The 230,686-nt window shown below is 61.1% G+C and carries 199 protein-coding genes and 8 pseudogenes (1 of these 207 cut by a window edge); 97 read left to right on the top strand and 110 right to left on the bottom strand.

The annotated features are described in order from the left end of the window. Window positions 1-1,111, bottom strand: partial view of a polysaccharide biosynthesis/export family protein gene (locus AC0L3D_RS01035; RefSeq protein ID WP_287279774.1) — the 5' portion only. 188 nt of this gene lie to the left of the window's left edge; the window shows 1,111 of its 1,299 coding nt (coding positions 1-1,111); it begins with the start codon at window positions 1,109-1,111; its stop codon lies beyond the left edge, outside the window. 122 nt (window positions 1,112-1,233) lie between these two features. On the opposite strand from AC0L3D_RS01035, the pseudogene AC0L3D_RS01030 reads away from it, so the two are divergent. After that, window positions 1,234-1,375 (top strand): annotated as a pseudogene (locus AC0L3D_RS01030) (molybdate ABC transporter permease subunit); the annotation flags it as partial. A 465-nt stretch (window positions 1,376-1,840) separates the two neighbouring features. Next, window positions 1,841-2,047, top strand: coding sequence for an exopolysaccharide production repressor protein (locus AC0L3D_RS01025; RefSeq protein WP_353818970.1), 207 nt, complete (start codon window positions 1,841-1,843; stop codon window positions 2,045-2,047). 74 nt (window positions 2,048-2,121) lie between these two features. Here AC0L3D_RS01025 and AC0L3D_RS01020 read toward each other — a convergent pair whose 3' ends face one another. Next, window positions 2,122-2,373 (bottom strand): hypothetical protein, encoded by a 252-nt coding sequence (locus AC0L3D_RS01020; protein WP_473642738.1) that lies wholly within the window; start codon window positions 2,371-2,373, stop codon window positions 2,122-2,124. Between the two features lie 230 nt (window positions 2,374-2,603). On the opposite strand from AC0L3D_RS01020, the gene AC0L3D_RS01015 reads away from it, so the two are divergent. Beyond that, window positions 2,604-4,472 carry a Wzz/FepE/Etk N-terminal domain-containing protein gene (locus AC0L3D_RS01015; RefSeq protein ID WP_287279772.1) on the top strand — a complete coding sequence of 623 codons (1,869 nt, stop codon included), beginning with the start codon at window positions 2,604-2,606 and terminating at the stop codon, window positions 4,470-4,472. Window positions 4,473-4,743: 271 nt separating this feature from the next. On the opposite strand, the gene AC0L3D_RS01010 is transcribed toward AC0L3D_RS01015, so the two are convergent. From AC0L3D_RS01010 to AC0L3D_RS00990, 5 genes are all read right to left on the bottom strand, one after another. Beyond that, window positions 4,744-5,847, bottom strand: coding sequence for a glycosyltransferase (locus AC0L3D_RS01010; protein WP_287279770.1), 1,104 nt, complete (start codon window positions 5,845-5,847; stop codon window positions 4,744-4,746). A 278-nt stretch (window positions 5,848-6,125) separates the two neighbouring features. Next, on the bottom strand, window positions 6,126-7,091 hold the full coding sequence (locus AC0L3D_RS01005) for a glycosyltransferase family 2 protein (protein WP_287279768.1): 966 nt from the start codon (window positions 7,089-7,091) through the stop codon (window positions 6,126-6,128). Beyond that, window positions 7,088-8,368, bottom strand: a complete 1,281-nt coding sequence (locus AC0L3D_RS01000; protein WP_287279766.1) for an O-antigen ligase family protein — start codon at window positions 8,366-8,368, stop codon at window positions 7,088-7,090. Before AC0L3D_RS01000 ends, AC0L3D_RS01005 begins: the two co-directional genes overlap by 4 nt. Window positions 8,369-9,008: 640 nt before the next feature. Further along, entirely contained in the window at window positions 9,009-9,710 is a 702-nt protein-coding gene (locus AC0L3D_RS00995; protein WP_287279764.1) for a class I SAM-dependent methyltransferase, read from the bottom strand. A gap of 105 nt (window positions 9,711-9,815) precedes the next feature. Then, window positions 9,816-11,876, bottom strand: coding sequence for a hypothetical protein (locus AC0L3D_RS00990; RefSeq protein ID WP_473642736.1), 2,061 nt, complete (start codon window positions 11,874-11,876; stop codon window positions 9,816-9,818). Window positions 11,877-12,587: 711 nt separating this feature from the next. Between AC0L3D_RS00990 and AC0L3D_RS00985 the strand changes: the two genes are divergently transcribed. Both AC0L3D_RS00985 and AC0L3D_RS00980 read left to right on the top strand, forming a co-directional pair. After that, window positions 12,588-13,430: a hypothetical protein gene (locus AC0L3D_RS00985; RefSeq protein ID WP_473642732.1), complete on the top strand. Its 843-nt coding sequence runs from the start codon at window positions 12,588-12,590 to the stop codon at window positions 13,428-13,430. Between the two features lie 520 nt (window positions 13,431-13,950). Beyond that, a complete protein-coding gene (locus AC0L3D_RS00980) occupies window positions 13,951-14,643 on the top strand; it encodes a class I SAM-dependent methyltransferase (RefSeq protein WP_287279759.1) in 693 nt (230 codons plus the stop codon). Between the two features lie 157 nt (window positions 14,644-14,800). Here the strand turns inward: AC0L3D_RS00980 and AC0L3D_RS00975 are convergent, their stop codons facing one another. Continuing rightward, window positions 14,801-15,655, bottom strand: a complete 855-nt coding sequence (locus tag AC0L3D_RS00975; protein WP_473642734.1) for an oligosaccharide flippase family protein — start codon at window positions 15,653-15,655, stop codon at window positions 14,801-14,803. Between the two features lie 250 nt (window positions 15,656-15,905). Between AC0L3D_RS00975 and AC0L3D_RS00970 the strand changes: the two genes are divergently transcribed. The 3 genes and pseudogenes from AC0L3D_RS00970 to AC0L3D_RS00960 form a co-directional block, all read left to right on the top strand. Then, the gene (locus AC0L3D_RS00970) at window positions 15,906-16,748 is read left to right on the top strand and encodes a hypothetical protein (protein ID WP_473642732.1); all 843 of its coding nucleotides are present in this window, start codon (window positions 15,906-15,908) and stop codon (window positions 16,746-16,748) included. Between the two features lie 105 nt (window positions 16,749-16,853). Continuing rightward, entirely contained in the window at window positions 16,854-17,540 is a 687-nt protein-coding gene (locus AC0L3D_RS00965; protein WP_287283546.1) for a class I SAM-dependent methyltransferase, read from the top strand. A gap of 388 nt (window positions 17,541-17,928) precedes the next feature. After that, window positions 17,929-18,072, top strand: a pseudogene (locus AC0L3D_RS00960) (IS66 family transposase zinc-finger binding domain-containing protein); the annotation flags it as partial. Between the two features lie 405 nt (window positions 18,073-18,477). On the opposite strand, the gene AC0L3D_RS00955 reads toward AC0L3D_RS00960, so the two are convergent. The 5 genes from AC0L3D_RS00955 to AC0L3D_RS00935 all read right to left on the bottom strand — a co-directional run bounded on the left by AC0L3D_RS00955 (window position 18,478) and on the right by AC0L3D_RS00935 (window position 24,324). Continuing rightward, on the bottom strand, window positions 18,478-19,743 hold the full coding sequence (locus tag AC0L3D_RS00955) for a polysaccharide pyruvyl transferase family protein (protein WP_287283547.1): 1,266 nt from the start codon (window positions 19,741-19,743) through the stop codon (window positions 18,478-18,480). A gap of 11 nt (window positions 19,744-19,754) precedes the next feature. Beyond that, on the bottom strand, window positions 19,755-21,341 hold the full coding sequence (locus AC0L3D_RS00950; RefSeq protein WP_287324991.1) for a lipopolysaccharide biosynthesis protein: 1,587 nt from the start codon (window positions 21,339-21,341) through the stop codon (window positions 19,755-19,757). Window positions 21,342-21,591: 250 nt separating this feature from the next. Continuing rightward, on the bottom strand, window positions 21,592-22,842 hold the full coding sequence (locus tag AC0L3D_RS00945; protein WP_287324993.1) for a glycosyltransferase: 1,251 nt from the start codon (window positions 22,840-22,842) through the stop codon (window positions 21,592-21,594). Further along, window positions 22,839-23,060, bottom strand: coding sequence for a hypothetical protein (locus tag AC0L3D_RS00940; protein WP_258118599.1), 222 nt, complete (start codon window positions 23,058-23,060; stop codon window positions 22,839-22,841). The genes AC0L3D_RS00945 and AC0L3D_RS00940 overlap by 4 nt, the downstream gene beginning before the upstream one ends. 13 nt (window positions 23,061-23,073) lie before the next feature. Further along, complete coding sequence (locus tag AC0L3D_RS00935; protein ID WP_287345890.1) at window positions 23,074-24,324, bottom strand: glycosyltransferase; 1,251 nt, start codon at window positions 24,322-24,324, stop codon at window positions 23,074-23,076. A gap of 766 nt (window positions 24,325-25,090) precedes the next feature. Between AC0L3D_RS00935 and AC0L3D_RS00930 the strand changes: the two genes are divergently transcribed. The 5 genes from AC0L3D_RS00930 to AC0L3D_RS00910 all read left to right on the top strand — a co-directional run bounded on the left by AC0L3D_RS00930 (window position 25,091) and on the right by AC0L3D_RS00910 (window position 31,738). Continuing rightward, window positions 25,091-27,667, top strand: a complete 2,577-nt coding sequence (locus AC0L3D_RS00930) for an SGNH/GDSL hydrolase family protein (protein ID WP_473642729.1) — start codon at window positions 25,091-25,093, stop codon at window positions 27,665-27,667. Continuing rightward, the gene (locus AC0L3D_RS00925; RefSeq protein ID WP_258118594.1) at window positions 27,664-27,924 is read left to right on the top strand and encodes an acyl carrier protein; all 261 of its coding nucleotides are present in this window, start codon (window positions 27,664-27,666) and stop codon (window positions 27,922-27,924) included. Before AC0L3D_RS00930 ends, AC0L3D_RS00925 begins: the two co-directional genes overlap by 4 nt. A gap of 8 nt (window positions 27,925-27,932) precedes the next feature. After that, window positions 27,933-29,495, top strand: a complete 1,563-nt coding sequence (locus AC0L3D_RS00920; protein WP_287237128.1) for an amino acid adenylation domain-containing protein — start codon at window positions 27,933-27,935, stop codon at window positions 29,493-29,495. Beyond that, on the top strand, window positions 29,495-30,643 hold the full coding sequence (locus AC0L3D_RS00915) for an acyl-CoA dehydrogenase family protein (RefSeq protein WP_287237129.1): 1,149 nt from the start codon (window positions 29,495-29,497) through the stop codon (window positions 30,641-30,643). Before AC0L3D_RS00920 ends, AC0L3D_RS00915 begins: the two co-directional genes overlap by 1 nt. Before the next feature lie 81 nt (window positions 30,644-30,724). Continuing rightward, window positions 30,725-31,738, top strand: a complete 1,014-nt coding sequence (locus tag AC0L3D_RS00910; protein ID WP_287345892.1) for a glycosyltransferase — start codon at window positions 30,725-30,727, stop codon at window positions 31,736-31,738. 373 nt (window positions 31,739-32,111) lie between these two features. Here AC0L3D_RS00910 and AC0L3D_RS00905 read toward each other — a convergent pair whose 3' ends face one another. Beyond that, the gene (locus tag AC0L3D_RS00905) at window positions 32,112-33,479 is read right to left on the bottom strand and encodes an exopolysaccharide biosynthesis polyprenyl glycosylphosphotransferase (protein ID WP_287061212.1); all 1,368 of its coding nucleotides are present in this window, start codon (window positions 33,477-33,479) and stop codon (window positions 32,112-32,114) included. A gap of 388 nt (window positions 33,480-33,867) precedes the next feature. Between AC0L3D_RS00905 and AC0L3D_RS00900 the strand changes: the two genes are divergently transcribed. The 3 genes from AC0L3D_RS00900 (at window position 33,868) to AC0L3D_RS00890 (ending at window position 36,416) form a co-directional block, all read left to right on the top strand. After that, window positions 33,868-34,590, top strand: coding sequence for a Crp/Fnr family transcriptional regulator (locus AC0L3D_RS00900; RefSeq protein ID WP_287288030.1), 723 nt, complete (start codon window positions 33,868-33,870; stop codon window positions 34,588-34,590). A 308-nt stretch (window positions 34,591-34,898) separates the two neighbouring features. Next, window positions 34,899-35,192 carry a hypothetical protein gene (locus AC0L3D_RS00895; protein ID WP_128245311.1) on the top strand — a complete coding sequence of 98 codons (294 nt, stop codon included), beginning with the start codon at window positions 34,899-34,901 and terminating at the stop codon, window positions 35,190-35,192. A 252-nt stretch (window positions 35,193-35,444) separates the two neighbouring features. After that, on the top strand, window positions 35,445-36,416 hold the full coding sequence (locus tag AC0L3D_RS00890) for a Vgb family protein (protein ID WP_473642726.1): 972 nt from the start codon (window positions 35,445-35,447) through the stop codon (window positions 36,414-36,416). A gap of 197 nt (window positions 36,417-36,613) precedes the next feature. Here the strand turns inward: AC0L3D_RS00890 and AC0L3D_RS00885 are convergent, their stop codons facing one another. From AC0L3D_RS00885 to AC0L3D_RS00870, 4 genes are all read right to left on the bottom strand, one after another. After that, window positions 36,614-37,312: a calcium-binding protein gene (locus AC0L3D_RS00885; RefSeq protein ID WP_473642724.1), complete on the bottom strand. Its 699-nt coding sequence runs from the start codon at window positions 37,310-37,312 to the stop codon at window positions 36,614-36,616. An 11-nt stretch (window positions 37,313-37,323) separates the two neighbouring features. Next, window positions 37,324-38,763, bottom strand: a complete 1,440-nt coding sequence (locus AC0L3D_RS00880) for a GDSL-type esterase/lipase family protein (protein ID WP_473642722.1) — start codon at window positions 38,761-38,763, stop codon at window positions 37,324-37,326. Next, a complete protein-coding gene (locus AC0L3D_RS00875; protein WP_473642720.1) occupies window positions 38,760-39,149 on the bottom strand; it encodes a hypothetical protein in 390 nt (129 codons plus the stop codon). Before AC0L3D_RS00875 ends, AC0L3D_RS00880 begins: the two co-directional genes overlap by 4 nt. Window positions 39,150-39,684: 535 nt before the next feature. Beyond that, window positions 39,685-40,323: a hypothetical protein gene (locus AC0L3D_RS00870; RefSeq protein ID WP_128172191.1), complete on the bottom strand. Its 639-nt coding sequence runs from the start codon at window positions 40,321-40,323 to the stop codon at window positions 39,685-39,687. Window positions 40,324-40,347: 24 nt separating this feature from the next. On the opposite strand from AC0L3D_RS00870, the gene AC0L3D_RS00865 reads away from it, so the two are divergent. Both AC0L3D_RS00865 and AC0L3D_RS00860 read left to right on the top strand, forming a co-directional pair. Continuing rightward, window positions 40,348-41,352: a hypothetical protein gene (locus tag AC0L3D_RS00865; protein WP_473642718.1), complete on the top strand. Its 1,005-nt coding sequence runs from the start codon at window positions 40,348-40,350 to the stop codon at window positions 41,350-41,352. Between the two features lie 486 nt (window positions 41,353-41,838). Further along, window positions 41,839-42,885 carry an SGNH/GDSL hydrolase family protein gene (locus tag AC0L3D_RS00860; protein ID WP_473642716.1) on the top strand — a complete coding sequence of 349 codons (1,047 nt, stop codon included), beginning with the start codon at window positions 41,839-41,841 and terminating at the stop codon, window positions 42,883-42,885. A gap of 65 nt (window positions 42,886-42,950) precedes the next feature. Here AC0L3D_RS00860 and AC0L3D_RS00855 read toward each other — a convergent pair whose 3' ends face one another. Continuing rightward, window positions 42,951-43,991: an EscU/YscU/HrcU family type III secretion system export apparatus switch protein gene (locus AC0L3D_RS00855; protein ID WP_091590137.1), complete on the bottom strand. Its 1,041-nt coding sequence runs from the start codon at window positions 43,989-43,991 to the stop codon at window positions 42,951-42,953. An 84-nt stretch (window positions 43,992-44,075) separates the two neighbouring features. Between AC0L3D_RS00855 and AC0L3D_RS00850 the strand changes: the two genes are divergently transcribed. Continuing rightward, a complete protein-coding gene (locus AC0L3D_RS00850) occupies window positions 44,076-44,879 on the top strand; it encodes a tetratricopeptide repeat protein (protein ID WP_473642714.1) in 804 nt (267 codons plus the stop codon). Between the two features lie 239 nt (window positions 44,880-45,118). Here AC0L3D_RS00850 and AC0L3D_RS00845 read toward each other — a convergent pair whose 3' ends face one another. From AC0L3D_RS00845 to AC0L3D_RS00815, 7 genes are all read right to left on the bottom strand, one after another. Next, window positions 45,119-45,568, bottom strand: coding sequence for a hypothetical protein (locus AC0L3D_RS00845; RefSeq protein WP_473642713.1), 450 nt, complete (start codon window positions 45,566-45,568; stop codon window positions 45,119-45,121). A 13-nt stretch (window positions 45,569-45,581) separates the two neighbouring features. Further along, window positions 45,582-46,931, bottom strand: coding sequence for a type II and III secretion system protein family protein (locus tag AC0L3D_RS00840; RefSeq protein WP_287171963.1), 1,350 nt, complete (start codon window positions 46,929-46,931; stop codon window positions 45,582-45,584). Between the two features lie 57 nt (window positions 46,932-46,988). Then, window positions 46,989-49,151, bottom strand: coding sequence for a type III secretion system export apparatus subunit SctV (sctV, locus tag AC0L3D_RS00835; RefSeq protein WP_473627392.1), 2,163 nt, complete (start codon window positions 49,149-49,151; stop codon window positions 46,989-46,991). Further along, window positions 49,148-49,459, bottom strand: a complete 312-nt coding sequence (locus AC0L3D_RS00830; protein ID WP_287171961.1) for a tetratricopeptide repeat protein — start codon at window positions 49,457-49,459, stop codon at window positions 49,148-49,150. Before AC0L3D_RS00830 ends, sctV begins: the two co-directional genes overlap by 4 nt. Before the next feature lie 17 nt (window positions 49,460-49,476). Then, the gene (locus tag AC0L3D_RS00825) at window positions 49,477-49,917 is read right to left on the bottom strand and encodes a hypothetical protein (protein WP_473627390.1); all 441 of its coding nucleotides are present in this window, start codon (window positions 49,915-49,917) and stop codon (window positions 49,477-49,479) included. Further along, entirely contained in the window at window positions 49,914-50,873 is a 960-nt protein-coding gene (locus AC0L3D_RS00820; protein ID WP_473627388.1) for a SctD/MshK family protein, read from the bottom strand. The genes AC0L3D_RS00825 and AC0L3D_RS00820 overlap by 4 nt, the downstream gene beginning before the upstream one ends. Before the next feature lie 118 nt (window positions 50,874-50,991). After that, window positions 50,992-51,171: a hypothetical protein gene (locus AC0L3D_RS00815; RefSeq protein WP_023799517.1), complete on the bottom strand. Its 180-nt coding sequence runs from the start codon at window positions 51,169-51,171 to the stop codon at window positions 50,992-50,994. Between the two features lie 214 nt (window positions 51,172-51,385). Here AC0L3D_RS00815 and AC0L3D_RS00810 point away from each other — a divergent pair, with 214 nt between their 5' ends. Continuing rightward, window positions 51,386-52,246: a MurR/RpiR family transcriptional regulator gene (locus AC0L3D_RS00810; protein ID WP_473642711.1), complete on the top strand. Its 861-nt coding sequence runs from the start codon at window positions 51,386-51,388 to the stop codon at window positions 52,244-52,246. 89 nt (window positions 52,247-52,335) lie between these two features. Then, entirely contained in the window at window positions 52,336-64,011 is an 11,676-nt protein-coding gene (locus AC0L3D_RS00805) for a LysM peptidoglycan-binding domain-containing protein (RefSeq protein ID WP_473642709.1), read from the top strand. Here the strand turns inward: AC0L3D_RS00805 and AC0L3D_RS00800 are convergent. Then, window positions 63,984-64,946 carry a LysR family transcriptional regulator gene (locus AC0L3D_RS00800; protein WP_473627384.1) on the bottom strand — a complete coding sequence of 321 codons (963 nt, stop codon included), beginning with the start codon at window positions 64,944-64,946 and terminating at the stop codon, window positions 63,984-63,986. The genes AC0L3D_RS00805 and AC0L3D_RS00800 overlap by 28 nt on opposite strands. Window positions 64,947-64,985: 39 nt before the next feature. Further along, window positions 64,986-65,792, bottom strand: coding sequence for a L,D-transpeptidase (locus AC0L3D_RS00795; RefSeq protein WP_473642707.1), 807 nt, complete (start codon window positions 65,790-65,792; stop codon window positions 64,986-64,988). A 172-nt stretch (window positions 65,793-65,964) separates the two neighbouring features. Between AC0L3D_RS00795 and AC0L3D_RS00790 the strand changes: the two genes are divergently transcribed. The 17 genes from AC0L3D_RS00790 to AC0L3D_RS00710 all read left to right on the top strand — a co-directional run bounded on the left by AC0L3D_RS00790 (window position 65,965) and on the right by AC0L3D_RS00710 (window position 83,007). Then, window positions 65,965-66,576 carry a type III secretion protein gene (locus AC0L3D_RS00790; protein WP_473627382.1) on the top strand — a complete coding sequence of 204 codons (612 nt, stop codon included), beginning with the start codon at window positions 65,965-65,967 and terminating at the stop codon, window positions 66,574-66,576. 20 nt (window positions 66,577-66,596) lie between these two features. Continuing rightward, window positions 66,597-67,259, top strand: coding sequence for a hypothetical protein (locus AC0L3D_RS00785; RefSeq protein WP_473627381.1), 663 nt, complete (start codon window positions 66,597-66,599; stop codon window positions 67,257-67,259). Window positions 67,260-67,268: 9 nt separating this feature from the next. Next, window positions 67,269-68,108: a type III secretion system inner membrane ring lipoprotein SctJ gene (sctJ, locus tag AC0L3D_RS00780; protein ID WP_473642705.1), complete on the top strand. Its 840-nt coding sequence runs from the start codon at window positions 67,269-67,271 to the stop codon at window positions 68,106-68,108. Window positions 68,109-68,155: 47 nt separating this feature from the next. After that, window positions 68,156-68,728: a SctK family type III secretion system sorting platform protein gene (locus AC0L3D_RS00775; protein WP_473642703.1), complete on the top strand. Its 573-nt coding sequence runs from the start codon at window positions 68,156-68,158 to the stop codon at window positions 68,726-68,728. Window positions 68,729-68,733: 5 nt separating this feature from the next. Next, window positions 68,734-69,354, top strand: a complete 621-nt coding sequence (gene sctL / locus AC0L3D_RS00770) for a type III secretion system stator protein SctL (RefSeq protein ID WP_473642701.1) — start codon at window positions 68,734-68,736, stop codon at window positions 69,352-69,354. Next, on the top strand, window positions 69,351-70,709 hold the full coding sequence (locus tag AC0L3D_RS00765; protein ID WP_473642699.1) for a FliI/YscN family ATPase: 1,359 nt from the start codon (window positions 69,351-69,353) through the stop codon (window positions 70,707-70,709). The genes sctL and AC0L3D_RS00765 overlap by 4 nt, the downstream gene beginning before the upstream one ends. A 13-nt stretch (window positions 70,710-70,722) precedes the next feature. Further along, on the top strand, window positions 70,723-71,184 hold the full coding sequence (locus tag AC0L3D_RS00760; protein WP_473642697.1) for a hypothetical protein: 462 nt from the start codon (window positions 70,723-70,725) through the stop codon (window positions 71,182-71,184). A 151-nt stretch (window positions 71,185-71,335) separates the two neighbouring features. Next, entirely contained in the window at window positions 71,336-72,310 is a 975-nt protein-coding gene (gene sctQ / locus AC0L3D_RS00755) for a type III secretion system cytoplasmic ring protein SctQ (RefSeq protein WP_473642695.1), read from the top strand. Next, window positions 72,303-72,956 carry a type III secretion system export apparatus subunit SctR gene (sctR, locus tag AC0L3D_RS00750; RefSeq protein ID WP_473642693.1) on the top strand — a complete coding sequence of 218 codons (654 nt, stop codon included), beginning with the start codon at window positions 72,303-72,305 and terminating at the stop codon, window positions 72,954-72,956. The genes sctQ and sctR overlap by 8 nt, the downstream gene beginning before the upstream one ends. Before the next feature lie 18 nt (window positions 72,957-72,974). After that, a complete protein-coding gene (locus AC0L3D_RS00745; protein WP_023799503.1) occupies window positions 72,975-73,244 on the top strand; it encodes an EscS/YscS/HrcS family type III secretion system export apparatus protein in 270 nt (89 codons plus the stop codon). A gap of 9 nt (window positions 73,245-73,253) precedes the next feature. Beyond that, complete coding sequence (sctT, locus tag AC0L3D_RS00740) at window positions 73,254-74,066, top strand: type III secretion system export apparatus subunit SctT (RefSeq protein ID WP_473642692.1); 813 nt, start codon at window positions 73,254-73,256, stop codon at window positions 74,064-74,066. A 161-nt stretch (window positions 74,067-74,227) separates the two neighbouring features. Then, window positions 74,228-75,049 carry a D-glutamate cyclase family protein gene (locus AC0L3D_RS00735; protein ID WP_128245333.1) on the top strand — a complete coding sequence of 274 codons (822 nt, stop codon included), beginning with the start codon at window positions 74,228-74,230 and terminating at the stop codon, window positions 75,047-75,049. Window positions 75,050-75,316: 267 nt separating this feature from the next. Then, a complete protein-coding gene (eglC, locus tag AC0L3D_RS00730) occupies window positions 75,317-76,708 on the top strand; it encodes an endo-1,3-1,4-beta-glycanase EglC (RefSeq protein ID WP_473642690.1) in 1,392 nt (463 codons plus the stop codon). An 84-nt stretch (window positions 76,709-76,792) separates the two neighbouring features. Further along, entirely contained in the window at window positions 76,793-78,547 is a 1,755-nt protein-coding gene (locus tag AC0L3D_RS00725; protein WP_473642688.1) for a type I secretion system permease/ATPase, read from the top strand. Next, complete coding sequence (locus AC0L3D_RS00720; protein ID WP_473642686.1) at window positions 78,547-79,857, top strand: HlyD family type I secretion periplasmic adaptor subunit; 1,311 nt, start codon at window positions 78,547-78,549, stop codon at window positions 79,855-79,857. Before AC0L3D_RS00725 ends, AC0L3D_RS00720 begins: the two co-directional genes overlap by 1 nt. Before the next feature lie 82 nt (window positions 79,858-79,939). Then, window positions 79,940-80,209, top strand: coding sequence for a hypothetical protein (locus AC0L3D_RS00715; RefSeq protein ID WP_128245335.1), 270 nt, complete (start codon window positions 79,940-79,942; stop codon window positions 80,207-80,209). A gap of 251 nt (window positions 80,210-80,460) precedes the next feature. Next, window positions 80,461-83,007, top strand: a complete 2,547-nt coding sequence (locus AC0L3D_RS00710; protein ID WP_473642684.1) for an NAD-dependent epimerase/dehydratase family protein — start codon at window positions 80,461-80,463, stop codon at window positions 83,005-83,007. Between the two features lie 108 nt (window positions 83,008-83,115). Here AC0L3D_RS00710 and AC0L3D_RS00705 read toward each other — a convergent pair whose 3' ends face one another. Continuing rightward, window positions 83,116-83,370: a DUF982 domain-containing protein gene (locus AC0L3D_RS00705; RefSeq protein ID WP_023799494.1), complete on the bottom strand. Its 255-nt coding sequence runs from the start codon at window positions 83,368-83,370 to the stop codon at window positions 83,116-83,118. A 113-nt stretch (window positions 83,371-83,483) separates the two neighbouring features. Between AC0L3D_RS00705 and AC0L3D_RS00700 the strand changes: the two genes are divergently transcribed. The 8 genes from AC0L3D_RS00700 (at window position 83,484) to AC0L3D_RS00665 (ending at window position 88,856) form a co-directional block, all read left to right on the top strand. Next, window positions 83,484-84,008: a metallophosphoesterase family protein gene (locus AC0L3D_RS00700; protein ID WP_128245337.1), complete on the top strand. Its 525-nt coding sequence runs from the start codon at window positions 83,484-83,486 to the stop codon at window positions 84,006-84,008. A gap of 446 nt (window positions 84,009-84,454) precedes the next feature. Then, window positions 84,455-85,618, top strand: coding sequence for a DUF3182 family protein (locus tag AC0L3D_RS00695; protein ID WP_473627367.1), 1,164 nt, complete (start codon window positions 84,455-84,457; stop codon window positions 85,616-85,618). Window positions 85,619-85,673: 55 nt separating this feature from the next. Continuing rightward, entirely contained in the window at window positions 85,674-86,078 is a 405-nt protein-coding gene (locus AC0L3D_RS00690; protein WP_473642766.1) for a SpoIIAA family protein, read from the top strand. Between the two features lie 20 nt (window positions 86,079-86,098). Then, window positions 86,099-86,320: a hypothetical protein gene (locus tag AC0L3D_RS00685; RefSeq protein ID WP_023799490.1), complete on the top strand. Its 222-nt coding sequence runs from the start codon at window positions 86,099-86,101 to the stop codon at window positions 86,318-86,320. A gap of 118 nt (window positions 86,321-86,438) precedes the next feature. Then, window positions 86,439-86,612 carry a hypothetical protein gene (locus tag AC0L3D_RS00680; protein WP_245277671.1) on the top strand — a complete coding sequence of 58 codons (174 nt, stop codon included), beginning with the start codon at window positions 86,439-86,441 and terminating at the stop codon, window positions 86,610-86,612. A gap of 188 nt (window positions 86,613-86,800) precedes the next feature. Further along, complete coding sequence (locus AC0L3D_RS00675) at window positions 86,801-87,328, top strand: YciE/YciF ferroxidase family protein (protein WP_023799488.1); 528 nt, start codon at window positions 86,801-86,803, stop codon at window positions 87,326-87,328. Between the two features lie 269 nt (window positions 87,329-87,597). Next, window positions 87,598-88,149: a hypothetical protein gene (locus AC0L3D_RS00670; protein ID WP_245277670.1), complete on the top strand. Its 552-nt coding sequence runs from the start codon at window positions 87,598-87,600 to the stop codon at window positions 88,147-88,149. A gap of 143 nt (window positions 88,150-88,292) precedes the next feature. After that, window positions 88,293-88,856, top strand: a complete 564-nt coding sequence (locus AC0L3D_RS00665; protein WP_128245339.1) for a sigma-70 family RNA polymerase sigma factor — start codon at window positions 88,293-88,295, stop codon at window positions 88,854-88,856. On the opposite strand, the gene AC0L3D_RS00660 is transcribed toward AC0L3D_RS00665, so the two are convergent. The 21 genes from AC0L3D_RS00660 to AC0L3D_RS00560 form a co-directional block, all read right to left on the bottom strand. Next, entirely contained in the window at window positions 88,857-89,039 is a 183-nt protein-coding gene (locus AC0L3D_RS00660) for a hypothetical protein (protein WP_023801247.1), read from the bottom strand. 253 nt (window positions 89,040-89,292) lie between these two features. Next, a complete protein-coding gene (locus tag AC0L3D_RS00655) occupies window positions 89,293-89,472 on the bottom strand; it encodes a hypothetical protein (protein ID WP_287258420.1) in 180 nt (59 codons plus the stop codon). Window positions 89,473-89,538: 66 nt separating this feature from the next. Then, complete coding sequence (locus AC0L3D_RS00650; RefSeq protein ID WP_063830557.1) at window positions 89,539-90,573, bottom strand: class I SAM-dependent methyltransferase; 1,035 nt, start codon at window positions 90,571-90,573, stop codon at window positions 89,539-89,541. Then, window positions 90,570-91,559, bottom strand: a complete 990-nt coding sequence (locus AC0L3D_RS00645; RefSeq protein ID WP_128172221.1) for a GNAT family N-acetyltransferase — start codon at window positions 91,557-91,559, stop codon at window positions 90,570-90,572. The genes AC0L3D_RS00650 and AC0L3D_RS00645 overlap by 4 nt, the downstream gene beginning before the upstream one ends. A 9-nt stretch (window positions 91,560-91,568) precedes the next feature. After that, a complete protein-coding gene (locus tag AC0L3D_RS00640) occupies window positions 91,569-92,633 on the bottom strand; it encodes a glycosyltransferase (protein WP_473642682.1) in 1,065 nt (354 codons plus the stop codon). Continuing rightward, window positions 92,630-93,481, bottom strand: coding sequence for a PIG-L deacetylase family protein (locus AC0L3D_RS00635; protein ID WP_128172222.1), 852 nt, complete (start codon window positions 93,479-93,481; stop codon window positions 92,630-92,632). Before AC0L3D_RS00635 ends, AC0L3D_RS00640 begins: the two co-directional genes overlap by 4 nt. 7 nt (window positions 93,482-93,488) lie before the next feature. Next, complete coding sequence (locus AC0L3D_RS00630; RefSeq protein ID WP_287258424.1) at window positions 93,489-94,421, bottom strand: glycoside hydrolase 5 family protein; 933 nt, start codon at window positions 94,419-94,421, stop codon at window positions 93,489-93,491. Then, window positions 94,414-95,175 (bottom strand): TIGR04290 family methyltransferase, encoded by a 762-nt coding sequence (locus AC0L3D_RS00625; protein WP_473616376.1) that lies wholly within the window; start codon window positions 95,173-95,175, stop codon window positions 94,414-94,416. Before AC0L3D_RS00625 ends, AC0L3D_RS00630 begins: the two co-directional genes overlap by 8 nt. A 2-nt stretch (window positions 95,176-95,177) precedes the next feature. Beyond that, window positions 95,178-95,984: a sugar phosphate nucleotidyltransferase gene (locus tag AC0L3D_RS00620; RefSeq protein WP_027153514.1), complete on the bottom strand. Its 807-nt coding sequence runs from the start codon at window positions 95,982-95,984 to the stop codon at window positions 95,178-95,180. After that, a complete protein-coding gene (locus tag AC0L3D_RS00615) occupies window positions 95,984-97,099 on the bottom strand; it encodes a CgeB family protein (protein ID WP_473642680.1) in 1,116 nt (371 codons plus the stop codon). The genes AC0L3D_RS00620 and AC0L3D_RS00615 overlap by 1 nt, the downstream gene beginning before the upstream one ends. Before the next feature lie 13 nt (window positions 97,100-97,112). Beyond that, the gene (locus tag AC0L3D_RS00610; protein ID WP_473642678.1) at window positions 97,113-97,709 is read right to left on the bottom strand and encodes a histidine phosphatase family protein; all 597 of its coding nucleotides are present in this window, start codon (window positions 97,707-97,709) and stop codon (window positions 97,113-97,115) included. Then, window positions 97,706-98,809 (bottom strand): inositol-3-phosphate synthase, encoded by a 1,104-nt coding sequence (locus tag AC0L3D_RS00605; protein WP_091590805.1) that lies wholly within the window; start codon window positions 98,807-98,809, stop codon window positions 97,706-97,708. Before AC0L3D_RS00605 ends, AC0L3D_RS00610 begins: the two co-directional genes overlap by 4 nt. A gap of 163 nt (window positions 98,810-98,972) precedes the next feature. Next, window positions 98,973-99,122 carry a hypothetical protein gene (locus tag AC0L3D_RS00600; RefSeq protein WP_084646751.1) on the bottom strand — a complete coding sequence of 50 codons (150 nt, stop codon included), beginning with the start codon at window positions 99,120-99,122 and terminating at the stop codon, window positions 98,973-98,975. A gap of 161 nt (window positions 99,123-99,283) precedes the next feature. Next, window positions 99,284-100,330, bottom strand: coding sequence for a UDP-glucuronic acid decarboxylase family protein (locus tag AC0L3D_RS00595; protein ID WP_287050402.1), 1,047 nt, complete (start codon window positions 100,328-100,330; stop codon window positions 99,284-99,286). Window positions 100,331-100,353: 23 nt separating this feature from the next. After that, on the bottom strand, window positions 100,354-101,463 hold the full coding sequence (locus tag AC0L3D_RS00590; RefSeq protein ID WP_473642676.1) for a CgeB family protein: 1,110 nt from the start codon (window positions 101,461-101,463) through the stop codon (window positions 100,354-100,356). After that, on the bottom strand, window positions 101,460-102,554 hold the full coding sequence (locus tag AC0L3D_RS00585) for a CgeB family protein (protein WP_091590204.1): 1,095 nt from the start codon (window positions 102,552-102,554) through the stop codon (window positions 101,460-101,462). Before AC0L3D_RS00585 ends, AC0L3D_RS00590 begins: the two co-directional genes overlap by 4 nt. Further along, window positions 102,551-103,681 carry a CgeB family protein gene (locus AC0L3D_RS00580; protein ID WP_473642674.1) on the bottom strand — a complete coding sequence of 377 codons (1,131 nt, stop codon included), beginning with the start codon at window positions 103,679-103,681 and terminating at the stop codon, window positions 102,551-102,553. Before AC0L3D_RS00580 ends, AC0L3D_RS00585 begins: the two co-directional genes overlap by 4 nt. A 2-nt stretch (window positions 103,682-103,683) precedes the next feature. Then, window positions 103,684-104,784 (bottom strand): glycosyltransferase family 4 protein, encoded by a 1,101-nt coding sequence (locus tag AC0L3D_RS00575; protein ID WP_473642672.1) that lies wholly within the window; start codon window positions 104,782-104,784, stop codon window positions 103,684-103,686. Next, window positions 104,769-106,061 carry a TIGR04295 family B12-binding domain-containing radical SAM protein gene (locus AC0L3D_RS00570; protein ID WP_473642670.1) on the bottom strand — a complete coding sequence of 431 codons (1,293 nt, stop codon included), beginning with the start codon at window positions 106,059-106,061 and terminating at the stop codon, window positions 104,769-104,771. The genes AC0L3D_RS00575 and AC0L3D_RS00570 overlap by 16 nt, the downstream gene beginning before the upstream one ends. Further along, complete coding sequence (locus AC0L3D_RS00565; protein ID WP_287237169.1) at window positions 106,058-107,125, bottom strand: NAD-dependent epimerase/dehydratase family protein; 1,068 nt, start codon at window positions 107,123-107,125, stop codon at window positions 106,058-106,060. The genes AC0L3D_RS00570 and AC0L3D_RS00565 overlap by 4 nt, the downstream gene beginning before the upstream one ends. Next, window positions 107,122-108,228 carry an NAD-dependent epimerase/dehydratase family protein gene (locus AC0L3D_RS00560; RefSeq protein WP_473642668.1) on the bottom strand — a complete coding sequence of 369 codons (1,107 nt, stop codon included), beginning with the start codon at window positions 108,226-108,228 and terminating at the stop codon, window positions 107,122-107,124. The genes AC0L3D_RS00565 and AC0L3D_RS00560 overlap by 4 nt, the downstream gene beginning before the upstream one ends. A 238-nt stretch (window positions 108,229-108,466) precedes the next feature. On the opposite strand from AC0L3D_RS00560, the gene AC0L3D_RS00555 reads away from it, so the two are divergent. Further along, window positions 108,467-108,736: a hypothetical protein gene (locus AC0L3D_RS00555; RefSeq protein ID WP_027153502.1), complete on the top strand. Its 270-nt coding sequence runs from the start codon at window positions 108,467-108,469 to the stop codon at window positions 108,734-108,736. Window positions 108,737-108,851: 115 nt separating this feature from the next. Here the strand turns inward: AC0L3D_RS00555 and AC0L3D_RS00550 are convergent, their stop codons facing one another. Together AC0L3D_RS00550 and AC0L3D_RS00545 are read right to left on the bottom strand one after the other, a co-directional pair. Then, complete coding sequence (locus tag AC0L3D_RS00550; RefSeq protein ID WP_287050427.1) at window positions 108,852-109,448, bottom strand: response regulator; 597 nt, start codon at window positions 109,446-109,448, stop codon at window positions 108,852-108,854. A gap of 1 nt (window position 109,449) precedes the next feature. After that, the gene (locus tag AC0L3D_RS00545) at window positions 109,450-109,647 is read right to left on the bottom strand and encodes a hypothetical protein (RefSeq protein WP_023801270.1); all 198 of its coding nucleotides are present in this window, start codon (window positions 109,645-109,647) and stop codon (window positions 109,450-109,452) included. 167 nt (window positions 109,648-109,814) lie between these two features. On the opposite strand from AC0L3D_RS00545, the gene AC0L3D_RS00540 reads away from it, so the two are divergent. Next, window positions 109,815-112,913 carry a CheR family methyltransferase gene (locus AC0L3D_RS00540; RefSeq protein WP_473642666.1) on the top strand — a complete coding sequence of 1,033 codons (3,099 nt, stop codon included), beginning with the start codon at window positions 109,815-109,817 and terminating at the stop codon, window positions 112,911-112,913. Beyond that, window positions 112,910-113,269 carry a response regulator gene (locus AC0L3D_RS00535; RefSeq protein WP_287258440.1) on the top strand — a complete coding sequence of 120 codons (360 nt, stop codon included), beginning with the start codon at window positions 112,910-112,912 and terminating at the stop codon, window positions 113,267-113,269. The genes AC0L3D_RS00540 and AC0L3D_RS00535 overlap by 4 nt, the downstream gene beginning before the upstream one ends. Window positions 113,270-113,281: 12 nt before the next feature. Here AC0L3D_RS00535 and AC0L3D_RS00530 read toward each other — a convergent pair whose 3' ends face one another. Beyond that, complete coding sequence (locus AC0L3D_RS00530) at window positions 113,282-113,521, bottom strand: hypothetical protein (protein WP_287374509.1); 240 nt, start codon at window positions 113,519-113,521, stop codon at window positions 113,282-113,284. 101 nt (window positions 113,522-113,622) lie between these two features. Between AC0L3D_RS00530 and AC0L3D_RS00525 the strand changes: the two genes are divergently transcribed. Together AC0L3D_RS00525 and AC0L3D_RS00520 are read left to right on the top strand one after the other, a co-directional pair. Then, window positions 113,623-113,892 carry a hypothetical protein gene (locus tag AC0L3D_RS00525; protein ID WP_287217046.1) on the top strand — a complete coding sequence of 90 codons (270 nt, stop codon included), beginning with the start codon at window positions 113,623-113,625 and terminating at the stop codon, window positions 113,890-113,892. A gap of 1,252 nt (window positions 113,893-115,144) precedes the next feature. Next, on the top strand, window positions 115,145-117,664 hold the full coding sequence (locus tag AC0L3D_RS00520; RefSeq protein WP_473642764.1) for a caspase family protein: 2,520 nt from the start codon (window positions 115,145-115,147) through the stop codon (window positions 117,662-117,664). A 510-nt stretch (window positions 117,665-118,174) separates the two neighbouring features. Here AC0L3D_RS00520 and AC0L3D_RS00515 read toward each other — a convergent pair. From AC0L3D_RS00515 to AC0L3D_RS00505, 3 genes are all read right to left on the bottom strand, one after another. Further along, window positions 118,175-118,747: a DUF6931 family protein gene (locus AC0L3D_RS00515; RefSeq protein WP_473642664.1), complete on the bottom strand. Its 573-nt coding sequence runs from the start codon at window positions 118,745-118,747 to the stop codon at window positions 118,175-118,177. 278 nt (window positions 118,748-119,025) lie between these two features. Then, window positions 119,026-119,826 (bottom strand): alpha/beta fold hydrolase, encoded by an 801-nt coding sequence (locus AC0L3D_RS00510; RefSeq protein ID WP_128245361.1) that lies wholly within the window; start codon window positions 119,824-119,826, stop codon window positions 119,026-119,028. A gap of 495 nt (window positions 119,827-120,321) precedes the next feature. Continuing rightward, entirely contained in the window at window positions 120,322-122,103 is a 1,782-nt protein-coding gene (locus AC0L3D_RS00505) for a tetratricopeptide repeat protein (RefSeq protein WP_473642662.1), read from the bottom strand. A 550-nt stretch (window positions 122,104-122,653) separates the two neighbouring features. Between AC0L3D_RS00505 and AC0L3D_RS00500 the strand changes: the two genes are divergently transcribed. Then, on the top strand, window positions 122,654-122,977 hold the full coding sequence (locus AC0L3D_RS00500; RefSeq protein WP_473642660.1) for a helix-turn-helix domain-containing protein: 324 nt from the start codon (window positions 122,654-122,656) through the stop codon (window positions 122,975-122,977). A gap of 323 nt (window positions 122,978-123,300) precedes the next feature. Continuing rightward, on the top strand, window positions 123,301-123,831 hold the full coding sequence (locus AC0L3D_RS00495) for an OmpA family protein (protein ID WP_473642762.1): 531 nt from the start codon (window positions 123,301-123,303) through the stop codon (window positions 123,829-123,831). A gap of 495 nt (window positions 123,832-124,326) precedes the next feature. Here the strand turns inward: AC0L3D_RS00495 and AC0L3D_RS00490 are convergent, their stop codons facing one another. The 7 genes from AC0L3D_RS00490 to tagH (AC0L3D_RS00460) all read right to left on the bottom strand — a co-directional run bounded on the left by AC0L3D_RS00490 (window position 124,327) and on the right by tagH (AC0L3D_RS00460) (window position 137,349). Beyond that, window positions 124,327-126,654 carry a M23 family metallopeptidase gene (locus AC0L3D_RS00490; RefSeq protein WP_473642658.1) on the bottom strand — a complete coding sequence of 776 codons (2,328 nt, stop codon included), beginning with the start codon at window positions 126,652-126,654 and terminating at the stop codon, window positions 124,327-124,329. Then, window positions 126,651-127,157: a DUF1036 domain-containing protein gene (locus AC0L3D_RS00485; protein ID WP_473627326.1), complete on the bottom strand. Its 507-nt coding sequence runs from the start codon at window positions 127,155-127,157 to the stop codon at window positions 126,651-126,653. The genes AC0L3D_RS00490 and AC0L3D_RS00485 overlap by 4 nt, the downstream gene beginning before the upstream one ends. Window positions 127,158-127,168: 11 nt before the next feature. Then, on the bottom strand, window positions 127,169-129,817 hold the full coding sequence (locus AC0L3D_RS00480; RefSeq protein WP_473627325.1) for a serine/threonine-protein kinase: 2,649 nt from the start codon (window positions 129,815-129,817) through the stop codon (window positions 127,169-127,171). A gap of 5 nt (window positions 129,818-129,822) precedes the next feature. Continuing rightward, window positions 129,823-130,590: a PP2C family protein-serine/threonine phosphatase gene (locus AC0L3D_RS00475; protein ID WP_473642656.1), complete on the bottom strand. Its 768-nt coding sequence runs from the start codon at window positions 130,588-130,590 to the stop codon at window positions 129,823-129,825. Window positions 130,591-130,749: 159 nt separating this feature from the next. Then, window positions 130,750-134,313, bottom strand: a complete 3,564-nt coding sequence (tssM, locus tag AC0L3D_RS00470; protein WP_473642655.1) for a type VI secretion system membrane subunit TssM — start codon at window positions 134,311-134,313, stop codon at window positions 130,750-130,752. Window positions 134,314-134,335: 22 nt separating this feature from the next. Then, window positions 134,336-135,859: a type VI secretion system protein TssL, long form gene (tssL, locus tag AC0L3D_RS00465; RefSeq protein WP_473642653.1), complete on the bottom strand. Its 1,524-nt coding sequence runs from the start codon at window positions 135,857-135,859 to the stop codon at window positions 134,336-134,338. A 410-nt stretch (window positions 135,860-136,269) separates the two neighbouring features. After that, entirely contained in the window at window positions 136,270-137,349 is a 1,080-nt protein-coding gene (gene tagH, locus AC0L3D_RS00460) for a type VI secretion system-associated FHA domain protein TagH (RefSeq protein ID WP_473642651.1), read from the bottom strand. A gap of 199 nt (window positions 137,350-137,548) precedes the next feature. Between tagH (AC0L3D_RS00460) and AC0L3D_RS00455 the strand changes: the two genes are divergently transcribed. Genes AC0L3D_RS00455 through AC0L3D_RS00445 form a run of 3 tightly spaced genes read left to right on the top strand, consistent with a single transcriptional unit; the run spans window position 137,549 to window position 140,677 of the window. Further along, window positions 137,549-139,876, top strand: coding sequence for a type VI secretion system Vgr family protein (locus AC0L3D_RS00455; protein ID WP_473642649.1), 2,328 nt, complete (start codon window positions 137,549-137,551; stop codon window positions 139,874-139,876). Between the two features lie 10 nt (window positions 139,877-139,886). Then, entirely contained in the window at window positions 139,887-140,327 is a 441-nt protein-coding gene (locus AC0L3D_RS00450) for a DUF6484 domain-containing protein (protein WP_077382200.1), read from the top strand. Continuing rightward, window positions 140,327-140,677, top strand: a complete 351-nt coding sequence (locus AC0L3D_RS00445) for a hypothetical protein (RefSeq protein ID WP_473642647.1) — start codon at window positions 140,327-140,329, stop codon at window positions 140,675-140,677. Before AC0L3D_RS00450 ends, AC0L3D_RS00445 begins: the two co-directional genes overlap by 1 nt. A gap of 30 nt (window positions 140,678-140,707) precedes the next feature. On the opposite strand, the gene AC0L3D_RS00440 is transcribed toward AC0L3D_RS00445, so the two are convergent. The 17 genes from AC0L3D_RS00440 to tssA all read right to left on the bottom strand — a co-directional run bounded on the left by AC0L3D_RS00440 (window position 140,708) and on the right by tssA (window position 160,993). Further along, entirely contained in the window at window positions 140,708-141,688 is a 981-nt protein-coding gene (locus AC0L3D_RS00440) for a hypothetical protein (protein ID WP_128242039.1), read from the bottom strand. A 63-nt stretch (window positions 141,689-141,751) separates the two neighbouring features. Continuing rightward, a complete protein-coding gene (locus AC0L3D_RS00435; protein ID WP_077382191.1) occupies window positions 141,752-142,750 on the bottom strand; it encodes a DUF4150 domain-containing protein in 999 nt (332 codons plus the stop codon). Then, window positions 142,747-143,760, bottom strand: coding sequence for a 3-oxoacyl-ACP synthase (locus tag AC0L3D_RS00430; RefSeq protein WP_473642644.1), 1,014 nt, complete (start codon window positions 143,758-143,760; stop codon window positions 142,747-142,749). The genes AC0L3D_RS00435 and AC0L3D_RS00430 overlap by 4 nt, the downstream gene beginning before the upstream one ends. Further along, window positions 143,757-144,863: a DUF2169 family type VI secretion system accessory protein gene (locus tag AC0L3D_RS00425; protein ID WP_473642642.1), complete on the bottom strand. Its 1,107-nt coding sequence runs from the start codon at window positions 144,861-144,863 to the stop codon at window positions 143,757-143,759. Before AC0L3D_RS00425 ends, AC0L3D_RS00430 begins: the two co-directional genes overlap by 4 nt. Next, entirely contained in the window at window positions 144,863-145,405 is a 543-nt protein-coding gene (gene tagF / locus AC0L3D_RS00420; protein WP_473642640.1) for a type VI secretion system-associated protein TagF, read from the bottom strand. The genes AC0L3D_RS00425 and tagF overlap by 1 nt, the downstream gene beginning before the upstream one ends. Beyond that, entirely contained in the window at window positions 145,387-148,926 is a 3,540-nt protein-coding gene (tssM, locus tag AC0L3D_RS00415) for a type VI secretion system membrane subunit TssM (RefSeq protein ID WP_473642638.1), read from the bottom strand. Before tssM (AC0L3D_RS00415) ends, tagF begins: the two co-directional genes overlap by 19 nt. 1 nt (window position 148,927) lies before the next feature. Then, complete coding sequence (gene icmH / locus AC0L3D_RS00410; RefSeq protein WP_473642636.1) at window positions 148,928-150,250, bottom strand: type IVB secretion system protein IcmH/DotU; 1,323 nt, start codon at window positions 150,248-150,250, stop codon at window positions 148,928-148,930. Between the two features lie 4 nt (window positions 150,251-150,254). Next, a complete protein-coding gene (gene tssK, locus AC0L3D_RS00405) occupies window positions 150,255-151,589 on the bottom strand; it encodes a type VI secretion system baseplate subunit TssK (RefSeq protein ID WP_473642634.1) in 1,335 nt (444 codons plus the stop codon). A gap of 40 nt (window positions 151,590-151,629) precedes the next feature. Beyond that, the gene (gene tssJ / locus AC0L3D_RS00400; protein ID WP_027154116.1) at window positions 151,630-152,082 is read right to left on the bottom strand and encodes a type VI secretion system lipoprotein TssJ; all 453 of its coding nucleotides are present in this window, start codon (window positions 152,080-152,082) and stop codon (window positions 151,630-151,632) included. 4 nt (window positions 152,083-152,086) lie between these two features. After that, window positions 152,087-153,574 carry a type VI secretion system-associated FHA domain protein TagH gene (tagH, locus tag AC0L3D_RS00395; RefSeq protein WP_473642632.1) on the bottom strand — a complete coding sequence of 496 codons (1,488 nt, stop codon included), beginning with the start codon at window positions 153,572-153,574 and terminating at the stop codon, window positions 152,087-152,089. After that, window positions 153,571-154,656, bottom strand: a complete 1,086-nt coding sequence (tssG, locus tag AC0L3D_RS00390; RefSeq protein ID WP_473642630.1) for a type VI secretion system baseplate subunit TssG — start codon at window positions 154,654-154,656, stop codon at window positions 153,571-153,573. Before tssG ends, tagH (AC0L3D_RS00395) begins: the two co-directional genes overlap by 4 nt. Then, window positions 154,620-156,494, bottom strand: a complete 1,875-nt coding sequence (tssF, locus tag AC0L3D_RS00385) for a type VI secretion system baseplate subunit TssF (RefSeq protein WP_473629572.1) — start codon at window positions 156,492-156,494, stop codon at window positions 154,620-154,622. The genes tssG and tssF overlap by 37 nt, the downstream gene beginning before the upstream one ends. A 1-nt stretch (window position 156,495) precedes the next feature. Further along, complete coding sequence (gene tssE / locus AC0L3D_RS00380; protein ID WP_023801310.1) at window positions 156,496-157,251, bottom strand: type VI secretion system baseplate subunit TssE; 756 nt, start codon at window positions 157,249-157,251, stop codon at window positions 156,496-156,498. Next, entirely contained in the window at window positions 157,238-157,693 is a 456-nt protein-coding gene (locus AC0L3D_RS00375; protein WP_023801311.1) for an Hcp family type VI secretion system effector, read from the bottom strand. Before AC0L3D_RS00375 ends, tssE begins: the two co-directional genes overlap by 14 nt. A 51-nt stretch (window positions 157,694-157,744) precedes the next feature. Continuing rightward, a complete protein-coding gene (gene tssC, locus AC0L3D_RS00370) occupies window positions 157,745-159,250 on the bottom strand; it encodes a type VI secretion system contractile sheath large subunit (RefSeq protein WP_023801312.1) in 1,506 nt (501 codons plus the stop codon). Between the two features lie 3 nt (window positions 159,251-159,253). After that, complete coding sequence (gene tssB / locus AC0L3D_RS00365) at window positions 159,254-159,793, bottom strand: type VI secretion system contractile sheath small subunit (protein WP_473629573.1); 540 nt, start codon at window positions 159,791-159,793, stop codon at window positions 159,254-159,256. 6 nt (window positions 159,794-159,799) lie between these two features. Then, window positions 159,800-160,993 carry a type VI secretion system protein TssA gene (gene tssA / locus AC0L3D_RS00360; protein WP_473629574.1) on the bottom strand — a complete coding sequence of 398 codons (1,194 nt, stop codon included), beginning with the start codon at window positions 160,991-160,993 and terminating at the stop codon, window positions 159,800-159,802. A 332-nt stretch (window positions 160,994-161,325) separates the two neighbouring features. Between tssA and tssH the strand changes: the two genes are divergently transcribed. From tssH to AC0L3D_RS00345, 3 genes are all read left to right on the top strand, one after another. Continuing rightward, on the top strand, window positions 161,326-164,091 hold the full coding sequence (tssH, locus tag AC0L3D_RS00355; protein WP_473642628.1) for a type VI secretion system ATPase TssH: 2,766 nt from the start codon (window positions 161,326-161,328) through the stop codon (window positions 164,089-164,091). 236 nt (window positions 164,092-164,327) lie between these two features. Continuing rightward, complete coding sequence (locus tag AC0L3D_RS00350; RefSeq protein ID WP_473642626.1) at window positions 164,328-165,410, top strand: sensor histidine kinase; 1,083 nt, start codon at window positions 164,328-164,330, stop codon at window positions 165,408-165,410. Between the two features lie 82 nt (window positions 165,411-165,492). Continuing rightward, window positions 165,493-165,732, top strand: a complete 240-nt coding sequence (locus AC0L3D_RS00345; RefSeq protein ID WP_287244448.1) for a hypothetical protein — start codon at window positions 165,493-165,495, stop codon at window positions 165,730-165,732. Window positions 165,733-166,084: 352 nt separating this feature from the next. Here the strand turns inward: AC0L3D_RS00345 and AC0L3D_RS00340 are convergent, their stop codons facing one another. Continuing rightward, window positions 166,085-167,008: a glycoside hydrolase family protein gene (locus AC0L3D_RS00340; protein WP_473642624.1), complete on the bottom strand. Its 924-nt coding sequence runs from the start codon at window positions 167,006-167,008 to the stop codon at window positions 166,085-166,087. A gap of 624 nt (window positions 167,009-167,632) precedes the next feature. On the opposite strand from AC0L3D_RS00340, the gene AC0L3D_RS00335 reads away from it, so the two are divergent. Together AC0L3D_RS00335 and glf are read left to right on the top strand one after the other, a co-directional pair. Further along, window positions 167,633-168,592 carry a glycosyltransferase family protein gene (locus AC0L3D_RS00335; protein ID WP_473629577.1) on the top strand — a complete coding sequence of 320 codons (960 nt, stop codon included), beginning with the start codon at window positions 167,633-167,635 and terminating at the stop codon, window positions 168,590-168,592. A 2-nt stretch (window positions 168,593-168,594) separates the two neighbouring features. Then, window positions 168,595-169,770, top strand: a complete 1,176-nt coding sequence (glf, locus tag AC0L3D_RS00330; RefSeq protein WP_473629578.1) for a UDP-galactopyranose mutase — start codon at window positions 168,595-168,597, stop codon at window positions 169,768-169,770. Between the two features lie 60 nt (window positions 169,771-169,830). On the opposite strand, the gene AC0L3D_RS00325 is transcribed toward glf, so the two are convergent. Next, a complete protein-coding gene (locus AC0L3D_RS00325) occupies window positions 169,831-170,994 on the bottom strand; it encodes a beta-glucosidase (RefSeq protein ID WP_473629579.1) in 1,164 nt (387 codons plus the stop codon). A gap of 715 nt (window positions 170,995-171,709) precedes the next feature. On the opposite strand from AC0L3D_RS00325, the gene AC0L3D_RS00320 reads away from it, so the two are divergent. Beyond that, window positions 171,710-173,170, top strand: coding sequence for a glycoside hydrolase 5 family protein (locus AC0L3D_RS00320; protein ID WP_473642622.1), 1,461 nt, complete (start codon window positions 171,710-171,712; stop codon window positions 173,168-173,170). Between the two features lie 351 nt (window positions 173,171-173,521). Here the strand turns inward: AC0L3D_RS00320 and AC0L3D_RS00315 are convergent, their stop codons facing one another. Beyond that, entirely contained in the window at window positions 173,522-173,686 is a 165-nt protein-coding gene (locus AC0L3D_RS00315) for a hypothetical protein (protein ID WP_287244436.1), read from the bottom strand. A gap of 68 nt (window positions 173,687-173,754) precedes the next feature. Between AC0L3D_RS00315 and AC0L3D_RS00310 the strand changes: the two are divergent. Next, window positions 173,755-173,897, top strand: a pseudogene (locus AC0L3D_RS00310) (ATPase domain-containing protein); the annotation flags it as partial. Between the two features lie 1,050 nt (window positions 173,898-174,947). Here AC0L3D_RS00310 and AC0L3D_RS00305 read toward each other — a convergent pair. From AC0L3D_RS00305 to AC0L3D_RS00295, 3 pseudogenes are all read right to left on the bottom strand, one after another. Continuing rightward, window positions 174,948-175,145: pseudogene (locus AC0L3D_RS00305) on the bottom strand (DUF2934 domain-containing protein); the annotation flags it as partial. 91 nt (window positions 175,146-175,236) lie between these two features. Beyond that, window positions 175,237-175,686, bottom strand: a pseudogene (locus AC0L3D_RS00300) (inorganic diphosphatase); the annotation flags it as partial. A gap of 457 nt (window positions 175,687-176,143) precedes the next feature. After that, window positions 176,144-176,562 (bottom strand): annotated as a pseudogene (locus tag AC0L3D_RS00295) (DUF983 domain-containing protein). A 398-nt stretch (window positions 176,563-176,960) separates the two neighbouring features. Here AC0L3D_RS00295 and AC0L3D_RS00290 point away from each other — a divergent pair. The 3 genes from AC0L3D_RS00290 to AC0L3D_RS00280 all read left to right on the top strand — a co-directional run bounded on the left by AC0L3D_RS00290 (window position 176,961) and on the right by AC0L3D_RS00280 (window position 179,225). Further along, window positions 176,961-177,140: a DUF3606 domain-containing protein gene (locus AC0L3D_RS00290; RefSeq protein ID WP_027154098.1), complete on the top strand. Its 180-nt coding sequence runs from the start codon at window positions 176,961-176,963 to the stop codon at window positions 177,138-177,140. A 776-nt stretch (window positions 177,141-177,916) separates the two neighbouring features. Then, complete coding sequence (locus tag AC0L3D_RS00285) at window positions 177,917-178,537, top strand: DUF4142 domain-containing protein (RefSeq protein WP_473629581.1); 621 nt, start codon at window positions 177,917-177,919, stop codon at window positions 178,535-178,537. A gap of 244 nt (window positions 178,538-178,781) precedes the next feature. After that, window positions 178,782-179,225, top strand: a complete 444-nt coding sequence (locus tag AC0L3D_RS00280) for a hypothetical protein (RefSeq protein ID WP_473629582.1) — start codon at window positions 178,782-178,784, stop codon at window positions 179,223-179,225. A 191-nt stretch (window positions 179,226-179,416) separates the two neighbouring features. Here AC0L3D_RS00280 and AC0L3D_RS00275 read toward each other — a convergent pair. Further along, a pseudogene (locus AC0L3D_RS00275) lies at window positions 179,417-180,110 on the bottom strand (DUF899 domain-containing protein). A 2-nt stretch (window positions 180,111-180,112) separates the two neighbouring features. Then, window positions 180,113-180,406 (bottom strand): hypothetical protein, encoded by a 294-nt coding sequence (locus AC0L3D_RS00270; RefSeq protein WP_473477155.1) that lies wholly within the window; start codon window positions 180,404-180,406, stop codon window positions 180,113-180,115. Between the two features lie 858 nt (window positions 180,407-181,264). Here AC0L3D_RS00270 and AC0L3D_RS00265 point away from each other — a divergent pair. The 4 genes from AC0L3D_RS00265 to AC0L3D_RS00250 all read left to right on the top strand — a co-directional run bounded on the left by AC0L3D_RS00265 (window position 181,265) and on the right by AC0L3D_RS00250 (window position 184,379). Further along, the gene (locus AC0L3D_RS00265) at window positions 181,265-181,468 is read left to right on the top strand and encodes a hypothetical protein (RefSeq protein WP_023801320.1); all 204 of its coding nucleotides are present in this window, start codon (window positions 181,265-181,267) and stop codon (window positions 181,466-181,468) included. 141 nt (window positions 181,469-181,609) lie between these two features. After that, on the top strand, window positions 181,610-182,896 hold the full coding sequence (locus tag AC0L3D_RS00260) for an SDR family oxidoreductase (protein ID WP_473642620.1): 1,287 nt from the start codon (window positions 181,610-181,612) through the stop codon (window positions 182,894-182,896). After that, window positions 182,896-183,369 (top strand): DUF2269 family protein, encoded by a 474-nt coding sequence (locus tag AC0L3D_RS00255; RefSeq protein WP_473535176.1) that lies wholly within the window; start codon window positions 182,896-182,898, stop codon window positions 183,367-183,369. The genes AC0L3D_RS00260 and AC0L3D_RS00255 overlap by 1 nt, the downstream gene beginning before the upstream one ends. 74 nt (window positions 183,370-183,443) lie before the next feature. Further along, window positions 183,444-184,379 (top strand): NAD(P)/FAD-dependent oxidoreductase, encoded by a 936-nt coding sequence (locus AC0L3D_RS00250; protein ID WP_027154093.1) that lies wholly within the window; start codon window positions 183,444-183,446, stop codon window positions 184,377-184,379. Between the two features lie 59 nt (window positions 184,380-184,438). On the opposite strand, the gene AC0L3D_RS00245 is transcribed toward AC0L3D_RS00250, so the two are convergent. Further along, a complete protein-coding gene (locus tag AC0L3D_RS00245; RefSeq protein WP_287374455.1) occupies window positions 184,439-185,056 on the bottom strand; it encodes a TetR/AcrR family transcriptional regulator in 618 nt (205 codons plus the stop codon). Window positions 185,057-185,313: 257 nt separating this feature from the next. Between AC0L3D_RS00245 and AC0L3D_RS00240 the strand changes: the two genes are divergently transcribed. Then, window positions 185,314-185,775 carry a GFA family protein gene (locus AC0L3D_RS00240; RefSeq protein ID WP_473642618.1) on the top strand — a complete coding sequence of 154 codons (462 nt, stop codon included), beginning with the start codon at window positions 185,314-185,316 and terminating at the stop codon, window positions 185,773-185,775. A gap of 266 nt (window positions 185,776-186,041) precedes the next feature. Here AC0L3D_RS00240 and AC0L3D_RS00235 read toward each other — a convergent pair whose 3' ends face one another. Further along, on the bottom strand, window positions 186,042-186,365 hold the full coding sequence (locus tag AC0L3D_RS00235; RefSeq protein ID WP_473642616.1) for a hypothetical protein: 324 nt from the start codon (window positions 186,363-186,365) through the stop codon (window positions 186,042-186,044). Between the two features lie 183 nt (window positions 186,366-186,548). On the opposite strand from AC0L3D_RS00235, the gene AC0L3D_RS00230 reads away from it, so the two are divergent. The 3 genes from AC0L3D_RS00230 (at window position 186,549) to AC0L3D_RS00220 (ending at window position 188,163) form a co-directional block, all read left to right on the top strand. After that, window positions 186,549-187,370, top strand: coding sequence for an SIR2 family NAD-dependent protein deacylase (locus AC0L3D_RS00230; RefSeq protein ID WP_128167975.1), 822 nt, complete (start codon window positions 186,549-186,551; stop codon window positions 187,368-187,370). 85 nt (window positions 187,371-187,455) lie between these two features. Then, the gene (locus AC0L3D_RS00225) at window positions 187,456-187,695 is read left to right on the top strand and encodes a hypothetical protein (protein WP_473629587.1); all 240 of its coding nucleotides are present in this window, start codon (window positions 187,456-187,458) and stop codon (window positions 187,693-187,695) included. A gap of 153 nt (window positions 187,696-187,848) precedes the next feature. Further along, the gene (locus AC0L3D_RS00220; RefSeq protein ID WP_473629588.1) at window positions 187,849-188,163 is read left to right on the top strand and encodes a hypothetical protein; all 315 of its coding nucleotides are present in this window, start codon (window positions 187,849-187,851) and stop codon (window positions 188,161-188,163) included. Between the two features lie 13 nt (window positions 188,164-188,176). Here AC0L3D_RS00220 and AC0L3D_RS00215 read toward each other — a convergent pair. Next, a pseudogene (locus AC0L3D_RS00215) lies at window positions 188,177-188,571 on the bottom strand (thiamine pyrophosphate-dependent enzyme); the annotation flags it as partial. 628 nt (window positions 188,572-189,199) lie between these two features. Then, the gene (locus tag AC0L3D_RS00210) at window positions 189,200-190,522 is read right to left on the bottom strand and encodes an NAD(P)/FAD-dependent oxidoreductase (RefSeq protein ID WP_473629589.1); all 1,323 of its coding nucleotides are present in this window, start codon (window positions 190,520-190,522) and stop codon (window positions 189,200-189,202) included. A gap of 463 nt (window positions 190,523-190,985) precedes the next feature. Between AC0L3D_RS00210 and AC0L3D_RS00205 the strand changes: the two genes are divergently transcribed. The 3 genes from AC0L3D_RS00205 to AC0L3D_RS00195 are packed head-to-tail and all read left to right on the top strand — an operon-like array spanning window position 190,986 to window position 191,695. Continuing rightward, window positions 190,986-191,240 (top strand): hypothetical protein, encoded by a 255-nt coding sequence (locus tag AC0L3D_RS00205; RefSeq protein ID WP_473642615.1) that lies wholly within the window; start codon window positions 190,986-190,988, stop codon window positions 191,238-191,240. Next, window positions 191,218-191,463: a hypothetical protein gene (locus tag AC0L3D_RS00200; protein ID WP_027154084.1), complete on the top strand. Its 246-nt coding sequence runs from the start codon at window positions 191,218-191,220 to the stop codon at window positions 191,461-191,463. The genes AC0L3D_RS00205 and AC0L3D_RS00200 overlap by 23 nt, the downstream gene beginning before the upstream one ends. 16 nt (window positions 191,464-191,479) lie before the next feature. Then, complete coding sequence (locus AC0L3D_RS00195) at window positions 191,480-191,695, top strand: hypothetical protein (protein ID WP_027154083.1); 216 nt, start codon at window positions 191,480-191,482, stop codon at window positions 191,693-191,695. A gap of 204 nt (window positions 191,696-191,899) precedes the next feature. Here the strand turns inward: AC0L3D_RS00195 and AC0L3D_RS00190 are convergent, their stop codons facing one another. Next, window positions 191,900-192,604 (bottom strand): phosphoribosyltransferase, encoded by a 705-nt coding sequence (locus AC0L3D_RS00190; RefSeq protein WP_036262767.1) that lies wholly within the window; start codon window positions 192,602-192,604, stop codon window positions 191,900-191,902. A gap of 223 nt (window positions 192,605-192,827) precedes the next feature. On the opposite strand from AC0L3D_RS00190, the gene ku (AC0L3D_RS00185) reads away from it, so the two are divergent. Continuing rightward, on the top strand, window positions 192,828-193,631 hold the full coding sequence (gene ku, locus AC0L3D_RS00185) for a non-homologous end joining protein Ku (protein ID WP_473629590.1): 804 nt from the start codon (window positions 192,828-192,830) through the stop codon (window positions 193,629-193,631). Between the two features lie 41 nt (window positions 193,632-193,672). Next, entirely contained in the window at window positions 193,673-194,713 is a 1,041-nt protein-coding gene (locus tag AC0L3D_RS00180) for an ATP-dependent DNA ligase (RefSeq protein WP_473629591.1), read from the top strand. Between the two features lie 32 nt (window positions 194,714-194,745). Here AC0L3D_RS00180 and ligD read toward each other — a convergent pair whose 3' ends face one another. Then, window positions 194,746-197,295, bottom strand: coding sequence for a DNA ligase D (gene ligD, locus AC0L3D_RS00175; RefSeq protein WP_473629592.1), 2,550 nt, complete (start codon window positions 197,293-197,295; stop codon window positions 194,746-194,748). A gap of 3 nt (window positions 197,296-197,298) precedes the next feature. After that, window positions 197,299-198,168 (bottom strand): non-homologous end joining protein Ku, encoded by an 870-nt coding sequence (gene ku / locus AC0L3D_RS00170; RefSeq protein WP_473642613.1) that lies wholly within the window; start codon window positions 198,166-198,168, stop codon window positions 197,299-197,301. A gap of 178 nt (window positions 198,169-198,346) precedes the next feature. Here ku (AC0L3D_RS00170) and AC0L3D_RS00165 point away from each other — a divergent pair, with 178 nt between their 5' ends. Continuing rightward, entirely contained in the window at window positions 198,347-198,562 is a 216-nt protein-coding gene (locus AC0L3D_RS00165; protein WP_473629594.1) for a hypothetical protein, read from the top strand. A gap of 79 nt (window positions 198,563-198,641) precedes the next feature. Here the strand turns inward: AC0L3D_RS00165 and AC0L3D_RS00160 are convergent, their stop codons facing one another. After that, entirely contained in the window at window positions 198,642-198,857 is a 216-nt protein-coding gene (locus AC0L3D_RS00160) for a KTSC domain-containing protein (RefSeq protein WP_473629595.1), read from the bottom strand. A 138-nt stretch (window positions 198,858-198,995) separates the two neighbouring features. Between AC0L3D_RS00160 and AC0L3D_RS00155 the strand changes: the two genes are divergently transcribed. The 7 genes from AC0L3D_RS00155 (at window position 198,996) to AC0L3D_RS00125 (ending at window position 208,178) form a co-directional block, all read left to right on the top strand. Further along, entirely contained in the window at window positions 198,996-199,634 is a 639-nt protein-coding gene (locus tag AC0L3D_RS00155; RefSeq protein WP_473629596.1) for an alpha-ketoglutarate-dependent dioxygenase AlkB, read from the top strand. Window positions 199,635-199,638: 4 nt separating this feature from the next. Beyond that, the gene (locus tag AC0L3D_RS00150; RefSeq protein ID WP_128167985.1) at window positions 199,639-200,076 is read left to right on the top strand and encodes a GFA family protein; all 438 of its coding nucleotides are present in this window, start codon (window positions 199,639-199,641) and stop codon (window positions 200,074-200,076) included. A gap of 148 nt (window positions 200,077-200,224) precedes the next feature. After that, complete coding sequence (locus tag AC0L3D_RS00145) at window positions 200,225-201,499, top strand: DUF763 domain-containing protein (RefSeq protein WP_473629597.1); 1,275 nt, start codon at window positions 200,225-200,227, stop codon at window positions 201,497-201,499. A gap of 1,179 nt (window positions 201,500-202,678) precedes the next feature. After that, window positions 202,679-203,440 carry a Tll0287-like domain-containing protein gene (locus AC0L3D_RS00140; protein ID WP_473629598.1) on the top strand — a complete coding sequence of 254 codons (762 nt, stop codon included), beginning with the start codon at window positions 202,679-202,681 and terminating at the stop codon, window positions 203,438-203,440. Beyond that, window positions 203,437-206,169 (top strand): hybrid sensor histidine kinase/response regulator, encoded by a 2,733-nt coding sequence (locus AC0L3D_RS00135; protein ID WP_473629599.1) that lies wholly within the window; start codon window positions 203,437-203,439, stop codon window positions 206,167-206,169. The genes AC0L3D_RS00140 and AC0L3D_RS00135 overlap by 4 nt, the downstream gene beginning before the upstream one ends. Before the next feature lie 49 nt (window positions 206,170-206,218). Beyond that, window positions 206,219-206,590 carry a response regulator gene (locus AC0L3D_RS00130; protein ID WP_031255744.1) on the top strand — a complete coding sequence of 124 codons (372 nt, stop codon included), beginning with the start codon at window positions 206,219-206,221 and terminating at the stop codon, window positions 206,588-206,590. Between the two features lie 25 nt (window positions 206,591-206,615). Continuing rightward, a complete protein-coding gene (locus tag AC0L3D_RS00125; protein WP_023801351.1) occupies window positions 206,616-208,178 on the top strand; it encodes an adenylate/guanylate cyclase domain-containing protein in 1,563 nt (520 codons plus the stop codon). A gap of 510 nt (window positions 208,179-208,688) precedes the next feature. Here AC0L3D_RS00125 and AC0L3D_RS00120 read toward each other — a convergent pair. Continuing rightward, the gene (locus AC0L3D_RS00120) at window positions 208,689-209,132 is read right to left on the bottom strand and encodes a PPC domain-containing DNA-binding protein (protein WP_473517948.1); all 444 of its coding nucleotides are present in this window, start codon (window positions 209,130-209,132) and stop codon (window positions 208,689-208,691) included. A gap of 254 nt (window positions 209,133-209,386) precedes the next feature. Here AC0L3D_RS00120 and AC0L3D_RS00115 point away from each other — a divergent pair, with 254 nt between their 5' ends. Both AC0L3D_RS00115 and AC0L3D_RS00110 read left to right on the top strand, forming a co-directional pair. After that, entirely contained in the window at window positions 209,387-210,175 is a 789-nt protein-coding gene (locus tag AC0L3D_RS00115; protein ID WP_473608460.1) for a TIGR02587 family membrane protein, read from the top strand. Continuing rightward, entirely contained in the window at window positions 210,172-210,618 is a 447-nt protein-coding gene (locus tag AC0L3D_RS00110; protein ID WP_473642611.1) for a TIGR02588 family protein, read from the top strand. Before AC0L3D_RS00115 ends, AC0L3D_RS00110 begins: the two co-directional genes overlap by 4 nt. Window positions 210,619-210,780: 162 nt before the next feature. Here AC0L3D_RS00110 and AC0L3D_RS00105 read toward each other — a convergent pair whose 3' ends face one another. Both AC0L3D_RS00105 and AC0L3D_RS00100 read right to left on the bottom strand, forming a co-directional pair. Continuing rightward, entirely contained in the window at window positions 210,781-212,493 is a 1,713-nt protein-coding gene (locus AC0L3D_RS00105; protein ID WP_236388341.1) for an HAD family hydrolase, read from the bottom strand. An 88-nt stretch (window positions 212,494-212,581) separates the two neighbouring features. Continuing rightward, window positions 212,582-213,547, bottom strand: a complete 966-nt coding sequence (locus tag AC0L3D_RS00100; protein ID WP_287345163.1) for an SDR family oxidoreductase — start codon at window positions 213,545-213,547, stop codon at window positions 212,582-212,584. Window positions 213,548-213,827: 280 nt separating this feature from the next. Here AC0L3D_RS00100 and AC0L3D_RS00095 point away from each other — a divergent pair, with 280 nt between their 5' ends. Further along, entirely contained in the window at window positions 213,828-215,360 is a 1,533-nt protein-coding gene (locus tag AC0L3D_RS00095; RefSeq protein WP_473642609.1) for an FAD-dependent oxidoreductase, read from the top strand. Between the two features lie 39 nt (window positions 215,361-215,399). Here the strand turns inward: AC0L3D_RS00095 and AC0L3D_RS00090 are convergent, their stop codons facing one another. The 5 genes from AC0L3D_RS00090 to AC0L3D_RS00070 all read right to left on the bottom strand — a co-directional run bounded on the left by AC0L3D_RS00090 (window position 215,400) and on the right by AC0L3D_RS00070 (window position 219,173). Further along, window positions 215,400-215,687: an HAD-IA family hydrolase gene (locus tag AC0L3D_RS00090; RefSeq protein ID WP_473642607.1), complete on the bottom strand. Its 288-nt coding sequence runs from the start codon at window positions 215,685-215,687 to the stop codon at window positions 215,400-215,402. Continuing rightward, a complete protein-coding gene (locus tag AC0L3D_RS00085; protein WP_473642605.1) occupies window positions 215,669-216,154 on the bottom strand; it encodes an HAD family hydrolase in 486 nt (161 codons plus the stop codon). Before AC0L3D_RS00085 ends, AC0L3D_RS00090 begins: the two co-directional genes overlap by 19 nt. A 112-nt stretch (window positions 216,155-216,266) precedes the next feature. Then, a complete protein-coding gene (locus tag AC0L3D_RS00080) occupies window positions 216,267-217,220 on the bottom strand; it encodes a dihydrodipicolinate synthase family protein (protein WP_473629603.1) in 954 nt (317 codons plus the stop codon). Beyond that, a complete protein-coding gene (locus tag AC0L3D_RS00075; RefSeq protein WP_023801361.1) occupies window positions 217,210-218,205 on the bottom strand; it encodes a Gfo/Idh/MocA family protein in 996 nt (331 codons plus the stop codon). Before AC0L3D_RS00075 ends, AC0L3D_RS00080 begins: the two co-directional genes overlap by 11 nt. Continuing rightward, on the bottom strand, window positions 218,202-219,173 hold the full coding sequence (locus AC0L3D_RS00070) for a Gfo/Idh/MocA family protein (RefSeq protein WP_473642603.1): 972 nt from the start codon (window positions 219,171-219,173) through the stop codon (window positions 218,202-218,204). The genes AC0L3D_RS00075 and AC0L3D_RS00070 overlap by 4 nt, the downstream gene beginning before the upstream one ends. 109 nt (window positions 219,174-219,282) lie before the next feature. Between AC0L3D_RS00070 and AC0L3D_RS00065 the strand changes: the two genes are divergently transcribed. The 7 genes from AC0L3D_RS00065 to AC0L3D_RS00035 all read left to right on the top strand — a co-directional run bounded on the left by AC0L3D_RS00065 (window position 219,283) and on the right by AC0L3D_RS00035 (window position 226,521). Then, window positions 219,283-220,032, top strand: coding sequence for a FadR/GntR family transcriptional regulator (locus tag AC0L3D_RS00065; protein WP_023801363.1), 750 nt, complete (start codon window positions 219,283-219,285; stop codon window positions 220,030-220,032). Between the two features lie 40 nt (window positions 220,033-220,072). Beyond that, window positions 220,073-221,659: an ABC transporter substrate-binding protein gene (locus AC0L3D_RS00060; protein ID WP_473642602.1), complete on the top strand. Its 1,587-nt coding sequence runs from the start codon at window positions 220,073-220,075 to the stop codon at window positions 221,657-221,659. Window positions 221,660-221,741: 82 nt separating this feature from the next. Continuing rightward, window positions 221,742-222,701 carry an ABC transporter permease gene (locus AC0L3D_RS00055; protein ID WP_473642600.1) on the top strand — a complete coding sequence of 320 codons (960 nt, stop codon included), beginning with the start codon at window positions 221,742-221,744 and terminating at the stop codon, window positions 222,699-222,701. After that, window positions 222,701-223,603, top strand: a complete 903-nt coding sequence (locus AC0L3D_RS00050) for an ABC transporter permease (RefSeq protein WP_473642598.1) — start codon at window positions 222,701-222,703, stop codon at window positions 223,601-223,603. The genes AC0L3D_RS00055 and AC0L3D_RS00050 overlap by 1 nt, the downstream gene beginning before the upstream one ends. Before the next feature lie 19 nt (window positions 223,604-223,622). Continuing rightward, the gene (locus AC0L3D_RS00045) at window positions 223,623-224,540 is read left to right on the top strand and encodes a dihydrodipicolinate synthase family protein (RefSeq protein WP_128247497.1); all 918 of its coding nucleotides are present in this window, start codon (window positions 223,623-223,625) and stop codon (window positions 224,538-224,540) included. A gap of 2 nt (window positions 224,541-224,542) precedes the next feature. After that, on the top strand, window positions 224,543-225,550 hold the full coding sequence (locus AC0L3D_RS00040) for an ABC transporter ATP-binding protein (RefSeq protein ID WP_473642596.1): 1,008 nt from the start codon (window positions 224,543-224,545) through the stop codon (window positions 225,548-225,550). 2 nt (window positions 225,551-225,552) lie between these two features. Further along, the gene (locus AC0L3D_RS00035; protein WP_473642594.1) at window positions 225,553-226,521 is read left to right on the top strand and encodes an ABC transporter ATP-binding protein; all 969 of its coding nucleotides are present in this window, start codon (window positions 225,553-225,555) and stop codon (window positions 226,519-226,521) included. A 116-nt stretch (window positions 226,522-226,637) separates the two neighbouring features. Here AC0L3D_RS00035 and AC0L3D_RS00030 read toward each other — a convergent pair whose 3' ends face one another. From AC0L3D_RS00030 to AC0L3D_RS00005, 6 genes are all read right to left on the bottom strand, one after another. Further along, on the bottom strand, window positions 226,638-227,402 hold the full coding sequence (locus AC0L3D_RS00030; RefSeq protein WP_128172630.1) for a hydroxymethylpyrimidine/phosphomethylpyrimidine kinase: 765 nt from the start codon (window positions 227,400-227,402) through the stop codon (window positions 226,638-226,640). After that, window positions 227,393-227,998, bottom strand: coding sequence for a thiamine phosphate synthase (locus tag AC0L3D_RS00025; protein WP_473642592.1), 606 nt, complete (start codon window positions 227,996-227,998; stop codon window positions 227,393-227,395). The genes AC0L3D_RS00030 and AC0L3D_RS00025 overlap by 10 nt, the downstream gene beginning before the upstream one ends. Beyond that, window positions 227,995-228,768: a thiazole synthase gene (locus AC0L3D_RS00020; protein ID WP_128172631.1), complete on the bottom strand. Its 774-nt coding sequence runs from the start codon at window positions 228,766-228,768 to the stop codon at window positions 227,995-227,997. Before AC0L3D_RS00020 ends, AC0L3D_RS00025 begins: the two co-directional genes overlap by 4 nt. Before the next feature lie 4 nt (window positions 228,769-228,772). Continuing rightward, window positions 228,773-228,970: a sulfur carrier protein ThiS gene (gene thiS / locus AC0L3D_RS00015; RefSeq protein ID WP_023801373.1), complete on the bottom strand. Its 198-nt coding sequence runs from the start codon at window positions 228,968-228,970 to the stop codon at window positions 228,773-228,775. Beyond that, entirely contained in the window at window positions 228,939-229,940 is a 1,002-nt protein-coding gene (gene thiO, locus AC0L3D_RS00010; protein ID WP_473642590.1) for a glycine oxidase ThiO, read from the bottom strand. Before thiO ends, thiS begins: the two co-directional genes overlap by 32 nt. After that, window positions 229,937-230,686 (bottom strand): phosphomethylpyrimidine synthase ThiC (locus AC0L3D_RS00005; RefSeq protein ID WP_473642588.1); only part of this gene is annotated, 750 nt, incomplete at its 5' end. The genes AC0L3D_RS00005 and thiO, both read right to left, overlap by 4 nt.

Raw genomic sequence — 230,686 nt, 5'->3', positions numbered from 1 at the left:
GTTTGGTCAATGAATCCATCTCAGCGCGCATTTGCGTCATCGCCGCGCGTTCAGTCTGCAGTTCAGCCAACAGGTCAATTCGACCCTGGTCGATAAACTTATCAAGACTGCGCTGCAAATCCCCTTGGTCGCGTTCAAGTCGAGCGATCTCAGCGTTGGTTTGCAAAGCGCGGGTCGCTGACAAGAGCACTGCGCGTTGAGCATCGTTGACGCTCGTGATCTGGATCAGACCTTTTTCGAAGAGCTTCTTGAGGCGATCAAGTTCCGCCGCATCTGTGGCTGCGCCCGCTTGATCCGCCTTCTGCTGCTCCTTCAGGTAGCCCATTCGTTCCGCCGCCTTGGTTGTGGCCAACTTAATCGAAGCGCGCTCCTTCTCCTGATCCGCATAGACAGCTTCAAGATGCTTCCCCTCCTGCTGCAAAGCTTCGTCGCGACGAGGCTCGAGGCTCGAGTCACGTTCTGCGTCCGGAACCTCAATCGCTCTGGCGCCGCTCAGCTGCGCCTCTATGCGAGCAGCTTTGAGTTCGCTTTCCTGGTACTTGATGCGCAGAATGTGGAGGCGGCCGCCAAGGTCCGCTGCTGTCATTTCAGGGTTTTCAAGCTCACCGCGACCGAGTTTGTAGCCGCCGCCAGCCGCCACAGCTTGTCGGACAGTCATTCCTGGTCTGAAGGGCTGAATCCCGGGAGAGGCAATGTCCCCGTCAATATAGACGGGTCGGTATTCCTCAATATCAACAATAATCTGATCTTGGTAAAAACCAGTCCAAGTCTCAGTGCCGTCGGCGGATCGTTGCGGAAGGGATTTTGGTTTTAAAACCTCAATTACCTCCTTGCGAACATCCTCTATTGTCTTCCCGAGAACCTTTAGGGGGCCTAGGACCGGCAACATAATTACACCGCTTTGGTCGATCACAGCTCGCTTTTGCATCTCGGGATAGCCTATGACAGCGAAGCCGATCACGTCGCCAGTCTGCAGACGGTACTCGCCGACACTGTACTCTTCTGCTAGGGCAAGGCCATTCGACAGATTCGCGTTTGCGAACAACAAAAACACGCATGCGAGCGCAGCGCAGCTGCCTGCCCGCATCCAGCGCACCGATCTATTCAACATTCGCGATCACCCCGCAATGCTTGAGCATGATATCGACGCAGACCTTTCTCACAATGCCATTCTTTTGAGGCGAATTTACGCTCTGAACAACGGCAACAAGGCAGCCGATGTTCCGAAATCGCCCCACCCTGATCATCATCCGGCTGTGAAGAATACAACTATCCGGCGGCCACCGCGATCGCGGCGATCATGGTTTTGCTATCGTTCGCGATGCTCCTGGTCGTCAATCTGGCGCAGTCGTGGAGCCGCAAACGCTATGGCTGACGTCACCATCGTGTCGCCGATCGGAAGCGACACCGCCGGCCAGCGAGCAGCCGGTCGCGCGCAACCTGCTGATGGCGGTCGCGTTCGTCGCGGCATTGGCCTGCCTGAGGCGGCGCCGCCATGTCCGCCGCTCGCTAAACACGGAAGCTGCGCGGCGGACACACCAACGTCGAAGCCGTCCCATTTTGCTCAACTTGACGCACACAACGCGACTCAGCCTCTGCCTAAATCCAGATCGCATGGCAGGGCCAGTCCGTGTGGCAACCTCTCTTGGCCGCCGAACGGGAGTTGGTCGCGCCTGGAAGCAAGCGCGTCCGGGCATAGGTTGGGGCATCTTTATTCGCACCTGCTAATATATTGATCGCTCTGACCCGTTCCGATATGTTATGATGGTTAATGCGCTGAGGCTGGATAGCCAAGGAGCGCGTCACGCCAGCGGCTGCGAGTGGGAAGGCGATTTCCTTTTTGCTTTTTTTGCGAGGGCTTATCATAGTACTGTTGGCATTCGCCATCAGTATATATTTGCTCACCGCCTCCCCCTGGGTCACGTTTGTCCAAACGTTAATTTGTGGGATCTTGATACAGATCGGGTACTTTGTTGCTGTCATGCTGCTAGTGTGGCGCTCGGTCTCCAAAGAATCGGAGACTCCCAAGTCACACATCGCGCGATGAGTCCGAAAGGGAGCAACTGCCGAGCCACTTAGAAAGTGAGGCGGGCCACTCTCCGCCTTTATAGGCTCTGGCTGCTAGAGCAGGCCGATCAGCAAGATCACACCCCACACCACGAAACAAAATGTGACTGCAACCTGTCTCATGCGGGCAGCGGAGAGGCTTTCCGCGAGGCGCCAGATGCGCGCAGGACCCTTGAGGTGATCGTTATCGCGCGTCTGTGATCGACGAGCCATTCCTGTTTCCCGCAGGACAGGCTCAACCGGAGCCTGGAATCTCTTGCTCAGATGTTTTGCCATTTGGCAATACGACTCAATTTCTTCCTTCAATTGGAGCTTACGACATGCAGCGGAATTGCGGCAGTCCGCGTGAGGTTTCGTTTATTGCATCGAGGTTAGGAGTTTCGCCTTTAGCGAAGAGCGGGCTGTGCCGCCCCGAGCGGTGCGCCTGTGCTCCGCGGGCGTCGATACTGAATTTGCAGACATTTAGTCAGATAATGTGGTATGGAATTTGTCACTACCAATGCGCTGCCAGTCTCATTCCACGGGTTTGAAGGCTTATGCTCCGCGAAGTTGAAAAGCACCCGGATTCTGCCTTTCCATTCGGCGATCCTCAGTGGGGAACGATTGATCTCGAAACACTCTTGGCGGCAGCGCAACGGCAGCTGAGGTTCGTCCTTACATGCGCGCTCGCAGGACTTGTGCTGGGGCTGGCGTATCTCTGGGCCGAGGTGCCCTTGTACGAGTCGACCGCCAGAATCCTGATCGACAAGAACCAGCCATCCGTCGTGACGGAGTTAACAGAGAGCGGAAGCTCCGCACCGGTTGACCCGATGATGCTGAGTCAGGTCGAATTGTTGCGTTCCGACCGCATCGGGCTAAAGGTCGTTGACAGCCTCGGTCTTGCTACCGATCGCTCTTTCTTGTCAGCGCCATATTCATTGCTCAACAGTCTCACGGGATCGGTCGCTCGGTGGCCATTCATCGGCAGTTCCGAAGCAAGCGGAGCGCTGGTGAAATCGAGTGCCGCGCGAGGATCCGATCCTCGATGGCAGGCATTTGGCATTCTGGCTGAGAATATAACCGTAGCTCGTGTAGGGGATTCTTACGTTCTGGAAGTCCAATTTCGGTCGCCTAGCGCCGAAATGGCGCAAAAAGTAGCCAGTAAGTATGCAGAAATCTATATCTCTGACCAAGTCGGAGCCAAAGACGAGTCGATTATCCGAGCTCGCGGCGCACTGGCGGAAGAGGTCGAGACGGTGCGGAAGCGATCGGTCGATGCCGAGCTCGCAATCCACAGGTTCCGAAAAGACAATACGCTTACCAAGGAAACGCTGGTTACCTTGCGCCAGCTCGAACTTGAGGCGTCCTCTCTCAAGTCGCAATATGAACAGGTCCTGCAGCAGTACCAAGCGAGCCTGCAGAACCTTTCGATGGCGTTGACGGAGGCGCGGACTATCTCGGAGGCACCAAACCCCAGCAGACCGAGTTCTCCGAACAGCAGTCTTACGTTGGCGTTCTGCGTCGTGCTCGCCGGCATGGTTGGCGCCGGTGTGGGCGGAATTCGGGAGTACCGGGAGCGCTTTTTCCGCACGACGGCTCAAGTGCGCGATGAACTAGGACTTCAGACGCTCGGAATGATCCCGTTGCTGGACGGGAAGCCAATTCGCCGAAACAATCACGATCGTGCGGCCGGAGAGCCGTCATTCATCGAGGTGGGGAACAGCGCTTTCAACTGGGTAGAGCAACATCCGCGCTCGGAATTCGCTGAAACGATGCGAACTGTGAAAGTCGCTGTTGACGTCGAGTTACCAAGGAAGAGCACCAAGGCGCTCGGCATCGTTTCTTGCCTCCCGGGAGAAGGGAAGTCTCTGGTCGCTGCTAATTTAGCGATGGTTCTTGCTATGCAGCGTTGTAAGACGTTGTTGATCGATGCCGATATCCACAATCCGGGCTTGTCCCCCATGTTAGCCAACGGCTGGGAACGAGGCCTGGCCAACTTGTTGGCTGGAGAACTCAATCCGAGAGATTTGCTGGCCCATCAGTCATTGCCATTGAGGTTCCTGCCCGGCGTGAACCAGAGCCAACAAAAGCTCGCAAACACCATGCAGCCTATCGAGAAAATGGGCGACTTTCTGCTCAAGGTCGGCCCTATGTTCAATTACGTCGTCGTTGATTTGCCCCCGTTGGCTCCAGTCGCGGACGTGAGGTCCTTTGTCCAGCACCTCGACGGCCTTGTTCTGGTTGTTGAATGGGGTGTGACCGCTCGTACATTCGTGCGCGAAATCCTCGACAACAACCCGATCCTGGCGGATAAATGCATCGGCGTTCTGCTCAACAAGGTCGATATGAAAAGAATCAAGCGGTACCAAAAGTTCGGCAGCGCCGAATTTTACAGTGAACGCTATAGTCAGTATTACCAGGCCTAGTTGTGGAGCAGGCATTGTTTTTGTCTTGAGCAGATAGCCCAAGGAGGCTTTGACGAACAAACTCCGTCCGGGCTTATCCGCGCGAGCCGCAGGATGGTGTTCGTCGGCAAGGACCGGCGATACTTCGTCGCTTCCTCCAGCCGGTGGGCTGCGCGCTGGCGTCGGACTGGGAGAAGGGCCAGGTCGAGAACCATGTCGGACAGGTGGGATGCCGAGCAGTCGGAATTCACGATCGGTCCGGCTATCCTGGTCGCCAGTGCTTTGCTGGTCATTACATTCCGCCACCCAACACCGCCGTGGCGCGGACACGCAAAGCATCCTGCGAATAGGCCTCCAGCATATCGTGTCGTGCCTGTATTCCGATCTCTCTGCGGAGCGTTTCATCGCCCGCGAGCAATAACACTTGGGTCACCGCCATCTCCGCTGAGGGCACAGTAAGCTTCAGCATATTCTCTCCATGCTTCCCGTAATCCCGAATACCGCCGACGTCGGTCGCGATCACCGGAAGCCCGACAAGCATCGCCTCCGCGACGACGATGCAGAACCCTTCCGTATCGGACAGATTGATGAACATGTCACGATCACAGGCCCGCTCGAACCAGCGTGCGACATATCCATGGAAATGCACGCGATCTCGAATGCCGAGCTCATCCGCCTTGCGCGAAAGCGCCTGCCGTTCCGGCCCGTCGCCGTAAAGATCGAGGCTTACCGAAACGCCGCGGTCTTGGAGCATTCGGATGGCCTCAATCAGGCGGTCAAAGTTCTTTCGCGCCATAAGGCGTCCGGCTGCAGCAAGGCGCAAGGGTGTGTGAAGCGCGTAGTCGCGCTTGTGGGAGGAAGCCTCATCGGCACGAAACAGAGGCACCACATGCGACCGGCGCCTGCGGGGCAGGAAGTATGCTTGCGTCTCCTGCAGCGTATTTTCGCAATCAGCCCAGATTTCGTCGACACGCCAGGACAGCGCCTTGAGCACAGGGCCATAAACGCCTTCGGCACGCCGGGAGCGGTAACGGGCGATGTGCTCGAATGAAACGCAGCGAAGCCGAGGAGCGAACATCGCAACTAGCCGTCCCAGGAGATTGGCCTGCTTGAGCGACAACACAACCATATCCGGCCGCCACTCCCGGATGAGGCGCAACATTACAAAGAACGTGCTCACGAAGATGCGCAAGGAAGGCACTTCGCTCTGCGACGTCAGGATAAGATTGTGCTCTCCGATATTTGCGGCGATTTCATCGGCAAGAGCCCCGCGACCACGGCAACAGGCTAGAATCTTCAGCTCGTGGCCGCTGAAAAATCCTGCTTGCAGCAAGGTCAGCAGCCCATGCTCGGCGCCACCGGGATCGAATCCGTTGATGAAGTAAAGAATTCGCATGTGATAGTGAAGCGCTCCGATTCTCTTGCCCTCGTATTTACTGTCGCAACTAACCGCCCGATCTTGTGTGGAATTCTCCTGCGCTTGTGGTGAGGGCTCAGTGGTGGGGTCTGGACACCTTTCGAGTTCTTACCCGCATTAAGAGCGACTTGGCGACCGCGGAGAGCTCTGATTTCGCCTCCGTTATGGTCCTGTGTCGCGGTACAGAATAATCGCTATGGAAAGATTCCAGGGCTGCCGCATGAGATGCTCGAACTCTCGCCATTCCGCCAGCATCATTAAGAGCCGTCAGCAAAGTCTTTGCGCAAGGCGCGGTAGAACAATAGCTTGGCTGCACGGCGCACCTGCGGATCCATGCCCCTCGGCAGGGCGCAAAGAAAAAAGTAAACGTACACCCGCCATGACAATGGATTGTGCCACATCGCGCGAATGAGCAAGCGCGCTCCGCGTTTCTTTTCGCCTTGAGCCACGCAATCATTGCCCGCCTTTGCGTACAGACGCGCGTTGCGCCGACGCGCGAGGTGCGTAAGCTCCGGCCGCCGCATGACCCATTCTCGCGTGACGCCTTCGCCTACCGGCAGAAGCGCGTCGAGTCTGCGGGTTATGTTCGAGCCATGGCGCCGTTTATAGACGAGTGCTCCGGCCACATGTTGAAATGTCCAACGCTCGGCTGCGCGCATACAAAACTCTGTATCCTCTCCAGCCCTGAACGCCTCGTTGAATACCCCGATATCTTCGACCATCTCCCGCCGCATAACCATACTGGAAGGAACAATCGGCCCATCAAGCAGAAAATATGTCGGCAGCGTATCGCGTTGGTCCGCGCGATAGCGGCGCACGGCGACGTGTAGAGCATCGGACAGATCCGGAGCGGAAAAATCGACAAAATCGCCATAGACAAGACCTGCCTTGCAGCCATTGCCCAAGACGGCTAATTGACGCTCAAGCTTGTCCTCGGCCCAGAAGTCATCGCCGTCGAGAATTGCAATAAGGTCGCCGGCAGCATGTCTGATGGCAAGATTCCTCGCCGATGAAAGCCCGATACCGGCCGTCGTCAGGACATGTATGCGCGGCTCCCTGCGACCCAGCGATGCAATCACTTCCGACGAGCCGTCCATCGAGCCATCATTGACAATGATGATCTCTTTGATGTGGCTCGACGCGGTCTGATTAATCACGCTTTCCACTGCCTGCACGATGAAGCGTTCTTCATTGTGGCATGTCATGATAACTGAAACACTCATCTCGTGTTTCCTGCCAAGGGGCTCCCGAGGAATCGGGGATGTCTCATGCTCCCGGGGTGGCTCCTCCGCGTCCTGCGCAATGATAGACAAAGCCCGTGCCGCGTCAATTCAGGCAGGAGCGAGACAAGACTCAGCGTGACGAAAGCTCGTGTGCCGGAGGCTTCTGTTCCAACGTAAAAGGCGCAGGGTACAAGAAGCACGAGGGGCAGAAGCCGTGCCTGGGCCGCTCCGATCAATCCGTGAGAAAGGGCCCAGCTTAGAGTACGGCTTAAGCGAAACCATGCAGCAATCCATATGAGAATATAGAGGCTGAGCCCAATGATGCCGTTCTCGGTGAGGATGCGTTGAAACTCGCCATGTATCCCCAGCCGCAACTCGCCAGGAAGTCCGCTGAAATCCGTATCGATAATATTCTTGAATTGGTTCGTACCCACGCCCATCAGTGGATGTTCGGAGATGAGTTGTCTGGACAGAGTGAAAGCAAACGCGCGCTGGACATTGCTCGGCGTGTCGCCAGGGGCATATTTCCCCGTCGCAACCAGATATTCGTATTGCCCCATGCTCAGCGGATCGAGAATGGTCTGCATTTGCTTCTCGACATAGGCGTTATCCATCGTGGTCGATAACATGAAAAGACCCACGAAGCCGGCGGCGATCGCCGGTACCATTGCAGCGAGCCGTCCGCGCATCAGAAGCGCAGCGGTCAGAAAGAGACAGATCAAAAACGCCTTGCGTTCCCCGGATAGCAGGAGCAGGGGAAGTATCCCTGCCCATGCAAACCAAAGGCCGCGCCGCTTGGCCCGTTTGGCGAAGAGGAGGAGCCCCGCGAGCGCAATTGGAAGGAAGGTGAATACGAGCTTTGGGTCGGCCAAGTGCTTCCAGCCGACCGAGTAGCCATGAGCCACATGCCAGGTGATCGTATAGGCGAGAATCAGCACCATGCCGAAAAGCAAGATGTTGACGGCCTTCTGCGTCTCGAGCCATCTAGCCTCCTGTGCGATGGCGAACGCAAAGGCGCCCACAGTGGACATCTGCAACAGCTCGCGCAGGCCGTTCTTCGCGTCTACGCTGAAGGCCGAGACCAAGTGCCAGCCGAAGAAGGGCAGGAGCAGCAGAAAACCGACTGAAAAAGCCAAATTTCGCCAACGCCCCGTCGCCAGGCCAATGATGAGCGCCAGCAATACGATCACCTCGAACGGACGCAGCAATACAAGACCCGTCCCGAGCCTGATTGGCAGGAAGAGGCTCAGTATCGCGAATGTGAGGAGATAACGCATCACAGCCCCCTCGCGGCGCGATATTCTTTTAGCATGTTCTCTTTCCCGGAAACAGAACTTGTTGGATGTATCAATGCCAGCCCGCGGAGAAACACTTCACCCTCCAGCCGACGACCCCATCGTTCCGCCCGCTGTGGCAATCGCATATCGAAGAGGTTTCCGCCTGTTGGGAAAGCTCATCCTCCTCGGCTGCGGGGAGGCTTACTGGTGGCAGAACTCATCAGCAGTCCGACGAGAGTGGTGACGCATCCCGACGGCGTGCGGTCGATGCGGGCTAGCCGACGGTCTCGCTCTCCGGTGTCCAGGCTTCTGGCTGGTTGAGCAACAGAGACCGCGCGAACATGGCAGCGAATTTTATGCCCGGTATCCCGCGAACTGAGCTCATAGCTTGTGCCGGTTTCGTCCACGATCGGAACGCCGTCGCGATACCAGAGACACTCTATTGCGACGCAATCACGTTCGATACGACAGTCAGCTCTTGGACTGGTGAAGCCTCGCCCGAGAAGACCGGCAATGCGCTGAATTTCGGCGGGACATCAAGGGGGATGGGTCCGCGCAGGACTCAGTGCACTCATTCAGTCCGCAGAAAGCCTTTGAGAAAAGCAAGGGACATATCCGTGGCGGTGGTTCCAATTTCACCTCAGATACGATCGCTCGTGCTCATCGCCCGGAAGCACATAAAAGCCTGAGAGTTTAGGGCCGGGCCCAAGCCCGGAAATGGAGAATATCCGATCGAGATCGGGGCGAAGCGGCAGGCGAGTCTCTGTCGAAGCACCCTGTAGTCAAACCCCTTGTGATCGAGATAGGCGCCGGACTTGCTCCGTGGGACCTGTTGCCAGAGAATTGCCGCACGGAATAGCTCCCGGGCGCTGTATCGCCATCGCGACTTGTTTATGAAAACGGCGTTGGGGTACTTGAGCAAGAGAATAGGCCCAACCATGATGGGCACGGAGATGATCAGAACTCCACCAGCCCGAAGAGAGCGCTCACAGAACGAGATGAACTCCTCTAATACGTTCTCGTCGACATGCTCGAGGGTTTCAAAGGCCAGCACCGCGTCTAGTACCTCATCAGGTATCTCTCCCAGGCTCCCTACCGGCGTGAACGATGGGGCTTTTGGCGCCACATAGGGATCATAGCCGTAAAGCGGTCCTGACCAGCCCCCGCCGGCCAGCGTGTTAAGAAAGTCGCCATTGTTGGATCCGTAGTCGAGGATAGCGCTGCTTGGAGAGAGATGTTGCTTCACAAGTCGGATACCCCTTTCATGCCGGCTTCTCTGCGCAAACCGTGCAGCCGGGTTGGGGCTATTCACCGTCAAGCGATCATAGGCGGACGGACTCATATGTTTCTCCCGGGGCGAAAAGGAACTAAGAGGAGACCCTGCCGCCTGTCCTTTTTGCTCGGGCAGATGATGCCATAGTCAAGCCGCGAAAGCTCATTTGCACGATTACCTCTCTACGACGTCCGCTTCGGCTGTCCAGGCTTCCGGCTGATCAAGCAAAGAGAGCGCACGCACTTGGCACCGGATCCTGTGCCCAGCATCCCTTGCATTGAGCTTGTATGTTGCAGCAGTTTCGCCGACGATGGGAACTCCGTCACGATACCAAAGGTACTCCAGATGCGACGCTGGCACATTCGGTTGTACGCTCAGCGTGCTTCCGATTGAGGCAGAGCCGGAAAGCTCTGGCAATCGCGCGAAGCCGGCAGGCACCTCCGCAAGGTCCGACTCCTTCTGGCGGACCCGAATATAGTCTATGGCCATGTCGTAAGTTTCGGATGGATCCGGCAAGACTCCGCCCCTGCCGGATCGAAAGCCCAAATCGACCATGATGTATTTTTGCGCGGCAAGCTCCAGTGTCGTCGGGCAACGTGCCACTTCATAGCCATCAATCACGAAGTATGTGTAATTATCTTCGATCTGGGCGTACCACGTATGAAACTCGCCGTCATATATGTCTATCGCGTTGGGGAAGCCGTTTGATTGGTCGATCGGGTAGCCGGCGATCTTCCTGCGCACGTCAGCGGCGGCGATTTGGGGATCGGGATAGGCAAGCGCCGGCTTATGCACATGCTGGCTGATATTGATCCACGTTCCGTCCTCCGCCCCATATTCCCAAAAGTCAGTTTCCAGACGATTCCGCGTCCGCCAAAACAGGTGCTCCTTGCCATAGGCCCAGAAGGCAGGAAAGAAGCCCGGGCGCGGCGCGGAAAGCTTGGGGAACTTGGCGCGGATCTCGAATATTCCTTTTCCCCACCACCGACCTTGGCCGTTGTTGTTGACCGAAGAAAACGCTCCGGTCCGCCAAACCTTGTTGTGGACGAGACGGAGCGACAGCGTGTGGCTCTCGGCATCGTGAATGTATGAAGACGGCGTCCCGGAAATCCGCTGTGCCTTCGCATCCCCGCCGATATTGGTGAGGTGCGTCGGCGCGAACCAGCCGCTGCTCTGTGCGCCTGTCAGATCGTCGACAATGGTGTTGGTCTCGAAATCGTCGAAGAACACCGTCGTATAGCCGCTGATATCGGGCGCCGCCTGACCGCGATGGGCTTGGTTCGTCCTTGTATCAACCGCGGCCCAACTTGCCCAAGCCTGCGAATCGAAGGCATAGCGCGCGGGATTGTCGCTGGCATCCACCGCCGAAGGCGGGCTCTTTCTATGGGGATGATCGTCGGGCAGGTCGGCTTGCCTGCCGGCGCGCCACATGGCCCAACCCACGAGCTTGTCGATCTGCGCATCATTGAGTTCGCTTTGCCCGATGATGACGCAATCGATCGCGACATCGGCCCTCATCGGCTTATTCACATCGCCCATGAAGCTCTGCGGTTTCATCAGGTTGGGTTTCAATGCATGAATCGCCTGGCCGGCCGTCTTGACCCCATTCACCACAGCCTGCATCACGAATCCGCGGCGGTACCCGACCATGACATTCCAGTCGTCAAAATCGGTCGAGTACTGCCCTTCCTCGCTCTTGAGCTTGCCGTCATGGAGCCGCGAAACGAATGTGCCGGCCGAGGGCTTGAAACAGACCTGGGGCTGGCGATGCACCGGGCCACCCTCCGCGCCATTGACGCAAAGAACGGAAACGTTATCCGCACCGGTGCTGTTCACCGAATGGCACCGGGCGATCACGAGCCACCACCGGTGGAGATAGGGGGCATCCTTATCGACTGGCCAGGTCAACGCCTGTTTCGTGCCCTTCTTGAAGAGGACGCCGCCGTTATTCGGAAGCTTTGTTGGGCGCAGGGAGGGCCCGGCTTGCACCGCAGCCACCGGCTTCACGCCGCCGGATTGCCACGAGGAGATTTCGCCTTCGGCCAGATCCTCCTGAAACCAGGATTTCACAATCATTTCCGGGAACAGACCAGGACGCCAGGAGTCAGCTTCCGGCAGCGAGCCTTGCGCCGGGCCGGCGGCCCGAGCATCCCATCCCGAGCGACCGGATGCGGTCAGCACAAGGGCGGCGCATGCGGCCCGTGCCAAATCCCGGCGAGAAATGCGGTTGGTCATTATCGTGTGCCTTACATATCTCACATCGCGCCAATATCCGCTGGTTTCGAGCTAAGGCTGCACAACGACGCCCGTTACCGATTATTGCGCTTCTCCTCGCAAAAAACAATTCGCCGCTTTAGTTTGGCTTTTCAATGACGCCCTGCGGCGCGCCGAAGGGCAACAGAATCCTTCGAAACGGAGTGGTCTGCGAGCATCGAGATACTATGGAACGAGCCGTTATCGTCATTCGTTCGGTCCAGGGGGCTCGAACATACGGGTCAACATGAACGCTGCCTCTCTCTCTCTCTCTCTCTCTCTCTCTCTCTCTCTCTCTCTCTCTCTCTCTCTCTACCGTAAGATGGCCGCAGACAAGTTCTGGCAATTCTGCTACAAGGCGCTTAGCTTGCTCCGAAGATCTATCCGCGCGCCGGAACCCACTTGGTCAGGTCGTCTCCCGCGAGTTCAATGTGATGAACTTCGCCCGTCCTAGTACCTCTTTTCAGAAATCGGATTTCCCATGCGTTTTCGTGTGGTACGAGTAGCGCTTGCAGTGCTGTCCGGCACGCGGCGATGACGCGGGCGCGCTCCTGACGATGGTCGACGACCAAAAACACGCGCGCTACGGGTACAGTGACGCGAGCCTTTACGACGCGAGGGTTAGGAAATACTATCGCCCAATACACTCAGACAGGTCAATAGCGCACCGAACCGCAATCCCTGGACCCCAGAATGGATCGAGCCATTGTCATAAATTCCTTCGGCCGCGGCGGGTCGAACATTCTGGCGAATATGATCGGCTCTTCGCCCGGCGTCCTCATGACCTTCGATGAGTTTTGGCAGTTCTACTACAACGGCGGCTGGAATCTTCCTCCAAAGGTCTATCGGCGTCTGGGAGTCCGGGCGGGCAAGCTTGCCTCCAGGTCAGTGTTCTACGCGAAGCGATTTCAGAAGCGTCTGGAAAGGAGCGTCCAAGCGTCGATCGCCGCTGACTACCAGCTGCGGAAGGAAAGGGGGCTCGATCTCGCGCTCGCGCGCCACGTCCTCTTCAAGGTGACTGAGTACGACATCTTCCTGAACTCTGAAATCGAGAAGCAGTTCGAAGAGACGATCTTCGTCGGGCTGGTGAGGAACGGCTACGGCCTTTGCGATTCATGGAACCGCCGAGGGGTGCCGGCCATGATGGCGGGACGAGTCTACGGCCACATTGCCGGCAAGATGCTTGAGGAACAGGCTGCCAGAGACAACTACTTGCTTGTCAGGTTCGAGGATATGGTTGCCCATCCTCTCCGTTTTCTGGATCGCCTGTACGGGCGCCTGGCGCTGCCGCGGCCCCGTGAGGACGCCTATATTCACAAGCCAAAGAGCTACGGGCCCGGTCAGGAGGCCGCCGCGTCTGCCAGTCGCACCATGCGCTTAGTGGACAAAAGCTATTGGGCGTCACTCCTGGCCGAGAACATTAATGCTGCTGCGATCGAGCGACTGACGAGCGAGGACCTGAAGGACTTCAACAGGTACGGCTCCGGTGTCATGGAGACCCTGTACGAGGTTCGGTGGAGCAGCCCGGGCCCCTGAATTCGCAGAGGGTGGAGCAAACGACGAGGCGAACGGTGCTAACGATGAGGGCCTGTGGCGACAGGCCCTCGCACACTGTAACTAGCGGATGGGGAATGCTCGCCGATGCGTCCGAATGAAGCCAAGCACGTTCAGACGATCTTGGCTTCGCTTCCGAGCGAAGCAATGAATCCCTGCCTGAATATCGGCTCCTCGACCGCCCACTTCCGGACGGTGGAACAGCCCCACGTCAATTTGGTTGAAGACATGCTGAAGCCGGCGCTGCAAGAGCAACTGGGGTCGCTCCATCCATCCGCGGTACTGCACCTACTACCGCAGGGCAAAGGGGCCGCAAGCGTGGCTACGTCTCGGGCGGATAGTGGGACTGGAACAGCATGAACATCCCGGTTATCATCCCGGTCCGGAACAGAGCGGCCGTTATTCTGCGCGCTAGAGGGCGCGCTTTCGCGAGGCCTGCCCGAAGGGCGCTTGGACCACCAGCCAGTTCACCGTATGCTATTGATCCTTGGAGTGTTGGTAGATGCATTCAAGATCCGATACGCTCTATACAGGTCCAAAAGGCGCGCAATATTTTGAGCAGCGGGGCAGTAGCCGAACCGATACCGTACAGAAATCTAGAGCAAGGCTTTTTGAGGATTTCAGCAGCCATACGGATGTCGTTCTGGATTTCGGCTGTGGGACAGGCAGTATCCTCTCGTGCTTGCCAGCGGTGAAGCGAATTGGCGTGGAGATCAACGAGACCGCTGCTAAGCAGGCGTCTGCACATTTGGACCTTGTTGTTGGCTCACTTGCGGATATCCCCTCCAGCACGATAGACAAAATTATCAGCTATCACGCTCTCGAGCATGTCGACAGCCCTTCGACGGTGCTCCGAGAAATGTTGCGCGTCCTAAAGCCCTCTGGCGAGATAAGGGTATTCGTACCGTGCGAGATGCCGATCATTGCTCCGCAGCATCGCTCATGGTCAAACAATCCCCACATGCATCTGCATTCGTGGACCCCGCTCACCTTGGGCAATCTGTTTACGGTGCTTGGCTTTGAGGTGACTGCGGCCCGCATGCTTTCGGGTTCTGAAGGTGGAAGGCTCGGTGCGCTCTTTCCGAAGGACTCGGCTCTTCGTAAAGCTGCGGCTTTCTTAAAGGCATGTCGGACGGGAAGGTTTCATACGGCGGTCACCGCGCGCGCTCCTGCTGATTTACAGCACGACAGTTAGAATCACCGTGAAGGGTGGCATTCGGTCGTAAGTCAGCGTGGAATCCAATTGAGCCATGCTGCTTTCTTGGACGTTACGGCTTGCAGGACTTCCACTCCGCATTTCCCGAACAGAAGCGAAGCTCTCAAATAGAGAGTAACGGCAGATAGCGTGCCTATCATAAAAGCGCCGATCGCCAGCACAAGATAGTACGGCGAGCCGGCGAACAGCATCCTGATCGCAGAACCGGCAGCGTAGATGACGGCAGAAAGACAATTGGCGGGATATGGACGAGCACGAAATCCACGAATGGCAATCCGGTCATGCGGCAGCTAATGAAGGAATAAAGGACGAAAGTCACTAGAATGGCACCCGACACCGCCGCCGCTGCCGCACTCACTCCGTAAGGCGCCGCTAAAAATACGAATGATGTGACAAGCGCCGCATGGAAAATCTGCATGGACGCGCTGCGGTAGCCACTGCCTGTGGCGAGCATAACGGCGCCGCATAATTTAAATGCGACCCGGAAATACATTGCCGCGGAAAATACTGCAATCGGAACCACTGCGTCCACCCATCTAGGGCCGGACATTGTCAGTACGATCTCCTTGGCGAAGCAGCACAGGAACGCGCTGGTTGGTAGAGTGAGGGCTGCGGTCAAGGCATAGCCCTTCAGCTGGGCGCTGCGCAGCCTGGCCTCGTCTGTCTGCACTTTTGACAGCAACGGGAAAACGACCGTTCTACTCAGGTTTCCGAATAGATTCGCCGGCATTGCGATTAGAGTGAACGCCCTCGTGTAGATGCCAAGCTCCGCGGTCCCGAGCAAACGCGCGACGATGATCTTGTCCATGTATTGGCCGCCGAAGGCCAAAACTCCAGCCAAGGAAAATCCCAGGCTCTGCGTGCGGATCTCGCGGTAGGACTGCAGGTCGAAGCGTGGCATGGCGAGATATTGTCGCGCGGTGATCAAGTAAATGCCAGAAAGAAAAATTGCCTCGGCCATGGCCGCGATCACCAGAGCCCAGTAGCTCAATCCGAGCTAGGCAAGCGGAATAGCCAAGCCGATTTCCCATGCGTTTTCGTGTGGTACGAGTAGCGCTTGCAGTGCTGTCCGGCACGCGGCGATGAAGCGGGCGCGCTCCTGACGATGGTCGACGACCAAAAACACGCGCGCTACGGGTACAGTGACGCGAGCCTTTACGACGCGAGGGTTAGGAAATACTATCGCCCAATACACTCAGACAGGTCAATAGCGCACCGAACCGCAATCCCTGGACCCCAGAATGGATCGAGCCATTGTCATAAATTCCTTCGGCCGCGGCGGGTCGAACATTCTGGCGAATATGATCGGCTCTTCGCCCGGCGTCCTCATGACCTTCGATGAGTTTTGGCAGTTCTACTACAACGGCGGCTGGAATCTTCCTCCAAAGGTCTATCGGCGTCTGGGAGTCCGGGCGGGCAAGCTTGCCTCCAGGTCAGTGTTCTACGCGAAGCGATTTCAGAAGCGTCTGGAAAGGAGCGTCCAAGCGTCGATCGCCGCTGACTACCAGCTGCGGAAGGAAAGGGGGCTCGATCTCGCGCTCGCGCGCCACGTCCTCTTCAAGGTGACTGAGTACGACATCTTCCTGAACTCTGAAATCGAGAAGCAGTTCGAAGAGACGATCTTCGTCGGGCTGGTGAGGAACGGCTACGGCCTTTGCGATTCATGGAACCGCCGAGGGGTGCCGGCCATGATGGCGGGACGAGTCTACGGCCACATTGCCGGCAAGATGCTTGAGGAACAGGCTGCCAGAGACAACTACTTGCTTGTCAGGTTCGAGGATATGGTTGCCCATCCTCTCCGTTTTCTGGATCGCCTGTACGGGCGCCTGGCGCTGCCGCGGCCCCGTGAGGACGCCTATATTCACAAGCCAAAGAGCTACGGGCCCGGTCAGGAGGCCGCCGCGTCTGCCAGTCGCACCATGCGCTTAGTGGACAAAAGCTATTGGGCGTCACTCCTGGCCGAGAACATTAATGCTGCTGCGATCGAGCGACTGACGAGCGAGGACCTGAAGGACTTCAACAGGTACGGCTCCGGTGTCATGGAGACCCTGTACGAGGTTCGGTGGAGCAGCCCGGGCCCCTGAATTCGCAGAGGGTGGAGCAAACGACGAGGCGAACGGTGCTAACGATGAGGGCCTGTGGCGACAGGCCCTCGCACACTGTAACTAGCGGATGGGGAATGCTCGCCGATGCGTCCGAATGAAGCCAAGCACGTTCAGACGATCTTGGCTTCGCTTCCGAGCGAAGCAATGAATCCCTGCCTGAATATCGGCTCCTCGACCGCCCACTTCCGGACGGTGGAACAGCCCCACGTCGACCTACTCGTGTTTCGGCCGCTTCGCGAGCGCGGGGTACGTATCCTCAATATCGATATGAAGGAAGAGGAGGGAGTGGACTTGGTTGGAGATGTACTGGATCTGGCCTTCCAGGAGCAACTGAGGGCGCTCCATCCCAGGCTCGTCATGTGCTGCAACCTGCTCGAGCATCTGTTTGATCCGGGCGCATTTGCCGATGTCTGCGCCAGTATCGTGGAGCCTGAGGGTCTCCTGCTGGTCACCGGCCCGTACAGCTACCCCTATCACCTCGACCCCATCGATACGCTCTACCGGCCAGCCCCCGACGAAATCCGTCGCCTCTTTCCTGATTTCACCTGCCTGCAAGAGGCCGTCGTTTCGGACAGCACCTATCTGGACGATCTTCTGAGCCAGCATACATTACCGGAGCTGATCCGGCTGCTTACCCGGCATGTTCTAAGTTTTCCGTATCTCCTTCTTGCTGACTTTGAGCGTTTCAAGGCTCGCTATCATAGATACTTCTGGCTCTTTCGACCCTATTCGTCGACCGTGGTCTTACTGCGTCGCCCTGCTTACGGTTGATTAGTAGATGATTGGTATCACCACGTAGAAGACCCCTTCAATCTTAGAGGACGAAGATCGATGTTGAATATATACAACGCGCTTGAATTCGGGATGACCACATCGGCAAAGTACTATGATAAGAAGAATTCCAACGGAAAAGCTTCTATCGCTCGCGCGACTCAGATCCGTGACAAACCAGAGCTGCAACTCGCCTACTTGCATTAAGATAAATATTGTTCTCATTACAGAGGCGACCTGAGCCAGACTGCGCGATCCCGATCCCGCGAACGAGGCTATTCGGAAAGACTGGTGCTAGTCACTGCGTGACTGCCTCAAAGGTGTTTTCTAACTTGGTTTTTCCTGTCAGACAGGATTGGAAACGACCGTGCGCAACGCCTTAAGTAGGCATGTGATCGGCGAGGAAACCTTGCAGGGGCTCGAGGTGATCCCGGCGCAGTACCGGGTGATGGTGACGCGCCGTCCCAAATATGCCTGCCGAGCCTGCGAGCAGGTGGTGGTGCAAATTCGCGCATCTCAGAGTCACATCGAGAAGCTGAGAGGAAGATCTTTGTATTCGCACGGTGACGGCGCCTTGTCATCGCCGAGCTGAGTTTAGAGAACGCAAAGTGAGCATGCTGGGCGGCTGGAGGTCGAGACTGGATGCCGTCGCCGTTGGTCGATTGGAGCGAAGCTGCGGATTGTATCGGAGAGCCCGCATCGCGTCGCTGATCGAAACCTGGAAATTGGAAGGCGGCGATCCACGAGCCTACCTCGCCGACGTACTCACCAAGTTCGTCAACCTCTGGCCACCTCGCGTCTCGACAATAAACTCGCGGGCTGACACCAGCTCTGATCCAACTTCAAGACGCCGGCGCCGAGGCAAAAGAGCGCTTACTCAGGTCTTCTCGCCGATCACCTGCATAGGTGCCCGACAACAGGTGGACACGCGCCCAACCTATGCAAGCGCAAACAACGGTGCGTACGCCACTTCTATCCTTCTCAGCTGTTGGGAAATTGCGTTTGCACCAGCCGATGAAATCGAAGATCGCTCCTCCGATAGGCACCGTGCTAGCTTGGCAAGGACCCGATCAGACCAACCAGCCTGCTGCAATCTTTCAGTTTCGAGCGGATAATCCAATTGGCGAAAGATCGCTGATAGTTTGAAGACCGACGGTTCGATGCTAACGACCGGGACACCCTCGCAAAGCGCCAAAATCGAAGCATGCAGGCGGCTGCTGATGACGGCATCGCATTTTCGGTATATGGACCGAAGCTGCTGATATCGAGGCTGGTAGTTGATGACCGTGGATTTATCGATCATCCGACTCAAGCGTCTGGCGAAAGCCAAATCGCGATGGATTGCATTCGACACAAGAACGATGGGACGCCCGACCTTATTCAGACCTTCTGCCAGACGCGCCCATTCATCCACGCCCTGCATAGCCCCCAAGCCATTAACTGCAAGCCCGATCGCCCCGCGGGGTATGGCGCTTGCAGCCTCCGGCACCGATATCTGTGAGGCCAGAAACACCATATCTGGTGCCTCATGAATAATCGAATTGCGCACGCCAAGATCTATCGCAACTTCAACCGATTTTGCGTCGCGCACGCTCAAATAGCACAGGTTCTTGTATACATGAGCAATCAAGGCACCGAGAGCATTGTTCCCGATCTCGAGGCTGTGGTTGATTGCGACAGTCTTCTTTCCGCTTAACTGAGCGATTCGAAGCAACAGAAGCAACCGCATCACCTGATGAGGATCGCCGGTTGGACAAATTTCCCCTGCGGGATTCCAAACGACTAAATCGGAAGTACAACAAGCTGTCACAGCGGTTACAGGAACTGATCTCTCGATTAGTCGCATGCCGGCCAATTTCCTACGCAATGCCAGCTTATGCTTTACTCTTCGGAAGGGACCACGACGCTCCTTTCCCGTCTCGTCAAGCTTGACCAAATCTAACTCAGCTTTCGCTGGCAAAGGCGCGTCCTCCCTGCGAAATCGCAATGTCAGCGCGTGAGCTAGTGCGTCAAACTCCTTGATCGAACCTCCACCGATGCCCCTCAGATCAAATTGTTCGAAAAAGCGTGGGTAACGATCAATAGCTCGAACATCCGCAGCAGGAAAACGGGATGTTACGTACCGTATGAACTCTGTAGAGAGTCCCTCATTGCCCGCATTTTGCGTATGAAGACGAGTTATAAGAAGAACACGAGGTCTCATATTAGTCCCGATCACATGTAATGACGAGCCAACTGGCGAAAAGCAAACCTTAGCGACGGCAGCGTTCGAACTCCTTCTACATCAAACCACACCAAAGTTTTCTCTGGCAAGAAGTAGAGTAGCGCGAGCACTGAGTTCACAACAGCAAGAGCGCTGATTGCGACAATGACAATGCTCGACTGCCCAACAAGCATAGCCTTTGTACCTACGCCGATGGCAACAACCACCAAGGCGAGAGACATTGGCATAACGTGAGTCCTAAGAATAGCACCGATACTCATTTCCATAACTCTGGAGACGAGTCGGACGGTGATCACAAAAGCAGCGCCGAAAGCCAGTAGCACCACCGTGCAAATGCTGGCGAGGCCATGATCGGAAGTCGTCAGGATGCCGAGTGCGAGTATAGCAACGACAGCGCAGTTATTCTTGATGATGCGATAGGGCTGCCCCAGCGCCTGAAGGACTGCGTAACTAACCCTGTTACCAAGCCGAAAATATAGGCTGGTCGCAAGAAGGGCAAAGGGCAAGACGGCCTCGTCCCATCGTGGACCAAGCATAATGTCGACAAGCTCTTGCGCGAAAACGATAGAAAATGCACTGGTCGGGATGGTGGCCAGTGCCGTTAAAGATAGGCCCTTCAAGTATCCGCTGCGCAGGCGTTCTCGGTCATTCTGAAGCTGAGCCATGGCAGGAAATGCAACAATTCGGACGATGCCGTTGAAGAGATGCCCTGCATTCTCGCTGAGGAAAGCCGCGCGCGTGAAAAGACCGAGCGCCTCGGCGCCCATGAGCCGTGCGATAAGAAACTTGGGGGTATTGTTCACCAGGTATCCGAAGGGCTGCGTGAGCGAGAACCCAAGGCTCATCGGCCACAATTCGCGAAACGCTCGAGCTGAAAAGCCGGGCAGCACGAGAAGCTTGCGAGCAGCAACTCCGAAGGCAAGCGCACCAACAGACACTTCTGCAATCTGCATGGCGACGAGCGACCAATAGCCGAATCCGGCGAACGCCATGGGAACAGCAACGACGAAGACCGCTACGGAGAAGCTGAAGAGCGGGCGGAGAGAAACCGCCCTTATCCTCATGTTGCGCACAAGGAGCGCCTCGCAGATCAAGTTGAAGGCACCCAGCGGAGTCGTGAATGCGAGCAGTTTCACGACATCGGTTAGAGCTTCGATACGCATCAACGCTGCGACAAACGGCGCTGCGAGCCACAAGGCGGCACCGATCACGCAAGATAGAGTAAGAGAGACACCGAGCGCAGTTGCTATGTGATCTCGCTCGACGACCTTGCGCTGGATGAGCGCCTGGGCCAGGCCCAAACCATAGAGCATCGCCGCAAGCTCCACGGCGATGACTGCGCCGCCGACGACGCCGTAATCCCGCGGCGAAAGCAGCCGCGCCAATATCGCAACCGAAATGAATTTCAGTCCCAGGCGCGCGATCGAGGTTACGCCGGACCAAGCAGCGCCCTTCAGCATGCGCTCTGTCAGTTTGCGCGGTTTAGTTGTCGAGTTGCTGTCCTCAGTGTTTGCCATGCACGATGCGCCGTTTGGGTCACCGGTAGCGTCTCCGCCGTCGTTTGCTGATTCAGCCATGAACATAATCCTGTTGGCGCCATCGATGACCCCGCCATTCCAGCTTGATGAAGGTTGTCGCCAATACATCCCCCTTCCGTACGAAGAGCCTCTGCTTGACTGCATTTCTGCCGGGAACCGCCTCGACCAGCTCGCCACCGGCAACATTCAAGCGACGCCGCACTAGGACGGAGTAAACCGCCCTTTCTGCTTTCCGTCCACTGGCCAAATATGAGCGTCTGTGCATTAGATCCTCGCCTGGCAAAAGCAGCTACCAGACGAATCTCCTCTTTGTACCGAGCATGTTGCTCTCAGACGTCACATGCTGCCGCATGAGAGTGGAGTATAGCTCCATTTGGAGCAGGGCGACGCTCTCCATGCTGAACCGCGCGGCGATTGTCTGTACTGCGTGCTGCGCCATCTCATAGCGCTCGGCTTCCGATAGGCCGAGCGCGCGACGAAGAAGCCCGGAAAACTCGGCATGCGAGCGGGCCAGAAAGCCGCCGCGCTCATGTTCCACAATGTCGGACGCACCGCTGACATCGGTGATGATTGGGACCACGCCGCAGCTCATGGCCTCGAGCAGGGCGTTTGACATGCCTTCCGACGCCGAGGTGGAAAGATAGAAATCAGCCTCCCACAGAAAGGGAAACACATCTTCGACCGCCCCGGCGAATGTGACCTTGCCGGAAAGGCCCAACCGGGCCGCCTGTTCCTCGAGAGGGACCCGGCACTGGCCATCGCCCAGGATGGTGAGTTGCGCCTTTGCGTCGGCGGGAAGTGCCGCGAACGCATCGATCATGTGCTCGACGCATTTTTCCGGATCGAGACGGCCAAGGCAGATAAAGCGTCGGCTGCCATCGGCGCTCGGCTCGCGGCGCGGCTTGCGGGGCAGATCGATCCCATTCGGAATCATATGAATGCGATCCGCGCCGATGCCATGTCTCTTCAGATCACCAGCGATTTGGCGGCTATTGGCGATGAAGGCCGTGACGTGACGTTTAATCAAGGCGGACGCCCAGCGACCGATGATCTTCTTTTCGCGCACAACGTCGAGATCGAAACACCGTCCGCCCCGGGCCAATTTTGCGAGAACCGGTTTGCGTAGGAGGGCTCCTGCCAATGCCGCCGGAACAGCGTGAAGTCGGGCATGGATGATATGTACGACATCGAATTCGTCGCGACGGCGCAGCATCCAGATCAAAACCTGGACACACCACGACAGGAACGACAGCATATGCCGCCCGCCCAAATACGGAGCCGCGCGCAAACGAAGGCGATGGATAGGCACCCCGTCGATGGCGGACCGTTTCGGGGTCGAGTGCGACAGTCTGGGTGCCAGAATGGTTGCGGAAACGCCGCTTTCAACCAGCGCCCGAGCAAATCGCCGCGCCTGTTGTTCGCCGCCGCCATATGACTCAGGAAAATAGGTTGGGAGCACGAGCAGAACACGTATGCTGGGAAGAGCTTCGGCTCGCGGGGTCTTCGTCGGATAAGCGGAGGCAACTTCTGCTTCAATCATATCAATCCGCCGGATAGCGTTCCTGGAGCCAGGGCGGCCACCAAGATTACAACCCCGTCCCATGTGCAAAAAAGAAGATGCCTCTTTGGCATCTCACTGCCTTTCAGCGCATCGATCCCCTTGTCGTCCAGATCGACGCACTCCACCTCATCCCCGAAATCGGCAAAGTTTGCACCGCTAACCAATCCGGCAAGCTGCCCGATCACCGTCAAACGCATAGGCAGCACCCGTTCATCGCGGAAGCGCCACATTTCGGATAGGACGTGTTGTTGATACTCCCGTGCTTGCCCGATGCTGGTCAAGAGCCTCGCGGTAAATGGCATCGGTCCGCTTGCCCATCAGCTTGACGTCCCAGTTCGAAAGATCCGTCGCCGCGGCGGCACCTTGGGCGAGGCAGGCCAGTCTTGCACGATCCTCCAGGAGGGCGGCAATGGCGTCGGCCATCGCTGCCAAATCATCCGCGGGTGTAATCACACCGTTGATACCAGGGCGGAGCACTTCGCGAAGACCTGGCAGATCGGAAGCGACGCAAGGCTTGCCACCGGCGAGATATTGCATGACCACGCGGGGCAATCCCTCCCGCATGGAACAGAGCAGGCAGAGGTCCGCAAGCGCGATCAGCCGCTCGGGGTCGTCCCGATAACCGGTAAAGACCACTTGTCGCTCGAGCCCAAGCTGCTTGGCCCGCGATTCCACGGTCGAGCGAAGCGGCCCGTCGCCCGCGAGCACAAGCACCGCGTCGGGTAACCGGACGGCGACTTTGTTGAAAGCGTCCAGAAATTCCGTGTGTCGCTTGCGTGGTTCGAAAGCCGCGATCATCAAGAGCACGGACGGGCGCGGCGCGTCCGGGGTCAAGCGCAACAAATCGCGCCAACCGTCGGGCGGACCGGCGTTGCGAAAACGATCGAGATCGAATCCGGAATGGACGACATAATGTTTGTCTGGATGTCCCACTCCCGCGCTCAAGCATAAGTCGCGGATGCCCTCGCTCACACTGATGAACGCACTGGTGACTGGCGCTGCCAGCTTTTCCAAGGCGAGATAAGTAAACCGCTCGGCGACGCCGACATTGACAAAAGGCACGATATGCACGCCATGAACGATCGCTGGCACTCCCGCCGCCCATGCGGCGAGCCGCCCGAGAATGCCTGCCTTGCTGGTGTGCGTATGCACGATGTCGGCATTCAAGGCGCGGAATCTCCGGGTGAGCGCCAACAATGCCCGCATGTCGGAGACAGGCGAAATGGAGCGAGTCAGGCCCGGGACGCCAATGAGTTCCACCCGCGGGTCCACTTTAGCTATGATTTCCGGCAGGACCGTCTCGCCATGTAGCAGGGCAACATCATGCCCCCCTTGCGCGGCCCAATTGCAGGAATGGACAGTATTCTCATCAGCACCGCCATTGATGAGACGGGTGATGACATGAGCGATACGCAGTCGACGCCCCACGTCAATCTTGCCTTCCGCATCCTGTACTTTCATATCGCCGCACCGATCGCGCTGAATTTATCCGTTGGGTGCGTTCCCACGCCCAGCCGCGCTTTTGGTCCATGTGTCCCGATATCGGTGCTACTGCATTGGAGTGACATGCCACGCCCCCGGTGGGTGCATGCCGTATGGAGATGAACCCCGAATCCTAAGTGTCCTTCTTGGGCCATGGCACTTGCAGTCCGTAAGGAGGGTCATTCCAACGGCTTCCAGTCGATCAGATCTAACTTGTTGGATTTAAACGTCCCAGAGAACTGCCGCTGTTACCCCGGGCACAGCGGAGTGATTATTTTGTGGTATACCTTGTACCAATACTTCTGCCTTATCGCGTTTTAACGAAATCGGATCGGAACCGGACTCGTTCAAAAAGTAGTGGAGGCAACGCTTTAAGGGACAACGCAGATAGAGCGTCGGCTGCCATCGGCGTTCGGCTCGCGGCGCGGATTGCGGGGCAGATCGATCCCATTCGGAATCGGCTTCCAATCGGTCAGATTTAGCTTGTTGGATTTAAGCGTCTTAGAGACGGGTCGCTGTTACCCCGGGCACAGCGCAGCGATTTTTCTCTGATACACTTATGTACTTCTGCGTTTGCGCGGAACCGGACTCGTTCAAAGAAGTCAAGGCAACGCTCCAAGGACCGGGCGCTTTACCCGTCAGGGATGGGAGCCATGGGAGGGGGACCAGCAGCTTGCGGATCTTTCGCGTGCCCCAAAGCTACTTCTTGTCGATGTCCGCCGGCAGCTGGTTGAGGCGCGCGAGCGTGCATTCGATCAAGACATTGTCTCTTCCCTGGTCGGCGGATCCTACGGGGACTGAGTCGAGAAGCATCCTGGCTTGGTTCGCCATAGCCGGCGAGTTGGCCCTCTTCATAGCGCTGGTCTATCTCCTCAGGCTCGAGACTACTGCGCTTGTCCGCGTCCTGCTCGTTGCCCTCGCCGGCTGGTGCGTGCACTACTTCCTGCCACAGCGTTACCGGCTGCCGTTTTTCGTGCTGCTCTCGTTCGCGGCTATCGCCGCAGTTTTCGCGAACCTTGGGCCTAACTGGCACCACTGGAGATTTGAGGGCCTCATCGATGCCGCCTGGATCGTCGCCATTGGGCTCGTACTGATCGGAATCGTCCACCTACCGATCGCTTTTGGATGGAGAGTGCTGGCGCTGGTTGGCGCCGGCTGCGGGCTCGCCGCCGCACGAATGGACTGGATTGCGACCCCGTGGACGCGCGCCGTCTGGCCCGTGCTCGCTTCCATGTTCATGTTCCGTCTCATTGTCTATGCGTACGAAATGCGGCGTGACCAGAGGATGGCGACGGTTTCGGAACGTCTCGCGTATTTTTTCATGTTGCCGAACGTGTGCTTCCCGCTCTTTCCGGTCGTAGATTTTAGAACTTTCCGTAGCAGCTACTACAATGCTGACCGGCATTATATCTATCAAACAGGTGTTCAGTGGATGTTTCGCGGCGCTATCCACTTAATATGCTACCGTATCGTGTACCAGCGGTTTGTGATCGATGCTGTGGACGTACACGATCAGATTGAGCTCCTGCAATTTATCATATGGCCATTTTTACTTTATCTGAAGGTTTCAGGAACTTTTCACATAATCACCGGGATTTTGCATTTATTTGGATTCAACCTTCCAGAAACCCACAATCTGTACTTTCTTTCCTCAAGTTTCACAGATTTCTGGCGTCGAATAAATATATACTGGAAGGACTTCATAATGAAAATTGTATACTATCCATTGTATTTTCGTTTTCGACGCTGGGGAGAGAGCGTAGCGCTGGTCAGCGCGACCCTCCTGGCGTTCCTCGCGACTTGGCTGCTGCACAACTATCAGTGGTTCTGGTTACGTGGCACCTGGGTATTCACCTGGAACGACTTCCTCTTCTGGATGATCCTGGCCGTACTTGTGACGATCAACGCCCACTATGAAATGCGGCACGGTCGCACGCGGCGCCTGCGTGGCGGGGCACTAAGCTGGAACGGTGCGCTGCAAACTGCTGGCCGGACCATCGGCGTGTTCGTCGTCATCTCGCTCCTTTGGTCGTTTTGGAGCGCGAGCTCGGTCCCGCAATGGTTCTCGGTCTTCGAAACCGTGGGTGTGGAAGGCCCTGGCAAAACAACGCCCGCCCTCGTGCTGCTCACGGTAGCAGCTATCATTGGCATTCCTGCCCTTGCGCTCGCGCGCGGCGCCGCCGACCGCCAATACAGTTTTCGGCGGTCGGTTGCGTCGGTCGGTGTCTGCGGGTTGATCGCGCTTTGCATCTCGCTCCCCGGGTTTCGCGATCGCCTCGGCGAGACTGTGAGTACCGCAATGGCCGACATTAGAGCGCCGAACCTCAATAGCCGCGACAACGAGAACCTGGAGCGCGGCTACTACGAGAACCTCGTCAATGTCAGCGCATTTAACCCAGAACTGTGGATTGTCTACGGCCAACGACGAGACGAGGGATGGGGCAATTTACACAAGACGCCGCTGAGTGAGTTTACGGGTGCGCTTCCCACGATCTATCTGCGCCCACTCTCCCAAGCAGACTACAAGGGAAAGCGGGTCCATATCAACCGCTGGGGCATGCGAGATCAGGACTACGAAAAGATTCCTGCTCCCGGCACCCTACGAATTGCAACCGTCGGCTCTTCGCACGTCTTCGGCGAGGGCGTCGCGGATGAAGAGATTTTCGAGGGCCTGTTGGAGCGGCGGCTGAATGAGCAGGCGGCCGACAGCGGGTATCGAGATTACGAGGTGCTGAACTTCGCCGTCGGGGGCTATGTTCCCCTGGACGTTCTGGCCATCACCGAGGATCGGGTGCTCGCATTCAAACCAAAGTACATTTTTTACTTCGAGCACACCGCGCTTATTCCACGAATGCTAAAGCGTCTTGCGACAGCAATCCAGAATGGCTCCGCATATCGCTACGACTTCGTGAGCGACATTGTACGCGAGAGCGGGATCGCTCCCAGCGCCGACCGCGAGGTGCTTCAAAGAAAGCTCACCCCCTACGGAGAGAGACTTCTGCGTGCAATCTATTCTCGAATCGTGGAAGCTGCAAAGCGAGAAGGTGTCGGGGTCTTTTGGATCTATCTACCCAGACCAGACGAGAGGACCAGTCCCGAGCTGGAGAGGCGCCTCGCTGCCGAGGCTGGATTCAACGTTCTCGATCTTTCCAACGTGTATGACGGGCACGACTGGCGGACCCTTCTTGTAGCACCTTGGGACGATCACCCAAACGCCGCCGGCCATCGGCTCATCGCCGACAAGCTTTACGAGGTGCTGCAGCAACACCGGGACCTAATTCCCCTGAACCTTGCGGTTGCTCCGCACAAGGAGGAACAATGAACGCGATCCAGATCAGGACGATGGCCAGGGATTTCATATTGAAGGAATTCCTGCCTGGTGAAATGCCGGAGAATCTGACGGATTCAACGGAGCTGATAACTGGCGGCATTCTCGACTCGCTGGCGACGCTCAAGCTCGTTGCCTACCTGGAAAAGTCCTGCGGCATCGAAATCGCCCCCGACGAACTCGTGCCGGAGAACCTGAACTCCATCGCCCATATTGCCAATTTCGTGCAATCGAAGCAGGCGTGCACGTAGAGCCCGTCATGCCGGTCGCTATCTTGCACGAGTATCTGGAACAGAGCGCGAGGCGGTATCCCCAGACGTGCGCCGCTGTCGAGGCGAGCTCTGGGCGGCAGATCACCTACGGCGAGCTCGACGCGCTGTCGGACCAAGTCCGCGACCATCTGCGTCGGATCGGCGTCCGGCCGGGGGACCGCGTCGGCATTTGCCTTCCAAAATCGATCGCCTCGCTCGCTGTTCTGTTCGGCATCTTAAAGGTGGGCGCGGCCTATGTGCCCGTCGACTCTCTGGCACCGCCTGCCCGTAACGCGTTCATATTTACCGACTGCGGCGTGCGCGCGATTTTCGTGGAGGCTTCCCGAGCCGAAACTTTGCACTGTGAGTTGGCGCGCTTGGCTGCGGAACCTTGTCTCTTATCGCTCGACTGGTCCGACGGTCCCTCGCCGCTCGCGACGTACCTGGCTCGCGTAGAGGCCGGCGGCCTGGCGGTGGAGGACGAATCGGCGCGGCCGGGGCCGGACAACCTCGCTTACGTGCTTTACACTTCGGGCTCGACCGGCCAGCCGAAGGGCGTGATGCTGACGCATCGTAATGGCTCGAGCTACGTGGATTGGTGCTCCGAGATCCTCGCCCCTGACGAGAATGACCGCTTCTCCTCCCATGCGCCTTTCCACTTCGACCTGTCTATCCTCGACATCTTCGTACCGCTAAAGCACGGCGCGACCGTATTCCTCATCGGTGAGGAGCTCGGCAAGAATCCGGCCCGGATGGCGTCGGTTATCGCCGAGCGGCGGTTGACCGTCTGGTATTCCACGCCCTCCGTACTCACGCTTCTGGTCGAGCACGGCGGCCTTGATGCTCGCGACGACCACGCTCTTCGGTTCATTCTATTTGCCGGCGAAGTTTTTCCGGTCAAGCATCTGCGCAGGCTGAAGGCTGTGGTCCCACGCGCACGCTACCTGAATCTTTATGGCCCAACCGAAACCAACGTCTGTACCTACTACGAAATCCCGCAGACGATCGCCGAAGACCGCTCGGCGCCGTTTCCGATCGGGCGCGCCTGCTCGCATGTTAAGGCACGCGTGATCGATGCGAATGGTCGCAACGTGCCGCGAGGCCAGGAAGGCGAGCTCGCAATCAGCGGTGCTCCCGTGATGCTGGGCTATTGGAACATGCCTGAGCGAACAAGCGCCGCTTTTCATGTCGATTCAAGCGGTCGCTGGTACCGTACCGGCGATGTAGTGATCGAAGGCGATGGCGGAGTCTACACCTTCCGCGGTCGACGCGACCGGATGGTGAAGAGACGGGGATATCGGATCGAACTCGGCGAGATCGAGACGGCGCTCTATCGCCATCCAGCGATCTCCGAGGTGGCGGCGATCGCTCGCTCGGAGGAGTCGGGCGTCTCCATAAAGGTGTTCTATGCCTCGCGCGACAGCCATGCGCTGTCGCTCATCGAGCTGAAACGGTTCTGCGCCCACAACTTGCCGGCCTACATGGCCCCGGACTGGTTCTCGCATCAGAAGTTACTTCCGAAGACATCGACAGATAAAATCGACTACCAGCATCTGATGAGGATGGAGTAGTGGATTTCGCGCTGAACGAGGAGCAGCGTATCCTGCGTGGCCAGATCCTTCGCTTCGCGCAAGATAAGCTCAATAAAGATGTCAGGCAGCGCGACCGAGACCAAGTATTCCAGCGCGAGTTGTGGGGGGCTTGCGCGCAGATGGGCCTGACCGGCCTGCCAGTCCCGCAGGCCTATGGGGGACCCGGTCTCGATTCCCTGTCCACGGCCATGGCAATCGATGCGCTTGGCTACGGCTGCGAGGATTCCGGCTTGGTCTTCTCGATCTGCGCCCACCTTCTGGCCTGCGTGGTGCCGATTTGGAAGTTCGGCACTGACGAGCAGAAGAATCGATATCTTCCGGGGCTCTGTGATGGCACTTTGATCGCAGCCAATGCGATGAGCGAACCGGAGTCGGGCTCCGATGCATTTGCGATGCAAACCCGGGCGGAGCCTCATGGCGACGGCTTTCTAATCAACGGCACGAAGACCTTCGTGAGCAACGGGCCGGTGGCAGATGTTGCCGTCGTCTTTGCTGTCACTGACCGCGCCAAGGGGTATTTCGGCGGCATCACGAGCTTCCTCGTGGACCGCGCGCTGCCCGGCTATCTGGTCGCGCAAAAGTTCGAAAAAATGGGACTGCGGACGTCTCCGATCGGGGAGCTTGTCTTCGAGGACGTATTTGTTTCGAAGGACGCTGTTCTCGGTGGAGTGGGCGGCGGCTCCAGGCTGTTTGCTCATAGCATGGACTGGGAGCGGGCGTGCCTATTCGCCAGTCATATAGGCACCATGGAGCGGCTTCTGGAAAAGGCAGTGGCCTATACGCGCACCAGACGTCAGTCCGGCCAGGCCATCTCCAAGCACCAGGCGGTCGCCCATAAGATTGCCGACATGAAGATGCAGGTGGAGGCGGCCCGACTGCTCGTCTACAAGGCGGCGTGGGGCCTTGAGCGCTCCGAGTCCGTATCCCTCGACGCCGCCGTTTCGAAGCTCTTTGTGAGCGAATCGCTAGTCCGCACTACGCTCGATGTCGTCCAGGTCTTCGGCGGCTATGGTTTCTTGAGCGAATTCGACGTCGAACGTGCCGTGCGTGATGCCATCGGCAGCAAACTCTATTCCGGAACTTCGGAGATACAGCGCAACATTATTGCTGGCTGGCTGGGGCTTTGATGACGGCTGTGGTAAGAACCTGTCCGGTGAAGGGCGGTGTGTGCCGGAGCGGAGGTCCTACTAGCGCTGCCACGCGCCTCCATGAATACACGGGATCATTATGAAAAGATCGTGCGCCATACGGATTCGGTACCGAGTTCCCATTCCGCGTTCTCCCTGTACCCTTTTGGCCTGTGCCCGGCCGGGAGCTTTTTTGCTGTGCTGGCGCTTCTTGCTGCGGTCTGGCTGCGGCCGCATGTCGTCGGTACACGCTCGGCTACTGTAGCGCTTGTTTCTGCCGGACTTTTCGGGTTCACGACCGTTTTTGAGCTTCACGACCCGATTGGCAGTTTGAGCAGACGTCAGCGTCAGCGCCTTGCCAAACTGATAGGCCTAGAGGCATTCCGTATGCTGGTCGTCACGTCGCAACGTCTGCGAGACGACAGCATCCGCCACTTACATGCGGGAAAATTTCTCATCGCGCCCAATGGCGCGGATCCTGTTCCGCCGAATGGCGAGCCATGCAGCCTCAGCGGCACGTTCAAGGTTGGTTATGTCGGACACCTGTATAAGGGAAAAGGCATGGAGATCATAAGCGCTATTGCGCCTCGATGCGGCTGGGCGACATTTCACATCGTCGGGGGAACTCCAGGCGATATAGAGTATTGGACAGCGAAGCTGGCCAAATGCCCGAACACCGTGTTTCACGGCTACGTTCCTCACGCCGCGACATATGCCTACTTGGCCGAAATGGACGTTGTCCTCGCGCCCTATCTTAGAGATGTAGAGGGCCAGGGCGGCGGTCGAAATATCGCTGAGGGAATGTCGCCGCTCAAGCTCTTCGAATATATGGCGCATGGCAAACCCATAGTGTCCTCCGACCTGTCAGTTATACGAGAAGTTTTGAGGGATAGCGTCAACAGCGTTCTGGTGTCGCCAGACAACCCGTCCGACTGGGTCAAAGCCCTTCAGCGCCTGCGCGAAAACAAGGCACTTCGGGACCAGATTGGTCAGCAGGCGAAGGCAGACTTTCTGGCCAGGTACAGCCGCATCGCACGAGCAACCAACATTCTAGAGGAAATCAAGAGCCGGATGCCGTCGAGCGGAAGCTCATAGGACTGCACAATTTCTCGTGTTGAAGGCGGCTGCGCCCCCAAGCAAGCCTGCTTTCCGTCCGCCGCAATGAGCCCGTGGTCCGTCCTTGAACCGTTGAATGGCAAGATCCGACTGCCCCAGGCTTTTTGCTGAGGTTCCGTCATGTGTTGCTCCGACCATCTCCCTGCGTCGCGTTGATTTTCGCATTGAGCTAAATTTAGCCTGCGAGATGCGCCACTGTCCGGCGACTGAACGGGCGCGAACCCGATTGTGAGGCTCGATGTACTCGCTGGCGGCGGGATCGCCCGAAGCATCAGAATCAAAATTATCCGGTCAATCGGTCGGAAGATGGAATACATATATCCATTAGCTTCCTGAGAAGCTGCTATATACATCAATAGACATCACGATCCGAAAAGATCAGTAGAGCAGTTTTCCAAATTATCTTAGTGTCGAGAAGCATGCTCCAGGATTTTATATACCAGAGGTCATGCTCAATGCGTTTTTCCATCCTCCAGAGTTCCTTCGTTTCCCCTCGAAAGCCATTGATCTGAGCCCACCCTGTCAAACCGGGTTTAACATGATGGCGATAAGCATAGCTCGCAATGGTCAAAGTATAGGTGTCGTCATGAGCGACGGCGTGAGGTCGGGGCCCAACCAGGGACATCTCCCCCCGAAGCACGTTGAACAATTGCGGCAGCTCGTCGATGTTTGACCGGCGCAATATTCGGCCAAGTCGGGTAACCCGCGCATCATTACGCTGAGCCTGGCGAATTTGTGTGCCGTTCTCTTGCACCGTCATCGATCGGAATTTGTAAATATTGAACGGCTTACCACCAAAACCTCGTCGCATCTGCCGGAACAGCACAGGGCGACCGTTCTCGAGCGCTATGGCACATCCGACCAGGGCCATCAACGGACACAGGAACAGCAGTAGCAGGGATGCAACAGCAATATCGAACAGCCGCTTGAGCAGGCGTTCGGTAGGCCTCAACGGCACACGCTGGACTTCGAAGGCTCGCTGCCAGCCGGTGTGCAGCGGGCATCCAGCCAGAATTCTATCTATGTAGGCGTCGGCGAAAAGATAGACCGGCAGCGGGAGGCGGGACATTTCCTCCAGGATGCGTTCGATCAACTTCCGCTGGTCCCAAGAGCAAAAGAGATAAACTGCCCCATACGAGCCACTACGGAACGCAGCCTGTGCAGCTGCGACGGCGGCATGCACCGATCGTGCTGCGATCGTGCCATCATCGTTCTCGATGTTCGAAACACCACAAACCGCGATGCCCTGTTGCCCAAGCTTGGCAATTATCCCCTGTTCCTTCCCAGGAACGCCAGAGTAAAACAGATAAACTGTGCGCAACACGAGTTTCTCAGCCGCCAGAAGCCGTGTCAGCCCGCGCGCTAGAACCGCGTGGCCAGGCAGCAGGATTGGGAATCCGACCGCAAACGCCAGCGTCAAGGAGCCGCGCGAGAACGTCGACGTCGTCTTCGTGAGAAAGGCGAGCCAGAGAATTGAAAAGAAAACAAACAGCCAGCCGCTGAAGAGTGTTTTGATCCTGCAGTGATCGTCCAGGATGCCACTAACCGTGTAGGCGCCCCTGGCGGTCATGAATGCGACCAGCAATAGGCCGGCGGTAACACTTAGGCAGATCGAATCCCAGATATCTGGCGGCCTCACGCCGAAGGCCCGATGGTAGAGCTCAATTGACGCAAGAAATACGGTCTGTCCAAGGAGGAAATCAGCAGTTGCGAGAAACACGCAAACTGCTCCCACAGGGAGCCGTAGCGGCTCTACGCTCCGCTTCCAGAGCGCACGCGACGCCTCGGTTGGTGCATGCCGCATAAGACGACCCCCCGAATCCTGTTGCATCCCTTCTCCTCTTTGGGTCATGGCACACGCCATCCCATAAGGAGGGGGTCATCCCAACGGCTTCCAGTCGGTTAGATTTGATTTAAATGTCTCAGAGACATGTCGCTGTTACCTCGGGCACAGACGAGTCGCTATTTTATCGTATCCTAATGTGTTAATATTTTCTGCCTTGACGCGTTTGCGCGAGAACGGACTGGAGGTCGGACTCGTTCAAACAGGTGGTCAAGGCAATGCGTTAGGGGACCGGGGGCGCTTACCCTATCAGGGAGAGGGAGCCATGACAGAGAATGGCGCTGAGGTTCGGGTCAAACAACTGAACAACATACGCTTATTCCGGCAATTTGGGCAAGATACTCTTAGTGAAATGGCGAAAGCAGCCATCTTACGAAGTGTTCCAAAGAATAAAGTCTTAACTCGCCTTGGGGACATACCGCGTTATATTTACTACATAATCCATGGGAAAGTTCGTCTTAGTGTTCCCCTCTCAGATGGCCGAGAATTCATCTATTCCGATCTCGGTCCCGGTGACACTTTCGACTTGACTAGATTGTTCATCGCGCGACACAGTAACATGAACGCTGCATCAGTTGTGGACAGCGACTTGCTCCAAATCGAAGCAGCTTTCATGGCTAGTGTCTTCGACAAGCACCCAGATCTCGCACTGAAGGTGATCCCGTACTTATGCCAAGCAACGCACGACGCGCAAGAGCGGGTGATCCACAGTGCGTCGAATGCCCTGTCCATTCGATTGGCGAGCACGCTCTTGCGATTGACTGAAACCCCGCACAGCACGGCTACCGTGAATGGAGCTCTGAGAATCCACATTTCGCAGACCGACCTCGCGGCAATGATCCCGGCGTCTCGAGCGAAAGTGAATCGTTGCTTGAGAGACTGGGAACGGCGGTATCTGACCCAATACGACCGCGGCTCGCTGACAATTCTCAATCGCACCGCATTAGAGTCTGTTGCACTTGGCTACTCGCGTTTGATCGTTCAATGATGCCTTTCCCATATGCTCGGGCATCTCCAGGCCATCCTCCGGGAAGATAGTGAACCGGACGTGGTGGCGGTCGTGCTCGGATCGCTCGGTAAAGTCCTATACGTCGGCGTCGTAGGTCGCCGCACCGGACATGTGCGCCTTCCCAGGCAACGAGACACCGCTCACTGCCGTGCAGACTGCGTCGACTGCGCCCGAGATTGGACAATGGCACGCACACGAGCACCGCCTCTTTGCTGTGCGATGCGACTTTGCTGTTGGGGAATCCGGAACTATTATCGGCCGCCCATGTACCTCACGTCGGGGGAAGAATGGATCTGCAAGCCTTCAGAAATTCGATTGCGAAATCACAGCCGCCCGCCGGCCTGACCCCGGCCCTGCAGGCCCTGTGGTGGGATGCAAAGGGCGATTGGGACAAGGCGCACGAGCGCGCGCAGCTCCGCGACGACGCGGCGGGCATGCGCGTGCATGCCTACCTGCATCGCAAGGAAGGCGATCAATCCAATGCGGAATATTGGTATCGTCGCTGCGATGCCGTGCCATCGACCTTGACGCTTGAAGAGGAATGGCAAGAGTTGGCGCGTGCGTTTTTGGGGCAAAGCTGACGGCTTCCGCCGAAAAGTCTGGCTTTGGCCGCGATCCCGTCGCCGTATGCAGGTTTTTCCCACGAGGCTACCGCCTTATCGACGATTCTGGCTTGCAGGCCTAGGCGAGGGCAGGGGCTGCACTAGCTCCTGACTTTGATCAGCAAGCGGCACGCCAGCACGGCATCTGCGGCTCGGCCGCCGCGGTGGCGCGAAAAGGATATTTGGATCGCTCGCTGTGCAAATTGAACCTCGCGATGTGAGGAGTTCGCCATGTTTCGTACGATTGCTTCGGCGCTGTTCGCCGCGCTGCTCTGCTCGGTGGCCGCGCGTGCCGCCGCGGACGAGGTCCGCTACTATCCTGTTCCGGAGGGTGCCGGCCCGCACGATGTCGCTCCGGCGCCGGATGGCTCCGTATGGTACACCGCCCAGGCACAGGGCGCGCTTGGGCGGCTCGATCCTGATACAGGCGCCGTCAAGCATATCACTCTTGGCGACGGCTCGGCGCCACACGGGGTGATCGTCGGTCCCGACGGCGCCGCCTGGGTGACCGACGGCGGCCTCAACGCCATCGTGCGCGTCGATCCCGAAACGGAAGCGGTGAAGGCGTTTGCGCTCCCCGAGTGGAGCGGCAACGCCAACCTCAACACCGGTTCCTTCGACAAGGACGGGAGGCTCTGGTTCACCGGGCAGGAGGGCATCTACGGCAGGCTCGATCCGGCGAGCGGCAAGGTCGAGGTCTGGAACGCCCCGCGCGGTCGCGGCGCCTACGGGATCACGACCACGCCGTCCGGTGAGGTCTACTACGCCTCGCTCGCCGGCAACCATATCGCCAGGATCGATGTTTCGACCGGCGAGGCTTCCCCGATCGACCCGCCGACCGCGGATCAGGGCGCCCGCCGCGTCTGGTCGGATTCCAAAGGCCGCATCTGGGTCAGCGACTGGAACGCCGGCCAGGTTAGCGTCTTCGATCCGGCCGCAAATGATTGGCGCAGCTGGAAGCTGCCCGGACACGAGCCCCAGGCCTATGCCGTTTATGTCGATGAACGCGACACGGTCTGGCTCACCGATTTCAGCGCGAACGCCATCGTCCGCTTCGACCCGGAAACGCAGACCTTCGCGAGCTTCCCGTCCGACCGCGACAACGCCAACGTGCGCCAGCTCAACGGGCGCTCCGGCGAGGTATGGGGCGCGGAGTCCGGTACCGACCGCCTTGTCTTGATCGAGACCGAAACGGGCGAATAAAGCAAAAGAGGTCTAATGCATGTCGCGCAAAAGTGTGCAGCGGTTTTGCGATAACGACATGCATAAAAACAACAACCTAAAGCGCGTCGCATGAGGCCCGGCCAAACGCGACGCGCTTTAGCCAACGACGAAGGGCAATTGCGTGAAGAGACCGCATGTCAGCGACTGTCTTTGACATAGCGTATTGAGATGCCGCTCTACACGAAGAGAAAATCGCTGTTCGAGACGCTTGCGACGAGGACACCGTTTAGTGAAAGCGTGTCACTGTTGGAGAAGACGACCAGCGTGTCGCTCCCGACCTGCCGGAGTTCGCTATATCTTTGGTATCCTGAAATCTCCAGGAGATCATCGCCGGAAAGGTCGAAGTCGGTGATGGTGTCGTGGCCATGGCCGGCGGCGAAGACGAAGCTGTCGTTTCCCGTTCCGCCGCTGAGGATATCGGTGCCAAGACCACCGACGAGCCGGTCCGACCCGCCTCGGCCGTCCAGCCGATCTGCGCCGCCAAGGCCTTCGAGCGTGTTCGCTGCGCCGTTGCCGATCATGGTGTTGGCGAGCTCGTTGCCTTTTCCCGCCAGATTGGCAGCCGACCTCAGGAAGAGGTTTTCGACGTTGTCGGCCAGGGTCCAGTTTATATAAGCGTGCGTCTCGTCGAAGCCGCCATTGTTCTCTTCGATGGTTTTGTCACCGGCATTGTCGACATGGAAGACGTCATCACCCGCGCCGCCGGCAAGCGTGTCGGCGCCCGCTTTTCCGTTCAAGATATCGCTGCCGCCCATTCCATAAATGACGTCCGCACCGGGACCGCCGGTAAGCGTATTGTTGCCGTCGTCGCCTACGATTGACCCCGGCGGCGGCTCGTCGAGTGGATCGATCCAGACGAAATCCGAACTGCTCAAGGAGGCGCTGGTCACGCCTTGAGGAGAACGGTGTCGCTGTCGGAGAAGACGACCAGCGTGTCGCTCCCGACCTGCCGGAGTTCGCTATATCTTTGGTAGCCTGAAATCTCCAGGAGATCATCGCCGGAAAGGTCGAAGTCGGTGACGGTGTCGTGGCCATGGCCGGCGGCGAAGACGAAGCTGTCGTTTCCCGTTCCGCCGGTGAGGATATCGGCGCCAAGACCAGCGACGAGCCGGTCCGACCCGCCCCGGCCATCCAGCCGATCGTCGCCGCCGAGGCCTTCGAGCGTGTTCGCTGCGCCGTTGCCGACCATGGTGTTGGCGAGCCCGTTGCCTTTTGCCGCCAGATTGGCAGCCGACCTCAGGAAGAGGTTTTCGACGTTGTCGGCCAGGGTCCAGTTTGTATAAGCGTGCGTCTCGTCGACGCCGCCATTGGTCGCCTCGATGGTTTTGTCGCCGGCATTGTCGACATAGTAGACGTCGTTACCCGTGCCGCCGACAAGCGTGTCGGCGCCGACCCCGCCGATGAGTTGGTCGGAGCCGCCGCGGCCCTCCAGCAAATCATCGCCAGCCAGCCCATCCAGCACATTGGCTCCCTCGTTTCCGCCGAGTTGGTCGGCAAAGGAAGAGCCTGTAAGATTTTCGATGCTGGTGAAGGTGTCGCGGTCGCTTCCGATACCGGTCCCGTCCAGGCCGAGATGTTGTTCCAGTGCGGCCATCCAATGTGAGGAGATTTTTGCATAGCCCCCGGCAGTCGGATGCAGCCCGCTGTCAAGCGGCGGCGCGGTGATGTCATCTGGTGTCAGATCACGCATGTCGACAAAGGCGATCTTGTGCCCCTGGGCGGCCAGTTCAGAGATCAGACCGGGCATTGCATCATTATACGCATCGACACGGTCTGCACGCGCTTGCGACTGTTGGCCGACGCGAACTGGAGGCAAGGAACCGACGAAGACGGTCAAGGCGGGATCGCTGGAGGTCAGGCTGAGCAAAAGACTGCGCAGATCCTGCAACATCGTTGGCACGCTATCGGTCGAGCTGTCATTTGTTCCGGCAATCAGCAGCACGGCATCCGGTTTCGTAGCGGCCACAACATCGTTGTCGATGCCGTTCAGTTGATTGAGCGTCCAGTTGCGGTGACCCTCGTGATCCCGATCGCCCATGCTGGCGGGTCCGTTGGACGAGGAACCGACGAAGTCGATCTTCACATTGAGTGCCGCCAACTGTTCCAGCATGAACTTCCGATACCCGCCGCTTTCGGTATCGGAAGAGCTCGCGATCACTCCATAGGTAATGGAATCGCCCAGCGGCAGTATCGACAGCAACTTGTAAGCATGGCCGGAAGCCAAATCGGCGATGACTCCACGGGGCGAAGCGCCGTAATTGACTGCGTCCGAACCGGCACCGCCGATGAAAGCGTCCGGACGGCTGCTGTCATAGAACACCGTCATAGTATTTTCTCCCCCTGGCAAAGCTGCTCACGGGCATGACCGCCTGGGCCGCAGCAGAAAGGCTCGAGATCGTCATAGCTGGTCGGCCGGTCGAAGTCGTAAGCAAGGAACCGCGGTGTCTGCCCGAACCAGCTGTTGGTGCCGCCGACCAGGCCGATCGTGTAATTCCACGATCTGCCGGCGTCCTTGTCCCGGATATTGCTGTTTGCGCGGCGTTCGAGCTGCCGATCATCCGTGTTGTGGCGTCCCCATTCGAGGGCGAGAACACGACCTTTCCTCCGTCCGACGAACTGGTGCAGGAAAAAGGCTGAATCGAAACCAACGGCGATCGCGACGACACCATGGTGCTCGTCGGCGACCTGTTTGGCCCGGGTGTCGAGTACCATTGTCCATGGCCTCTTAAGCCACTGACCCTGCACCTGACGCCGATGCGATCGGTTTTCTGCAGGTCAGCGAGACAAATTCAATGTTGCATCGCACTCTTAGGCACTGCAACATAATATTTGCCACTACTCTGGGTAGATTGGCAACATTTTTTTGAGCCTGCAATACCCTGGCTCGACACCGGGCACGGTGACGCGGGCGGCGATCGCTGTTGCTGTTGTTGTACCAAATTGCGACAGGTCGGCAATTTAACGCGGGCATTTAGTCGGTAATTGGCACAAATTGTGCGCGCGCATTGAGCCAGAGGCATCTTGAACTTTCGTCGTTGCCTGTGCGTTTAGGTTGTAGTACGCATCCTATTGCAGTGCAGCAATATCCGGCGGCAACGTGCGGTTGCGTGAGGGCTCATCCCGTCCCCCGGAAGGTGAGCACCGAAAACCGAACAGGTGAGGCGAAAATTCCGGAAGACGGGAGAAGCATGGGATGAGCATCGGAGCGGGCAGCGCCCGGCGTTGGCCGTCAGTCGGCATCGACCGTTCACCCGTTGAGCGTTATGTCCTTGCAGCCCTTCTTTTTTTCCCGGTCCTGTGCGGGGTCGTTCCGATCCTGTTGTACGAGAAGGCGGCATCCCGCGTGGCGTGGCACGATCCTGCCCTCGCCACGGTCAGCGCCATCGGGTTGGCTCTGCTTTGCTGCCTTTTTGCATTCGTGCGCTATCCCGCCGAGGCGCGGGCTGCGCGCATCATCGTCGTCGGACTGTCGATAACGCTGGGCCTCTTCAGCTTCGGGCTTGGAGACGAACTCGGCATTGCCGACGCAGCTCGCGCCGACGCGTTGGGCAATGTACTCGTCTATTCTCGCCTGATCGCGCTTGTGGCGGCGCTTTTTTCGATCCTGCGGCCATCCTTCGCCATTTTCCCGATGGTCTATTTCGCCTTCCACAAGAACGTCACGCGGGCAGTTTCCGATGCTGCGGAACTGGGCCGCAACGACTATGCGCCCTTGATTGAGGTCGGTCTCTTCCTGGCCTGTGGCCTGTTGGCCCTTGGCCTGCTGCAGAGTTTGAGCCGGCTGAAGCTCTTCACCAGGAACCTGCCCAGCGTTGGCGAACTCGGAACCAGGGAGTTCGCGGCCCAGGCTGCCGGCATACTGCTGCTGGCTGGGATCGGCGCCCATTTTGGCAACTACTTCATGTCCGGGATGGCCAAGGTCACGCTTGACGGAGGGCCGTTGAGCTGGATCCTCGAGAACCCGACCAGTTCCATCATGCTGGCCGGGTACGGGTTGGGCGCGGCCCCGCTGGGCTTTTCCGAATCGCTGCTCGCTCATGCTTATGAAGCGGTCAAGGCGGTCCAGGTTCCGATGAATGTCGTTATCCTTGCTGCGCAGCTTCTATGCTTTCTCGCTTTTTTGCGCAGGCGGTGGCTCATCGGGCTGACCGCGTTCTTCGATATCATGCATATCGGGATCTTCCTTCTGAGCGGCGCCCTTTTTCTGCACTGGATCATCTTGAACAGTCTGATCGTCGCGGCTCTGACGAGAATGAAGGAAAGTTCGTTTTCCACGACTGCCATCGTAACCGGGATTGTTCTCACCATATTCGGCGACGCGGTCTTTTATAACGCGCGGCTCGGCTGGTACGATTCAAGGCAAATCCGGCAAGCACATTTCGAGGCGCTGACGAAAGAAGGTGACTGGGTGCGGGTCGCACCGAGCTTTTTCCGCGACGCCTCCTATCTGCTCTATGCCCGTCACTTCGGCTATCAGGAATATCGTCGTGAATCCGGCCACGTTCCGACCTCAGCCTGGGGCCAGATCGGGATCAGGAAGGTGCAGCCAAAGTCGTCGGAAATTGCCTCGTCCAACTACGAGATCATGAAGCTTACGAACGAGTGCGCCTATCCAGTCGAACAGCCGATCACGCCGCCTGACTACGATGCGGCCCGCCCGGCGCCGTTTATTCTTAGCCAGCACAATCGCGCCGTGAACCTGGCGAGCTCGGCTGTTGCGGTCGGTTATAACTTCTATCCACACCATCATTATTCCATGCCGTCCCTGCACCGCGCTTTTGCGGCGCTGGAGCCTCGCGACATCGTGGCGTATCGATACCTGGTCGATACCGTCTGCCTCGATGTCGCGGATGGCAAGGTCGTGCGGCGGGTCATGACCCAGACATTGGGCCCCAGGATCGATGTCCGCCAGTGAATCCGGCGAGGGCGCAGCGGACGTTCAGCACGCGAGTTGACTATAAGGCAGCACCAGTTTCCACGCTCGCAATCCTTGCTCCTGACGCTGGTCCAAAATTGCCACGGAAGTCGAATTTCATTCCCTAGGCAGCCCGTCATAATGAGCCCGGCGGCGGCATTACCAGCATGTCTCGAGGAGGAGATAAAAATGCGGCTCAACAGGCCTTTGGTTTTCACGGATAAGGTTTCATCGGAGCTTTCTACCGCCGCAGGGAGGAAACGGAGTCGACGTCAGATCATCCTGATATGTGCAGCTGCGGCGGCCGGTTCCGCGATTGCAGGTTTTTCGGCACAAGGCGCCGAAAAGGCAGCCTGGATCACCACTTGGGCTGCCACACCTGCTCCGCGCTGGTCGGATGATCTTCCTGCGCCTTTCGGAGTGCCGGAGGTATAGGAGAACCAGACCGTCCGCCAGGTCGCCCGCATCAGCGTTGGCGGCAATAGCGTGCGGGTCGTGCTGTCGAATGCTTTCGGCGAAAAGCCGCTGCCCATCGGTGCCGGCAGCGTCGCAATAGCAGGCAAGGGCGGCAACGTCGATCAGGCGACCTTGAAGCCTCTGACCTGGGGCGGCAATAGTTCTGTGGTCGTTCCGCCGGGAGCTCCGATCCTCAGCGACCCCATCGCTCTCTCGGCAGAAGCGCTTTCCGAGATCTCGGTCAGCATTTTCCTGCCGAAGAAGACGGCGTTGTCGTCGGTGCATTGGGATGGCGTGCAAACCGCCTACATCTCCGGCCCGGGCAATTTCACAAACGAGGCTGCGTTCAAGGCTGACAGCACACTCAAATCGCGCCTGTTTCTGAGCGACATATGGGTTGACGCCGTGCCGGAATCCGAGGCGATCGTGTTTTTCGGGGATTCCATCACGGATGGGAATTGCTCGACCCCTGACGCCAATAATCGCTGGCCGGACCATATCGCCAAGCGATTGCAGGAGGCCAACCGCAAGGTCGCGGTGGTCAACGAAGCCTTTTCGGGCAATCGCGTGTTGACCGACGGTATGGGTGTCAATGCCTTGGGACGTTTCGATTCTGATATACTGAGCCATCCCAAAGTCTCGACCGTCGTCCTTATGATGGGCATCAACGATATCGGCTGGCCCGGCGAAAATGCAATCACGCCGGACGACAAGGAACCGACGGCGCAAGACATCATCACCGGATACAAACAACTCATCGATCGCGCGCACGCCCATGGCATACGCATTGTCGGCGCGACGTTGACCCCCTTCGCCGAAACCTTCAAAGGACTTCCCACCGAGGGTTACTACACGCCCGAGAAAGAAAAGATTCGCGTCGCGGTGAACGAATGGATCCGCACCGGCGGCGGCTTCGATGGCGTGGTCGACTTCGACAAGGTGATGGAAGACCCGGCCAAGCCGGGGTATCTGCGAGACGACTACGACTGCGGCGATAACCTCCATCCCAACGACGCGGGATACAAGGCAATGGCAGACGCGGTCGATCTCGACGTCCTGTTGGGTTCAGCCAAGTAGTCGGCTGTCGCTGCTGACCTTGCCGCGCTGCTCAGGCATTGCGGCAAGGTCGGTTCGCGCATGGCTCAAGTGAGCCCGAGCCGGACAAGATGGCGTACGACCGGTGGGAACATCTCCTGGCCGATGTAAGCTCCGGTGTTCGTATTTTCGAAGAGTGGGCCGGCGACGGCCGCATCCTCGATCACCGGAATACCTGCCTGGCGTGCTTGAGCCGTCATCTCGTCAGCCGCTCGGCCCTGGCCCTTGCCGACGACCGTCGGCACCGGCGTTTCACCCCTGACGTAACGCAATGCCACTGAGCGGTCACCGGACACGAAAACGATGACCGCGTTTTTCACGCCCAGCTTCGCCGGTTGCATCACGGCCTCACGCCGCTGTCGCTGCTGTTCATGTCGAATCAACGGATCGCCTTCGAGGTCCTTGTTTTCGCGCTTGTATTCGGTTGTCGTCATGCGCATGTCGCGCAGGAACAGCCAGCGCTGAATAGGAACATCGATCACGCCGATGACGACAAAGGCCAGGGCAGCGGCAATTCCAAGCGGTGTCAGCACCGCTTTTATAATTGGCTCCAGGCATGACGGAGCGCATCCCGGTGCATCGAAGAGCGGCTGCAGCCACGCGATCAAAAGGAATGCGAACAGGCCGGCCAGCAACACCACCTTGGCCAGGCCTTTGGTGAACTCGACGACGTTGCGCAGCGACAGGATCTTCTGAAGACCCTTCGCCGGGTTTATGTGATCGAATTGCGGCTTGAGCGGCTCAAACGAGAAGACCGGCCCGAACGTTCCCAGCATGCCGAAGACCACGGCGAGAACGACAACGATTCCGACCAGCGGCAAGGTGGCAAGCATCAGCAATGACAACGAATGGCGGATAGCCTGCAGGCTGACTTCAACGAACGAATCGCCGGGGGTGGTCACGGTCTGCACGAGTTCCGAAAGGTGCCCGAACAGCATCGGCCAGGCGAAATAAAGATAGCCAAGCGCTGCGAAAAGCGTGAAGCCGGAGGCCAGGTCGCGGCTCTGCGAAACCTGGCCTTTGCGGCGAGCGTCGCGAAGCTTCTTGTCGGACGCCGGTAGTTTCTTTTCCTCAGCTTCTTCGGCCATGTTGCAATCTTATCGCACTGTTGTGGTTCCAGTCGGCCAGGGCCGTGTGTAAGGTGCGGCGGGCTTGAATACGGAGAGGTGGATATGCGGCTGCACGTCGTGTTCTTGCCCGTCGTCGCCATGCTGGCGGTGACCGGTTGTCAGACGACCAAAACCGACACCGAGCAGGCAAAGGCACAGGGCCCGTCGTCGCCATCGGAGCGTCTGATCAAGCTTGCGGACGATATCCATGCGCAGGGAGACAGTGGCACCGCAATCGCGCTCTACCAGCGCGCGGCAGCGATGCCGGATGCCAAGCCGAGCGCCTTCGTCAAGGCGGGCGAGGCCTATATGCGAGCGGGCTATCCCGCCGAGGCGGCTAGAGCCTATCAGGCCGCGCTGGCAAAAGCGCCCAATGACGGAGGGGCAATGCTCGGGCTTGGCTCGGCGATTATGGAAACGGGCGATATCGATGCCGGCATGCGCGCGCTCGCGCAGGCCGCGCCGCTGGTCAACACCAGCAGCGCCTATATCAGGCTGGGCGTGGCGCAGACATTCGCCGGCCAGACGGCGGAGGCGCAGACCACTTTTGCTCAGGCGTTGAAACTTGCGCCGGGGGATCTCGACGTCGAGAGCAACATGGCGTTGGCCGCGGCGCTCGAAGGCAATTCCGCCACAGCACTCCCGCTGGTCCAGAAGATCTCCGCCGCACCCAATGCGCAGTTGCATCACAAGCGCAACGTCGTGGTGGTCTACGGACTTCTTGGCCAGGCCGATCAGGTCAGGGCCTCGCCGCCGATCGGCCTGGCGACCAAGGAGGTGAATACCTTGCTTGCGCGTGCCAGAACCATCCGGTCGAAGGGCAGCACACAGGCAAGGGCGAAAGCGCTCGGCTCTATCCTCGGCTAGAGCAATTCCAGGAAAAGTGTGAAACGATTTTCCCGGGAAAAGCGCATAGCGCTTTCCCTTGGGAATTGCGCAAAAACAAGGAGATAGAGCGGTTCGGCGTTTCCGTGAAACGATGAACCGCTCTAGCGCATCGGTCCGGAAAGCGCAAAGCCAAGTCGGGTCGAGCCCGACGCGCAAACAACCGGACAAACTAATGCATGTCGCGCAAACGCGACGCGCTTTTGCAAGGCCGCATCGGCTCACTCGACTGGCAGCGTTGTTTGCGGCGTCGGCGGCCCGCTGTTGGCTCCACCGATCGGCGCCTCTTCGCCATTGAGGTAGCGCCGCGCGGCATTTGCCGTCGGCGCGGCCGCCGCCGCCCCCATGCGCCGGGCCTCGACGAGGTCCCGCTGGCTTTCGGCCATGCGTTGAAGATTGTAGGCGTTGGCGCAGCCGGGCGGCAGGTGGGAGCCGACGCCGGTGACGATCGTCAGATTGGTCGCAGCGGCAGAACGGTCGTCATCGACCGGTTGGTTCAGACATGCATTGGGAGCAAGGATGGAGCCGTCGACGCCCTTCTGCGAGCCGCCGGTGTCGGTCGAAACATAGCTGTAGCCGGGAGAATATTCCTGCGGCTGCTGCCGGCCGTTCGCGCAGCCGACCAGAAGCAGCACCGGAAGAACAGAGCACAATGCGATGCGAAATGTCATGTCCGGTTCCCCGCTACTTGATGATCAGGCCCATCGCCGATGCGTCATTGGCGCGCTTCCTGTGGCGCTTGGCCGCCGGACGATCGAGCGGCGTGGCGAGGCTGTCGCGCACCGGCTCGACCAGATAGGGCGTGATCAGGATCACCAGTTCCGTCTCTTCGCGCTGGAAGCGCTGTGACTGAAAAAGCGGGCCAAGCACTGGCACATCGCCGAGAACCGGAAACTTTTCCAGATTACGCGAGGTCCGCTGCTGGAAAAGACCGGCGATCGCAAAGGTCTGGCCGCTCGCCACTTCGACCGTGGTGTCAGCCCTGCGCACGACGAAACTCGGCATGGCAAAGCCATTGGCGCTGACTGAGCCTGCTTCCGACAAGGAACTGACTTCCGGCTGAACATGGAGCGCAATGCGATCGCGGCCGATCAGCGTAGGGGTGAACCCGAGGGAAACGCCGAACGACTTGTATTGAACGGTAACGACGTCCGTTCCTTGCGGAATCGGAACCGGGATTTCGCCGCCGGCAAGAAAGCTCGCGGTCTGACCGGTCATCGCTGTCAGGTTCGGTTCGGCCAGTATCTTGACAACGCCGTTGCGTTGCAGCGCTTCGATGAGAATGTCGAAGTTGATGCCCTGCGCCTGGTCCATGCTCAAACCAAGATTGCCGGTGCCGGAGGGCACGCCATTGTCCTGGAACATGTTGAACTCAAAACCGCCGCTCCTGTATCCGACAGACCAGTCGACGCCGTAGGACTGCAGCTCAGTGCGCGAGACTTCGGCGAAACGGACCCGGATATTGACCTGCTGCGACCCCTGCACGGTCATGTTGTTCAGCGGCGGCTGTTCCGGCGGCGAGAACGTGCGCGCGATATTGTCGACATCCGTTGCCTCCTCGACGCCTTGTGCCTCGCCGGTCGCAACAATGCGGGTCCCGAAGATCGAGAGATTTGTCGCCGAGTTCGGCTGCATTGCGTCTTTCGCTTCGTTGGCAGGCGTGACGTCGGGGGTGACGCGGAACTGGGCCGTTGCCTCGACCCGCTCATCGGCCGTGATTGCAATGAGGTTGGTCAGGCCGGGTTTTAGGCCGAAGACATAGACCATCCCCGGCGACACGACCTGAAGGTCCGCGATCGTGGTGTCGGCGATCAGGACGGATTCGACGGGTTCATTGAAGCGCAGCAGGCGTCCTTGCCCGACCGGCAGGTCGACCGTTGGCCGGCTCGGCAATGGCGACACATCCTGTGCCATAGCGTCGGTATATGTGAACAAAAACGCCAGCAAGACGGCAACCGTCGCGATAGCGAGCCAGCGCATCCGCCCGGCGAAAGTGGCGGATCGAACGCCTGCTGCGGTATCGTGAATTGTCATGCCGTTCCCCTCTTGAGCATGTAGTCCCCCCAATTGTCCCAATCCGCCCGGCTGGCATCATGAGGCTGCCTCTTGTCCGGCTTTCGCCTCAGCCGACGGCAGCGATCGAGAGACGTTGCGTGCCACGCCCGAGCGGCCGGATATCGTGGCCAATGGCTGGACGTTGAATTCCTGTGCGATTTCCTGGAAGGACAGGACCGGAAGCTCGATGGCATTGTGCGTGAGCAGGCTTCGCATATGACGGCGCACATCCATCGCCGCGAGGACGACGGGTGAGACATCGGTGGCGTTCTGCGACAAGGCTCGTTCGATTTCGGCGATCAATGCCTGTGCATCATCATCCGAAAGGTTCAGGAACGTGCCGGTCGATGTGCTTTGCACCGCGTTTCGCAGGATATCCTCGGCCGAGCGCTGCAGAACATAGGCTGCGATGATGTTGTTACGGCCAGCGAAGCGGAAGCTGATCTGGCGTTTCAAGGACGTGCGGATATATTCCGTAAGCAGAACGACGTCCTGTTCGCGTTGACCCCATTCGATCAGCGCTTCGAGGATCAGGCGCAGGTTGCGGATCGGCACGTTTTCGCCGACAAGTCGCCGAAGCACCTCGGCGATTTTCTGCAGCGGCACGATCTCCTGCGCCTGTCTGACCAGATCCGCATAGTCCGGCTCCATGTCCGACAGCAGCCTGCGGGTCTCCTGGATCCCGACGAAATGGCCGGCATAGAGCCGAAGTGCATTTCCGGTCCATCTGGCCGCTGTTTGCGCCGGCGTGGAGAAGACGAAGCCGGCTTCCTTCAACGCCGAAAGGTGGCGATCATCGACCCACATGAATTTGCGCCGACCGGCAATCGGAGAGCCCTTTTCGTAAGTCACATCGAGCAGATCGAGATGCGTGGGGTCCGCTTCGACAAGAACGCGGCCGGCGGGGATTTCAACATCCAGGATGGGTGCGCCCTCCAGATCGATGCGCATGCTTCTCGCTGAAAGCTTCTCGTCGACCTGCAGGCCGATAGCCGGAACGTCGACACCGAGATCGCTGAAAAGCTCGCGGCGCACGCCATCAGCGAGCGTGGCGAATTCGGGTTCCGGGACCGAGCGTCCGAGTTCGGTCCCGAAGCGTGCGACGATGCGGGATGAAGAAGGCAGTGTTCCGACGGCCGTTGATGAAAGCGATGCCGGTTTGCCGGCTTGTTCGGCCACCGCGATCTGGCCGATATCGCTGAGCTCGGATTCCCCCGCGGTACGGCGATTGATCGCATAGGCGCCCGCGCCGAAGCAGGCACCAAGGATCAGGAACACAAGGGACGGAAAACCCGGCACTATGGCCAGTCCGACCATGATCACCGCGGCGAGTGCGAGTGCACGGGGGTCGCGCAGCAGCTGGCTGGTTATTTGCTTGCCAAGGTCGCTCGTGCCGTCCGAGCTGCCGACACGCGTCACCATCGTGCCGGCGGCCACGGCGACAAGCAGTGCCGGTATCTGCGCGATCAGCCCGTCACCCACCGTGAGCAGTGAGTAGGTGACGGCGGCGTCGCCCAGCGACATATCGTGCTGCAGCGTTCCGATCGCGAAACCGCCGATCAGGTTGACCAGAATGATGACAATGCCGGCGATGACGTCGCCCTTGACGAATTTCATGGCGCCATCCATCGCGCCAAACAACTGGCTTTCACGCTCAAGCTGCTGGCGAAGCCGGCGTGCCTCCGCCTGATCGATGTCTCCGTTGCGCAACTCCGCATCGATGCTCATCTGCTTGCCGGGCAGCGCATCGAGCGTAAAGCGCGCGGCAACTTCGGCAACGCGTTCCGCACCCCGCGCAACCACGATGAACTGCGCAACGGTGATGATCAGGAAGATCACCAGGCCCACGGCAATACTGCCGCCGACGACGAAACTACCGAAGGCGGAAACGATCTCGCCTGCGTCGGCCTGGAGGAGGATCAGTCGCGTGGTCGTGATCGTGATCGCCAGCCGGAACAAGGTGGCGATGAGGATGACCGATGGCAGCGACGAGAACTGGAGCGGATGAGAAACATAAAACGAAGCCAGCAGGATAAGCACGCTGACGGCGATATTGGCGGTGATGAGAATGTCGACGAGGAAGGTCGGCAATGGAATGAGCATCATCACCACTGCAACGAGCATCAGGATGGCAATGACCAGATCGCTACGGCGTGACAGCTTGGCAAGGAACTGCAGAAGGCGTTCCGATACCGTCATTCGGCGGCTCGATGCGACAGGAAGCTCCGCAAGGCATTGTGCGCCTCGGCCTTGCGGCCGGCCACAATCAACGCGCGGCTCTTCAGCAACGCCAGCGTCGGGTGGTCCATTCCCTCGAGCGTCTCCAGCCTGGCAATGGTGGCAAGCGCCTTGTCCGCTTCGCCATCGAGTATGAGCAGATGCGCCAGCGTGCGCAGAACGCCGGCATTTCCCGGCGACAGCTGCGCCGCGATAAGCAGATATGCCGCGCCCCGCTTTGCCTGCCCGTGACACCCGTAGAGATAGCCCAGGACATGCAGCAGATGCACTGTGTCATGCGGATCAGTCAGGTTTCGATTCCTTCCTGTATCCGGGCAAGCAGATCGCGATGACGCTCGATTTCATCCTCCATCAGCGTTCTGGCAAGTGTCTTGAGTGGCTCGCCTCCCTCAAGGCCGGCAACCAGATGCGTTACAAAATGCTGGAGAATGGGTACCGAGCGACGCAGGATTGCAGGCTCGGGAATACCAGGCATGACGAAGTTGATGAGCGCCTCGTCGAGTGATTCGCTGTTCGTGCCCCGAGAGGACTGGAATTCCGCGGTTCCTGGCTTTTCCGTACCAGCGGCCGATGTCGTCCCCTGGGCCCGGCTTGCGGCCTTGTCGACGCCGTTCATCCGCCGACGGTTGATTGCCTGACCACGCACGCCTTCCGCCTGCCGCACCTCGCGGCCGGTTGTATCCATCCTTGCCGTATCGAATCGCGGCCCTTCAAGCCGGCGGTTCACGGATATTTCAGCGCGACCGTGGCGCCGCCCTTCGTCAGGAGAAGTTCCGTCTCGCCAATGCGCTTGACGGTCCAGCCGTCATTGGTGAATGCGCCCTCATGATAGCGCGCGCCGTCGGTGGCGATGACATAGGGCCGCTCGCCATACCAGATCGCCTGCAGCCTCAGGCGCGGAGCCTGCTCGGCGTTGCCGATCATGACATTGGAGGCGAGGGAGATGTGCGCGCCGAACGCCTGGTCGAACCAGGATTGCGTTTCGGTCCAGGCAGCATTCTTGTCATTGGCGATCATGCCCGAAACGACGAGCCGTCCAGGTGATTGCTGAACGGTCAATGTGCTGATGCCGGATTGCTCGAGGCGCAGCTTGAGCTGGCGTTCCGCGTCGGCGGCGCTCGGGGCTTGTGTCGGCGATGGATCGTCCAGAACACTCTGCCCGGCCTCGCCAGCGAAGGCCAACGTGATCGGTTTATCGACTTGAGCGGACAGCTTTTTGCCAATGTCGGGCTCGGCGAAGGAGAACCCATTGGCGGCGACGGAAACAGCGAAAACGGCAAAGAGAACGCTGCCCGCAACCAGCAGGGGGCGATTGGAAACAGACCAGCGATTCGGCGGGCGTTCCGGGTTGACCAGCCGGATATGGGCATCGCCGATGCTCATCGAAAGCGGCAGCTTGCAGCGGCGGCCCTGGCCTTCACGGATGACCTCGCCGGTGGCGAGCGTGACATCGCCGCCGACGGCTTCGATTTCAATCTGGCTGCCCTTGCGCCGCAATCTTGCGTGGACCGGTGCGATGCCGGCGTCCCTGAGGACTATTTCGGACTCCGTGCTCGAGCCGACCGTATACAGAGGCTCGACCAGGCTGAGTTGGGCGCCCGCGTGAAATCCGTGCGTCACGCTGAGCGCAACGGAATGTCGCGATGCCGGGGTGCTGGCGATGCCGATAGAATGAGCGGTCATGCCACTTCATCTCCCGCTGATGACAATTCAGATGCAGCCTGACAACGGCATCGAAACGTTCGTGCCGTGGACGTGCGCCGCCGGGTGCTTGCGGCGGCGCATGGTTCGAGAATCCGGCCTAGGCCTTTTCAGCCGACTGGCCGAGCGTCCTCGCGGTGCTCATCAGCATGTCATGTTGGGACTTCGCGATCTCTTTTGTGATCTCGAGGCTAAACATGCGCTCCTGATGCTTGATCATCTTGTCCAGGTTCTGTTCCGGCGACCCGGCAGCGCCGGACGTAATGGGAGGGGTAGCCATCATTGTCTCCTTGAGGGACCATTCAAGTCACAAACTCCGGAATCACGTCGACGCGATCCGGCAGGTTGCGAAAGCAGCTTAAGGCAGCGTGATCGAAAATGAAAGTCCACTTGGAATATATGAACCAGTTCGGTTCCAACTGTTGCATTGCCACCATTGGAGGAGTAACCTGCCATCGGGGTAAATGGGGTATGGCAGAATGGAACAAGGTCCTTTGGCGGAGCTGTTGGTCGAACGGTTCGAGAATATGCCGCCGCAGCTGCGGGTCGCCGCGCGTTTCGTGCTGGACCATCCTAAGGATGTCGCACTGATGTCGATGCGCGAGCAGGCGCATCAGGCCGGCGTTTCGCACAGCACGATGATGCGGTTGGCGCGATGGCTTGGCCTTGAAGGCTATGAGGATATGCGCAGCCTTTATGCGCGCGCGCTGCGTGAGACAGGCGCCGGTGAGCCGGTGCGACGGGGTGCCGACCAGGGTGGCGTTCCCGGATATTCGACTGCAGGGGTTGTCGCCGACACGCTCGCGGCGCAGGTTTCAAGTCTGGGTGAGTACGGCAATGCCTCGCAATTCATCGCCGCCGCAGACCTCCTTGCACGATCACGCAATCTGTTTGGTCTCGGCGCGCGCTCCGGTTATCCGGTCGCCAGCCACTTCGTTCACATCATGTCGTTTCTGGCTGGCGGCGACCGCAATGTGACGCTTGTCGGCGAGACGGGCGGACATGGTCTGGATGCCTTGCAGGGCGCGGGACGCGGCGACGTGCTCCTTGCTGTGGGCATGTCGCCTTATGAACGAACGACGATCGACGTGGCGCGCCAGTCGGCCAGGCAGGGTGTCGGCGTGGTGGCAATCACCGACAGCAGCGTGTCGCCGCTGGCCCGGATCGCGCGGGAGACCATCATCGTTACGGCAAATTCGCAGTCGTTCTTTCGCAGCATGGCGCCGGCGTTCGCCGCCGTCGAGATTCTGGCGGCACTGACGGCTGTGCAGTCTGAAGTGAATGCTGCCGAACGAGTAAGACAGTCGGAAGAGCAACTCGCTGCTTTCGGCATTTATTGGAAGCCGCCGCGGTAAGCTTCTGGGGCTTCCACTGTCGGGCGCGGGGGCGTTGACGGCAGGCAGACTGCCTGAACCAGGACTGGACCGGCTCCGGAGGTTGTTTGATGATCCGCCCGATTAACACCGTCAAGCCGCCGCCGCCGCCCAGGGTCGATCCAAAGGCCAATGCCGAGCAGATTACGCGGCTGCAGGCGGAAGCCACGAAATTGCAAAATGAAATCCGGCTCGCCAACAAGATGGGCGAGGCCGACGCGGCCGCGGGCGCCCGCCAGCGGCTGACGCAGGTCAATGCGGATCTGACGACGGCGCAGCCGACTGCCCCGTCGCCACAGTCGACCGCCCCGGCGCAGCCAGGACCGGAGCTGCCTGCCGCGGTCACCACGGCAAACGGCAATGGCGGCGCCACCGCCGCGCCGGCGCTTTTCACGCAGGATCTCGGCGGCGCGCCAAACCTCGTTGTTTCGCCGGAAGTCAAGGCGCCGGAAGTCAAAGCGCTGGAAGTCAAGGCGCCGAAAGTCGAGGCGCCGAACGCCAAGGCGAACGACATCCTCAAGGCGATCGATGGTGGCAAAAGCATCGACAACATCGCCGCCGAGCAGGGCGTGGCTCCCGAGGATGTGGTGGCGGCTCTGAATGCCGGCGGCATGACGGCGGTAGCGACCGAGCATGCCAACGGCGACACCCGCACGGTGGTGATCACCGCCGGAGACCGCACGATCACCGAAAACCAGGATTATCAGCACGGCGGCTACTACACCGAAGAGACCGGCCCCGACATGCAGGCGACGTCATCGCCGATCCGTGACGATCTCGGCCGCAAGGAAACCACCAGCGTCGACGCGCAGACGGGCGCGATCACGACCACGCTGGTGGACGATCTCGGCGACGGCGCGGTCACCGAACGCACGTCGAACCCGCAGACCGGCATCACCACCACCACCCACACGGCTGCCGACGGCACCGTCACGGTGGAGAAGGCCCTGCCGAACGGCGCAAAGGTTGAGACGGTAACGCCCAACAACAGCGTCGCCTTGCCGGTAACGACGGTCACGGGGCCGGATGGCGACGAAGTAATCCTGGCGCAGACCCAGACCGCCGACGGCTCGGGCGCGGCGTCGATCCAGGAGCAGCTTGCCGAGGGCATGAGCATCGAGGAGATCGCCGAGGCGAGCGATCTCACGCCCGAGCAGGTGATCGCCGAGCTGAACGCCGCCGGCCTCGAGGTGACGCAGGGCGGCGACCCGGGCGAAACCCTGCAGATCGTCGTCACGGATCCGGAGACCGGCAAGACGGTCACCTACAACAACGACTACCAACACGGTTCGACTTCGGTGACGACCATCGAGGGGAATACCGAGACGACCGATACGGTCGACGGCAATGGCAGGACCAGCCACACCGAGCGCAACACCGAGACCGGCGAGCAGACCACCACCATCGTCGACCCTAAGAACAACACCGAAACGACGATCGTCGTCGACAAGGACGGCCGGCGCACCGAGACCATTGTCGAGACGCTGGGGGATGGCGAGCCGATCGATTACGAGGTCCAACCCGGTGACAATCTGAGCGACATCGCCGAGGCGCATGGTGTGACGCTGGAGGATCTCGCCGAGAGTAATCCGGAGCTGTTCACCTCTCCGCGCGATCCCGACCTTATTCATCCCGGGGAAACCGTGGTGATCGAGGGCGGTACCAACACCACCGTCGAGGTGACGTTCAACGGCTATACAATGACCACGTCGCCGGACGGCAAGATCACGCTGACCAACGCAACGACCGGCGCCGTCACCGATATCGCGGCCGGCACCGCGCAACAGGCGCTCGCCGAGCTGCTGCTGGACATCAACCCGAACAGCAGTGACCCGCAACAGGCCAAGGAAGACCAGATACTCAAGACGATGCTGGACGGCATATTCGGCGGAGCGACGCCGGAGCTGACCACGGAGGCGCTTGAAAAGCAGCAGGCCGTGGTCGCTGCAATGGAATTGTATGGTCCGGGACAAGACGCAACCGGCGCGACTCTCGACGGTGGCCCCACGTCGGTTGGTCCCTACGGCAACCCACCGTCACCCACGGCTCCTTCGGGCGGGAAGTGGGTGCCATTGCTGGTCGACGGGAGCTGGAAATGGTTCGACCCGGAGGTGGCCAAGGCGATCGCAGCCGAGAACGTGGCGATTGCGAACTTGGGTGAGGCAGAAGCAAAGGCTGCGCAGAGCGCGGCACAGCTCGACGTCTATGCGCTGGACCCTGAATTCAAGAACGCCATGGAGGGTGCCGAGTCAACGCTCGACAAGGCGTTGGCGCCTTATGGACTGGATTGGAAGCCGCCCGAGCCGAAGGGCACACTGGCAGATGCGCAAAGCCGGTTGATCCTCGCCAACAATGCGCTTGAAAGCGCCAGCACCGCCCGGGCCGAATACGAGCAGGGCCAGACGTCACTTCTCGAAGCGATCGACAAACAGGTAGACCTGCCGACGCTCAGCGATCCCAACCAGACGGCTGTCAGCAGCCCGGACGGCCCCAGTGCCGAGGAAACCAACCAACAAGGAAAGGCCGCGCACGCGGAGGTCGCCGAGCTCTTTACAAACGTTTCGCTACACACCGCCAACGGCAACAAGGCCACGATCGATCAAATGATCAGCTCGACCGAGCTGGAGCTGAAGCTTACCGATGCCAAGCCTGGAAGCCCAGAATACACGGCCATCGAAGAGCGGCTTGAAGGTCTGCAAACGCTCCAGGGGGCCGCGGCCAATCAGGTGACCTTGGCCGAGGCATATCAGGAGTATGGGGTTGCACAGGCAGAGGCGGCGGATCTTGCCGTAATCATGGAGCCTCTCAAGCAGCAACTGCTTGCGCAGGCGCAGGAAAGGAACCCGCACCATTTCGATTGGGGAGGGTATACCAATGGACATGGTGACTTTACCGGCAAGATAGAATCGCAGGACATAGTCGAGGAGAACGGTCAACTCTATGTCGTTACCGTCTATGAGAACTATACTTTCACCGATGAGAACGGGGATGACACCAATGTACATAAATCTGCCCTGACATATGACCTCAACGACGAGGGTATCAGGGAAGATTTCCGCAACGATCCGCTCAACAAGCAGTGGCAGGAGATGCTGGCCTCGACGCAAGACACATCGTCGGCGCCGGTATGCACAGCCAACGGAACGGGATCGCAATCGGCGCTGGACGCGGCCAAGTCGAAGGTTGTCGGCGTGCAGGTCGATCAGTTTGATGCCGGATTGAGAGATGCGAAAACGGCGCTCGTCGACGCGACGACGGCACGCGACCAGGCGATCACCGACTACGGGCCGGGAACCGTAGAGGCGCCCGCTGGCACGCTCAAGCCGGGCGAGACGGCGGTGAAGATCACGGTGAACGGCCGCGCCCTGTGGGTCGCGCCGGAGGTTGCCGCGGCATACGAAGAGCAGGGGCCGGGCGCAATCGGCGACAGCGGCAAGTGGGTCCAGATCGAAATAGACGGCCAGAAGCTGTGGGTGCACCCCGAAGTTGCGGCCGCGGAAATCGATCGAGGCCAAGCGGAGACCGAAAAGAACCAATTGGAGGACTGGGAAGAAAACGTGCGGCCGGCGATGGTGGCTGGGCGCGACTGGTACGCTTTTTCCGCAAGCCACCCCAAGCTTCTCGAATACGGTTCCGCCGAGCATGAGGCGAAACTCAAGTACGAGTATTTTGAAGAACACAAGGACCAGGCGCTGGCTGGATATCAGGTCCAGTTCGAGAACCTCTACGAGGCCGGCTTCACCGGCGAATACGAGACATATACGCCGGACCAACTCAGCACTGCCGTTGGTCAGACCCTCGGGCTCGACGCGTCGAGTGAAGACGTCCAAAAGGTCACCGAAGAAATCACCGACCGCGGCGGCGACGACGCCGAGGTCAAGATCGTGCCGATCTTCTCCCTTGACCGCGGCAAGGAATTGACGACGGCTTTGTTCGCGATCAAGAGCGGCGGCGACGAAATCGGCTATGTCGACAGGGCGGGTAAATATTACAGCACCTTCGATGAATTCCAGCACGAGAATCGCCTCTTCGGCGAGAAGGGCAATCTGGTCATGGCCAAGGGCGGCGACATGTCGCTCGGCGAGGATGGTTTTTCGCTCGACGAACTGGAAGTGGCCGACGCACGCAAAGTGGATTTCTGGGACAAAGCTACCGACATTGGTCTTGGCATCGTCGCCGGTGTCTCCACCATCGTCTCGTTCGTGCCGGGTGGCCAATGGGCGATTCCCATCGCGATCGGCTCCGGTTCAATCCTTGGCGGCAAGGCTCTGATCAAAGAGGGTGATCACCTCCTGCAGGGCGGCGACTTCGACAGCCAGTCGGGTTGGAATATCGCCACCGGCGTAACTGCGTTCCTGCCCGTGGGCGCGGGTGCCCTGCGCACATTCGGCTTGGCAAAGACAAGCCTGTCCAGATCCCAGGCTTTCGCGGGCGGCTTCGGGATGACCCGCATGAAGGATGCCAGCTGGGGCATCGGCAGATTCCAGGTGAACGTAGAGGAGGCCTCTTATGCTGGTAAGGTTTCGGAGTTCATGCAAAGCGGCAACAGGCTGACCAACGCTGCGTGGGGCCTCGATGCCGGCGCCGTGGTTACCGGTGTTCCGTTGCTCGGCAAATCGGTGGAAGATCTGGCGGCGCATGGCGGCGAGATGTCCCTGCTCGAGCTCGCGAACGCAGTCGTGGGCATAGGCGTCGGCACTGTCGGCACGGGGCTGGGCGGCCGTTCGCTGTTGTCCAACATGCCTGGAACGGGCGGTACCCGGAGCGGAACTTTTCCGGATTCGGGGCCGCAACCGCGGGCCGTCTACGAGATGGGCGCTGACGGTGTCTACAGGCCGACCGGCGAGCAGGTCATGCCGGACCCGGATGAGATCATCATCGACGGCGATGTGGCCGGCGAAACATCCGGCCAGCAGGGAGCCGGTTTCAGCGCCCGGGACGGGTTTGACAACACGGGAGGGGCTGACGGTCCAACCGGTCCACGGGCGCTGCCGGCCGGCGAGTCCGACGGTCCGAACCCGCTGCCGCCCACGGGCGGCAAAGGTGATCCATCAGGCGACGGACAATCATCGAGGCCGATGGTTGTGCATGAGCAAGGCACCGACGGCGTCTATCGCCCGACCGACAAGCTGGTCTTCCACGATCCCAGTCACCCCGTTATCGAGGGGACGGTTATCAACGTCCACGATGAACGGCCGAGCGCCCCGGGTGAGCGCGGCGATCCCGAGAATGCCAGCGACCGAGACGCCCAGGGAGCGCGTGAGCAGAATGTGCGCGTCCCCGCCGACGGCGATCCGATTGTGGTTCCGCCGGTCCGCGGCGATGGAACGACGCGCCCGGCCGAGAGCGGCTTGCGGCTCGTCTGGGACCCGGCGACCAAGACGTTCACCGGCATGCCAAGCCCCAATCCCGCGGAATACGTCTACACCAGCGGCAAGGATCCGCAGCAGACGGGCTACCTCGACGGCGCACGCCCTTCCGACCCGGCCGTGCTGGCCACCCCGGACGAGGTCCTGCTCCAGTCCGAAACGGAAACACGCGGGGCGGAAGGCAGCCGCCCGTTGATGCGCTACACTCTCGGCAACCGCCATACCGGCGAGATGCTGGTCGATTTCAACCTGCCGGAAGGCCAGAGGGTTGTCGCCATACCCGAACCCAAGGCGATCACGGCGGCGCCGGAGCCGGTGCCGGCTCCTGTCGAGCTCGACCCTTCCTTGCCGGTTCTTTATCTCGGCGCCGATGGCCGCTGGACAGCCGATAAGGCCCGCACCGAGCCACCGCCCGTGACGGACACCGAGCACCCTAGCCCGGTTCGGCCCGACGGCACGCCGATCATCAACAATCGCTCGTCAAACCCGTACAGCTTCGGCCAGACGTTCACTGCAGTCAAAGCCGGCCTGCGGCGCATCGGCACGCGTTACCTGAACACCGAGCCTCGCTATGATTATCCGAAGCTCGGCGAACTGGTCGACAGCATCTATCACCGGCCGGTTCCGCAGGACGGCGTCACCGCCGGACAGGACATCTATGTCGAGGCCGGCGGCGAATACCTGCCGGCCAAGGTCGTCGTCGCCGGCCCGCAGGCGAGCATGACCCGCGACATCGTCCCCGACATCGTCCCATTGGGCGAGCATGCGACGGATGCCGGCTACCTGGGTTCCGGCCCGACCGTCGAACGCGCCAATCGCGGGTCGATAACCACGCCGAACGGCCAGCTCAGGGTCAACACCCCGGCACGGGAAGTCCATGCGTTCGATCCTGCCAAGAATCCGGAAGTCAGCCGTCGCTCGGCGCTCGGCGAAACCATGGCCACGACCTTGCCGGCGCTTCCCGACGATGCGGCAACGCCCGCGCCGATATGGACGCCCGAGCAGCTGCAACTCGTCGGCGACTACCTCAATTCTCTCGAACGCTCCAGCGATCCTGTCGTCCGCGATGCGGTGACCATGACCAGAGTGCAACTCGGGGGCAGGGCCTTGCCTCAGTCCGGCACGGACATGACGCCGGCTCAGCATCATGCGCTTGGCGAAATGCTCAACGCCGACCGCAACAGCCCGTTCACCGGCTCCAAGCCGGCCGGCCAGCTTTCGATGAACGGCCTGACGACCCTCCAGGTGTTCAGCGCACAGGGCAAGTTGCCGCATCTGTCGCCGGGAGAAGTGATCGACCAACTCTGCCTGTCGTCCGACGCCAGGCTGCCGCGCGGCGAGCAGTTCCTTACCGCAGGGGCGCTGCCAGGAAAAGCCGGCTGGACCGATGCCGGCCGTGGCATCGTCGGCGATTACCTCAAGGCTGCATCAGGCTCCACCGATCCGAACCTTGCCGCCGCGGCAAATGACGCCTCGCCGTTTTTCAAGGGGCGCGCCACCAAGCCCGGCAAGGCCGTGACTGCCGCGCAGCAGGATGCGCTCATGCAGGTCCTGGCGGCCGACAGTGGCAGCACGTGGGTTTTCGGTCCGAAGCTTCAGCCGGGCTCTTCGTTCAAACCCGCCGGCAAGCTTTCGCCGGAAGGCCGCTACAATGATGAGGTCCTGTCCGGCCACGACACCTGGACGCCGTATCTTTGGCGAGAGATGCGCGGTTACGCCGCCAACCAGCAGAAATCTGCGGACCCCGCGGTCCAGTCGCTCGCGCACGCGCTGGAGAAAGCGCTGCCCGCAAGCAAGCCCAGGGCCGGGACCGAGATCAACAGCGAGGTGCCCGTCCTGCTGGAGCGGTTGCTGAATGCCGACAAGGCGAGTTCGTGGCGCGCCCCGACATTCTTCACCGATGCACAAGGGGTCTGGCGGTCCGACCGCGCCACTGTCTCCTGGTTCCTGCAGGAACACGAAGCCAATGTCCTGGGCGGCCCCGTGCTGAACGACGTGGTGACCAACGGCGCCTTGCTGGCTGCCGGGTGGATCCTCGGCCCCGACGGCCGCACGATCACGCTCGGCGGATCGATGCTCGGCATCGGCCTCAAAGTGCCGCTGCCCAGCCGTCAGGTCTATGGCGAACTCAGCCTGAAGAACAACGGCCCCGACGGCGGCACCGGCTTCCTGCTCCCGGTCCATCCCAACGATGCGAAGGGCCAGAAACTCTTCGTCAATGGATACCGGCCGAATTTCGCTTATGATGAGGCGGCGGCTCCCTCCGCCCAGTGGGTCGCATCGGCGCCGATGCTGTCGAAGAACACGTTCCAGAACGAAAAAGCCGCTGGCGTTTCACTATCCATCTTTGGCTTCTCTCTGAGCGGGGCCTACGTCAATCGCACGCTGCGCTATCTCGGCGGCGAAGGCGGCCGGCCGGGATATACGCACAGGGAGCCTGGCCCGCTCAGTCAACGGGCAGCCTCTTTCTGGGAGGAGGCGGCGAGAGGTGGCGCCAGCCACTATAGCTCCGAAGGCAAGGTGCCGGGTTTCGAGGATCGTCTCCTCTACCGCAACTACAACGTCATGGCGCCCTTCGGAGGCGGCAAGGAACCCTGGCGCGGCACCCCCGCCTTCGAGGGCGTTCCGCGCGAGACGGGCGCCGGGCCGCTCAACCGCCTGGACCGCAAGGACCACGGCGCCGGTCTCGCCCTGAACTATGGGCCATTGCCGCTAACGACGGTGGAACTCGGCTCGGTGAGGAAGGATGTTGACCCGCATGCCCGTACCGCCCGCGCGCATCCCGGATCCTCCGAAGGCGCGCAAAAGGTTTTCTCCGCGCTGGAGACTTCGGGGGGGCAACTGACGCCGGACGTTCTGCAGCATCTCGACGCCTATCTCGCAGAGGTTGCGGCATCGCCGCACGGCGATTTAAAGTTCGCTGGTCAGCGCGTGTTGGATGTGTTCCCGGAACTGGGCGTGGCGCCATATCCGGACCAACTCGCCGGCGGACGGCCAGACGGCATGAGCCGGCCAGCATGGAAAGCGTTGCGGCAACAGCTGGACCAGCAGGCCCGCAGCGAGCTGACGCCCACGCAGGCGCATTACCTCAACCGGCTGCTCGAACAGGATGTGCTGCACAATTCGCCGCCGACCCCGCCAGCACTGGGCTCGGGACGGCCGGATGGAACCCCGCCGCCACTGGGCCTAGGGCCGTCGGATGACACCCCTCCGGCGCTGGGCCCGGGGTCGTCGGAAAAAACGGTTCGGATCGTGGACGAGAATGGCGAAACGGCCACCGTGAGGTATCTCGGGACGCCGCCCAAGAGCGCGGAGAACGTATACGTGCCGCCTGCGGATGGTCCGCAACTCCGCGGCGACGACCCGACCTTGGCTCACAAGTCGCATATTCTGCATCGCGATCCGGAAACCGGGGAGCCGGTGGTGCTGCCCTGGATACGTGGGGCTTCCGATGACCATGTGCCGGGGAGCCTTCCCGAGGAAGGCAATCTGCCCGTCGACGGCGCCGGCGACCCCGCAAGACCCTTGCGCGGCAATGTCGGCCCCTATGTTTTCCGCGCCGATACACGCGCGCCGAGCGAGATCAGGGACGCCGGCGGCTTCTCGCCGCCGCCGCCGACCGGAATCTGGGTGGACAATCCGCAAGGCATCGTCCTGAGCAACTATGTGCTGGGCAATACCCATGGCCGTTTCGTTGGCACCAGCCAGTCGATCTCGGGCGCCAAGGCTTTCGTTTCGGAAGAGTCACGGGCCGCGCGGCAGCAGGGCCATACCTATCTCTACACGCTCAATCCGAGTAGACCGCGCCTCCACGTCCCGACCGAGTTCGAGGCGATGGGCCGGCCGGTCAGCGACAGCATGGCCCGTGTCGACGAGACTGCAATCGACGGCAGCATACCATGGAACGAGGTCCATGGCTGGCGGATGATGGATCCGGACGGCAATTTCGTCGGTGAGTTCACGCGCAATGAGGATGCCGTCGCGCCTGGCGGATCGACACAAAAACGCCCGCAGGTGATCTTGCGGCCGGCCGACGAGTTCTGGGATGCGCCAGAACAGGCCGAAGCGCCGCCGCCGCCAGTGGCCGCGGTGGTCGGCCACGAACCCCCGGCCGTGGCCGGCGAAACGCCGCCGACAGAGAATAGTGCTGCCGAAACGCCGACAGCCGCGACATGGCCGCCGGCGCCTGACCGGGGCAGGGCGGTTTTAGACCCCGTCAGCGGAAACATCATCAGCCTTGAGCTTCCGGCGAGTTTCGCCGCGGAGCCGGGATTTGCCGAACCTGTGCGGGCACCGACCGGGCCGGAGGTCAGAGCGCTTGCAGCCGATAAGATTGCCGGGCTGACCGGTCCGCAATTGCACGCCATCAAGCCGGAGAACATCGCCAAGCTGCCGCCTGAGCAGGTGGCTGCGCTGAGCCCCGAGCAGATCCGGCAGTTGACGTTCGATCAGCTTGCCGCGCTTCCACCGAAGCAGTTGCGGGCGCTGGGTGGCGAACAGCTCCAGGCGATCAGGCCAAGCAAATTGCAGGCTGTTGCCTCTGGCCGGATCACCGGCTTGCGGCCGGATCAGGTCGCGGCCTTCTCGCAAGAGCAACTCGCCGGATTGACCATCGAGCAGGTGCGCAAGCTGACGCCCGATCAGATCGCCAAGCTCAGTGACGAGCAGCGCAACGCCCTTACGCTGGAACAGGTCACCGCCATGCGGCCTGCCCAATTCAGCCATCTCAATGCCACCCAGTTTGCGGCGCTGGACCCAGCTCTCGTCGCGGCACGCAATCCTGCGACAATGGCAAAGCTGTCTCCACGCCACGTCTCGGCACTGATGCGGGAGCAGCTTGACGCTCTGACCATTCATCAGATCGAGGCGCTGACGAAACAGCAGATAGCGGCGCTGACGCCGAAGCAGCTTGGCGAGTTGAGCCCCGGCCAGTTGCGCAAGTTCACGCCCAGGCAATTTACTTGGATGTCGACGGAGCAAACGAACGCGCTTTCGGTGCTGCAGATGACCACTTATCGGGCGACCCACAAGAAGATCATGACGCCGGATCAAACTGCGGCCGTCGATCAGGCGCTGACCCTCGCCCGCATCAAGGAGAACGCGCAGTTGGTCGCGACCTTTGGTCCAATGGCCGGCTCCTCCTACACGGTATGGCAGATACTGCCACCGCATTGGGCCGCGACGGCTGCGGGCGTTGCGTTCGGCGTGCGCGGCATCGTCTTCAGCGCGCAATCGGTCTTTCCGAACGCCACGGCAAATCACAAGCCGCTGGGACGCGCCCTCAATGCCGCGAGCGGGGCGTCGTTCATCTTCTCGTCTCCAGGCTCGGCCGCTGGGCTGCTGCGCGGCGACAATGTCTGGTTGAACGGTTCCTTCTCGCTGGGCAATGTGATCTACGGCACGAAATCCGCGCTGCAGTCGATCGCCGGACGGCCGGTGTTGCGGAACGTGGCCGAGCATCTGGCCGGTCCTGGTTATGTCTTCGGCTCCCTTCTCTACACGGCACAGAACCTGCACTCGCCGCTGGCCGCGACGGCGGGCGCCTTGTTCACCGTCGGCAGCGCCGAGTTCTGGGTGTCGGCCGCGCGCACCGATCTGCTCAACCGCCGGGCCGTGCCGAGGACGCCAGAGCAGATCGACGCCCGGGCAAAGTCCGACGCGCGCTGGGGGATCGCCGATCGCATCGCGCTTGGCGTGACCTTCGGCGTCGGCATGCTGCTGTTTGCCTGGGATGCGCTGGACGACCAGCCATGGAACACCGGCAAGACGCCGCCGACCGACCCGACCGCGCCGGGCGACGCACCTTCCGGCGTCGATGGCGCGCTACCGGACGAACAGACCGCGCCGGGTAACGATCCTTCCGGTGTCGAGGGCGCGCCGCCGGACGAACAGACCGAGCAGCCTGATCCCGGGACGCAAACCCCGCCGCAGGACTTCCCGCAACTCGCCGTGCTGGCCGATGACGGCCTGAACTTGCGGACCCAGCCTGACGGGGATTCGACCGTGGTGACGGTTCTGCAACCCGGGAGCTTCGTCGAGCAGACCGCCGCGCCTTCGGCAGACGAGTCAGGGGAGGCCTGGATACCGGTCGAAGGTTTCGGGCCGGACGGCGAAATGCATAGTGGCTGGGTTTCCGGCGATCATGTCGAGGCGCATGCCGACGGCAGCAGCAACCCTGCGGGCCGCACCAATCCAACGCTGGAGCAAGACGGCTACCAGTGGGTCGAGGTCAAGAACGGCGACAGCATTCGCCTGATCGCCAGGACCCATTCCGCGGATGTGGCCGAGACGGTGGTGCTCAACATGGACCATATAATGAGCCCGGATGTGATCTTCTCAGGCGACCGCATCTACCTGCCGGCCACCTTGGTCGGCTGAGAAACCGCGGGCCTGAGCTTGTCGGTTCTCGCAGCATAGGCATGCGCAACGCAGCCGGCCAGCTTTGCCGCCCGCTCCGCTATCGGATTGGAGGGTTCGGAAGAGTAGGAGGCGGTGAACTGCAGGTCGGACGGGTGCCATTCGCATTCGACGATGCGCAGTTTTCCGCTTGCGAGATAGTCCTGGACGACGCCCTCGGGCAGCGAGGCTATGCCGATCCGGTTGAGTGTCATCGTGATGGAAGCGGCCAGCGAATTGGCCGGAAAGATGCGCGGCGTCTCTTCGAATTCGCCGGTGAGCTTGCGGTAGAGTTCGCTGTAGGGTCGCGTGGTGCGGGCGTAGCTGATGATCGGAAACTGCATCAGGTCGTTCAGCGTCACCTTGCGCCGGTTGGGCAATTCCAATTGCGGCGAGCAGACCCAGACAAGCGGAAAGGACGGCATCTCGATATTCTCGATGCTGTACTCCAGGACAGGGCCCATCAGCACCGCAAGATCGAGCCGATGTGACATGAGTTCGTTGCGAAGGGTCGTCGTCGCATCGACGACGATATCGGTATCGACGAGCGGAAAGTTTGCTTTCAGCGCCTTGAGGAAATCCGGCAGCCAGGTGTGCACGATCGTTTCGGCGACGCCAAGCCGTAGCACCCTCGTCGTCTCTGACGTCTCTGAAAGCGAGCTGGCCATCAGCTGCAGCCGCTCCGCGACGCGCAGAACCCGTTGGGCAGGTGGCAGCAGCCGTTGTCCCTCGGCGGTCAGCCTGACCGTGCTGCTCTGCCGCTCGAACAGCTTGGCGCCAAGCGCTTCCTCCAGCCCGGCTATTCGGGTGGACACCGCCGGCTGCGTGGTGTTCAGGCGCTCCGCCGCCCTGCGAAAGCTTCCGAACGTCGCCACCAGGAGAAAGGTTTCGAGCTGCTTGATGTTGAAAGGTATCACGACTGGGGATCACTCATTTGCGGCTTTCGGGAACGGCCATCAATGCCGCACAATGATCTGGCTGCCGATCTTCACGCGGTCATAAAGATCGATGACGTCGTCATTGGTCATGCGAATGCAACCGGAGGAGTTGGCCTGCCCGACGGTCCATGGCTGGTTGGTGCCGTGGACGCGATAAAGCGTGTTGCCGATGTACAATGCGCGCGCGCCCAACGGATTGTTCGGTCCTCCCTCGACATGGGCAGGCAGGAAGCGGCCATTTGACGCTTCCCTGGATCGCATTTCGGCCGGCGGCCGCCAGTCCGGCCAGGTCTTCTTGCTCGAAATCGTGTCGCGGCCGGCCCACTCCAAGCCCTCCTTTCCAACGCCCACCGCGTATCGCAGCGCCCTTCCGTTGCCCAAAATGTAGTAAAGCCGCCGCTCCGTGGTGCTGATAACGATCGATCCCTTCGGTTGAGCCTCACTGAAATGCACGATCTCCCTGGGGGTTGCTGACCAGCCGCTCCGGGTTTCTCCATCGGAAGTCTGGTCGGGTGCGGAAGGGGAGACCAGCACGTTTCTTGCCGGATCGTAAGTCCAGCTTCGTGGGTCATAACCGCTATTCGATTGGGCCTGCGCCGGCGCCATCGCGGCAATCGATAGGGCAGCGATCAGAAATGCACGCAACCTCTGGTTAAGGCGCGGGGCGACCCAGACTTTGCGTCCCGCAACCTTGACGGGAACAGGCAGGTTCGCAAGCAGGATCATGATTGCCGCCAAGACCGATCTCTTCTGCACCCAGGCGTCCAGCTGACGATCACCTGATTCCAGCGCGCACCATATCGCTTTGCAGGCGGTTCGCAACATTTGGCACCAAATGCTCGTGCGCAATCCAATTGGACTTCCAATTCTGCAGTGTGCACGATAGAGTGAATCGGCGGGTAAATCATGAAACCAGCGACGCGGGCCATCGCTCGTGCGTCCCTTTGCGATAGGACCAATGTTGACGGGACGCGACACCTGCCATGCGGATCGGTTCTTGGGAGCCAGGGCTGCTTTTGTCGCCTGCGGTCTTGCGATGATCCTGGCGTTCGGCCTTGCCTCATCACAGGCCAACGCCGCCGAACCGCGCTGGCCTGCCGGCCCGTACAAATACATCACCGTCGATCAGTCGGTGGCCGACGCGCTGGTCGAGCTAGGCCGCAACATGCGGGTGCCGATGCGTGTCAGCAAACTCGTAAAGGGGCGTTTAAGCGCCGGCATGCCGGTTGGGACGGCGCGCGAGTTCCTGCAGGAGATCTGCGATCGATACGGCTTGGTCTGGCATTTCGATGGCATCGTCATGAACGTTGCGACCGAAGCCGAGGTCCGGACGGAAATGATCGCGCTTGACGCCAACACGGCTGCCGGTGCGGAAGATCGGCTTTCGCGGCTGGGGGTCGTCGACCCGAAGTTTCCGATCAAGGTGTCCAGGCAGGACGATGTTGTCTCGGTATCGGGGCCGCCGTCCTATGTCGAACTTGTCAGGAAAACACTGGGAGTTCCTGCGGCGCCGAGCGCGAAGCAGGATGTTGGCAAAGTTGTTCCGGTCCGCGTTTTCCGCGGCAGGCAGGCGGAGGCGCAGAATGTTCCCTCCGGCAAACCGAACTAAGCAAGCAGGAGGCCAGGTTCATGCAAATCGCGCCGATTGGAGCCCTGGAAGCCACGCTGGCGAACTTGACCACCAGCATGGCTTCGCAGCAGCAGATCACCGCCGGCACGACAGCGCAGCCGGGTAACCGGATGGTGGGTGCCAATCAGGAAAAACATGATGCCGCGAAGGTCAGTATGCCTGAACGCGGTGATGTCGCCGCGCGGGCAGGCCAGCAGGTGGCGCAGTCGTCTTCGGGAGCCAATCCGGCGATGGCCGGACAATCGTCCAAACTGGAAAAGACCGAGCCGATCGCCGAACACAAGCTGTTCGACTATCTGGCCGAGGTGGAGAAGGCTGGGGGCGGGGCGCTCACGGATCCGTCTGCATTGTTCGGTTCTGCGGTTCAGTCGCTGGAAGGGACCATGCAGCAGGTCCAGAAGGCCCTTGGCCAGGCAAATGCCCCCCAGGCAAATGCCCTTGTGAGTGCTGAAACGGCCGCCATGCAGGATGGCGCCGGCAAGACCGCCCCGTCAGGCAAGGCCCCGTCAGGCAAGGAAGACGAAAACGCCACCGCAAAAAATGCCGAGGAATTGCTCGAACGATCCATTTCGGTGATGTGGGCAGCCGCCAATCTCGAAGTGGTCACGAGCAGCGTAACGGCCGTTACGTCGTCCACCAGCACGCTGATCAAGCAACAGTAAGCCTACGGAGTGTTCGTGCACACGATAACCTTGCCGCGGCGGTCGACACTATTTGATCGATGCGGCGCCCGGTGCCGCGTCGCGCTCGTTGTGGTGAGCATGCTTGTGCTCCAGGCGTGCTCGGTTGAGCTGTATTCCGACCTCAACCAGCGGCAGGCCAACGAGATCGTGGCCACGCTGATGCGTCATGGCATCCCGGCCCAACGCGAGGCGGGCAAGGACGGCAAAATGACGGTTTCCGTACAGAAGGACCGTTTCGCCGAGGCCATGGCGATTCTCGACGAAAGCGGGTTGCCCAAACAGGAATTCCAGACGCTCGGCGAGGTGTTCAAGCGCGACGGGCTTGTATCCTCGCCGGTCGAAGAGCGTGCGACGATGATTTATGGCCTGAGCCAGGAACTGTCGCAGACGATTTCGGACATCGACGGCGTGCTTTCCGCGCGCGTTCATCTCGTCCTGCCCGAAAACGATCCGCTGAGACAGCGGCTGGTGCCATCGTCCGCCTCCGTTTTCATCCGGCATCGCGCATCCGTTCCGATGAATGAGCTGATCCCTCAGGTCAAGATGCTGGTGGCCAAAGGCATCGCCGGGCTGACTTATGACAATGTATCCGTCACGCTCATTCCGGTGACCGCGGCAGTTCCCGAGCACGCAACCGGCGAGCCAGGTTTCACGACGTTCCTCGGCCTCTGGCTGCATCCCGACAGCGTCGCCGCCGCGATGTGGCTGTTTTACGGCATGACGGCGGCTATAGCGGCGCTGGCTGCCCGCCTGGCTTACGTCCAGTGGTATCGACGACCCGGCGTTTACGCGCTCGACGCTTCGGCCATGCCGGTGAAGAAGACATGATCCAGACCGGCTCGAAGCAAACTGCCAGCCCGGAATGGCAGACATTCATGTCCAATCCCGCAGGCTATGCGGATGCGGCCCGGCTGGCGCAATGCTTTGACGGCACGATCGGCGAGGCTGCCTGCGAGCGTATGTTGCGGTCGCAGCGCCTGCATCAGCGATTGTCAGTGCTTCTGCTTGAGCGTTACGGCCTCAGCGGCGCCGTCTCCAACGAGCCAGCCGATGAGACAGACCTGGCGATTGCCTTGTCGTCGGGTGAGGAGTTGGAGGAACTAGCGCTTCGCGCCGGCGCGATCTACTGGGCCGGCAGTCTGGCCGCCGTCATCGATGGACGCCAAGCCTCCGCGTTGCAGGCAGCGCTCGGCGCGGAAATCTGCGCTTTCGCAGTTGCCAACCGCGATCTGGCCGGTCCAATGCAGCCGTTGGAGCCCCTGGATGATATTTATGGTCGTGTCCATGCCGACGGCCTGCGTTGCCTTGGCGCCTGGTGTCAGGCGATGCCGGGCGAAACGAGCATGCGGGTCCGCCTCAAGCTGATGCCGCATGCGCTTGTCGACCAGCCGACAGCCGAACCATTTGCCGAAGCTGGTCCGGCAATCGTTCGACGGGCAATGGGTTAGGCGATATGGTCGAACCGGACAAAGTGACCACTGCCGTGCCGAGGCGCCCCGTCGCCCGCATCCTGCGCGCTGCCGAGGCACGCGCCTGGCAGGATGGGCACGCTTTTCTCGACGAAGCCAGACGTGATGCGCAGCAGTTGCGTGACGCCGCTCGGCGAGCCTATGCGGCCGAATATGCGCAGGGTTATGAAGATGGCAAGGCGCGAGGCGACGCGGATGCCGCGCGTTTGGTGAGCGAGACCGCGGTCAAGGTAGATCGCTATCTCGGTGGGCTGGAAGCCGAAATCATCACTCTGGCTCTCGATGTGGTCAGGCGCGTGCTGGGAGAATTCGACGCGAGCATGCTGGTGACCAAGGCGGCCGCGCAGGCCGTCACTGAAATTCGCCGCGCCAAATATCTAAAAGTCCGACTTCATCCTGCTTCCGTCAACAGGGTTCGCGACGAACTGAACGCGGTCCTGCGCGAGAGCGACCTGGGCATGACGATCGAGATCGACGCCGACGATACGCTGGCGACGGACGCCTGCATCCTCTCGACCGACATTGCCGTCATCGACGCCAGCATCGAGGCACAGCTCAACGCCATTGCCGCTGCGATTTCATCAAAGGCTGAGGCGGCGGCATGACAAGTCCCGCCACCAAGCTCGAGAGCCGCCTCGCATCGGTCGTTCCGAACCTGCGTTCCGGCCTGCGTGAAGATGCCAGCCGGCCCAGGAAAGGGCGTGTACGGCGGGTCACCGGCACGGTCATTCACGCGACGGTGGAGGAGGTTCGGATCGGCGAGATCTGCGAACTCCTCGATCCCAGGACCGGCACGGCGACCAAGGCGGAAGTCGTCGGGCTCATGGACGAGATGGCGATCCTTGTTCCGCTTGGCGATCTCACCGGCCTTTCAAGCCTCACCGAGGTCATTGCGACCGGAAAGACCCAGATGGTGCCCGTCGGGCCCGGCCTGCTTGGTCGGGTGATCAGCGCGTTCGGCGAGCCATTGGATGGCAAGCCGCTTGCGCCGGATGGCATTACCGGCAGCTATCCCGTCAACGCCTATCCGCCGTCGCCGCTGGAGCGCAGTTTGATTTCCGAGCCTATCCAGCTCGGAATCCGCGCCCTCGATGGGCTTCTCACCTGCGCGCGTGGGCAGCGCGTCGGCATCTTCGGCGAGCCTGGCGTCGGCAAGTCGATCCTGCTTTCGGATATCGTCAGCGGCACCGACGCAGATGTTGCCGTGGTTGCGCTTGTCGGCGAACGCGGACGTGAAGTGCGCGAATTCATCGAGCATCAGCTTGGCCCGGAAGGGCTGGCGCGCGCAATCATCGTCGTCGCGACGTCCGACCGGCCGGCGATCGAGCGCGTCAAGGCCGCTTATGTGGCGACCAGCATTGCCGAATATTTTCGCGACCATGGCAAGCATGTGCTGCTGGCAATGGACAACATCACGCGGTTTGCCCGTGCGCAGCGCGAGATTGGCCTCGCTTCAGGCGAGCCGCCGACGCGTCGCGGTTTTCCGTCTTCGCTTTTTGCTGTTCTGCCCCGATTGCTCGAGCGCTCAGGGCCTGGCCGCGTCGGCTCCATTACAAGCCTCTACAGCGTTCTTCTCGAGGGCGATGGCACGCTGGACCCGGTTGCCGAAGAAATCCAGGCGCTTCTCGACGGCCACGTCTTTCTGTCGAACGAGCTTGCGCAGCGCAACCATTTCCCGGCCATCGACGTGCTGCGCAGCCGCAGCCGCCTCATGGACACGGTGGTGCCGGCTGAGCATCGGTCGGACGCCGGCCGCTTACGGGAGTTGCTCGCCCGCTACGCCGACGTCGAATTGCTGCTGCGCGTCGGTGAATACGAAAAGGGCAGCGATGCGGTGGCGGACGAGGCGGTGGCGAAGATTGACGCCATCAACGCCTTCCTGCGACAGCCGTCCGCCACCCACGAGACCATCGAGCAGACACGCGAACGCATGCGGGGGATCGTCAATGAAAGATCGTGACACGATCGCACGATTGCGCGACCTCAGGCGCCACGGTGAACAGCGCGCAAACGAATTGGTCATAAGGCGATACGCCGCTGCGCAGCGGGCCGCCGGGGCGGTTCGGGAGACAGCCGCCGCGGTCAGCGAACACTTGCAGCAGACAGCCGACGCTGAGGATGCAGCGTTCGCTTCGCTTGTTGGACAACCGGTGAAGGCCGTCAGCTTTTATCGGCTTCAGGGGCAATTCGAGAACGCCGCCAGGCAAACCGAGCAGCTCCGGGAAAACGAGAAGATGGCCGGCGTCACCGAGCAACGACGCAAAGCGGAGTTATCGGCCGCCCGCAACGTTCATCGCGCCAGCATGAATGCGGTGACGAAGCTGGACGGGCTGTTGCAGCACCTGACCAAACGCACTGCGCGTCGCAGCCTCGCGCTTGCCGAGCTTTCCGAGGAAGACGAGCGCAGTCCAATGCGCTTGCCCGCAGAACGATAGTCCAATCCGTGATCCTGAATATGGAAGTGTGATGCCTCAGGCCTTGGCGTCGGCAAAAAAGAAAGCGCGCGCAGAGCCGGCGAGACGCACACGCTCGAGCGTTGGCGAGCCGCTGACATTGGAATCTGTTGCGGCTGGGGAGGTTGAGGCATTGAACGCCTTCTACCGCCGTCGTGCTGCCGCGCAGATCACGATTGCCGGGAAAACCATGGCGATCGCCGCCGTCTGGCCGGCGCCAAACCCTGTGGACCAGCCAATATGCACGATTGCGTTCACTCTCGGAGACATGGCGGGCAAATTGCGCTTGCCGTTATCTGTTGTCGAACGAGGCCTTGCCAAGGCTGACGAGCTGATCGACGTGAAACGACCGGCACCCGCTCACGCCGCACTGCTGCTGGAGTCCGAATTCGAAAAAGATCTCGAATGGATCGAGAGCAAGCTGGGCGAGACGATCGCTATTACGTCGATCGAACAAGAAGACAGCGTTCTGGACCAAACCGCGTTGGCTTTCGTCCTGGCCGGCAAGGACCAAACCATAGGTTGCGCCTTGCACACCGACAGCGTCGGTCTGGCGGTGCGGGCCGGGCGCTGTCTCGACGCGATCGGCAAAGCGAGGCCCCCGGTTCCTGCCGAATTCCCGTTGCCCGTCTGCCTTTGGCGTCACGCGCTTACAATCAGTCACGGTGATCTTGAAAGCCTGCAACCTGGCGATGTGGTGCTCTTCGATGACGAAGAGGAAGACGCGGCATTGGTCATTGCCGAGCGGCTTTATGCCCCGGCGGTGCTGACTGCCAGCGGGCCGCAACTGCTTGCCGCGCCGACTGCAATCGCTCGATCGAAATGGGAGTGGACCATGAACCAAGACACGCCGCCGCACGCCGATCAGGCATTGGAGGAGGCAACTCTGGACGAGCTGCCGGTTGCGCTTGCCTTCGAACTCGGCCGCACGGCGATGCCTCTCGGCGAGGTAAGGCAGCTTGCGCCCGGTGCCATCGTTCCGCTCGCCAATGTGACGAAGGAGACGGTCGACATCATCGCCAACGGCAAACGCGTCGGCCGTGGCGAGATCGTGCGGATTGGGGAGAGCCTGGGCGTGCGGATCGCCCGCATGTTCGACAATGCTTGACAATTCGCCCAACCTGCTTGGGATCCTGATTGCCGTCGGCTTTGTCGGTCTGCTGCCGCTGGCAGTCGTCACCATGACCGGTTTTCTGAAGATCTCGGTCGTGCTGTTCCTCATCCGCAGTGCGCTCGGCGTCCAGCAGATGCCGCCCAATCTGGTGCTCTACGGCATAGCGCTCGTGCTCACGGTCTATGTCACGACGCCGTTGCTGAGCGAGATGTCGGGACGGCTCCAGGAAGGGCAGGTTCAGTTCCAGACGACCGACGACCTCGCCAGGGCGACGCAACTGGTGAGGGAACCATTGCAGCAGCACCTGATCAAGTTCACCCAGCCGGAAGAGCGGCAGTTCTTTCTCGACGGAACGAACCGCCTGTGGCCGGAACAGGCACGACAAGATCTGAAGGACGACGATCTTTCGATACTTGTTCCTGCCTTTGTCGCGTCAGAGCTTACGCGGGCATTTGAAATCGGCTTTCTGCTTTATCTTCCCTTCCTCATCATCGACATCGTCGTTGCCAACATCCTGATGACGCTCGGCATGATCATGGTCTCGCCGGTCCTCATTTCGGTCCCGCTGAAACTGTTCCTTTTCGTCGCCATAGATGGCTGGTCGCGGCTGATGCACGGCCTGATCCTGAGTTACGTCTGACGCCGCTGGGAGGTTTGCATGAGCAATGACTTCATCCTGGCGAAGGTCCAGGGCGCGCTGCTGACGGTGCTGTTCGCGTCGGGCCCGGCGATCGTCGCGGCGCTGGCCGTTGGGATCCTGGTCGGGCTGGCCCAGGCGCTGACGCAAATTCAGGACCAGTCGCTGCCGCAGACGATCAAGCTTGTCGTGATCCTGCTGGTCATCATCGTCTTCGGCCCGCTGCTTGGCCAGCAGATCGCCGAGCAGGCCTCGACGGCGCTGGACGAATTCCCCGTCGTCACGCGTTGAGGCGCGCGGATGCCGGTCGAACCCTTCTTCGCGTCGGTCAAGGAGCTACAGTTGTTTCTTTTGGCGGGAGCTTTCGCGCTCGCCCGCATGACCGGGTTCATGCTGCTGATGCCGCTCTTTTCGCGCGTGCCGCTGTCGGGCCTTCTGCGCAACGGCGTTGCCCTGGCGCTGGCGGTTCCAGTCTTTCCGATGATCGTCGACAAGCTGACAAACAACGACATCGCGACGACGATGATCGTCGCCTACATGCTCAAGGAGGTCGTGGTCGGGGTAACGCTCGGGCTGGCGATGGGCATTCCGTTCTGGGCGGCCGAGGCTGCCGGCGATATACTGGACCTGCAGCGCGGCTCGACGATGGGCACGCTGATCGATCCGATGATGACCCATGAGACGAGCGCCACCGGCACCTTGCTCGCCGTCATCATGGTCACGGTCTACCTGGCCGCCGGCGGCCTCGAACTTTCCCTGACCAGCCTCTACGACAGCTATGGCCTGTGGCCGATCGACCAGCTTCTGCCGGTGTTCAGCAAGGATGCAGCCGGCATCTTCCTCGATCTCTTGAACCGCATTCTGATGATGGCATTGACCCTGGTTTTCCCGCTCATCATCAGCATGCTGTTGTCCGACCTTGTGCTGGCCTTTTTGGCGCGCGCCTCGCCGCACCTCAACGTTTTTGCGCTTTCGCTGATCGTGAAGACGCTGGTGTTTAGCCTCGTCTTTGTCCTCTATTCTGCTTTCCTGCTCTTCTACATGGAGCGGGACCTTGGCTTCCTGCGCGAGGCAGGCCGACAGATAGAAGCGATCGGCTGCCGCAGCTGTTAATGACACCAGGAAGGTTTGCGCAAGCGTCGTTCGTAAGATGAAGCAATCGTTGGCCGGCCAATAAATACAATTTATCGTTGAGGAAAGATTCTGACAATTTGACAAGCAGCCGAGCCGCCAACGATCTTACGCCCTCCCGACTTGTCTCTGAACCGGAAGCCATGGCTCGCCTGACCACTTCACCGATCTTCGAGGACCTGCGACTGGTCGATGCGGACAGGCTGCGCAGGCTTGTCAGAATGGGCGCCTATGAGGGGCATACGGGGGGGCTGGCGCACGGCAAGCTCCAGGCCAATGTTGTGATTGTGCCGCGCAGCTTTGCCAGCGATTTCCACCAGTTCTGCATCCGCAACCCGAAACCCTGTCCATTGGTCGGCGTTAATCGCGCCGGCAGCCCATTGATCCCAGCGCTGGGCGACATCGACATCCGCACCGATGCCCCCCAGTACAACATCTATCATTTCGGCGAGCTGACCCGTCGGAGGACGGACATCATCGACCTGTGGCAGGATGATTTTGCCGCTTTCGCGCTCGGCAGTTCGCTGACCGTCGAAGCTGCACTTGCCGAAAAGAAACTGAGCCGCATCGGCTGCGGCAAGGCCTCACCCAAGTTCCGAACCAGGATCCAGACGTGCCGCGTCGGACCGTTTGGTGGCGAAATGGTCGTCTCGATGCGTCCGATAAGCCGTTGCGATGTCGACAGGGTTCGCGCTCTCACCGCACGCTTCCCACATGCCCACGGCTCCCCCATCCATGTCGGAGATCCCACGGTCATCGGAATAGCCGATTTGATGGCTCCCGACTGGGGCGATGCGGTCAAAATCATCGACGGGGAGGTCCCTGTATTCTGGGCCAGCAGCATCACCGCACAGGATGCGCTTGCTCGCGCCGAACTGGCGACCTCGATCACGGTATCGCCGGGGCACATGCTGATCACCGATGTCGATGCACGAGCCGATGCGGGCGCTTTCAAAGTCTACTAGCAGTTCTTCATCACCGGTCAGCGTTAATGCTATTCGAGATGCGAAATGCGGTGAGAGTCGGTCTCGATCTGCCTCACCACATCTTCGATCATGTTGCAGTGGCCCAACCTTATGCACTCGAGGCAGTGAAGCTCCCCGGCAAGTGCTCCCACTAGGTGATAACCATTTGGTAACCTTCCGAACTGGAAAGTGAAAAAGTACTGGCTACTTTTGCCCTCGATAGATGTTAGGGCTGGTATCGAGCGAGACAAAGGAGAAAGGACCGGGATGGCCACGGTACTGAACGCCAAAGGCGTTCCACTTCCCTACAGCGGATCCTCCGTAAAGTGGTATTCGGCGACGAATTCCGGCCCGACACTTTATGGCAGCACATACAACGACTCGATGTATGGCGACGCTGCCGTCACCGTCACAATGCGTGGCGGCAAGGGCGACGACATCTATTATCTGTATGCCGCGAAAAACAAGGCGGTCGAGCTGTCCGGCGAGGGCGTGGACACCATCTCGACCTGGATGAGCTACAAGCTCCCGGCGAATTTCGAGAACCTGACGGTCACCGGCGACAAACGCTATGCTTTCGGAAACGAGCTGAACAACATCGTTACCGGCGGCTCCGGCCAACAGACGCTCGACGGCTTGCAGGGCGATGACGTGCTCAAGGGCGGATCCGGGGCGGACATTTTCGTCGTCAACCCCGGCAACGGCAGTGACCTGATCCTGGACCTTGGCGCGACGGATACGGTTCGCGTCGGGAGCTACGGCTTCACCTCTTTCGAAGAGGTGCGCGCCAACATGGTCCAGTCGGGAGCCAACGTCCGCCTAAATCTGTCCGACGGCGAGTTTCTCGTCTTCGCCAACAAGACCATCGGCGATTTCACTGCAAGCCAGTTCAAGCTGGCCGTGGACAGGTCGGCCCTGGAACTGACCTTTTCGGACGAGTTCGATACGTTGGACCTGTGGAACGGCTCGAGCGGCACCTGGGATTCGAATTACTGGTGGGGGGCCGAGAACGGCAGCACGCTCACGAGCAACAATGATCTTCAATGGTACATCGATACCGACTACGCCCCGACACGCTCCGTCAATCCGTTCAGCATCGAGGACGGCGTTCTCACCATTACCGCCGCCCGGGCTCCTGAAGCGATCCGTCCCTACATAAATAACTACGAATACACGTCAGGGTTGCTGACGACCTACGAATCCTTCGCGCAGACCTACGGCTATTTTGAAATTCGAGCCGACATGCCCGAAACACAAGGGGCATGGCCGGCCTTCTGGCTTCTCCCGGCGGACGGCTCCTGGCCACCGGAACTGGACGTCATCGAGATGTTCGGTAAAGATCCAAACAAGCTCATCCTGACAGGCCACTCGAACGCGACGGGAACGCATACAACAGTAGGCACGACGGCCTATGCCGCGGATACCGAAGGGTTCCACACGTATGGCGTGCTTTGGACAGAAGACGAACTCGTCTGGTATTTCGACGACGTCGAAGTCGCTCGTGCCGCAACGCCTGCCGACATGCATGACCCGATGTATATGCTGGTGAATATGGGGATCGGTGGCCAGGCGGGAGAGCCCGTCGACGAGCTTGCGACGCCTGCCGAAATGCAGATCGACTACATCCATGCCTATGCGTTGCAAGACTGGGTTATCTGACATTTGACAGATGGACTCGGCACCGACACGTTCGTCATCATTTCGGGCGCGGCCATTGCCGCCTGAGACCGAACTGGAACTGATGTGAAGCCGACGTCGCATCCCATTCCACCCGAGCCGCCGCGAACGACACTCGCGGCGGTTTTGGCTTCCTTCCGGCGAGCGTTGGCCGGAATTGCGTTGATGAGCGGCGTCGTCAATGTCCTGGCGCTGACCGGCTCGTTCTTCATGCTGCAGGTCTATGATCGTGTCATACCCGGCCGCAGCGTGCCGACGCTCGTCGGGCTTGCAATATTTGCCGGCACACTTTTCGTTTTTCAGGGCGTTCTCGAACTCATCCGGTCGCGTTTGCTGGTGCGCATCGGAATGGCGCTGGACGCGCGCTTGAGCGGACAGGTCTATGCCGCCCTCATGCGTTTGCCGCTGCGAACCAAGCTCGCAGGCGACGGCCTTCAATCCTTGCGGGATCTTGACCAGGTGCGATCGTTCATGTCGAGTGCCGGTCCGACCGCGCTTTTCGACCTGCCGTGGATGCCGCTCTACCTCTCTATCTGCTTCCTGTTCCACTTCTGGATCGGCATGACGGCGCTGGCCGGCGTGGTTATTCTGTTCAGCCTGGCATTGCTTGCCGAAATACGTACGCGAGAGCCCGCCAGAAAGGCAAACAGTCAAGCGGCAGCGCGCAATACACTTGCCGAAGCGACACGTCGCAATGCCGAGGTTCTGCAGGCCATGGGCTTTGGCTCGCGCATCGCCGAGCGCTGGTCAGGGATCAATGCCGGCTATCTCGACACCAATGCAACAGCCAGCGACCTTGCCGGGACGCTCGCAACGATCGCGAAGATCCTGCGCATGATGCTGCAATCGGGCATCCTGGCGATCGGCGCCTATCTGGTCATCCATCAGGAAGCGACCGGCGGCATCATGATCGCCAGTTCGATCATGATGAGCCGGGCGCTCGCACCGATCGAACTGGCTATCGCCCACTGGAAGGGCTTCGTCACCGCCCGCCAGGCCTGGGCCCGCTTGACCCAGCTTTTGGTCCTGCTTCCCGAAACTGCGACAAGTGTCTCGCTGCCTGCTCCGAGATCTGCACTTTCGGTCGAAAGTATCAGTGTCACACCGCCGGGTGAGCGCCGGATGGTCGTGCAGGACGCCACCTTTGCATTGGAACAGGGCGTCGGCCTCGGCATCGTCGGGCCAAGCGCTTCGGGCAAGTCATCGCTCGTTCGGGCAATTGCCGGCATATGGCTGCCAATCCGCGGCACCGTCAGGCTGGACGGCGCAACGCTCGACCAGTGGTCGCCGGAAGAACTGGGCAAGCATGTCGGCTATCTGCCGCAGGATGTGCAACTGTTCGACGGCACCATTGCCGAGAACATCGCGCGCTTCGAGCCGCAAGCGCCTTCCGACAAGATACTGGCGGCTGCGCGCGCGGCCGGCGTTCATGAACTCGTCATCCACCTGCCGGAAGGCTACGAGACACGCATCGGCGAGGCCGGTTCGGCGCTTTCGGCTGGCCAGAGGCAGCGGGTGGCGCTTGCCCGGGCTCTCTACGGTGACCCGTTTCTGGTTGTTCTCGACGAGCCTAACTCCAACCTCGATGCGGAAGGCGAGGCGGCGTTGACGGTGGCGATTCAAGCTGTTCGCGCGCGAGGCGGTATTGCCATCGTGGTCGCACATCGGCCGAGCGCGCTGGCCAGCCTGGATCAGGTTCTTGTGATGGCGAACGGCCGTATTCAGGCCTTTGGCCCGAAGAATGAGATCTTGAACAAGATAACCCGCCCAGCGGGCGTTCCCTTGAAGGTCGTTTCCGGACTTGAAGAGACGGCATCCTGATGGCGCAACGCACGATATTCGCAGCCGATCGCACCATTCGACGCTATCTGCTTGGCGGTGTCGCAACCTGCATCCTGCTGGTTGGCGGGGCGGGGAGTTTGGCCGCCGTCACCGAGATTTCCGGAGCCGTCATCGCTTCGGGAAAGCTGGTTGTCGATTCCAGCGTCAAGAAGGTGCAGCATCCGACGGGTGGCGTTGTCGGTCAAATCTTCGTCCGGGAAGGCGATGCCGTGCAATCGGGCAAGGTCTTGATCCGCCTCGATGAGACCATCACCCGGGCCAATTTGGCGATCGTCTCGAAGAGCCTGGACGAATTCGAGGCGCGGCTGGCTCGCCTTGAGGCCGAGCGCGACGGCAAGGTAAGCATCGTCTTTCCAGCTTCGCTTGTGTCACGCCAGGATGCCCCCGAGATTGGTCGGGCGATGGCCGGCGAGCAATCTCTGTTCGAATTTCGCCGACAGGCACGCGCCGGTCAGAAGGCTCAGTTGCAGGAGCGCATTGCGCAGCTTGCCGAAGAGGTTTCCGGCTTGACCGAGCAAAGAGATGCCAAGAGCCAGGAAATCAAGTTGATCGGCTTTGAGCTCGAAGGCATGCGCAGACTTTGGCAACGCAAGCTGGTTTCGATCGATCGTATTACTGCGCTTGAACGCGATGCCGTGCGGCTTAAAGGCGAGCATGGGCAACTGACTGCGGCCATAGCGCAATCGAGGGGTCGTACCTCCGAAATCCGTTTGCAGATCATCCAGATCGACCAGGATTTGCGCAGCGAAGTGGCAAGCGAACTGCGAGACGTCCAGGCAAAGATCTCCGAGTCCGTCGAGCGCAAGGTTTCGGCCGAAGATCAGCTCAAACGCATCGACATACGCAGTCCGCAGAACGGTGTCGTTCATCAGCTCGGCGTGCACACGGTCGGTGGCGTTATATCTCCAGGCGAGCTCATCATGCTGATTGTCCCGGTGACGGACGACCTGACCGTTGAGGCGCGCGTGGCTCCGCAAGACATCGATCAGTTGACGCCAGGGCAAGGCGCGACCCTGCGGCTGTCGGCATTCAATCAGCAAACGACGCCGGAACTGAATGGTGCGGTCAGCAAGATTTCCGCCGACCTCAATGTCGATGAGAAAACAGGCACCGGCTTTTACACCGTGCATGTTGCTTTACCGCGCACAGAGCTTAGCCGGCTCAAGGGCGTGGCCCTGGCGCCAGGCATGCCTGTCGAGGTGTTCTTTTCGACCGGCAACCGCACCATGCTGTCCTATCTCGTGAAACCTTTGGCGGATCAGATCCAGCGAGCTTTCAGGGAGCAGTAGGCTCTCTCTGCGAGCCGACGAGCTGAATTCCGGAACAAGGATGCGATTTTGCCGTTTCGCCTGAAACCGGAAGCGATCCCACATGTCCGAGTTGACGAATGAAGAGATCGAGGGTCGGCTCAATGCCCAGCGAGAGACTCTGGCGCTGATCGTCGCGCTGCTTGCCGGCCCCGACAAGACCTCCGAGCGAATATGGGCCGAACTGGAAGCCCGCTTTCAATTCCAGAACAATCAGGAAGACCCCGGCGCCGTGCCAAGCCGTGCATTCGCCATTGAGAGTGCGACGATGCGGGAGTTCAAGCTGATCTTCGAGGAAGCGCGGGCACGCAAGGCGGAATGGAATGCCGAATAGGCAGGCGGAACAGATCCGTCTCTCCGGATGGATAGCAACAATTTTCCCGACCTGACGCGGAAACATTTCCGCCATGCCGGTGTTACTCACTGAGTGGGGCGCGAGGCGCTTCCTTCTTTGAGGCAATGATGAGCTTCGACAAGACATTGCAGATCGCCCACATCCGGCTGAAAGGAACTGCGGCTAACCGTGATCCGGACCGGCAGGTTGCCGGGCTGAAGTCCAGACGGCTTGGCGAACAGGCCTGAGCTGTGGCGAGTAACGGCACGACCCTTCCGACGGTTCTTGTCACCGGCAGCAGCGGCTTCCTGGGGCAGGCGATCGCGCGAGGCTTGATTGACCGCTACCGCGTCATCGGCCTCGACGTCGCAAAACCCAAGTATGCCCCTGCCGACATGGAGACGATCGAGATCGATCTCACCTCCGATGAGGGCGTGAGCAGGGCTGTGCAGGTGGCACGGCAGCGCAGCGGCGGCCGCATCGCTTCGGTCGTCCATCTTGCCGCCTATTATGACACGACCGGCGAGGACAACCCGAAATATGACGCCGTCACCGTGCAGGGCACGCGTCGGCTGCTGAAGGCGCTGACGGCGGTCGAGACTGATCAGTTCGTGTTTTCCAGCACGCTTCTCGTCCATGCGCCAAGCCCGGAGAAGGGCGCGAAAATCAATGAGGACTCGCCGCTTGACCCGGCTTGGGCCTACCCAAGATCGAAAGCCGAAACCGAGGCGCTGATTTCGAGGGAGCGCGGCCAGATCAAGACGGTGACCCTGCGGCTCGCCGGCGTCTATGACGAAGACTGCCGGGCGGCCTTTATTGCCCAGCAGATCTCCCGCATCTTCGAGCGCTTGCCGACCGCTTATCTGTTCGCCGGCGATATCACCGCCGGCCAGCCCTATCTGCACAAGGACGATCTCGTCGACGCGGTGGTGCGCACCGTCGACCGGCGTGCCGAACTTCCGGCCGAGACCGTGCTTCTGATCGGCGAAGAAGACACACCGTCATACGAGGAGATGCAGAAGCGCATCGGCCGGCTTATCCATGGCGAGGACTGGCGCACCCTGGCGCTGCCGAAGCAGCTGACGAAGCTGGGCGCGTGGGTGCAGACGGAGGTGCTCGACCAGGACACCGACATCAAACCGTGGATGATCGAGAACTCGGACGATCATTACGAGATCGACATCGCGCGGGCCAAAACCCTGCTGGGCTGGGCGCCCAAACACAATCTGCTGGACACATTGCCGGAGATGATCCGCCGGCTGAAACAGGACCCCACGGACTGGTACGCGACCAACAAGCTCGATCCCCCGGTTGTCGCGGCTTCTGACCCCGAGATCGAGCAGGCCGAAAGGCGCCTCAAGGGACCGCTCGAGCGAAGCAAGGAAGAGGTCGAAGCGGCGATAAAACGGCATCGGTCGAGGACGCTCTGGGCGCCGATGACCAACGCTGCGCTTGGGCTGTGGCTGGTCGCCTCGCCAATGACAATTGGCCTGTTCGATCCCGTCACAGCCGCAATGCCACCCGCTCTGGGGCACGCGGTTGCGGGGCCGCAATTGCGCAACGCAGGCCTCGGCGTCAGCGAGATCGTTTCCGGCCTGCTGGTGACGGCCTTTGCGTTGATGGGCATGTCCCGACGCCGGCGCTGGGTGCAGTGGATCACGGCGTCGCTCGGAGTTTGGGTGATGCTGGCGCCGTTGCTGTTCTGGACGACCAGCGCCGCCGCCTATGCCATCGACACGCTCGTCGGCATGCTGATCGTCGCCTTTGCGGTGATGATCCCGCCGACCCCTGGCATCAGCGGCCGCGCGCTGGCGGCCGACGACGACATTCCGCTGGGCTGGACCTATTCGCCATCGACCTTCACGCAGCGGATTCCGATCGTGGCGCTAGCCTTCGTCGGCCTGTTCGTCTCGCGCTATCTCGCCGCCTTCCAGATGGGCCACGCGGATGGGCTGTGGGATCCGTTCTTCGGCCCCGGTGGCGCGCCGGTGCGCAACGGCAGCGAGGCGGTGGTGACGTCATGGGTCTCGAAGGGTTTTCCAATCGCCGATGCCGGGCTCGGCGCCTTCGCCTATTGCCTCGATATCCTCGCCGGCGCGATCGGCGACCGACGGCGCTGGCGCACCATGCCGTGGATGGTGCTCCTGTTCGGCCTACTGATCGTTCCGCTTGGCGTGGTCAGTGTGTCCTTCATCATCATCCAGCCACCGCTGATTGGCGCGCTGTGCACGCTCTGCATTCTCCAGGCCGCCGTCACGGTGGTGCTGATCCCTTACTCCGTCGACGAGGTGCTGGCGACCATCCAGTATCTCTGGGGCGCGACGAGGGCAGGCGAGCCGTTCTGGCGTACCTTCTGGATGGGCGGACCGGCGCTGTCGGAGAACCAGACGCCCGGCGCCGACCTCGACCGTCCGGTTTTCGAGGTGCTGAAGGACTTTGTCACCGGCGGCGTCAACTTCCCGTGGACGCTGGCAGCAAGCACGCTGCTCGGCGCCTTGCTGATGACCACGCCATTGATCTTCGGCACGCAGCCACCGCTTTACTTCAGCGATCACGTCGTCGGCTGTCTCATTGTCATGGTCGCAGTCATGGCCATGGCCGAAGTGGTCCGGCCGGTGCGCTTCCTCAATGTCGTGCTTGGCGCATGGATCGCGGTGTCCCCCTTCGTGCTTGCCGGCGGTGAAACCCTGGCGATCGTGGCGGACGTTGCGATCGGTCTGGCGCTGATCGTGCTCAGCCTGCCGCGCGGCACGCGCAGCGACCAGCACTATGGCGGTTGGGATCGAGCGATTGTCTGACCGACTCGACTTCAGCACCTGGCGAAGCGAAGCGCGCCGAGTGCCAATCTGCAGGAGCAGGTCAAAGGAAGAGATCGAATGGCCTGAACGAGACTCTGCCTGACGGGGCTAGATTTGTTCGCCGAGCAGGATCCTCGCGTCCTTGGCCGCGACGATGAACGCCTGGCGCGCGACCCTTGGCGGCTTATCGCCGCGGATAACAGCAAGGCAGGCTGCGATTGCAGCCAGACGCGTCTTGGACGCTGGCGTCGGCCAGTCCTTCAGCAGCACTTCAGCCGCATCGGAGACAGACAAAACAACCCTGTCACGATCGATCCGACCGGGTTGAACGACAATTGGCTTTCTGAAACGTCTCGTGCGCACGATACTCTCCAAGGCGAGGAGTATGTTAGCCGCGTCTGATCTTGTTGGCCACCTCAAATGTTAATTGCGGGAAGGCGAGGTTCGGACAACGTCCGCAAAGGCTGTGAACGACCATGATCTATTTCACGGCCGACACACATTTCAGCGATCCCCGCATTCTGCGCATCGATCGCCGCCCGTTCGGCTCGCTGGCCGAACACGATCGAGCGCTGATTTCGCTCTGGAACGAAACGGTCAGCCCGGATGACCAGATCTGGCATCTCGGCGACTTTGCCAGGGGATCAGCCGAATTCGTTGCGTCGCTGCTGTCGTCTCTTCATGGCGAGAAGCATCTGATTGTCGGCAACAACGATGGCGCGGCGACCATAGAGGCTGCGGGTTGGGCCAGCACACAGCATTACAAGGAACTGACGATAGACGGCAGGTTGCTGATCCTTTGCCACTATCCTTTTCGCACCTGGAATCAGATCGGCAAGAAATCGATCAATCTGCATGGCCATTCCCACGGCAGGCTGAGCCCGGTCACGCGCCAGTACGACGCCGGCGTCGACAGCTGGGATTTTCGCCCGGTCACCCTTTCCGCCATCCTTGCAAGCCGACGGCGGCGAACGGTCAGTCGGGATATTCAACGCGAATGATTAAAACGCGGGTCATCCGGCTGTTGCCGTTCCAGTGGCAATTAGCCGAAGAATGCAGCGGCTCAGAATAAAAGCGCTCCGCAGCGATCCTTCGCGCCCCCCTCTGCCCTGCCGGACATCTCCCCCACGAGGGGGGGAGATTGGCCTTCATCGCTGATTTCGCCAACCACCAACCGTGCAAAAAAGGGACGCTGTCCGCGAAGCTGCCGATCTCCCCCCGTGTGGGGGAGATGTCCGGCAGGACAGAGGGGGGCGCTGTCCCTCGGCGATCAAAGGTTCTGCACCGCAGCGCGCTCCAAGGTACGGCTGGATACCAGCGTCTGCGCCCGCGCGGCGAGCCTGCCAATCCGGGCTGAACGTTCTGCCATCTAATGCGTTCTCCCGGGGCAGGGCGCGTCGGGACCGCAAACATCGGCGCCCAATGGCCATGACGAGGAAGCACCGGAATGAGCGAGATGACCGAGCACAGAGGCACTCAGAAGAGCCAGCCAAAAGGCACCGTGATCGCATTCTCCGCGCCGGGCTGCGAGCCTCTCTACGCTCACGAGCGGGAAGCCATAGCTGCCGTCGCCCGCACCATTGCCACGCTCAAGGGGTTTGCCTTCCGGCAGGGTCTAGGCCACAGCAGCGGCAATGGCGGGCGCTTGTACTTCGTGCCGGACGACAGCTTGCTTGCCAGCGATGCGGCGCGGCTGGGTATCAACGGGCCGCAAGACCTCTTCGGCGGCGTGGTGCCTTGGCGATTCGCGACCACTAAGGCGATAACCCACGAACTGGTCGACGACCTGGCCGAGCGACCGAAAGAATGGTCAACCGGCTTCGGCAGAACTGTCGCCGCCGCAGTATTGCCTGGCTACACCGTGTTTTCGCGGCACGATGCGCTGCGAGCAGCGCAACGCCTGCTGAGGCATGGGCTGGCCCGGCTCAAGCCACCGCTTGCCTCGCGAGGCCAGGACCAGCACATCGTTCGCACGGTCGCTGACGTCGAGAGACTGCTCGAGCAATACCGCTCCCCCGACTTGGACGAGTGCGGTCTGGTGCTCGAAGCCGACCTTCGTGACGTCGTCACATTGAGTGTTGGCAGAACGGAGATCGACGAAATCATGGTCGCCTACTACGGCACTCAAACGACGACGACCGACAATGCGGGACAATCCGTTTATGGCGGGTCTGATCTCATCGTCGTGCGCGGCGGATGGGAAGCTCTCGAAGACCTTCAGCTTCCCCGCGCACTAGCTTTGGCAATTGCGCAGGCGAGGGCCTATGACGCGGCGATGGCCGAGTGTCCTGGATTTTTCGCCTCGCGGCGCAACTACGATATCGGCCAGGGTGTCGATTCGTCGGGTATCTGGCGATCCGGTGTGCTCGAGGCCAGCTGGCGCATTGGCGGCAGCAGCACTGCCGAGCTTGCGGCAATAAAAATCATGAAGCAGGACCCGGACATCCAACTGGTGCGTGCGTCCGCGGTCAAGACGTTCGGCAATACCAGCCGGCCGCCTGAGAACGCGGACGTTCACTTTCAAGGAGAAGACCCCGATGAGGGTCCGATCACGCGCTATACCGTCGTCACGCATGCGACCCGGGAGCCGCCAAAGAAAGCGGCGGATTAGTGTCTAAAAACGCTTAGGACCAGGGAACATCCGTCGGCGGCTTGAGTTGTTCGGCATGATCCCGAAAACCAATCCGAAGGAGGAAAAAGTGATCGAGGTTATTTCTGCTCCTGGGAATGTCGCCGCATTTCGCGTTGCCGGTACCGTGACCGCGGAGGACTACGACAAGATCATCCCGACCATCGAAGAGAAACTGAGCGAACATGAAGAGATCGGCATCCTGGCCGACCTTACCGATCTGGAGGACATGACGGGCGACGCGTTGCGCCGCGATCTGCAGTACGGCTTGAGCAAACTTGGCGAACTCCACCGCTTCCAGCGTGCCGCAGTGGTGTCCGAAAAACAGTGGATCAAGGCAGCTACCGAAATGACGGGCGCACTGTTCCCGCAGATCGAGGCGCGGGTGTTCCCGGCGGACGAAAAGACCCAGGCTCTGGCGTGGGTAGCAGGCGTTCAATAGCGGTATCAAGGGGAGCGGCCATGCCAACCATCTACAACAAACGACAGAATTCGGACGGCCTGTGGGAAGTCTATGACGACGAGAGCGAGGAAGCCGTCGTGGTTGACGGCATGCCGCTTTCCGGCCTCGATGAACTCGAAGCCAATGAGGCCATTCGAAAACTCAAGCGGGGTGAGGTGACTTCCGACAACATTCCGCCGACTGCCCAGTCTGGCTGGCCTCCGACCAAAGACGGCATATAATCAATGCAAGCGTCCTGCCCCGGCGCGAGCAGGTTGCAGGGGCCACGTTTCCAGTGCATTCTTGCTGTCGTCGATGACCACACAGTATCTTAACCACCAGTTGGAATGCCCTTATTGCTTGACGATAAGGCTGAGGATTCCGGCCGACGCCGGTCCTGACGACCGGATCCTTTGCGACGACTGTGGCGAATTCCTCGGGACCTGGGACGATCTGCTTACCGATTTTGAGAGGCAGGGCGGCCAGGATGGAGTGTTCCGTCTCGACAAGGGTCGTATCAAGCGGATCGATTGAGCCGATTGCTGGCGAAGCCATTTGCTCGCACCGCCGTCTCGCCAGCGTAAGCCTTGCAGCACCTGCGCGGCCTGAGGCGAAAAATTTCCAGCGGCTCGAATCATCAGGGAACTTGTTGCCGGCCGGCGGGGTTATCGGTCGCCTTCCCAGTTAGGGAGGCTAGCTCCAAACCTCAGCGGGAGACGACCATGGCAACTGCGAAAAAAGCTGCGAAAGCGACAACCAAGGGCCTTGAGGACCTGTTCCTCGACGGGCTGAAAGATCTTTACTACGCCGAAAAGAAAATACTGAGGGCGCTGCCGAAAATGGCCAAAAGCGCGGAGTCGGAAAAAGTGACTGCTGCCTTCGAAAAACATCGCATGGAGACGGAAGTTCACGTCGACCGGCTCGAGGAGGTGTTCGAGAAATTTGGCAAGGCGGCACGCGGCAAGACCTGCCCGGCGATCGACGGCATCATTGAAGAAGGCTCCGAGATCCTCGAAGACTATGACGGTGCTCCTGCGCTCGATGCCGGACTGGTCGCAGCGGCGCAAGCCGTCGAACATTACGAGATCGCCCGGTACGGCACTCTTGTCGCCTGGGCGGAACAGATGGGAAAGGCCGATGTCGCCGCCCTTCTCAAGGCAACGCTCAAGGAAGAGGTCGCGACAGACGAAGCGCTGACCGGGTTGGGCGAGGGTGGTGTCAACCAACGTGCCCTCCAAGCCGCCGCCTGATTCCTGGTGGTGACAGGCTTGCGGAGCCCAGGCGAAGATCGCCAGGCTCCGCTCGCAAGATGCAGGTAGTGCCTTGCCGTCCGGGATTCTTGAACCGGCGTGGCCGACTGCCATTGCCAGGCTTGAATTAGCTTGAGCCGGAATCTTCAAGAATGGGTTAAAAGACATTACGCAAATGTCAGGTGAGAGAGCCCGCTATCGTTGGCGTTGGCGTTCGGCATGGCGTTGAGTGGCCGAGCGACCCGTTTAGCGAGCCCGGTCGCGGGTGATTGGAACATCTGCCGACCAACGCCGTTGATATGCTCGGCAGGCGAAAGGGGCTGCATATGTCAAAACTTCAGGCGGTGACTCCAGAGCATCTGCAGCGGCTCAAGCTCGAGGCGTCTGCTTATTTTGGTCCGAAAGTGCTCCACGAAGCATTGTTGCGTCTTTGCCAGGCTTGCGGACGCGATAGCCTTGACCGGTTCGAGAAGACCATGGTCGATAAGATCGAGGCAATGCGCGATGAGAAGGCCGATTTCGAGACAATGAAGGAATTTGCCATCGAACAGCTTTACGCCTGCGTTCGCGAGGTCAGTAGTTCGCCTGACATGAAACAGCCGCTGGAGGGAGCAGAAGCCCGAAGGACGCCTGGTCGGTCGGAAGAGCCGAAGACCCTGGAAGACCAGTTGCAGGCCGGGCTTGAGGATTCTTTTCCCGCGAGCGACCCGCCGGCGGTGGTGTCCACAGCGATATCCGGCGGGGCGAAAAAGCTGGTCGGGACTGACGAAGTCCTGAAAAAGCAGCGGGAAGAGGCGGCCAAGAACAACGACCGGTCATAGACGGCCGCCCGCCCAATCCGAGATTTTCCAGCACCTTATTTCGATGTCCGGAACGATCCAAACCTTCATGCATTTAGCTAGCGTCTGCGTTCATCAACTCTTTCTTGCTGGGAGCTGGACCATTGTCCTCCAGGGGCTACCCCTTGGCCAACCAGGAAACGGATGACGTTTCCATCGTTGACCTGATACCTGCCTTGCGCGCCTTCGCCCGCACCTTCTGCCGGGTTCCCGACGATGCCGACGACCTGGTCCAGGAGACATTGACCAAAGGGCTCGCCAACATCGACAAGTTCGAGCCCGGAACGCGTATGAAGTCATGGCTCTTCACCATCATGCGCAATAGCTATTATACGCGGATCAAGGCCGCCGACAGGGAAAAGCCGGGCCTGCTTGACTGCGCCTCCGCAATCCCGATTACGGAAGCGACGCAGGAGTGGTCCGTTCAGAGCAAGGAAGTCGCCAACGCGGTCCAGAGGTTGCCGGAGCATCAGCGCGAGGTCCTGATGCTGATCGGGGTCCTTGGCGTCAGCTATGAAGAAACTGCCGAAATATGCGGTTGCGCGGTTGGAACGGTAAAAAGCCGCCTTAACCGAGCGCGTGCCAGCGTGCTGGAATACCTCGGCGAAAGTTCCTTGCAGACATTGGTGGAACGACGCAATCACCTGTCAGCAGCACAGGGAAACTTCGCAGTCGACAGGCGCCGATAGCTAGTCCTGTTTCTTTGCTTTGCATCGACGCTTCTCGACAAGCGCATTCTGCAATTGAACCGCAAGGTCGGTCAGCTGGTCGGGGACCTTTTCCTGCTCGATAGCAGTCAGCAGAGATGCAATCTTCCGGTCTATTGCCAGCCGGAGTTTCGGGCTGATGCTATCGTCGCTCGAGCGAGACATAGTGTTCTCTTAACGAATCAGTCCCTTCACCAGTGTGGTGACGGCAATCAGAGTTTGCAAGGATTCGCGCGTCCTCACAGTCAGCGCCGTCCCTTGCACAGCCCGTCCCTTGCACAGCCCGTCCCTTGCACAGCATTGTGTATCGAAGCTGCTGGTCTCGTCGGGGAAGCCTATGCTTTCCCCTCCGGTCCTCCCGGCGCTGTTGCCGGGTGCGCTCGACATTTCGACTCTCGTGACCTCGACTGGCCACTGGTCATGATTGGCGTTTGCGGTTGCAGCAGTCAGTCTTGGGAGAGACGATCTGCGGCGTGATACTGATCGGAGTTGATCCGATTGCCGTCGAGCCGGCGTTGCTCGGTGTGCTGCTTCCCAGGCTCTGCTGGACAAAGCAAAGCCGCGTTTCCTTGACCTTGTCCTTGGCCAAATCGGTCATCGCGCCGGCCGCCGGAGCCTTTATCTTGACGGCAGAGATGATGTCTATCTTGCCGCCGGATGCCTTCTAGTCCTCCTTCGGATTGTCGGCACTCACAGGTGCCCTGTCTGTTTGGTGCGCCTGTCTCTTTGACGCCCTCGTCTCTTTGACGCCCGAACAATCATTGCGCCGTAATGTTCCCTCGGATGCCACAAGTAGAAAGGCATTGCCGTCCCACAGCCGGAACGGCTTCGCGCCGTCAGCCACGACCTGCATGCAATGGGCTTCGGCGAGGCGGTGAACATCGGCACGATCCAGCGCCGTCGATCCGCGATAGGAGTAATTCAGAAGTGCTGCCACGCCTGACGGTTTCAGAACACGCGCAATTTCCTCGAAATACCGCTCCGCCAGGCCAGCCAGCACCAGGTAGGGGAAGCTGTCGACAGCCAGCACGCAATCGAAGCTTGCGTTGGAAAAATCGGCGAGATCGAGACCAAAGGTCGGCCGCAGATCCACATTGCGCAGCCCGGCACATCGCCGACGAGCGACCGAAATCATCTCCAGGGATATGTCGATGCCGACGATCCGGTGCGCGGCATCCGAGAGTGCGCTTTCGAAGCGGCCGATGCCACAACCAATGTCCAGTATGTCCTGGTCGGGGCCGCTGAAGCCTTGCCGCTGCAACCATGCGACGATCTCGTCGGTGGCGGCGGTGAGTTTCTCCTCGTCTCCCAGCGAAGACAGTTGAACGCTCGCCGCCTGGGAAATCGTCGCCGCGGCATCAAAGCCGGCGGCCAGCCGCCTGACGACCGCGGCGTCAGTTTCCCATTCATCGCGTTCGTGGCGGACGGCGGCACCTGTTTGGCGCAGCGTGGTGAAGATGTCAGGCCTGTGACGAAGCAGATCGGCGATCCGCTCCAGTCTGTCGCGTTTTCGCAGGTCGGCTGAACGCATCTCCAGCGCCACATCGGCCAATTCTGCGGCATCGACCCCGGTCTCGAAGCGCAGCGCCAGTCTGGCAATGATGGCGTCGACGCAGGCGCCGTCGGCCATGCACTCCTCGATCAGCATTTTTGCGGTCGATGCCGCCTGGGGCGATGGCTTTCGTCCGGTGGCGCTCATCGAGCCATGCTCCGCGTCCAGACCTTTCGCATTGTCCATTGGTCGACGGCCCCCCAGCCATACTTGTAGCTCTCCTGGCCGCGCAGAAAATCGAACTCCCGCGCCCCTTCGCGAGCCGCTTCGGCAATCGCGTGACCGATCAGGATTGCGCCGGGACTTTCCTCGGCATAGGCCGGATCAAAACCGCCAAGGTAGGCGTAGGCGCGGTGGCGATGATGAAATCCGTAATAGGCGCCGACGACCGCATCGTCGATGGCAACAAGCCAGCATCGGACAAGACCCTGTGCGGCAAGCATGGGAAGCGCCTGCCGATGGAATTCTTCTGCAGCCGGATCGGCCAGGACGCCGTCGCCGCGCCCGGCCCAACGCGCGCCGTGAAGGCGGATCAGGTGATCGAAAAACGCTTTGAGATCGGCCTGTGCCGGTATGATGGAGACGCAGCCGCGCCGGCGTGCGGCATTGTGCGCGCGGCGCAACTGGCGTCTTCGCCGCGCCGGAATGCAGACCGCGAGCGCATCGTCGCCAGCGATCGGCAGCACGGGACAAGCGGCGTGGTCGACGGGTTGATCCGCCTCCAGCGCAGGGTGCGCGATAGTGAGACCGGCAGCACCGGCCGGCAGGTCCGGTAAGATCCATTGCGACCAATTGATCGCCAGAACCCGGTCGGCGATGACGGCGGCGACAGCCGCTTCGATGCCGGGGCAACACAGGACATCCAGGTAGTCGCTTAACGAAATCCCAACCGGAAGCAGTCTCGACCCGCAAGTTGCGTGTTCCAGGTAAAGCGGTGCCAATCCCACCAGATCGTCGCCTCGCCAGACGGCGATCGTCGCCAGCTCTCCGGGCGCGAATGCGCGCCACCACGGCACCAGCCAGGCGGGGCTTTGGAACGGCGTCGCTGTCCTGCTGTGCGCCCACAGCTCCCGCCAGCGCGGCGCCAGCGCCTCAAAGGCGGCCGGATCGTCGATGATCTCGGAGCGGAGCATGAAAGCCGCTCACTGCACCGCCGCCAGGCGCCTGCGGCCGGCACCAAGCCCTGCCAGCGCCTGGTAGGCGTCCATGTAAGACGAAATCATTTGGTCGAGCGAAAAGCGCCGCCGCGCCTCGGCCCGGCATGTCTCGGCATCCAGGCCGGAGGCTGCGACGATGGCCTCCGCCATCTCATGGATGTCGTTGACCAGAAAGCCCGTCTTGCCGTGTTCGACCACATCCGGCAGCGCACCGTTTGGAAAGGCGACGACCGGCGTGCCGCAGGCGAGAGCCTCCATCGCGACAAGCGAGCTGGTTTCCGCGGCAAGGCTGGGAATGACCAGGCAGCGGGCGGCGTTGAGAAAGTGCCGCTTCGCGACGAAGCCGAGCGGACCGAGGAAGCGGCGGCGCTGGTCGAGGCGCGGCTGGACTTCGTCACGAAAGTACAGCGTGTGCGTTTCGTAAGGGTAGACCTTGCCGCCGATGATCAGCCGCACGCCAGCCTGTTTGGCCGCGTCCAGTGCCAGGTGGATGCCCTTTTCCGGGCAAATGCGGCTGAGCACCAGCGCGAAGTTGCGCTTGAACTGCCGACCGCTCAGCGCATCGATATCCACGCCGTTTGGAATGGGTGCCAGCAGCCTGGCACCCGGCGGCGCGGTCCTCTGTTGGGCCATCGAGACGGCGTGAAGCCATAGATCGTCGCGGACCGTGCGCAAGGCATCGGCGGGATACCAGTTGAGCGGCAGGTGCAGGCTTACCAGGGTCGGGCCATCATCAGGCAGATAGGCATCAAAATCGATGCCGTGCAGATGAACCACGTCGATCGGCCAACGGGCGCGTGCGACTTCTATCGCGGTGCGGTGAGAGCGCTGTGCCCGTTTCTTCGCCGCATCGTCGAGCACACCTGGTTCAGCAGGCGTCTCGATGAGCACGCCCGCCGCTTTCGAGCCCTGGCAACCGATCACGATGGAAGCGTGTCCCGCGCGCACGAGTGCCTGGTCGAGCATCGACAGCACCTGCTCGGCACCGCCAACCGCATCCGGGCCGACTGGCGCGAGAGGGTAGGCGACGTTCAGGACGGTGAGGGTCATGGCCGGTCGAGCCCAAGCTCCTCATGCGCAGCGGCGGCGGCGTGAAGCCAAACCGCCGGCTCGAAGCCGAGCGGCAGCGCCTCGTAATAAAGCCTGCCGCTGTTCGGCAGCGCCAGGAAATCATAGGCAGGCGCCACCCGGAAACGTTCGATGCGCGCCGTGAACGGCGCCAGCGTCCGTTGCTGTGTCCGGTGGCAGGCCAGCATGCACTGCTTCCGTTCGAAAGCCGCTTCCGTAAGGTGCAATTCGATGCGCTCGCTGCCGGAATGACTGTTGAAATCCTGAAGGACCGCACCCTCAGGCCCGGCCGAATAGAACGCCATTTCGACGATGGCCGGTGCCTGGCGTCCGTCGCGGCGCAGCAAATGGCAGGCCGCATGGACGGCAAAGGCGGTCGCGTCATGATCCGGGTGACCACCTTCATAAGGATGCGTGCAGACGAAGCTGACATCGCGCTCGGCCAAAAGGCCGGTCAGTTCCCGTGCGAGCGAGCCAAGATTTCCGGCGGCCTGCTTGTCGGGATAACCGAGGCTGATCAGGGCCGTCGACGGCAATCCCGCTGCCGCCAGCACCGCCTCCAACTCCCGATGGCGGGCCTCGGCATAGTCCTGCCACGTCTCGAAGCCGTATGCTCGCGCGTCTTCAAGGTCTCGCGGCGCGCCATCGGTGACATGAACGATGCGAGATCCGCGCAAGCCGGCAAGATGCCCGCCGATGCCGATGGTTTCGTCGTCCGGATGCGCGACAACGATCATGATCTCAGCACCGTCTGAGCGGTGCGGAGCAGCACCTAGCAACAAGGCCGCGAATTCGGCAAGCGGTCCGGACCTGTCAGCTGCGTGTTGCATGACACACTCATGCTGCCGAAGCCCGCACCGCTCTGACCGGCGAGGCAGCCATGGCGGGAGCATAGCGGCGGGTCATCGTCGCGCAAAACTCCGCAAATTCCTCCGGCACCAGCGGCGGACTGGTGTGATGCGGCATCACTCCGCGGTGCTCCGGCGTGAAGCAGAAGGTGATGGTCACGTCGAAATCGGCAAGTGCTTCCATCTGCCGGTCGTACCAATCCAGCGCATTCGGCCTGAAACTGTCGGCCCAGGAAAGCCCGGTGCGCAGATTGGTAACGCCCAGCCGTTTCATCCAGGCGACGGCGTCGTCCAGCCGGGGATCTTCAAAGTGGAACCATTGCACCAGCCCCATCCCGGGTAAGTAACGCAGGAATTCTTCGAGCGCGGGTTTGGGCGTGCCATCTTCGCGGAGCAGGCCCATGTAGAAGTGGCGATAGTAGGAGGAGCCTTCGGCCTCGCGATGACGCGTCGTTGCCCCCCATTCGCGCGGAAGATCGTAGAGGCTGTACCATTGCACGCGCGAGGCATTGCCGAGCAGCAGTTCGGCGCTCCGACGCAAACCCCAGAGCTGCACCTCCTCCGCCCCGAAGCTCGACACGCCAACTTCGCTGACCCATACGGGAAGATCGGTAACGGTCGAAATCTCGCCGATCTTCTGCGGCCATTCCTGAATCTGCCAGAGATTCCAGTCGAGTGGGAAACCATGCACACCGACGGCATCGACATGATCGAGCACCCCGTATTGCTTCATGAGCGCCATGAAATCGGCATCGATCGGCGAAATGCCGCCCAGTATCCTGGTCACGGCCGGGTTTGCCGATGCGATCGCATCGGCGGCCAGTATTGCCATGTTGGCGAAGCGGCCCCAGTCGGGGTCGAGTTCGGGATCCCAATGGGATTTGTTGTTCGGCTCGTTCCAGATCATCGCGGCTTCAATCATGAAGTGGTCCTTTCGACGGGTAGACGGCGCCGCCGCAAGCCGGCTCACCGGCGGCGCGGCAGAAATAAACCTCTTGCTCCGGGTGCAGCACGATCTCGAAGCCGGCGCTGCGCAGCATCGCCTCTGTGCAGGCGCGATTGGGAATCCACCAGTTGGTCGGGTCGTCGGCATAGCGATGCTCGACGAAATGCAGCTTCGGAAACTCCGGCCGGTCGAACAGATCGTGGGTCCAGAAAGGATAATTCTCATCGAGTACAGGCAGTTCGATGCTGCCGCGCTGCATGGACTGGAAGATCATCAGGTCGCCGGCAACGTGCTCCCGGATCAGATCGAGAGCGAGCAGCGGGTGGCGCAGGTGATAAAGCACGCCCATGAACAGGACGATGTCGAATTTCTCCCGCAGGGCGCCAACGTCGTAGACCGAAAGCTGCTGGAATTCGATGTCGCAGTCAGCGATTTCGGCGGCGAAGCGCGCCTGCGCCAGATAGGCTTCATCGAAGTCGATGCCGAGGACGCGGCCGGCGCCGCGTCGCTTCATTTCGATCGAGTAGAAGCCGGCGTTGCAGCCTATGTCGAGCACGGCCTTGCCGGACAGATCGGCAGGAATGGCGTCGGCGAACTTGCGCCATTTGATCAGCGGATAATTGCCGAGGAAATGGTCGGGGGCGGTTTCGACGCCCGCCAGTTCCATGTTGTGGAACCACGGGCCAAGGGCATCGATGCGGCGGCGGATTTCGGCGTTCGAATGCAGCATGGCTAGCCTCCTTCGCCTGGATGGCTTGGTATCTGCGCTTGCCCCGGCAGCACGAACATGAGGTTTTTCGTGTCCTCCAACGTAGTGTCGTTGTTCTCGAGCAGCCGAAGTGCGGTGCGGTAGCCGTTGAACGTGCCGACGTCGACATAGGCGGTGCCTGCCTTGACGCCGCAAGCCTCACCGCCGGCCGCCAGATAGGCGTTGATAAGGGTGCCGACATATTCGTCGCTTTGATCCCGCTCGCGCCAAAGCGCGGCAAGCTGGTGAAGTATGCGGCCCGGCATCTTGAACGCCCCCCAGATCCAGTTCGATGCAGCGCCTTGTTGCTTGACCTGGATCTCCTTCACCCGGTCATCCCCGTCGAGAACGACGGCATCGAAGAGTTCCGGGTGATCCACCGGGAAGAGCAAAAACGACAGCCGGTCGTCCGGCAGGCGGCAAAAGCCATCTTCCGGAAACCAGATCGTGTCGGGCAGGCCGACCAGAACCGTCTCGTCCGGCGCGACCAGCGGCGCGGCGCGGAAGATCGCGTCGCAAAGACCGACGGGGTTGGGCTGCACGACAAACAATGCGGCGGCGTCGCCGTAGCCGGCGGCGTAGTATTCGAGAATGTCTGATTTTCCCGATCCGATGACGAAGCAGATCTTGTCGACACCGTTGCGCACCATGCGACGCACCAGATACTCGCTCACCGCGCAAGGACGCTCGGTCTGGCCGTCGATGCGGCTGCCGACCGGCAGGAGCTCCTTTGAGAAGCCGAGCGGTTGAATGCGGCTGCCGCGGCCGGCGGCGGGCACGATGCCCAACATCAGATTGCTTCCTTCAACGGCTCGCCCGCCGCCAAGCCCTGTCCCAAGCCCGGCAATGAATCGGACAGGAGGCGGTCCAGTTCCCTGGCGCGCTGCGCAGAGGTGTGTTCGTCCAACACCCGCTCGCGCGCCCGGCGCCGGATGGCGTCGACTTCGCTGTCAGGCAAGCCGACTGCCGCGACCACGTCGTCGGTGCTGTCCGCCAGGATGATCTCGCTGCCGGGCTGGAAAAAACTGCTCAGCCCGGGCCAGGTGTCGCTCACGATCGCCGCGCCGCAGGCTGCCGCCTCGAACAGCCTGCCCGAAGGACACCAGCCCCTCTTGGCCATCGCCTCGCGCGTCACGTTCAGCGTCAGGCGCGATGAGCAGAAGAAGGCCGGATGATCCGCAGGCGGAAGGTGCCTGACAAAGAAGATGTTTTCGCCCCACGGAAATTCATGCGGATATTGGGCGCCGCCGATGACGAAACGGCGGTCCGGCAGGCGCGCTGCCGTGCGGACCAGCAGCTTTTCGACGCCGGCCTGGCGATCGGCCGCATACGTTCCGAGATAGGACAAATCCCCGGCGAATTCAGCCCGGGGCCGGGCCGGCCGGTGTCGGTCGGGATCGACATGGCCGTAGAGAGGCAAGACTCGGCGGGCGCCCAGCAGCGTTTTCAGCGCATCGATTGCGGTTCCCCCCGTATAACTGAGGGCGAGGTCGAAATCGTGAAGGCCATCGGGCCCGTAATAGGCCGGTCGTAGACCTTGTTCTATCCGGGCGAGCGTGACGGGGGTGTCGAGATCGTAGAAAACCTTCAGCCCGCGACAGGCCTGCTGCGCCAGGCGCGATGCCTCCACGGCGTCGGGGCAATAGGACGTGACGATGACGACGTCGGATTCCCCGATAGCCTGTTCCGCGACATGGCGAATGTCCTCCCACTCCGGATAGAGAACGACATTGCCGCCATCGAGATGGTCAAGATCGCGTGCGCCGGCATAGTACGGGGTATTGCGTTCGAAAAAGCTGACCGACCAGCCCAGGCGACCGAGCGCACGGATCAGCCCGCGCCACAGCGTCGCGTGTCCGTTTCCCCACGAGGAGGTGACGGTGAGACCGAAAATGACCATACGCATCCGGCAGTCCTCGTCAGGCGGCTTCGTTCAGTCGGATCAGCTTGGAGCCCCAGTCACCGGACACGACCGTGGTGATCGAAGCGGGGTCGATATCGAAGCGAAAACAGTCTCCCAGCGGCAAGCCGAGCACCTTGCAGACGGCGGCTTTGATCACGTCGGCATGGCTGACCAGTGCCACGGACTGGTTCTGGTAGCGTTTGCGGAGCTGCTGCGTCAGCGAGACGACACGTTGCTGGACGTCCAGCATTGTCTCGCCGCCGGGCGTCCTCGCCTGTTGGCGTTGACTGTTCCACGTCAGCCAGTCGGCGTCCTGGCTCAACTCTTCGAAGGTCTTGCCCGACCACGCGCCGAAGTCGATCTCATCGAGTTCCTGGCGGATTGTAATCTTCTCGCGATTGCAGGCGATTGCGATCGGTTTTGCGGTTTCCAGTGTTCGTTCGCGCGGGCTGCAACAGATGGCCGCCAGCGGCCGCGGCGCCATGTGGCTGGCAAGGCGCGAGGCTTGTGCCCTGCCGGTTTCGCCGAGGCAAACTCCAGCCATGCGTCCGGCAAGATAGTCGCCGACATTGTCGTGCGCCGCATGGCGGATCAAGAAGAACGTCGTCGTCATTCCGCGGCATCAAGCATCGGCTCGTCCCTCCCGGCGATGAAAGACAGCGTGCGCAGGCGTGCCTCGGCATCGGTGAACTGCTCGGGCGGCGACTTCATGAAATAGCTGCAAGGGCCGGTCAGCGCCCCCGCGATGCCGCGGTCAAGCGCCAGTTTGGCGCAGCGGACAGCGTCGATAACGACTCCGGCCGAGTTGGGCGAATCCCATACTTCCAGTTTGAGCTCTGCATTCAGCGGCACGCCGCCGAACGTCGTGCCTTCAACGCGGATGTAGGCCCATTTTCGATCGGTAAGCCAGGGCACATGGTCGCTGGGGCCGACATGGATGTTGCCGGCCTCCAGAGGGACGTCGAACTGGCTGGCTACGGATTGTGTCTTGGAGATTTTCTTCGATTCCAGCCGCTCGCGTTCCAGCATGTTGAGGAAATCGGTGTTGCCGCCGAAATTCAGCTGGTAGGTGCGGTCGATGCGGACGCCGCGCTCGCGGAACAGATTGGCGAGCAACCGGTGCACGATCGTCGCGCCGACCTGGCTTTTGATATCGTCGCCGACCAGCGGCAGACCGCGCTGCTCAAAGCGCCGGCGCCATTCCGGCCGCGATGCGATAAAGACCGGTATGCAGTTGACGAAGGCGCAGCCGGCCTCGAGCGCACACTCTGCATAAAAACGCGTGGCTTCTTCCGAGCCGACCGGCAGATATGAGACCAGTACGTCGGCGCCGCTTTCCCGAAGCAGCGCGCTGACATTCGCGACCGGTTCTTCTGCCTCCTCGATCTCATCGCGCAGATATTTGCCGATGCCGTCAAGTGTCGGTCCGCGCTCGACGCGAACGCCGGTTGCCGCAACATCGGCAAAGCGGAAGGTATTGTTGGGCGCATTGTAAATGGCTTCCGCCACATCGCGCCCGACTTTGCCCTTGGCGACGTCGAAAGCACAAACCACCTCGATGTCGCCGACATGATAGCCGCCGAGATCAGCATGCATCAGGCCCGGTATCGGCTCATTGCCGCTGGCGTCCCGATAGTATGAGAGGCCCTGGACAAGGGAAGACGCGCAATTGCCGACGCCGGCTATTCCAATCCGTACCTTTTTCGATCCCACGAAACCGCCGCCATCGCTGTTGAAGGTAAGTTCCTCGCGCCGAACTGTCAGCTGCCAGGAATGTTCCTTGCGACCTGGAAAAATCACCAACCTCTATTCGGATCAAAGCTGCGCCCTGTATTTTGCGTTGCCTGGGCCGATCGAAGCCTGAGCGACGCGAGCCTCAATCGAGCGTTCGCAGCATATCCGCTTCTTTTTCCAGGATGGTGGCCACTTCCTCGCGCTCAAGATGCGTCATCATCAGGCTCACACAGCATTCGAGGTAGGTGATCGAGGCACGTCTCAGAAAGGCAGCCGCTTCCCGTTCTGCCATTTGCTCGATGTCCCTGGCGGATCGTTTTCGATGCACGGGTCCGTTCTCCCTGCCGATATTCGCCCAACGGCGAGCTAGACCGGATGTTCCCACAACGAGAAAAAGTGAAGACGCCTGTCGGGATGGTCTCACCATGCCCGAGGGCATAGCTCTCCCCGACTTCAGGCCGGCAGGTTTTGCAGTCGGCCTGAAACGGACCTCACGCTTGTCGCAATTGGGGAGATTCGATCCTCGTTACGGCTGGCCTCGAGCTCCATGAAATAGCTGATCGTCTGCATCAGGCCTTGCTTGAGTGGCACCTTTGGCGACCAGTCGAGAAGGGCTTTTGCACGGGAAATGTCCGGTTGCCTCCGGCGAGGATCGTCTTGCGGCAGTGGCAGGAATTTGAAGGCCGAGTTGCTGTGGGTCATATCCCTCACCAATCCGGCCAGTTGAAGAACGGTGAATTCCCCGGGATTGCCCAAATTGACCGGTTGGCTCGGATTGGGATCGACATCCATGAGGCGGACCAGACCCTCGACCAAATCGGAGACGTAGCAGAACGACCTGGTCTGCAGCCCGTCGCCGAAAATCGTCAGCGGTCTCTTCTCGAGCGCCTGCATCACCAGGTTCGAGACGATCCGGCCGTCGGCAGGATCCATCCGCGGACCATAGGTGTTGAAGATGCGCGCAACCCGGATGTCGGCCGTTTCGGTTCTCAAATAGTCGAAGCACAAGGTTTCGGCGGTTCGCTTGCCCTCGTCATAGCAGGCACGAGGACCGGTGCAGTTCACGTGACCCACATAGTCTTCCGTTTGCGGGTGCTGTTCCGGATCGCCATACACTTCGCTTGTCGATGCCTGCAGGAGGCGCGCATTGTTTCGGGCGGCAAGCTCAAGTAGATTGAGGGTTCCGATCACGCAGGTCCGCGTGGTGTGAATCGGGTCAGCCTGGTAGCGCGGCGGCGATGCAGCGCACGCCAGGTTGAAAATGCGGTCGACCGGCTCGGCAAGGTCCAATGGTCGGCAAATATCCTGCTCGATCAGCCGGAAACGAGGACTGTCCAGCATCGAGACGATGTTTTCCATCCGACCGGTAAGAAAATTGTCGACACAGATCACACGGCACCCGGCCTGAAGCAGTGTCTCGCAAAGATGCGAACCGAGGAAACCCGCGCCGCCGGCGACAAGCGCCGTTCTGGTCCGTTGTGTCCTTCTTGATTGCCGCATCTCTATTTTCTCCTGTCTGCCAGTCATGCTGCACTTTCGATGTTCAGATCGAGCGCTGGACGTGCCGATCTTGGCCGCGCCAGCAGCGAAACGAATTCGCGGGCTCTCGCGGCGCTTGTATGTGCCGCCAGGATCGTTGCACGCGCTCGCTTGGCCAAAGCAAGCCTGACGCGGTCGGATTGGCTGGACAGGATATCGATCACGTCTTCGGCTTGGCCCGCCGTGTTGATCGTGGCTGTCGGAAAGAAGCTGTCCAGACCGGTCCAGCGATCGCTGATGATCGCTGTGCCACAGGCAGCCGCCTCGAAGAGGCGTACGCTGGGAGACCACCCAGCCGCTATCATGGAGCTGCGCGTGACGTTCAACGTATAGCGCTGGCGGCTGTAGAACGAGGCGTGGTCCGCCGGCGGCAGGTGCTCGATGCGATCGACGTTGCTTGGCCAGACGGTCTCGGACGGGAATTGCGAGCCGGCCACGACGAAGCGACGGTCCGGCATGCGTCTTGCCGGTTCGAGCAGGAGAGCATCCAGCGTCGCCTGCCGGTCCGAGCTGTACGTGCCGAGATAGCCAAGGTCCCAGCAGATCGGATCGGCCGTTCGGCGATGCCGGTCCGGGTCGACGGAGCAGTAGAGCGGCTCGGCGCACCGTGCACCGAAGTCCGCCGCCAATCGGGCGAGTGTTGGCCCGCCGGTGAACGAGAAATAGACGTCGAAATACGGGATCTGCCGCCGGCATAGGTAGTCGCAATCATCCGCGGCGAACTTGGCCAGCGTGACCGGCGTGTCGATGTCGTAGAAGCAGAACTGGCCCGTGCACAGGGACGCGACGATGTCGATGACGGCTCGCCCCTCCGGAACGAACGACCCGACCACTACGACATCGGCCTGTTGCAGACAGCCGGCATAGGTCCGACGAAGATCGTTCGTCGTTTCGTAGTAGCGCAACGTGCAGAAATCCGGGTCGCGCAGATCGCGATGGTTCGCATACCACGGCACGTCGCGCTCCAGGAAGGTGACGCGATGGCCGAGCTCGTGCAGGCCCTTCAGCAAACCCCTAAAGGTCGTGGCATGGCCGTTTCCCCATGAAGAGGACAACGACAGGCCAAGAAAGACGATGTCGAGCCGCTGGGTCATTCCGCTGCCTCCACGGTGGGGCGCTCGAACTGACGCCTGAAGACAGCGTCGGCGACAGCGGCCCTTAACGCATAGGTATGCTCGGCGAGAACACGCCGAAGCGCAGATGCGCCGATCGCCCTTGCCCGCTGGGGGGTGAGGGTGCGCAAGATCTCAGTGACATCATTGCCATCGCGCGCCACCAGGATCTCTTCCCCGGGGGCCAGGAACAATTCGACGCCGAGCCAGGCATCGGTGATGAGGCATGCGCCGGCACCGGCAGCCTCGAAGACGCGCGTGGCAGGCGAAAAGCCGTTGGCGGCCATGCTGTCGCGGCTGATGTTCAGCACCGCCTTGGGGGTGACGTTGAACGCATTGTGGTCCCGCGTCCCGACGTGGCCGAGCCATGCGACATTTGCCGGCAGCTGCTTGTCACCCCAACCAGATCCGCCGAGCAGGAAACGCTGATCGCCCGAACGGTTGGCCGGATCGAGGAAGAAGGCTTCGACGCGTGCTTCACGGTCCGGCAGGCGGTTGCCGAGAAAGGCGAGGTCGCAGGCGAAACGCTTGTCCTTCGCGACCGGATGGTGCGTTTCGGGATCGAGCGCGTTGTAGATCGGCACGCATTCGGCAGCCCCCAGCGCACGATAGGCCCAGACGACCGGATCGCCGCCGCCATAGGTGAGGACAAGGTCGATCTCCCGCAACGCGCGGTGCAGGGGGTGATCTGGCTCGTCGCGCAATTGGCCCAGAGTGGCCGGTGCGTCGACATCCCAGAACACTGTCAGCGCATCCGTCCGGGCGTGGTCGAGTACGGCGCGCAGCAGCGCCTCGTCTTCGAAGCCGACTCCGCTGGCCTTGACGACGATATCAGCTTCGCCTGCGCTTGCTGCCACCTGCATCAGCGCATGCGGGGTCGCCTCGTAGATGACGACGTTGCACCAGTCCGGTGCCTCGATATCGCGGTTCTTCTGCCGGTCGTAGACGTCCGGTTCATAGAAGGTGATCTCGTAGCCGAGCTGAGAAAGAGCCTTCAGCAATCCGCGGTAATAAGTCGCCGCGCCGTTCCAATAGGACGACAGCAGGCTCGATCCATAAAATGCAATCTTCATGCGACTGTCTCCTCTATGGCGATGCGATCGATGGCCTGGCGGTTGCCGCATTCGGCGAGCACGTCGAACAACTCGTCCGCCCGGTGGCGGCAAGTGTGTCGCCTCCCGATGGTTTCGAGGCCCGATTTCACCAGAGAGGCGGCCAGGTCGGCATCGTCCAGCACGTCGCGAAGATGACGGCACATCTCGGACCCGTCGCGCGCGAAAAGAAAGTCGATACCTGGCCTGAAGAGTTGTTCGACATCGGCCCAAGGCGCCGACACGAGCGGGATGCCACAGGCGAGCGCCTCGAACATGCGGATCGTCGGGATGCCGGGCAGGTTCTCCCGATACGGGCGCCGCGGGATGTGGACGGTAACGCGGTGGGCCGCGAATGCCTTGGGCACGTCGGCATTGGCAATCCAGCCTTCGTATTCCAGGCCGGCGGCAGCAAGATCGGCGAGCGCTTCGCGTGGATAGCGCACGCCATGAACAGTGCCACGCAGGCGAAGTTCTTCCACCGGATCGATCAGGAATTCCTTGATTTCGGCACTGCGCTCGTCATCGCCCCAGTTGCCGATCCAGATCAGATCGGCAGTCGGGTCGATCTCCGGGTGAGGCTTGAACAGGCGCTCATCCGCCGCCTCGTGCCAGGTGAAGGCACGTTTGCCCCAGCCGGCGCGAAGATAGCTTTCCCGCAACGCCTCGCCGAAGGCGAGCACGCCGTCATAATGCTCCAGCCGCAGGGCCGAGATCGCCTGCGTCGCCGACACGGCGCGATGGTGGGTGTCATGGAACAGAAGCGTGAAACCGCCTCCATTCGCCTTGGCCCCGCCGATGCGCTCGACAAGTTCCGGGTCAGTCCATTCGTGGACGATCACCACATCGGCGTCGGCAATCCAGCCTTCATGGTCGAAGGACGCGTCGTAGGTCACCGGCATCAGCTCCGGAAAATCTTTTCTGAAGCGCTCGACCGCGTAGGGCCCTTTCTCTGCCTGCAGGTTCGAACGACTCCAGCCGTCTGCTGGCTCCAGCGCGATCGCCTGGTGCCCGCGTGCAACAAGCTCCCGCATGATGCCGCGCAGGAAATGTGCGTTGCCGTGGTTCCAGTCGGAAACGACCGAATGGGTATAGAACAGGAACCGCATTGTCAGCGTTCCGCAACGGCCAGGGCGGCCCGATCGTAGATGTCGTGCATGGCCGCCGCCTGCCTTGCTGGTGAAAACTTGCGCGCTCGGCGTGCGGCGGCTTCGCCGAGCCGGCGCCTGTGTTGGGCATCGTCAGAGAGACAATCGACGCACCTGGCGAGATCGCCTGGATCGTGGACGTCGTAGAACAAAGCCGCGCCATTCCACAATTCGCGATAGTTCGGGATGTCGGCAAGCACCAAAGGTGTCGCCGACGTCGCTGCCTCCAGTGCGGCAAGGCCAAATGGTTCATAAATGGAGGGCGATACGAAGATGCCGGCCCGCGCCATCAAGCGACGCACCTCGTCGTGGCATACCGAGCCCAGAGCAACGACATTGCTGAAATTGACGCGTTGGCCATCGCCGCCCTCGATCGGCCCGGCAGCGAAGACTGGCCATTTCGTCAGCGCTGCTGCTTGGTCCAGCGTAGCTGCGTTCTTTCCTTCGTCCCACCAGCGCGCGGCGGCGAGAACCACCGGTTCGCGTCGCTCTGCCTCTGGACCCGGCCGTGTGCCGTTGCTGACAACGCTCAGGCGGGCGATCGGCCCGTAGCAGGCCTCGAGCATGTCGGCATGGCTGCGGCTGGGTGCGACTACCGCATTGGCCCAATCGAAGCCGCGTCTGTTGCGGTCCTTCTGCCAGGCCCATTCGCCGTCCGCAGCCCGTCCCCTGACGGCGTGGAGCCAGGTCACGACGCATGAGTGCGAGACCGCCACGACCGGGCAGGGCAGATCAAGTCCCACGGCCTGCGTCGGCGCGTTGAGATGGACGAGGTCGATCGCGTAATCGCCAACGAGCGCGCGCAGTTCCTGCGGCAACATTTCCAGATCGTCCTCATTGCGGGTCATCCAGTCCGGCGGTGTCTTGAGCCACGCCAGGCCGGCGAAAGCCTGTGCCTCCTTCGCCTGCTCCTCCGACGGTTCCGGGCCCAGCCCGGCGAGCACGATGCTGTCGCCGTCATGAGCCAACTCCCGCGCCAGATCAAGCGCGTAGCGCCAGACGCCGCCGACGGCATCGACGGTCATCAGGATTCGCCGCGGGCGGCGGATCAGTGACTGCAACATGTCGCCTCCAACTCGGCCAGCGCGCGGGGGCGCTTCTCCTGGATATCGCTGAACGTCCGGAACGAGGCCAGATAATGCTCGTGGGCGCGCTCCCAGGCGAGATCGTCGGGCTCGCCCCAAAGCTCGCGATAGCTGGGCGAACTGGGATAGGGATAGAGCGGCACCGGCTCGTTGGCCCACACGCCGCGGTCGATGAGGTGCTTGCGCCAGTGGTCGACCAGAGCCGGATCGTCCTCGACGACGCCGATCAGATTGGCTTGGACGAACGGAACGTGACGTCGTGCATCGACCAGCAAAGCGGCCAGTTCCTCGGTGCCCAGCCGGCAACGCTTTGCCAGCATGGCCCGGCCTTCCACCGTCAGGCTTTCAAGGCCGGCTTCGATCGAAACGCAGCCGGCCGCACCAAGCAATTCCAGGAGCTCCGGCTTCCAAAGATCGATGCGGGTCTGCACGCCGAACTTGACGTCGCGATCGACCAGTGCCTCCAGCAACGCCTTCTGCGGCAGGAATATCTCGTCGATAAAATAGATGTAGCCGACGCCTTGCCAGATCAGCCGATCGATTTCAGCGATGATCGCATCGTGGCTCCTGCGGCGGTAGGCGTCGCGGAAATCCATCTTGGCGCAGAAGCTGCAATTGTAGGGGCAGCCGCGAGATGCCTCGACCTCCGCGCCGAAACCCAGCTGATTGTCATCGAATCGGTGGTGATGGTGCGAATGCGCGGCTATCCAATCGGACGGCCAGCTGAGCGGCGGATGATCGACAAACGAACTGGCGTGAACGCCGCCGCTGCCGACAAGTTTCCCCTCGTCGAGGTGGGCGGTGTGTGGCACGGCGCTCCAATCGTGACGGCGGGCGAGTTCTGCGACGACCTCTTCGCATTCGCCGCGCACGACGACATCGACGCCCAGCTTGCGCAGCGTCGGCGCCGGCGTCGCCGAGCCGTGCGGCCCGACAGCCACTGTGCGGCCGCCCCGCCGGGCGAGGCGGTTGAGGAAGTCGGCTGGTACACGCAGCTCGGGCGGCGCGCAGCGCCAAAACAAATAGGTCGGCGCCGTGCTGACGACGGTCATGGCCGGTGCGAAAGCGGCGACGCGATCGGCAAGTGCCGCGTTGTCGAGCTTCTGGATTTGCCCGTCCAGCATCAGCACCTGATGGCCGTCGGCCTCCAGCGAGGCTTTCGAGTAGCCCAGTTCCAGCGGCAGATGTGGCTGGCGGCAGCCGAAATAGATGCTGTCCTCGTAGGTCCAGAACGGATTGACCAGGGCGACTTTCATGCCACGTACCTCGCTGGTTCAGGCTCGAGGCGATGACGCCGGAGCCAGTCGGCGAGATCGCGGACGCCGTCGCGCCAGGAGACATGCGCTTTCCAGTCGAGCGTCGCTTCTAACTTGCGGGTATCGGCGACAAAGAAAGGTTGGTCGCCGGTGCGTTCCCGGTCGTAGCGGATCGCGAGGTTCCGCCCGGTCAGCTCGCCGATCTCCTCGATCAGCATGCGCAGGCTGACGGCGTTGCCCGGTCCGCCACCGAGATTGAATGCCTGGCCCTTGATGTCGTCGATCCGGGCAAGTACCCCGCGATAGGCCGCAACGGCGTCGCTGACATGAAGGATATCGCGCACCTGCTTGCCGTTGCCGTAGATCGTGATCGGCCGGCCGGAAAGCGCGCTGAGCAGAAAATGGGCGACCCAGCCCTGGTCCTCCGTGCCGAACTGGCGCGGCCCGTAGATGCAGCTCATGCGCAGGACCGCGGTCGGCAGATTGTACGACTTGGCATAATCGAGCACATATTGGTCGGCCGCGCCTTTGGAGCAGCCATAGGGGGTGCAGAAATCCAGGCCGCAGGCCTCGTCTATGCCGTTGGCGCGGATGCCGGCATCGCAGGGCACGCACCGATCGTCCTCTTCGCGCACTGTGACGTCGGGCAGGCCGCCATAGACCTTGTTGGTGCTGGCGAAGATCACGGGAATGCGTCTGCCGCTAAGGCGAGCCGCTTCCAGGACGTTGAAGGTTCCGCGCAGATTGATGTCGAAATCTTCGCTTGGCTGGGCCAGGCTCGTGGTGACGGCGGTCTGCGCGGCGAGATGAAATATCGCCCTGGCATGCACCAAAAGCGGCGCCAGCACGTCTTCGTCCCGGACATCGGCGGTTTCCACGGCAAGTTGATTGCCGTGCTTCTGCGCCAGCCAGGCCAGGTTCTGATCGACGCCCGGGCGGCTGAGATTGTCGATGACCAGCACCGGCACCCCATCCGACAACAGGCTGTCGGCGAGGTTCGAGCCGATGAAGCCGCTGCCGCCGAGGATAGCCACCGGCGCTTCACGAAAACCGTCCGGCCTCATGACACCAGTCCTCGCTCTTCGAGTTCCCGTTTCATGTCGGCGCCGCGGTCGATGGCGGCCGTGTTGCGCACCCATGCGACGAACTCGTCGAGTGAATGCTCCAGGCGGTGCTGCGGCTCGAAACCGAGCAGTTCGCGCGCCTTCGAGATATCGGCGAAGCAATTGCGGATATCGCCGGCGCGCGCCTTGCCGAGGATATCAGGCCGATGGTCAGGCACACCCATGGCGTCGGCGAGCAGCCGGGCGACCTCGCTGATCGCATAGGCGCGTCCGCTGCCGATGTTGATGACGTGGCCGCGCGCCTGGCGTTGTTCCAGCGCCAGGCGGAACGCGCGGGCGACGTCGCGCACATGCACGAAATCGCGTTTCTGCTCGCCATCTTCGAAAATCATCGGCCGCTGGCCGTTGGCGAGGCGGGAAGCGAAATTCGCCAGAACGCCGGTGTAAGGGTTTGACAGCGCCTGTCCGGCGCCGAAGACGTTGAACAGGCGCAGCGCGACCGCGTCGACGCCATAGGCATCGCCGAAGATCAGCACGGCGCGCTCCTGGGCATATTTCGTCAGCGCATAGATCGAGGCGAGGTCGACCGGCTTTTCCTCGTCTGTCGGCAGCGGCGACAGGCTTTCATCCGCCGCCGACAGCGGATTCCATTGGCCGCTCTTGACGTCGCTGGCCTGCCGCCGTGCATTGTCGACGCGCCGACCGCCTGGCGTGGCATAGAGACCCTCGCCGTAGACGCTCATCGAGGAGGCGACGACGATCCTCTCGACCGGATGCTTGATCAGTGCCTCGAGCAGGGTGGCGGTGCCGAGGTCGTTGGCGCCGACATAGCGGGCGATCTCGTACATGGACTGGCCGACGCCGACCTCGGCGGCGAGATGAACGGTGGCGTCGACGCCCTGCAGCGCCTCGGCGACGGCGGCGCGATCGCGAACGTCGCCTTTGATCAGTTCGGCTCCTGCCGGCAGGCTGATCGCCTCGCTGCCGTGCACCTGTTCCAGCAGCGCATCGAGAATGCAGACGGCATAACCATGTTCAACGAGTTCCTGGACGACGTGGCGGCCGATGAAACCGCACCCTCCTGTAACCAGTATGCGTTTCACGACAACTCCTTACGCAGTTGGCCTTGGCGCCCCGAACTGTTTGGCAAAAGGTTTGTTCCCTCTGCTTCAACAAAGATGGTTTTGGCGAGGCTGCAACCTGAGGTGAACGCATGGCGAACGAGCCTTGGGCGATGCGCTGGAACATTGCAGCTTCTTTGGTGTTAGGGGCGGTCATCCGGCCCGTGGGCGCAAGCCAGGAGGCCACACGCCTGCAAGGTCTGGATCAAAGGAGGTTCCAATGTCTGAATCGAAGACAACCACCAATCATGACGAGATCCGCCAATGGGCCGAAGATCGTGGTGGCCGACCGGCGGTTGTACGAACCAGGGGCGAGGGCGGCATCTTGCGGATCGATTTTGGCGAGCCCGAGGAGAAGCTCGAACCCATCGAATGGGATGAGTTCTTCCGGATTTTCGACGAGAACGATCTGACTTTCCTTTACCAGGACGAAACCGGCTCCGGAAAAAACAGCCGGTTCAACAAATTCATCGACCGCAAGAACGGCTGAGGAAGCTGCTACTCAGCGCTGTCGGGTAGCTCTTAGGCGCGCCTCGCGTTCTGATAGAGGATTTAACTATAGATGGCTATTTTCGCCTACTTTTCAGACTGTTAGAAAACCAATCTCAGTGCAGCAGGCTGGTTCCGCCCGATCCGGCAATGTTTCGCATGATGCCGTTCAGCCAGTCTTCGGTCGATACGCCGGGCCGCCTCCTGTCGATCTCGCCGATGGCGCGCTCCAGCGTTCGTTCGACCAGCCGATCGGAAGCACCGACGTCACCCAGAAGCAGACGCGCCGCGAGCCTGAGCTTCGGCAGAAGTGAAAACACGTTGTCCGACAAGTTCACGGCAGGGCGACCGGCAAGGGCGGATTTTTCCGGAGGGAACAAGGCGTCGAAGACGGCGTAGCTATCCGACGATTTTCGAAGATTGCTGGCGTGGCGGAGACGTTCGGGAATGACGATGTCCTCGTCACCGCTGAAAAAGACGAAGGGAACGCCGCGGCGCATCAGTTCGTCGGCGATCGGAAACACCCGCCGGCCGTTAAGATTGACGTCGAGGATCGCGGCCTCAGCCACCTCGGTATGCATGGAGGCGTGTTCGACGGTCGCCGCAGGGCCAAGGACGACCGCGCCCATATTGCCGAAATATCTTGCAAGATCGCCGGCCAATACCCAATCGTCTTCGACTATCAGGATGCGCACTCCTCGGAGATCGCGCACCTCATCGCCCTTTCTTCGAGCGGGATTTGCAAGTGTCCGCACGGGCCTGTTCGGAATGTTCCTGCAAGGCTGCCTGCAATCGCTTCGCCAAAACAAGCATGCGCGGCGGAATGGATTCGTTTCCCGGCAAACTCAGCAGATCCTCGAAGCGCAACGACGCTCGTCTTGTCAGCTTCAGCTCAGGTGTGCGCTTTGACATTGGAGTTCCACAATAATCCCGACTTTAACGCCGTCTGCACGGACTTGTTCCGGCCCTCGCGCACGTTATATGCTGGGCGTTGCGTTCAGCCCGGTCGTGGGCTTTGGGTCGATTTGGCGGCCTTGTCGTCTAGGCTGTTCAACCGAGGGCTTGCGGTGACATCTCAGGTGAAGAGATTTCCAATTGTGGGCGTCGGCGCGTCGGCCGGCGGCATTCCTGCAATGGAGGGCCTGTTCAAAGGCATCACCGGCCAGCCCGGCATGGCGTTCGTCATCGTCACCCATCTCAGCCCCGAGCGCGAAAGCCTGCTTCATGAGGTCGTCGGACGTTACACGCAACTCCCGGTTGTTGTCGTCGAGGACGGCACCACTGTCCTGTCCGACCACGTCTATGTGATGCCGCAAAACGTCGTGCTCACGATCGAGCGGGGAGTGCTGCACCTGCGGCCATCCAACGTGCTCAGCCGCGAGCGCAAGCCGATCGATATCTTCTTTAGCGCATTGGCCGAGGATCAGAGCGAATATGCCGTTGGCGTCATTTTGTCGGGCGGCGACTCTGACGGCACGCTTGGCGCCAAGGCGATCAAGGAGCGTGGCGGACTGACGGTCGCCCAGGCTCCCGACGGCTACGGCCCGCGCAATCCGGACATGCCGAAAAGTGCGATCTCCAGCGGGCTGATCGACATTGCGGCGCCGGCGGAGGAGATCGGCGCGAAGCTCGAGGGGTTCGCCCGCAGCTTCGACATGCTGAACGGGGTTGCCGGAGGCGGCGAGCACGAGACGGCAGAACTGGGTCGGCTCCGCGACGAGATCTACGGCATTCTGCAGGGCCAATCCGGCCACGATTTCTCCGGCTATAAGACCAAGACATTCCTGCGGCGCATCAAGCGGCGCATGCAAATCGGACAGCTTGATTCCATTGAAGAGTATGTTGAATGGCTGAAGAAGGACCCTCGCGAGGTGGCGAACCTTTTTCGTGACCTTTTGATCAACGTCACCGATTTTTTCCGTGATCCCGACGCGTTCAAGCTGCTCGAGGACAAGGTCGTACCGCAGCTGTTCGAGGGCAAGACCGCCAGCGACGCCGTCAGGATCTGGGTGCCTGGCTGCGCCACCGGCGAGGAGGTGTTCTCCATCGGCATGCTATTGCGCGAACACATGGAGACGCTTTCGGTTGTGCCACGCGTCCAGATATTTGCGACCGACATCGATGAGCCCGCGCTTGCGGTGGCGCGCGCTGCGCGTTACCCGGCGGCATTGCTGCAGGGCGTTTCGCCCGAACGCAAGCAGCGCTTTTTCAGCAGCGACGGCGAGAGTTACGTGCTTGCCAACGAGGTCCGGGAGCTGTGCGTCTTTTCCCCTCACAGCATCGTCCGCGACCCGCCTTTTTCACGCATGGACATGGTTTCATGCCGCAACCTGCTGATCTATTTCGGCTCGGACATCCAGAACCGGGTCCTTCCGATCTTCCACTACGCGTTGAAGCCGGGCGGTTATCTTTTCCTCGGCACGTCCGAAAGCGTCGGCCAGCACGACGACCTCTTCGCCACCGTCGACAAGAAGCAGCGCATTTTTCAGGCGCGCGAGCATGCCTCGCCACACATTAGGCTGCCGATGCTGATCGGCGATGGCCGTTCAGGCGCCTTCCTGCCTGAAGGAACGGGGCCGAACAAGCGAACCGCCAGCTATCCGCTTCGACAGACGGTCGAGGCACAAGTGCTGGAGCGTTTCGCGCCGCCGCATGTCGTGGTGAATGGCGACGGTGACGTCGTCTACTATTCGGCCCGGACCGGCAGCTATCTCGAGGCGCCGCAAGGAATTCCGAGCCGGCAGGTGCTGAGTTTGGCCCGCGCCGGCCTAAGGCTCGACCTGCGCGCAGCGTTGCGGGAAGCCGCCACGACGCGCCGCACTGTCGTGCGGGAAAATGTCGTCGTCGACGAGGACGACGAACAGGCCCAGTCGATCAAACTCACTGTCGAGCCCCTGGCGGAACGCGGCAAGGGCGAACGGCTTTATCTCGTCCTGTTCGAACCGACGGGGCCGGTGCAGGCGCGCTCCGATGTTGGGCCCGAAAACCGTAGCAGCGAAGGCACTGCCGATCTCGAGCGGGAGCTGCGCGAAACCCGGGAGCGACTGCAATCGACGATCGAGGAGTACGAAACGGCGCTGGAAGAAGTGAAATCCTCGAACGAGGAACTGGTCTCCGTCAACGAGGAGGCGCAGTCGACCAATGAGGAGCTTGAGGCCTCGAAGGAGGAGATGCAGTCGCTCAACGAGGAACTCAACACCATCAATTCGGAACTGACCAACAAGATAGAGGAGCTCGATCGCGCCAACAGCGATTTGCGCAATCTGTTCGAGAGCACGAAGATCGCAACCATTTTCCTCGATCGCAATCTGGTGGTGCGGACCTTTACTCCGCCGGCCTCGTCGTTCTTCAGCCTGCGTCCCTCCGACGTCGGCCGGCCGCTGACCGAGCTTTCGAGCCAGCTCGACTATCCCGAGCTGAAACAGCACATCGATGCCGTCTTCGAAACCGGGGAGACCCTGAACCATTATCTGGCGCGCGACGACCGGGGCCGGTTTTACATGGTTCGCGTCAATCCGTATCGCGACAAGGACGACAGGATCCAGGGCGTCGTGGTCACGCTGGTCGATGTCACCACATTGGCCGAGACGGAAGAGCAAAACCGGGTGCTCATTTCGGAGCTGAACCACCGCGTCAAGAACATGCTGGCGGTGGTCGCCAGCATCGCCAACCGCACCCGTGAAAGTTCGGAATCGAAGGAAGAGTTCGCCGAAGCGCTGATTGGTCGCCTGCACGCCATGTCGCGGGCTTACGGTCTGCTGTCGAAGGAACGCTGGAAAGAAGCTTCGATCAACGAACTGCTGCATCAGGAGCTCGAGCCTTTCAGCATTGACCGGTTCGAACTTGACGGCGCTGAAGTGAAGCTTAGCCCGCAACAGAGCCTTTCCCTTAGCATGGTCATTCATGAACTGGCGACCAACGCCGCCAAATATGGCGCGCTGTCGACGCCCGAGGGCAGGGTCGTGCTGAAATGGTCTGGCGACGGCGATGTTTTCACGCTCACCTGGTGCGAGCGACACGGGCCGCCGGTCAGAAAACCTGAAGTCAGCGGCTTCGGACTTTCCCTGCTGCAGGGTGAGATCGGCTACCGGCTTGGCGGAAACGTCGAGACCACCTTCAACCGTGACGGTCTTGAGGTCCAGATCACATTCCCGATGCTGCGCAAGGAGACGCCGTGACCGACCCGCTGCGCGTTCTGGTGGTCGAGGATGAATGGCTCATCGCCGAGGACATCGCTGCTTGTCTGCGCGATTCGGGACATCAGGTGATCGGCCCGGCCCCTTCGGTGGCGGCGGCCCTTCGTCTTATCGGCGAAAATCCTGTCGACGTGGCGCTGCTGGATGTTCAACTGCATGGCGAAACGAGCCTGGCGATCGCAGAAGAACTAAAAACCCGCCATATTCCGTTCGCGTGCCTGACCGGCTTTGGGCCGCGCGATGTTCCATCCGCGTTCGCCAACGCTAGATTTGTTCGCAAGCCGGCAGATCAGGCGACCATTCTCAGAGCCTTGGCGGAATTGGTCCCGACGTCCTAGCTCGTTTGCCCTTCAGTCCAGCGGCTTTTCGGTCGGTCGCGGCGTGGCGCCTTGCTGGCGCGGCCGGCCGGCATTGCGGTTGGCCACCGGATTGTCCAGCGGAGCGGTCGAGGGCTTCGAGGCTCCCGCGCTTTTCGGCGTCGGTGGCCTGGCTCCGGCATCCGTATCGTCAGCATCCCGCCTTGGACGTCGCAAGCCAGCGGCATTTGCCTGCCGGATTGCCGGTTTCGATGCGGTTTTCTTGTTGGCCATGGTGTCTCCTTCCTGCTGCGACGGAAACAACCTTCGTTCACCGCTCGCAGCCCTGCGTGTCAACCGCCGGCACGGTGCGAAGTTCCACGACCTGCCGCTGGATGGGAACCATTTTCGATACTGGCTGTTCGGCTCGCAGGAAGGAGCCGGACATGGAGCGACGTAACGCCATACTTTCGCTGGTGATAGCAGCGATCATCATCGTCGGCTTTCTCATCGGCTTTTTGTATGCCGATATGGGCTGGCGCACCTCGCCACTCGAAAGAGCCCAGGAGCAAAACCAGGGTGGGAACGCCCCGGCCGACACCTCGCCTGCCGCGGGCATCGAAAAGAACCCCCAAGAGAATACCGAGATGCCGGATCAGCAATAACCGCGATCTTTCCGGTAGGAACCGGGCAAGCTGGATGGTGTTGCCCAGAACCAATGGCTGTATCGCTGGTGATATCGGACTTACGGTGGCTGCTGGTACCCGGCTGCCAACGCCGCGGCCTCTTCCCCCGTCGTTGAAACCCCTCCTGCTGATGTAAGCGATTTCTGGCATTTGCGTATCGGCAGCACGGCGTGCTCAGTCTCCGGAGACGAGAGCCGGCCGATCCTGCTGCTTCTTGCCAACGCATCTTGGTTGGCCCTTGCTGCGAGCCACTCTGCCCGCTCCCGCGGCAAGCCGATAAGGCAAATACCAGCGAAGTGCGCCGGCACATCCACCGTCGTGTCGAACACGGCCCATGTGTTGGTAGGCTCCTGAACCGGCAAAAACCTCATAACAGCTCCTGCTAATATATAGCACGAACTTACGGACGAAGCACTGTTCCGGCATCAACCAAACGAAGGAGAATTTCGTTTTGCCACGCTGCGGCGCGCTGAGCCTCGCAAATTGATCCACACCGTCTGTATCGCGGCTGCGACGTGGCCGAAAATAGATCTCGACGAGCGAACGCATCCAGGAGCCCGCCAGGCGGCGGCGCTTTTGCGTGTCGGCGATCCGCCTTCAGCCCCATCTCGCGGCGCCTCGGCGTATCCCTTGGGGAAGTGTCAACTGGCCTTGGGAGCGCTGCTCGGGACCAGGAATCCACCTTTTAGCAACTCCAGGGCGTCGAGGGCCTCCTCATCCAGCAAATCTGTCAGAGCCACCCCTTCTGCGAAGACCACCCTATCGTCGTCTATATCGTAGACCTCCCAAAGCCCTTCCTTGTTCCGTCGAATGGCGTGCCGATGCTCCATAAGCAGACGCTAATTGAGTCGCGGAAATGGTGGCTAGGAAAAATCAGGGGCAGGCCGACATTAGCAGTGGAAAACCTCAGGCGCCCTGACGCGTGATGCGTGTGCGAAGTCAAGGCTATGCCGGCCGCGCGCGGCCCGAGGGGACCGTATCGACCACGGAAAATAGCCAGGTCGAGAATCCGATTGACGATCATTGCGGACACTCGGCCTCTGATGTAATTTAGGGATCGATCAAGTGAGGAATATACCGCTGTCGCGACGGCTTTTCTCTCTTTTCTGTCTCGGCAGATAGCATGCTCTCTAACGGACCTTGGCACTGCAAGCTGTGTTCTTGTGGTCGCCAGGTAACGACGGTTAAGGGATTTGCCATGCTCCGACGTTGCGGATTCGTTGCGGCCTTGATGCTCGCAAGCGTCGCGACTTTCGACGCTTCTGCAGTCGAACGAAGGGTCGCCTTTGTAATCGGCAACTCCGATTACCAGGAAATCTCGGCCCTCAAGAACCCGGCCAAGGATGTGGTGGACGTGTCCAACACGTTTCGAGCGGCTGGTTTTGATGTTTTCGTCGCGAGCAATCTTACGAAGCTGCAATTTGAAGATCAGTTTCGCAACTATCTTGCCGCCGTGGACGGCGCTGATGTGGCTGTCGTCTACTATTCCGGCCACGGCTTTCAGATCGGCGGCGAAAATTTCCTGATCCCTGTCGATGCCTCGTTGAAAGATGCGGCGGACGTCGAGGTCCAGGCAATCAAGCTGAACGATGTGCTGCAGCAGATGCGTTCGAAATCGAAGATCCAGGTGATCATCCTCGATGCCTGCCGCAACAATCCATTCCCTCGCAAGGACTACTGGCTCAGGGACCAGCTTCTTACCGCCAGCGGCACCGGCCTTGCGCAAGTAAGAAGCTCACTGAACACACTGATTGCTTTCGCCACCGAACCCGGCGCGGTCGCCTATGACGGCGCCGGCGACCTCAGTCCTTTCTCATCGGCGTTTTCTCGTCGCGCGCTCGCCCCGAACCAGGAGATCCGCACGGTCATGTCGGCCGTCCGCCGGGATGTGGTTGAGGCGACCAAGGGCTTGCAGGTTCCCTGGGAGAACTCTTCGCTGATCGACGAAGTCGTTCTGATGCGTCGCATCAGCCGCCCATCGCTGCCGCCGGTATTGGAGAAAGTCGTGCTGTCCGGGGCAGGCCCCATCGATCTGGACCTCCCGGAACCGGTCCAGGTCGATGGCGGGACAATAACCGTCAGCATCGAAAGACCACCCGCCTTGGGACGCCTGATGCTGGACGGCAAGGTCATCGAGGCGGGAGAACTGATCCAGGGCAAGGATCTGCCGCGTTTGCAGTTGGATGTCCCCAAGGGAACTGGCGAGCCGGAAGAGATGGATATGCTGGCCTACGCCGCACGCGACAGTTGGGGCGGCGAAGCCAAGGGCATGCTGGTGTTCCGGGTCAAGAGCGGCGAAGGAGCCGAGGGCGAACAGGTGATGGCCTCGCTCGAGGCCGAGCAGGAGCAGCAGGTGCTGCAGCGCGGCATTCATGTCACCGGTGCGGCCGAGGCGATCGAGAACCAGGACGTCGACGTTCCGGTCGGCGTCGGCGCCGTTGCCCTGAACCTCGACGTCCCGACAGACGATGCGGCGGTCAGCCTGAAAGTCACAAACTATCCGGCAACGGGGACGCTCTCCCTGCCGGATCGGACCCTGTCGCCCGAATCGAGCTTGACGGTCGGCGAAGTCGAGGGGCTGCGCTATGAACCCCAGATCGGAGCCAGCGCACCGGTCGAGATCGCCTTCGAAATTCGGGCGGACAGCGGCGCAGCCAAACCCGCCAGTATGAAACTGTCGCCAAGCGTCGATCCGTGCGACCTGGCTGCCGGCGAACCTCTCGACCTTCAAGGCGTCGTCCCCGGCCTGCTGCCAAATGAAATCGCCGCCGACGCGGTAAAGCTGTGCGAGGCTGCGGTGAAGGCGTATCCCGATGTCGCCCGCTTCCGTTATGAACTGGGACGCGCGCTGCTTGCAGCCGGCAAGGTCGACCAGGCCAGGAAAGCCATACAACAGGCCGCCGACAGGGGGCATGTGCGCGCGGTGTTCGAACTCGGCTACCTCTACGCGACGGGAACGGGCCAGGCTGTCGACCGCAAGCAGGCCAACACCTTCTACGCCGCTGCGGCCGACAAGGGCGATCCCTACGGGATGACGTCGTGGGGTCGTGCCCTGTTTCATGGCTACGGCGTCGAGCGCGACACCGGCAAGGGGCTGGATCTGCTGCTCAAGGCGGCATCGATGGGGCACACCTATGCCATGAACGATCTCGCGGCGATCTTCACCGAAGGCCGCAACGGCGTGCCCGCCGATCAGGCCCGTGCGGTTGCCTTCCTGGAGGCCGGCGTCCAGCGCCAGGACATGTATTCGATGAACTTGCTCGGTCGCAATTACCTCAGCGGCAGGGGCGTCGAAAAGGATCCGAAGGCTGCGCTGGCGCTTTTTCAGAAGGCCATTGACCTCGGCCAGCCCTATGCGCCGGGCAGTCTTGCGCGCATGTACCGTGATGGCGTTGGCGTGGAGCAGAACCTTGATGAAGCCCAACGCCTGTTTGAACTGGCAACCTCGCGCGGTGATCAGTCCGGCGCCTATGATCGCGCGGCCCTCGAGATGCAAAAGGGCGACAAGGCTGACCAGGCCGTCGCCGTGCGTTTCCTGGCATTCACAGTTGCGCTCGATCTTCGCAATGAGCTGCCTGACGCCCGCGCGACGTTGGCGCAATTCGGGGCCAAGCCGAAAGCGGCGGCGTTGAAACAGCTGCGTGGGGAACTCAAGTCGAAGATTCCGTTGAGCGGCTCTGTCGACAAGCAACTTGTCAAAGTGGCCAGGGCGGTCTGGGAACAAGCCAATCCGCGTCGGGATTTGTTCTGATCAACAAGGAGGCAATGGTGGGCAGAAATCTGAAGCAGGCAACAATCGGGATAACTCTGTCCATCGCCTTGGCCGGGGTCATGGGCTGCACATCCTGGCCACCCCTTCAACCGACGCCGCTGGTGGCGACGCCCGAGCCGGCGCCGAAGGTCGTTCGCAGAGCCGCGGCGCCGCGGAAGGTCGTCAACCCCGCTCCCAAACAGATGGCCGCCAGGAAAGTGGTTAGTCCGGCCGCGGACGAGCCTGCTGCCGCACGTCCCGTAATCATTCCTTCTTCGGGAGGAGGCGGGGGTGCCGGAAGTGGCGGGAGTGGCGGGAGTGGCGGGAGCGGCGGAGGCGGCGGCGGCTGGGGAGGATAGCGTTGAAGGGCTGCTGCAAGTAAGCCAAACAACTAGAGCATTCTGCAGCCACGTGGGGTCACTTGGCGTCGCACAATGCAGCTAATTCAGATAGCTAGAGCCTGATTCTCGTTCAATTTGGACGTATCCCGTTCGCGGACACGGCTACGGTCTAACTCGCATCCGCTGACTGGCGCAGCGCCTCGATCTCTGCCATCTGGATGCCCATTTCGACAAACGCGGTAAGAACTGAAAAGCGGTCCTCCAGTGCAACGCGTGCCAGTCCGGCCAGAACCCCCGCACTCACAGCGCGCGCGGCTGGCTGCGAGGCCGATAGCGCTGGCGCCTCCATAGCTGAACCGTTGCCATGCCATCCTGCAGCCAGGGCAATCCAGGCGGCCGGCGTTGTTGGCGGAATTGCCGCAGCCTTGTCCACTTCCGGGCGATGGTGAGGGCTCTCCGGTTCGCTGACCCAGTCACGAACAACCGCGAGCAATTCCTGATCCCTGCTGTCGAGCAGAACGGTGAGGTGGCTCAGGCATTCATGGGCCCACCACACCGCAGCCCGCTCGGGAAGCAGATAGGCACAGAACGTAATCGCCTCCTCTGGCACCCGCCCGGCCAGCAGGGCGCGGCAAAATTCGATTGAAGGCTGTTCGGTCGGAAGTGCCACCATGTCCCTGGAAACAGCGGGGCAGGCCATGAAAAGGTCCCGTGCCGTTTTGAATCGAAGCTCATTGGCCATGGCGCCACGCTCTCCCCAGGGAACAATCGACACTGAAGCCCCGGACCGGGCGGGTCAAGTCTCCAGTCCCTAGTGGTGAAAATCTGACGGTTGATACCCAAATCGAATTTGCAGCAATGGGTGGGAAGTTGCCCCACAGCAGGTTTAACCTGAACGACAGGATTGCGCGCCAGGAGCCGACATTCCAGCTGAACTACTGGGCACTGGAGACGTCTCTCACCGACTGGCCGTAGGTAACCGAGAACATGCACAGGGCGCGCCCGTGCCTGAAGTGCTTGTCAACTCTGGTCTATAAAGGCCTCGAGATCGGCTGCGACGCGTTGGGGCCGTTCCCAATTCGGACAATGTCCGGTCTCCGGGTAGCTGAGCAGTTTGGATCCTCGGATCGCGGTTACGAGGCGATCCTGATCGTTTCTGGAAAAGAGCACGTCGCGTTCGCCCCACATGAGGAGCGTCGGTGTGACAATCCGAGAAAGTTGCTCCGTGTCATCGTAAGCGAGCAAACCGTCGAGCACGCCGCGCCAACGCCAAGCCGCCAGCTTCAGGCTTTCGGCAACGATCCGTTCGAAGAACGATTCGGGCAGGGGTACGTGCGCGGTGCTCGCCTGAAAATCGCGGGCGAACTCCACCGGCACCGGGTCTGGTAGCTCCATCAGTGTGGCCTGGACCTCCCGAGTGACCGGAGTGGCGGCCGACACACCAGTGCCGATCAAGACCAAGCGTGCGACTCGTTCGGGATTTGTGATCGCGACGTGTCGCGCGACGAAACTTCCGAAAGAGTGTCCGACGATGGTGGCGCGCTCGATGGAAACAGCGTCGAGAAACGCGACGGCATCAGCGGCGAATTCGTCGATCCCGTAACCGGCATCCAGCGCTTCCGAGTCACCGAAACCTCGCTGATCCAGGACAAACGCATGAACCCGATGCGACAGCAACGGCAGAATACTGCTGAACGAGAACCAAGAGTCCGGCCACCCGTGCAGAAAGAGGATCGGATCGCCGTCAGCATTGCCCTGTTCCGCGTAGTGAATCTGTGGACCCGTCGCCAGTCGAACAGTTGCGAATCGCAGGTCTCCCATCAACCAAACTCCCCTTTCTGAGTTGAAATTGCCTGCCGGCCACACATCTTCGGGGCGTTTGCCATGTCGCTCTTTCAGCCGAGCGCAACCCGCTTACCAACGGCTGCGCCTTCTTGAATATGTGTCACACCTTGGACCGTGCTGCTCCCATTTCGCAACATTCGCACCACTCCAACGGTTGGAAGCTGCTGCGGTCGGCAGTTCCGTCTGACATAATCCGTTCTTGTTTCGGCAGTTTCTCTGGATCGACGCCAGAGTGTTTCGTTTGTTTCAGCAGGACACAGAGCTCGCATGTCGCGCTACCGTCGCGCAGCGGACGCGTGGTCCCTCGGCCTAACAGTCGCTCACAATCTTTGGCGTGGAGGCCGAGTACCGTATTGACTTGATGAACGGCGGCGCGCCTCGACCGGATTTTTGGCCGGCAGCCCTGCGGGAAGTGAAATCCCCCTCCGGCCGTTGACCGGAGGGAGAGAAATCCCCTGCGGGAAAGGCCCGTCACAGCCGCTCCAGCGTCAGCGTGGCGGGGTCGCCACGCCAGGCTTTGGCGAGTTCATCGGCGGCCTTGGCCTCGGCGGCGGTGTCGCGCCTGGCCTTTGCCGTTTCCTTGAGGCCGAACAGCGCCCAGGCGCTGCCGCGCGCCTTGTCGAGCGCGGCCCGGAACTCCTTCTCGGCCTCTTCCGGATGGCCGGTACGCAGCAGGGCAGCGCCCAGCGACTGCCTCACCGGATAATACCAGTAGGGCGGCTCCATGTAGGGGATCGTTTCCTCGGCCTCGGCGGCCTTCCTCCAGATCGCCACGGCGCCCTCCAGGTCACCGTCGGCCTCGGCCGCGCGTGCCCGCACCGTTGCCTCAGCTACCTGCAGCACGGCCAGCGCCGGGATTCCCCAGGCGTCATGGGTCGACCAGTCGGTCTCCGCCGCGATGCGGTGAATGGCGTCGGCCTCGGCGCGCGCGGCGGCAATATCCTTCTTTGCCGCCAAGGCGGCGCCGCGCATATAATGCTGGACTGCCTTCACATAGGCTGGCGCGTCCGCCTGCACCGGCCTGGCCAGGACCATGTCTGGGTCGCCGTATTGCGCCCAGGCGAAATAAGGCGCCGCCTTGACCGGCTGCACGATCGGGATCGCAGCGGCGATCTCGTTGGTGAGCAGCGTGTCCAGCTTCTCGGCCTGGTCTAAGACCGTCGGCGCGTCACCCAGAAGCTGCGCCGAGACCATCACGAAGTGGACATTGTGAGAATAATAGCCGATCGGGTAGACACCGACCGCACCGGTATCGGCAATGTAGGTCTCGTCGACCTTTGCGGCGGCGACGTTAGATGCGAGCGAGTCGGCGTAGCGGCCGACCCGATGGTAGATGTGGCTCGGCATGTGGACGATGTGCCCGGCACCCGGCATCAGCGCGGCGAGTCGCTCGGCATAGGGCTCGGCCCGCTCCGGGCGGTCGGAAGCCTCCACCAGATGGATGTAGAGGTGAATCGCCCAGGCATGGTCGGGCTTTTTCGTCAGCACGGCTTCCAGCCGCTTCTGAGCGTCAGCTGTGCGGCCCTTCGGCTCCTTGCCGCCGGGCTGCCAATAGTCCCATGGCTGGGTGTCCATGGCCGCTTCTGCCGCGATCATGGCGAGTTCCAGATCGTGGGGATATTTGTCGGACAGGGCGGCCATGGCATCGGCGAAGGCCGCATCGAGCGCTTTGCGATCCGCGTTGGGATCGTCCGAGTAGCGGGCGGCGACGGCATCGATGAGGCCGCGCTCCTTGTCGGTCGCCGCTGAGGCGAGCGACTGTGCTTTTTTCAGCGCGGCGACGGCCGGTGGGTTCGCGGCAGGGTCCATCGGCACGTTGATGTTGGGTCCGAGTACAAGTGCTTCGCCGAGGAAGCACATCGCGCAACCCGGATCGAGACGCTGCGCCTTGCGGAAGGCGCGACGCGCCTCGGCGTGGTTGAAGTTGGCGGCCTGCCTCAGGCCCTGGCCGAAAAATTTCTGCGCGTCCGGGTTCTTCGTGCTGATCGGCCAGGTGAGCGTGCCGAGGTTGTCCCAAAGCGGCGGTTCGGCATCCTCGTAGGCCTTGACCGCCTCGGCGATGGGCGATTCGAGCGGTAGCGTCGCGGCGACGCAGTGCGCCATGGACAAGTCCTTCGGGAGCGGCACTCGCGTGGCGGCGGCAAGCTGAATACTGGCCGGGCCGCCGGCCGCATACGCGATGGCGCCGGCGCCGAAACCTATGACTAAGAGTGTGGTCCATCCCGCGCCAGGCAGGAACTTGCGCAATTTCATGTGAGCCTCCCATTGATTGCGGGCCGCGCCGGCGTCACGCTGGCGGCGCGCTCCCGCTTGCCTGGAATCTACGCCCCGGATGTTTCAGTCGTTGTTCTTGAGCGGTGCTGAAATGTTTCGATTGTATCACAATGCTCATTCCCCCTTGGGTTAGAAACCGTGCGACGTCGTGTCGGCGAGACTCTATCTTTCATGGGCGCCTCCGAGATTGACGTCCGGACCAATACCTCTCATGTAAGTGCCTCGGTCGAGGTCTGCCTTGCCCGCGCCGGGCGCGTCACGTCCACCATCGTGCGGCAGCTCGCGCATTTCGATCGAGCCTCAGCCGGCTTTGCGCATCAACTCCTCGGCCTTATCGAGGCGCCACTTGCGGGCCCGCCTAAGGAAGGACTGGTTTACGGGGCTGTGGGGCTTCAGCGCCAACCGCTCGTTGGCGAGGGCTTCCGCCAGGCGGGTCAGGCCCGCGCGCAGCGGCCTCAGCCAGCGTCCAGTCGATGACGTCGCGCTGGGCGTGGCTGCCGCCGAAGCTATTGGCGATGAACCGTGTGCTATGGAGGCGATCGGCGGCCCTCTCGTAGTCGCCACGCCAGAATGCCGCGAATCCTTCGATCAGAGGCACTGCGGTCCGTTGCCCCCATTCGGCGATATCGGATCCCTCGGCAACGCTCCGGTAAGCCGAAACAAGCCGATCGACATCGCTGTCTCGGCCGGCACCCAGACAGGCCATCACCGCGTGCCAGTCATTGAACGGATTGCGCGGATCGCATACGACGTAGGCTACAAATCCGAAGTGGCCTTCAACAGGGCGTTCAGACGCGAATATGGCGTACCGCCGGCGGCCTGGCGTCGGGGCCATGCTGCTCGCCAGGTCTGACCGGTAGGCGGAACAGTGAGGAGGATGGCATTCCGGCTCCAAAGAAGGTGGGCAGCGACAACATCAGTGCCGACGCTCAGCATCACGAGCCAAAGTTCAGGAGAAAATCCGCATTCGGCCGATTTGCGGTCAAAGCTTGTTCTATCCTGAAGGGCAGGAAAGGGTCGTCTCGCGTCCTTCTACATGGGTACCAAGCGTCAGGTCTTCACGACTAGCAAGATGCAACTGCCCCCACTATGCTCGACGTTTTGACAGACAACCGCTTCGCAATTTGGTATTGTCCGCAGTCGATGAAATCGATGCTCAAGACAGGAGTAACCGTTATGCGGTCGGGCAGTTTAGCCTTCGTGTTTACGGTCGCGTTTTTTTCGACCCACGTTTTTGCTGATCCACTTCAGAAATCAGAAGACATCGTGAAGTTTTTTGACGCGGCGAGCGAACTCGGCCCGCCGCGTGGAATTTGCGTCGGCACCGAAGAAGAGTGCAACAGCAAGAACAAAGCAGCGCCTGCCGAGAAAACCAGCCTCGACATGCTGATCAATTTCGGCCTTGATTCTGCGGAACTCGATGCGACTGCGCGTGCTGAACTGGACGAGTTCGCCAAGGCACTGAAGGACAGCCGACTGAGCACCTTGAACTTCGTTGTCGAGGGTCATACCGATGCGACCGGCTCGGAGCGCTACAACGAGGGGCTGTCGGAGCGCAGGGCCAGATCGGTAACAACCTTCCTCACCTCCAACGGCATCGATCCTGCCCGCATCAAAGCGACAGGCCTGGGCGAAGCGAGCCCGCGCAACCCCAATCCATTCGATCCGGTAAACCGCCGGGTGGAAATGCGGATAAGGACCGAGTAGCTGGAGCGGGTGCGCTGGCCCAGCTAGTCCCTCTGCACAAGGGGGGATTGGTTCTTCGACTGACGATCGCGCTGCCGGACGGCCTGCAGCTACCAGCTCTGACGCTGGGGGTAGCAAGAGGCCACCACGCCTTCGTCATCCCAGGGCGGAGCAAGGAGCGGAGCGACGCGGCGCAGACCCTGGGATCCAGTCCGTGACATCAGCCGAAGAATGCAGCGGCTCAGAATAAAAGCTGATCTGTTGTGATCCTTCGCGCCCCCCTCTGTCCTGCCGGACATCTCCCCCACTTGGGGGGAGATCGGCCGTCATTGCGGCTTTCGCCAATGTCCAACGTTGAAGAACAGGCGCCGTCAGCGAAGCTGCCAATCTCCCCCCAAGTGGGGGAGATGTCCGGCAGGACAGAGGGGGGCGCCTCGCTCCGCAATCAAAAATTCTGCACCGTCGTGACGCTCTGATGTCACGGCATGGATTCCAGGGTCTCCGCGACGTGCTGGCTCACAGCGCATTCTGAACGGAACTCACCATAGCCGTGATCGCCTGCTTGTATTTTTCGAACTCGGGCGATGTCTGCCGGACTTCCGTCGTTGTCGTTGTCTGTTGGCTCACTTCAACCATCGCCGGGCTCAGCTTCCGCCCCATTTTCCTTTCGGCCCAGCTCACGACATAGCTGGCGGACTTGCCGGTGAGGAACGGGTTGGCTTGAATGACGGCCGATCCGAGCACGGCGCTCAATTGCGCCGAGCCCGGCGACGACAACACTTGATGGGCGCCTTCCATTCCCAGGAAATGACAGAGATAAAGCCGGCCGGCTGTGATCTGGTGGCCGCGTGCCCGAAGATAGGCTTCGCCTTCGCGCGCCAGATTGCTGACCATCTCGCGTGAGATGGTGGCGTCAAAACGCAGAGCGAGCAGGTCGGCGGTTGACAGTGTCCGCGCCAGTTCGGGGCGGTAGGTGTTCATCATCCGGATCCACGTCTTGGTTATGAACTGACCGGCGCCGGTCGCCGAAGAAAGTGGGTTCTTGGCGCGGGCTTTGCCTCCACTTTCGACTTGAACGATACGCTCGGTCAGGGTTTCGACAGCGGAAGCGTCCGTCGCGATTGCCGTAACCGTGCCCAGCGGATCGATGGCCTGGCCGTTGCGATAGAGTTCGAAATGCAGGTGCGGCCCGGTCGAAAGACCGGTGGTGCCGATGTAGCCAATGATATCGCCTGCCTTCACCTTCGCGCCGACACCGCCCTTGTCAGCGAATTTCTGCATATGCGCATAGCGCGTCTCGCTGCCGTCCCCGTGCGAAATCTTCACCAGATTGCCGTAACCGCTTCCATCGCCCTGAAAGACGATTTCGCCGTCGAAGGCGGCGGCTATCGGCGTGCCCAGCGGCGCCGCCCAATCGACGCCCTTGTGGATACGAACGGTTCCGAGGATTGGGTGCTTGCGTGGGCCGAAAGTCGAGGTCATGACCCCGTTGACCGGGGTGACCATGCCGTTGGCGACTGTCAGCGAGCGAACCTGATCGTCGCCGCTGACGCATGCAAACTGGCCGTCGGTCTGCTGGAACACGAAACAGTCGAGGCTTTTTTCGCTACCCTGGACGCCAACATACAGCACCCGTCCGGCCGTCTCTTCCTTGCCACGCGGCCTTTGCGAATAGATCAGGACCAGACGCTGGTCTTCGCTGGCGAAGGCATCCAGATCCTGTCCTCGCGAAAGATACATGATCGCTTCTCCGATCACGCCGGTCGGAACCTTGTTGCGTGCTGCTGTCGAGTAGATCGCGTCGAGTAGCCGGTATTGCCTTTTGTGCGTGCCTTGCGCCTGTGCGCCCGAGTAGTTGAATAGGTCTTCGCGGACCCACGGGTCGACACCAGACACAAACACACCGGCGGCATTGCGCGTCAGCGTACCGACAAATACGTTCCTGGCGTAGATCGAGACCTGCATGAGGGCCATGGTTGTCGTCTCGCGCGTCGGTCTGAAACCGCGCATGGCGACGACATGACCTGGCTCAAGGCTTTCCCGATTGAAAAGCGCCTTCAGGGCCTCGCCTGCCAGCCTGGCATCCTCGGCGGAGAAATGCGCATCGAGCGCAACGCTGTCCAGGCTGCGGTCGTTGAGGATCTTTACGAAAATGTCCTCGGTAGCCTCGTATCGTTGATGTTCACTGATGACATTTGCAACGCTTGTGTTGTTTTCGATCTGGGTTTTCTGGAACGCGGGAAGGGCTGCCTCGCCTGAATCGATTGTTTCGCCCCAACCTGCTTCGGCATCATCGGTATCGCCCTGCGGGTCAGAAGCAACCGGAGCCTCGTTTGAAACGGGCTGAACATCGTCTTGGAGATCGTTGGATGGTGCCGGCGTGGTCTGTCGCTGCGCCTGGAAGAAAGCGAAATCTTCTTGCGTCGACGGTATCGTCGTCATGAACTTTTCGCTGGCGCTAAGCATCACGTCGGACAGAATTTCGATCTGCGGAGAAACGCCGGCCTGGTCGAGTTCTGCCGGCCGCGGGATCACTTGGCTTTTTGTTGCGCCGCCGGTGTCGGGCGCAAGGGTGATCCACATCGGGTCGCCCGCGAGATCGATAATGGCAGGCACATAGACAGATGCGTCGGCCGGCACATCGTCGGTTCCCTCGACGGCGTGCAACTCCTCATCTTCGTCGCCAAACGACCAATAATCCGCTGTGAGATAGAAGCCGGCAGCGATCGACAACAGCACAACCACAGCAAGACCGGCAAGGAGCCTGCGCCACAGCCTGCGTCTGCGCAGGGCGGCGCGGGCCTGCTTTTTCAACTTGAAGCTTGTGTCGATACTGTGCGTCACGGATTGCTTCCGGTCAGGAAAAAGGTCCACCGCGCCTGTTCAAGCGTATCGACTTCGAGAAATCGTGCGGCGATATGGCCGCGCTGCCAGCATTCATCGATGCCGCGTATCGAGAAACGCCGCCGGTCGATGCACATTTCGGTCGACCCGGTCAGGGTCGCATGGCCAAAGACGTCCGTCGCATAGATGTAGATGTAGCGGTTCGAAAGTTCCTCGCGGATGACGTTGACGCACTGATTTGCGCCGATGGTCCACCAGCCATCGGTCTGGTCGGCATTGTCGACCTTTTGGCCGACAGCGAGATTGACGACGTCGAGCGTCTGATTGCAGACGGTGAATTCGGCGTGCGCTTCGTGAGGCGACAGGAGAGCGAGCAATGTCGCGCCCAATATGACCGTAAGTCTGATACGGCCTGTCAGGGCAAGCAGGCCGCGAAGCCAGTCACGCTGATTGTTGGGCGGGACAGCGGGCAGGAAGGAAAAGCGCGAGCGGCGGTGGGCCATCGGCGTCCATGCTACCCGCCGAGCCGAAAATACTTTGCCGTTGCGGAGTACTCAGCTCGGTTGGCGTCGATCTCGTCGAGAATTTTGGGCAACAGCAGCGCGGCTGGTGTCGGCGCAGAGAACGCCGCAGCCTGAATATCCTGTGGGCCCGTGATCACCATTATGATCTGCGGCACGACCTTGCCGGCCGCCTTGTCGGCTGCGCCGAGATCGATCGGGATGTTGAAGGTGGCCTTGCCGGCTTGCGCCAGCATAAGATCGTCGAGGCTGAATGCCATGCCCCTGTGGTCGATCAGCAGCACGCTGGAAATCAGGCCGCCCTGCGTCACCAGCGTGCCGCCGATCGGCGAGCCGCTCGGCACCGTCGTCCGATCGAGAACAAGCTGCGGCTTGTCAGCCGGCATCTGGTCCAGAAAGCGCAGAAAGTTGGTGACTTCGCATTGAGCCGGCTCAATGAGGCGGACGCTGATGTCCGGTTCGACACGGAATCTTGCCTGGAAATCGGACAGCATTCGTTCGAACGGCTGGATCTCCGTGCCCAATCCTTCGATGGCGGCGGCGGCCTCGGTTGCCGACGTCAACGTCGCATAGAAACAGTCGCCGCCGTTGAAATCCCGCACCCAGGAGACCCGTTGCGCAGCGGGGTCGAGGGCATTTTTCGGCGGCAGTTTTAGGTCCGGTTTCGGCACGTTCAAGGCAATAGTGGCTTCGCCCGGCTGTTTGCCTGCCGCCGTCTCGTCCTGCTGCCGTTTTTCGTTCGCATCATACGTCTGGCTTTCGGCCCGCGCGTGCTGGCTGGCCGGCTGATCGGGCCTCCGGCTCTCCATAATTTCGGGCCGGACCGCTGCGGGCGGCGAGGCCTTGTCGGCCGGTGGCATTGGCGCGACCTGGATGCGCGGCGGAACCGGCTCAGGGGTTTCCTCGGTTGGCGAAAGGACTTCGGCGGGCCGTGTCGGCTGCAACTTTTGATCGGCCACGGCATCTGGCCGATTTTCAGCTGGCGATGGCGCCTCGGCTGCCGTCGGCTCCGAAATGTCCTCGGCTGCCGCCGGCTCCAGGGTTTCCTCGGTTGGCGAGAGGACTTCGGCGGGCCGCGTCGGCTCCAGCCTTTGATCCGCCGGGGCATCTGGCCGATTTTCAGCTGGCAACTGCGCTTCTTCTGCTGCCGGCTCCGAGATTTCCGCGGATGCCGCCGGCTCCGAGCTTTCTTCCGATGCCAACCGCTCCGGGGTTTCCTCGGATGGTGAGAGGACTTCGGCGGGCCGTGCCGGCTCCAACTTTTGATCCGCCGCCGCGCCTGCCTGACTTTCGGCTGGCGGCGCAGTGGCTTCTGTTCGTGACTGCTCAGGTGCAACTGCTTTTGCCGGCTCATCGCCCGGCGAATTTGCCGCGCTGTCCGTCGGACCCGGTTTGGATGCTTTTGGCGACAAGAACGATGTATCGCCGACGGTCGGCGTGGAAGGCGTCATCACGCCGCTGAGATAAACGCCTGCACCCGACGCGACAGCTAATGTCGCCAAGGCAGCGATTGCGATCGATCGGGTCTTGGTGGACTTTGCCGGGACCTTTGGCAAAACCGCCCGAGCAGGACCGGCAACTGGCGAAGGCCTTGGCTCGGACAGAAGTGCGGGCCGGACATGCGGAACGAAGCGCTGCTCACCGGCTGCCGCCGGAGGCTGACTTGCCATCTTGGGACCGGCAAGCTTGGGGCCGGGAAGCTTGGGGCCAGGCGCGGCGGTTCCCCCGGTTCGCGGCGTCCGGTCGCGCGGTGTGATCGACGTTGGCGGCCTTGTCTCCTCGTCCGTGTCGTCACGTGTCGCCCTGGCGATATCGGCCATGCTGATCGGCCGGTCTTGTGGATCCGGCTGCAGCATGGCCTCGACAATTCCACGAAAATCGGCGTCGATGTCGGACAGGTCCGGAACGGTTCGGCGTTTTTCGATGATCTCGAACTGGGAGCCGCTCATGTCAATCGGTTTGCCGCGCAGAGCAGCAGCCAGCACCAGGCCCAGGCTGTAGATGTCGGATTGCTCGCTGACATCGCCGCTGTACAGCCCGAGTTGCTCTGGGGAAACGTAGTTGTACTTTCCCGCGAACTTTCCGCCGATCAGCGTCTCTCCGCCGACGGTCGCCGATCGCGCGATGCCAAAATCGATGATCTTTGCGCGATCGACCCGGCCTCCCGGCAGGATGATGTTATCCGGGGAGAGGTCACGGTGTATCGCTCCCGCCTGGTGCACGGCGTTCAAGCCGGAAGCCAGGCGATGGCAGAGCTTGCGCACGTCTTCCGTCGGCATCGGGCCATTTCGCATGATATCGAACAGTGATTGGCCGTCGACGAATTCCATGGCGAGGTAGGGGCGACCGATACCGGGGTCGATCGTGAAGACGTGATATCGCACGACCGCGTCGTGCGACAAATGATTGAGGATCGTCGCTTCCTTGCGGAACAGCGACAGGATCGTCTGGTCACGGGCGAACTCGGGCAATACGATCTTGATGGCGACATGGTCGCCGGTCTGGATGTTGTGGCCACGGTAGACTTCCCCCATGCCACCGAATGCGATCCGCTCGTCCAGTTCATAGATGCCGCTGAGTTGCGTGCCTACGGCTGTGGTGGCCACGTCAGGCGATATCCGCGTCTTGTCGTCGGCGCTCATCAGCCTCAGCCTTCCGCTCTGGAAGGACCGGGATAGGCCCTATTGCGCCCGTCTCCGATCTTGACGAGCACGATCGTGACATTGTCCGTTCCCCCGCGCGCCAGCACCATCTGCAGCAGGTTTTCGCATGCCGCCTGAGGTGTCGCCGACACCGCCGCCGCCTCGATCTCGGCGTCTGTGACATGCGCTGTCAGCCCGTCGGTGCTCAACACGAATATGTCGCCCGGCATGATTTCGCCTTGCTGGAAATCAATGACGATCTCGTCGCTGACGCCGACCGCATGCGTGATGACGTTGCGGCGCGGCCAGGCGAGCGCTTCGGCTGCGCTGATCATGCCCTTGTCGAGAAGTTCCTGGACTTCGGTATGGTCCTTCGAAATCTGCGAGATCGAGCCGTTGCGGATCAGGTAGACGCGACTGTCGCCTGCCCACAGGCAGGCAAACCGCCCATCCATCGCCAGCAGGGCGGCGACAGTGGAGCCAATGGTTACTCCGCGGGATTGCGATATCCTGCGGATTTCGGCATTGGCCCGGCTCAGCCGGTCCTCGAAGCGCGCGCGCAGATCCGGTGCAGAGCTTGCAATGCCGATCGTTGCCAGATGATCGACAATGCTGGCCGAAGCGACTTCCCCGGCATCATGTCCACCCATTCCATCGGCCACCACCCACAGGCCGGTGTCCGGCTCGACCAGGTAGCTGTCTTCGTTGAGCTCACGGACACAGCCTCTGTGGCTAACGCCGAAGCTTTCAAAGGGAAGGGCGACATTGTTCACTTTGCCACCAAGCGCTTCTCAAGCGTCCTCTGCGGCGCACCGTCAGGCGCCCGCTCGCGCCAGTTTGCCACAGCCTCGAACGTTAGAGTATCGAAATCAACGTCCGCCCATCTGTTGCCGATGGGCCGCCGCACCGTATTGGAAAATCTAGAGATCATCTCAAAACGCCTTTGGACAGCTGAACCCGGACAGCGCAGGAAGGAAGAGAGGGATTTGGTCCGAACTGGCCTGGACCGTATAGGCGACATCGCGTCCGCCGATCACGAAGCGGGCTTGCGTGTTGCCGCCGGTGCCGGTGATATCGGCCTTGTCCAGCAGGCGCTTCAGTGCCCACGGACCGTCGAACTTGATCGCGGACTCACGGCCCGGCATCTCCGGAATGAGGCTCAGGCTCGCCGACGCGGAAGCCATGCCGCTCGGCCAGGTCACCGTGCTTGGCGCGTTGCCGGCTTGGTTGCTTTGGACGATCTGGCCATCGACGTCGAGTATCGCCGTATCGGCATCGCCATGCAGTGAAAACGGCGTAAAGGTGATACTGACCGACGGCACAGAACCACCTGAAGGAAAGAAGGCGTTGCGGATTTCCGCCGCCAGCTGGAAGTTTTTCAAGGTCGACTTCGACAGGTCGCGCCCGAAACGCGCATCCTGCTTCCAGGTCCAGTCCTGGCCGGTCATGTCAATCAGCGATGCCAGATTCTGTGCGAAGAACCGGTCCATCAGTCCGCCTGGAGCGAACAGTTTCGCGAAATCCGCCATCGCGATATCCTCCGGGCCATCGCTGGCGAAAGGATAACGGCCCTCGACCATCTCCTCGCAGGCGCGCGTCACCGTCTGGTCGAGCAGCTGGTTCAAATTCGTCTGCGAGGTTTCTGCGACGTTGCCGTCAAGCTCGTCGGCGGTTGCAGTAACCATTCGGGCGAGTTGCTTGGGCAGCCGCGAAACATTGGCGCGAAGGGTGGATATCTGCAGCTGCAGATTCATGTTGGCGCGTTCCGTTTGCGAAGGGATATCGGCCGCCAATTGCAGGCTTTGATGGATGTCGCGGAAATTCTGGGTCAGTGCATCGATTGGGCGGCGCCCAGTGGGACCGTTCACCAAAGCCTGGAATGATCTGAATTGCGCTTCGATGTTCGCCCCGGGATTCTGGTTTTGCGCGCGAGCGGACCCCGTGCCGGCCCGGCTTTGCGATTTGCCGCTGGCGATTTGAATGCCGATGCGGGCCAATCCGCTGGCGATATCTACAGCGTTTTGCGGCTGGGTTTGAAGCATGCCGGCTTCGGCCTCGGAGCCCGACTCTTCGCTGGAACCAGCGTCTCGCGTCAGCGCTGTTTCGTCGGCGATCGCGGTAAAAAGCTGGTCGATTGGCGAGCTTGGTGACGCGGCGGCGGAGAGCGCGATATAGTCCGGCTTGTCCTTCAGCATTGGCTTGAACTTCAGTCTGTCGAGAACGCCGTTCCACGCCGCGGCGAACTCCCTGCCATAGCGCTCGACAAGTTCGGGACCGAGCTTGAGCAATTCCTGGTCGATGCCACCTTGCTCGCCGCCGCCGCCGAGAACCCACTGGTCATCGACAAGCATCTGCGCAATGCGCGAGAGTTGTCCGAGATAGAAGTTGTTGAAGCCGCTATAGGTGTAGATACCGGGCACGCGAAGGCCTGACAGATCGCCGCCATCGACGCGCTCGAACAACAGCTGCGCTTCCGGGCCGCCTTTGACGGAGACGGAAAAATCGTCCAGCGCAGCGGCGTACACCGCCGACTTCACCAGGGCAGAGGCACGATCGGCAAGGCTCATGCGTCCGAGCGAGCGTTGAGCGGCTTCGACAAGTGGCTGGTTGAGCTCGAAAACCGGATCATAGGCGTCGTCCAACGCCAGCATGGCCCGCAGATGCTTTTCGAGTTGCGCCCGTCCCTCGCGGTTGTTTTCACCCGGATACCGGTTCTGCTCCCAGTCCTGCCTCATCCAGGACACGATCAGCTCGTCATCGACCTTGGGCGCCTTGCCGCCAAGCATCATGTAGATCTTCAGCGGTTCGTAGAGCGCGGTGGGATCAGCCATCCTGGCCTGGATCGTCCGTTCGGCCTGAAGCAGCAGGCGCGAGCGGAACATGCGCTCCAGCGCCTGCCGGTAAGCTGTTCTTGATGCCGAAAGCAGTCTTTCCCTCTGACTGAAGCCGAACGTCTCCTGGATCGGGGTCGGCAAGTCACTGGTGTCGAACCCGGCCGGCAGCTCACGCAACTGGTCGAGCGGGCCGATGACGTTTTCAAGGTCGACATCGGCGACTTCAGTGCTTTTGAGGAGCGGGTCCGCCGTCTCGCGATACTGGCTTGCAGCTTGCGTGGTGGAAGCGATCAGCGACCTGTTGGCTGAAAAGCTCAGGGCCAGGGTGCCCAGAGCCGCGGCAGCCATCAATGCTATTGCGCCAAGGCCGCCATACCTGGCGATCGCTGCACGCCTTTCAGCCGATTTGTCGTATGAAACCCAGCCGGATTCCGCGAAAATGACGCCGGTCAGAAGATCATGCAAGAAGAAGCTTTTGCCGGTGCCGGAAAGATGGGCGCGAGAAGCGCTGCCGAAACTGCGACCGATTGCGCCCAGCACCTGGTCGATCGGCGTGCCCTCCTGCGTGCCTGACGAAAAATAGAGTCCACGCAGGCTGACATTTACCTGGCCACGGGCCGGATCGAATATGCCGGCGACGAAACCGGCAATACGGGCTTTCAGTGCGTCAAATTGAGCTGGAAAGCCAAAGATGGCTATGCGCGCGACCGGATCGGCCTCTTCCTGCAGGCGGTCGGCCAGCTCCTCCGCCAGGCGCTTTGCCAGTGCGTCGAATTCGGCTGGTGCCTCACCGGCCATGTTCTTGCTGCGATCGGCGGTCTGGAATGTCGCGCCCCACACTTTGCGGCGGCGCTGCTCGTCGAAGCCGCCAAAATAATCCATGAAACCGGAGACTAGGTCGGCCTTGGTGAAGAGCAGGTACACCGGGAACTGGATTTTCAGTGTTTCGTGAATTTCGCGCAGACGGCTGCGTATTTCGACGACATGGACGTCAAGCTGCCGATCATCGAGGCTGATGAGATCGGCAAGGCTGATGGCCAGGATAACCCCGTTTATCGGTTGCCGGGTGCGGTATCCCTTGAGCAGCGACAAGAAGGCGAGCCAGCTCTTCTTGTCGCTCTGCGCATTGGAGTCCTGCGTGGTGTAGCGTCCGGCGGTGTCGATCAGCACCGCCTGATCGGTGAACCACCAGTCGCAGGATCGTGTGCCGCCAACGCCGGCTACCGGCTGGGCGTCGCCCGAACCGGCAAGCGGAAAATTCAGGCCCGAATTGACCAACGCCGTTGTCTTGCCGGCACCAGGCGGGCCGATGACGATGTACCAGGGAACTTCGTAGAGGAAATTGCGCTTGCCGCTCGACCGCTTGAGCGCAGCGATGGCTTCATTCATCCGAGTCTCGAGCACCTTCGAGTCGTCGTCCCTGTCGTCATTGCAGGCGACTATCGTCTCGAGCGCCTTTTGCGCCTTTCGCTTTTGCCAGAATCGCACGCCATAAAACAGCGTCGCGATCGCAACAATCACGCCGATGATCGTCACGCGCAGCCAGACGGGCGCCAGCGGACGCGTGTCGGCAAAGCGGATCAATGGTCCGGCAAACCAGACGGCTGCCGCGAAACCGGCCAACGCGATCGCGCTGAATATCCGCAGCAGCCAGCGCGTCATCGGCGCTTCCAAATGGCCGTGCTCACAGTGTTTCCTCCTTGGGGATCATCAAGTCGACACGGCGATTCTGGGCGCGGCCTTCCGGCGTCGCATTGTCGGCGATCGGTTCGTCTTCACCCTTGCCGTCGACGGTGATCCGGGAAGGCTTGCTGAACCGTGGCGCCATGACAGCTGCGACGGCCTTCGCCCGGGCGATGGAAAGGTCGAAGTTGGATTTGAACGGGCTCGATTTTCGCGGCTTCACATTGTCTGTGTGGCCGACGATCATGATCGGTCCAGGCTCCGGTTCGAGTGCTGCGGCGATGTCCGCGGCGATTGGTCCAAACTCCGGTTTTATCTCGGCCCTGCCGGACGGGAACAGCAGGACATTGTTGATCTCCACGATGATGAACCTGCCCTGCGTGCCGACGCTCAGCCCGCCGCGCGCGATAGTCTTGGCCAGTGCCGCATGGATGCGATCGATCTGGGAACGGGTAGGGGTGGCGACAGGCGGGCCGACTTTCACCGGCGCAGCCGACGGCACCACGCTGGCGCGTTCGATGGCGATCGGCGTCGACGGATCGAGCGCCAGCAGCCTGCCGGCAAGGGCATCGCCCTCGTTGGTAATGAAGACCCGCAATGCGAAGAATGCCACCGTCAGCAGCGCCGACGCAGCCGCCGCAATCACCCAGAGCGGCAGCCGGGCCGACGACTGTGGGCTGGAGACCGCCAGGCTTTGCCAGTGCGGCGAGATGTCGTCGTCGGCGCGCGGCCTGAAGTAACGAAGCGTCTCGTAGACGTCGCGTCGAACCCGTTCGAGATTGTTGTCCTCGCGCGCAAGGCCTCGATACTGGCCTTCGAACCCCAGCGACAGACAGGCATGCATCAGTTCAAGCAAATCGTAGTGTGCCTCCGGCGCAGCCAGTATCTTGTTCAGCGCTTGGTAGAAGCCCGAGCCGGTGGGCACGACTTGAAAGAACTGTGACAGCATGCTGTGCTGCGCCCAGGCGTCTGTCTGGGGCCAAGGCAGGTTGCCGATGAGGTCGTCAGCGGTTTCGCAGAGAGCAAATTTAGCGATCCGTGCATCTTCTTCGGGAACACCGGCTTTCTCCATTGTCCGGTCGAATTTTTCGATCGCCTCGGCGACATGTTCCGCCAGTTGCTCCGCCTGTCTTTCGACAGCCATAAGCCTGAGCTGGCCAAACAGCATCAGCAAAGGCGCGGCCGCGGCGAGGATCTGATTTGCTGCGGAATATCTGACGCTGTCCGTGGCATGCAGCAGGATGTCCTGCTGAATGCCCGCCGCCGCCGCAACTAAGCCGGCTGTCGCCGCTGCGCCGGGGTCTGCACCCTGATAAATCACGGTTCCGGAGGTCCAGCCCGGCGGTGCATGCCGACCGACACCGGGATCGAAAACCGTTGAATCCTTGACCGGCGAGGGACCGGGGCGCCCGCCGTCGGGAAAGGGCTCCTGGGGATCGGGCGCTGATTTCTCAGCCCGGCGCGGTGCGCGAAAAACGGTCTTTCCCGCTGGGCCGAAAGGATCGTCCTTCGAGCTCATCGCCATACGTCCGTCCACGCGGGGGTGCCGCGTGTGCGCCACATCAGGGCAAGACGGTCCCCGGCCGGGCGCAGGGACTGCAGGCGCAGGAACTGCAGGCGCTGCTGACGAGGGCAGTGTCTGGAGGAAGATCGACTATATCTTTCTAACCCGCCGTAACATGACATGTGCCGCAGACCCCCAGGTCAATCAGCCTTACCCGCTGGCGAACTGTCGAAAATGATCGTAAGCTTAGAAACGGTCGATTGGAACCAGATGCAGCGCTGCGAAAGGATTTTTCTTCGCCAACGACAGCGCCGTATCTTTGGGCTCGCCAAGGATACATTCCACCTGGTACGTGATCCGCTCCGCAGCCGAAGCTAAGCGCAGCAACCGATCCGATTTTCGGGGCACCTGCCAGGTTCAGTCCTGCCGGTCTACTTCTGCTTGTCGGCTTTGGCATAGGCTTCGCTGAAATAGGCCAGGAATATGTCCAGCATTCCGTTTTCGTGTGCTTCCTCCATGGTCCGCCATTTGGCGACGAAGGCGTCCCAGGCCAGGCCCTTCTTCGATGTGAATGATGTCGGTGGGAGTTTTTTGCTGATCGCCTCAGGCGACAAATCGTCAAGCAGCCGGGAGAGCGCAGCTTGCATGGCTGCATAGGTGGCAAATTCGTGCGTCTTGAGATCGCGGAACGCGTCTTCGACACTGTGCTTGGCATCAAGGTAGCCGGATCTGCGCCGCGCAAACATGATTTCTAGGATGTCGTCGGTTCCCGGGACGAACTTTAGGGGGTTGTTATCGGCAGCGCTGATCATCGTCCGGTGTGTGCTCTTGGCCAGTATTTTCGCAGCCGCACGTGCCTTCAGCAGCAGGGCCAGTTCCTCGACAACAGTCCGAAGCACCGCGCCGATTTCGGCGGCCGCTTCATGCGGATCACGCGATTGAAGCAGTTCCGGCGCGATGCCGGCTGCAATCGCGATGTCCCGCAGCACCTCGTCTTTCGTCGAAGCGAGAGGCGCGGGCGTCGAAGCGAGAGGCGCGGGCGGCGAAGACGTCGACACCGGTGCTCTCTGCCCGGGCCGTTGCTCCACCGGCTCGAAGAAAGGCTGGTCTCCGAAATCCCGCGGCCGGCCGGTTGCGACAGGCATTTGTCGCTGCGTCGAACCGTGGCTGCTTCGCGGAAGCCCTGTCGCGGCCCGCTCGTCGTCAATCGAAACCAGGACGACATAGCGGCCGATCAGCAACCGGTCGCCTTGACCGAGCCGGTGGGGGCCGGCCATGCGCTGCGTCGATCCGTTGATGAATGTGCCGTTGCGCGAGATGTCGTACAGCCAGAACGCGCCTGCCTGGTAACGCACTTCGCAGTGTCTGGCGGAGATGAACTTGTCGGGGTCGGGCAAGGTCCAGTCACAGGCCTCGCGGCCGATTTCGAAGCTGCGATCACGAGCGGAGTAGCCGGTCGACATACCGGCGGGCAGGGAGACGACATTGTTGATCTGCAGCCTGATATACATTCAAAATCGCCGTCGATCCTGTCGGGAAACTCACCCAGGACACCCCATTATACCAGCAATTTCTGAGCGCGGCGGCACAGAAGCGTTCAAGTCGATGATTCCACAGGGGCCAGGCTGCAGTCACCAAGGGTCCCCTTTGGTCGGTGCAAGACATGTGCTAGGCTCAGGCAGAAACGAGCGGCGGGAGGGGGCACGACCCATGCCGAACGAACGTGCCACGGTTGTGCAGACGCCGGTTGGCGCTGACCTGTTGACCTTCACGCATCTTGTCGGGCGCGATGAGATCAGTCGTTGTTTGGCCTATACGGTCGGGTTCGTCAGCAGCAGCCCCGAAATCGATCCGCTGAAGATGCTGGGCGGCGCGGTTTCGATCGAAGGTGAATCAGACCCGAAACGCTGGTTCAGCGGCCTTGTCTCCGAGTTTCGGCTGACCCGGATCGAGGACCGTCTGGCCTACTACGAAGCCGTCATCAGGCCATGGCTCTGGTTTCTCGGCAATACCACCGATTGCCGTATTTTCCAGAACATGAGCGTCATCGAAATCGTCGAGGAGGTTTTCTCGAAATACAGCACGGCAAAATTCGAGAAGCGCCTGCAAGGGTCCTATCCGCCGCGCGAATACTGCGTCCAGTATGACGAGAGCGATCTCGATTTCGTGCAGCGGCTGCTCGAGCACGAAGGCATCCTGTATTTCTTCGAGCACGACGAGGGCAAGCACACGCTTGTGCTGGCCGATGCCATGAACAAGCTCAAGCCGGCGCCGGGCTATGAAAAGGTGCCCTATCACTTTGAAGGGCAGGGCTCCCGGCGCGATGTCGAATACATCACCGAATGGATTCCGGGCAGCTCGGTGCGGCCGGGCGCCTATGTCCATACCGACTATGATTTCGAGAAGCCGGGCGCCGACCTGATGGCCAAATCCGCCCAGCCGTTCAGCCACAAGCTGGCCGCGGGCGAGAATTACCGCCAGCCCGGCGCGCATCTCGACGTCGGTCGCGGCGACAGCCTTGCCGCGATCCGGCGCGAGGAAATCCAAGCTGTGCACCAGCGTATCGCTGCAGTCGGCACCGTGCGCGGCCTGTATTCGGGCTGCACGTTCAAGCTGGACGGCTTCCCAAGGGAAGACCAGAACCAGGAATATCTGGTGGTCAGCGCCGAATACAGGCTGTTCGATCCGGGCTACAGAGCCCTTGCCGACGTCGAAAGCGAGAACTTCAAGGTGATCCTCGGCGTGGCGCCGACCGCCTTGGCCTATCGCCCGCCGCGGGTCACGACACGGCCGATCATGCGCGGCCCGCAGACGGCGACGGTGGTCGGCCCATCCGGCGAGGAAATTTTTACCGACAAATATGCCCGGGTGAAGGTGCAGTTCCACTGGGACCGTCTCGGCAAGAAGGACCAGAACAGCTCCTGTTTCGTGCGGGTTTCGCAGACCTGGGCCGGCAGCGGCTGGGGTTTCATCCAGATACCGCGCATCGGCCAGGAGGTGATCGTCGACTTCATCGAAGGCGACCCGGATCTGCCGATCATCACCGGCCGCGTCTACAACGCCTCCCAGATGCCGCCCTACGGGCTGCCGGGCAGCGCCACGCAATCCGGCTGGAAATCGGACTCCTCGAAAGGCGGCGGCGGTTACAACGAGCTGATGTTCGAGGACAAGGCCGGCTCCGAACTGGTCAATTTCCAGGCGCAGAAGGACCACAACCTTCTGATCAAGAACGACCGCACCAAGCTGGTGCAGCACGACCAGTCCGACCGCATCGACCACGACGCCAAGCACTCCGTCGGCCACAACCTCGACGAGGACGTCGGCAACAACAAAACGGTCAAGGTCGGCGTCGACCAGACAACGGATATCGGCAACAACGACACCGAGACGGTGGGGGTGAACAGGTCGCTGACGGTGGGGTCGAATGAGACGATCGGCATCGGGTCGAACTCTGCTGAGACGATCGGGGCCAATCACACGCAGACCGTCGCGCTCGTTCAGACGGTTACGGTGGGTGCTGCCCGTATCGACAGTGTCGGCGCTGCGGAGACGAGGACGGTGGGTGCGGTTCAGACCAATACCATCGGCGCGTCACGCTCGGTGACTGTCGGCATCGGTCAAAGCCACGATATCGGCGCGTCGGACAGTTGGAAAGTCGGAGCAAGCCAAAGCATACAGATCGGTTCCGATCAGGGCGTCAAGATCGGCGGTGCCCAGAACACGCAGATCAGTAAGACGCATATCATCAAGGTCGGCGAGGACGCTTCGACTCAGGTCAATGGGGCACACGAGCTCAAGATCGGTAAAAAGAGCCTCACCCAGGTCGGCGAGGACGCGGGCATCGTGGTCGGCAAGAACCTCACCATTGAGGCCAAGGATTCCGTCACCATAAAAACCGGCAGCGCCGAGATCATTATGAAAAAGGACGGAACGATTACCATCAAGGGTAAGGATATCACTGTTAAGGGTTCGGGAAAGATAAACGTCAATGCTTCGAGCGACATCATCATGAAAGGCTCGGAGATAAAGCAGAACTGAGGACGCGCCCATGAACGACATCGACGAACGGATCAATGGAGTGGTGATTGGTCTGCTGCTTGGGTTCGACCAAGGCATACCGCTCGTGGTATTTCCCGGCAATCCAGTAGAAGCAGCCTTACCGGCAAATAGTCTGACCGAACTGTCGTCTGACATGATCGGGATGGAAGTGGCGCTGTTGTTCGAAAACGCCAATCCGCGTAAGCCGCTAATCGTTGGGCGAATTGTCGATCCCGCAAAACGACAGGCAAACAGCCGCCGGAGCGACAGTCATGTGGTGCGCGACGGTGAAACGGTGAAGATCAGTTCGAGCGAGCGGCTTGAACTGAGGTGCGGCAAGTCGGTCATCATTATGGAAAAGGATGGCCATCTCACCATACGGGGCACCAATCTGGTCAGCCACGCCAGCGCCTCCAACCGCATCCGTGGCGGCTCGGTGAATCTGAACTGATGCTACGGCCGCCTATTCTCGAACACATTGTACGTCAGCACGCGGAAATGGCGGCTTTCCTCTGGACAGTCTACGACCACCATCTACTCCATCCCGGCGAAAACCCCGAGGTCGACGAGGAGCGCGTGGAGCGGCTCATAGAGCGACTGGAGGCACATTTGCTTGGGCTGCGTATTGCGGGTGTCGACGGCAAGCGTATCGCAAAGGAGCGTTTCGACGAGTTTTCCGAAGCAGGGGAACTTTTTGTGATCCGGATGCTGGAAGCGACGAGTCCTCTCCCTCTCAAGCAGTTGAACCTCGAACAAGTGCGCAAATACCTGACTGCCAAGTTGCCAGTGGGTGGTATCTGAAGAACGTTTGTGCGGCCTTCCCTCTGCCACTTACGACAAAGTGTAAGTAACCTCGACCCAATCGCCTCCATCCAGCTTGTAGATTTGATGCGGGGCGAACGCCACCAGCAATCCGGCATAGCTCGAGACGTTTATGAAACTTTCGTCGACGCTAGGCAGCGACGGTTCGAACGGCTCCATCACGCCGGTCCACCGGAAAAGTGTGCCGTCGAAGTACACAAGGTTCCCTTGTTCTGTTCTTTTGATGTCCCAGAACGACTTCTTCTTGCCGAATGCGAATACGTCGCTGAATTCCTGGAAATCGGGTGTCGAGACAATCCGTCCATTGGTTGTGAAAATCTCGATGGATCTGCCTGCCTCCAGCATCTCGACGACAGTTCCAGGATGATCAAAGTCCGCTTGGCTCCACGAACCGTCGTATGCCCAAACCACAGCTTTATCCGGTACCTTCGCCGCCAATATCGCGCGCGCGAGACGTCGGCCATCGCCGGCTTGGCTCGCAGCATCAATCTCTGCTGTACTCTTGAATCGCTTCGTCTCCGTTCCGCCAAAATACAGTCGGCCTTTGTGTTCGACAGCGCAGAAGTAGACCAGGTTCGTTGACCCATCATCGCTGCCTTTCGGACCCGCGAGAAACCTCCAGCCCTCCGACGGCGTCCGCATGTAGACTTGCCCCCCATAGCCGAGCGCCAATAGTCGATTGCCGATCTGCAGTATCTTTGTCATGCGGCCGAACTTCATCGCACCTTTGGAGGCGAATCCAGCTCCGGGTATCTGCTCACGCTGACTGACGGCTTCGGAAAAATATGCCACCTCCCCCTCTCCAGTCAGTCCAACGGCTTGGGCCTTGAAGGGCGGTTGCAAGGCCGTGAAAGAGATCAGGTCCGCGACCTCCTCCCGACGCCGAAGCACAACCGAATCATCGGCAACGCGGCCGGAGGCGACGAGCCGGTCATCGTCTTCTCCCGGCGTCGCTTTGAACAGGATGTAAAGGGTCCTGTCCACGCTCACGACACCTCCTGTTATCTCTGGTTTTCGCCTCATTGGTTGTTCAATACTCCCTTGGCATCGATCTTATGCGGGCAAATGCTGCCTGTTCAGCACGCCCTTGGCGGCGGAACTCATATTGCTGGAACTCTTCTCCGCACGAGCATACTTGTCCTTGATTGCCTCTGTTTGCTCGGTCACCTTTTCAGATGCCACTTCGAAGCAGTCGGCGGACACAGGATCATCGACCAGCTCAGCAAGAGCATCCAAACATTGGTTTCTTATTTTATCTACCTTCTCGACGCCGCGTGGGTTGGCTCTTGTTGCGACTTGCTCGCCGAGTTCGGTCAAAGCATTGTCCAGGTGATGGTGCACAGTAACGTCCTCGCCGGTCGGCGGTCGAGCGGCCGAGTGGTTCACGCGCGGGATGCAGATGCAAATGCCTTGGTCCCGGCTGGGAAACGGTGGGTTCCCCATTCGATCCTCACTATTGACGCGAAAACAGCGGTCTGGGACGATATGGTGAGCTTGGTACGCTACACCATTTGTCCCCGGCTTAGCCAATGGATCAGTAGGGTCCTTTTTTTGGTTACACTTGTCGTGGATGTCCTCGAAGCTGCCGACCATGCAGTCTGCATCGCCAGGAATTCCGAATGCGGGCTTTCCGACGATCACCATTGGAGGCGTATCGCCGGGATCGGTTCCGTGATTGCTGGTGGCCATGTCGCCGAGTCGAACGACGCCCTTGCTCTCGACCTTGACGTCCGACGACCAGCCGTGAGCGTAAACCTTGCCCGTATTTGTTGAAGTGATCAGCCCTTTTTTTGCCGCCGCCCCAGCCTCATCGCCACTACATTTCTTGTAGTAGCTGCTATTTTCTTGGCTGATAGGCTTGTTGCCGATCTTCACGGTTCCGCTACCTGACGTCAGATCGGAGTCGAAGCCGAAATCAGGGTACGGGACGGGTACGCCTGGCGGGGTTGCCGGATTCTCGGGCGGGGTGAAACATGTGTCGGGAAAGTCTGCAATGACCTTGCATCCTTGCGCCTCTGCCGAGATTTCTCGCCCGTTTGCGAAGACAGTCATCTTGCCTCCACCACGGCCGCGCCGCATGCGCCGTCATCGCCCGAGGCTTCGATCAGGATCGGTCCCGATGGCGCGTAGCCACGTTGTATCGCCGACAGCGCCCAGCCCAGCATGACCGGTACGGCGGCCGCCCCGATATTGCCCAAGCTCGCGCCCAACGCCCATATTGGCCGCACCTCCGAGTGCTCGCGCTGAGTTCGCAGCATGGCGAGGGCGGACTGCTGGAACCAATACGCTTCGCCGACGAGATCTCCAATCTTGAGAGTGATATCTGAATGGAGGCGCCCTGAACCGGCAAATGCTTCCTTGTAGGCCGTTGCCATCGCTTCCCCTCGGAAAGGAATATCCATCTCGTTGTAAATATGAGCTTTCTCCCGTGCCAGACCGAGCCCCGTGAGGTGCATGGTGCCGCCCCTGCGCGCGCAGAGAATCGCAGCAGCGGCCTCTCCCGGAATGAATCCGTTCGAGTTCCGGGGTGTGAGCAACCGCTGCCGGGCGAGATAATGGTTGATAGTTCGGGAGGTCAGATAGCTGTCCACCCCGACAATTATCACAAAAGGAGCCGCATTGGTGGCGAGCAGGCGACGGGCCGCGTCTAACGCAACGTGGCCTGATGGGCGGCCATAGGCGACGACGCGGGAGGCAATGGGACTGGCGAATTCTGTGATTTGCTCGATCTGAGTAAGCAGGTGTCGGCTGTCAGGCGCCAGACGCCCGGGGCGATCCTCCTCAGCCAGGCAAAGAACGAGGGCCGTTCTGCCCCGGGCCTCGGGCATCGCTTCGAACGCTTCGACAATGGCTGCGGCGGCCATATGGGCAAGGCGCTTTGCGCCCATCCAGTTGCGCGGCAGCGGGACGGGCGCACCGATCAGCCACTCGCCGGCGGCGCCAAGAAACCGCGTCTCCTGGAAACCGTCAAGACGGGCGCGCATCGCGGCGCAACTCGAGGGCGTGTCGAGGCCGACTGCCGTTACCATGCCCGCCGAGACGATGTCGAGCGCAGCGTTCACGCGGCTTCGTCCTCTTCATAGCGAAGCGGAGTGTTGAACTTGCGGATGTAACGTTTGTGCTTGGCGTAGGCGAGTAGCATGCCGCGTGTCGGCGGACCGATCCAGCATTCTGAAAAATCGAGGATCGTGCGCTGGAGGCGCTGCTGCACCCGCCAGACCAACGAAAACCGGCGCTTCTCCGGATCGAACAACACCGTATCTGGCAGGGGCGCGCCCTCGAACGCTTTTTCGCGACCTTTGAACAGCGTCAGCGGCAGCGCCGTGTTGGGCAGGCGGAAGCTTTCCTTTCCAGCCGGCGTCAGGTTGATCAACTGCACGTCCTCTCCGCCCCTTGGATTGTCGATCTGCTGGTCCGGCGGCGCCATCTGAAAATAGCGCTCGTCGAAGTCCGGCGGCAGGAACGGAAAAATATTGTCGATCCAGTTCTGGTCGTAAGTGCCGCCATATTCGATGCGTCCCGGCCAGCCACGGCCCATCGGACCAAAGCTCATCGGCCTGTAGTCGCCGAACGGCGAACGGATGTCTTCACCGACAGCTTGCGTATTTGGTAGCCGCAGGCCGGGAATGAGGCGCTGGTTTTTGGTCCGCGACCAGCCGGTTCCGACCGGGTTGTATCTATAGCTGGCGGGAAGCTTGTCCTCCGGGTCCAGTCTGTCGACGCCGCCCCAGGCGACATCATAGGAGATGGGCAGTTTCAGGAATGGCTGCGGTGACGTGGCGGTAAATACCGGGCCGATGGAGCGCCATTCGCGGTGGCCGACGACCTCGAACAGTTTTGACCAATTGCCTACTTTGATACCGACCGGCACACGCTCGGCCGGTCTGCCGTTTGGTGCGTAAGCACAGCCATTGGCGACAACGTCGCAGCGCGGCTTGCGGAAGGCGAAATCGGTTTCCCACAGCGTGGCCGAATAGCCGGGCTCACCCGTCTGGGTGTCGGCAAAGACGAGTGGCACCTGCTCGGCAGATTTGCGCACCGGTCCGCCGGGCGTCGCGGGAAAGTCGAACGTGCCTTTGACCACCACGACGATCCACTCATGGCCGGCCTTGTCCATGCCCATGGTGAATTGATGTGGATACCCCATCTGGTTCCAGATCTGCATCAACTGGTCTCCCAGCTGGCGGCAAAAATCTGCTCCAGCGTCGCTTCAGGCGATTGCGGATCAACATCGAAAATGTCCGAACGGGCTGTCCACATCACCATATCGCTGATGACCTCTTCGCCCGGCTCGAACCGCGGCACCGGCAGTGCCGCCAAGGCGGCATCCAGTTCGTCAGGCGTCAGCTCGCCCTGCTGGGCGGCGACGGCCGCTTCTTCGATCTTGGAAAACCACGCTTCGGCGCGAGCCAACTGAATAGAAGCGTCAGGAAGCTGCGCGACAACGCTCAAAGGGAACTGCCTGCCGACCCTGTCGGCGCTCTGCAGCATAATGCCTGCCGAGGCGCCGAAAGAAGCCGGGCCGGCCAGGAAGCGCAGTGCGGTGGTGCGCGGCCAGGTTTCCGAGCCCATCAGCGGCACGATGTGCTGCGCCAGCCAGCGGTCCCAGATGCGCACAAAATCCCCCGGCAGCCGCCGCGTGACGAAATCGCCGGTGGCAGGCATTTTGCCGTAAAAGCCGGGCAGGATCATATCTGCGGCGGACATGAGAATTTCTTGAACATTTGCAAATTGTAGGGGTTCTCGACACTTGCCGCCTTGAGCTCGAAATCGGCGTACATGCCTTGCGTGCCCAGTCTCAGGCTGTAGACGTCGGACAAAGAGGTGCCGGTGAAGCGGCCGCTGCGCAGCAGCCTCAGCCACGCCCAGCTGCCGGTTTCGTTCAACATGACTTCGGGCGAGCCGTCGATCGGCTGGAAGGCGAGCGAGATGACGCCGGTGCCGTCCTTGCCGGGCCAGGTCATCGGCTGCGGCCGCGTCGCGTTGTTGTAATAGACGAGGTTCTGGCCATCGAGATTGAGCGTCACCCGCGTGACGTTGGGCGACAGGTCCGTCGGCTGCAGCGTAAAACTCATCGTCGGCCCAGTACCGCCTGGAAACAGATCGTCGCGGATCCGCCTGGCCTGTTCGAACGCCGCCAGGGCCGCCGCGTCAAGGCCGAAATCGGCGCGCCATTTCCATGGCTGGCTGGCGGTGTCGACATAGCTGATCAAATGGTCGTTGATGAAGGTGTCGATCATCCCGGCCGGCCCGAACAGGCGGGCGAAATCGCGGACATTGACGTCGACCGCGCTTTCGGGGCTGAACGGATAGCGGTCGTTCAGCGCCGCCTGGCAGAACGGCAGGATGTCGGCGCGCCAGATGGCGTTGAGCTCCGAGGTGACCGCCTTCTGGGTCAGGCCGCTGGTGTCGCCGGCAATGCCGCCGAGCCAATCGTCGACCGGATCGGGCAGGATCTGCGCTTGCCTCGCGACCGCTCCCGTCAGTTCGGCCAGCCCACCCTGCTTCTTGATGGCGTCCTGCGGGTCGGGATTGGCCGTGACCGTCTGCAGCACGTTCGAAAGTGCGGTCAGCGCCACCACCGCGGCATCGAGTGACGGCGGCTGGCCGTCGACCTCGGCGATCGCGCCCTTGAGCGGCTTGAAGTGTTCGGCCACCAGAGTGCCGGTAAGGTCCACCTCGTTGGCGGATCCTGCGCGCGGCAGCAGTTTTGCGCCTGTCTTCACGATCTTTCCAAGCTTCCCCAGCTTGCCGAGCAGTTTCGAGGTGCCCTTGGCTGCCGCCTTGTTGTCGGCCGGCGCTGCTTCATCGGATCGGGTCAGCTCGGTCTCCTGGACGACCGCCGTAAGCAGGCGCTTCAGCGCGGAATCGGCACTCGAAAGGTCCTTGAGGTTCTCGCTGGCGACATTCAGGTCGGCCAATGGCGCGAGCCTGATATCGCGCAGGATGCTGTCCCATTGCGCGATGTAGTCTTCGTAATAGAGTTTCAGGATATCCTCCGACAGCGCCGAGACCGAGGTTTCGGAATTTTCCGAACAGCCTCCGGCAAACACCGCCCGATCGAGTGCGGCCTGGGCGGCGACATCCTCGACCCGGTCGAGAATGGCATCGTGGAAGCCGGAATAGGTGAACGCGCCCGAAATGCCGACGCGCAGCGTCTTGTCGGAACGCCGTGCAAAAACCTTGGCGCCGTTGGGACCGGCGAAATTCGCCGGGATCCATTCCTTTAGGCCGGCCACCGCCGGGTCGGCCAGCAACTGCCTGTAGGCGCGCGCCGGCAGCGAAATCGTGCAAACCGTTTTCAGCGCCTCGGCAACCAGCGCCTGATCCGCTGATATGTAGCTGTCGTCGACCGCCATGCGACGGATCGCGGCAAGCTGGTGCTCTTCCGCGTCGTCGGTCGGAAAGGGCGCCGCCGGTGCGAATTCCGGCAAGTCGTTGACCCACCAGCTCTGGACGTAATCGGCGTCCATCTGCGACAGGCCGGTCATCATCCGATAGGTCTTCAGCGCCCCCAGCATGAAATCCGGATCGCGGATCTGCCGCCACATGGTCGCCTCGAGCAGCGCGACCATGTGCGGCTCGAGGACGTTGCGCAAAGCGTGGTCGTAAGTGTCGGCCTGCGCCCGCAGCAGCTCTGCCGACGCCGACGGCCCGAGCAGGTCCTGGGCGCTGCTCGGCGGTGCGGTACGGGCGTTTGCGACCTCGGCCATCGCATAGAGCGCGCTGTCGATGGCGGGCTGCTCCACCGATGCCGGGCTCGCGGCTGCCGCGGTCAGCGGCGCCTGCAGCGCTTCGAACTGGCCCGCCTGCGCTGCGATCGCATTGCGGTTGTCATAGTAGGACCAGGTGAACATCGCACCGGCCAACAGGGCGGCGGCGGCACTGGCTGCCGCGGCGCCACGCCAGATCCAGGCGCGGCGGCGCTGCGCCAGCGGATCGAACGTTCCCAGGCCGGCTTCCCTGAAGATGACCTCGGTCAGCAGGTTCTTCAGAAAAAAGCTGCGTTTTTCAACGCGCGGCGTCGGCATCGCCCGCCGCGGCGGAAGACCGAAGGATGACGACAGCGCCGCGGTCAGCCGGTCGATGGGCGCCCCTTCCTGGGTTGCCGACGTCAGATAGACGCCGCGCAGCCAGGCGGCTTCTTCGTAGCGGCTTTCGCCGAACATCGCCTCGACCAGCACCTGGATCGGCTCGGACAGGCTCGTCAGCTGGGCGGGAAACCTGAAAATCTCGGCGCGGGCGGCGAGTTTGTCCTCGTCTTCCAGGCGCGGCACCAGCCGCCGCTCGAGTTGCGTCGCAAGGGTTGCGATTTCCCGTTCTATGGTCTTTGCGTCGACACGCGCATCCAGCGCGAAGGTTGTCCCCCAGACCTGCTCGCGCGAGGCCGTCGACAGGCCGCCGAAGAAAGCCTCGAAACCCTTGATCAGATCGGCCTTGGTCAGCATCAGATAGACCGGAAGGCGGATTTCGAGCCGGTCGTTGAGCTCTGCCAGGCGCCGACGGATCTTGCGGCCATGCGCCTTGATGGCTTCGTCGCCCTCTGAAAGCGCATCGATCGAAAGCGCGACGATCACCCCGTTCAGCGCCCGGCGGCCGCGATGCTTTTTCAAGAGGTCGAGGAAGCCCAGCCATTCCGCCGCATCGACGTCGGGCTGGCTCTCCTGCTGCACATAGCGGCCCGCCGTGTCGATCAGAACCGCGTTCTCGGAGAAGAACCAGTCGCAGTTGCGCGTTCCGCCAACCCCCTGCAGATCGTCGGTGAGGTCGATCGGAAAGTTCAGGCCGGACTGGCGCAAGGCCGTGGTCTTGCCGGTGGCCGGCGGCCCGACGATCACATACCAGGGCATCTCGCGCAGGAACTTGCGTCCGCCCAGTTTGCGGCGCTTCAGTTCGACCATAACCTCGGCGAACTTGGCGCCGACGGCGGCGACGTTCTCTTCGCCGGGGCTCAGCGGTTTTTCCACCACGGGCGCAGCGATTTCGGCGACGAACATGCGGTTGGCCCGGATCGCCCGGCGCTGCGCGACGATCAGCCAGATCAGCCAGAAGATGACCAGCAGCGCAATGATGACGATACGGACATTTTCCGAGGCGAAGGGTTCGTAAGCACCGACCCTGACGATCGGGCCGAACACCCAGATAACCAGGGAAAGCAGCGCGATGCCGATCAGCGTCCACAGCCAGCGCGATGTCAGAACCGCCCAGAGGAAGCGCAGGATGAACATCTCACAGCCTCTTTTCGACCAGCACCTCGACGCGGCGGTTCAAGGCCCGTCCCGCGCGGGTGCTGTCGTCGGCCACTGGATCGGTAGCTGCACGTCCTTCGAAACGAATGCGGTCCTGCGGCACACCGTTCTGGACCAGCATCTCGGTAATGGTTGCCGCGCGCGCTTCCGACAGCCGCTGGTTGGTGGAAAGCGGATTGGATCGTTGCAAGGGAATACTGTCGGTATGGCCGACCACGGTGATGTTTCCGATCAGTTCCTGATTGGCGAGGATCACTTTGGCGATTGACCCGATCAGCGGTTCGAAGCCTTCCGTCAGTGTCGGCCGCGACGACTGGAACAGTTCGGGGTTGGAGGCCTGTATGATCAGCCTGGCCAGCGAAACGCTCTCGGTGCCGCTTAGCGCAGCTCTGAGATTGGCCGGCGCTCCGGCCTGAAACTCCGGCACCAGCGCGAAATCCACTGCCTCCGGCGGCGGCGCGTCGACCTGTGGCGATGTCCGGCTGATTTCGCCGCGGGCTGGCGGCGGCAAGGCACGAACCAGCGTCGAAAGCTCGACCGCCTGACTGCTCAGTCCCATCGACAGCCCGAGATAGATTGCAGTGGCGAGAACCGCCGCGCCGAGCCCCATCACCCAGATCGGCACGATGAAGCGCTGAGGCTCGTCGGATGCGATCACGCCTTTCCAGTTCGGCGACAGCGGCGCGCCGTCGGCATCGGCATCGCGCAGAAAGCGCGCCGCAGCAACGCGAACGGCATTGAGCGAGCGGTCGCCCGACCGGCCTGGAACACGATATTTGCCGCGGAAGCCGAGCGCCAGGCAATGATATTGCAGTTCGAGCAATTCGCGATCCCGGTTCGGATGCCGCTCCAGTTCGTCGAGACGCGTGAAGAACTGCGTGCCGGCATCGACATCGCCTCGCAGCATCACCACAAGCGGCTGGCGCGGCCATGCGCTGGCGCCGCCCCATGGCGTGTTCAGCGCCAGGTCATCGAGCAATGCCGCCACCACCCAGGCTGCCTGGTCAGCGCGCTCCAGGGAGGACCCCGCCGCCATTGCCGCGTCACGTGCTCGAACCAGCTCATCAAGCAACCGGGTGCGCAACGCTTCCGGGTTTTCCGGCGGCAGCGCGCTTTCAAGCTCGGGCGCGAACTCGAGCAGCGGCGCGAATGCGTTGACCAGCGTGTTCGGATGGGTGCGCGACCGTTTGATTGGCACATCCGACAGGAGTGGCGTCATCGGTCGCGGCATCGGCGCGCCGGTCAGTCGTATGCGGGTGCGTTCGCGATCCTCCGACAGTCCGAAAGGATCATCCCGGCTCATCATATCACCTGTTTACCGAATAGCAGTCGACCTGCGGCTCGCTCGGCAGCACACCCGACACGCCGATGACGAAGCCGGGGGCATCGAGCAGCGAGGCCCAGTGCTCGCTTTTCTGATCCAGCTCAAGGCACAGCCGATCGCCATCGTAGGGGATTTCGCGGGGCTGGGAATGAAGCGGCTTCAGCGGAATGCCGGGTAGACGGGATTTCCACAGGCCCTCGAACTGATCGGCCGAACCGACGGTCGCCTGGTTGACGAAAATCTTGCGCAAGGCGTCTTCCGACAGCTCGGAGCCGACCCGGATGACGATCCGGCTGGCCACCAGCAGCTTCGGGTTGTCGATGCGGATTTTCCAGACATTGGTCGAATGCCGCATGACCGGCAGTGCGCGCGATTTGGGCTCGATGTAGCGCAGGCTCAGGATGAGCGAGCGCAAGGCGTCGGCCAGCGCCGAATAGGCAGGGCCAGGCGCCATGTGATCGTAGGCGGGCAACACGCTCAGCCGTCGCGCGCTCGAGCCATAGGTCGCCATTGAACCGGCAAGACCGGCAAGCTCCAGGTAAAGCTCGGCCGGATGGAAAACATCCTGAGCCAGCATGTGGGCCAACCGCGGACGCGCCGCATTGGCGAGATTGAGCATCAACAGGTCTTCGACGCTGCGCCCTGGCCCGCCCATGACCATTTTGCCATGCGCCTCGGCGATCTGGTCGAGGCCGGTGACAACTTCCAGAAGCAGCTGCCGGTACCAGGCCACCGCCCCGGTAACCAGTGTCGGCGGCAGGAACGTCTCGTCCAGCGAGACGCCGCCGTCGGCGCGAACCCCTTTGATATCGGCAATCGGCAGGGCGGTGTAGCCGCCAACCGATTTTCCCGGTGCAATCAGCAGCGCCTGCGGGCGGGCGATTTCGATTTCTTCAGGATCCGAACCGCCCTGGACGGCGTCGCGCACCGAAACGATCCGCCCATGATAGCGTGCGCCTGTCGATGCGGCGTGCGCCGGATCGAAGCCGACACCGCCGGCAGGCTCGAGCGGCAGGGCGACCAGCACCGGTCCGGCGCCGGTATCGGCGGTGACCGGCAGCGGTCGTGGCGCGTCCATCAGATCCGGGATGGAGAAGGGGGTTCCATCCGGAAAGATGCCGCGTGCCGACAGGATCGAGACCTGGCCGGCATCGAGCATTGCCTGGTCCAGCGTCAGCTGCTGAAAGCCGAACGTATGCAGCTGCCCGGCCTGCAACGCGCCGCGCACCGTCGCCTCGAAAAAGCGATCCTGCTGCTGAAAATGCTGGGTCCGGAGAAACAGGCCTTCGGACCACAGCACCCTGTTTGCATCGCTCATGCCGCTACTTCCTGCATCGAGCACCCCCTTGCCCTGGCCGCTAGGCGGAAATGCCGCCGCTGCCAAGCGTGACGTTGACGGTAACTGTTGATCCCGACGACACCGACTTGGTTGTACGCCAGGTCCGGCCGCCGGGCTCGCGAACGAGGGCAACGAAGCCCAGCGCAGCCGCGTCCGGCTCGACCGTGATGGTTTTGGATGCGGTCTTTCCAGGCCCGACGGAGATCTGGTCGGATCCGATGAGATCGCCTGCGAGTGCGGAGCCGGCATCTCCCTGCAGTGCGAAATAATCGGCCGAATTGAATTTGCCGGTGCTGCGCAGCCGCATCACCAGGACCGTCACCGGCCGGTCGCCGCCGCCTGGTCCCGGGTTCATGCCGGCCGCGCCGGTCAGGTTGACGGTCACCGCGGATGGTTTTGGCGGACCGCTCTGGCAAGCAGCAAGCAGCCCGGTTGCGCCCAGGGCAACGACAAATTCGCGGCGATCGATCATTTTTTCACTCCTCCTCATATGCATCCCGAAAATCAGCGCCGATTTCGCCCAAAAAGCTCGATTCCGCACTCTGGGCGATGTCACGATGGCGTTTCTGGTAAAGCTCCCACAGCCTGGCGCGGCGTCCGCCCGAAAGCACGGTGCCGATCGCGGAACTCGATTTGAGCTCTTCCTCGATCGCTGCCGGGTCAAAACGGTCAATCATTCGCCGCAAGGCGGACTGCACGCCTCGCCAGGCGCGCACATGATGTTGCGCGAGATCGCGGACCGCGTCGGCGATTGCCGCTTCACCGGCCAGAAATCCGGGGCTGCGGTCGGCGATGAGGGTCACGATGGCGTCGTCGACCGTCGGCAGAAACTTGAGCGGATTGACTTCAGAGGCCCCGACCACCGTCTGGGCGACGCGCGCGTTGCCTTTTTCCTCGGCCCGCTTGCGCAGCAGCTGCATCAGGCCTTCCATCATCAGCCGATACTCGCGACCGAACTTCTCCATTTCCGCGATGCTGTCGCGTCCGGGAAAATCGGCTTCCTCAACACCCATGCCTCGCAGGAACGCGGTGCGAAAGGCGGTGTTCGCCGGTTGCGCCGCTGCCGGGGAGGGGGCGGGTTTGGGGGCACCGCCAGCACGTGGCTGAGCAGGGATAGCTGCCGCGGGGCCAGGCAAATCCCAGGGATTGGCCGGCTGCGGCTCTGGGGCGACGTGTTTGCGTTGACCGCCCGGGCCGGCGCCGTTTCTCAAATCGGGCGACGCGGCCGGCCCGAAACCGAAACCGTCATCGAATTCGGAGGACTTTCTTGAAACAGACTGGCTTGAAACGGGCTGGCCTGGAACGGGCTCGCTTGCACCGGAAGGCACCGGATCGAAGCTGAATGGGTCTGCGGCGTCCGGCGCACGACGCGGTTCGGAATAGCCAGCGCCATTCGGCGCCGGCGTCGATATCGGGTCGAGGCTGAACGGGTCGTCGAAGGCAGGCGAACTGCGCTGGTTGGCGCGCTCGAACGCTCCTGGAACGGGTTGCTCGAACGGGTTCGGCAGATCGGCGGGACGCGGTCGGCGCGGCTCTTCTTCGACCGTGGCCGAAAAGAAGTCATCGCGGCCGATGCTTACCGGCGCTCGCGATGCCGGCGGTGACCGTTCGGCGAACGTTTGGCTGGCCGCTGGTGCGTGAGCGACCGGCGTCTGCAGATCGACGCATACGATGTAGTCGCCCAGCCTCAGCCGCATGCCGTTCTGAAGGCGGGCCGAGGTGCCGGTGCCGAGCGGGCTGTCGGAATCGTTTATGAACAAGCCGCTGCTTGATGTGTCGGTGACGAAATATCCATCCGGCCCGCCGGTGATCCTGCAATGGGCGCGTGAAACGAACATGTCGGGATCGTCGATCTGCCAGTCCGCCTCCGCGCTACGGCCGATCACCAGTTCACCCTCGTCCAGCCGGGTCTGCCGTACCGCCTGGGTGCGTGGTCCGTGCTCCAGCGTCAGCAGCAGACTCATGCCGCGACCTCCGCCATTTCCGGCCGCCATCCGACGATCGTCCGCAGCCGCATATCGTCAGCATCGCCCCTTTCCTCGGGCCGCGCAAGCCAGGTGGTTCGGCCGAGCTGTACCGCTCCGATACGGGGCGGCGGCACCGCTTCACGCGCCAGCACGATCCGCAGATCGACGTCGAGCGATTCCCCGACCATGTCGCGAACCGCCTGCTTGAACATCTTCAGACGTTGACCGCCCGGCAGGAACGCCTTGAATTCCTCATACCCGAGCGGGCCGACGCGGAGTTCGATCCTGCTTTGGCGGCTGAAAACGCGCGGGCCGATCGTCGCCCCGCGACCCAGCACTGCGTAAGCCTGGGTAAGTCGGGTCTGGAGTGTCGCCGGTATGGTCATCCAGGTGGCAACGAACTCCTTGATCGCGACCGGCACCTTGAACGCTTCCGCCAGGAACAGCGTCAGCCGCTCCGGACCGTCGACCTGGCTGGCGAGCGACGCGGCCTGGCGAAGCTTCACGGCGTCGAGATCGGGATTTTGGGTGCCGGGAAGTCCGGTTCCCGCCATGGCTTCAAGCATGGCCCTTACCCGGCCGCCGACCGCGCGTTCGACCTGTACCGCCGGATGCGCGTCGGCCCAGGCTCGATAGTACAGGGCGATCATGCGGTGCTGGAGAATATTGACGAAGTCCACGAACGTCGTGTCGCTGGTCTGCCGTGCGTCAGCGCCGGTGAACCAGCGCTGCGACAGACGATCGAGCACCCAACGTGTCAAATGAAGCGGCATCGGGCCTTCCGGTCCCATCAGCCCGAGATTGGCAACCGTGACCCGGGCCGGCACCCCGTCGTTCCCCGGCGTCTTGTCCTTCGCTTCGCGGAATTCGACCACGTCCTTGGCGGAAAAGCTAAGACGCACATGCTGCCCGAGCCTTGCCGGCTCGCGATCTGCGCGGCCGGAATAACCGAACAGCCCGCCCCGTTGTTCGAGCCGGCGCAACAGTTCGAAGAAGTCGAACGTATCGTCCAGTTCTTCGGCCCGGACCGGGTCGAGCTTGCCTAGATCAGGTAGCGATTGCCGGGCGTCATCGGCCATGGCACATCCTCCTGCTTCTGCAGCAACCGCGTGCGGGTCCGCACAAAGCCGTTTATCCCGGCGTGACGGGCAAACAGCCGGGCAAGCAAGGCTGAAAGCAGCAATGTGCTTTGCCCGGCCAGGACCGACTGGTCCACATGCAATGTCACTTCCGTGCCCCGTCCGAAGCACATCGGCCCATCGATCTGCAGCCGTTCGATGACGGATCGCGAGTCGATGCGAACGATCGAGTGCACGTTGCGAGCCAGGCTCGGATCTCCCCGGTCGGCATAAAGATCGAGCAGCGCATGCAGCGGATCGACACCGCGGCCTTCCTTGGCGAGGCTGAGAAAGTTGAGGGCCAACTGCGCCACGAGCCGCCATGCGAGATTGTCGGCTCGAGATTCGCCTTCGGCGCCGGCGGGCAGCGCGGCCGGGATCGCCGGCTGGGGCGGGCGCAAAGCACCGATAAGCCGGACCGTTTCGACCGGATCGCCTGTCTCCAGCGTCAGGGTAGGGTTGTCGTCGAGGATCGGCAGATCACGGTTGGTGCAAAGCGCCATGATGTCGAGCCGCTTCAGCGGCCGGTTCGCCGGGCTTCCGGCCGGCCGGGAAACCGAAAGGAAAACGTCGTCTCCGGTGTAGGAAGTGCGGGTCAGTCCGTCGCGCCGTTCATCTTCGGTGGCCCGGCGAGGGCGCCGTTCGGTGGAATAGACCCAGCCATTGCTGCGGTTTTGCCCCAGGCTGAAGAGTTCTGGAATTTCGGCATCAGGACCCTCGGCATCGGCGTCCTCGATATGGGTCACCCGATAGATTTCGAAGTCGCGCGCCCGCGTGCGGTCGGCATGCAGCACCTGCCGCGTTCTGCGCGGATCGAGCTCGATGACGTTGCAGTCACGCTCGAACAGGTTGATGATCGGTGTCGCGAAAAGTTCGAAATCCGCCGGCGTCACATCGGCAAGCTCGGGTACCGGACGCCGGAACATGAAGATGATCTCGACCCCGGCCTCGCATCGGCGCACGACCGGTTGCAGTCCTGAAACCCGCACGTAGTGAAAGCGCTCGGGCATCATGAAATATTCACGCAGCAGGCGGTAGCCTTCGAATGTCGGCCGGGTACGAGGCATCAACGCCTCGTCGTCGCTGATGCCGACCATTTCGGGTTCCGGCAACCGCGACAGCGGATTGGCCTTGCCCTCGGCGCGGGCGCCAACCGCCGAGCAGGCGCCGAAAATCGCGTCGAACAGCAATGGCGCTTTGGTGCGCCCGGCAAAATAGAAATCAAGCCGGTCGAGCGCCAGTTCGCCGAGCTTGCCTTTTCCGGTCCGACCCAGCGTGATGCGCAGCGCCGCTTCGCCGCCTGCGCCGCCGATCGGTGTTATGCCGGCCGCCGCCAACCCGCTGCGATCCTGGAAATAGCTGACCGAATTGATGGTTATCGGCCACAGCGTGATTTCCTGCGCGGTTGTGAATGTGCAGCGCGTCGACAGGCCGGGTTGCAGACTGGACACCAGCCGCGTGTTCCGCTTGATGACATGGCCGGCAATCATCGACTGGACCTGCTGGCCGGGTTTCAGCACTGCCATTGCCATAGCCGGGGCCGGGGTAACCAGATCGGGATACAGCACATCCAGCACGCTGCGTGAAAACCGCGAACGCTCGGCGTCGACTTTCAACCGGGTGCGTGCAGCGAGGAAAGCGACGCCGTCAAGCAGCCGCTCGACATACGGATCCGGGCACGGGACGGTATCGAGAGAAAGATTGCGCGCCACCGCCGGATGCATGTCGGCAAATTCCGCCGCGAGTCCGCGGATATGGGTCAGTTCCTCCTCGTAATATTCTACGAAGACCCGATCCATCTCAGCTGTCCCTGAATTCGGTCCGCGCCAGGCCGTTATCGAGATTGATCGTGGTGCGCAGGCGCATGCGTTCCGGCGTCGGCGTCATGATCAGAACGGCGTCTATCTCGATCTTCAGGCCGACACTTTTGTCACCGAGGGTCACCGTTACCTTGGTTGCGCTTTCCTTGAGACGGGGCTCGAAGGTGGCAAGGACCGAGCGGATCTCGCGCGCCAGGGTCTCGCGATCAAAGTCGCGGGACGAACGGCCCGAAAACGACGGCACGCCGTAGTTGACCACACTTCGGCGCACCTCCGGAAAATCGGCCAGCGACGGCGGATTGTCTGCGGCCTGTTCGCTTTCGAAATCGGAAAGAAGCGGAACAGCTTCAAAACGCTCGGTGTTGAACAAGGCCTCGATGTCGCGCCGCACCGCCTCCCTGAGGACGCGGGCCGATACAACCACGCCACGGCTTTCGATCTCGGCGCGGTGTTGGGTCTGAAAGGCCAGGCGGTGCAGACGCCGCTTCTGATCGGGAGTCAGCTCCGCGTCGGCGTCGATCAGCCGCGCGCTGCCCGCCAGCAGCGTGTCCAGCCGGTCCGCGCCCAACTCGTCCTGCAAGGTCTGGCGCAGCCCGTCGATCTCGGAGGTGACGCCCGGCAGATCGTTGACGAGGCGGTCCCAAAGAGAGGGCTGGACCGCCTCGCGTTTCGCCCGCGAACTGCCGGTAACCTGCAGCTTGTCGGCGCCCGGCCGCCGCGCCTCACTTGCCGACATAGACATCCATTTCGATTTCGTCATCCTTGTCATAGACGAACTTGATCTTCTTGTAGGCGAAGCTGACCTCCTCCTCGATCAGGTCTTCCTCGTCCTCGGCCTGCGACATGTCGTATTCCATGATCGAAGCGTCGGTCAGGGTGACGACCAGATAATCGCTGGTCTCGCCATCGATGGTCCGGCGGGCGGAGAACACAACTTCGTCCAGCGCCTTGTTGTCGAACAGCGCCTTTTTCAGATAGGGCGATGACTTGTCATAATGCTTGGTGAACTTGATCATCCCCAGCGACACGCGACCGCGGCGTGAGAGCGAATTCGGATCGTATGGCGCGATTATCTTGTAATCGACCCCGTGGACTTCGATTTCGTCCTCATGACCGTCGCGAACGCTTGGCCCTTTGATATCCGGAACTTTTAGAAAACCATCAATTTTCACGGGCATTGTCTTCCTCCAGCGCTTTCAAAACAAAACAAGGTGGATGTTGCTGCAAAATCAAGCCTTTACGGACGGTAGTTCTGACACCAGTCGAAGCGAGGCGTTGATGCCCTCCAACTGGTAATGCGGGCGCAGATAGAAGCGGGCGTTGTAGTAGCCCGGCCGCCCCTCGACGCTGTCCACCTGGACTTCAGCGGCGGCAAGCGGGCGCTTGGCGCGCGCCTTGTCGTCGGCAAAGGCCGGGTTGGCCAGCACGTAGCGGTTGATCCACTCGGTCAACCAGATCTGCATGTCGGAGCGCTCCTTGAACGACCCTATCTTGTCGCGCGCAATGGCCTTGAGGTAGTGCGCAAAGCGCGAAACCGGGAAAAGATAGGGCAGGTTGGCGCTCAGCCGTTCATTTGACTGGGCGTCGGGATCGACCAGCCGCCCGGCGCGCGTCTCGTCGTCCTGCAGCGAATGCGCACCGATAAAGGCTGCGAGATCGGTGTTCTTGCGGTGCAGAATGGGCATCAGGCCGAGCTTGGCCAGTTCCGCCTCGCGCCGGTCGTCGATGGCAACTTCCGTCGGGCATTTCATCGCGATCGATCCGTCGTCCGTGGGGAAGGAGTGCACCGGCAGGTTGATCACTGTGCCGCCGTTCTCGACTCCGCGGATCTGCGTGCCCCAGCCATAGAGCTTGTGACTGCGGTTTATGTTGACGCCCATCGGAAAGGCGGCGTTCATCCAGACATATTTGTTGTGGTCGCCCTGCACTTCTTCCTCGAAAGTGAAGCCCTTCACCGGAACGGTTTCCGAGCCATACGGCAGTCGCGCCAGAACACGTGGCATGGTCAGGCCGATGTAGCGCGCGTCCTCGCTCTCGCGCAGCGATTGCCACGAGGCATAGGCCGGGTTGGAGACGATCATCTGCAGGTCCTGCGGGTTCGGCAGTTCCTGCCAGCTGTCCATGCGGAACAGCCGCGGGTCGGCGGCTGCGATGAACGGCGTATGCGCGGAGGCACAGATGCCCGAGATGTTGCGCAACAGGCCGACGTCACGCGGATGGTTCGAGAATTCGTAGGCGCCGATCAGGCAGCCGATCGGCTCGCCACCCAGCATCGAATACTCGTCCGTATAGACCTTCTTGAAGATCGGGCTTTGATCCCACATCTGGCCTTCGTAATCTTCAAGCGTGTCGGCAAGCTGAACCTTGGAAATGTTCATCACCCGGATCTTCAGCTTCTGATCCGTCTCGGTGTTGTTGACGAGATACCATAGGCCGCGCCATGTGCCTTCCATTTCGCGCACTTCCGGCGCATGCAGAATCTCGTTCACCTGGGTAGTCAGCATCTTGTCGATGCCTGCTATCAGCGACTTGATCGATTTGATCGCGTTGGACGAGATGGTCGTGGTATCGGAGCGGGACTGCGCCGCCAGCGCGAGATTACGGACGAGCTGCTGCAGCTTCTCGCTGTCGTCCTTCTTGACCTTGAAATCCTTCTCGAGGAGCCCGCTGAATTCTCCGAGGTCTATGGCTTCCGCCTCAGCGGCGACGGCTGCGGTTTTTTGTTGTTCGGCCATGATTTACTCCTGAAACTTGTCGTCGTCGGATAATGCCTGGTTGGCGATCTTGCCGAGAAGCGGCTCGTTGTTCAGAAGTTGCGCGATGCGCTTTTCGGCGTCGACACGGCCGTCCATGAAACCGAGCAGCTCCTCGAGCTGACGACGCATCTTGAGGATCTCGGCCAATTGCGGGACTTGTTCGGCGATCTTGTCCGGGGCGAAATCGCCCATTTTGGTGAAGGTAAGATCGAGTGCTAGCTCTTCGTCACGCTCGGCGCCCTCAGCCTGGGGCAGCGTATTCTTCACACGGGCTTTGACGCGCGGCCCGAGCGCCTCCATGAAACGGGGGAAGCGGTTGGCGTCAGTCTCGACAAAGGAGCGGTCCAGTACCGACTTCATCGCTTCCCTGGTCTGTGAAGCGCCGGAGAGGTCGGCCATCACGCCCATGACGAACGGCAATTCGATCGTCGTCGGGCTGCCATAGGTTTCCACGTCATAGGCGATCTGCACGCGCGGAGCGCGGTTCCGTTCGATGACTTTCGCTTTGCTTTCAGCTGCCATGGCTCGTTACCTTTCATCCTTCTGGGCCGTCTTCTTGGCATCGGGAACGCCGGCAAGCAGCCGGAATTCCTTCAGCCCCGACGGGGCGAGATCTTCCATCAGTTCAACGAAATCCATATGCACCATCCGGCGCACCCGGCGGGCCAGGTGCGGGATCGGGCTTGACGGTTCGGTGCGGTCATAAAAGGCGATGACGAGGTCGAGGCATTTCACGACGTCGTCGCGCGAGGAAATCCGTTCCGGCAGCCCCGTGCTCGGTTCCGCGTAACTCGCCACACTTGCCATAGTATCGGCTCCATGGCCCTTTGCAGGCATTTGACCGTTTCGAGCAGGCATTTCCGGATCTGCAGTCGTGGGGGCTGGCTCGGCCGCGCCGTTCGTCGCCGTTTCGATTGCCGAATTCCGTTCGAGGGTCGACAGCAAACGCTGCAGAAACCGTTTCAATTCCGGAACAGCGGCGCCACCGCCCTGCAGACGGCCGTTGAGAGCCGTCTCGACCGCATCAAGAGCCGTGATCGCCGCATGAGCATCGGCAATGAGCGACATCATCTCCGCATTGGCTTGATCGGCCTGCGCCTTGCACCCGCTATGAACCCGGTTCAGCAGTTGACCGTGCGCGCTGGCCAGCGTTGCCTTTTCCGCCGCATTCAATCCCGAAGCCGCTTCCAGAAGCATGACCCGCTCGTCGAGTGCGGCTTGTTCCAGATCGCGTCCGCTGATCGGTCCCATAGGGCGCGGCGCGAAGAAAATCATTCGCCGCAAGTCGGCCAGCAGCCCGTCCTGGCCATTCTGGAGGTCGAGCAGGGCGTTGATGCGACGCAAGGCGGCGTCGCGTGGTGAAGCACTGGGCCGCAGGGCCGGGTGCATGGTCTCCCAATGCTGATCGAAGCTCCGCGCAACAAGGGTCAGGCCATGCGCGAGCCCGGCGAGCCGCTGCTCATTGGCCAGCGCGCGCGTGACAATGACGAGCAGGCGCAGATCCCGGCCATGCGCACGCAATTCCTCCGCCTTGTCGAGGACGGCAGGCCAGTCGACCGGAATGGTGCTTTGCGACGAGGGCTGGTTGTGGCCGCCATGGACGACCTTGACCTGCGGCTCGGTGAGACGCTCCAGCTCATGAAAGGCTGGATCGTTGCGCAAATCCTCCCCTGACGGATTTTCACCGTCCAGCGGATTCAGCCAGAGTGCGAGATCAAGCACACCATCCCCCAGCGCGCGGCTCGTGGGCCGTGCCTGACCCAACGTTACCACACTGCGACACTTTACCACAATTTAGTTGATGCTCAATCTTAATACGAGCCTGCAACCGGCGCGCTGGGCTCAAAAGTGCTGGCGGATTTGTCGAACCCTGTCGTGAACGCATCGCCAACAGGCGGGGCGTTCGATGGCGTTGCAGCCGATGGCGCCGGCGTCTGCCGGGACGGAAGAAATCGACTGAATCGCACACTCGGACGCCCCGCTCATAAACGCTCTTTGTCAAGTCGCTGCTTATGTGGCAGTTTGTTGGCTGGCAGATTGGAGGGGCAAGTTCGATGGAACAGCGCCGGTCGTCGCAGAGCTTTAAACGCAAGGAACTGGTCGGCAAGCTCAACCCCATCTGTTTGCGCGCCTTCAAGGCTGCGGCCGACACCGCCAAGCTGCGCGGCAATCCTTATGTCGAGCTCGTTCACTTCATCGAGCAGCTGGTGCTTTCAGAGCGATCGGATGTGCAGCTGATACTGGCAGACGCCGGGGTGGATGCGAGCCGGCTCACGGCCGATATGACCCGCGCCGTCGACAAGCTGCCTTACGGCGCCACTTCGATCGAGGAATTTTCCGATCATATCTTTCACGCCATCCAGGAGGCCTGGGGCCTGGCGGGACTGGAATTCAGCGTCGAGGAAGTGCGCAGTGCGCATATTCTGCTCGCCTGCCTGAAGACGCCGGTGCTGGAAGGCCTGCTGTCGAAGATCAGCGGCGAATTCGACAAGATCGATGCGCAGGCCGTTATTGCGCGGTTCGCGGACGTCATGGAGGGTTCGCTCGAAGCCGGCGCCTCGACTGCGGTTGCCGCCGCCGAAACACCGCGGCGGGCTCCGGGCGCGGATTCGGCGCTGGCCAAATATGCCACCGACCTGACCCAGCGCGCCCGCGACGGCAAGATCGATCCGGTCGTCGGCCGCGATCCCGAGATCAGGCAGATCGTCGATATCCTGATGCGGCGCCGGCAAAACAACCCGATCCTGACCGGCGAGGCGGGGGTCGGCAAAACCGCGGTCGTCGAGGGCTTTGCCTTGCGCATTGCCGAGGGCGACGTGCCGCCGACGCTGCAGGGCGTCAGCGTGCGCATGCTCGATGTCGGCCTGATGCAGGCGGGCGCCAGCGTAAAGGGCGAATTCGAAAAACGGCTGAAGGCGGTCATTGACGAGGTGCAATCCTCGGAAACGCCGGTCATCCTCTTCATCGATGAAGCGCACACCTTGATCGGCGCCGGCGGCGCGGCAGGAACCGGTGATGCGGCCAATCTGCTGAAGCCGGCGCTGGCGCGCGGCGAGCTTCGCACGATCGCGGCGACGACCTGGGCCGAATACAAGCAGCACATCGAGAAGGACCCGGCGCTTACCCGTCGCTTCCAGGTCGTCAAGATAGATGAGCCGTCGGAAGCGGTCGCCGTTCTCATGCTGCGTGGTGTCGCCGGTGTCCTCGAGCAGCATCACAAGGTGCAGATACTCGATGAGGCGATCGAGGCGGCGGTCAGCCTGTCCCACCGCTACATCCCGGCACGGCAACTGCCCGACAAGGCCGTGAGCCTTCTCGACACCGCCTGCGCCCGTGTCGCCATTTCGCAGCATGCCACCCCGGCCGAGGTCGAGGACATCATGCGCCGCCGCCAGGCGCTGGAGGTCGAGCGCGCCATCATCGGCCGCGAGGCAGCGATTGGCATCGACGTGGCCGACCGGCAGGCTCGGGTCGAAACCGGGCTTGCCGAGACCGAACTCACGCTTGCTGCCGCGCAGCAACGCTGGGATCGGGAAAAGGCGCTGGTTGGCGAGATACTCGAACTGCGCGCCAGGCTGCGCGGCGAGGGTGTGCCGCTCGACGCCGTGGAGCCTTCGGGGGCGGTGGCCGAAACCGCAGGCGCCGATGTATCTGAGATCAAAGCGCCCGAACCCGATGCGCCCGAACCCGATGCGGAAGCAACGGCCGCTGCCGGTCCTTCTCCACCCGACCCGGCTGCCGATCTCGCGCGGCTGCGCGAGTTGATGGCCGAACTCGCAGAAGCGCAGGGCGAGACGCCGCTGATCCTGCCGTCGGTCGACCGCAACGCTGTGGCGGCGGTGGTGCAGGACTGGACCGGCATCCCGACTGGCCGGATGCTGTCGAGCCAGACCGAAAAGGCGCTGCGGCTCGCCGTCACGCTGTCCGAGCGCGTGGTCGGTCAGGATCACGCCATGGAAATGATTGCCAAGCGCGTGCAGACCAGCCGCGCCGGGCTCGGCGCGCCCGAAAAGCCGGTGGGGGTGTTTCTGCTCTGCGGTCCCTCGGGCGTCGGCAAGACCGAAACCGCGCTGGCCCTGGCCGAGACGCTCTATGGCGGCGAGCAGAACCTCATTTCGATCAACATGTCCGAGTTCCAGGAGGCGCACACCGTCTCAACCTTGAAGGGCGCGCCACCCGGATATGTCGGCTATGGCAAGGGCGGCATCCTCACCGAGGCGGTCCGGCGCAAGCCCTATTCGGTGATCCTGCTTGACGAGGTCGAGAAGGCGCATCCGGACGTGCACGAAATCTTCTTCCAGGTCTTCGACAAGGGAATGATGGACGACAGTGAAGGCCGCCGGATCGATTTCAAGAACACGCTGATCCTGCTCACCTCGAACGTTGGCTCCGAAGTCATCATGGACCGGACCAGCAGCGGCACGGTGCGGGCGGGGCTCGACGATCTCGACACAGCATTGCGCGCCCCGCTGCTGAAGGTTTTTCCACCGGCCTTCTTGGGCCGGGTGGTGACCATCCCTTACTACCCGCTCTCGGACATGATGATCGAAGCGATCACCCGCCATCAGTTCGCCAAGATCGCCCGCCGGCTGCGCTCGAGCAACGATGCCGAGTTGGTGATCGGTGACGGTGTCATGGATCTGGTCAAAGCCCGCTGCACGGAGATCGAATCCGGCGGCCGAATGATCGACGCCATTTTGACAAACACGCTTCTGCCGGAATTGAGCCGTGGCGTGCTGAACCGGTCGCTCGAGGGCGAAAAAATGACGAAGGTGACGGTCGGAGCCTCCGAAGGAGGTTTCACCTATTCCTTCGAATAGCTGAGCAGAACGTGGGACCCCGATTCACTCGGCGGGCTGGACCGGCTGCGGGGTGGGTTTCGCGTCCCGCCGTCAGCATGCCGGAGCCGGCCGATCGGAAGATGTCGTTTTACCCAGGGCCGTTGCGCGAGGCACGTCTTATGGTCAGATGCCTGACACGGCGCGATGCAGCTCCAGCTTTGGCGATGGCGGGCGCACTGCATTATTGATATTGTACGCCCAGAACAGGCGCGCAAATGACATCCACTTCAGACAAGGCCGATGCGGTCGAGCAGTTGCTTGACACACCTGAACTCGCAACCGCACTGGAAAGCGAACAGTTCAAGAAATTCCTTGACCAGGTGCCGATCGCCATAGCCGTTGCAGACCTGGCCGCTGAGGAGCGTGTAGTCTACGCCAATCCGGAGTTCGAGAAACTGTCAGGCCTGACGGTCGCTAGGCTAACTCGAGAAAACTGGTCGGCCCTTTCGGGCACAGGCCTCTACCAGCAGAAGGACCGCCCGCTGGCCGAGGCCGTGGTCCGGGAGACCGATTTGGTCGGCACCTACAGGCTGGAGCACAACGAGGACAAGCTGCCGATCGTCGACGTTTATTCCAATGTCATCGAGGACGACAACGGCAAGATCTGCTTCCGGTTGGTGGCGCTGGTCGACGTATCCGCCCATGGCGAAGCGGCGGATCAGCCCTCGGTGGAGGAGCGTGTCAGCGAGAAAGACACGCTGCTGCGCGAACTGCAGCACCGGGTGAAGAATAACCTGCAGATGATCACCGCCCTGATACGGCTTGAAAGCCGCAATGCGACTGAGGCCGACCGGAGACGGTTTGAACGGCTCGCCGGTCGCGTCGACGCCCTGGCGATCCTCTACCAGACGCTGACGGCCGACGAGCAGAAGGAAGAGGTCGATCTTGGCGTCTATCTCAGCCAGATCGCGTCCGCGGTGATGAGCTCGCATGCAGTCGAGGGGATTCGCCTCGATATGAGGGTGGACACATATCCGGTGTCAATCAACGTCGCCATGCCGGCCGGACTGGTGGTCAACGAATTGCTGACCAACTCGCTAAAACATGCTTTCCAGGGGCGCGAACGCGGCACGATAACGCTGCACAGCATCGTCGATGGCGACGGCTGCCGGGTCATAGTGGCTGACGACGGAATTGGACTGCCGGAAGGCGAGACGTGGCCCAAGCCAGGCAAGCTCGGAGCCCTGATCGCGCACTCGCTGACCGAGAACGCCAAGGCGCGGCTCGCGGTCGACTCGAGCGCCAGCAAAGGGACGAAGGTGACGATCGTCTTCACTCGATCAGCGGCTGCAAGCTGAAAATTCCCATTTCGCGCGTCGGTTGCATCGCAGCATCAGACACGCTACTATCACCTTCTCGCATTCCCGGGGGGGAAGGTGGATGAGCATCGTCCATAGGGTCGGTCCAGTTCTAGATCAGGCGATTGCCGCAGTCCTTAACAGGGCCGGCTATGGCGACACCGTCTCGGTCAAGGCGGCATTGAACCAGGTTCGGCAGGCTGCACCTGGATTGATCGCATCCAATGACGATCTGACCGAGGCTATCCTCGAAGTCGCCGCTGCCCTTGGCCTGTTCGTGGCTTTCGATGAGTGCGAGCAGTATCCGCTCAATCCTGCTTAGTTGTTCGGCAGGTTCTAGCGAAATAATCCGACCCCTCATGGAACGCTTTAGCAGCCGACGAGTTGCGTTCAAAGCTAAAGGTAACCGTCATGGCAACTCGAGAGAGCGATCGCGGCTTCCGAGAGCTGGTCCGTTCGGAAGACAATCGTCGCAGACTACGCAAGCGATTAGGACTGGACGGCGATGAAACCTTTTCGCCGAGGCTTGCCGCACTAGCTTTGAAGCTTCAGAAGGAGCTTGAGCGGCGAGAGCAAGAGCTGGCCGACGAGAACCCCCCATCGCCCCGAAGTTGGTGATGGGCATCTCGTCCTCTGGACCGTGATGGCAAAGCGCGACAGAGCGGTCGTCCCTGTTATGCCACTCGTGAACCGACTTGCTGATCCAGGTCGCACCTGGCCAGTCCGAAACGCCAGCGATGGTTCGTTGCCTCACGTCTGCTCTGGTAGAACAAGATCAGATTCCCGCCCTCGATCATCACCGTCGAATGGCCGTTCTCGCCAGGCTCACCAGGATCGAGCACGGGGCCGATCGAGACATAGGGGCCCTGGACTTCGTCGGCGATGGCGAAGAATACGCGCTGACGACTTCCGCGCGGACCGTGCGGAAGAAAGCAGGTGGCGTTGAGAAGCACGCGACCGTCAGGCAATTCGACCAGTTGGGCGCCCTCGATCCCCCATTCGTAGTCCGGATGTTCGCGCGCATTGTGATGGGGAACGTCGAGATGATCCAATATCTTGCCGAGACGTTTCCATGGCCCGAACCAGGAATCGGATTGGCTGCGCGCCAGATAGACGTCAGGCTGCGGCACCCTGGTGAATTTAGGCATGCCTGAATAGACGATGTAGCGCCTGCCGCCGATAACCGCCGGATGGGGATCGTAGATACCGTCCTCATCGGTGTCCGGCAGCGACAATATCGCCGGATTCAGCACCACCCAGTTGAAGCCATCATTGGAAACCGCATGTTCGCAACGTCCGCCCGACTTCATGAATTCGGTCTGGATAAACATATGGAAGACGCCGCATTCATGAATGACGCCGGGTGCCGCTATGCCCGATCCGGTTACCGCCAAGTCGAGCGCCTCATGCTCAGTCCACGGCCCATAAAGGTCCGGAGCCGTGGCATGCAATATCTTCCAGTTCTCGGTCGTGACGGTGCCGCTAGAGCCGAAGACGTGCCAAAGCGTGCCGTCGAACACCGGACAAGGATCCTTCAGATCATCCACGGCCTGCGGGTGAAACAGCGGAAAGACGTCGGTTTCGAAGTTGAACTTCATGTCTTGGCTCTCTCACGGCGTTGTAAAAGGCGGTCGCTGGCCCGTGCGCCACTCGGCCGAATCGATTCACTGACCGTTAACTTATAGCTCCCCCGATTAACGCTTGTTGAACGACCAAACGTTCTCAACCGTTTTGTGGCAATGCGCCATATTTGGTGAGATCACGCGCAGCAGACGAGGCGCTCGAGTGGACAGGATGGGTTCGGGCATCTTCGGCTGGCCGCTCCGTTTATCGGTGGATCATCGCACAAGTGCCCGCGCCACTGCTCGGACAGGCAAGAAGTTCAACTCCGTGGAACAACTTACTTAAACGAAAGTTAGATGTATGCCTGCGGGCTTCATGTCGAAAGGGCCTCGATTAACATATGTTAACTCGAGAGAGAGTTATGTAATGGTCAAGGGATAACTTATATGGAAATGGCGGGCGGCAAGAAAATATCACCAAAAACTCCCGTAACGTCGTCAATCATACTTTGCTTTTCCCACCTTAGATGGAATTTCGTACACCAACGGCCACAACACATCCTGACCCAGGCCTCAAAGCAGCAACAGATAATTTACTTTGAGGAACCGGTCTTCGAGGAAAGACACGACCCCTTCATGCGGGTGACAGATGAGTCGCCGATGATCCGAACCGTAACGCCGGTTCTTCCGGTCGGCATCTCCGCAACAAAGGCGGATGCCATCCAGCGCAGGTTCGTCGATCGGATCCTCACCTCCGCCCCGCATGAGCGGCTGACTATATGGTACTACACGCCCATGGCGCTGCGTTTCAGCGATCATCTCCGCTGCGACGTGTGCGTCTACGACTGCATGGATGAACTCTCCGCCTTCAAGAACGCGCCGGCAGAGTTGACGCAGATGGAAAAGGCGCTGTTTCAGCGCGCCGATGTCGTGTTCACGGGCGGACTGAGCCTGTACGAGGCCAAACGATGCCTCCACAAGTCGATCTTTCCCTTCCCAAGCAGCATCGATGTCGCGCATTTTCACAAGGCAAGACAGCCCGGCGATGACCCTGCAGACCAGGCCGACATACCTCACCCGAGGGTTGGCTTCTTCGGCGTGATCGACGAACGGCTCGACATTGAGATGGTCGCGCAAGCGGCTGCGGCAATGCCCGACGTGCATTTCGTCATGCTCGGCCCGGTGGTCAAGATCGACCCGCTGGGTCTGCCGGCCGCAACCAACTTGCATTGGCTGGGCGCCAAGTCCTACGCCGACCTGCCTCGCTATCTCAGGCACTGGAGCGCCGGCTGGATGCCCTTCGCGCTCAATGAGGCGACGCGCTACATCAGCCCTACCAAAACTCCCGAGTTCCTGGCGGCCGGGCTGCCGGTAGTGTCTACGGCGATAGTGGATGTCGTGCGAACCTATAGTGCGGAAGGCCTTATCGATATCTTCGACGCCGAAGATCTCGAACCCAAGCTTCGGTCCGTTCTGTCGAGTCCGCGCAACCTCCTGCTGAAGAAAGTCGACGCCTACCTCGCCAACATGTCGTGGGAGCGGACGTGGGAGGCAATGGCTGCCCACATCCAGCGCGCCTATGCCATGAAGAGCACTGTGCCGTTGCGCAGGAGAGCCTGACCATGTTCGATTGGCTCATTGTCGGCGCCGGCTTCGCCGGCAGCGTGCTTGCCGAACGCATTGCATCGCAACGGCGTGAAAGCGTTCTGCTCATCGACCGGCGAAATCACGTCGGCGGCAACGCTTATGACTGCTATGATGAGGCGGGAATTCTGATCCACCGCTATGGGCCGCATATATTCCACACCAACGCCCAATCGATAATCGACTATCTCTCGCAGTTCACCGAATGGAGGCCTTACGAACATCGCGTACTGGCTTCGGTCGACGGAAAACTGCTGCCAATACCGATCAATCTCGACACCATTAACCGCCTGTACGGCCTTGAATTGACATCCGAGCAGTTGGAGGAGTTCTTCGTTTCTCGGCGGGAAACGGTCGAAGAAGTTCGCACCGCCGAAGACGTGGTTGTGAGCACCGTCGGCAGGGAACTCTACGAGAAGTTCTTTCGCGGCTATACAAGGAAGCAGTGGGGTATCGATCCGGCGCAATTGAGCAAGTCGGTGACGGCGCGCGTCCCTACCCGGACCAACCGCGATGACCGCTACTTCGGCGACGTCTTCCAGAACATGCCGGCAGGCGGGTATACACGCATGTTTCAGCGCATGCTGCACAACCCAAAGATCAAGATCATGCTGCAAACCGACTATCGCGAAATTCGCGACACGATCCCCTTTCAGCGCATGATCTACACCGGGCCGATTGATGAATATTTCGATTGGAGCCTTGGTCATCTGCCTTATCGGTCACTGCGGTTCGAGCACGTGACGCTTGACTGCGAGCAGTTTCAACCGGTCGCGGTAGTCAATTATCCGCAGACGGAAAACTATACCCGCATCACCGAGTACAAGCATCTGACCGGCCAGCAGAACTCGAAAACCAGCCTGACCTACGAATATCCAACCGATATCGGAGATCCCTATTACCCGGTGCCACGGGCGGAAAACGAGGCGCTGTACAAACGTTACGAAGCATTGGCTGCGGCGTGCCCAGACGCCTGGTTCGTCGGGCGCCTGGCCACATACCGCTATTACAACATGGATCAGGTCGTGGGTCAGGCTTTGGCGACGTTCGCGCGAATTCAAAAAAACCTGCCGGCAAACCGCGCCCCGCAGATGCCAGCGCACCGAGCGATGCTCGATTCGTCGGGCACGGCTCGCGGCGAACATCAATACTGATCCCGGATAGCGGTAGCCAAGTCTTGCCTTCCGTGATCCGCCGCGAAAAGGCGTTAAAGGTCACGCGCTTGTTTTCGACGAAACACTTGCCGCAAACAATGCGCGCTGGCGCTCCAATTCATTTGCAACCGGCTGGCGAAGACTGCGCGAACCGTCGGCATGTATCGTCGACAACAAGCCGACTTCCGCGTGCCGCGAATTGTCCCAGCCGGGATACGCTGTCACCGGGTAAAGGCATATGCCCCGAATCGGCGCACCAAGGCCCATCGCGTCGCGGACCTCATCGCAAACATAGTGGAGCCATGCCGGCCGGCCTGAACCTTCAGCACCCGTCTCGGCGATAAATATAGGTTTCCTGTAGCGCTCAGCGACCTCGACCAACATGTCCGAAAGTGCCCGGTACTCGTGGTGACCCATTGGTATCGTTGGCCCCTGAAAGTACCATTGATTGTGCGGATAAAAGTTGAGCCCGATGACGTCGACACAGTCCTCCCGGCCGCCCAGTTCGGGCTCGGCACGGCCCGTGAGCATGTCATAGGCTTCAAACTGGCCCTGACGAACATTTTCCGCGCGCCGCCGCTCGGCGCGAGTGCGGTCGCGAGGAGCGACATGGATTAGCGGTTCAGCCCAGATGAACCTGCAATCAGGTTCGGCATCTCGCATCGCTTTGACGCCCGCAACCGCTGCCCTCACAAGCTGCCGCTTGAACCATCCCCGCTTCTTCGGCCCCACGCGCGGGAAATAGCCGACCTCTATCGCCCATGCGAAGAACGAAATTTCATTAATGGGACATACCAGGGGAGCTGTCCCGGCAACGGAGCGGTGAACCCGGACGGCCTCGGCGGCGAATCGCACATAGGCCTCGGTGAAACCTGAGCCACCCTGGTCGACGTGATCCGGCGAGCCGTAGTGAAAGATATCCCAGATGACCTGCACCCCGGCGGCCTGAGCTGCTTCGATCATCGCTATCCAACCCGACCAATCGAAAACTCCTGGCGCTGTTTCAATCAGGTGCCAGCGCAAGCCGTCGCGAATCGTGCGAAGCCCAAGGGCAGCACAACTGCGATAGTCGCTGAGGGCGTGCGTGTCGTGGGCGGTCGCTCGGATCAAATCGAGGCGCACTCCGTCGCCGCGCCGATGGGATGAACACTCGAAACCAGCCATGAAGAAGCTGGCAAACGCGGACCGGTACTCGCCTGGCGGACGCGCCGGATTGCTGCTCATACGTGCAACCCCTCGGCCAGGGCTCGCGCCGGCGCTCCCGCCGGGCGGCCGGCCATTGCCAGTCTCGACCGCCACAATTTCCTTCGGGCCTCCATCACGTCGTCCCCTGAGCGGTAAATGCCGTGCAAGCGTAGAATGTTGACCAAGCAAGCGTGAGCGGAGCCGAGTCCAGGTGTTGTCGGTGAGCAGACGTTGACCTCAGGATGAAAGACTGGCGCTCTGAAGCCGCGCCTCGCCAATCCGTTGTCGGGCTGGATGATGGAATCCGAGGAAGGAGAAGATCGCACGCACGACAACTATAAAGCTGATGAGATGAAAGCACACGCAATCTCCCCCACAATCCTACCGAACTTGCCTGGGACCGTGAGGTTCCCCTTCGGCTGAAGTTTGTCTGGTCGGGCAGACGACCGCCAACCTGGAATTCTGCCCTTGTCGACGAAGCGACGCACGACACTTCCGCTCCCTCGTCATGTCCGCAGCGAGGGTTCTCACATTGCTATCAGAACCGAGCGTGCGTTCTGCGCCTGCAACTTCTCTGGGTGATCGGTCGACATCACCAGCTCCGCGCCGCTCTTGAGGCAAGGCGCCGCTGCGTCGAGACAGGGCATCCATTTACTGCAAAATGGGGCGAAAGGAGCATTGGCCTGCCAAGCCCGGCGAAACATTTTGCCACCGCGGCAGTTATACTGCTCCGCGGACGAAATTCGAGCATGCCTTGAACGACATTAGATTGGCGATACCGCTGGTCGGCGAAGTGGAAGACTCCGCGCCGAGATCGGCTGCGGGCCTGCCTTGGATCAAGATAGCCGGTTCCTATTTCGTCACCGAGGACGGCGAGGCATGGACGCCGATCGGGCAGAATGATGCGGTAAGCTGGCCCGAACTCAATGGTTTGTTCCGGCGCGCCGATATGGCCGGCGTGGAAGATCATCTCCGTTGGCTGAAGGAAAGCGGCGTCACCTGTCTTAGGCTGATGCTGGAATACGCCCAGGTTCGCCACCGCTACTTCGAGAAGCCGCAGGGCCGCTTCGTCCCGGCGATGGTGCAACTGTGGGACGATCTTTTTCGTCTGTGCGAAAAACAGGGCTTGAGAATCCTGCTCACCCCCTTTGATACGTTCTGGCAGTGGCTCCACTGGCGCCACCATCCCTACAACCGCCACAACGGAGGCGTGCTGGACCACCCGTCGCGATTCCTGGTCTGCGCCGATACGCGCCGCGCGATCAAGGCGAGACTGGAATTCGTGGTTCGCAGATGGAGCGGCAGCGGAGCCCTTTTCGCATGGGACCTCTGGAACGAGATCCATCCCGAGCAGGCTCAGGGCAGCGCGGATGGCTTCGGCGCTTTCATCCATGATCTCAGCGATTTTGTGCGCCGCCTGGAAACGTCACTTTACGGCCGCTCTCACCCGCAGACCGTTTCGCTGTTCGGACCTGAGCTTCGCTGGCGGCCGCAAATGCCGCTGGCTGCACCGATCTTCCGCCACCCCGACCTCGATTTCGCCTCCCTCCATCTCTACGAGGAGGGCACAATTGACGACCCCAGTGACACGGTGGGGCCGGCGCTCGGCATGGCGCGAATCGTCGGAGAGGCGCTTGGTGAAATTCATGACGGTCGCCCTTTTCTCGATTCCGAGCACGGCCCGATCCACTCGTTCAAGGACAAGAAGATCACGCTCCCCGAACCCTTCGACGATGAATACTTCCGCCATCTGCAATGGGCTCACCTGGCTTCGGGGGGTGCCGGTGGCGGCATGCGGTGGCCGAACCGCTCCCCGCACGTGCTCACCCCCGGAATGCGGCGGGCGCAGCGTTCGCTGGCCGACTTCCTGCCTCTGATAGATTGGGTTTCGTTCCGGCGTGTCCATCTCGGCGACAAGATGCGGATTTCCGGTCCCGACATCGCGCCGGTCGCCTGCGGCGACGATTCCCAGGCAGTGGTCTGGCTGGTTCGCAGCGACACGATCGGGCGAAATGGCATGCTGCGTGCCGGCACTGCGCCCATTCCTGCCGTCCTGGAGCTGCCCGGGTTGGCTCGCGGCACCTATCGCGTCATCGCCTGGGACACCGCGGCCGGCAGCCAAACAGCGGAATGGCAAGCGAATTCGGACGGCTGGCTGAAGCTTGATTTGCCGCCGTTCTCCGCCGATGTCGCCCTTGCCATCCGCCGGATCTAGGGAGGCAACTTCGCGCCGATGCCGATTTTCAGTGACCGGGGCTTTGGAGCCGTGTAGCCGGTGATGGGCTCGACATCGCAAGACTCCTCTGTAACCGCCCGCACGGTCGAGCCGCCGGCAACCTCAGGATTTCGGTGACCGCAGCGGCTTCTTGAGGCTGCGCGCGGCCTTGCGCGTAAAGACACGTGACCTGCCAGCCGGAATTGAGCGGTGGCTAAGTGGCGCGAACCTGATCTGCTTCTCTCGGCGTCGCCGTCGATAGCCGGGCATGATGCCGATCCGTCCCCCAAGCTACAGAAGGTGACGGGTGATGCCGTCTGCCCCGTCGCCACATCCTGCGTCGCAGCGCGGTCAGCCGCCAGTAGTCTGATCTGGTCGACCAAGTCCTTTCTTTGTAGGGAGTTTTTGCTTTTCTTTCAGCAGCCGAACAATCGCGTCGACGGGCGGCGCAAGGTCGGGCGGCGACTTGCTGTTCGAGCGCCACAAGTATCCAAAGAATGTTGTCAGTATGCGCATTGTCGTTACCTCCTGGACCACCAAACTTCGCTTGGGCGTTGTTGTTCCTGAACGGCAGGCCAAGCGCCGCTGTGGCAGGCAGGCACGGCTGGAGTCTGGACGGGATAGAAGTTCTGGAACTCGTTCCTCCAGAACTCAGCCGTGATCGCTCCCGGTTGCTGACCTCGTCCATTCTTCCGACCTGGAATTCGGGGAGACGGTCGAGGAGGCTTGGCTGAATAGACCGAGGGCAGGTTCTGGCGGTGGGCAGGGCGCAGGTGTCGTGGCGATACCGACAAGCTAAAAGGAGGGGTGCGTCCCGCCCCTCCGAATGGCGCTACTGAGCCGCATGTTCGACCGGCCAAAGGGTCGAGGCTCAATCTGGAAAACGACGTGAAGTGCTCGCGTCTCGGATTGTTGCAAATTACATGGCAGAAGGGCGGACGAGTAGAGCTTCTTTGCGAGACGACCGTTGGACGGGGCTTGTTAGCAGGCGGTTTGTCTTTCGTTCGGGGACCCCGCCGAGCCAAATGCGTTCGGGTCGGGCACACTTTGACCTAGTGCTGAACCCTCTCCGATCAGCCCGCGTCCTTCCCATTCCCTCGGGGCGCGGTCGTTGGCGATGTGATGCAGTCCGCCGTGCCGAAGGATATGGCAACCTTTTTGCTGTGCGGGTGGAATCCGATCTGGCGACGATGGTTCGGTGCGGCAACACAGCGCTGTGCTGTCAGATCGGGGAGAACAATGCGGCAAAGGCAAGCATTCACTGAAAAGGAAAAACGAGACAGAAAGGAGCGTACGACGGATGCTGCGCGGGAATTGATCGAGGTCGAGCGCGCGGCACGAGATGCAAAGACAGCTCGGCTCCGGGAACGACGACTGAGGACTGAAACCGCTCTTTCTGGGGCACCGGCACCGAAGAGGAATTCGAAGAAGTCGTAGTAGGCACGCTGCACCTGGCGCTTTCCACTCATTCCTGGCGGTCTCCGCAAGGCGCAGTTTAATTCACAGGCTGCAGCAACTGGTGCTCGATCTTAGCACGATGACCCAGCTGGCCCAGGTCGCGCTTCTCGAAGTCTTGTCCGCACACTGGACAATACTCGAAATGGTCCGCCCGCGGCCGGACCGGGTGGTCGTGGTGTTTGCCACCTGTGGCCTGGTTGGCTGTTGTCCTTTTTATTTGGACCGGCGCCGATTGAGGCACCAACTGGGCTTACCTACAAGACGAATAAGGCGCGGCGAACATTCCGAGCCGTGAGATAACAGGGATTGGCTGCTGAGGTCACCCTCCCGCCGCCTTAAGGCTCCGCGCGGCTTCCTCGATGGCCGCGCGATCATTGCCAAGCCTATCGATCAGTTCTTGTGCCTGGTCACTGCTTATGCCCGTTCGCATTGCCAGAGCCTCGACGGTCAAAAGGTCTGAGCTGGCGATCTCGCGAGTTTCCGGGAGAGCATTGTCTGCGGTAAGGGGCGGCGCAAATGCCCGCCACCGGCGCCCAGGCAGCCTGTGTTCTCAAGCCTACATTCCTCTCATATTGGGCCGCTCGCTGTTTCCGCTCGAAAGTTCTCATGGCCCGATGGATGTTCCGGAGAGCTTGGCTGGAATCGTGCCACCCTTCGAATTCGATCTGCTTGTCGGTGCCGGACACTGACGCGAGGAAAAACTGCTCAATCTCGGATCGCAACCGATCCGGAACATTCTCGCCAAGGAGAGACCCGCTATGCGCATCTTGCCTGTGCGGGCAAAATACATAGCGATCGTTTCTCACGGTCTCGGCGTTCTCCGTCCGCATGACACGAAGGGCCGCCAGCAGATCGCATTTGATGACAACACCGGGAGCGCTGGCTGCCTCATGGATAACCAGACCGTCGAGGGCATCGCCATCATCGCCCAGTGTAGAAGGCAGAAAGCTCCAGTCGTAGTGGTAGGCTAGGCCCGCTGGAAGCGGCCGCGTATACTCGAACAGCTTCTTCTTGGGTTTGTACGTCAACTTTGCTTCGGTACCACGCGGCGCTTCCACGACCACCCTTGATCCGATCCTTCGATGTAGTCGTAGGCAGTGTCAGATAATTCGCCACGTTTGGTCCTCGCGAGCCCATGCCGATGGCTCCAAAGTTCTCCAAGCGGCGGATCGCGGATTTGTTCCGAACGTGCCTACCCTGGTCTTCAGGGAAACCGATGCAGATTGGGCGCGCAAATACACTGCTCATTCGAAGCCGCCAGTGAGCTTGAGATCGAGAATGCGATTATCGATCAGGACAACGCCGGTCTACCGCCCAAAGAGTTGAAGAAACGGCCGGCGAAGCAGTGGGCCAGAGGCGGTGAAGCTGCATATAAAGCACCTCCGCGGCGAACATGGCCATATCCGACATAGTTCTGTGCCGGTATCAGCGACGAATAGGAACCGAGGTAGTTGGGAGCATTTGGCGGGCCAAAAGGTGCGGCAGCTCTACATACGTTTCTTGGCCTCATAGACTTCACGTATTCGGCGGCTGCTGCCGTTGGCGCTCGGCTTCGGCTGCATGCCATTCTCGGTCGATGGAGCCTTCCTCAGCCTTGTGGAAGTACTGCGAGCAAACTAGCCAGCCTTTGAGGGGTCTTAGCAATGCAACACACGCGCCAACGGTGAGGGGTAAGGTTGTGAGCGCATGCATCCAATAGGACGGCTCATACGTGAGCTGAAACCATAGTGCGAAAGCCAGCGCCGGGAATGCCACAATTGACATGGAAAAGAAGGCCGGCCCGTCAGCCGGATCGGCGAACGAGAAATTCAATCCGCATACCTCGCAACGCCGCGCCAGCTTGAGATACGTGCTGAACAGATGCCCCTGTTGGCAGCGCGGGCAACGCCCCTGATACCGGTCAGGACGGGGTTGGTCGTTTCGTTGTAGGTCATCCTACAAAACCACATCGCCGCGGCGTTGTTCCGAAGCAGGCCGCGTCCTCGTTGGATTTCGGCGACGAGGAGTAACTGGTTTTGCTCGCGCCAATGTCGCGTAGATAGCGCAAGCTTTAGGGGGCTACCAGAACCCTTAGGTCCGCTCGCCGAACTCTGTCCCATTTCCCGTCGCACGACGATCGTCGGGTGGAATCTGGATGACCTCCGACTCGGTGCGGCCGAACTCACGGCCAATTTGAAATGCCGCGTACAGCGCGCCAAGACTGATTAAGAATCGAAGCATTGAGATCTCCTTCGGCGGTAGAACTACACGGCCGGCAGTTAGTTCCACAGGGACGGAACCACAACGTTCAACATTCGTTGCCAACGACCTTGGGCCAAGGAGGACGCAACAGATGGCGGACAAGAGCACGAGCGACGCGAGCCGAGTTAAGAAGGGTGCAGAACTAGAAGTTGAGCACCTCGCGGAGGTGACAGGCGTGACGCCCAAACAAGCGCGGGCATTGCTTCGCAAGCACGGCGCTGACTGGCAGCGGCTGAAGGACGAAGCTGAAGATTTGAAGAAGGAGGACTAGTCGGGTCGATCTTCGGCGCGATTCGGACGTAGCCTCGCCCGACCTACTTGCGCACAAGCCAGTCCAGCGCATCCAAATCGACATGCTCGGTCAGCTCACTTACGAGTAGTCTGGCGTGTGACCGCAATCGGCACTGGGGATATTCAGGACGTCGCACTTGGAGCCGATACTCCAAATTCTGATTGGTTTGTGCCATTTCAGTCTCCCGCTTAGATGGGGCGGCAGCACCTGAGTTGGCTATCAAGCGCCAGCTTGCCGTGTAAGTGCGCGCGACCTGTGAAGTGTACGCGTTTGGCAACAGTAGCGTGTCAAGGCTGGCGACCGCCGCGCGTCAGGCGGCTCGTCTTCAAGCCTGGCATTTTCCTTTTGGGTCTTATTGTCGGCACCGATCAGCCGGGGTAGCGAGCGCATGATCTCGCCGCGCGTCCAGCCGGCCCCACCCATGCAGTCGACAATCCGCGCCGATGTTGATTTTAGTGATCTCCCAAGGCTTGGAGTCTGGTGCCGGCGATGCAGCCTGTCGCGAGGAAGGCGCGCGCAAACGCTGGAGTCGTTTAGGCGGTGAGCCCGCGCTAACAATTGTTACGCCGTGGTTGCGACCTGGAGCCACGCATACCAAAGGCGGGGTAGGGTAGGGAACACATGGTCTGGCCCAAAGTTGGGGGTGCCAAAGGAGCGAGGGATGGCGACCACGGCTTCGCAGCATCGCCGTTTTCCGACGTCCGCAGGATCGCGGCTGGCCGACCGATCCCGACGCATCTTCGATGGAGGTTCTCATGCGTGTCTTTGCAACTGTGTTGGGATTGGCAGTGCTTTCCGCATCGCCTCTCTCGGTATCGCCGCTTTTGGCCCAGATCGGAAACCCGGCCGGCATGGCCCCGGATACCAGGATGGAGGCGCCGGGACAGCCGGCGCCTCATCAGACCAACTACCAGGACCGGCTGTTCGCGCAGCTCGCCGCCGCCGGCGGCGCAGCCGAGGTCGAATTCGGCAAGCTCGCGAAAAAGTCCGGCAACTCCGCCGTCACCGCATTTGCCGGCCGCATGGTCGACGACCACTCGGCGGCGAACGCGAGACTGAAATCTCTCGCTGAGACCAATAGGATCCCGCTGCCGGAAGGGCTCGACGAGGAGCACGAGCGGCAGCGGGCCGAGCTTGAAAAGCTCGACGGGGCGAGGTTTGATATTGCCTATATCAGCGGGCAGATCACCGATCACCAGAAGACGGTGCAGCTGCTTGAATGGGAGATAGGATCTGGACAGGACGCCGGCCTTCAGCATTTCGCCTCCGAGACTTTGCCAACGGTGCTCGAGCATCTGCAACTGGCGCGCGACATCAAGGCGGAACTGGCTAGCCAGGCGATCGCCGACGCCACCACGGCGCCGACCAAGCAGTAGCCAGCCGGCGGCAACATCAAGCCGTTTCCTGCATTGTTCCTCGACCAGTCCTCTTCGCGTTTTTCTCGCGGCAGCGCAGCTTCAGGCGCGGACGCAGTGAGCGATGATTTTCGTTTGAGCGCGAGATAGCTGCGACGTCGCTCGGGAACGATCGCGCCAAACTGCCGTTTGGCAAATATCGCGGGAGAAAATATTGCAGCGGATCGTATCAGGAGCTCTTGCGGGACTTGCGGCCACGCTGGCGATGACCATCGCCATGCGGCGCCTTCATCCGTTGCTCGACAAGCGGGACCGTTACCCTTTGCCACCGCGCGAGATCGTCGAGCGCGTCGCACCCGCCGGCGACGAGCAGGGCGCGCGAACCAGCACGCTGCTTGCTCATTTCGGCTTCGGAGCCCTGACCGGCTCGATTTTTGCGCTTCTGCCTATGCGCCGTGGCAACGGCATCCTTTATGGCCTGGGCGTGTGGGCGCTCAGCTATCTCGGGTGGATTCCGGCCGCCAATATCCTCGCGCCAGCCTGGAGGCACCCCGCCTACCGAAATCTTCTGATGCTGGCCGTCCATGTCGTCTGGGGCGCTACCCTCTCCAGATCTCTGAGCGAGCTCGAAGCCGCAAGAACCGAAGTGTTTGGTCGGCCCACCCGCCCAAGGGCGGCGATATCGGAAATTCGTAAGAAGCGAGGCTGATGGCTACAATGCCGATCCCATTCTGGCTTGACCGCGAGCAGGAAGTTTCAGTCAAGACCTTACAGATCATCTCGGGTCTACTCGAGATCGTCGGGCAGGGATCGTCTGACTGCGCGCAGCCTAGCTTTGCGGGATTCGGGCCTGAAGGTAGCAGTTCTCACGAGTGAACGCATTCCAACGTCCCCGCGGGTCTACGCGTAGCGGTCGTGGCGGCGCACCCAGTCCATTCCCTCAGCTTCGTTGCGGCCCTTTGGCATCAGGTCGAGCATGGCGTAGGTGCCCATCATCACCTCCACACCCCGCGGCCGTAGGTGGAGTAGGTGTGAAAGACGGTGCCAGCCTCATCCTTGTAGAAGGCGCTCAGGCCAGGCCATTCCTCGCCGGTTTCCCGCCATTCGCCGTAGTTGTAGTCGATGTGCCCGGTAGCGACCTCTTCGGGCGTGAAACTGACCCGGAAATCGTAGTTGAACTGACTGCCGTTCGAGGACACCCATCGGAACTGCCAGCCCATACGTCTGCGGTAGCGCTCAATATCGGCCAGCGGCGCGCGCGAGACGGCGATCATGGTTACATCGTGATGCGCCAGATGCCTGTTCATGCCGTCGGTGTGATCAGCCATGAACGAGCAACTTGGGCAGCCTTCCTCCATCCCGGCGCGAACATGAAATGTTGCACGAGAAGTTGCGAGCGGCCGTCGAAGAGGTCGGCGAGCGCACGCGGACCGTCCGGCGTGTCAAACAAATATTCCTTGTCGATACGCACCCATGGCAGCGCGAGCCGCTCGCGTGCGACCTTGTCGCGAAGATGCGTGAGTTCCTTCTCCGCTCGCAGGAGGTCCCGGCGGGCGCTCAGCCAGTTATCGCGTGAAACGACAGCGTGTTGCATTGTCAGTCTCCTTGGGTTTGGGCGACGGAAGTGTTGCAGTGCTGCGAACGGGCGGAAAAGAGCTTCAGCCACGGCGATACGTGAAAGAGGCTCATCAGCAGGTACATCAGGGCCATGTCGTTGACCGGCATGAAAGGCGAGGCGGCAGAGCACATGGTCATGCCCGGCGAGCCGACAGTAGAAATCCAGGCCATCAGGGCAAAGGTCGGTGCGGCGGCGAGCCCGAGCCAGCGGGCAAAACCGACCGCCTGCCCGAGCAACGATGTGGCTTTCTCTTTTGCTGCAAACATCGTCATTTCCGGTCCTGCGGTCGAATTCGCCGTTTCCACGTTTTCGATAAAAAGACGCTATCTCGGGCAGCCGGAGAGGTGAGAGTTACAAGTGTGACGGGATTTCAATGTTGGGCTGCAAACGGACCTGCAGCAATCGCCTACCGCAATAATTGGGAGCGCGCATTAGCCCTCAATCCAACGCAAATCTCACCGCGCTTGGCCGACACGGAAACGAATGAGACGACTCCCGGTTGTTGGCAGGGTTGACCCAATGCAGTCTTTCAGCGCGAGCATCGCTTGCTGGAGCTGCGTGGTCGGTCGGAGGCCAATGGTGTTTCTAATGGAACGCTAATATACAATGGACGCTCGAACGAGCAGCGCCTGCCAAATACCTGGGGAACGCCATGCGAAGCCTCGTCTTCACGATGTGTATCGCCACCGCAACTGCCGCCAGCGCCCATGATTGGTACGAGGACAGGATTGACCCACTGACGAAATTCAAGTGTTGCGGTGGCTCTGATTGCCGCGCCATACCTCGGTCGTCGGTACGGTCCAGGATAGACGGTGGTTACACTTACTTGCCGCATAATTTCAACATCCCACGGGACCGTGTGCAGGAATCGCCGGACGGCCAATACCACATCTGCGAGAGTACCTACGTCGTCACTAATCAGCTGTATTGGCGTTGCTTTTTCGCACCTCGCGCAAATGTCTCTCTAATTCTCCCACATTAAGATACTGCCCGAATTCCTTGCCGCCCGGACAAGTGGAGCTGGACCAGTCCCAGCGCTTCGGCCGGAGAAGCAGCTGTTGTGATCGATCATCCGGGGAACATTTTCGTCAGCCTTCAATTAAGCAGAGGAGCTGGTTTGGAGCAGATCAATGGGCATTTTTTCCGACCTTGATAAAAAACTGACGGAAAATCTCTACGCGCACGGCAACGACCTCGTCGATCCTGCTGCGGATCTTCCCGAGAGCGTCGAGGAACGGGTCGAACTCTTGATGCCGTTCGTTCAGCCGGAGGCTCGCGAGTTGGTCCGTTCGCAGATCCTTGGTCTCATTCATGAGTACAGGAATGAGGATTGAACGCCTATGGTCATCGTCAAACCTGGAGCAGCTGGCCGAGCGACATGTGCTTTCGCAGCGCCGGAAAACATCGACGATGTGGAGGAAATACGCGTCGAATAGAACGGCGACGATCTCGTGGCTACCGGAGATCGGGGGCCGATGAGAATTCTCGTTGTTGGAGCCAGCGGCTTGATCGGCGCTTCGATCTGCGCCCGCCTCGTTTCCGAAGGACATGAGGTGGTTGGCATCACCCGTAGCCCTCGGGCAAATGCAGCCCGCGATTACCAGACATTGGTGCTGGATATGGCCGCAGCACTTCGCCCTGAGGATTGGCTGCCGCACCTGACTGGCGTCGATGCCGTGGTGAACTGTGCCGGCGTTCTGCAGGACAGCCCGCGCGAAAAGACCGGGCAAGTCCATCGCGATGCGGCGGCTGCTCTTTTTCTCGCCTGCGCGCGGGCCGGCGTTGCCAAGGTGATCCACTTCTCGGCAATGGGTGTGGATCGGGCACAGCCTTCGTCGTTCTCGGCGACGAAATATGCCGGCGATCAGGCGCTGACGGCGCTTGACCTGGACTGGATAATCCTTCGCCCTTCCGTGGTGCTCGGCCGGCCTGTGTTTGGAGCCAGTGCATTGTTTCGCGGCCTGGCCTCGCTGCCGATCCTGCCGTCAATGCCAGATACCGGCCGGCTGCAGGTCGTGCAGCTCGATGATGTGGTCTCGACTGTGCTCTTCTTTCTCAATCCCGGCAGTCCGTCTCGTCTGGCGCTGGAACTTGCCGGTCCCGAACAGCTGACCATGGATGAGATCATCGGTACTTTCCGCCGCTGGCTCGGCTGGGCTCCTGCAGCCAGGCTGGTCTTACCGGGCTGGGGTGCGCGGCTTCTCTATCGCCTCGGCGATTTTGCCGCGATGCTCGGCTGGCGGCCCCCAATGCGCACCAATGCCGCCAGGGAGATCGCACGGGGGGCGCTCGGAGATCCGTCGGACTGGATTTCCCTGACCGGCATGCGGCCACAAAGCCTGGCGCAGTTCCTCGCGCTCAATCCTGCGACGGTGCAGGAGAAATGGTTTGCCTGGCTTTATTTCACAAAGCCTGCAATTTTCGTCGTGCTGCCGTTCTTCTGGATCATGACAGGGATTGTTTCGCTGACCACGGGCTACGGCAACGGCATCGGCCTCATGCAAAGCACGGGGGCTGGCATGTTGTCGGCGCCTGCCGTGATCGCCGGCGCTCTTGCCGACATCGTCGTCGGCGCACTCATAGCCTGGCGGCCAACGGCGCGAAAAGGCCTCTACGCCGGCATCGCGCTGTCGCTGTTCTATCTGGTCGTGGGCACTTTCCTGCGCCCGGACCTGTGGAACGAACCACTTGGGCCATTCCTGAAGGTCTTGCCGATCATCGTCCTTCACTTTGTTGCCTTGGCGATCCTGGAGGAGCGCTGATGCTTTATTTCGTGCTGAAGTTCCTGCATGTCATCGGTGCCAGCGTGCTGCTTGGCACCGGCGCCGGCATCGCGTTCTTCATGCTTCTCGCCCACAGGACCGGCAATGCGGCAACAATTGCGGCAGTGGCGCGCATCGTAGTGGTCGCCGACTTTCTCTTCACGGCAACTGCCGTCGTGGCGCAGCCGATAACCGGCGTCGCGCTCGCCTGGCTGGCGGGCTACTCGCTCTCCGAAGGCTGGATCGTGCTGTCCATCGCGCTCTATATCGTCACCGGTGTGTTCTGGCTGCCGGTGGTATGGATGCAGAGGGAAATGCGCAATCTGGCGTCCGAAGCCGCCAAAACGGGGGCCCCGCTGCCGGCCCGGTATACCAGGCTTTTCCGGCTGTGGTTCGCCTTCGGCTTTCCCGCCTTTGCTGCCGTCCTCGGGATTTTCTGGCTGATGATCGCGCGGCCGACGATCGAGTGGTAACGCCTTGCCGCGACAGATGTCGTGGCTTCGATTTCGGCGCTGGAACATCTTTCCCATGAATGCGTTCGGCGCGGATGGATCAACCCGCGCGCAAACGCCGACATTCAGCCTCGTCCGCGACTGAAGCGGATGTTCTCATCGTTGGCGGTGGACCTGCGGGGCTGGCGGCGGCTATCTATCTCGCCAGGTTCCGTCATCGGGTCGTCGTGGTCGACGCGGGTGAACCGCGCGCGAGGCTGATTGCGGAAAGCCGCAACTGTCCGGGATTTCCGGAAGGGATCAGCGGCCCCGATCTTCTGCAGCGGCTTCGTTCCCAGGCCGCCAAGTTCGGAGCGACACTGATCCAGGATCACGCGTCATCGGTCGAGCCGACCGTAGGCGGGTTCGGCGCCGAAACCAACGGCGGGCGGATCGTCGCCCGAAAGGTATTCCTGGCGACAGGTATCGTCGATGTCGTGCCTGCAATTCCGCGTCTGCGCGAGGCCATCGCCAAAGGCAGCGTACGCCTTTGCCCGGTTTGTGACGGCTACGAAGTCATAGATCGTCAGGTCGCGGTCATCGGTCACGAGGCGCAGGTGCTGCGAGAGGCCTTGTTCCTCAAGCAGTATACGCAGCACGTCACAATGATCGCACGCTATCTTCCAGATTTTTCCGCCAGCACACGACGCGTGGCCACGGAAGAGAACATTGCTATTTGCGACGCATTCAAAAAGTTTGTTCCCACCGACAGCGGCTACCAGGCCATCCTCAAGGACGGCGAGGTGCGCCATTTCGACGTCATCTATCCGGCGATGGGATGCCAGGTGCGTTCCGACCTTGCGCTGGCAATGGGCGTCAAATGCTGCGACGAGGGCTATGTCATCGTCGACAAGCATCAGCGGACTTCGGTCGAGGGGGTGTATGCCATCGGCGACCTGGTCAAGGCTCTGAACCAGATCGCAGTCGCCTTCGGCCAGGCTGCGATCGCTGCGACAGATGTTCACAATGACCTGGCCCTCGGCTACGAATAAGGCCCTGAACATTAAAGGGCACAGATATACGGTAGGCGGGGCGAGCGGGATGGCACCAGCTATTGTTGTGGTGCTGGGTTTCCCAGCCCCTCCAACAGTGTGCTCAAGGCCGCATCCAAGGGGGCCGATCCCACCTTCTCGGGCACCAGGAGTCCATCGATCGCAAGCATGGTCATGCCGTGGATGAGCCCCCAGCCGGCTGCCGCCTGACCTTCTATAGGCCGCTTGCGAATGCTCCCCGCGGCCTGGCCCCGCCGGAGGATTTCGACGAGAACGTCGAATACCGCCAGCGCCCGCTCATTGAGATGCATTCCCACCGCTTTTCCCTCCTCCGCGCTAAACATCAGGCGGTAGAGAGCCGGATTGTCCGTTCCGAACGCGACGTAGGCTCGAGCTATCGGAGTAATTTCGTCGCGCAGAGTTTTCGGCGCTTCAGACTTCGCTGCCGATAGGGACTCGCGCAGCCGGTCGAACCCAATCATAGCGATCTCCGCAAGCAGCGCGGCCTTATCGGAAAAGTGCTTGTAGGGTGCCGCGTGGCTTACGCCAGCCCGGCGGGCGACTTCCCGCAGGGTGAACTGCCAGCCCTTCTCCTCCCGAAGCATATCCAACGCCGTCTCGATAACCGCACGGCGGAGATCACCGTGGTGATAGGGGCGGCTGGGTGCGTCCTGCATGGTACCTCAAAGTTTCTTGTGAATACATTGTTGACACTGGCTACTTAAGGGGCTACATCAGGGCGTAAGTTTCTTCTGTCTACATCGGAGTGGACCATGAACGCAATCGCAAAAATCAAAGGGATTTATGAGCGGGGCCGTTGGAACCTCTCCAACCTTCTGCGCGCGCCCTTCAGACAGCCAATCGATACCATCTTCAACATGATGCTCCGGTGACCAGCATGCCGTCATCAAATCGAGTTCAGGAGCATCAGCACATGACGACCGACCCATTGTTGCCACTGCACGGCTCCTGCGAATGCGGCGCTTGCTCGTTCGAGGTGCGTACTGCCCCGAAGGGTAGATTCCGGTGCCACTGCCTGATTTGCCAGGCGTTCAACGGCAAACCGTTTGCGGACGTGGCTGCCGTTCGCGCCAAGGGTGTCGTGCTGAAAAACGCCGGCAATTTTTCATTCAAGAAATACCGTCCGCCGCCGAACTTCAATCGCGGGGCCTGCCGGACCTGCGGCAAGCCGGTTGTGGAGGTTGCGGGCTTTGGGCCGTTCAAGACGATGTTCATCCCGGCCAGCAATTTCGAGCCCGGGGCCCGGCTGCCGCCGGTTCGGATGGATATATTCTATCACCGTCGTGTGCTGGACATGCCCGGCAGCCTGCCCAAGTACAGCGGCTATTACCCGAGCCTTTTGGCAGTCGGGAAAATGATCATGAGTGGCTTGTGAATTGGTGAGTCGATTTACTTGGGTGCCATCGACGTGATGGCCTCGGCGCTGTTCGGCATCCACCTGTCGTCATGCGGCATCATCGGCTCGATCTTCCGCAAGATCGGCTAGGTTCATCACGGCGTTCACCGAACTGAACTATGCTTTTGGGCGTGACATGGCGGCGCGGCGATCCGGCCAGATCCTTACGGAAGTTACGGGGGATGGGTCACGTATCTGTGCCCGTTTCATGTCCGGGGGCCGATAAGCTCTCGAAACCTATCTCGCTAGCGCAGCATGGCTGCTAGCACGAAGCCGGCGGCCGCTACGACAACGACTGCGGCAATCACCAGCACCGGCCAGTTCTTGCCAGGCTGAAGACCAGGCTCGCTTCCTGTCGGCCGCATCGCATCGCCGAAGCTTGCCTCATTCGTGAACTCGGGCTGTCGCCGTGGACGAGCCTCGGCAACAGAAGTCGGCACATCTGCCGCTTCGGCGTCGGTCTCACCGGGTGCGGCGGCAGGGTCGAACCCCGGAGTCTTATCCCTGGTTGTTCCGGCCTGAATATCGCCTCTCGTTTTGGCGGGCGTCTGATCTCGTCGCGCGGCCATCGTGGTGCCTCCCTGGCAACCAAACTTAGATCTGCCTCAGCGGTTCCCGTCTGCGCCGCATTTCTGAACACACTCGATTTTCTGAACAGACCGATTTTCTGAACAGATTTGGCGTGATCCGGGCTTCTCCGGAACAGAGGGCGCCGTTCGCAGTTGTGTTGGATCTTGCCTGGTGAGTTGGCCATGCCGTCTGCACTTGAGCAACTGGCTCAATCCGTGAAAGAGCGACGAGCGATCTTGTTCGTTGGGGCGGGTGTGTCGATGAGCGTCGGCCTGCCATCCTGGGAGACGCTCATCGAGCATATGGTGGATGAACTTGGCCTCGATCGAGACGTGGTCGACAGGCCAGAGTCCAGTTACCAGGCTCTTGCCGAATATTACCGGCTAAAGCATGGCAGTCTCGGCCCCTTGCGCAGTTGGATGGATCGCGAATGGAGGGTCTCGCGGGAAAAAGTCAAGGGATCGGCGATCCACAAGCTGATCGTGTCACTCGATTTCCCGATCATCTACACAACCAACTATGATCGAAACCTTGAGGTTGCGTTCAAAGTCCACGACCGCGCGTTCGTAAAAGTGGCCAATGCCAAGGATATCGCCAAGGTGAACGGCGAGGTTACCCAGATCATCAAATATCACGGCGATTTCGACGACGACGCATCGCTGGTCCTGGCGGAGTCCGACTATTTCGAGCGGCTGTCGTTCGAGTCGCCGTTGGATGTGAAGTTCCGCGCCGACGCACTCGGGCGCACCGTCCTGTTCATCGGCTACAGCATGTCAGACATGAACATCCGTCTGTTGCTGTATCGGCTTTGGGAAACCTGGCGTCGGTCCGGTTATGAAAGGAATCGTCCGAAATCGTTCGTCTTCATGCCGCAACCGAGCGTCGTCCAGGAAGCGGTCCTCGGACGCTGGGGTATCGACATGCTGACCGACGAGGCCGATCGGCCGGAGGATGCTCTGGTGGCATTCCTGAGCAAGCTCAAGGACGCGATAGACCAGGCTTAGTGCCGATGCGTTCGGCCGGCCGGGAACATTGTAGATCGTTGCGACGTTCATAGCTGCGAAGGGATGCTGTTTGCGGAGGCCTATGATGGGCCAGTTCCAAATGATCGATCTCGTTTCCGTCATCGACGCCTGCACCACCGACCGCGCCGCAGGGCGATTGGTGTCGATGGCCAAAGCCGTCGAAGAGTTGCGGGTGCTGACCGGTGATTTCATCTCGCCGGACGAAATCGTGGCCAACGCACTGTCGCCGGTGGCGTGGGCGCGCGGCTGCGCGGTTCTGTTCGACGAGCAGCCGGGCGCCGACATCCTGCACGCGCCATGGTAGGACGCCTGACCGGCGCAGGACGCCTGAGCGTCGCCGTACATCGGCAGCCGCGCCGGCCGGGCGCTGCACGCATCGCATATACCGCCGCCGGGAGCGCTGCGGCGGTACCGTAACAGGAGTGTTAGCCACAATCCGTGAAACCGGAGAAATGCTATGAACAAAAACGAGACCCGTTACGAACATGGCGCGACCAAGTACCCGGCAAAGAAAGATGCCGACGCGTCGGATCAATTCTCCCAGGAAGCGGCCGGCAACAAGAAGCCTGCCGGCGGCATGGGCCTGACCCGGTCAAGGGACGAGGTGGAGGACAAAACCCGTCAATCCGAAGGGCAGGACCCGTCCAGGCGGTCCACGCCCAGTGCAGCAACCGAAAAGACATCCGGCGCCGGTCCGTCGATCGCGGAGCGTTCCAAGGATGCCAAGGCTCCGAAGAGCGGCCGCCAGCCCGGCGCCTACGCCAAGGACTGACCGGCCAGGGAACTCAGCCCATCATCGTCTTCAGCGGCTCGCGAGCGAGGTTTGCCTCGATCTCCTTGCGGCCCGGCCTTCCCGCAGGGCTGTGCGCATGTTCTTGCGATATTCGTCCGGCATGCGCGGCGGCAGCATGGGTTCATACGCGTCGACGACCGCCTCTATGATCACCGGGCCTTCCGCGGCAAACGCGGCATCAAGAACCCCATCGACGTCCTCAGGCCGGGTGACGCTGTAGCCAATGCCCCCCATGGCTTCAGCGGCCAAAGCGAAATCGATCGGCTGGAGTTCGCGGGCAAATTGCGGGTTGCCAAGGAACATCATTTGCTCCCAGGCGATCTGGTTGAGCATGTTGTTCTTGATCACCAGAAGCTGGAGCGGAACCCTGTAAGGCACGGCCGTCGAAATGTGTCGACAAGGATCTCGGCGGTGTTGGGCATGGTTGCCTCCAGTGTGTTGTCCCGGGCCAATGACCGCCCCAGGCCAAGGACAACCGGGAGAAGCAGGGCGAGGGCGCTTGTAAGAAGCGGCGCCGAGATTGACGCCTCCGGCGTGGACGAGGTGCGGGGCCGCTCCGCCTGTGGAAGAGCTGGGTGAGATAAAGCCGTGCGTGCCCCGCGCAGGGGGCGAGCACCCACAGGTTGGTTAAGACGTTGTCGACGATACCCCAGCGCCGTAGAAACCGGTCTCCCGCATAATGCCGTAGTGCAGGGCTACGGCGTTGAAGTTTGCGCTGCCACGTGTGTAGGTTGCGGCAAACATCCCGGCCGCTGGCGCGGCGTATGGGCCGAGCAATTCGCCTTACCGGCAGAAGCAGAAAACGCTAGAATGAACTCCTGCGACGGTTCCAACTGCGCCAAAGACGAGCGCGATGAGCGCGGCGCTCTCCCGAGCGGATTCTGGTGCAACTCCTACCACGTTGCACTCATGCACCCGGAGACTTGACTGCGAGGCAACGTGGGGATTCCGCTTACCCGTCTGCTGACACTTTGACTTCGCTTGGTGCGCGTCAGGCCTGACTTCCGGCTGATCTTCAGATAGCGGCGATGTCCAGCTTCGAGCCGTCGACCAGACGCGACAGGCGGAACGGTGTAGGATCGACGCAAGGCGTGTCGTTTACGACAAGCTCTGCGGCCAGATAGCCAAGCCCCGGGCCCAAACCGAAGCCGTGGCCCGAGCAGCCCGCCGCGAGGACGAGGCCTTTCACCCCGTCCACCTGCGACACCACAGGCACTGCGTCCGGCGTGCAATCGACGAAGCCGCCCCAGGCACTATCGATCTCTATATCGCCGAGTTGGGGGAAGGTCTTCCGGACACTCTCCACCACTTGGCTTACCAGCCATTTTAAGGGTGGAGGATCCAGCACCCGATTCTGTTCGAAGATCCGATCGTCGCTGGTCAGCAGCGCCGGCATTGAATCCGGCCCCGAAAGGAACGATTGGCCGATGCCGAGCCTGACGTTCTTCAGGCGACGCAAGAATTGCGGCATGAATTCTCGGCTATACCGGATAGCCTGGGGCGTGATTTCGAGGTTCGCCTTGCCGCTGATCGCAAGCGTATAGCTGCCGTCCAGTCGGCGCGTGACCGTGCAGTAGGGTGTGGAGATCGCCTCGCCTATGTTGATTGTCGGGGTGGAACGCAGCGCGGTCTGCCGGATGCTCGCTTGGGGGAAACTGATCCCGAGCGGCCTAAGGAAGCGCGAGGACCAGGCGCCAGCGGCGCACAGCACCGCGCTGGTTCTGATGTAGCCCTTCTCCGTGTGCACGCCCGCAATCTTGCTATTGGCCAAGTCGAGCGCCCGCGCGGCGCATTCCTGGTGGATGGTGGCGCCCAGAGCTCTGGCCCCATCGGCGATGGCCGGCGCGGCGAGTGCAGGTTCGGCCTTACCATCCCGGTCCGAATAGGTCCCGCCGACCCATTTGTCGCGCGCTTCGGGGACGCGCTCGGCCACCTCCGCCCGGCTCAGCATGCGGGTGTCGACCTCGTACTCCCTGGCGACCTCGCGCCACCTTTCCCAGCCGGCGAGCACAGCCTCGTCGTGAGTGGCATAGACGAGACCGCAGCGTCGAAATCCAAGGTCCCGATTGATATCGCGCGTCAGCTCGTCCCACAGTCGCATGGAGATCACCGAGAGCGGCAGTTCGCGCCGATCGCGGTTCTGCTGGCGGCACCAACCCCAGTTTCGGCTCGATTGTTCACAGGCGACGTGGCCCTTCTCGAGCAGAGCCACAGAGAGGCCACGCTTCGCCAGGAAATAGGCGGCCGTAGAGCCGAGGATGCCGCCGCCGACGATGACGACGTCGACCTCGGCCGGGAGACGCTCATCGCTGTGAATGCGTTCGACTCGGGGCGACATGTTCCAACCAACCTCGGCTGCCAAGAATGCGGAAGCAAAGTTCCGATCAGCCCTTCATCGCATCGTGCGCTCGAAAGAATGTGCCGAAATCATCCAGGACTTCGCCAGATGTGCGGTTTTTGATCCCTTGATCGATACGAGCTACTCAAGCCCGACCGAGTTCCAGTTCGGCGCAGGGCGGCGTAACCTGCTCGCGAGTCCGTTGGATCGCGCTTGAGGGTCTTGAGCCTACGAGCGAAGTTGTAGGCGGCAACGAAGTCGGCGAGGTGTTACCTGAACTGATCGTGGCTCTTGTAGTAGAAGCGTTTGACCGTGGCGTCCTTGATCGTGCGGTCCATCCTCTTGCAGCTTTACGCGCTCGCTGCGGCGGGGCGTCAGACGTGGACCTAGGCGATCAGTCGCCGAACGACGGAGATGCTCTGATGTTCCATCGGAACACCGCGGGGAGAAAGACCGACGGATCATGGCAGATGCGGATGAGCAGCCCGGAGCAGATGAGCGAATAGACGGTTTATTCGGCCGCCATCTCGGAACGATCCCGCCGCCCTGCCATTATCGCCATAAGGACAGGCTCAGATCGTGGTGGCGCACGATTGGCGGCAAGGACCGTGGCCAACTGCAATCACCGGCGGTCGACGGTTCCGCCAGAGATCTGGGCCTCAAAAATCGACCGCAAGGCACCTTGGAGGAAACCAATGGCTGGACGCAGAACCCATGAGCAGCAATTGCGCATCATTGAAAAGCGGGAAAACACGAAGGGCGCCGGCAAGGATTTCGACGCAGAGGCCGACCTGAAGCGATCAGCAGCGGAACGTGAAGCGCTGCGCAAGGGGTCGGAAATCAGGTCCAAGACACCCGACCTCGTTGACCCTGACGATCGCAACATCCTTCGCGGAGAAAATCAGGAGAGCGTTCATCACAAGAACCGTCCCGACCACTAAGAATTGGAGCAAGCCCATGGCAAAAGGTAGCAAGAAGCACATCGGAGCGGGTGCGCGGGGAAAGGGTTCCGGTGCAGGCGCCATGACCACCACCCCAAAGGACAAGCTCGAGGAAAACAAAGTCCTGTCCAACCGCGACAAGGCCCAGCACACGAAGCAACGCGGTCTGGATTCCAGGCAGATCGCGACTGAGCAGCGCCAGGATCACGCTGCCAATCGTTTGCGCGATTGACGGCTCAACCGCCGCTGGCGCGCGGTGGCGCGGCCCTGACCGGGGCCGCGCTTCAGGTTGGCTGCGAGCGCAAGGGGAGGGGCCGTATGGCTCAGGCCCATTCGCCACTGAAGAGCGGTTCTATCGGATGGCGCGATTTGGTCATTTTGAGTTCGCGCAGAAATATCGCCGCGCTCGACGATCTCCATCGGTTGTCGGTCCTTGCTAGCCGTGGCGTGCTCCTTCGGCAGATCGCGTCGACGATTTGCTCTCAAACTGCTCCGCCTCACGCAGCAGCCGGATCACCTCCGCGTCGGTGGTCTGCTCGAAATCCTCATAGTACCGGCTCACCGCAACAAACGGCTCAGGCGTGGCGAGACAGACCACTTCGTCCACATCGGCTTTGATGAGGTCCAGCGTGTCCCGGGGTGCGACCGGGACGGCCAGGACGACATGCGCGGCGCGATCCTTTCTTAGCGCCTTGAGCACCACTCTGACCGTGCCTCCGGTCGCAATGCCGTCATCGACGACGATGACGGTCCGGCCCAGGACCGAAGCCGCAGGCCGGCTTCCGAGATAGAGGTTTCTGCGACGTTCGATTTCCAGCAGTTGCCGCCGCTTCTCTGCTTCGACGTATTCGTCTGACGGCCGGACCAAAGCCATCGCCTCCTCGTTGAGGACGAGCTGGGGATTTTCCCCGTCGACGACCGCGCCGATACCATATTCGGAATGGCCCGGCGCGCCGATCTTGCGCACAAGCAGCACGTCGAGCCGGGCACCGAGTGCCTTCGCCACTTCGAAGCCAACCGGCACGCCGCCGCGCGGCAGCGCCAGCACCAGTAGATCGGTTGCCGCGAACCTGGCCAAATCGGCGGCAAGCTGGCGCCCCGCATCCGTTCGATCTTTGAACCTCAAGGCGTCAAAGCGCATGGTCTTCACCTCCAAGGCCGAAACCCTGGCGTGGTGCTGCTCAGGCCTCCTCCTCGCCCAAATTCAGCTTGCTGGGGAAACGGCGATTGCGGGCAAATTGTTTCATCAACCCTTGGCAAAAATTGCCGAACCATGCGATTGGCCCCCGGTTCGCAAAAGAAGCTGCTGGAACAATCGATCGCCCTGCTGCGTTCGATTGTTTTACTCCTGCCGGGGGTGCTCGATGGCGCCACGTCCTTTCTGGAAAGGCTATCTGAAGCTTTCGCTGGTGACCTGTCCGGTGGCGATGACGCCCGCTACCACCGAGAGCGAGAAGGTCCGGTTCCATACGCTCAATCGCAAGAGCGGGCATCGGGTGGTCAGCCAATATGTCGATGCCGTCAGCGGCAAGCCCGTTGCTGAAGACGACGAGGTGAAGGGCTACCAGCGCGGCGAGGACGAATACGTCCTGCTCGAGGACGACGAGATCGAAGCGGTTGCGCTCGAGAGCACGCGCACCATCGATATCGACATGTTTGTCGATGCCGACAGCATCGGCTGGATCTGGTACGACAAGCCGCACTATCTCACCCCTGACGACCCGGTTGGGGAGGAGGCATTCTCGGTCATTCGCGACGCGATGCAATCGACGGGGACGGTCGGAATATCGCGATTGGTCATGTACCGCCGCGAACGCGCCGTCATGCTTGAACCACGAGGCAAGGGCATCGTGCTGTGGACACTGCGCTATGGCGACGAGGTTCGCGACCCCGAGGTTTATTTCGGCAAGATCGACGACGTCAAACCCGACCTGAAACTGATGGATATGGTTTCGACCCTTATCGATGAGCGAACCAGGCAGTGGGATCCCGCCATGACTGGAGATCCCGTCCAGGCGCGGCTGCTGGAGATCATTGCCTCGAAGAAGAAGGGCAAGAAGGGTCCGGCCAAGGCGAAGGCCAAGGCCGAGCAACCGGCCAGCAACGTGATCAACATCATGGATGCGCTGCGCAAGAGCATCGGCTCGGAGGCCGGAAAGCGGAAATAAGCGCCTGGGAGCAGGCTGGGCTGGGGGACAAAGGCAGCACAATGAAGGTCATACCCCGCGATCCTGCTTTCGACAGCACCCGCCGATCCAGCGATTTCCTCCTGCCGCTCGATACGCCTCCGATGGAGGCAAAGGCGGCCGATGCGATTCCCGAAGGAGACGGATGGCAATACGAACGCAAATGGGATGGTTTTCGCTGCCTGGCATTCCGGCAGGATGATGCGGTGGAGTTGCGCGCAAAGTCAGGCAAGCCGCTCGGACGGTATTTTCCCGAACTCGTCGCGACATTGAAGGAACTGCCGTCGCGCCGTTTTGTCGTCGACGGTGAAATAGTCATCTCGGTCGACGGCAAGTTTTCGTTCGACGCACTCCAGATGCGGCTTCATCCCGCCGAGAGCAGGATCCGCAAGCTGTCCGCCGAAACCCCGGCTCGCATCGTCCTGTTCGACATGCTCTGCGATGAGCACGGAACCGTCTGGTTGGCGCGGACCCTGAAAAAACGGCGAGCGATCCTTGAGGCTTTCGTCGCTTCGGCAAACCGCAGGAACATCGTGCTTTCGCACTGCACGCGCGATGTGAAGGAAGCCCGCTCCTGGTTAGGGGATGCCGGACATGGGGCGACAGACGGCGTGGTCGCCAAGCGGCTGGACGGTCCGTACCAACCGGGGGTACGCGCGATGGTCAAGGTAAAGCGGTTGCGGTCGGCCGATTGCGTGGTCGGCGGCTTTCGCTATCTCAGCAACAGCCCGCAGGTCGGCTCTCTGTTGCTGGGTCTGTACAACCAGGCCGGCAAGCTCGATCACGTCGGGTTCACCTCGACCATTGCCAAGGATGACAGGGCCGAGCTTACCCGCAGGCTCGAAGCCATGCGCGAGCCACCCGGCTTCACCGGAAAGGCGCCGGGCGGGCCGAGCCGCTGGAGCACCGAGCGCAGCGGCGAATGGGAGCCGGTCCGGCCCGAACTGGTGGTCGAGGTACGCTTCGATCATGTCACCGGCGACCGTTTCCGGCACGGCACCAAGTTCCTGCGCTGGCGGCCGGACAAGGCTCCGGAGCAATGCACGTTCGAGCAAATCGCCTGACTATTCCGATGCATGCGCTTCGCAGTGCCGTCTCAAGCCGCTTTCTTGCGCCGCTTTGCGCGGTCTTCGATTGGCGCTGCGGCCGCGTGGAAATCCTGCCAGGGATCCGACGACAGCGAGGCAAGCCGCGTTGGAGTGTTCTCGACGGTAAAATAGGCCGGTCCGATGCTGGGGCCGAGTTCGTCCCAGGCAAGCGGCATCGACACCGCTGCACCCGGTCGTGCTCTTGTCGAATAGGCTGCGACCGCGGTCGCACCACGCTGGTTGCGCAGATAATCGACAAGGATTTTCCCGCGTCGTTTCGATTTGGTGATGGTCGAGACGTAGCGGTTGGGACTGTCGGCGGCCATCGAGTCGGCAATCGCCTTGGTAAAGGCTTTTACTTCTGGCCATTCGGCTTTCGGCTTCAACGGCGCCACGACGTGCAGACCCTTGCCGCCGGAGGTCTTGATGAAGGGGACAAGCCCTGCATCCTTCAGCCGGTCGCGGGTCTCGACGGCGCCTTCGATCACTGCCTCCCAGCTCACGCCCTCGCCGGGGTCGAGATCCATGATGATCATATCCGGACGCTCCCAATCGCTCACCGTCGAGCCCCAGGGGTGGATCTCCAGCGCCGCCGACTGGACCAGACCGATGAGCCCGTCGAGATCATTGATGCTGATCAGCCGCTCGTCGGGCGGATGCTTGGGGTCGTGGACCAGCACGATGTTCGGGTTGAGCCCCTTCCAGACATGCTTCTGGAAGAATTGCTCGCCCGAAATCCCGTTGGGACATCGCACCAGCGCCAGCGCTCGGCCGACGATGTAGGGCGACGCATAGCGCCAGACCTCGGCATAATAGTCGGCGAGACCTTCCTTGGTCACGCCCTCGTCCGGCCAGTAAAGGCGGTCGGGATGAGTAAGCTTGACGGTCCGGCGCTGAGGTTGGGGCACTGCCTTGCTCGTCTTCGGCGTCTCGCGCACGATCTCCTTCGCCGGCTTGTCTTCGCGCAATCCGCGGAACGAGGCGTGGCGCAGATTGCCGTCGGCGGTCCACGCCCGGAACTCGACTTCGGCGACGAGATCCGGCCTGACATAGCGGACTTGCCGAGCCTCCTCGGCGCTCAGACGCTCGTCGAACGGGCTCGACGGAACGCGCATCCGCTCGAGCTTCTTGAACAGGCTCTCGGCGACCGCCGCTGTGTAGCCGGTGCCGACGCGCCCGACATGATGAAGCTTGCCGTGGTCATAGACACCCAGGACAAGCGAACCGATCGCCTTGCGCGAGGTTGTCGAGGGGATAAAGCCGGCCACGACAAATTCCTGCCGCGCCGAACATTTCGACTTCACCCAGTTCTTGCTGCGGCCGGCGCGGTAGGGCGCATCGCGAAGCTTGGAGACGATGCCTTCCAGGCTCAGCCGACAGGCATGTCGCAGCACCAGGGCGCCGTCCTCCTCAAAATGGCCGCTGTAGCTGATGATGCCGCTGTTACTCCCGATGATTTTTTCCAGCAATTCCTTGCGCTTGATTAAGGCAACGTCGCGCAGATCGTAGCCGTCGAGATGAAGCAGGTCGAAGACGTAGAAGTGAAAGCGATCACTGCGGCCCTCGCTGAGATCGGCTTGCAGCGCGGAAAAATCCGATGCGCCGGCTGACGTCTCGACCACGAGTTCACCGTCGATCAGTGCCGTCCCGACAGGGATATCGGCCAGCGCCGAAACGACCGCCTTGCCGAATTTCTTCGTCCAGTCGAGACCGCTCCGCGTTAACAGTTTGACGCGGCCGGCTTCGATCCTGGCCTGTAGCCGGTAGCCGTCGAATTTGATCTCGTGCAGCCAGCGCTCGCCCGACGGCGCTGACGAGACCAGGGTCGCCAGCGTCGGCTCGACGAAATCGGGAAGCGCCGCCTTCTTGGCGCCCTTTATCTTTGACGGTTCGGGAACGCTGACAGTGGCGGGGGCCTCTTCCGCTGGAGCTGGCCTGGTGCTGCCGCCGCGGCGCCTGCGAATGCGGCCTGTCTTGGACGACCAGCCGGGCTCTTCGCCGGCGACGTCGTCGATCTTGCGGCCGGTCGCGACGGATTCCGGCCGCTCGTCCAGAATGTCGGGATCACGTTCGGTGCGCGCGGCGTCGTCGTCGCCTTTGATCAGCAGCCAGTTCTCGCGCTTCTCCCGGGGCTTTCCGGCCATCCGCACAAGATGCCAGCGGCCGCCAAGCTTCTCGCCGTGAAGTTCGAAATCGAGATGGCCTTTCGCATAGCCGCGATGCGCGTCGCCGATCGGCGTCCAGGTGCCTCTGTCCCAAAGGAGGACGGTGCCGCCGCCGTACTCGCCCTTCGGGATTGTGCCTTCGAAGCCGCCATATTCCAGAGGATGGTCCTCGACGTGGACGGCAAGGCGCTTCTCGCCGGGGATCAGGCTCGGCCCTTTTGTGACGGCCCAGCTCTTCAGGACGCCGTCCATTTCGAGGCGAAAATCATAATGGAGCCGGGTGGCATCGTGCTTCTGTATCACGAAGCTGTTGCCGGTCTTGGGCGCCCGGCGGCCCTGCGGCTCCGGGGTAACGGAAAAATTGCGCTTCTTGCGGTAGGTCTCGAGCGCCATCGGTCAGCCGGCCTTCCGACGCGGCGCTGTCTGCTTCGCCTTGGCATGGCGCGCTGGCTTTGACTTTGCCGCGGGCTTTCTCGTCGAGGCCGGCTTGCCGCCAACGCCGGCGCTCTGGCGCAGCGCATCCATGAGATCGACGACCTTCTCCCGCTTGGCCGGCTTCGGAACAGCGATCTTCTTGCCTTCGAGCTTTGCCTTCACAAGCTCGGCCAGCGCCGCCTCGTAACGGTCGTCGAATTTGATTGGATCGAATTTGCCTTTCTTGGTCTTGATGATGTGTTCGGCCAGTTCGAGCATCTCGCCCTCGATCTTCAAGTCGGGGATGTTGTCGAAAGCCTCCTCCGCCGAGCGCACCTCGTAATCGAAATTCAGCGTCGTTGCGACCAGGCCTTCGTCATAGGCGCGGACGAGCAGGGTCCGGACGCGCCGGAACAGCACGGTCTGGGCGATCGCGGCGACCTTCTTCCTGCGCATGCCCTCGCGGATCAGCCCAAACGCTTCTTCCGCGTGTTTGTCCGACGGGGCCAGGTAATAAGGCTTGTCGAAATACACATCGTCGACATCGGCACAGCCGATGAAGGCCGAGACCGACAGCGTCTTGTCACTCTCGGGAACCGCGGCTGCGACCTCATCGGGTTCGAGCACGACGTACTCACCCGAGCCGATCTCAAAGCCTTTGACCTGGTCGTCCTTCTCCACCGGCTTGCCGCTATCGCTGTCGACGAAGGCGCGATGCACCCTATGGCCGGTGGCGCGGTTTATCGTGTGGAAGGCGATCCGCTCTGAGGTTGAGGCAGCCGTATAGAGCGCCACCGGGCAGCTGAGTTCTCCGATTTTCAGAAAACCCTTCCAATTTGCTCTCGGCGCCAAGACGATAGCCTCACTGTCACAAGCATTGCACAGGAAATGCAACGTGGCGGCGCCGAGATTTGTTCCTTTGACGCCGGCGTGGCGGTGATCAGAGGGGTCCTGGGCCAACAGACAAGCCATTCCGCTGCAACCAAATTCACCACCACGCCGTTGTCGAGCAGGAAGGGAGCGGTTGGCCATGACGAGACTGTCGCTGACGAGCCTATTATTTTTGGCGGCTCTGGCTTTGGCGGGTTGCAGCAACGAGGCCGAGCCGACACAGGGCAGCACCAGCAGCACTGAACCGACCCAGAGCAACACCAACACCGTCGACCAAAATCCCGAGGTCGACAACGATCCGACGCCGAAGACGACCACGGGCGGCGATCAACCCGGCACGCCGCCGGCGCAATGAGAATCGGGCAGGCCGACTGGATTCTGTGAGGGCATGCGTTCCTTTTCCGGATGAATTTCTGACGACAAGGCACCGGGTTTCATCCCGACTGGCTCTGCTCGACCAGATGGTAGCTATACCGGTCTCGAATGAAAGCGTTGAAGAACCGGCCTTTTGACCAGGCCTTGCGGAATGCCGCATAAGTTTGCGGCAGCACGTCGTTGAAATCGTAGCGATTTCCGCTTGGGACAAACCATACGGAGAGGGTCCTCGTCGCCGGGTCGTAATTGATGCTTTGGATAACAGTTGAAGGCATTTCCCACCACTCGACTCGCCTGGGCAATAACCCGCCCCGGCAATCCGGGTTCCGTCTCGCGCACGTGGAGGCGATGATCCGGCCGGCCCGTTGCCTCCAAGGCCTTGCCGCCAGCGGCCGGCCCACCAATTAGGGTTGATGCCATCGCTCAAAACAAGGCAGCCGCAAACCGCTGGCCAAGGCGACCTGTTTCGCGCGCCTGACTTTCACGCACGTGACGATCTGCCGGAAGGATTTCTCTACCGGCCGGAACTGATCACGGCGGAGGACGAGGCTGAACTGGTGCGGCAGCTCGAAAGTCTCGCCTTCCAGCCTTTCGACTTTCATGGCCATCTCGCAAACCGCCGCGTCGCCGGTTTTGGCCTGCGCTACGATTTTGACCAACGCAAGGTGGTCGAGGCGCCGCCGATCCCTGCTTTTCTGATGCCGCTCAGGGACAAGGTGGCGGCATTTGCGCGGCTGCCCGCCGATGCTTTCGCGCACGTCTTGATCAACGAGTATCGGCCCGGCGCGGGTATCGGCTGGCATCGCGACAAGCCGCAGTTCGATGCCGTGGCCGGCGTTTCTCTTCTTGCGCCATGCAGCTTTCGGCTCCGCCGGAAGAACGGCACGAGATGGGCTCGCGTGACCGTCACCCTCGAGCCAAGGTCGGCTTACCTGATGACGGGCCTGGCGCGCACCGAATGGCAACACAGCATCCCGCCGGTTTCCGCGCACCGCTATTCGATCACCCTGCGGACCGTGCACCCGCAACGGCCGTCTCGATCAGAAGGATAGTTCGATGACCAGGATTGAGACTGGCTCCTGTTTTTGCGGTTCGATAAGTGCTGAGATGCACGGCGACCCGTTCTGGATCTGCTCTGATCACGATGACGATTGTCGCAAGGCGATAGGCAGCCCACTGACCGTCTGGGTCGGCTATCGGCCGGCCCAATTCAGATTGCTCACCGGCGCGCCAAAAAAATTCTCAAGGACTCGAGGCGTGCTCCGCACCTTCTGCGCCGATTGCGGGACATCCATAGCCTACTTCGACCAGGGGCTTCCCGAGGAACTTTATCTGACGATCGGCTTCTTCGACCACCCCGAGCGCTTTGCGCCGCAGGCTCATGCCTATTGGGACATGAAGCTGCCGTGGGTGGAATTTGGCGACGATCTGCCGCGTGTGGGAAGATATTCAAGGCGGCGCGATCCGGCGGTCGGAAATCCGGCCGACCGGTAACCGGCAACGCCGCCGATGGGACCCGAGTGGCCCAGCTGAATTGAATTGCGATCAGTTTGTAATCCAAACGAACCGGCATCATCGCTTCTTCACGCCGCTTTCGGTACTATCTGTTGAGCGCAAGGCATAGGTCGAAACAGGCAAAAATTTGGCACAACGATCGGGAAGCGCAGACCTTCCACTTCATGGCGGACGCGTGCCGAAATGGCTCGGCGACCGTATGACGCGCCTTGGCGCGGTCATGTGCGAGGCGATCATTCACCATTACGGTCGCGAGGAGCTGCTGCGCCGGCTGGCGCATCCCTTCTGGTTCCAGTCGTTTGGCGCCGTCATGGGAATGGACTGGCATTCCTCCGGCATCACCACCAGCGTCATCGGCGCCCTGAAACGTGGTTTGGCTCCGCTTTCCGGCGAACTCGGTATTCACGTGTGCGGCGGCCGCGGCGCGCATTCGCGCAAGACCCCGCATGAGCTTGCCGTCATCGGCGAGCGCGTCGGCTTCGACGGAACAGGCCTGGCGACGGCCAGCCGGCTTGTCGCCAAGGTTGACAGCGCCGCCGTCCAGGACGGCTTCGACCTTTATCTGCATGGCTTTATCGTCACCGATGACGGCGACTGGGTCGTGGTACAGCAGGGCATGAACGGCGACAGCAAGGTGGCGCGTCGCTACCACTGGCTGTCCGAAGGCCTGAAGAGTTTTGTCGACCAGCCGCATGCCGCCATCGAAGGCGCCAACCAGGGCGAGATCGTCAACCTGACGGACCGCCGGGCCGATGCCTCGCGCAAGGGACAGTTGGATCTCCTGCAGGACCTCGGACCGGATCGCATTCTGAGGGAGTTCGCCGCGCTCGAACGTGACGTGGCTGCCGCACCGGAGCCCGACCAGCCAATGCTGCCGCACCTGGTCATGCCGGCGCACCACGACGTTCGCGAAACCGATGTCGTCATGCGTCGTCTTCATGGCAACATGGCGGCGGCTGCCGAGCGTGGCCCCGCCGATTTCTCCGAACTTCTCCTGGTCCCCGGCGTCGGTGCACGCACGGTGCGGGCGCTGGCGCTGGTGGCCGAGGTGCTGCATGGCGCGCCATGCCGGTTTTCCGATCCCGGGCGCTTCTCGCTGGCACATGGCGGCAAGGACAGGCATCCATTCCCCGTGCCGCTGAAGGTCTATGACGAGACGATCGGCGTGCTGAAGTCGGCCGTCCACAAGGCCAGGCTCGGTCGCGACGAAGAAATCGGTGCCTTGAAGCGGCTCGACGACCAGTCGCGGCAGGTCGAACGCTATGTCACTGGCCCTAGCCTGAAGGAAATCGTTGCCGGAGAGTTCGATCAGTCGCATCTGCTCGGCGGCCGCAGCGTGTTCGGCTGGAACGCCGCACCCGAGGCGCCCGCGGATGCCAAGCAAAACAAACAAAAGGGATAGTCGGCCCGGATCGCAATTCAGCGGACCAAGTGGTGAAAATCTGACGCTTGATACCCAAAACGAAATACCGATTTCGACCCTTCTCTGCCCTTCTGTCGGAGAAATTGAAGGGAAGCCTTGACCCGTTAACGACCTTCCTGACATCGCGCTTCAACGTCCGCACAGGGGGTGAATGCTGTCATTGTTGCGCAGTCGTGGAGCGACGAGCCACTGAATCACGATCTGCGAGCAGGTAACCGATCGGCCAGCGCCGTGATCACTCGGGGTCGGTTCGACTCGCCGCCGCGGGGACAATGAGACCTTGGCATGCGACATGGCAGATACTGTGGGCTGGACAAATCATGGGCCGGCCGCATTCCGACCCGACCCGGAACTCGGATTGGGACGCTTTGACAAAGCGCACGTGATTTCGTCGCGCGAGATACCAATGTCGTTAAGAATGTCATCCGGTGACCGGCTCAACCCGTCCGTTATCATCCACATAGCTTTTCGCTCGGCGCGAAGGCGGAACCATCCGCGAATGTAGCCAATGGTGCCATTATGAAAACTCGTCCACATCGAAGTCATCTTAATCATCGGCTCGAACACACGGCACGGAACGGCACTGGCGGTATTCACCGCGAGAAGGACCGGTTACGTAGCGTCTGACTCGTCTCAATTCCGAACTTATCGGTCTCGTCCGGCTGGGCGCACCGCGGCGGCAGCGACTGCAACCGCGCCGGCGAGGGTTGAAATGCTGATTGTTTTTCGTAACATAGTTCTGTTTCCTTTCAGCGATGATGGTTCATCAAGCGATCAAGATGACATGCATAGGTTGTGCCGGCCGACAACATAAGGCCAGAACCATCATCTTCTTCTACAAACAATTGCTATGCTAAGTTTACGGTGCGTGAGGTTGCGCTCGAACACAACTAATATATATTTCAAAGCTAATTTTCTAGCTTTAGCAAGCTATATTTTAAAGGCAAGCTTGACAAATCCACCGCTAACCTCTCGGTGCTCCACCCAGGGTGGTCAAGAGACGTTCGGCAAAAACGGGTTTGCGGGCCAGGGCCGCTTCGGAGCGGCGGCGGATGCTTCGTTCCTTCTCTCACCGCTTGCGCATGGGCGTTTGTCGCTACGCTATCGGCCTGCGTCGTGCTATACTTTTTGTTTGGCTTCCTTCGACGGGATGGAGAGATGTTCGCCCTTTCAACCTTGACGCGGAGAAGCATTGGCGCTGCTCTTGTCGGTTGCGCTTTCCTCGCGTCGGCTGCCATGGGAGCGGGAGATACTGAAGATGTCGCGATGGGAATCCGACTTGCGGAATTGCTTCGCGCGGGGCGAAGCGTTGTCTCCAACTATCAGACACTAATCAACGATCCAGCACTTGGCGACAAGCACCTCGACAGCGAGCGGTTTGCGAGCGAGGCCATCGCCGTTTACTCAAAAAACACCGGCCAGGACCCGTTTTCCGGCGAATTGACCAATCGCGACCGGCGTCTGCTTGAGGCCCAGATTGGGGCTATGCGGGAGGTGGTGGACGAGCAGCAAGATGACATCAACCGCGCTGGGATCGGGTTCAAGGGCTTCGTGCCGGCCGTTTTCGCGCGTCTGTTGAATGAGAAATTCGCCGCCAAGGTTGGCAACGAAGCTCTGGTGCGCGTGACAGCGCCCGAGCAACTCGTGCGCAACCGCAAATCTCTTCCGGACGCTTGGGAAGCCAGCATCATCGTAAGCGTCTTTTCAGATCCGAAGAGAGCAAAGGGCGAAGCCTACACGGATGTGACCGAGGTGGAGGGACGCCCGGCATTTCGAATGCTCCTGCCCGAATACTATACGGAGTCGTGCCTTTCCTGCCACGGCGAGCCGAAGGGCGAGATCGACATAACTGGATATCCCAAGGAGGGCGGAAAAGCCGGCGATTTGGGGGGCGCAATCAGCATCGTCTTGTTCAAATGAGCGTCCTGGAACAGACACCCCACGAGGTGGAAGCCATACCGGCGCCGTCGAAATCCCTGGGACGTCGCCTTGCCAGTCTGCCGATCGCGGCCCGCGTAGCTGCACTGACAGCGGCCGGCCTCATTAGTCTCATCGTATCTTCCATCCTTCTCACGCAGGCGCTTTATCGCAGTGCCGACCGCACCGCAGACACTAAGGCATTGTTCGATCTCGCGGCGAATGCGGCTGCGGCGCACGTGACCTTCGGCGAATTGCGATACTGGCTCACCGATTTGTCGGTCAGCTTGCTAATGAACTCCCAGCGGAATGCCGAGCAGGCGCGTGAGCGACTGCTGGACCAACTGGACGGCCTTTCGAAATCATCCCCCGATGCAGTGAGGGAAATCCGTGTCGAGATCGATGACTATGTCAAAAGGGCACTAGAGGCGGCGGACAGCTATACTCAGGATAACCGCATCATTGGAAACGCTCTCCTGGCGGAGGCGCGAACCCACAGCACGAATGTCGATGCCGCCCTTAACGAACTTGTCGAGGAAGTGAGCGCCGAGGCAGAAGCTGCTCGCAACGAGGCTGTAAGGCTAGCCCAGAAAACCGCGACTACCGCTGCCATTCTGGTGGTCATCGTGCTGTTGATTGGGTCGCTTCTTACAATCCTTGTTCTTCGCTCGATCATTGGCCCGTTACGGCGGCTGAACCGGGTCATCGGCGAACTGACGCAAGGACGCTACGATATTGAAATACCGATTGAGGGAGGCGACGAACTCGGCGCAATGTCGCGGACGCTTCGACTTTTTCGCGCGGGCGCGATTGAAAAGAAACGACTGGAAGACGAGGCGGAGCAGCAAAGACGGACGATAGCAGCGGCGCTTGAGGCAATTTCTGACGGATTTGTCCTATTCGATCCGCAGGACAGGGTCATCCTGGCCAACAGCAAATTTTGCGAATTCTTCCCTGACCATGCGCGAGCTTCTCTTCCTGGGCAAAGCTTTCAAGAAATCTTGGAGCAACGCCTGGCGGGCGGGCAAGTCGACCTTGCGGGCGCGTCGCCGGAGGAGTGGATTGCCCAGCGGTTACACATCCACAAGGACCCGGCGGGCTTCGTCTGTGAGGATCGCTTCGGCGACAGATGGGTTCGCGTAAGCAGGCGAAAAACGCCTGACGGCGGCGCGGTCGCCGTTTACACCGACATCACGGAATTGAAACAGAGACAAGACGAACTCGAGCGCGCCAAGAGCCGTGCTGAATCGACGAATGAAGCCAAGAGCCGCTTCGTCGCATCCGTCAGCCACGAACTGCGTACGCCGCTGAACGCGATTATTGGCTACAGCGAGATGCTGATCGAAGATGCGAGCGACCAGCACATGGTGGAATTCGTTCCGGAACTGGAGAAGATCGCCGCGGCTGGTCGCCATCTCCTGGCGCTCATCAACGACATCCTCGACTTGTCAAAGATCGAGGCGAACAAGATGGAAATTTTCTTGGAAACGTTCGTCGTCGCCGATTTGATGCGCGACGTCCAGGCCACAGTCGCGCCTCTGATGGCGAAAAACCGAAACGGTTTCGTACTGGACCTCGACGACGACCTCGGGAAAATGCATTCGGATCAGACGAAGTTGCGTCAGAACCTGTTTAACCTGCTCAGCAACGCCGCCAAGTTTACCGAAGGGGGTCGTGTAACACTCACGGTGCGTCGCGACAGACGACCAAAGGGCGATTGGCTGATATTCAAAGTGTCCGACACCGGGATCGGGATGACGCCGGAGCAGCAGGAACGGCTCTTCGACGCTTTCACGCAGGCGGACGCATCCACCACTCGCAACTATGGCGGAACGGGGCTTGGCCTCAGCATAACCCGGAGTTTTAGCCGAATGATCGGAGGCGTTGTAAAGGTCGAGAGCGAACTCGGAAAAGGCTCGACCTTCACAATGGAGATTCCAGCCGAGTTCAAAAAAGAATCTGGCGAGCAACACCCCTCCGAAGCTGTGCCGTTGCCGTCACGAGACAAGGCGGTTCTGATCATAGATGATGAACCAGCCGCCCGAACCGTCATCGCCAGGGCCTTGGCGGAGGCGGGACTGGCATCGTTCGAAGCAGCAAGCGGCGAGGAAGGAATAGCCGCTGCTCGAGCGCATCGCCCCGCGGCGATCATTCTCGACATCATCATGCCGCATCAGGACGGCTGGTCAGTGCTGCGATCTCTGAAGAACGATAGGGAGCTTTGCGAGATTCCTGTGATCCTTGCGACGATACTTGCAGATCGCGAACTCGGCCTCTCACTCGGGGCGGTTGAATACCTGACGAAGCCGATCGACACCGAGAAGCTGATTCAAACAATTGAGGCTTGCGGCGGTGGCAACCGCGATGTGCTTGTAATTGATGACGACCAAGCTTCCCGCGATTTCCTTCGGCGTATCCTGATCAAGAAGGATTGGCGGGTTCACGAGGCAAGCGACGGCGCGCGCGGACTTGGCCTGATGAAACGGTTGTTGCCGCGCCTGGTGGTGCTTGATCTGCTGATGCCTGAAATGGACGGGTTTCAGACATTGAGTGAGATGCAGCAGACGCCCGAACTGCAGAACATTCCGGTGGTCGTAGTTACCTCGAAAGATCTGTCGATGAACGAGCTCGAATGGCTCCGCGATAGGGCGGTTGCCGTTGTGACCAAGGGCGCGAACAGCAGGTCTCAATTGGTCAAGGCGCTCGAACGCCAGATTTCCGCGGCCGAGTAGGTTGGCCCGGCATCTCAGTTCGTTGACCCATCGTTAGAAGAGGCCGAAGATGACGAGAATCCTTCTGGTGGAAGACAACGAAATGAATCGCGACATGCTCTCGCGGCGGTTGTCGCGGCGTGGGTTCGAAGTGCTTATTGCGGAAAACGGACAATCCGGCGTGGAACTAACCATTTCGGAAAGACCGGATCTGATCCTTATGGATATGAGCCTGCCCGTGATGGACGGATGGGAGGCGACACGGCGGATCAAGGCTGATCCGGCCACCTCGGGGATCCCTATAATCGCGCTTTCTGCGCATGCTATGACCAGCGATCGGGAATTGGCGCTTGAGGCCGGCTGCGATGACTACGACAGCAAGCCGGTGGACCTGCCGAGGCTTGTCCAGAAAATCGAACAATTGCTTGCCGCAAATCCGTGAGCCGCCGAGTCGGCGGATTGGAGACATGACTGCCAACGAGTTCCAACGCCACGCAATAGCCGCCCATCTGGCGCAGCGGCTTGCTGGACCGGCACGGGCAATCTCGGGATTTCAGGAACTGCTGCTAGAACAGGTGCAGAACCATAGTCTGGTGCACATCACTCCAGATCTTGAGAGGGTCGGCGCCGCTGCCCGGCAATTGAACAGCCTCATCGACAGCTTGATCCATGGCAAAGCCGACTGTCCGGACCATGCAGGGCGCGAGATCGAGGCGAAACTGCGCCACGATTTGCGAACACCACTCAACGCGATTATCGGCTACTCCGAAATGATCCTTGAAGAAGCCGAAGAATTGCACGAACACGCATTGGACGAAGATGTCAGGGTGATGCTCGCGGCTGCGGCCGAGCTGTTGGCGCATGTCGATGCAATTGCCGGCCTATCGCGCGCCAGCGACAACGAAGCGCTGTGGACGACGGATCAGGCAGAGATCGATGCAGCAGGGCTTGAAAGGGCGCTCGGCAAGACGGAGCACGATGCATTCTCAGGACGCAGCGGTAGAATACTTGTCGTCGACGACATCGGCAGTAACCGCGATCTTCTCTCGCGCCGCTTGCTGCACGACGGTCATCAGGTAGTCACTGCCGAGTCAGGCCTGTCCGCGCTGACCCGCCTTGCGGAATATGAATTCGACCTTGTTCTGTTGGACATACTGATGCCGGACATGAACGGCATCGAGGTGCTCTCGCGATTGAAAGCTGAGCGCCGGTGGCGGCACATCCCGGTCATTATGATCTCGGGGCTGAACGAAGTCGACGCCGTGGTCCGCTGCATCGAGGCGGGAGCCGACGACTACTTGCTTAAACCATTCAATCCGGTCCTGTTGCGCGCCCGGATCAACTCCAGTCTGGAGAAAAAGCGTTGGCGCGACCGCGAGCACCAGTATCTTCAGCGGATAGAGGCGGAAAAGCGGCGGGCCGACTCGCTTCTACATGCCGTCCTGCCCGGTCAAATCGTTGCGCGGCTACAAGGGGGCGAGGAGATCATTGCGGACCGGTTCGAGGAAGTGACCATCCTTTTTGCCGATATTGTCGGATTCTCGCCTATCGCAGCGAAATTGCCGGCATCCGACCTTATCAAGCGCCTCGACCGGATGTTCAGCATGTTCGACGCGCTGGCGGAGAAGCATTCCGTGGAGAAGATCAAGACAATCGGAGACGCGTATATGGCCGCTTGTGGTCTTCCGGAGCCGGCGGCCGATCACGCCGACAGGACCGTGGCGCTGGGAAAGTCCATGCTGGACTCGTTGAGGCTCTTGGCGTCGGGCAGCGATAGTTTTCGCGTCCGAATCGGCGTACACACCGGACCGGTGATCGCCGGTCTGATCGGCCGACATCGGTTCGTCTATGATGTCTGGGGCGAAACCGTGAACATCGCAAGCCGGCTCGAATCCCAGGGCGTAGCCGACCGCATGCAAATCTCGGAGGCAACCAGACGCGCTTTGCACGACTCTTGGGAGCTAGAACCGCGCTGCACTGTGGAACTGAGAGGCGTCGGCACGATGGAAACCTATCTCGTTCGACACTGATGTCTGATTTCCTCAAAGCGACGCGTAAGCGAGTAGCTTACGGCACCGGCGTTGAGAGGCTATCACTACCATAGCATTCGCGAATCGAAGAGCAGATTAACCAGCGTCCGTGTCATCATCAGCATGATCGGGTTAGGCTCGGCGGACTTGGCTACCACCACCCGTCCCATCCATATCGAATTTAGGTCATGGGTTGCTGGCGAGACTGGAGGCCTATGTCGAGACGGGCTTTCTGTGCTTCCGCCGCATCTCCAAGCGGAAGTTCATCCATCTGTGATGGTCGAGAATAACGCCAGAGCTATCGCGACACGGGTGCTGATTCTATGTGGCACCATACGTCCGGAACGTGTCCGAGACGCGACCTCCATAGCGATGGCCGCGCAACTCCGATTATGGCGCTCTCTGCTCGTTCAGGAGGCTAAACGAACTACGGCTTCCCACCCAAAGCGGTTGTCTAACCTCGGGGACCAAGCGTCAGGTTTTCACCACTAGCCTGATCCGCGCTTGGCTTCAGGCATCGAGATCGATCAAGGCGATGCCGAGTTCCGGACGTTTTCTGCGGCGCAGATGACCAGGCGTTTCCACCAAAGTGACTTCGAGTGTAGGCCGAACAATGCCATCGAGCAGATGTCCGCCCTTCGTGCTGCCGTCGCGCAATCCGAGCACCGCATGGACGTGAAGGCTGGGCTTGCCGTCGTCGCCGATCGCAACGTCGCCGATCGCGCTGAGCACCTCGCACTGTTCTAGCACCGGGATTTTCCGATAAGTTTTTTCCTCGATGTCGAACCAGCCGACAGTCGCCTTTTCGAAGGCGCCGAGCGCGGTCAGCGAGGCACCGCCAATATCGTGATCGACAGCGAAAGATGTGAGCGCCGCGAACGCTTCCTCTCCGGGATCAAGCACCACCACGAACGTCCTTTGTCCGGCGCTTTCGGCGACGAGCTGCGATTTCATGATTTCACTCCAGACGCTGTGTCGGCTTTGGGTTGTCATTCGATCGAGAGGTTGAACGGAAAGCTGGCTCGCGAGTTCCCAACAGGTTTGGCTTGGCTTTGAACATCGCAGCGCCGTTCGGCTGTGGCGAAGATGCAGAGGTGCGGAACAAGATTGTCCAGGAAACATTGTTCCCCGCAGGCTATCTCTGAGGAGCGGACGTGGCCCCAACCGAGATCATCGTCAGGCATGCGCTAACGCCGCGTGAGTTCTGGATTGGTCTTGGCCGTGCCTTTGCCGGAGCGTTGATCTTCGCCGCCCCGGTGCTGATGACCATGGAGGCCTGGGCGCTGGGCTTTCACCTTCACCCACTGCGGCTCGCCCTGTTCCTCGCTGTCACTTTGCCAATGCTGGTGCTGCTGCACAAGTACGGAGGCTTTCGCCACACGGTGGCGCTGCGCGACCGCATCGCCGATGCTTTTGTGGCGATACTTGTGGCCGCTGTGGCGGCTACGGCGGTGTTGTTTATTTTCGGCATCGTGACCGCCGAAATGCCGCTGCGGGAGGTGATTGGCAAAATTGCGGTGCAAATTGTCCCAGGCAGTCTCGGGGCATCCTTGGCACGCGCTCAGCTCGGCCCGAGTTTGTTGGAGGAGGAGGACATTCCCGAGCCCGGCTACACCGGAGAGCTGTTCCTGATGGTGGTCGGAGCGCTGTTTCTATCGGTGAACATCGCACCGACGGAAGAGGTCGTCCTCATCGCCTACAAGATGGAGCCCTGGCAGGAAATCGCCCTGGTGGTGGTCACCCTCGCTCTCATGCACGCCTTCGTCTATGAGTTCGAATTCCGCGGCTCGCACAGTCCCGAGCCAGGCGCTGGATTCGTCAGCATCTTCTTTCGCTATGCGATCGTCGGCTATGTCCTGGTGATGCTTGTGAACCTCTACATCTTGTGGACCTTCGGCAGGACCGATGGCGCCGGCTTTTCGGAGACACTCAGTGCAGTCGTGGTTCTGTCGTTTCCTGGCGCGCTCGGGGCGGCGGTTGCGAGGCTCATTCTGTGACAAGGAACCCCGCAAAAGGCGACAAGCAAGAGAAGCAGCAGTCCGACAACAAAGCAAAGACACGCAAACCCGGGACTTCGGTCACGGAGTGGGTCGTGGCGGGCATAAGCTCCGTAGTCCTGCTTGCCGTGCTCGGTTATCTTGTCGTCGATGGCGTGAGCACGCGCGATGGGACCGCCCGGATCGTTGTGGTGCCACTCGCGGTCGCGGTCACCGAGGGGGGCTACGTGGTCGAGTTCGCCGCTGCAAACAGGGCGGGGAAATCAGTTGCTGCTGTCGAGATCAAAGGTGAGCTCCGCAACGGCGATGAGGTCGTCGAGGATAGCAGCGCTACGCTCGACTATGTCCCACAGAATTCCCAACGGAAGGGCGCGTTGATCTTTCGTCGCGATCCCGAGGCCTATGACCTGCGCCTCTTTGCCATTGGATATAGTGAACCCTGACCAGTCAAAACGCCATGGATGAAAGGGAACTCGGCGTGGATGACGCGGTCAACCGGCCACTGCTTCGCCCTGCTGTAAAAGCGACATGGCTGCAGAGAACCAACACGGCCGGTGCCTCCGAGAATGATGTGCGTGGGCGATCCTTTCGCACCCTATTCCTCTCTATTCCTCCGGGGCGGTGGCAGGAGCCGTATAACGGCGACGCACCGCATCCAGAACGTGCTTGCGGCTTTCCTGCGCCGAGAGCATTTCGTCCTTTTCCGCCTCGGCGGTCTCGCGCGCCAGATCCTTGTCCCTGATCTGTCGGCGAAACCATTCGGAATAGTCGCCGGCGCGCAGGTGATGCTCCCAGGTTCTGTCGTCGATGCCCTCGGCAATCTGAGCGAAGATCATCAGGTTGTGGGCCCGGAGGTTCATCGCGTTGTCGGGACCTCTGAAATAGAAGCTGCCGGCCTCGTCGAGTTGACCTTCTGCATATTTGCGGCTGTGACGCTTGAGCGACTGGCGCGGCTCGATCGCTTTGACCATGGCAATTTTCTTGCGGGCTTGCGGCCGCCAGAACAGCACACGCTCGCCTTTTGGCGAGGGAATATCCTTTGGCGGCTTGGTGTCCGTCTCCTGACAAAAGGCCTTGATGACATTCTTGGCCTTGGGACCGAGCGCAATGACGGCAGTGACCAGACGCAGGGCGTCGGTCGAGATCGCTTCCGGATGAACGGTGATCAGGACAGTGCCCGGCAATTCCAACGACAGGATGGCGCGCGTGTCGTCGCGCCTCTTGGGCAGAAGATGATGCGCCTCGTCGATGACCAGCCAATGCGGCCTCGCCGTACGGTAGCGGAAATTGCCAAGACCGGGGAGCAGGTCGGCAAAGAAGCCTGGTCGCTCGTTGACCCGCAACGCCAGCCCGTTGACGACCACATTGGTGTCGGGCTTTTCGATCAGGTCGAGCACTTGTGCCTTTGTCGGTTCGCTTGAGGCATCGCCTACCCGGACGGCGCCTTCGAGGCCATCATAGTCGCCTTCCGGATCGAAAACGCAGAATTGAAATCCGTTCTCGACGAAGCGTTCCGTCAGCGCGGTGGCCAAGGTGGATTTGCCGATGCCGGAGCTTCCGGCGATCAGAACCGTGTCGGTCGGCGTCAGATAGACTTCGTCGCCGCCGACCGAACCGAGAAGGATGCCGTCACGGCCTTTTCGGACAAATTCCCGATCACGCTTTACCAGCTTTTCGATCAGTTCCTCGACGCCCTTTCCACGTGCGCCGCGCGTTACAAGATCCGCTGTATCCTTGACCGCCGCAAGGGCGTTCTCGACAGCGACGCTGCAGCCGCAGGCCCGCAGGAACGCATGATCGTTTTCAGCATCGCCAATACCGACCACATTGTGTGGCGACAGCTTGAGGTCCTCAAGTGCGGCTGCCAGCCCGGCTGCCTTGTTGATGCCGGTGGGCAGCACCATCACCGCGCCCTTGTTGAAGATGATTTCCAGCTCCAGCCCGAGTTCCTTGATGACCTCAAGAACTGTTGCCTGGTGTGGTTCCCAGGTCGCGACGATCGACCGTCCGACTGAAAGCGGCTTGACGCCGCGTTTCTTCAAACTGGCGACAAATTTCGGCGCCGGCGCCGGTGAGATCGCACGTTCTTCCTCGCTGGCAGGCGTGTAGATCAACGCCCCATTTTCGGCGACGACCTTGTCGAACACGCCGAGTTCGGGAAAAACCCGCTTGAGGTCGGGCAGTTCGCGGCCAGTGACGAGGATGAGCTTGCGGCCACTTTTCTTGAACCGTTCGAGGGCTGCAAGCGTCTTTTCGACTACGATCCCATCGTGCGCCAGCGTGCCGTCATAGTCCGTCGCCAAGGCAATGAAATACATCTGTCGACCATTTCATATCTGAGATCGCCGCTACCTCCGCCACAGGCGAGAGGTCCACGATGATCGAGGCAGTGCGGGCGACACGTTCTCAGTAGCCGCCGATGATCGGCAATATCTCGCCGGTGATGTAGCTTGAACAATGCGGCGAGGCGAGGAACACATAGGCCGGCGCGATTTCCTCCGGTTGCGCCGGCCGTTTCATCGGCGTGTCTGCGCCAAATTTCGAGACGTCGCCGGCTTGCTTGTCCGACGGGTTGAGCGGGGTCCACACCGGGCCTGGCGCCACGCAGTTGACCCGAATTCCCTTTTCGATGAGGTTGCCGGACAGCGCGCGCGTGAAGGCATGAATGCCGCCCTTGGTCATCGAATAGTCGACCAGCTGCTTCGAGCCCTCGATGCCGGTTATGGAGCCGCTGTTGATGATCGCCGAACCAGGCTTCATATGCGGAACGGCCTCCTGCGCCATGTGGAAATAGCCGTAGAGGTTGGTCTTCAGCGTCGTGTCGAAATGCTCCTCGGTCAGCTCACTGAAGTCGCTGGAATGGACCTGGAAAGCGGCGTTGTTGACCAGCACGTCGATCCGGCCAAATTCCTTCACCACCTTAGTCACAGCCTTGTGGCAGTGGTCGCGTTCGCTGACGTCGGCCTTGACCAGCGTGCAGCGCCGGCCCTCGGCTTCGACGGCCCTCTTCGTTTCTTCAGCATCCTTGTCCTCGCACAGATAGACGATTGCCACATCGGCGCCTTCGCGCGCATAGAGCACGGCCACGGCTCGGCCGATGCCGGAATCGCCGCCGGTGATCACGGCCACTTTGCCGTCCAGCTTTTTTGATCCGATATAGAATGGCGCGTCGTAAAGCGGCGCCGGCTCTATCGCCCATTCATGCCCTGGCTTCGGCTGGTGCTGCTCGGGAAAGGGCGGCTCGGGATATTTGCGTGCTCCGGCCTGCATGGCGCCTTGTTGCTTGCCGTTGCCCTTCGTTTTGTCCTTGGCGTCGATGCCGCGCTGGATGTGGCGTTGCTTGGCGGCCTCGCCGGCGATTTCCGATTTCATCTGCTGTCTCCTTGGCTTGGAGAACGAACAACGCATGTCCGGCGAAAAAGTTTACGCGACGGCGTCATTCCTTCGGCAACGAATCCAAACGCCAGGAAATCGACGGCGTGTACTGCGCAACTGGCAACGAATGACGCGGCCGGACGTTTGGGCACAAGCGGTGTCCGAAAACCTGAAGGCGCGCTGGCCAAGCAGAAGGTATTCCGAGCCTGGTGACCTGACGATTTCCCGCTTCTCGGCCGTACAGGCGATCTTCTGGATCGCGCCAAGGGAGAGGAAAATGGCTGAAGATCATGCCAAACCAACCGGGCCGGATCTGGTCGAGGGTATCACGTTATCCGACCTTGCCGACGGCGGAAAGCTCCTCGGCCATTGCGGCGATGAGCCGGTGCTGCTGGTGCGCCGCGGGGCCGAGATCTTCGCCATCGGCGCGACATGCACACATTATGGCGGGCCGCTCGTCGACGGTCTTGTGGCGGAAGACACCGTCCGGTGTCCCTGGCATCACGCGTGTTTTGATTTGCGTACAGGCGAGGCCTTGCGCGCCCCTGCTTTCAGTCCACTCGCGTGCTGGTCGGTGGAACAACGCGATGATCGGATAGTCGTGGGCGAGAAACGCAAGCGGACGGTGTCCAATCCGCGCCCTGGCGGCTCCAGCCAGGCTCCCGAAAAAATCGTCATTGTCGGTGGCGGCGCCGCAGGTTTCGCGGCGGCAGAAACACTGCGGCGCGAACATTATCAAGGCAGCATTGTCATGCTCAGCAACGACGAAGCGCCGCCGGTTGATCGGCCCAATCTTTCCAAGGACTACCTCGCCGGCAAAGCACCGGAGGATTGGATTCCGCTGCGCCGAGAAAGCTTCTATTCGAAGAACGGCATCGACCTGCGCCTCAATGCGGATGTCGCCAGCATCGATACGCGTTCTGGCGAGGTTGTGCTCGCGGACGGGGCCCGGACTGCCTACGACAGGCTACTCCTGGCGACCGGAGCCGAACCGGTTCGCCTGACCATACAAGGCGCCGACCAGCCACATGTTCACACGCTGCGCTCGTTCGCAGACTGCAAGGCGATCATCGAGCGAGCCACGACTGCGCGCCGCGCCGTCGTGCTTGGCGCCAGTTTCATTGGCCTGGAGGTTGCCGCGGCGCTGCGGTCGCGCTCGATCGAAGTTCATGTCGTGGCGCCGGAAAAACGGCCCATGGAACGGATCATGGGTCCGCAAATGGCCGACTTCATCCGCGCCCTGCATGAGGAGAATGGTGTCGTATTCCATCTCGAGGACACTGCGAGCAGCATCGACGCCAGCGAGGTGAAACTCAACGGTGGCGATATTTTGGCGGCGGATCTCGTCGTCGCCGGCATCGGCGTGCGACCGCGGACAGGGCTTGCCGAAACGGCGGGGCTCACCCTTGACCGCGGTGTCGTCGTAAACGCCTTTTTGGAGACGAGCGCACCAGGCATCTTCGCGGCCGGCGACATTGCGCGGTGGCCGGATCCTCACAGTGGCGCGAACATTCGGGTCGAGCATTGGGTGGTTGCCGAGCGGCAGGGGCAAACCGCGGCCCTCAACATGCTCGGCCATCGCCAGAAGTTCCTCGCCGTGCCGTTCTTCTGGAGCCAGCACTACGATGTTCCCATCAACTATGTCGGCCATGCCGTGCAATGGGACGAGATCGCGATCGATGGCGACATCGTTGCCAGGGATTGCCTGCTCCGCTTCAAGCGCGAAGGGCGCACGCTGGCTGTCGCTTCGATCTTCCGCGACATCGAAAGTCTGGGGGCCGAGGTGGAAATGGAGCGCCAGACGACCTAGCCCGGATATCTCGAGCGAAGCGCACGCTGTGCGGCCGGTTCAGTCCCGGCGCGCAAGGATCCAGTCGGTCGCCGCCGCGAGATCGGCGACGGTTGCGGTCGGGCGCGGATCAAACCGTTTCTCGTCGCCGTGCCGGTATTTGCCGGTCCTCACCAGCAATGCGCCCGACAGTCCGGCGCTTAGCGCGCCAGCTATGTCGGCCTCGGCGTCGTCGCCGACCATGATCGCCTGGTCCGGCGGACAGTCCATGCTTGCCAGCGCCGACAGAAAGAATTCCGACGACGGCTTGCCGAGAACGGTTGCGCGTTTCAGCGAGGCAAATTCCAATGCCGCGACGAATGGCCCGGCATCGAGGCTGAGCTCGCCGTCGGCATCCCGAACGTCCGGTTGGTGGCAAGGGCCAGCAATTCGGCCCCGGCGCTCAGCTCGCGGAACGCGTCATTCAACGCCGCATAGGTGAAGGCGTCTCCGGCATCGCCGACGATGACGGCGCGCTTGTCGCGATCCGGCAGTTCGCAAAAGTCCGGCGCAAGGCCGGGGTGAATCAGCAAATATGGCGCTCGGCCATTGCGAAGCAGCCAATCGCGTGCAGCGTGCGCCGGGGTGAAAACATCTGCCCCGGTAACGGTGAGTCCCATCGCCTGCAGACGTTCGAGAACGCTCTGTTTCGACGAGCGCGTGGTATTGCTTATGAAGCGTATGGCCAAGCCGGCCTGGCGCAAACGCGTGACGGCGTCGATCCCGCCTGGTATGGCGGTGTCGCCATCATAGATGACGCCTGCGAGGTCCAGCAATACACCTCTTGTCATCGGTCCAGCATGACCACGAGTCTGTCAGGCGTCAAATCCGGAACAGGCCATGGTTGTTCCCCTTGGATCAGGGGGCAGGCACATGCGATAGCCGAGGTCACTGCCACCATTCGGGAAAGGTCATGCGTGCGGCCTCGGCCAGCGTCGCGATCGCCTCGTCGGGGACCGAGCTGTAAGGCCAGAGCAGTCGCGGGCCAAGCGGCGCCCAGCCGCCGGCCGCCGCCATCGCTTTGTCGAGCGCCGCATCGCTGACGTCATAGCGAGCGCGAAAGGGCAGTACGTGGGTGGCGAGAAAGGCCTGGATGCGCGTCTCGACCTCGGCAGCGGCCGCCACGTCGGTGCGGATCGTCTGCCACCACATTACCGCGCCCTTGGGGCTAAGACAGGCGACGTTGGAGTAGCTGCCATGCGCTCCCTGGGCAAATCCCGTCGCCAGCGTATGGCCGGGCACGAAGACCGAAAATCCCGGCAGTTCGCGGCGCATGTCGGCGTACCAACCGGCGTCGCCGCCCGGCAATTTGGCGCCGACCAGCGACGGCACCGCTGCACGCAGCCTGGCGATGCCTTCGAGCGTCAGGCGGCGCTTGGCATGCGGTGGATTGTAGAGCACCAGCGGCATGTCGGGCGCGGTCTCGCACAGGCCGCCGACGAAGCGCATGACCTCGCCGTCGCTGGGCGGCCACCAGTCGGGCAAGGTGAATTGCACCGCGGCCGGACGAAGCGCCGACACCCGCATCAGCCGCTCGCGTGCGACGCGCGGATTGGACTGGCTGATGCCGATCTGGAAGGGCAGGCGCGCGCGGCCGGCAATCGCGGCCACCAGGGCGCAAAGCCGGTCGAACTCGGGCTCGGTCTGGCAGTGGAATTCGCAGGCCGTGCCGTTGGAATAGATGCCGTCGACGCCTGATGCGCAGAGCCGGGCGATCGTTTCCTCCGTCGCTTCCCAGTCGATTGCCCCGCGATCGTCGATGGCCAGCATCACCGCGCCCCAGACGCCGCGCGGCGCGTCTGCGGGCAAGTGGCTCGGGTGATCGTCGAGCTCAGGGCGCATCGGCGATCTCGTGCTCGCGGCGCGTTTCGTTCGACGCAAAGGCGGCCTCGATAATGGCGATGATCTTGCGGCCATAGGCGCCGTCGACCGGCACCGGCTTGTCGTCGGCAATGGCATCGCGCATCGCGCTCCATTCGCGCACCAGCGCGGCATGCATCCAGTTCGGCTCGAACGAGCCGGGCAGGTCGGTCCAGGCCGTGTCGCGGCCAAGCATCGTGCCGCGGTCCATGTCGATGCGCAGCGTTGCCTGCTCGCAGACCAGGTCCATGACGTAGCCGGCCGCGCCATTGCGATAGCCGACGCTCTGCACCTGGCCGAGCCCGCCGCCGGCGAAGCGCAGTCCGAGCAGGGCGGTGTCGTCGGCTTCCTGATCATGGGACATGGCGCCAAGCATAGCGCTCACCGACACGACGTCGTCATCCATGAGCCAGACGAGGCGGTCGAGCGCATGGATGCCGGCCGTCAACAGCATGCCGCCGCCGGTGGCCTTGCGCAGATGCCAGTCGCGGCGATTGTGCTCCATCCACAGCTTGATGATCCAGCTCGAGCCGACGAGCGGCCGGCCGAGCGTTCCTTGCTCAAGCATTTGCCTGGCCGCCATGCAAGGCAGCGCGAAATGCATGAGATGGGCGACCATCAGCTTGACGCCAGCGGCGGCCACGGCGGCGTTGATCGCATCGCAGGCCGCCGCCGTCGGCGCCATCGGTTTTTCGAGCATGATATGCTTGCCGGCGTTCGCCGCGCCGATCGCCATTTCGGCATGGAGATGGTGAGGACTGGCGATGAGGACTGCCTCGACTTCCTTGTCGTCCAGCAGCTTGCGCCAGTCGGTGTAGCCGCGACCACCATGTTCGCTGGTGAAGGCGGCCAGGGCATCGTTGTTCCCGCGGCACGATGCGACGAGATGCAGGCCCTGTAACTGCTTGATTGCCCTTGCATGGGCGGCGCCGAAATCGCCCGCTCCGATAATACCTATTCCAATCATCGTCCTGCCTTTTCATACGCGGCGTCGATCAGCGACATCGCCGCAACATAGTCATCGATCGAAGTCGCCGGCGGCGCTTTTCGAGCCAGCCGGTCGAGCGTGTCGCTCATGCACAGGCGGTAGCGCGTCGCCGGCAATTCGATCGGCAATTCGATGATAGCGCCATCGTCGAGCGTCGCACAGAAGGCGCGCTCGCCATAGTCGATGAGGGTCGCATTCTCACTGACGATACGCCATTCGAAATCGCCGCCGGGGCGCATCGAAGCAAAAGTGTATCCGGCCTCGACGACCAACAACGCTCCGGCAGCGTCTTGCAGCACAAGCAGCGCATGGTCCTCGACCGGGGCGCGGTGAATGCGGTTCTCGATCGAAACGGTTTTTAGCCTGAGCGCGCCGGTTGCCAGGCCGAGCGCGGCATTGACGCCGTGTATGCCGAGGTTCCTCAGCGCGCCGCCGCCGCCGATCGCCGGATCCGCCACCCAGGCGACGCCGTCGGCCGCATAGCGCTGCGGCGGGCCATTGACCAGCCGGAACTGGCAATGCGCAATCGCACCGGCGCGGCCTTGGCTGCGCAGCCGTTCAAAGGCAGTGGCGGCCGGCCCAAAGCGGTTGGGCAGGGGAACGCTGACAAAGGCCTGGTGCTGCCTCGCCAACTCGCTGAGCGCGGCCAACGCTGCGGTGCTGCTGGCCGCCGGCTTTTCCAGGATCAGCGGTATGCCGGCTTCGATCACGGCACGGGCCCGCGCCGGCACCGTCGAAGGGTGTCCCATCAGCAGGATCGCGTCCGGCGGGCCGGAGAGGATTTTCGCAAAATCGGGGATGAACGGCAAATGATGGCGCGTCGCGAAGGCGCGCGCATGCTGCGCGTCCTCATCCCAAATGCCGGCAATCTCGGCGCCGCAAAAACATGCAGCGTCGAGATGCATTTCGGCGTGCCAATGGCTTGAGCCGGCCAGGACGATCTTCATTCAGCGTGTAATCCTCTTGCTTGCAGGATATCCTACAAGTCGCTATGCTACAAGCATCGACCGCTACGCGACGCGCCATCGGCCGCAATTCAGCGGCGCTGGGAGAAAAATGCCGGAACCCAAGTTGAGCTCGGAACCCAAGTTGAACCCGGACCAAAAATCGATCGAACCGCTGGCCCGACCGCCGCTGCTTCACGTCAGCGTGCAGGAGAGCCTGAGGAAATATATCCAGAGCAACCAGCTCAAGGCGGGCGACCCCTTGCCTCCGGAGACCTTCCTGGCGCAGCGACTCGGCGTCGGCCGCAACTCGGTGCGCGAAGCGATCAAGGCACTGGAGTCGATCGGCATTCTGGAGACGCGTCGCGGCATTGGCGTGTTCGTCAAGGAATTCTCGTTCAAGCCGTTGCTGGATAATCTGGCATACGGCCTGCAGGATTCGCTACGCGACGTCGAGGAACTGCGCGAGATCCGCCGTGTCCTTGAAACCGGCCTGATCGCAAAAACCATCGAGATGATCAGCGCCGAAGACATCGCCGCGCTGCGCCAGCTGACCGAAAGCATGCGGCGGCGCGCCGAGCGCCAGGAGAGCTTTGCCGAAGAGGACCAGCAATTCCACCAGTTGCTGTTCCGCTGCCAGAACAATCACATGTTGAGCGCGCTGATCGACATCTTCTGGGTGGCGTTCAACAAGGCCTCGAATTTCACCAGCCTCGACAATCCGACGCCGCTGGCGACCTGGCGCGACCATCACGAGATCGTCGAGGCGGTCGCCGCCAAGGACGTCGACCGGGCGCGCGAGCGCCTCGACGACCACTACAGGGGTATTCAGCAAGTGATCGCCAAAAACCGGATTACCTGACCCAACGCCGAACTACCTGACAATGCCAAGGGAGGAAACCATGCGCATCAGAACTATAGCTCGTCATCTGGCCATTACCGGGCTGCTGCTCGGCGGCATTAGCCTTGCCACCAGCGTCCAGGCACAGGGCGCCAAGACCATCACCGGAGGCTTCGATGTCGGCCCCGGCGGCTTTCCCAAGAACTTCAATCCGCTGGCTGCGACCGGCGGCTTTACCTGGCTCAGCACCTATTTTGAACCGCTGGTCATCTACAACGCCGAACTGACCGAACTCGAAGGCGATCTGGCCAAGGACCACAAGGTCAGCGACGACAAGCTGACCTACACGTTCAACCTTGCCCAGGAGAGCTGGCACGACGGCAAGCCGTTCACGTCCAAGGACGTCAAGTTCACGCTTGAGCTCGCCAGGAACAAGGCGTCCGGCAGCCTGTTTGCCGCGCGCCTCGGCGACATCGCGTCGGTCGACGCGCCGGACGATCGCACCGTGGTCGTCAAATTGTCGAAGCCCAACGGCTCCTTCCTGTCGATTCTCTCGCAGGTGATGATCCTGCCGGAGCATGCCCTGGCCGCGATGCCGCCGGAAACGCTGGCCACGAGCACATGGTGGTCCACGACGCCGGTCGGCACCGGCCCCTTCAAGTTCAAGCGCTATGCCAGCGATCAATATGTCGAACTGGCCGCGGATGACGACTATCGCGGCGGCAAGCCGAAGGTCGACGTGCTCATCAACAGGTATTTCGAGAGCCCGGCGGCGGCCGTTGCGGCGCTGCGCGCCGGCGAAATCCAGTTCACCTATGTCGAGCCCGACGACGCGGTAACCTTCAAGAGCGACAGCAATTTCAAGGTGATCGAGGGCGCCTCCTATGTGGTCAACTACATCGGCCTCAACCAGAAGGTCGAGTTGTTTAAGGATGTTCGCGTGCGCCAGGCGATCATGTACGCGATCGATCGCAATGCCATCATCGAGAGCCTCTATGGCGGCGCGGCCAAACCGGCCAATTGCGGCTACGTCGCGCCGCACCTGCTTCCTGAAGGTCTCGAAGCCTATGCCTATGATCCGGCCAAGGCCAAGGCTCTGCTTGTCGAGGCGGGGTGGGACAAGATCAACGGCGACAAGCCGATCACCTTGCTGACCTATTACGGCTCGCCGCAAGCCGCCAACGTGATGGCTGCCATCCAGTCGATGCTGGCCGAGGTCGGGATCAATGTGGTGCCGCGCGTCGTCGATACGCCGACTTATAACGGCATCGTCTACGAGGAAGGCACGCCGGACTGGAACGCGTTTGCGATGGTCTATGCCGGCCTGCAGAACGGTCCCAATCCGGCCGGCATCAGCCCGGGTCTCAACAAGTCCCAGATTCCGCCGGCAGGCTTCAACACCATGCGCATCGAGTTCGATGATCTCAGCGCCGCATTGGACGCTGCGCTCGCCCAGACCGATCCGGCCAAGATCGACCAATCCTGGCAGCAAGTCTGCAAGGTGATGAACAAGGATCTGCCCTGGGCGACATTATGGGTGGCCAACCGCTATGGCGTAGCCTCCAACAAGCTGCGTGACTTTGTCTGGACGCCGGCGCCGGGCGGCGGTCCTTATGCGGCTCACCCGGAACGCTGGGACATCCAGTAGAACGGCTGGCGGGCCATTCCGACCCACCAATGATACGGGCCGGCACGATGCCGGCTCCGCTCACCATCGCCACGGACAGCCAATGCTGAGTTTCATTGCCCGCCGCAGCGCTACAGGACTGTTGATGCTGGTCGCCCTGAGCGTCCTCATCTTCATCCTGCTGCGGCTGGCGCCCGGCGATCCGATCGATGCCTATATCAATCCGTCCAGCCCGATGTCGGCTTCCGACCTCGAAGTCCTGCGCGACCGGCTTGGGCTCGACCAGCCGCTTCCCGTGCAATACCTCGCCTGGCTTCGCGCTGCGCTCGGCGGCGACTTCGGCTATTCGATCCAGCGCAGCGGCGTTGGCGTGCTGCCGCTGGTCATGGAGCGCATCGGCCCGACCGCGCTGTTGATGGGCACCGGCCTGGCCATCGCCATCGTGCTCGGCATTTCCGCCGGCATCTTCAGCGCCGTCCGCCGTAACACGCTGCCCGACATCGCGCTGTCGGTGGTTTCCTTCGTCGGCATCTCCAGCCCGGCGTTTCTGACGGCACTTCTGGGATTGTACTTTTTCTCGGTGCTGCTGCGCTGGGCGCCATCAGGCGGCATGCAGACCGCCGGCGCCCCTTTTTCCGTAGCGGACGTGCTCGCGCACCTGGTCCTGCCCGCCTGCCTGCTGTCCATCGGACACGCCGCGCTGATCATGCGCTACATGCGCGCGTCGCTGCTGGAAGTACTCAACCAGGACTATGTGCGGACCGCACGTGCCAAGGGCGTGCGCGAATTCTGGGTGATCATCAAGCATGCAACCCGCAATGCGCTTTTACCGGTCATCACCCTGATCGGGTCGACGGTCGGCATAGCGATCGGCGGCGCCATCTTCCTCGAAAGCGTGTTCAACTGGCCGGGCATGGGCCTGCTGCTGGTCAACGCCGTCGGCACAAGGGACTACCCGGTGATCATGGGCGCCCCTCTGGTAATCGGCATCTGCGTCATTCTGGTCAATCTCCTGACCGATATCGTCTATGCCGTCGTCGACCCGCGCATCCAGGTGTCGTGATGACGATCACCGCACCAGCTCCGACAATCGACCCGACAGCCGGGCCGCAAACCAAGGGACCGCTTCGCCACGCGCTCGGCCGGTTCTTTGAAAATCGTGCGGCGCGCGCCGGTCTGCTTATCGTCGTCCCCATTCTGCTGGCGGTCTCGACCTATTCCCTGTGGTGGCCGTTCAGCCCCAACGCCATCGATCTCAGGGCGATCAACAAGGGGCCGTCCGCCATTCATTGGCTCGGCAGCGACGGCGTCGGCCGCGACGTCATGGCCCGGCTGCTGCAGGGCGGACGGATCTCGCTGCTGGTCGCCGTCTGCTCGGTCGCCATCTCGATCGTCATCGGCTTCCTGGTCGGCGCTGTCGCCAGCTTCGGCGGGCGCCTTGTCGACGGCACGGTGATGCGCTTCGTCGACCTCGCAATGACGCTGCCGCCGGTGATCTTCCTGCTCGTGCTCGCTTCGATCGCCGGCACCGGCATCGCGCCGACCATCCTGGTGATCTCACTGCTCTCCTGGCCGGTGCTGTCGCGCATGGTGCGCGCCCGGCTGCTCGAGCTGCGCGAGCGCGACTTCGTCGTCGCCGCCCGTGGCATGGGGGCAGGGCTGCCGCATCTCCTGTTCCGCCACGGCCTGCCGAACTGCATCGACATTCTTGTCGTCTACGCCACGCTGCAGATCGCCAATGCCATTCTGCTCGAAGCCGGCCTTTCCTTCCTCGGCCTCGGCATCGCACCGCCCGAAGCCAGTTGGGGCAACATGCTCAATCTCGCCCGCTCCACCGTGGTGCTCGAGCAATACCCCTGGCAATGGATGTTTCCCGGCGCCGTACTCGTGCTCACCGTGCTGGCCATCAACTTCATCGGCGATGGCCTGCGCGATGCATTCGACCCTCGTTCCGATCTCAACTGACCTGAAGGTTTTTGAAAAAATGCCCCTGTTCACCGGTGTCGTGCCACCCGTCGTCACCCCACTCCATTCCGATCTCAGTGTCGATTTTGCGTCGTTCACGCGGACCATCGAAAACCTGCTCGACGGCGGCGTTCACGGCCTGTTCGTGCTCGGCTCGACCAGCGAGGTGGTCTTCCATGACGAGGCCGGCCGCCGGGCCATCATCGAGCACGCGGTCAAGGTCAACAATGGCCGCGTTCCGATCTTCGCCGGGGTCATCGACCCGACAACCGATCGCGTCATCAACCACGCCCTGACAGCCAGATCGGCCGGCGCTGACGCCGTCGTGGTCACCGCGCCGTTCTATGCCCGCACCAGCCAGCCCGAGATCGGCGATCACTTCCGCTACATCAAGGACGCAGTCGACATCCCGATCATCGCCTACGACATCCCGGTCTGCGTCCATGTCAAGCTGGAGCGCCAGACCACCGTCGGCCTTGCCAGCGAGGGCGTTATCGCCGGCATCAAGGATTCCAGCGGTGACGACGGCAATCTGCGTTATGTGCTCAAGGACATGGCCAACGACCCGAATTTTTTCGGCATGACCGGGTCCGAGATCCTGGTCGACAGCGTGCTTGCGATGGGCGCGCATGGGGTCGTGCCGGGCCTCGCCAATGTCGACCCGCACGGCTACGTCAGGCTGTGGAACCTGATGCAGGCGGGTCAGCACGCCGAGGCCCGCCTGGAGCAGGAGCGGCTGTTGAAGCTGTTCGAGATCGTCTGGATCTCGCTCGGCAGGACGAGCGCCGGCTCGGCCGGGGTCGGTGCCTTCAAGACCGCGATGAGGAGCCTCGGCATCATCGCCTCCAACACCATGGCGCGGCCGCAACGCAGCCTGAACGACGAGGAAGGCGCAAAGGTCGACATCATCCTTCGCGACGTCGGCTTGCTGCGCTGACCGTGGACGCTCCGATCCTCTCGATTTCCGGTCTGCGAGCGGTGTTCCGTATCGCCGGACGCGACATCGCCGCCGTGCAGGACGTCGACCTGGTGATAGGTTCGGGCGAGACGGTTGCGCTGGTCGGCGAGTCGGGATCGGGCAAGTCGGTCACCAGCCTGTCGATCATCGGCCTGCTGCCGAAGAAGGTCGGACGCATTGCCGAGGGCTCGATCGCGCTGCGGCGCAGGGACGGCACGGTCACCGAACTGACCGGCCTCGATCCCGAGTCGCTGCGCAAGGTGCGCGGCAACGACATCGGCATGGTGTTCCAGGAGCCGATGACCAGCCTCAATCCGGTCTACAGCATCGGCGAACAGATCGCCGAGCCGATCCGCATCCATCTCGGCAGATCGCACCGTGATGCGGCCACTGATGCCGTGCGGCTGCTGGCTCAGGTCGGAATTCCCGACCCTGATCGGCGGGCGCGGCAATACCCGCATGAGCTGTCGGGAGGGATGCGCCAGCGCGCCACCATCGCCATGGCCTTGTCGTGCGATCCGACTTTGTTGATCGCCGACGAGCCGACCACCGCCCTCGACGTCACTATCCAGGCCCAGATTCTCGACCTGCTGGCCGCGGTGCAGGCGCAACGCGGCATGGGCATTCTATTCGTCACGCACAATCTCGGCGTCGTTGCCGAGATCGCCGACCGGGTCGCGGTGATGTATGCCGGGCGCATCGTGGAATCGGGTCCGGTGAGCGAGGTGTTCAACCGTCCGCGTCATCCCTACACCGCCGGGCTGATGCGTTCGGTGCCGCGGCTTGGCCAAGCCACCACGCTCAAGGCAGCAGGAACGCCGCTGCCGACCATCGCCGGCAATGTTCCATCGCTTGCCTTGCTGCCCAAGGGCTGCTCTTTCGCGCCGCGTTGCGCCCTGGCTGTCGATGCCTGCCGCACTGCTGTACCGCCATTGTTCGCGGCGACGTCGACCCAGCAAAGCCGCTGTTTGCGCTGGGAGGATCTCTGACAGTGGACGCTCCCTTCCTTTCAGTCAGGAACCTGACCAAGCATTTTTCGCCGACGGCGTTCTCGCGCGGTCCTGTCGTTAGGGCGCTGGACGATATTTCCTTCGACATCGCGCGCGGCCAAGTGGTCGGCCTCGTCGGCGAATCCGGGTCGGGCAAGACCACGATCGGCCGCTCGGTGCTGCGTCTCATCGAGCCGACGTCCGGCGAAATAAGGTTTGCCAGCGTCGATATCACCAAGCTGAGCGCCGGGCCGCTGGCCCGCCAGCGCCGCAAGATGCAGTATATTTTCCAGGATCCGTTCGCCAGCCTGTCGCCGCGCATGACCATCGGTCAGATCCTGACTGAAGGCCTGGATATTCAGGGCATCGGCAGCAGGCGCGAGCGGCGGGCGAAGGCTGAGAAGGCGCTTGCCGCTGTCGAGTTGCCAGTCGACGCCTATGATCGCTACGCCCACGAATTTTCGGGCGGGCAGCGCCAGCGCATCGGTATCGCCCGGGCGCTTACGCTCGAACCCGAATTCATCGTCGCCGACGAGCCGGTCTCTGCCCTCGATGTCTCCATTCAGGCGCAGATCATCAATCTTTTGCGCGACCTGCAGGTCCGGCTCGGCCTGACCATGCTGTTCATTTCGCATGACCTGGCCGTCGTCGAATATATCTGCGACACGGTGATCGTTCTCTACCTCGGCCGCATCATGGAAGTCGCGCCTGCTGCCGCGCTCTATGCCCGGCCGCAGCATCCCTATACGCGCGCGCTGCTCTCGGCCATTCCGTCGCTCGACCCGCTGGCCAGGCAAGGCCGGCAGGTGCTGAAGGGCGACATTCCAAGCCCGGCAAATCCGCCGACCGGGTGTGTTTTCCGAACCCGCTGCCCGGTTGCCCTCGACGCTTGCGCCGGCATCGTCCCGCCATTACGGGCAACAACGTCCGATGGCCATTTGAAGGCCTGCATTCGCGACGACATCGCTTGAGACAAGACCCGACAAGGCGATTTACTTCGCGTGCTGTCTGAGAGACTCTCCGAAGGAAGGCGAAGAACCGGCCGCCAGCTTGCTGCCCAGAAAAGCCCCCGCCAAGCTCAACCGCCTCAATCCCGAGAGATCGATTTCCGAAGCTTCTCGAAAACCAACAGCTTGCTTTTGCGCACGCCGTCTTCAAGCAGGCTTCCGTTTGCCAGGTGCGCGGCGATGGCGCTGGCCAGCGCGCAACCCGTCCCGCGCATCGATCCGCCAAGACGCGGCGCATCGAAGCGGATGGGCTCTTGATCGGCGCGCAGCAGGATGTCCGTCGATCGACACCCCGCGGCGTGGCCGCCCTTGATCAGCAGGGCCTGCAATCCGGCGGTGAGCAATTTCTGACCTTGTTGCAATGCGCCGTCCTCGTCGATGGCCAGGTCTGAGCCGGCAAGGACAGCCAGTTCGATGAGGTTGGGTGTGACGAGACGGCAAAGCGGGATGAGTTCATGCTTCAGGACGCCGATAGCGCCTGTGTCCAGAAGCGGCCAACCCGAAGAAGAGACCAGCACCGGGTCGATGACTGCCGGTATCTGTGGGTTTTGGCGCAGCACATCCGCGACGGCGACGATGGTTTGCTCCGTCGCGAGCATGCCGATTTTGATCGCCCCGACCGCATTGGCTTGCAGCGCGGCACGCATCTGATCGGCCACCAGACCGGGTTGCAAATTGTGGATTTGCGTGACGGCTTCATGCGTCTGCACCGTCACGGTGGTAATGGCAAGGCAGGTGCGCAAGTCGAGGGCGGAGATCGTCTCAATGTCGCGGACTATGCCGGCGCCGCCGCTGGAGTCCGAGCCGCCGACGACAAGCACATGCGGTTCGCGCCTCAACGCCATCGGCTCGTCTTTTCGATCCACTGGCGCGTTCGCGCTTCCGGATTGGCATCCAATGTGATGTCGGTCACTACCGCGGCGCTGTCCGCACCGGCACCGAAGACGCCCTCGATCCGGTCGGGATTGAGGCCGCCAATCGCGACCAGAGGTGTCGGCGCGATCCGGCGCTTCCATTCGCCAAGCCGTTCGAGCCCCTGCGGCGCCCATTTCATCTGTTTCAGGATGGTCGGATAGACTGGGCCGAGCGCGATATAGTTCGGTCTGGCGGCAAGGGCTGTTTCGAGTTCGAGATGGTCGTGCGTGCTGAGGCCGAGACGGAGACCCGCAGCCCTTATCCGGGTAAGGTCCGCCGCTTGCAGATCTTCCTGTCCGAGATGAATGAAATCGCAGTCCTCCTCGATCGCCAGCCGCCAGAAGTCATTGATGATGAGCTGGCATTTGTATCGGGCGCACAAGGCCTTCGCCTTGCGGATCTCGGCGCGCAACGCAGCCTCGGCGAGGTTCCTGACGCGAAGCTGCACCAGCCTGACGCCGAGCGGCGCCAGCCTTTCAATCCAGGCGGCGCTATCGACGATCAGATAAAAAGGATCGAGTCTCATTGAAAGACTGCCCGGCCAATTGTCGGCGTCGATGGGACGGCGAGGTCGCGCGGCTCGAGCAGGCCGGAGCGATAGGCCTCACGGCCGGCATCGACCGCCTTGCCGAACGCGCGCGCCATGCCGATCGGATCGGCGGCCTTGGCCACCGCCGTGTTGAGGAGCACCGCGTCGAAGCCGAGTTCCATCACGAGAGCCGCGTGAGATGGGCGGCCGAGGCCCGCATCCACGATCAGCGGGACATCCGGGAAATGGCCGCGCATCGAGCGGAGCGCGGTGATATTTACCGGTCCAAGCGCAGAACCGATCGGCGCGCACCAGGGCATGAGCACTCTGCATCCGGCTTCCAGCAATCGCTCGGCGACGACGAGATCGTCCGTCGTGTAAGGAAATACAGCAAAGCCGTCGTCGCACAAGATTCGCGCGGCCTCGACCAAGCCGAAGACGTCAGGCTGCAGCGTGTCATGATTGCCGATCACCTCGAGCTTGATCCAGTTCGTGCCGAAGACCTCGCGCGCCATATTTGCGGTCGTGACGGCTTCCTTGACGGAGTGACAACCGGCGGTGTTGGGCAGGACATGCAGCCGCAGCGATTGGATAAGCGACCAGAATTTCTCGCCACCCTTGCCGCCGGCCATTTCGCGGCGCAATGAGACGGTCACCGCGGACGCGCAGGATGCCTTGACCGCATCGGCAAGAATGGCGGGCGAGGGGTACTGTGCGGTGCCGAGAAGCAGGCGCGACGGAAGCTTGGTTCCGTAAAGCTCGATCACGTTACTAACCTCCTTGCATGGGTGAGAGAATTTCGATCCGGTCGCCGTCCTTCAGCTGGAACAGCGCCCGCTCAGTCGCGTGCACAAGGTCGCTGTTCACGGCCGTTGCAAGCCAGTTGCCCTCGTAGTCAAGCGCTGCGAGAAGCTCCGCCAGGGTGGCGGCGGTGATCTCATGCGCTTCGCCGTTGACCGTCAGTTTCATCAGCAAGTTCCACCGGTTTGTCAGAATCGAAAACAAGGTCGGCCGCCCGGCGCGCCATGGCGGGGGCCAGAAGGAAACCATGGCGGTAGAGCCCGTTGATCGCGACGGTCCTGCCATGCGCTTCGACGCGCGGCAGGTTGTCGGAAAACGCCGGGCGAATGCCGACGCCCGTCTCAACGATCGCGGCCTCGCCGAAGGCGGGATGAACCGAATAGGCGGCGTTCAGGAGTTCCATTATCGCCCGCACCGTGACCGGCTCCGTGGACAGACTCTCGACCATCGTTGCACCCGCCATGAAATGGTGGTCGGCGCGCGGCGCCAGATAGAGCGGCAAACGCGGGTGCAGCAGCCTGACCGGGCGCGACAGCGAGATGTCCGGTGTACGCAGGATCAGCATCTCGCCGCGAACGCCGCGAAGCCTTTCATCGCTGGACGCCATTCCTATGCAGTCGATCTCGCGGTCGAATCCCGTCATGTGCAGGGAGTCCATTCCGAAGCGGAACTCGACGCCGCTTCCGGCGAGTTTTTCATGCAGCGCCGCCATTGCACGGCGTGGGTCGAGATGGGCTTCGCCCGGGAAGAACAGCCCGCGACGGAAGCGGCCGGCGAGATCGGGTTCCAGGAGCGCGATTTCGTCTTCGTCGATCCGCCGATGACCCGACGTGCGGCTTGCAAACCGGTCGAGTTCGCCCGCATCCCGCGGCGTTGCCAGAACGAGCGTTCCGGCCCGCGTGACATGACCCGGCAGGACCGCATCCCACCAGTCGGCGGCATCGCGTCCGAGATCCAGCACCGGCTGCTCGGCGCTTTCGCGCTCGCACCAGGGCGCCAGCATGCCGCCGGCCATCCATGATGCGTTGCCGCCAAGGCCATGCCGGGTCTCGGCAATGGTTACCGCAGCACCGCGGGCGGCGAGTTCGAAGGCGGCGGTGAGGCCGGCGACGCCAGCCCCTTTGACCAGCAGCCTCATGACGGCTCCGGCATCTTCGGCATGGGCGGTTCGCCGTCCACCGGCATATAAAGATTGCCGCCCTCGCGGTACTTCGCGGCCATCGCCGCCATGCCCTCTTTCTGTGCCTCGGCCCGAATGTCGTGGGAGATGCGCATCGAGCAGAATTTCGGCCCGCACATCGAGCAGAAATGCGCCAGCTTGTGCGCCTCCTTCGGCAAAGTCTCGTCGTGGAAGGAGCGCGCGGTTTCGGGGTCGAGCGACAGGTTGAACTGGTCTTCCCAACGAAACTCGAAGCGTGCGCGGGAAAGGGCGTCATCCCTGACCTTCGCCGTCGGATGACCCTTGGCGAGATCGGCGGCGTGCGCGGCTATCTTGTAGGTGATGACGCCCGTTTTGACGTCGTTGCGGTCGGGGAGACCGAGATGCTCCTTGGGCGTGACATAGCAGAGCATCGCCGTGCCGTACCAGCCGATCATTGCCGCGCCGATGCCTGAGGTGATGTGGTCGTAGCCGGGTGCGATGTCGGTGGTCAGCGGCCCAAGCGTGTAGAAGGGCGCCTCGCCGCAGACTTCGAGCTGCCTGTCCATGTTCTCCTTGATCTTGTGCATCGGAACATGGCCCGGCCCCTCGATCATGACCTGGCAATCCTTGGCCCAGGCGACCTTTGTCAACTCGCCGAGCGTTTCTAGTTCGGCGAACTGCGCCGCGTCGTTGGCGTCGGCGATCGAGCCGGGACGAAGGCCGTCGCCGAGCGAGAACGACAC

The sequence above is a fragment of the Mesorhizobium sp. WSM4837 genome (genome assembly GCF_055811435.1).
Note: the sequence above shows the minus strand (reverse complement) of the source record. Positions and strands in the feature narration are given on the sequence as shown.

Excerpts from the sequence above, each read along its gene's own strand:
- AC0L3D_RS00870 (WP_128172191.1), bottom strand. The coding sequence starts at position 40,323 with ATGGGCGCCGATCCCAGCCAGCAGCAGTATGCCGGCAGCCTGGGCCGC.
- AC0L3D_RS00690 (WP_473642766.1), top strand. The coding sequence starts at position 85,674 with ATGATCCCGAAAACCAATCCGAAGGAGGAAAAAGTGATCGAGGTTATT.
- AC0L3D_RS00130 (WP_031255744.1), top strand. The coding sequence starts at position 206,219 with ATGACGAGAATCCTTCTGGTGGAAGACAACGAAATGAATCGCGACATG.
- AC0L3D_RS01005 (WP_287279768.1), bottom strand. The coding sequence starts at position 7,091 with ATGAGTGTTTCAGTTATCATGACATGCCACAATGAAGAACGCTTCATC.
- tssF (WP_473629572.1), bottom strand. The coding sequence starts at position 156,494 with ATGGATCGGGTCTTCGTAGAATATTACGAGGAGGAACTGACCCATATC.
- AC0L3D_RS00775 (WP_473642703.1), top strand. The coding sequence starts at position 68,156 with ATGTCCAATCCCGCAGGCTATGCGGATGCGGCCCGGCTGGCGCAATGC.
- sctV (WP_473627392.1), bottom strand. The coding sequence starts at position 49,151 with ATGACGGTATCGGAACGCCTTCTGCAGTTCCTTGCCAAGCTGTCACGC.
- tssK (WP_473642634.1), bottom strand. The coding sequence starts at position 151,589 with ATGAGCGATGCAAACAGGGTGCTGTGGTCCGAAGGCCTGTTTCTCCGG.
- AC0L3D_RS00325 (WP_473629579.1), bottom strand. The coding sequence starts at position 170,994 with ATGAGCAGCAATCCGGCGCGTCCGCCAGGCGAGTACCGGTCCGCGTTT.
- tssE (WP_023801310.1), bottom strand. The coding sequence starts at position 157,251 with ATGTCGGCAAGTGAGGCGCGGCGGCCGGGCGCCGACAAGCTGCAGGTT.
- AC0L3D_RS00450 (WP_077382200.1), top strand. The coding sequence starts at position 139,887 with ATGAACGACATCGACGAACGGATCAATGGAGTGGTGATTGGTCTGCTG.
- AC0L3D_RS00105 (WP_236388341.1), bottom strand. The coding sequence starts at position 212,493 with ATGTATTTCATTGCCTTGGCGACGGACTATGACGGCACGCTGGCGCAC.
- AC0L3D_RS00685 (WP_023799490.1), top strand. The coding sequence starts at position 86,099 with ATGCCAACCATCTACAACAAACGACAGAATTCGGACGGCCTGTGGGAA.
- tssB (WP_473629573.1), bottom strand. The coding sequence starts at position 159,793 with ATGGCAGCTGAAAGCAAAGCGAAAGTCATCGAACGGAACCGCGCTCCG.
- AC0L3D_RS00815 (WP_023799517.1), bottom strand. The coding sequence starts at position 51,171 with ATGGCTACCCCTCCCATTACGTCCGGCGCTGCCGGGTCGCCGGAACAG.
- sctR (WP_473642693.1), top strand. The coding sequence starts at position 72,303 with ATGCTTGACAATTCGCCCAACCTGCTTGGGATCCTGATTGCCGTCGGC.
- tagH (WP_473642632.1), bottom strand. The coding sequence starts at position 153,574 with ATGAGTCTGCTGCTGACGCTGGAGCACGGACCACGCACCCAGGCGGTA.
- AC0L3D_RS00855 (WP_091590137.1), bottom strand. The coding sequence starts at position 43,991 with ATGGCCGAAGAAGCTGAGGAAAAGAAACTACCGGCGTCCGACAAGAAG.
- AC0L3D_RS00055 (WP_473642600.1), top strand. The coding sequence starts at position 221,742 with ATGCTGAGTTTCATTGCCCGCCGCAGCGCTACAGGACTGTTGATGCTG.
- tagF (WP_473642640.1), bottom strand. The coding sequence starts at position 145,405 with ATGTCCGCCGCAGATATGATCCTGCCCGGCTTTTACGGCAAAATGCCT.
- AC0L3D_RS00060 (WP_473642602.1), top strand. The coding sequence starts at position 220,073 with ATGCGCATCAGAACTATAGCTCGTCATCTGGCCATTACCGGGCTGCTG.
- AC0L3D_RS00635 (WP_128172222.1), bottom strand. The coding sequence starts at position 93,481 with ATGCAACACGCAGCTGACAGGTCCGGACCGCTTGCCGAATTCGCGGCC.
- AC0L3D_RS00200 (WP_027154084.1), top strand. The coding sequence starts at position 191,218 with ATGGCTGGACGCAGAACCCATGAGCAGCAATTGCGCATCATTGAAAAG.
- tagH (WP_473642651.1), bottom strand. The coding sequence starts at position 137,349 with ATGTATATCAGGCTGCAGATCAACAATGTCGTCTCCCTGCCCGCCGGT.
- AC0L3D_RS00700 (WP_128245337.1), top strand. The coding sequence starts at position 83,484 with ATGATCTATTTCACGGCCGACACACATTTCAGCGATCCCCGCATTCTG.
- AC0L3D_RS00950 (WP_287324991.1), bottom strand. The coding sequence starts at position 21,341 with ATGGCTGAATCAGCAAACGACGGCGGAGACGCTACCGGTGACCCAAAC.
- AC0L3D_RS00025 (WP_473642592.1), bottom strand. The coding sequence starts at position 227,998 with ATGAGACTCGATCCTTTTTATCTGATCGTCGATAGCGCCGCCTGGATT.
- tssC (WP_023801312.1), bottom strand. The coding sequence starts at position 159,250 with ATGGCCGAACAACAAAAAACCGCAGCCGTCGCCGCTGAGGCGGAAGCC.
- AC0L3D_RS00135 (WP_473629599.1), top strand. The coding sequence starts at position 203,437 with ATGAGCGTCCTGGAACAGACACCCCACGAGGTGGAAGCCATACCGGCG.
- AC0L3D_RS00920 (WP_287237128.1), top strand. The coding sequence starts at position 27,933 with ATGCCGGTCGCTATCTTGCACGAGTATCTGGAACAGAGCGCGAGGCGG.
- AC0L3D_RS00195 (WP_027154083.1), top strand. The coding sequence starts at position 191,480 with ATGGCAAAAGGTAGCAAGAAGCACATCGGAGCGGGTGCGCGGGGAAAG.
- tssG (WP_473642630.1), bottom strand. The coding sequence starts at position 154,656 with ATGGCCGATGACGCCCGGCAATCGCTACCTGATCTAGGCAAGCTCGAC.
- AC0L3D_RS00805 (WP_473642709.1), top strand. The coding sequence starts at position 52,336 with ATGATCCGCCCGATTAACACCGTCAAGCCGCCGCCGCCGCCCAGGGTC.
- AC0L3D_RS00140 (WP_473629598.1), top strand. The coding sequence starts at position 202,679 with ATGTTCGCCCTTTCAACCTTGACGCGGAGAAGCATTGGCGCTGCTCTT.
- ligD (WP_473629592.1), bottom strand. The coding sequence starts at position 197,295 with ATGGCGCTCGAGACCTACCGCAAGAAGCGCAATTTTTCCGTTACCCCG.
- AC0L3D_RS00655 (WP_287258420.1), bottom strand. The coding sequence starts at position 89,472 with ATGACCGATTTGGCCAAGGACAAGGTCAAGGAAACGCGGCTTTGCTTT.
- icmH (WP_473642636.1), bottom strand. The coding sequence starts at position 150,250 with ATGAGCCGGGATGATCCTTTCGGACTGTCGGAGGATCGCGAACGCACC.
- AC0L3D_RS00050 (WP_473642598.1), top strand. The coding sequence starts at position 222,701 with ATGACGATCACCGCACCAGCTCCGACAATCGACCCGACAGCCGGGCCG.
- AC0L3D_RS00220 (WP_473629588.1), top strand. The coding sequence starts at position 187,849 with ATGAACAAAAACGAGACCCGTTACGAACATGGCGCGACCAAGTACCCG.
- tssM (WP_473642655.1), bottom strand. The coding sequence starts at position 134,313 with ATGACGCGCTGGCTGCTGCGGATATTCAGCGCGATCGCGTTGGCCGGT.
- AC0L3D_RS00260 (WP_473642620.1), top strand. The coding sequence starts at position 181,610 with ATGAGAATTCTCGTTGTTGGAGCCAGCGGCTTGATCGGCGCTTCGATC.
- AC0L3D_RS00120 (WP_473517948.1), bottom strand. The coding sequence starts at position 209,132 with ATGAAATCGCAGCTCGTCGCCGAAAGCGCCGGACAAAGGACGTTCGTG.
- AC0L3D_RS00485 (WP_473627326.1), bottom strand. The coding sequence starts at position 127,157 with ATGGCCCACCGCCGCTCGCGCTTTTCCTTCCTGCCCGCTGTCCCGCCC.
- AC0L3D_RS00045 (WP_128247497.1), top strand. The coding sequence starts at position 223,623 with ATGCCCCTGTTCACCGGTGTCGTGCCACCCGTCGTCACCCCACTCCAT.
- AC0L3D_RS00160 (WP_473629595.1), bottom strand. The coding sequence starts at position 198,857 with ATGCCTTCAACTGTTATCCAAAGCATCAATTACGACCCGGCGACGAGG.
- AC0L3D_RS00315 (WP_287244436.1), bottom strand. The coding sequence starts at position 173,686 with ATGCGCATACTGACAACATTCTTTGGATACTTGTGGCGCTCGAACAGC.
- AC0L3D_RS00125 (WP_023801351.1), top strand. The coding sequence starts at position 206,616 with ATGACTGCCAACGAGTTCCAACGCCACGCAATAGCCGCCCATCTGGCG.
- AC0L3D_RS00945 (WP_287324993.1), bottom strand. The coding sequence starts at position 22,842 with ATGATTGAAGCAGAAGTTGCCTCCGCTTATCCGACGAAGACCCCGCGA.
- AC0L3D_RS00520 (WP_473642764.1), top strand. The coding sequence starts at position 115,145 with ATGCTCGCAAGCGTCGCGACTTTCGACGCTTCTGCAGTCGAACGAAGG.
- AC0L3D_RS00575 (WP_473642672.1), bottom strand. The coding sequence starts at position 104,784 with ATGTTGCAGTCACTGATCCGCCGCCCGCGGCGAATCCTGATGACCGTC.
- AC0L3D_RS00985 (WP_473642732.1), top strand. The coding sequence starts at position 12,588 with ATGGATCGAGCCATTGTCATAAATTCCTTCGGCCGCGGCGGGTCGAAC.
- AC0L3D_RS00190 (WP_036262767.1), bottom strand. The coding sequence starts at position 192,604 with ATGCGCTTTGACGCCTTGAGGTTCAAAGATCGAACGGATGCGGGGCGC.
- AC0L3D_RS00500 (WP_473642660.1), top strand. The coding sequence starts at position 122,654 with ATGGAGGCGATCGGCGGCCCTCTCGTAGTCGCCACGCCAGAATGCCGC.
- AC0L3D_RS00570 (WP_473642670.1), bottom strand. The coding sequence starts at position 106,061 with ATGAAAGTCGCCCTGGTCAATCCGTTCTGGACCTACGAGGACAGCATC.
- AC0L3D_RS00935 (WP_287345890.1), bottom strand. The coding sequence starts at position 24,324 with ATGAAAGTACAGGATGCGGAAGGCAAGATTGACGTGGGGCGTCGACTG.
- AC0L3D_RS00845 (WP_473642713.1), bottom strand. The coding sequence starts at position 45,568 with ATGACATTTCGCATCGCATTGTGCTCTGTTCTTCCGGTGCTGCTTCTG.
- AC0L3D_RS00290 (WP_027154098.1), top strand. The coding sequence starts at position 176,961 with ATGGCGGACAAGAGCACGAGCGACGCGAGCCGAGTTAAGAAGGGTGCA.
- AC0L3D_RS00620 (WP_027153514.1), bottom strand. The coding sequence starts at position 95,984 with ATGTTGGGCATCGTGCCCGCCGCCGGCCGCGGCAGCCGCATTCAACCG.
- AC0L3D_RS00850 (WP_473642714.1), top strand. The coding sequence starts at position 44,076 with ATGCGGCTGCACGTCGTGTTCTTGCCCGTCGTCGCCATGCTGGCGGTG.
- AC0L3D_RS00270 (WP_473477155.1), bottom strand. The coding sequence starts at position 180,406 with ATGACGATGTTTGCAGCAAAAGAGAAAGCCACATCGTTGCTCGGGCAG.
- AC0L3D_RS00235 (WP_473642616.1), bottom strand. The coding sequence starts at position 186,365 with ATGGCCGCGCGACGAGATCAGACGCCCGCCAAAACGAGAGGCGATATT.
- AC0L3D_RS00615 (WP_473642680.1), bottom strand. The coding sequence starts at position 97,099 with ATGCGTATGGTCATTTTCGGTCTCACCGTCACCTCCTCGTGGGGAAAC.
- AC0L3D_RS00675 (WP_023799488.1), top strand. The coding sequence starts at position 86,801 with ATGGCAACTGCGAAAAAAGCTGCGAAAGCGACAACCAAGGGCCTTGAG.
- AC0L3D_RS00630 (WP_287258424.1), bottom strand. The coding sequence starts at position 94,421 with ATGATTGAAGCCGCGATGATCTGGAACGAGCCGAACAACAAATCCCAT.
- tssM (WP_473642638.1), bottom strand. The coding sequence starts at position 148,926 with ATGTTCATCCTGCGCTTCCTCTGGGCGGTTCTGACATCGCGCTGGCTG.
- AC0L3D_RS00640 (WP_473642682.1), bottom strand. The coding sequence starts at position 92,633 with ATGACCCTCACCGTCCTGAACGTCGCCTACCCTCTCGCGCCAGTCGGC.
- AC0L3D_RS00350 (WP_473642626.1), top strand. The coding sequence starts at position 164,328 with ATGACATCCACTTCAGACAAGGCCGATGCGGTCGAGCAGTTGCTTGAC.
- AC0L3D_RS00080 (WP_473629603.1), bottom strand. The coding sequence starts at position 217,220 with ATGCGCCCTGAGCTCGACGATCACCCGAGCCACTTGCCCGCAGACGCG.
- AC0L3D_RS00720 (WP_473642686.1), top strand. The coding sequence starts at position 78,547 with ATGGCGCAACGCACGATATTCGCAGCCGATCGCACCATTCGACGCTAT.
- AC0L3D_RS01015 (WP_287279772.1), top strand. The coding sequence starts at position 2,604 with ATGCTCCGCGAAGTTGAAAAGCACCCGGATTCTGCCTTTCCATTCGGC.
- eglC (WP_473642690.1), top strand. The coding sequence starts at position 75,317 with ATGGCCACGGTACTGAACGCCAAAGGCGTTCCACTTCCCTACAGCGGA.
- AC0L3D_RS00285 (WP_473629581.1), top strand. The coding sequence starts at position 177,917 with ATGCGTGTCTTTGCAACTGTGTTGGGATTGGCAGTGCTTTCCGCATCG.
- AC0L3D_RS00375 (WP_023801311.1), bottom strand. The coding sequence starts at position 157,693 with ATGCCCGTGAAAATTGATGGTTTTCTAAAAGTTCCGGATATCAAAGGG.
- AC0L3D_RS00455 (WP_473642649.1), top strand. The coding sequence starts at position 137,549 with ATGCCGAACGAACGTGCCACGGTTGTGCAGACGCCGGTTGGCGCTGAC.
- AC0L3D_RS00990 (WP_473642736.1), bottom strand. The coding sequence starts at position 11,876 with ATGACCAACCGCATTTCTCGCCGGGATTTGGCACGGGCCGCATGCGCC.
- AC0L3D_RS00240 (WP_473642618.1), top strand. The coding sequence starts at position 185,314 with ATGACGACCGACCCATTGTTGCCACTGCACGGCTCCTGCGAATGCGGC.
- AC0L3D_RS00600 (WP_084646751.1), bottom strand. The coding sequence starts at position 99,122 with ATGGCAGAACGGGAAGCGGCTGCCTTTCTGAGACGTGCCTCGATCACC.
- AC0L3D_RS00180 (WP_473629591.1), top strand. The coding sequence starts at position 193,673 with ATGAAGGTCATACCCCGCGATCCTGCTTTCGACAGCACCCGCCGATCC.
- AC0L3D_RS00280 (WP_473629582.1), top strand. The coding sequence starts at position 178,782 with ATGACCATCGCCATGCGGCGCCTTCATCCGTTGCTCGACAAGCGGGAC.
- AC0L3D_RS00425 (WP_473642642.1), bottom strand. The coding sequence starts at position 144,863 with ATGCAGATCTGGAACCAGATGGGGTATCCACATCAATTCACCATGGGC.
- AC0L3D_RS00565 (WP_287237169.1), bottom strand. The coding sequence starts at position 107,125 with ATGAGGCCGGACGGTTTTCGTGAAGCGCCGGTGGCTATCCTCGGCGGC.
- AC0L3D_RS00210 (WP_473629589.1), bottom strand. The coding sequence starts at position 190,522 with ATGTCGCCCCGAGTCGAACGCATTCACAGCGATGAGCGTCTCCCGGCC.
- AC0L3D_RS00890 (WP_473642726.1), top strand. The coding sequence starts at position 35,445 with ATGTTTCGTACGATTGCTTCGGCGCTGTTCGCCGCGCTGCTCTGCTCG.
- AC0L3D_RS00555 (WP_027153502.1), top strand. The coding sequence starts at position 108,467 with ATGTCTGAATCGAAGACAACCACCAATCATGACGAGATCCGCCAATGG.
- AC0L3D_RS00510 (WP_128245361.1), bottom strand. The coding sequence starts at position 119,826 with ATGGGAGACCTGCGATTCGCAACTGTTCGACTGGCGACGGGTCCACAG.
- AC0L3D_RS00165 (WP_473629594.1), top strand. The coding sequence starts at position 198,347 with ATGACGAGACTGTCGCTGACGAGCCTATTATTTTTGGCGGCTCTGGCT.
- AC0L3D_RS00610 (WP_473642678.1), bottom strand. The coding sequence starts at position 97,709 with ATGACGACGACGTTCTTCTTGATCCGCCATGCGGCGCACGACAATGTC.
- AC0L3D_RS00940 (WP_258118599.1), bottom strand. The coding sequence starts at position 23,060 with ATGCGTTTGACGGTGATCGGGCAGCTTGCCGGATTGGTTAGCGGTGCA.
- AC0L3D_RS00875 (WP_473642720.1), bottom strand. The coding sequence starts at position 39,149 with ATGGTACTCGACACCCGGGCCAAACAGGTCGCCGACGAGCACCATGGT.
- AC0L3D_RS01010 (WP_287279770.1), bottom strand. The coding sequence starts at position 5,847 with ATGCGAATTCTTTACTTCATCAACGGATTCGATCCCGGTGGCGCCGAG.
- AC0L3D_RS00340 (WP_473642624.1), bottom strand. The coding sequence starts at position 167,008 with ATGAAGTTCAACTTCGAAACCGACGTCTTTCCGCTGTTTCACCCGCAG.
- AC0L3D_RS00095 (WP_473642609.1), top strand. The coding sequence starts at position 213,828 with ATGGCTGAAGATCATGCCAAACCAACCGGGCCGGATCTGGTCGAGGGT.
- AC0L3D_RS00925 (WP_258118594.1), top strand. The coding sequence starts at position 27,664 with ATGAACGCGATCCAGATCAGGACGATGGCCAGGGATTTCATATTGAAG.
- AC0L3D_RS00980 (WP_287279759.1), top strand. The coding sequence starts at position 13,951 with ATGCATTCAAGATCCGATACGCTCTATACAGGTCCAAAAGGCGCGCAA.
- AC0L3D_RS00580 (WP_473642674.1), bottom strand. The coding sequence starts at position 103,681 with ATGCGGTTCCTGTTCTATACCCATTCGGTCGTTTCCGACTGGAACCAC.
- sctL (WP_473642701.1), top strand. The coding sequence starts at position 68,734 with ATGGTCGAACCGGACAAAGTGACCACTGCCGTGCCGAGGCGCCCCGTC.
- AC0L3D_RS00255 (WP_473535176.1), top strand. The coding sequence starts at position 182,896 with ATGCTTTATTTCGTGCTGAAGTTCCTGCATGTCATCGGTGCCAGCGTG.
- AC0L3D_RS00545 (WP_023801270.1), bottom strand. The coding sequence starts at position 109,647 with ATGTCAAAGCGCACACCTGAGCTGAAGCTGACAAGACGAGCGTCGTTG.
- AC0L3D_RS00955 (WP_287283547.1), bottom strand. The coding sequence starts at position 19,743 with ATGAGACCTCGTGTTCTTCTTATAACTCGTCTTCATACGCAAAATGCG.
- AC0L3D_RS00150 (WP_128167985.1), top strand. The coding sequence starts at position 199,639 with ATGACCAGGATTGAGACTGGCTCCTGTTTTTGCGGTTCGATAAGTGCT.
- tssL (WP_473642653.1), bottom strand. The coding sequence starts at position 135,859 with ATGGCGATGAGCTCGAAGGACGATCCTTTCGGCCCAGCGGGAAAGACC.
- AC0L3D_RS00715 (WP_128245335.1), top strand. The coding sequence starts at position 79,940 with ATGTCCGAGTTGACGAATGAAGAGATCGAGGGTCGGCTCAATGCCCAG.
- AC0L3D_RS00840 (WP_287171963.1), bottom strand. The coding sequence starts at position 46,931 with ATGACAATTCACGATACCGCAGCAGGCGTTCGATCCGCCACTTTCGCC.
- tssH (WP_473642628.1), top strand. The coding sequence starts at position 161,326 with ATGGAACAGCGCCGGTCGTCGCAGAGCTTTAAACGCAAGGAACTGGTC.
- sctT (WP_473642692.1), top strand. The coding sequence starts at position 73,254 with ATGCCGGTCGAACCCTTCTTCGCGTCGGTCAAGGAGCTACAGTTGTTT.
- AC0L3D_RS00900 (WP_287288030.1), top strand. The coding sequence starts at position 33,868 with ATGACAGAGAATGGCGCTGAGGTTCGGGTCAAACAACTGAACAACATA.
- AC0L3D_RS00265 (WP_023801320.1), top strand. The coding sequence starts at position 181,265 with ATGGGCATTTTTTCCGACCTTGATAAAAAACTGACGGAAAATCTCTAC.
- AC0L3D_RS00070 (WP_473642603.1), bottom strand. The coding sequence starts at position 219,173 with ATGAAGATCGTCCTGGCCGGCTCAAGCCATTGGCACGCCGAAATGCAT.
- AC0L3D_RS00585 (WP_091590204.1), bottom strand. The coding sequence starts at position 102,554 with ATGAAGATTGCATTTTATGGATCGAGCCTGCTGTCGTCCTATTGGAAC.
- AC0L3D_RS00660 (WP_023801247.1), bottom strand. The coding sequence starts at position 89,039 with ATGTCTCGCTCGAGCGACGATAGCATCAGCCCGAAACTCCGGCTGGCA.
- AC0L3D_RS00075 (WP_023801361.1), bottom strand. The coding sequence starts at position 218,205 with ATGATTGGAATAGGTATTATCGGAGCGGGCGATTTCGGCGCCGCCCAT.
- AC0L3D_RS00345 (WP_287244448.1), top strand. The coding sequence starts at position 165,493 with ATGAGCATCGTCCATAGGGTCGGTCCAGTTCTAGATCAGGCGATTGCC.
- AC0L3D_RS00795 (WP_473642707.1), bottom strand. The coding sequence starts at position 65,792 with ATGTTGCGAACCGCCTGCAAAGCGATATGGTGCGCGCTGGAATCAGGT.
- ku (WP_473629590.1), top strand. The coding sequence starts at position 192,828 with ATGGCGCCACGTCCTTTCTGGAAAGGCTATCTGAAGCTTTCGCTGGTG.
- AC0L3D_RS00495 (WP_473642762.1), top strand. The coding sequence starts at position 123,301 with ATGCGGTCGGGCAGTTTAGCCTTCGTGTTTACGGTCGCGTTTTTTTCG.
- AC0L3D_RS00735 (WP_128245333.1), top strand. The coding sequence starts at position 74,228 with ATGGCTCGCCTGACCACTTCACCGATCTTCGAGGACCTGCGACTGGTC.
- AC0L3D_RS00225 (WP_473629587.1), top strand. The coding sequence starts at position 187,456 with ATGGGCCAGTTCCAAATGATCGATCTCGTTTCCGTCATCGACGCCTGC.
- AC0L3D_RS00965 (WP_287283546.1), top strand. The coding sequence starts at position 16,854 with ATGCGTCCGAATGAAGCCAAGCACGTTCAGACGATCTTGGCTTCGCTT.
- AC0L3D_RS00480 (WP_473627325.1), bottom strand. The coding sequence starts at position 129,817 with ATGAGCGCCGACGACAAGACGCGGATATCGCCTGACGTGGCCACCACA.
- AC0L3D_RS00205 (WP_473642615.1), top strand. The coding sequence starts at position 190,986 with ATGGCAGATGCGGATGAGCAGCCCGGAGCAGATGAGCGAATAGACGGT.
- AC0L3D_RS00230 (WP_128167975.1), top strand. The coding sequence starts at position 186,549 with ATGCCGTCTGCACTTGAGCAACTGGCTCAATCCGTGAAAGAGCGACGA.
- glf (WP_473629578.1), top strand. The coding sequence starts at position 168,595 with ATGTTCGATTGGCTCATTGTCGGCGCCGGCTTCGCCGGCAGCGTGCTT.
- AC0L3D_RS00745 (WP_023799503.1), top strand. The coding sequence starts at position 72,975 with ATGAGCAATGACTTCATCCTGGCGAAGGTCCAGGGCGCGCTGCTGACG.
- AC0L3D_RS00650 (WP_063830557.1), bottom strand. The coding sequence starts at position 90,573 with ATGAGCGCCACCGGACGAAAGCCATCGCCCCAGGCGGCATCGACCGCA.
- AC0L3D_RS01000 (WP_287279766.1), bottom strand. The coding sequence starts at position 8,368 with ATGCGTTATCTCCTCACATTCGCGATACTGAGCCTCTTCCTGCCAATC.
- AC0L3D_RS00820 (WP_473627388.1), bottom strand. The coding sequence starts at position 50,873 with ATGACCGCTCATTCTATCGGCATCGCCAGCACCCCGGCATCGCGACAT.
- AC0L3D_RS00530 (WP_287374509.1), bottom strand. The coding sequence starts at position 113,521 with ATGGCCAACAAGAAAACCGCATCGAAACCGGCAATCCGGCAGGCAAAT.
- AC0L3D_RS00785 (WP_473627381.1), top strand. The coding sequence starts at position 66,597 with ATGCAAATCGCGCCGATTGGAGCCCTGGAAGCCACGCTGGCGAACTTG.
- AC0L3D_RS00515 (WP_473642664.1), bottom strand. The coding sequence starts at position 118,747 with ATGGCCAATGAGCTTCGATTCAAAACGGCACGGGACCTTTTCATGGCC.
- AC0L3D_RS00695 (WP_473627367.1), top strand. The coding sequence starts at position 84,455 with ATGAGCGAGATGACCGAGCACAGAGGCACTCAGAAGAGCCAGCCAAAA.
- AC0L3D_RS00335 (WP_473629577.1), top strand. The coding sequence starts at position 167,633 with ATGATCCGAACCGTAACGCCGGTTCTTCCGGTCGGCATCTCCGCAACA.
- AC0L3D_RS00155 (WP_473629596.1), top strand. The coding sequence starts at position 198,996 with ATGCCATCGCTCAAAACAAGGCAGCCGCAAACCGCTGGCCAAGGCGAC.
- AC0L3D_RS00250 (WP_027154093.1), top strand. The coding sequence starts at position 183,444 with ATGGATCAACCCGCGCGCAAACGCCGACATTCAGCCTCGTCCGCGACT.
- AC0L3D_RS00590 (WP_473642676.1), bottom strand. The coding sequence starts at position 101,463 with ATGACCCAGCGGCTCGACATCGTCTTTCTTGGCCTGTCGTTGTCCTCT.
- AC0L3D_RS00505 (WP_473642662.1), bottom strand. The coding sequence starts at position 122,103 with ATGAAATTGCGCAAGTTCCTGCCTGGCGCGGGATGGACCACACTCTTA.
- thiO (WP_473642590.1), bottom strand. The coding sequence starts at position 229,940 with ATGAGGCTGCTGGTCAAAGGGGCTGGCGTCGCCGGCCTCACCGCCGCC.
- AC0L3D_RS00445 (WP_473642647.1), top strand. The coding sequence starts at position 140,327 with ATGCTACGGCCGCCTATTCTCGAACACATTGTACGTCAGCACGCGGAA.
- AC0L3D_RS00765 (WP_473642699.1), top strand. The coding sequence starts at position 69,351 with ATGACAAGTCCCGCCACCAAGCTCGAGAGCCGCCTCGCATCGGTCGTT.
- AC0L3D_RS00910 (WP_287345892.1), top strand. The coding sequence starts at position 30,725 with ATGAATACACGGGATCATTATGAAAAGATCGTGCGCCATACGGATTCG.
- AC0L3D_RS00970 (WP_473642732.1), top strand. The coding sequence starts at position 15,906 with ATGGATCGAGCCATTGTCATAAATTCCTTCGGCCGCGGCGGGTCGAAC.
- AC0L3D_RS00100 (WP_287345163.1), bottom strand. The coding sequence starts at position 213,547 with ATGAAATCGGAAATCGCCGGCGAGGCCGCCAAGCAACGCCACATCCAG.
- tssJ (WP_027154116.1), bottom strand. The coding sequence starts at position 152,082 with ATGATCGATCGCCGCGAATTTGTCGTTGCCCTGGGCGCAACCGGGCTG.
- AC0L3D_RS00435 (WP_077382191.1), bottom strand. The coding sequence starts at position 142,750 with ATGACTGTCTTCGCAAACGGGCGAGAAATCTCGGCAGAGGCGCAAGGA.
- AC0L3D_RS00245 (WP_287374455.1), bottom strand. The coding sequence starts at position 185,056 with ATGCAGGACGCACCCAGCCGCCCCTATCACCACGGTGATCTCCGCCGT.
- AC0L3D_RS00525 (WP_287217046.1), top strand. The coding sequence starts at position 113,623 with ATGGGAACCATTTTCGATACTGGCTGTTCGGCTCGCAGGAAGGAGCCG.
- AC0L3D_RS00065 (WP_023801363.1), top strand. The coding sequence starts at position 219,283 with ATGCCGGAACCCAAGTTGAGCTCGGAACCCAAGTTGAACCCGGACCAA.
- AC0L3D_RS00895 (WP_128245311.1), top strand. The coding sequence starts at position 34,899 with ATGGATCTGCAAGCCTTCAGAAATTCGATTGCGAAATCACAGCCGCCC.
- AC0L3D_RS00645 (WP_128172221.1), bottom strand. The coding sequence starts at position 91,559 with ATGCTCCGCTCCGAGATCATCGACGATCCGGCCGCCTTTGAGGCGCTG.
- AC0L3D_RS00995 (WP_287279764.1), bottom strand. The coding sequence starts at position 9,710 with ATGAGTCCGTCCGCCTATGATCGCTTGACGGTGAATAGCCCCAACCCG.
- AC0L3D_RS00595 (WP_287050402.1), bottom strand. The coding sequence starts at position 100,330 with ATGCGGCAATCAAGAAGGACACAACGGACCAGAACGGCGCTTGTCGCC.
- AC0L3D_RS00030 (WP_128172630.1), bottom strand. The coding sequence starts at position 227,402 with ATGGCGTTGAGGCGCGAACCGCATGTGCTTGTCGTCGGCGGCTCGGAC.
- thiS (WP_023801373.1), bottom strand. The coding sequence starts at position 228,970 with ATGAAACTGACGGTCAACGGCGAAGCGCATGAGATCACCGCCGCCACC.
- AC0L3D_RS00625 (WP_473616376.1), bottom strand. The coding sequence starts at position 95,175 with ATGCTGCATTCGAACGCCGAAATCCGCCGCCGCATCGATGCCCTTGGC.
- AC0L3D_RS00865 (WP_473642718.1), top strand. The coding sequence starts at position 40,348 with ATGGCCAAGGTCACGCTTGACGGAGGGCCGTTGAGCTGGATCCTCGAG.
- AC0L3D_RS00880 (WP_473642722.1), bottom strand. The coding sequence starts at position 38,763 with ATGACGGTGTTCTATGACAGCAGCCGTCCGGACGCTTTCATCGGCGGT.